The following is a 230,686-nucleotide window of genomic DNA, read 5'->3' on the forward strand; positions in this document are numbered from 1 at the left end:
GCCCCTTGGATTTATAAAGCAAGCCGCTGGTATTAAAGAACTTTTTCAGCTCCAGACCGCTTTTCCGGTGCCATTCCCTGAGTTCCTCCACAGTGGGATTCTGCTCCTTGATATTTCGCTCCTCGAATGCAATCCCGTTTTCCTCCAGCCATTTTTCAGCTTTCCGGCAGGTAGTACATTTGGGGTAGCACACAAATAAAGCCATTTCGATCACTTCCGTTCTTTCATTCTTCTATGATTTCCTGTACCCGTCCCACCATGTCTTCCTCAGCCAGCAGCACTTTAATGCCATGGGGATGCGTGGGGCTGTTTGTCAGGATTCGTTTCACATGACCGCGCGTCAGTTTACCCGTCGGCTGGTCTTTTTTCAGCACTATGTCCACCAGCGCGCCGATTCTGATATTTGCTCTGATCTTTCCGTCCATCTCTTCACCCGCCTTTTCTTTATTCCAGTATATCCTCTCATTGCCATCGGCACAAGCCCATCGGATGAAAAAGTACAAACAGCGTATCCCCGGCTAAGATTTTCAGCGATCGGCAGCTGTAAGCACCAGCTGGAGCAATGTTTTCATCCTGCATATTTTTTAAAATTTATTTTTGATATTGTTGGATGTATTTTATAAAATTGTAAATTAATTCTTTTTTTGTGTTTACAAGGATTGACAAAACTGTGAATACGGAGTAAATTATAGATGGTTAGTTTATGCTAACTACCAAAAATTTTTCTCTTGCTACAGAAAAAGGAGGATTCATTATGCCGCTTACAATAGCACAGTCCGGAGTACAGAGTATTATCCATGAAATTCACGGCAGAGACGAAACCAAACGCTTTTTGGAAAGTCTGGGTTTTGTGGTCGGCAGCAATGTTACCGTTGTTTCTGAAATGGGCGGCAACATGATTGTGAATGTAAAGGATACCCGCGTGGCAATCAGCAAAAGTATGGCAAACAGGATTATGGTGGCGTAGAAGACCGCGGTCTTCTGAATCATAGGTAAAATTGACAGGAGGGAAACCATTATGACACTGAAAGATGCAAAGTGCGGCACTACCGTAACGGTCACCGCTTTGAACGGCGGCGGAGCAATCAAGCGCAGGATTATGGATATGGGAATCACCAAAGGCGTACAGATTTTTGTGCGGAAAGTAGCTCCTTTAGGCGATCCGGTGGAAATTACGGTCAGAAATTATGAGCTGTCCATCCGGAAAGCAGATGCACAGAACATTGAAGTGGCGTAGCCGTACGGCGAGGCCAAATTTTTATGCCAATAAGTTAGCTTTTGCTAACTATCATCTTGAAGGAGGTACGCACAATGTCTATTAAAATAGCGCTTGCCGGCAACCCCAACTGCGGCAAGACGACCATGTTCAATGACCTGACAGGCAGTTCGCAGTATGTCGGCAACTGGCCAGGCGTAACCGTAGAAAAAAAGGAAGGGAAACTGAAGGGTCACCGGGATGTCACAATCGTCGATCTGCCCGGTATTTATTCCCTTTCCCCTTATACTCTGGAAGAGGTTGTTACCAGAAACTTTCTTATTAACGAGCATCCGGATGTGATTATCAATCTGGTTGACGGTTCCAATATGGAGCGCAACCTGTACCTGACCACACAGCTTGTGGAGATCGGTATTCCCGTCATTATCGCGCTGAACATGATGGACGTAGTCAAGAAGAAGGGCGATGTCATCAACGTAAAAAAGCTGAGTGAAGCACTCGGCTGCGAAGTGGTGGAAACCGCTGCTGTAAAGGGAATCGGTTCGAAGGAAGTTGCGGAAAAAGCATACACCATGGCACAGACAAAAACCCGCACGGTTCCCCAGCACTCCTTTGGCGCATCCGTTGAAAAGGCGATTGAGGAAATCGGCAACCTGAGCCGGAGCTTTGTACCCTCCGAATTCGCCCGCTGGTACGCGGTAAAGCTCTTTGAAAGGGACTCCAAGGTTCTGGAGGAGCTCCACTTTACAAAGGAAGCACAGGATCAGATTAAGGCAACCATCGCCGCCTGTGAAGCGGAAGCGGATGACGATTCCGAAAGCATCATCACCAACGAGCGCTACAACTACATTGGCAAGCTGGTGACCAAATGTCTGCACAAAAAGAATCCGGGCATGACGGTGTCCGACAAGATTGACCGTATTGTCACCAACCGTTGGCTGGCACTCCCGATTTTTGCGGCGGTCATGTTTATTGTTTACTATGTTTCCGTTTCCTGGCTGGGCACGATTGTGACCGACTGGACAAACGACACCCTGTTCGGCGAAATTGTTCAGCCCGCAGTCGGCAGCTGGCTGACCGCAGTGGGCGCGGCCGAATGGCTGAACAGCCTGATTGTTGACGGGATTGTCGGCGGCGTGGGCGCGGTGCTCGGTTTTGTACCGCAGATGTTCATTCTATTCTTCTTCCTCTCTATTCTGGAGGATTGCGGATACATGGCGCGCGTCGCGTTCATTATGGACAGAATTTTCCGTAAGTTCGGCCTTTCCGGAAAAAGCTTCATCCCGCTGCTCATTGCTTCCGGCTGCGGCGTGCCGGGCATTATGGCCTCCCGCACCATTGAAAATGAGAAGGACCGGAAAATGACCATTATGGTCACCACGTTCATTCCCTGCGGAGCCAAGCTTCCGCTGATCGCTCTGGTGGGCGGCGCGTTCTTCCCGGGTTCTCCGTGGGTAGCCCCCGCCATGTACTTCATGGGTATTCTCATGGTCATTATCTCCGGCATCATCCTGAAGAAAACCAGACTTTTTGTCGGCGACCCCGCTCCGTTTGTCATGGAGCTGCCCCAGTACCATATTCCCGGCGCAAAGGGCGTACTCATTCATATGTGGGAGCGCGGCAAAGCCTTTATCATCAAGGCCGGTACCGTTATTTTCGTAGCGTGCGGCCTGATCTGGTTCCTTTCCAACTTCTCCTGGAGCATGCAGATGGTCGAGCAGGACCAGAGCATTCTCGCTTCCATCGGTCATTTCATTGCCCCGATTTTTGCTCCGCTCGGTTTCGGCACCTGGCAGGCCGCGGTAACCACCGTTTCCGGTCTGGTCGCGAAAGAAAATCTGGTCGGTACCTTCGGCGTCCTGTACGGACTTGCTGACGCTGCCGAGGACGACCCCGCGATGATCGGCGAATTCGCCGCACTGTTTACAACAGTAAGCGCAATGTCCTTTATGGTGTTCAACCTGCTCTGCGCTCCCTGCTTCGCCGCAATCGGCGCCATCAAGCGTGAAATGGGCGGCTGGAAGTGGACACTGATTGCCCTTGGCTACCAGACGGGTCTGGCGTATGTGGTTGCCTTTATGATTTACCAGATTGGCAGCGTACTCGTGCTGGGTCAGGCGTTCGGTGTCGGCACGGCAATTGCGATTCTGCTTCTTGCCGGAATCCTTTATCTGATGTTCCGCAGCTATAAACCCAAAAGCGAGCAATCCTTAAAAGGAGCGCGCTTAGAAGCCTAAAGGAGGCATTTTTATGGCAACATTTATTATATCGGCGATTGTTTTTGCAGCGATGGCCGCGGCGGCCTGGTACACGTTTAAGGCGCATAAGTCCGGAAAATGCGTGGGCTGCTCAGGGTGCAGCGGTCACTGTGAGCACTGCACCGGTACGGACAAAATTCATAAGTCCTGATTAGCAGAAAGCGCAGGTTTCAAAACCTGCGCTTTCTTTATGAGAGTCTGATATCGGAGGTATGTTCCATCGGGGATTGATAAACCGTCCGTTTTCAGATATACTGTAGTAGAATGACAGAATTTGGCAGGTGTACTTCATGAATGCAGTAACAGAAAATATCAAACGGCTTTTCGCGAAGGATCACAAGGGGCCTGACATTTCGTTGAGCCTTTTGAAATATATCGGCCCCGGGCTTCTGGTCACGGTGGGCTTTATTGACCCGGGCAACTGGGCCACCAACATTGCCGCGGGCGCCGATTTCGGCTATGGGCTGCTGTGGGTCATTACGCTCTCCACCATTATGCTGATTCTTCTTCAGCACAATGTCGCTCATCTGGGAATTGTCACTGGCGACTGCCTTGCGGAGGCCGCCACCCGGCATTTGAAGAAAAAAATCAGTATTCCCGTGCTGATTACCGCCCTGCTGGCCTGCGCCTCCACCGCTCTTGCGGAGCTGCTGGGCGGTGCCATTGCGCTTAACATGCTGTTTCATATTCCGGTGAAGGCCGGTTCCTTCATTGTTTTTGCCGCGGTCACGGCAATGCTTTTCAGCAATTCCTATAAGAAGATTGAAAAGATTATCATCGGATTTGTTTCCGTCATCGGTCTTTCCTTTTTGTATGAGCTGACCATGGTAAAAATCGACTGGAGCGCCGCGGCCGCGGGCTGGGTAACACCGATTTTTCCGGAAAACTCCGCCTTTATCATTATGAGCGTACTGGGCGCGGTAGTCATGCCGCATAATCTGTTTTTACACTCGGAGATTATTCAGAGCAGACAATTTAATCTGGAAGACAAATCCGTTTTGGAAAAGCAGCTGAAATATGAATTTACGGATACCCTTTTCTCCATGATCGTAGGCTGGGCGATCAACAGCGCGATGATTCTGCTGGCAGCCGCGACCTTCTTTCAGCAGCACATTGCGGTGGACGAGCTGTCACAGGCACATACGCTGCTGACGCCGCTGATCGGAAACGCTTCTGCGGTGATCTTCGCCATCGCCCTGCTTTTCGCCGGATTCTCCTCGTCGATTACCGCCGGAATGACCGGGGGCAGCATCCTTGCGGGGATGTTCGGCGAGCCCTACAGTATCAGTGACAGGCACACCCGCATCGGGGTGCTGGGAACGCTGATTATCGCCATGGCGGCCATTCTGTTTATTGGCGACCCGTTCAGCGGCCTGCTGATCTCACAGATGCTGCTGAGCATCCAGCTTCCCATTACCATTTTTCTGCAGCTATACCTGACCTCTTCCCAAAAGGTGATGGGGGAATATAAAAATTCACCGCTCCACAACACTCTGCTGTGGGCGGTGGGAATCGCGGTGACCGCTTTAAATCTTTATTTACTGGCTGACACGCTCCTGTAATCCCTTACGGGCTTTTGCTATTTCCCAATTGTTTTGCATAAATCTCCGTATAAGTGAGTCGTCCGTTCAGCCGTTCGGACTTCATCAGGCTGATTTTTTCCACCATCATGTGCATAGAAGGAATCGCCCGCCGAAACGCTTCCCGGTCAAAATCCGGGGCGGGCAGAACTTCCCGGCCTAGAGTCAGATGCGGTTTGAACTCCCGCGCTTCCAGTGAAAAGCCTTCCCTGCGCAGTTCGGCGCACAGACTCTTCTGCAGGGCTGTCAGTGCTGAGTTCGGCTTTACGCCAATCCAGTAAATATCCCCTCCCCGGCGGTAAAAGCGGCCGAAATCCCCAAAGCTCAGCTCAAACGGCTGTCCTTGCGCCGCGTCCATGGCACGCCGAGCCGAAGGAACCTGGTCGGTCTCCCCCAGAAAAGCCAGCGTCAGGTGTAAATTTTCACGCCGGGTAAAATTTCCTTGTACCGAAACCTTTTTCAGCCTGTCGATGCAATCGCACAGGCTGTCTTTGATTTCATCCTGAAAATTGACCGCGATAAAAAGGCGCATTGTTGTTCACCTGATTTCTTTCAGTACTTCTGTTATTTCCGCTTCGGTATTGCTTTCAATAAAATTCACGGCATGGTCAATCACACTGTCCGCCAGCGCAGCGGTACCAGCCACACAGGCGATTCCGATTACGATGGTCTGATGAATATCCTGACAGTCCACCTCAGCGGCGGAGAGATGAAATTGGTTCTGTACCTTTGCAAGGATACTGTTCACCACCATCCGCTTTTCTTTCAGCGAATGCACCCACGGTGCATAAAGCGTAATCTGCGCTGTTCCAATCAACATCTGCCGTTCCCTCATTTCTTTATGCCGTTTTCATTGCGCCGTTCAGTACGGAAGCGCTGTTTTATTTATTATACCCAGCGTTGCGCGGAAAGTAAACGGAGTTGCCCGCAGGGAAACATAAAAAAGGTACCGAATCCAGGATTCGGTACCTTTTTTCCTACGGTTTTTACCGGTTGGACGGTCTGCTCCCGCAGTGTTTTTTAATCTCGTCTATGGCTTCGTCAATATATTGGGAAATGGTTTTTTCCTGTATTCCGATAATATGGACGTGCTTTTTCACGGCAGGAATCAAAAACACCCTGTCCGCCGAACAGCCGGATACCGCCACCGCCATTTTCGGGGTAACCTCTCCGTACATTGCGTTCGGCAGGATGATGCCGAGCGGACCGACAATTACATCCGCGCGTGCGCAGTTGTAAGCCACCGCGTTTTCGCCGGTTGCGCCGGCGTTCGCCCCGCCCTTCATCATATTAGAAGTGGCCAGCGCGTTGGTACCCACCGCGACGATTTCCGCTTCTGGAAGCGTTTCCTTCAGCCGCTCCACAATGCTTCTGCCCATACCGCCGCCCTGACCGTCAATTACCACTATCTGCATATGATCTCTCCATACGGGCTGGATGCGCCCTCGTTCAGATTTGTCAACGCCACGGCACCCGTATTCTTTACCAGCACCGTGTCCGTGATGCGCGGGCCGCCGAATTTCGGGTCGTAGAGGGTGGGCAGAAGGACATCCACCACCATATTCTCTTCCAGCACATGGTCAAGGCCTTTCCCTAAAATCGGGTAGAACTCCGACTGGCGGATTCCCACACCGTAACCGATATGATCCATGAACATTCTGGCGTAGCCGTGGTCATGGACGATCTTGAACACCTTATCGTAAATCTCGCCGGAAACCGCGCCAGGTTTGATTGCCTCCATAGCAACATTCTGTGCTTCCATGAGAATTTTATAGATTTCTACACATTCCGGCGCCACGTCGCCCAAAAAGACCGTACGGCACATTTTGGCGGCATAGCCCTTGTAGGACGCGCCCAGATGAATGACCACGGGCTGATTGTTGTCAATCACATAATCGCCCGCGTAGGGATGCACCAGTTGCTGACGGTCGTGGCGCAGCACCTGCATACGGAACGTGCTGCCCTGTGAACCTGCCTTGCGCATGGCGTACTCCGCCTCCGCAAGGATTTCCGTTTCCTTGACCCCGGGGTGTACGGCTTCTATTCCCGCCCGCATACCGATGGAGACAAACTGCGCAGCCTTTTTGATATACTCAATCTCCTGCTCACATTTGACAGAGCGGATTTTATAGCAAATGGTGGCAATATCACCGAAGTAGATGCCGGGGACGGTGTCGCGCAGGCACTGGTAGTCCTTCAGGCTGATGAAATAACGCGTAAAGCCGACTTTGGGATTTTTGATACCCATCTCCAGAATCATATCCGCCGTTTTCTGGCTGACGTTATCTTTTGGAAAAAAATAGGGGACGACTTCCAGTCCCGACTGGTCACGCACATGGCGCGCTTCCAGCCAAAGGCACAGCATTTTGGGCTCCCCTTTTGCCGGAATAATCAGGGAACCTCCTTCAATGTCATCCACATTGGCAAAATAAATGAGGTTTTCCCTGTCCATAATGACCGCTGCGTCCAGACCGGCTTTCTGCAGCTCCTGCTGCAGCGCGGTAATTCTGCCTACAACAATTCCTTCCATTACACTGCTCCTCCCTTTTAAATGGCAGAAAGGGGGCGTGACCGGCCCCCCTCCTTACTAAATATTACTATTATTCACTTAGGATCATTGATTATTTTGCTTCCTGAGTATCAAAATCTATCTTTTCACAGATGAGGGAAACGATGACGCCGCCTACCAGTGCCCAGAATGCAGAACCGATATGGAGAATGCTGATGCCGCTGACACCGATAATCAGTGAAGCAAACGCACCCATTCTGAACTTCTTGGTTCCAAAGCCATCCTGAAACGCATTAATCAGCACGTTAATCATTGCAACGCCCGCGAGGACGTTGATAAGGGAAGCGGGGATTGCCTTGACAAACGCCATGGCAAAGCTCGCGAAAAGGCCGAAAGCAGCAAACAGAATGCCGTTTACAACGCCTGCCGCATAGCGGCCTTCTTTGTTTTCGCCCGCTTCTTCCGAAGAGCAGATTGCGGTCATCGGGCCGGCGATATTTGCGTTGTGAGCGCCGAACATACCGGAAAGGATACCGCCGATTCCGCTGATGATCGTCATTCCATTGACAGGTGCTTTATAACCCTGCGCCATCAAAACGCCGACAGCCTGTGCGTTTTCCGCGCCGACTACCAGTGCGGCCAGCGGAACGGAAACAGACAGAACGGTTGCCATGTTGAACTTGGGGATCACAATTTGAGGAGGTATGTATTTGAGGTCAACCGCATTTGCTGCCATTCCGCCCGTGGCCAACAGGGCAACAATGCCGAAAATCAGAGCCGCGAGCACCGGGGGGAATTTCTTAATGATCTTTGGTACGAAGAAGAATCCGATCAGAGCTGCGCCGCAGACAATCGGAGAATCCCCTGTGGAAGTCACGATGCCCGTACCGAATCGCAGCATACAGCCCGCGATCATGCCCATAACAATGGGCAGCGGCAGCCATTTCATTACTTTGCCCATCAGTCCGGTGACGCCCAGTAAAAGGACGATAACACCGGCCATAATAAAGGATGCGGCGGCTTCATTAAAAGTGAAGCCGGTCAAAGCAGCGCCCAGCATGGAAGCGCCCGGAATGGAATACGCGCCGACGATCGGCATTTTGTAGTAGAGCCCCATAACCAGGCTGATTAAACCGCCTAAAACATAGATGCCGAAAAGCCATGAAACAGTCTGCTCCGTAGTATAGCCCGCTGTTGTGCTGGCCTTAATGGTAACAAGCGCCGGTCCGGTGCATCCGAAAATTGCCGCGACAACACCTGCGGTGATTGTCTTGGAGTTCAGATTTCTACCAAGATCGGAGACTCCCGAACCAAAGCCGGGTCCCTTTTCAAAAAATGACAGTCCTTTACTTGAAGACGCCATAAATCATTTCTCCTCAATACTCAAATTTATTTATTTTTATTTAGAATCGAAATATCCACGCCTCTTTGCTTCAGCCACTTCGGCAGCAGCACATTGTCAACTCTTTCGCTGACTTCCGGTGCTTTGTCGATCAGAAGCTTTGCAAGGGATTCGCTGACGTTCATGCCGCCCATGGCGCCGTCGAAGATAACAACCTTGTCCGTGCCGGTGACATTGTAAGCGAACTGCATTGCCTGTTCTGTGGATCTTGCGGTAACCGCATAGTCCATATAGCCAATGTTCATGGAGTCGGTGTCAAACAGTTTCCCCTGTTCCTCGCCGACAACAACGGTCGGAATGTTCTTGGAGAAGAACTCTGACGGATAGCCGGTCCAGGCGTAGTTGTGCACGCACATCTTAATGGCCGGGTTCATCGGCGGGGTATCTTCCAAAAGCGGCTGGCCGTTTTTGCGGTAGAACGCTTCGGTGTACCAGGTGTACGGCGGCAGGGGGCTTTCCATGTCGTAAAGGTCCGTGTTCGCGCCGGTAAAGTTAGCATAAATAACGCCCGCGGAGAAAACGTACGGTACCGGGCAGGGGAAGTCGAGAACCGCAATGCACTTGTCAACTTCGCCGAACAGAGTCATGATCTTGCCGTACAGCTGGCAGCCGACAAAGGTTGCGCGGTCGTTCAAAGCATAGAGATCATTGTCGCAGTCCGCGCCGATGACGCCGTGCGGTCCACAGTTCAGGAAAGCAGCAAAAGCAAATTTGCTCTGTACGAATTTAGACTCAAAAATGGCACGGGCCGTAAAGTTGGCCGCGCGGGGGCCCAGATTCTGATGGTAGGTGCTGCGGGTCTCACACCGGGCGTAGGACATGCCGAACGGTTTCACCGCCTTGTCTACCTGTCTGTGGAAATGCACTTCACGAACATCGGTATGATGTGCGTGGATGATCCAGTCCGCATCGTAGACCTTCTTGATGCCGTAAAGGGTACCGATTTCCGTTTCAATCGGGATTCCTTCATCGATCGGAGCAACGCCGATTGCCTTGCCGTTGTAGTAAGTGTCAAGGCCGTAGCGCTTGATGTACTCTTCGGTCTCACGGAAACGCATGCCCACGCCGGCGCGGAGGCGAATGTCCTTGCATCCGGTTCTCTTTTCCACAACGTCCTTAATTGCTTTCAGCAGCTCTGCGTACGGTTCGCCGCCGAAAAGGGTAAAGCCGTGGTGAGAAGCCAGTACATTGACGGAATGCTCCGGCTTAATCATGCTCATGTCGACCTTCATCAGGGACTCTTCCGCCGCTTTGCGCACATTCTGAATCGCGTCCGGTCCGCCCGGCAGCAGCACGGGAGGAAGATCTGGAAACAGCTCGCGCAGATAGAGGGACACCATTCCCGGCATTTCAGATACACGGGTTTTCACCAGTGACGGATCAATCCCGTACTGAGAAGGCTTCGGTAAAATCGGTTTAATAGGCTGATGCATCATTTCTGTATAGTTCATTTCGTTTCCTCCCCTTCCGGATTGGTGTGCACAACGCGGTCCAGCAGTTCCTTGTCTTCTTCAAAGTAGAAGCCCCTCTTGTTGTACTTCTGAACAACATCTTCGGGAAGTGTCCACGCGGTAGGGGTTACACCGTACCACTGCCATCCGCTTTCATCCCGTTTCAGCTCAATTCCAGCGGCCTCAACCAGACGAAGCAGCGGCTGAATGCACTCAATGGTGCATCCGGTGCGGATTCCCGTCAAAGAAGAAATTTCATCGGGAGTTTTTGCTCCTCCTAAAATGGCGGCCGCGACTTCTTCGGCGCGAACACCTACGCAGTAGCAGATAACCTGTTCCGGATTCAGATGTGCTTTTTCACACAATTCACGGATTTTGCCGGAATCATATTTGGAAACATCCACTCCGATGGTGAACGGCTCTTCCCTCTTCACCATTTTAATTGCGTGGAACGGGCAGCGGGATTCGCAGTTGGTACATCCGCGGCACGCGTCCGCTTTCACATTTGCTTTTCTGTCGGTTACCGAAATGGCGTAAACAGGACAAACCTTTTCACACACTTTGCAGCCACGGCACACGTCCTGCTGCACTTCGGCTAAAAGAGTAACTCTTTTCATCCGTTAAATCTCTCCTCTCCTGTTGCTGTTTTCTTGATTGCAGACCTTTTCAATTTTGTTCTGCGTGGATTCATCCAATCAATTGCCTCCTTCTGGAAGTTATCTGCTTGTCGCTCTCATCTCCTTTTACCGAGTTTTCTGCTGAGAAAGCTCAAATGCAACATCTATAATCATATCTTCCTGTCCGCCAACCATTCCACGGCGGCCCAGTTCGACAAGAATATCGCGGGGATTCAGATGGAATTTTTCCGCCGCACGGTAGGTGTGAAGCAGGAAGCTGGAGTAAACGCCCGCGTAACCGAGCATCAGAGAAGCTGTGTTGACAATCTGAGGACGCTGCATGATCGGTTCCACAATCTCTTCCGCGACATCCATGATGCCGTAAAGATCAACGCCGGTGTCGTATCCAAGACGGTCAAGCACCGCGCACAGGACTTCGTTCTGTGTGTTTCCGGCGCCGGCGCCCAGCCCGCGGCAGGTAACGTCAACATAAGAAGCGCCCTCTTCAACAGCCGCAATGGAATTTGCGACGGAAAGGCCCAGATTGTTGTGGGAATGGAATCCGATCGGAATCTCAATGGAATTCTTCAGTGCGCTGATTCTTGCGCGCACGTCGTCCGGCACCATATGTCCGGCGGAATCCGCAAGGTTGATGTAGTCGGCGCCGCAGTCGACAAAGATTTTTGCCTGTTCCACGATTTTCTCGGGAGAAGCCATGTGGGACATCATCAGAAAGCCGACGGCCATCATGCCGATGCTCTTTGCGTATTTGATATGCTGAATGGCAATATCCGCTTCGGTAACATGGGTGGCAACACGCACAGCCTGTGCGCCGTTGTCCTTTGCCTGCTGAAGGTCTTCAATGGTACCGATGCCGGGAAGCAGCAGAACGGTCAGCTTTGCGTTTTTCACGACTTTGCTGGCGGCTCTGAGCAGCTCCATCTCCGGAACCTTGGACATGCCGTAGTTGATGGAGGAGCCCGCAATGCCGTCGCCGTGGCTGAGTTCGATCAGGCTCACGCCGACCTTGTCCAGACCTCCTGCGATTGCGGTGGCCTGTTCCACCGTAAAGCTGTGGCTGACTGCATGGCTTCCGTCACGCAGGGTAGTATCTACAATTTTAATTTTTCTTTTTTCCATAGCGGTTAGCCCTCCTTGCTCAGCAGATTTTCTGCTACTTTTTCTGCAACGGCGGTTGCCGCCTGATTGATGATATCGAGATTTCCGGAGTACTTCGGCAAAAAGTCGCCGGCGCCCTCGACCTGAACAATGACGGTAACCTTGTTTCCGTCGATGACCGGAGGAACACGGAGCTTATAGCCCGGCACATAGGCCTGAACCTTCTCGACATACTCGTAAACGGATTCCATGATCTTTTTCTCATCCGGATTTTTCACAATGGAATAAATGGTGTTTGTCATCATCAGCGGCGGATCAGCCGGATTCAGAACAATAATCGCTTTCGCTTTGTCCGCGCCGCCGACAATTTCAAGGGCTTTTCTGGTAGTTTCGGTAAATTCGTCAATATTGGCGCGGGTTCCGGGGCCTGCGCTCTTAGAAGAAAGACAGGCGACGATTTCCGTATAGGAGGAATCCGCTACCTTGTCAATGGCGTAGGCAATCGGAATCGTTGCCTGACCACCGCAGGTGACCATGTTGAAATTGTCCACATGGGCAAGATGATCCAGGTTGACACAGGGAACCACATACGGGCCCACTGCCGCAGGGGTCATATCCATGACGATTTTTCCAGCCGCTTTCAGAATCGGCGCGTTATGTAAATGCGCTTTCGCGCTCGTTGCGTCAAATACGATTTTAATATCGGGGTCAGCGGCGACCGCGTCAACACCGTTCAGGGATGTTTTGAAGCCCAGTCCCGCAGCTCTCTTGATGCCCTCGGATTCCACAATACCGGCCATCATATGCATTTGAAGATGTTTGCTCTTCATAACCTTATACATCAGGTCGGATCCGATATTGCCGGGGCCGATGATGCCTACCTTAATTTTCTCCATTTTCATTTCCTTTCAAGAATGTTATTTGAATTTGGCTGTCACACTTCCCATGCCGTAAAAACTTACAGTAAAGCTGTCTCCTTTTGCAGCCGGTTGTGCGGCGGTCAATGCACCCGCCATTACAATATTTCCTTCTTTCAGTTCAATGTCAAAAGCAGAAAGTTTATTTGCCAGCCACGCGACGGAAGCCGCGGGGTTGCCAAGAACCTCGGCACAGGTGCCGCTGTTCACAAGCTCGCCGTTCTTTTCCAGCGTCATGCCGGTCAGTCGCATATCCACATCGGCAATGGGCGTCATTCGTCCGCCGATGATGAATTTCGCGCTGGAACCGTTGTCCGCAATGGTGTCCGGAAGGGTAATTTTCCAGTCCTTGATCCGGCTGTCTACAATTTCAATTGCGGGCACCACATACTCCGTGGCATTGTAAACGTCCGCAACGGTCACGCCGGGGCCGCGCAGAGTCTTTTTCAGGCAGAAGGCAAGCTCGCCCTCCACCTTTGGCTGGATCAGCCCGTCCATGGAGCACGCTTCGCCCTCCAGAACCAGCATTTTGTCGGTCAGATGGCCGTAATCCGGCTCATTGACATGCAGAAGATTCTGCATTCCCTTACTGGTAAGACCGATTTTCATCCCGATGATCTTTTCACCGGCGGCAACTTTTTTCGCCACGTTTTCCAGCTGGATTGCATAGGCGTCTTCCACGGTCATACCCGGGTTGGTTACCGTCGGCATTGCAATCTGGCGGCATTCTTTTTCTGCTTCAAATAAATCCTGAGCAACTTTTTTGCGGTCCATGAATCTTACTCCTTTTTTATGAATGATGATTGAATCCGTGATGTTCATGGTGAAACGGCTTTTTCATCAGCTTCTCCGCAAGCACCGCGGCAATTTTCTGAGCGGTTTCCTGTTTGCTGTCATGATTTTTCAGACAATCTATCAGCACTCCCGCCGCCAGACGAACTTCATCGTTCGGCCCCGGGAAGGACACCAGCATGGACGGCCCGACCGTTCCGACCGCAATGCGCACGCCGTCCTTAACGTGACGCCCGGTACCCTGCTGGAATTTCACAATGTAGGGAGTTGCCGCCTGCGGGTCGATTCTAAGCATACTTTCGACCGATTTATCCTTATCCTCCGCACCGACTCCGCCGGTGGTGATAATCAGCCCGAACGCACGGGAAACCGCGTCGGACAGCTTATATTCCATATCATCCAGATCGTCTTCAATAATGTCCCCGACAGTCACCTTGTAGCCTTCGGACTCCAAAAGCTCTTTCAGATAGGGGGTGTTGGTATCTTCAATCAGATTCTGCTTCAGCTCAAAGCCGGTCGGGAAGATAATTGCCCGCTTGGCAATGCGTTCCCTCATTTCATCCACCATGCTGTCGACCTTTTGGCTCATCTGGGTGGGGTTCTCCCCTTCCAGACAGATCAAACCGAGAATCCCGTTGGAATGAATGCAGGAATCTTCAGTCAGATGCACGCCGTCCAGCTTTGCAAGCGCCTCCAGCAATGCGCGCTCCTTGCCCACAATGTTTTCCGTGGGAATATCGTTTTCCATAATGTCCAGCGTAATATGATCCGGACGAACGTCAACCACCAGCACCTTGCTGCTTTCCAGCCCAAGCACATCCGCCACGGTTTTGGCAAGCAAAGTCAGGTTCACATGGTCAAGTTTGATATGGTTGACCCAAAGCTCGGTTTTTTCCAGCAGATTCAAGCCCATCTTCAGAATCCTCTTTCCGTCTCTATTTTTTACAGTTCAACATCCATCTTGATGTCCAGAAGCGGGGCATCAACAATTTCTTTCCCAATACAGAGCATATCTATCCCGTAATTGATGAATTTCGGAATATTGTCCAGCTTCACACCGCCGGCAAAGGCAATTTGCAGTTTTCCGCTCATACCCATTTCTTCCACCTTTTTGGTGCAGCGAACCACATCCTCTATGTTACCCGTGTCAACCATCAGGATACTGCAGCCGTTTTCCACCGCCTGCGCGGTTTCTTCCTCAATGGAATGCTCTTTCCCCTTAATCTGTATCACCTTTGCCAAATCCGTGCAGCCGCTCACACTGTTCAGCGCGGCGGGAATGGAGCCGAGCATACGGATATAGTTCTTATCAAGATAAACCATCGGCGTACTGCTGATACGGAAGGAAGCGCCGCCCGTGACGATCGCCTGACGAATCCCGTTTTTGATTTCAGGGGGCATTTTTTTCCAGGAACCGGACACAATCCGTATTTTGCCCTGCGCCAAACGGACTGCCTTCCGGGAAGCAGTGGCAATACCGGAAAACTTGGAAAGCGTTCCGATTACCCTTTCTTCCGCCATCGCCATAATTTTCGGGGTAGCAAGAACTTCGCCAATCGGTTCCCCGGCCTTAACATCGTCTCCCTCATGCAAAAACAGATTGAGTTTCGCACCGATTTCCTCTGTCAGCCGCAGCGCTTCCTCCGTGCCGGAAAGGCACCCGTCGCGCTCAGGAATCAATAATGCCCGGAACTCTTTTCCGGCAATCTCTTGAAATATGATATCCCGGATATCTTCCATAATTTCCCTCCACTTTTCGTCAATGACGAACGTTGTTCATATATTCTAAAGAAAGAATAGCATTCGCTATTAACGAACGCCGTTCATAATATTCTGCAAAAAAATTTTTACCGGGATTATTTGTATCCCAGCCTCTGAGAGATCTGCATTGCACAGTTCTGTACATCTTTTGCCACGGCAGCAATGCTTTCCATAGGAAGCCGTGCTGTAGGAGCAGATACGCTGATTGCGGCAATGGGCTGATTGAGATGATTGAAAATGGGGGCCGCCACACAGCGCAGGCCGGTTTCGATTTCCTCGTTGTCAATCGCGTAGCCGCAGGAGCGGACATGATTCAATTCGTCATTCAAATTTTCCGGACAGGTGATGGTATGCTCCGTGTATTTTTCAAAAGTTCCTTTTGCCAAAAGGCGTTTCAGCGTGTCGTCGCTCAAAAATGCAAGAATTGCTTTTCCCACCCCTGTACAGTGTATCGGTGCCCGTTTGCCCGTCTGGGAATAGACGATCATTGCTCCGGGAGCGTCCACTTTATCAATATAGACGATTTCATCCCCATAATGGGCGGCTAAATGGACTGTGGCGTTGTGTTTGCAGACAAGTTCCTCACAAAACGGCTTTGCCTCGTTGCGCAGATCTATGCGCTTATATACCAAACTGCCCAGTTCAAACAGCTTTATGCCTAAACGGTACCTTTTTGTCTGCAGATTCTGTTCCAGGTATCCCTTGCTTACCAAGGTATTCACAAGTCCGTAAACAGTACTCTTGCTTAATTTCATTTGATCTGAAATTTCGGAAATTCCAAGCTCAACCATTTGCCCGTCAAAGCACTCCAGAATATCCAGTGCACGGACTACAGACTGTACAAGGACGCCAGTTTCGCCTGTCATCGCAAAATTCCTCTCTTAAAACGTTATCATCGTATCCATTGCAGACCGTTAAAAAACAGTCTTTCGGATGCTTCTATTTTAGGATAAGAATCCGCAAATGTCAATCGTATTCTGTATCACAGAATCAATTTCGTCAATACCGAAATAGTTGCTTCTATTTTTTAGGCAATATCACTAAACGCCAGACGTTCGCTTCTATTCTGATGTAGAAAATAGCCATATCTTCCTTTTGATATTTACTATTTGTATAAAATATTAAAAATATACCGAAAATTAAAAGCCGCCCGCAGCACACCATCGGTCCGCCGTCAGCCGGCAGGATTTCCTGAAGTGCAATGCAGGCAGCCTTTTGTGTCCTTGACACAAATATGGATTCAAGTTTTGAAAGAATAAAAAAGGATGTTGTTTGTTTTATGAAAGCGCAGAAGATTCCTAAACTAGAGCAGCGTTTCGTAAAGCTTGGGAGATGGTTTGGGAATCACCGTTGTCTGCAGCAGAAGTTCACACTGCTTTTTTGCAGCTTCCACGGCGGTGAGCACAGCCCCTACGTCTCCGGTCAAAACAACTACGCCTTTCCCGCCGATAGAATAACCGATTTTGATTTCAATCAGGGTAATATTGGCCGCTTTTGCCGCCACATCCCCGGCTGTGATTGCCGAAGCAATGGAGTAAAACTCCAAAACGCCGACCGCCCCCGGGTTTTCCACCTGATTCGTCAAACAGATTGCTGGAATCAGCTGGGAGTGAATGTTCGGAATCATCAGGGTATCGACGAGATACTCTCCGCCGTATTTCTCCCCTACGGACATGGAAACCTTGACATCGCCGGTTGTTCCCCCAATCAGCACAATGTACTTGCCGGGGCAGACGGTGGACGATTTCAGCAGTTCCACGTTCGCGGCCTTAATCATATAGTCACTTGTTTCAATTCCTCTGGCGATACTGGTAAATTCGACCATACCGATTGCATTGCCCATGCTTTTCACTCCTCCCCGTCCCGACGGATGACTGCGCCGGCTCCGTCAATTTTTTCTATTACCCCGGCTATGCTCGCGTGGATATTGGCCGACAACCCGTCCGGTGCCGCCGCTGCCAGCAGTTCTCCCTTTGCAACGCGGTCATTGACCTGTTTGACCGGAACAGCCGGTTTCCCAATATGCTGCTGAAAAGGAATCCATACCTTTTCCGGAGCAAGCTCACAGCATTCCTTCGCATGAAGCCGGTAATAATCCATAATGTTCAGCCGAGCCGCCAGCCTTCCGGTTGGCACCTGGCCGTACTGAGCGCCCTCTGCGGGAACCGGGTTTCTGTTCTGCTCCACTTTAATCCCGCGCTCCCTGAGCTGGCCCTTCAGGTAAATATTCACCTTTCTGGGCGACAGTCCCATGGGGCAGGAAAACATTTCGCAGACGCCGCATTCCGAGCAGTTCATCGCCGTACCGAAAGCCTTTTTATATTCTTCATTGTCGGTGATAAAGGGTTCGCGGAACAGGCTGCGCATTACCAGATGCGGCTTCATATTGTGGCCGATCAGATTCCGGGGGCAAAGGCTCGTGCACATCCTGCACTGCACACAGGCGCTTTTTGCCTGCAGCCGAATGCGGTGGAGCGGCATGGTCGCCCGGCGGATCAGGTAATGATCTTTCGGCAGGACGATAATATTCCCCGTCGTCTTGGTAACACTCAGCCCACTGATCTGAACGGGGTCCGTAAACACTTTGCCCATCATAGGTCCGCCCAGAATGACGTCGTAATCCGAAACGGTCGGCTGTGCTTTGTCGATGCACTCAGTGACAGGAGTCCCCACCGGCACATGGAGAAGAATCGGTTCCCTGACCTCCCCCACAACGGACAGATATTTATCCGTTACCGGTCTGCCCTGCAGCGCATCATAAATATTCAGCATCGTCCCCACATTGTCTACGACCGTTCCTACATCCAGCGGAATTCCCCGTTCCGGGACGGATTTTCCGCAGACCAGATGCACCATGATCTGTTCGTCACCCGCAGGATAAAAAGCGGGCATTTCAAACAGCTCAATCGGTGCACCCGCTTTTTCAATCGCGCCTTTCAGCGCGGCAATTTCCGCCGTATATTTCTTTTTCAGGGCAATGACCGTTCTCTTTGCGCCCAAATGGGCGGAAACGGCCTGCGCAGCCTCGACAATCCTGTCGGGATAAGTACGGGAGATATATTTGTCCGTTTCAATCAGCGGCTCGCACTCGGCGGCGTTGATGATAAAACAGTCCGCTTTCGCGGAAAGCTTCACATGGGTGGGAAAACCCGCGCCGCCCGCGCCCACCACTCCGGCGGCCTTGATTGCCTCTGTAAGATTCATGGTATCACCGTCCTCAATAAACATTCCAATCCATCATTTCACTTTTCCCGGATGATCTGCATCCCGTTCACGCGGGCGTAGTCCCACGCTTCGGAAGAGATGATACTGTCGGCCGCAACGCGGATCGCCGAAATATTGTCATTGTTAAGCAGAGCCAGATCCCTTGCCGTTACAATTTCCCGCTTGGGCTTTTCGTGTCGTACCGGCGGCAGACTTTGTTTCTCTGTCGGTCCTTCGACAGGCTCCGTGTCCGTCTTTTCACCCAGCACGCTGTCTTCCAGCCGGTTCAGCGGGCAGAAAATGACACCCGATTCTTTGAGAAAATTGACCTTTTCCATCATCATGTTGTAGTAAACAGCCGGAGCAGTCCTTTTATAGTCGAACAGTTCGACTCCTTCTTCAACCGCAAAAAGGGTTTTCCCCTTTAAAATAGCCTGAACCGCCGCTTTGGAGTACGGAGTATCCTCCGTTCCTGCGGCAATGCGAACCAACATGTCATTGGTCAGGTTAAAAAGGATGACCACTGAAAAATCATCCACAGAACAGCCGTATTCACCCTTTAAAGCGCACTCCGTCCGATACTGCGCCGCCAAACGACCGCTTTCCAGTATCCGATGGCAGCCGGTGCTGTGGTCATGCTTCTGCGTCAGAATCAGAAGACCCGGCTTTGTACGGTTTCCCCCCTGAATGTCCATAGCTCCTCCTATCTTCTACCGGCTTTCACAGTTCATCGCGATTCCCGCCGGAGTAATCAGGAACGGATAATGGGGTTTGATGGTTTCAATCCCCGTCTCCTTTTCAAACACCTTTTCAATATTCGTCATGCAGCAGGTCCCGCCGCAAAGATAGATTGCCTGGGTACTGTCCTTTTTGATATACTTGTTGACAATTGCGGCCATTTTTTCCAGTACGGCCTTGATTACCGGAAAGATTTCACTGTGGCGTGCGTAGTCCAATTTAATCTGTTCAGCCTCATCAAAGGAAATATGCATATTTCCCGCCAAAACCAGCGTTAAATGAGTTCCACCCGTCGGTTCGTCTTCAATCTCCGCTACCTTGCCGTCCTTGAAGATGGCAAGCCCGGTCGTCCCGCCGCCGATGTCTACCACCACACCGTCGCTGATCTGGAAGACGGAATTGGCTGCTGTCGGCTCATCGAGCACATTGACGACCTCCAGCCCCGCGCCTTCCGCCACATAAACATGGGTTCTGGTACTGGACTGAGTCCCCGCGGGCATGGCAATTGCGCAGTGATTAAGCTCCCTGCCCAGACGTTCCTCCAGTTTTGCTTTCAACTCTTTTACAATCCGCTGCGCGCCGAGATAATCCACGACCACGCCGTCTCTTAACACCCGCGCGGCCTGCTTTTCACACGCAACAGGGTTGTTTTCTTCGTCCAGAACAACAAGCACGATGTACGCGGTGCCAAGGTCGACGCCGACCTTCAGTTTTCCGCCAACGGGCTGAAAGGTTTTGGCCTCCGATTCCTCTACCCGCGCCATATAGCTGTCCACTCTGTTTAAATCCATCATATACAGTCCGCCTTTTCGCTTTTTGATGCTTCTCATTTAAAACTGCTCTCACCGGTCAGACTCCTGAAACGCATTACAGCGGAACAGGTTTTCTCTGCAGTTGGGGGCCGCAGCTTCCAACCGAACGCCGCGGCCCCCAACGGATTGTATAAGTGACCTGTTTCCCGGTGAGACGAATCCCGCTTCAGCAAATTTTAAATTCCGTGTTGGGTTGTTATTTATGAGAGTGTCGAAAAACTGTCAGGCGTCGAGAAATCGTGCAAGACATGCTTCCCTTATCAGGGGAAATGCCGCGAAGCGGCAAAAGGGTTGGCAAGCACCGCAAATGAAGGAGCATACTTGTTGTATGTGACCGAAATTTGCAAGCGTAGCCAACGCAGTAAGCAAAATTGTTTTACAATTTTGCGGTTGCGCGACTTTATCGACTACCTGATTTATAATCCCTTGGAAAAATCTCTGATATGAAACGCGTCCGACAAAACACATCTGCGTTTTCTGCAGAAGGATTTCGCGCTGGTCAGACCCTCGCCGGTCGGCCCCGCAATGGTAAAGGTGGTGTGGCCTTCTCCGCCCACGCCGATGCCCGCGTAGGACGGGGCGTTCTTGACAAAGATCGTGGTCTGCAGGAGTTTTGCCATCTTGGTCAGTTTATCGACATTCTTGGAGTGCATCATGGCCGTGTGGCGGTTGCCTCTTTCCGCAATCAGCGCAAGGTCGATTGCCTCGTCTACATTTCTGGTCCGAACAATCGGCAGAATCGGCATCATCAGTTCCTCCATCACAAACGGATGATCCTTCGGCGTTTCCATGATGATAACCCTGACCTCCGGCCCGGCCTGAATCCCGATTTTCTCAAGAATATAAACGGCGCTCTTACCGACAAAGGATGTTTTTGGCCCGCCGCCTTCCTTCCTGACCAGATCCGCCAGCTTCTGAATCACGGCGGGATCGGTAACCTGATACGCGCCGTTTTCCTTCATGTTGCGGATCAGCTCATCGGTGATGGAATCGACCGCAATGACCTCTTTTTCCGCGATGCAGGGAAGGTTGTTGTCAAAGCTGCAGCCGTTGATAATATCAATCGCCGCTTTTTTAATATCCGCGGTTTCGTCGACCACAACGGGCGGGTTTCCCGCGCCGGCGCCGATGGCCTTTTTCCCGGTGGACATGACAAGCTTAACAATAGCCGGGCCGCCCGTGGCGACCAGCATTCTGACTTTCGGGTGTTTCATCATGACATTGGTATTCTCAATGGATGGCTCCACAACGGTCACAATCAGATTTTGGGGAGCGCCGGCTTCTTCCAGCGCCTTGTTAATCATGGTAATCAGCTTGATGGTAACGTCTTTCGCCCTTGGGTGCGGGCTGAACACAATCGAGTTTCCGGCCGCAAGCATCCCTATGGAATTGCAGATAATGGTTTCCGTAGGATTGGTCGCGGGCGTGATTGCGCCGATGACGCCGAACGGACAATACTCCACAAGGGTAAGGCCGTCGTCCCCGGACAGTGCCTCTGTTTCCAAATCCTCGATTCCGGGCGATTTTTCCGCGGCAAGCCGGTTCTTGATTAATTTATGAGGGTAATTTCCCATGCCGGTTTCTTCCACGGCCAGCCGGGAGATCAGTTCCAGATTTTCCTGTTTAAGAACCACGTTCCTTAAAGTCTGAACATATTTCTGCCTTTCTGCCATGGAGCAAAACAGGTACTGCTTCTGGGCGGCGTCGCAGGCATCGATTGCCTCTTCCATGGTATTAAAAATCCCATAAGAAGCACTGTTCCTGTTCTCGTTTTTCACTTCCGGCGCGGTGGTTTTTTCTGCTTTGGCCTTGCCGGCGTCAATTTCATTCAGGACTTGTTTGACCATTTTTTCAATTAAGTTTGCATCTATATCCATCAATTTTCCACCCCTTATTCATCAATAGCATAATAATGGACATCATTCTCCTCCATCCGTCTGCGAAAAGCCAACCGGATTATCCGCCTAATCGGAAGGATTCGGACTTTTGATCTTTCGCAGAATGACGAAGTCATCATTTTTTAACGCGCACGCGTTTGCCTCATCCATATCCACATGCATTTCCAGCGAAAAGTTTTCGGAAACCCGCACAAGAACATTTCCCAAAATGCACCTGCGCTCTCCGCAGGTTTCCACTTCCACGATTTCCTTATCCTCGACACCCATCTTTGCCGCCTGTTCCGGAGTCATATGAACATGCCTGAGCGCCACAATGGTACCGCAGGGCAGCGTAATACTCCCATTGGGCCCGATTACCTCCAGCCCCGGGGTATTGTTCAGCTTACCCGATTCCCGGATGGGAGCCTTTACTCCCAGACGAAACCCGTCGGCCAAAGAAATTTCGATCTGGCTGGCTTTTCTGAGCGGGCCCAGAATGCGGACATTTTGAAATTCGCCTTTCGGACCTCGTATATTGACCGTTTCCTTTGCCGCAAACTGACCGGGCTGTTTCAGCGTTTTCATGTTGGTCAGCTCGTAGCCCGGGCCAAATAATTTTTCCAAATCGCTTTGGGTAAGATGCACATGGCGGTTTGACACGCCAATTGGAATTTTATAATTTTCCAAATCCTGCATTTTTTGAATGACTAATCTTACAATCCCTTCAAGGACATTCGTTTGCATCTTTGTATCAGCCACCTTTTGCTTGATCTGCCGGTTCCCTTTTCAGCCGCATTCTGCCGATCTTCGGTTGTTTTGATTGGGCGGAACGTACTTCATCACAAGGTAAGCCTCCTTTGGAACGAGAGTTCAAGAATTAAGAAATCGACCTCGGTTCAATTACAAATCAGTCCGGCGACCGATTGAATTGCTTTTTCCTGCAGCAGCTGCACTTTGTCTAGCTTTTCCCACTGGAAATCCTGGTCTTCCCGCCCAAAGTGTCCATACGCCGCGGTTCGTAAAAACTGCGGCTTTTTCAGATTTAGCTGCTCTAAAATATCGGCCACGGAGAAGGAAAATGTCTCTCTCACCGCGGCATCTATGCATTCTCTGCTGATTTTCTCTGTGCCGAAGGTATTGACGGTTACGGCCACGGGATCGGCCATGCCGATTGCGTAAGCCAGCGACACTTCGCACTTTGCGGCCAGCTTTGCGGCAACAATATTCTTCGCCGCGTACCGGGCCATATAGGCTGCGGAGCGGTCCACCTTTGTCGGATCCTTCCCGGAAAAGGCGCCTCCGCCGTGCTTACCGACTCCACCGTAGGTATCAACCATAATTTTGCGCCCGGTCAGCCCCACGTCCGCCGCCGGCCCGCCGATCACAAAGCGGCCTGTCTGATTAATGTAGATTTTGGTTTCGCTGTTCATCCATTTGGGGTCTACCTCGCTTTGGATCACTTTCTGTAAAATGGTGTTGCAGACAGTTTCGCGGTCTACTTCCGCGCTGTGCTGCGCGGATATTACAATCCCTGTAAGACAGAGGGGCTTCCCCTCTTCGCTGTATTTCATGGTTACCTGGCTCTTGCCGTCCGGGTACAGCCAGGGAACGGTTCCGTCTTTTCTGACCTGTGCAAGCTTCATGACCAGCCGGTGTGCCAAATCGATGGTTATCGGCATGTAGTGTTCCGTTTCATCGCAGGCATAACCGTACATCATTCCCTGATCCCCCGCGCCGAAAACCTTTTTTCCGCAGGAGCCGTCCTCCAATGAGGAATCCACACCGCGGGCAATATCCGGCGACTGGGAGGTAATGTTGGTCAAAACCATGGCGTTTTGGCAGTCGAAGCCGGTACAGGGCTGCGTGTAGCCTATCTTTTTCACAATTTCCCTCGCCACGCCGGGAACATCCACTTTTGCTTTGGACGTCACCTCGCCCGCAATCATAATCGTATTGGGGGAAATCATGGTCTCCACCGCGACCCGGGATTCCGGGTCCTGCTCCAGATACGCGTCCAATATTCCGTCTGAAATCTGGTCGCATATTTTATCCGGATGGCCTTCCGTAACCGATTCCGATGTTACCAAATACTCCTTCATTCTATCTTCCCTACCTTGTTCTCAATGCGTTCCTGTTCCAGTGCCAGCGCTTTTTTATACTGGAACACCGTCACATGTTCATATTTTTTGAAAACCTTGCTGAAATAGCTGCTTTCGTTGTAGCCAAGGCGGAACGCAACATCAATAATGTTCAGGTCGGTAAAGCAAAAATATGCTTTTGCCAAAGTAAGCTTTCTCATATGTAAATATTCAATGACGCTCACGTTCATCTGCTGCATAAAAATCCGGCTCAGGTAGCCCTGACTGATATTGCAGTTGTCAACAATCTGGTTCAGGCCGATGTCTTTTTTAATGTTTTCGTCAATGTAATGAAATACACATTCCAGCACCTTGTATTTTTTAATGCTGATCTGCTGGAATAGGTAATTCATGACATTGAACAGCCATAATTCCAAACTCTTTTTTTCGGAAATCAGAACCTCTGTCATTGGGAACAGTTCTTCACACTTTGTCTTCCCTTCATTCAGCCATTCGAGCAGATTAATCAGACTCTGCCCCAACTTCATAAACGCGGCTTTCAGCTGCTCAGTGTCATTGCCCACGCCGGAATAAATCTCATCCACAATCTGAGGAACCTGATAGTACATTTTTTTGAAGTCTTTTTCTTTGAGGATAGAGAAAAGGGAATCTGTCTGCTTCCCGTATTTTTTATGGGTATCCGAATAATTGTTGAGCAGCGCTTCGACGGTTCCCCAAGTCACCGGCTTGCTGATGTATTCTTTTACTTCCGCTTTCAAAGCTTCGCGTGCAAACTCAAAATTGTTATAAGCGGAAACGATATAAATCGTAATATTATGGTTGTTGTTATAAATTTGCCTGCTCGCTTCAATTCCGGAGATTCCCGGCATCATAATATCCATAAAGACAATGTCGATATTTTCCGTTCTGCAAACCTCCACGGCATCTTCTCCGTTGTCAACAGAGCACACGACAGTAAAGCCATCCATCTTGGATACCATAATCCGCATGGCTTCTCTCATCAATTCTTCATCGTCAGCAATCATTACACGATACATTTACAGTACCTTTTCGTCAAAGTTTTTTGGATACTTAATCAGGCATTTTGTTCCGCTCTTCTCGCTGTACTCCATCACAACGTCGTACTGCGGCCCAAAGGAACTAATCAGCCTCTGTCTGATACTGGAGATTCCCGTCTCTATGGCATCTCCTTCATAACCGCCATCCTTATAGGATTTGAACCTCTGCAAAATTTTTTCCTCGCTCATCCCCAGCCCGCTGTCCTCCACAGAGATGACCACGTCGCTGTTCAGGTAAAAAACCGAGATGTGCACGGAACCGCCCTCCCGTTTCTGGTCGATGCCGTAAAAGACCGCCTTTTCCACAAAGGGAAGCACAATAAAGTTCGGAATCCGCTGCATATGTATATTCTCCGCAATCTCTATGGAGTAGTTCAGCCGGTCACCCAACCGCACCTTCTGTATTTTCAGGTACCGTTCAATGTTTTCCATCTCTTCCGCAATGGTAATGGCATTTTTCTGATTATTCAGATTATAACGCAGGAACTCCGCAAACAGCGTCACCATTTCATTGGTCTTCGGCGCGTCCTCAATGACCGCCAGGTTGGAAATGGAGTTCAGGCACCGAAACAGGAACGAGGGATTCATCTGGGACTGCAGCGCGGTCAACTCGGCATTTTTCAGGCTGTACTCCAATTCCATCCTCTTTTTCTTTTCACTCAAGCTGTCCATTTCCTTGTTCAGGGACTCCTTGAGCATCAGCCTTGACAGTTCCTTTTCACCGAGCTGGTTGATAATCATAGAAATCAGATCCGCTATATTGACAAACTGCTGATACTTCATTTCCAGTATTTCATTGAACAGATCGCTTTTGCTGATCTTGTAATCTTCCGCGTGGTGCATCACGGTTTCCAGTCGGACGATATTTTCCGGGGCGTCGTTGCACCTGATCTGACCCCCGATAAACCCTCCGAGGTAATGCCCCCGCACAATAATGGGAATGGCAACCTCCATCAGTCCGCAGGGACAGAAATAAACCGAAGTTTTCTGCGTTACCGCGGCCTGTATCGCCCCAAACGCGTCGGATGACCAACAAAGCCGTTTTTCTCCTTCGTTTCGCCTGATTTCCCGGCAAAATTTAGTAAAAGAGGTCAGTTCCGTCACCGGTTCTCCTTTGAAATCAACCGTAACAAAGGCCAGTCCAGTGGCTTTGGAAATCTTTTCTTGGATATTTTCCAACTTTTCTTTTCCAAACAGATGATTGATATCGAAGTTGTTGAACACGCTGTCTTCGTCCTGCACCAAATCTTTGATCTTGGCATTTAAGAATTCATCCATGGAATCAACCTCCTAAATCAAGAATATACTACCAGTTCATATTATATAATATATTCTTTGACTTTGGGGATTTTTAGTACAACTTTTTTAATAATAATTCGACATCCTGTTCGGTTATTTTTATGGGATTCATAGGCGTACAGCCGTCCTTTACTGCGTTTTGTGCCACATAACGGACATTCTTGTCAAAATCCTCTTTGGATACGCCGCACTCCGCGAGGGTCAGCGGCATATTCATCATCTTTTTCAAAGACATGATACAAGTGAGAAGAACGTCCACGGCGAACCCGGGGTCAACGCTTCTTTCCACCATTCCCGTCCGGTAAGCCATCTGCGCATATTTGGCTCTAACCTCGCTGTCCCGACTGTTGAATAAAACCACTTCATTGAGCAGAACCGCGTTTGCAAGTCCATGCGCAATGTGGAACGTTCCCCCTACCTGATGCGCAACACTGTGGCTCATGCCAAGGCCCGCAATGCTGAACGCGATTCCCGCAAGGCTGGAAGCCAGCAGCATCTGCTCTCTCGCCTGCCCATCGTCACCGTGGCGGTAACACTGCAGGAGCGACTTCATAATCAGTTCCACCGCTTTTTCGGCCAGGGCGTCCGTGTAGACGCTGGCACCCTTTGCCACATAGGCTTCCATTGCATGGGTTAAAACATCCATACCGGTGTTCGCCGTGATTTCCGGCGGAAGCGAAAGCGTCAGCTTCGCGTCCAGAATCGCTTCGTCCGGATAGATACTGTCGTCAAAAAAGATATGCTTTTTCTTTGTTTCGTGATCCACCACTACCGTCGCCGCCGTTACCTCGGAACCTGTTCCGCTTGTGGTGGGAATCGCAATCAGCGGGATACCGGCGTCGGCTTTCATCTCCCGCGCAAAATAAAGGATTCCCTTTGCGGTGTCAATGGCGGAGCCTCCCCCGAAGGCGATGATGACTTCCGGGCGGAACTGCTTGAGAATCGCCACCCCTTTCCCAATGACCGTCAGGGGCGTGTCGGGCAAAACACCGTTGAAAAGCTTTACCTCATTGCTGTTGTCGATGACTTCCAGCACTTTCCGGATGCTCCCGTTTTCAATCAGAAACCGGTCGCAGATAATCCAGATTCTTTTTCCAAGAATGGACGAAAGGCGCTCCAGCGAGTTTTCTCCATAAAAAATCTTGGTCCTTAAATAAATCCGATCCAATTTCATCCCCGCTTTCTAACGAATGGAAAACGCGTCCATCAGCGTACATCTTCTCCTTCTTGCGAAATGCCTTGCGGTTGTGGTACCCTCCCCGGTAACGGTTGCAATGGTAAAGCTGGTGTCGCCTTCCCCGTTATAGCCGATTCCGGCCAAAGAGGAGCCGTTTTTCACAAACACGGAGGTTTGCATCTTTTTAGCCGCCCGGTTCAGCCGCTCAATCGACTGAGAATGAATGGTCGCGGTGTGACGGAAGCCCTGTTCAATTTCAAAAGCGGTTTCCAGCGCTTCGTCAAAATCGGCCGCCCTGACCAGAGGGACAACCGGCATCAGCATTTCCAGTGTGACAAACGGGTGCTGCTTAATGGTATCGACCACGATCAGCCGGACGGGTTCGCTGCAAGAAATTCCCGCCGCCTTCAATATTTCAGTGGCGCTCTTGCCTTCCAGAGCTTTGTTGATCCCCATATCCTGCGTTACGGTCACAGAGGTCAATTTCAGCATTTCTTCCTCATTGTGAATATAATAAACGCCGTTTTTCTTAAGCTCTTCAATCAGTTCCTCTGCGGCTGCCGCAACAACGACAATGCTTTTTTCTGAAATGCACATGACGTTGTTGTCAAAAGATGCCCCCTGAACAATATCCCTTGCCGCCTGCTTCAGATCGGCCGTTTCATCCACAATGGCGGTTGGATTCCCCGGCCCCGCTCCAATCACCTTTTTACCGCTGGCAAGCGCTTCTCTCAGCACGCCGTTCCCCCCCGTGGTAACCACCATGGAAATATCGGGGTGCGTCATCAGCTCACGGGTCACCGCCATGGAGGTATCCCCTAGGGTTACCACCAGATTATCGATCCCACAGGTGTCCCGAATGGCGACGCTAATCATTTCCGTCACAAACTGGGAAACCTGAATCGCCCTTGGGTGCGGGACATGCACGACGGCATTGCCCGCCGCAAGCAGACTGATGGTGTTATTGATGAGTGTGGCGCACGGGTTCGTGCAGGGATGCACGGCACAGACCACGCCGTAAGAAGACAGTTCGTAAAGCGTCATGCCGCTGTCGCCTGTCTTTACCTCGGTAATCAAATCCTCCACGCCCGGCGTTTTCCGGATGGCAAGCAAAAGTTTTTCGATTTTATCCTCAACATTGCCCATGCCGGTTTCTTCCGCCGCCATTTTGGCAATTACGTTGACCATTGGCAGAAGCTCTTTCTTGATTGCTTCAATTACTTCCTGACGTTCATTCAGGGTCAACTTGGAATACTGGATGTAGGCTCCCTGCGCAACCGCGACGGCATCGTTTACCGAGCAAAAAACCCCGCTTCTCACCGTACCGCTGTAGGTTAAGTATTTCTTAACCAACTCTCCAATTTGTGCAGTATTCATCTTAACCTCTCCTTCGCCCAATCCCTCAGGCATTCAATTGCGTAAATTCAGGACGTGACGCTGTCAGTCTCTAAACGTCCATTGTATCAATAATGCCCACAATGGCCATGTCAATGGACACATTATGCTTTTGAACACGAACGGCCGACCCGGAGCAAACCAGGACATACTCCCCGATTCCCGCCCCCACATAATCGGCGGCAACCTCTTCGGAGCCGATGTTGCGCTTCTGCGAATCAATTTTCTGGATAATCATCAGCTTAAAGCCGACCAGAGACTCTTCCTTGCGCGTCGCCACAACATTGCCCACTACTTTTGCCATATAAATAGTAATCACAATCCTTTCCTGACCTTAGTTCTAAGGATTATTTTTCTTTTGGCCTCTTGTATTTCCGGTCTGCCGTTTGGCTGTCCCTTTTTCTTTCACCACCGTGTTTTTGGAAGCGGTGCTTTTTGCAGATGCAGATTTTCCCGATCTTGTTTTGCCGGAGGGCTTTGCTTTTGTTTCCGGCTTCGTTTCCGGCAGGATCATTTCCAGCTGGGAAACGGCCGACTCGTTCACGGTGGGTACTTCGGGCAGATTCTGCGGCTCTGGCTCTTCCGGCGCGGGTTTCAAAGCAGCTTCCGGTTCTGCGGCAGGCTCCGGCTGAATCATCTGTGGCTCCGGCACGGAAGGTTCCTCCACCGTCGGAATCGCTTCCGGTTCCGGTAAAATTACTTCTTCAACGGGCGGAGCTGTTGCCGGCTCCGGCGGTATGGTTTCCTCCGGCTGCGGTACCGCTTCGGGCTTTTGCACGGGCTCTTCCGGTAAATCTTCAAGAACTTCCGGCAAAGCAGAGGCCTCCAGCTCGGGTTCCGGAATTTCCGGCGCTGCAGAAACTTCCGGCTCAGGCTCCGGCTCGGGTTCCGGCGTATTTGGCGCGGAGGATTCGGGCGAATCCGGCGGAGTGTTTCCATCCTCGTTTTTTACAGTCTGACAAAAGAAATCTTCAACGCTGTCCGCGGGTCTGGGAATGACTTTGGACGAAATATAGTGATGAAAAGTCTCGCCGACTTGCTTGCCTGCGGTGACGGCGGCGTTAACGGCTGCAACATCACCCGTGATTTTCACGGTGATCCAGCCGTGTCCCCTTGTTTTCTCAATCTGGTTAATCGTCACATTTGCTGTTTTCACCATGGTGTCCGCAACCAGAACGGCCGTTGCCAGCCCCTGTATTTCGATCAGCCCCAATGCGTTTTTCATTTTGTCACCTTACTTCTTTTTCTTTTGATAATATATAAATGTAAGCAAAAATAATTTGGTTACCGCTTTTTTCTTTTTCAATTATTGTCTAATAATTTCAATGCCCAGACAGGACGCTTTTTCCTTGGCCAGAGCGGTCAGCAAATCCCCCTGAGCCAGCAGAATCCGCCCCTCCTGCACAAACTTGTCAAGATCGCCTTCCGTAATTACTTGATGCCCGCCGTATGCGCGTTTGTCCGGCGCAGGACGGGACATTGCGTGTTTCAGGTTTTCGGGAGCCGTTTCTTCTTCAAAAACAGTTTCCTTGATTTCAATTCCATACTGAGCAATTATCCTGTAATATGCCTTGATTCTGGCAGCATACGCCGCCGGTTCTCTCCCCGTAAGCGGTTCCAGCCCAGATTTTAAAAGAATGATTTTCTGACCGTTCGCCATACACCGCTGCACCCATTTTGTCTCAAAGGTATCGCCAATGCACAGCGCGGTTTTTACAATCAGCTCTCTGGAAGCAGCCGGAAAAACGGTCGTTCCGTCCGGCAGCTGCGCCAAGTCGGTTTGATCCTGCCGCAAAACGGTTCCGCAGCCTTCCCATTCTCTGAGTTTTTTCTGATGATAGTCATTTGCCATAGAAGGGGGAATCACCGTAGTCACACAGTATTTGCGCTGATCTTTCAAAGTATTGAAGAAAGATCGGTATTCCTCATTCCATCCTTCCGAAAGGATGACATATAATTTCTGTTCGGGTACAGGGAAATTGGAAAGCATCTTTCCATTCTGCATTTTCTGTATCACTTTCAGCACAATCTGATACAGGTCATTTTCACTGATTTCCACGGTACCCCTCCTTTATCTTGCAAAGCCTTTTGTACTGACAGTGAAAAGGCGGTCATGATAGGAAGAAATCAGGAAAGGGCATTCCCTGACTCTTCCGTACCATTAACGCCCTACACAGTCCTGTGTGGAAGAAGAATTGAGTGGTGATTATTTGTCCATATGAGGAATAATCTTTTCAGTGTCCGAATGAGGACGGGGAATGACGTGGATGGAGACGACTTCGCCGACCATTTTGGCGGAAGCTGCCCCGGCGTCCGTTGCGGCCTTAACGGCTCCAACGTCTCCGCGTACCATCACCGTTACCAGTCCGGAACCGATCTTTTCGTAGCCTACCAAATTGACATTGGCGGCCTTGACCATAGCATCGGCGGCTTCAATTGCAGGTACGAGTCCGTGTGTTTCGATCATACCCAGTGCATCAGAGTTCATGTGTAAACCTCCTTCATTGTAGTATCAAGTTATTAAATATATGGATGAGTGGTTGATTTCGGTTCGGATCCCAACGCGCCAAGCAGTTTCAGGCCGACCGCTCTGGCCGCTCTGACAGCCTGTCGTACGGCGCCGGAATCGCCTGTAAAGATCAGGATCACCTCGTTTGAGAAGCTGGTTCCGCCGTTACCGGGAGAGCTGTAGCAGACCACGTCAACATTTGCCGCCTTAACGGCCACATCCGCTAGAACCGTGCCGATTGCGGCAGGGCCCGCGCATGTCATGCCGAACGCTTTGCCGAGAGGAGAACCAAACGCCTTTTCAAGGCACTGGCTGGCTCTTGCGGAATATTGAAATTCCAGATGTCCGGCTTCGCTGCCGTAAACATCGCCGAAATATTTCGGGAGGCTGGCAAGAGCGATTTCTACCGCCCTCCTTGCGTCCGAAACATCCTCCGCGCCGATATAGATCAAATCTCCGTGACCGGCGCCGCCTTTGGTATCTCTGGGCAGTTCAATGGAAATAACTTCCGTATTGGTTGCTTTGACTGCGTCATCAACCGCCATAATCTGGGGGCCTGCCCCCGTTCTGCCGCCGATAATCCCGATGGAACGGTATTTACCGAGTTTCATGACATCAACAAGCATTGGGTCAACGCTGGCGATGACCAAACCAATGGTATCACCGACGGAGGTTCCCACAAATTCTGTTACTCCCAGTGAATTGCAAAGCTGTGTACCGGCTTCCGCTGCTTTTTCCTCAGGTTTTATTTTCAGTTCATCGGCAACCTGCTGCACAACCTTATTGATTAATTGCTGGTCCATTGCCTATCCTCCATTTCATTAAATTTTTTAACCACCGATAATACATTCGAAGCCCTGCTCTTCAACCACAGTTTTGAGTGCCTGTATTTTTTCAGGAGTCAGTGTCTTAACGTCCTTCATCAGATAGTCCCTGCCCAAAAGTTCGTATTTGTTTTCACCGTAGGTGTGATACGGAAGTAAATGGATTGTTTTGATATTGTGCAAAGTTTTTGCAAACCTGCTGATCGCGAGAATATCCTCTTCCGTGGCGTTTACTCCGGGAATGGTGGGCACCCGGATCACTGTCTTAGTGATTTGGGATACCCTGACGGCGTTTTTCAGAATGAGTTCGTTGCTTACCCCCGTGTATTTTTTATGTACTTCAGGATTCATAGATTTGATATCCATCAAAGCCAAATCCACATAGGGAAGCACCTTTTCAATCGCTTGTTCGTCCGCGTAGGCAGTCGTTTCGATCGCCGTGTTCCATCCCTGTTCTTTGGAGGCCCTGAGCAGTTCGAGTGTAAAATCGGACTGCACCAGGGGTTCCCCTCCTGAAATAGTAATTCCGCCGCCGGAACGCCTGTAGGTTGTCGCGTCCTTTCTCAGCTCCAGCATCACCTGCTGTACGGTCATTCCGCTGCCTTTCAGCACCAGCGCACCCGTGGGACAGACATTGGCGCATTCACCGCATCCAATACAAAGATCTCTGTTGATAAAGCCTTTGTTGTTTGGATTGATTGCCCCCTGTTTGCAGGCCTTCATGCATTTTCCACAGTGAATACAACGCATTTTTTGATAAGTAATCACCGGTTTTAACTTTTGGGATTCAGGATTACAGCACCATTTGCATGACAAAGGACATCCTTTTAAAAATACGATCGTGCGAATACCAGGACCATCATGTACGGAAAACCTCTGTATGTCGAAGACGAGTCCCGATGCGCTATAATTGATTGAATCCACCACCTACAACTCCCTTAGTTACATTTCATCAGCGCATGGAGCAATCTCATCACCATCAGAATGTCTGCTCTGTACGGCTGATGATATCATCCTGCACTTCTTTTGCCAGTACTACAAACTGTGCGCTGTATCCGGCAACACGAACCACCAGATCCTTGTACTTGTCAGGATCTTTCTGGGCAGCCAGCAAAGTCTCTCTGTCAACGACATTGAACTGTACATGCATGCCTTTGTGGTCGAAATAGCTTCTGACAACAGACGCGAAGTTCTGCAGTCCCGTATCCCCTGCAAGTGCGGAGGGCAGGAATTTCTGGTTGAGCAGCGTTCCGTTGGATGCAAGGAAATGATCCAGTTTAGCAACAGAGTTCAATGCCGCTGTCGGACCCTTTACATCCTTGCCCTGTCTTGGGGAAACACCGTCCGCCAGAGGCAGCTTTGCCAATCTGCCGTCCGGCAGCGCGCCGACGTCTTTACCGAACAGTACGTTGGCCGACACCGGGTAAACGCCCGCCTGGAACTGGCCGCCGCGCGGATTGGTATATTTCTGGACTTCTTCGCAGTAGATCCGGGCGATCTTGCGGGAAACCATGTCGACCTCGTCAATATCGTTGCCGAAGCACTCCGTGTTGTCCATCAGTCTGTAAATATTCTCATAGTCGCCGCTGCAGGAAGCGCAGGTATCTTTTACGCCGCACATCTTCTGCAGATCGGACATATCGATATTGCAGGAATTGCCGAGGACCTTCTTGACGGCCTCATAGATCTTCTGCTCCGTAAGAGCATCCGCTGTGCTGCTGCAGGGGTCTTCTGCGCCGGTTTTGGCTCCGACCGGACGGCCGTAGTTCGCATCCAGAGCTTCCTTCAGCTGGGCAATCGTAATGTCTTTATCCTTAAACACATGTTTATCCATCGCATAGATGGAGTCGCCGGAATCGGCAATACCAAATGCCTGCGGGCCGGTGAAGTTGTAAATGGCTCCGCCTTCCTGTACGGACTTGCCGCGCTTGATGCAGTCGTCAACCATAGCCGACTGGAACGGGAGCGGGCACCTTTCCGCATGGGCCAGATCGACGCAGTTGTCGGCTTCCGCCAGATGCTGCACGAAGTAAGCCATTTCTTTCTTAAACGCATCGTAGAATTCATCAATGGATTTCCACTCACACATATCCGGAACAACCGGGCCAAGCTGTTTGTCGCCGACCTTGCCGCCGTGGATGGTGATGTCGAGAACCTTGGCAACATTGAAGAACGCGGCGTCGTGCCAGCCTTCGGTCTTGTGCGGGCACTGCGGCTCCACACAGCCGATAATGCAATACTCACGGGCGTCTTCAAGGGAAACGCCCCTGTTTTCAAGAGCAGGGATAATGACTTCGTCGTTGTACATTGCAGGCACGCCCAGTCCGATGCGGGCAAGCTCGCACGCCCTGTAGAGGAATTCGTCCGGGGTTCCCTGCCACACGCGGATGGAGAAGGAAGGCGCCGGCAGCTTGGTATGGGCGCACGCGTCCATCATCATGTACGAAACTTCATTGGTGGCATCCAGCCCGTCCGGTGTCTGGCCGCCCGCGCCGATGTTCTGGAACACCGCGTAGCCGGCAAACGCCTGAGCGGAAACCTCGTCGCGGGTCTTGTTGACGTCGTTGAGTTTAATCCAGATGCAGTCAACCAGTTCCTGCGCGAATTCTTTGGAAATGTTTTTGTCCGCGGCAAGATACGGATACATATACTGGTCGAAGCGGCCGGGAGAAATGGAGTGCCCGCTGGACTCGATCTGCATCATGCTCTGGATGAACCAGAAGGACTGGCAGGCCTCATAGAAATTGCGCGCGCCGTTTTCCGGCACTCTGTCGCAGTTAACGGCAATCTGCAGAAGTTCTGCCTTTCTGGTGGCGTTCGTTTCCGAAGCGGCCAACCGTCTTGCTTCGTCCGCATACCGGTGGGCAAAATTGATCGCCGCATTATAAGTGATAATCAGAGCATTGTAGAACTGCTGCTTTTTTATGTAGGAAGGATCCGAAAGATCCATCTTCATCATGGCATCGACTACTTCCGCAATGACTCCGCGGAAGCCTTTTTCCAGGATCTTGCCATAGTCCACACAGACATGGCCCACGCCGCCGTAGAAGTAATTTCCTACGGTAAACACGCCGGCTGCCTGACAGTCCTTTGTTTCCGGGGACATATAGGAAGAAGCAAGCTCGCTGGTTGTCTTCCCCGGCCAGTACTTAAACGCCTCGTGCAGCTCTTTTGCGGTTTCCTTAGGGATGACGAACGGATCCGCCATTCTGGTCGCCATGGTGTCGAATTCCTTCTCAACCCAGTCATAGGAAAACTCCGGGCAGATTTCCGTTGAGCGGGGGTGCTTGGTGATGGCGCCGACAATCAGCTCGTCGTCACGGATGGTTACCGGAAGATTGTTGAAAATCTTCTCATCCGCTTTGGCGCGTCTCATAATCGGCGGCAGGCCTTCTGTTTCCTTATAAGACTCTGTAACCAGAACCGCTCTCTCCGACTCAACATAAGGGGTTGCATCCAAAATCATTCTTTTTAGTTTTTCAACCCTTGCCGTTGGTTTGGAAAATCCTTTTTCTATCACTTTAAATACCTCCTTAAAAAAATTTGATCGACGAATTTTGAACACCCAAGTCCGATTTCTTAGCTTTGATTATATACCTGCGTCAGCTTGACCGCGCAACACTTTCCAAACCCAAAGAATGTAAAATTAAAACTAAAAAATTTTTCAACAAAAGTATATTTTATGGAAGATAGATAAAATTGAAATCTTTTTAACGCTTAACCTGATCTGTTATTTTTACGGAAAAATTTCTTTTCCGTAAAAATTTGACATTCAAAATGAAACTGAAATTCCCAGCAAACCGACAAAATCCCTCAAAATCGCCGTATTGCCCGGCCACGCGGGAGAGGTCACCAGATTTCCGTCCGCAACCGATTCATCCGCTTCCGTATCAATATAAATGCCCCCCGCCATTTCCACTTCTGGCTTGACCGACGGGTACGCTGTAAGCCGCCTTCCCCGCACCACATCCGCCGCGGTCAGCAGCTGAACCCCGTGGCAGATGGCCGCCACCGGCCTGCTCAGCTTCATAAAGTACCGGATGATGTCGAGGACCTCATCATTCAGCCGCAGATACTCCGGGGAGCGCCCGCCCGTCAGATAAAGTCCGGCGTATTCCTCAATCCGCAGCCCGGCAAAGGTGGCGTTGAGCAGAAAACGGTGCCCCGGCTTTTCCGTGTAGGTCTGGTCGCCCTCAAAGTCATGGATGGCTGTTTTAATGGATTCTCCGGCCTTTTTGCCCGGGCACGCCACGTCTGCCTGAAGCCCAAAGACGCCCAGAGTCTGATAGGGAACCATCACCTCGTAGTCCTCTGTAAAGTCCCCGGCCAGTATCAGTATTTTTTTCCGCCTTTTGTCCATATTTTTCTCCTCCCGACACTCAGGTAAAATCAAGACCTGTTTTCTGCAAAATTAAGACCTTTCTCTTCCCACGGTAAGATGTCGCCCGGTTCTCGCAGATGATTTAAAATATCCGGAACGCCTTCCCCCGTTATGGAATTGACATAAAAGATTGTCTTGCACCCCGCAAGCTTCAGCCAGTTTTCCGCCAAATCCGTCCTTGCGCCCTTTACATCGATCTGCGTAACAATTCCAATTACTTCTCTGGTTGCGGCGGCTACAAAATTGGGACTGTAAAGGGAATATTTCTCCGTTGCGTTCAGTAACAAGCCCACGACATCCGCCTCATAGCCGTAAAGCACCAGCGCTCTCGCCAGCGTTCTGTTTTCCGCGTACTCGCCGGGCGTATCAATAATGACATCGTAATGGTTAACATACTGCGTTTTGTGATACTGAATTTTTTCACCCCTCAGCGCCTGCGTCAGAGTTGTTTTTCCGCTTCCGGTTCTGCCAACCAACATAATTTTTTTCATACGCGCCTACGCTTTCGTCAGGTTGCACACGGTAAATCCCATCACATTTTCCGCATAATTCAAGACGGCCTCCAGAGCGGTCGTTACATCCGATATTTTTCCGGTAATAATCAGCGTGCCGCTGAACCGGTCAATAAAACCAATATCTATCCCCGACTTTTTCAGTGCAATGTCGGCTGCGATAATGGATGTTTCGCTTGGAGTCATTGTCAGAATTCCGATTGCCGCCTTGGCATAATCGATTTTAGGGTCCAGGCCGAGCTTCTGATAAATGACCGTGTTGGGGCTGGCAATCACATGCGCCATCGTCACCTGTTTGCCCGGCACCGTCTCCTGAATAATTCTCATTAATTTTTCGCCCGACTGCTCCAAATCCTCTAATTTCACAAAAAGACCTTCCTTGCAATATAAATGCTGTCCGTGATTTCTAAATATATAGTATCATGATGCAGAATGTACCCATAACACAATACAAACCAATTCGCAGTAAATTTGAAAGGTGCGAACGATAAATCAGCGCGGCCGGATATCCCGGCCGCGCTGTCATCCGGTTTAACCGGACTGTATTTCCTTTAACGTGATAAAGCGCCTACATCATGGATTTGTAAAGGGCGATCACATCCTCCACGGTGGGGTCTTTCGGGTTCCCGCCCGTGCAGGCGTCCGCCATGGCGGACTCGGCAAGGAACGGGATGTCTTCTTCCTTTACCCCCACCAAGGAAACCTTCTGCGGAATTTCGACGTCTCTGGAGAGCTGCTTGACCGCGTCGATTGCTGCCCGGCGATACTCCTCTTGCGTCATGTCGTCCACACCCTGCACGCCCATGGCACGCGCGATTTCACGGTATTTTTCACCGGTGGATTCCGCGTTGTACTCCAGTACGGTGGGCAAAATGGTCGCGCAAGCCACGCCGTGGGGCGTGTCGTACAGCGCGCTGAGCGGATGCGCCATGGAGTGCACAATGCCAAGGCCCACATTGGAAAAGCCCATGCCCGCCACATACTGACCCAGAGCCATCTCACTGCGTCCCTGCGGATCGCCGGCGACAGAGCTGCGCAGGGCACGGGAAATAATCTCAATCGCTTTCAGGTGCAGCATGTCCGTCAGCTCCCACGCGCCCTTGGTGATGTATCCTTCAATTGCGTGGGTCAGCGCGTCCATTCCGGTTGCGGCGCACAGTCCCTTCGGCATGGAGGCGGACATTTCCGGGTCAATAACGGCGACCACAGGAATGTCGTGAGGGTCAACGCACACGAATTTGCGGTGCTTTTCTTCGTCGGTGATGACATAGTTAATCGTTACCTCAGCGGCGGTACCGGAGGTGGTGGAAACTGCCAGAATCGGAAGGCATTTCTTTGCGGTCTGTACGGCCCCTTCCAGGCTGCGGACATCCGCATGCTCCGGATTTGTCATAATCACGGCAATGGCCTTGCTGGTGTCGATGGCGCTGCCGCCGCCCACGGCAATCAGGCAGTCCGCTTTCATCTTCTTGCAGGCCTTTACGCCGTCCTGCACATTCTGTATGGTGGGATTCGCTTTGATTTTGTCGAACACTTCATAAGAAATGGAGGCGTCATCCAGCACCTTCATCACCCGGGTGGCGACCTTGAACTTGATGAGATCCTTGTCGGTGACAAGCATCACTTTCTTCAAACCGCGCTTCTTGACCTCTGAAGACAGCTCCGCAATGGCGCCCGGGCCAAAATAGGACGTTTCATTCAAGACGGTACGATAAGACATAACATTCCCTCCAAATTTAATATTCCATCGAAACGGCCCGACAGCTTTTCGGCCGCCTGTCCGTAATGGTCATACGGCTGTGATTTTTTCCTCGGGGTTCTCCTCAATATTCCTGTCCAATATTATAACGATACCGGCAAAAAAATGCAGGTAAATTTAAATACTCCCGACGGGAATTTTTCTATGTTTTTTGTATAGCATCATCAAATAAATTATCGTATTAATTTAATATTTGCAATTAAGTCACACCCGCTATACGATATATTATGAATAAAAAGCGAAGGGGTAAATTCATGATTAGTTTTTTGGAAGATGGCAATGTCAATATGAAAGCAATTGAAATCGTCGACATTGTGGACATGTCCCTGCTGCAAAAATTTCAGGATAGCTTTGCCGTTGGGATGAATTGCGCCAGTGTAACGGTTGACAGAAACGGGATACCGATTACAAAACCGAGTTCCTACACCAGATTTTGCGATGGATTTGTACATAAGTCAAAAATCGGCGATGAAAGATGCGCGATTTCTCATAACCGCATGGGCGAAGAGGCCGCGCGGACAGGCAGACCTTTTGTAGGACAATGCCACGCCGGACTGATCGATTTTGCCGCCCCGGTTATTATTAATCATGAATTGATCGGAACCGTACTTGGAGGTCAGCTCCTGACGGAAAAGCCAAAGGAGGAAGATTTCCGCAGAACCGCCAGAGAAATCGACGCCAGTGAAACCGGGCTTGTCGATGCCGCAAATAAAGTGAACATTACCAATATGAAGAATATCAGCGCCGCGGCTGAGGTTTTGTTTATTGTAGTCAACACGCTGGCTGAAAACGGATATGCCAGAATTGAACTGGAGGTTCTGGCCAAACGTCTGGCGAACAAGTTTATTGAAATTTCATCTACTTTGGAGGAACTGGCTACCTCGGCACAAAGCATTACGGTACAGCAGCACGATCTGAATGACGAAATCGCACAGGTTGAACAGTTGACGGAAGAAATTAACGGCGTACTGAAATCCATAACTGAAATTGCATCCTATACAAAGATCCTAGGCTTTAATGCCTCCATCGAATCCGCCCGTGTCGGTGAAGCCGGCAGAGGATTTGAAGTAGTTGCCAGAGAAATTCAAACCCTTTCCGAAAGCTCGTCAAAAACAGCCAATTATATTATGCAGCTGACTGACAAGATCAAGGGGTCGATTAAAGAAACGGTAAACCATTCTCAAATTACGCTGCATACCACAGAGGAACAGTCCAGCGCAATGGAAGAAGTAGCCGCCGCCATTCAGGAATCCGTTTATCTGGCGGATCAGCTGAATGGGCTGATGAAATCGTTAAAATAAACCGATTAATTTTCAATCAGGGTACTGCCCAAAAATTCAAGGGCCGTTTCAGCTTTACGCTGAAACGGCCCTTTCCGTAGAAATCGCCTTTATTTTACGTCTTTGATTGCCTGCTCGGCAAACGAGGTGTTAATCAGCTTGTCGTACGGAACGCTTTGCTTCAGCTCGCCGGCCTGAGTCATAACCTCCTGCAGAAGAGAGAATTCCTCCGGCTTTAAAATCGGATTGGGGCTCCAAGCCTCAATTTCCTTATAGTGCTGTGCGACCGTGGTAAGCAGCTTGACATCCGTGTCCGGGAAGGAGGGCGCCATTGCTTTCGCGATTTCTTCCGGGGTGTGCGAATAGACCCATTTCTGCCCCTTGTAAACAGCTCTGGTAAAGCGGGCGATAAGGTCGGCATTCTTTTCAATATAGCTCTTCTTGGCACAGTAGGCGGTGTAGGGAATCTCTCCGCTTTCCTTGCCGATGGAAGCTACGATGTATCCTTTTCCCTGTGCTACAATCTGGGAAGCAGCCGGCTCAAACATGGTCACATAGTCGCCCGTGCCGTTGATGAAAGCCGGGCCCATCAGCGCATATTGGATGCTGTCGTCCAGTTTGGTGTCCTTCTTCGGGTCCAGCCCGTTTTTGCGGATAACGTACTGCAGCGTCATGTATGGCACGCCGCCCTTTCGGCCGGGGAGCACTACTTTGTTGCGGATTTTATCCCATGTAAAGTTCGGATCCGGCTGCCGTCCGAGCAGGAAAGAACCGTCGCGCTGGGTTACCAGCGCAAAGATTTGCGCGCTGTCGGTCTTCCCCTCGTTGTAAACATAGATGGAAGCCTCCGGCCCGGCAAGCCCAATGTCGGCGTTGTTGGACAGGATTGTCGACATTACCTTATCGGTCCCCTCCGCGGTAGCAATCTCCAGATCGATTCCTTCCTCCGCGAAAAAGCCCAGGTTGACTGCCGCGTACTGCGGTGCATAGAAAACGGAGTGCGTGACTTCGCACACTCTTACTTTTACCTTCTGCTTATTTTCCGTCGCAGCTTTTCCGCATCCTGCAACAGCCGCCAGCATGACTGCAAGACAGACGGCAACCGCGGACCATTTTAACATTTTTTTCATACTCTTAGCCCCTTTCTTAAACGGTATGCGGGAAAATTTCCCTTTCTTATCGAATAATCTGTTTCATACCAGATTACGGTATCCTTTTTAATGGCCGTACCACTTCAGAACCAGCTTCTCCAGAAGCGCCACCGCCTCATACATCACCGCCGCAACAACAGAGAGAATAATCACGCTGGCCATCACCAGATCCAACTTGAAAACCTGGCCGCCGTAGACAATCAGATAACCCAGTCCGGCTTTTGACACAAGGAATTCTCCGGCAATGACGCCGACCAGCGAAAGACCAATATTGATTTTGAGGGAATTGAACAGAGTGGAAATATTGTAGGGAAATACGATTTTCGTAAAGATCTGCCTTTTGTTCGCACCGAAAGTCGCGGCCATCCGGATATATTCATTGTCGGTATGGCGGAACCCGTTGAGCATCTCCAGTACGGTAACAATCAACGAAATGGCCAGCGCCATGAAAATGATGGCCTGCGTGCCCGCGCCGACAATGACAATGATAACGGGGCCGAGCGCAATTTTCGGCAGACTGTTCAGCACCACCAGATACGGTTCGCTCACTTTGGAAGCAAAGCTGCTCCACCAGAGGGCAATGGCGAAAAGCGTACCCAGAACCACTCCCAGCAAAAATCCCACCAGCGTTTCATAGACCGTTACGCCCATATGCATAAACAGATCGTTCTGCGCCATGTTCAGAAAGGTCTGCCAGATGCGGGACGGCTGACTTAATATAAAGCTGTCGATCAGACCCAGCCTTGCGGTTATCTCCCACTGGGCAATAAAAATAGCCAGAACGGCAATTTGGCAGAATCGGATCATTTGCTTCCTGTGTTTCTTTTTTTCCAGGTATTTTGTACGTTCTTGAGAAAGTGTTGGCTTATTCATCCGCTGACAGCTCTTTCCATATATGATCGAAATACGTTCTGAATTTGGGGCTGTTCCTGCAGGTCAGGGGCGTTCTGTTTTCATCCTCAAAGTCGACTGCAAGGATCTCCTTCACCCGGGCGGGGCGTGCGCTCAGAACCATGATTTTGTCACCCATACTGATACTTTCGGGGATATCGTGCGTCACCATGACGGTGGTAATGTTTTCTTTCTTTAAAATCCGGTAGACGTCGTCGGTTACAGTCAGCCGGGTCTGATAATCCAGCGCGGAAAAAGCTTCATCCAGCAATAAAATATCGGGATTGATCGCCAAAGTGCGGATGAGAGCCACTCTTTGCCGCATTCCTCCCGACAGCTGCGCCGGATATTTATCACGAAACTCATAGAGCCCGTAGGTTTTTAAAAGCTGAACCGCCCGTTCCTGATTTTCCGGGGACAGCATTTTCCTTACTTCAAGTCCGAACAACACGTTTTTGTAAATCGTGCGCCAGTCCAGCAGATTGTCACGCTGAAGCATATACCCGATGTGAGGAGAAGTCCCCACGATTTTTTCTCCGTTTACAAACACTTCGCCGGCAGTCGGTTTTAAAAGACCGGCAATAATTGAAAGCAAGGTAGACTTTCCGCAGCCGCTTGGCCCGACAATGCTGACAAATTCTCCTTTTCCCACCACAAAACTAATTTTATCCAGAGCAGATATTTCTCCGTTTTCCGCCTGATAGGTTGCTTCTATATTCTGAACTCGGAGTACGTCCAACGGTATCACCTCATCTTTCCGTTCATTGTTTTCAAAGGACGGTATACCTCTTAAATAATTCGCCTTTGGTATAAAATATGTAAAATAGAGAGATTTGTGAAAATATATCTGCTGTCGGGTCATCATAAAGTACGGAAATGCTCCCGCATTTTTAATACTCCGAGAAAAAATCGTATCGAAAAAAAAGGTTTTCTGTCGAAAGAGCAGGACAAATATCCGGTTGAAAAAAATGAAATCCGTGTTACTATAGAGAGATAGTAACGTGAAAGCGTAAAACTTGTCAGATGACGGGAAATCGCGCAACGCAGGCGCAGTCAACACGGTAAGCAAATTGTGAAACAATTTGCGTTTGCGCCGCTTCAGTCTGACAGTAGAGAGGACGATCATGATTTATCTTGATTACGCGGCCAACACCCCTGTCTGTGAAGAAGCTTTGCAGACGTTCTGTGCAGTGTCGCGGGATTATATTGCAAACCCGAATTCACCCCATCCGCTGGGTCTGGCGGCAAAGGAACGGCTGGACGCGGCAACGGAGCAGATTGCCGATATTCTGCATGTAAAACCGGAGGAAATCATTTACACCTCCGGCGCCAGCGAATCCAACAACCTCGCCATCAAAGGCGCCGCCGGGCAGTATCAGAAATACGGAAAGCACATTATCACCACATGGCTGGAGCATTCTTCGGTGAACGGAGCAATGGCGGCCCTGCAGGAACGCGGCTTTGAAATTGAATATGTCGACATTCAGGAAAACGGTCTTGTGGATTTGGAGCATTTAAAAGAGCTTATGCGGGACGACACCATTCTGGTTTCCGTATGCTATGTGGACAGTGAAATCGGAATCCGCCAGCAGATCGGCCGCATTGCGGAATTGCTGGCTGAGTATCCGCACTGCTTGTTCCATGTGGACGCCACCCAGGCCGTGGGCAAAATTCCCCTGGAAATAAGCGGAGCGGATCTTGTTACGTTTGCGCCCCACAAATTTTACGGGCTGAACGGCTGCGGCGTCCTGATAAAAAAAGAAAACGTTCTGCTGGAGCCGCAAATTCACGGCGGGACAAGCACTACCCCGTTTCGCAGCGGAACGCCCGCGCTGGGCCTGATTGCTTCCACGGCACAGGCGCTGGAGTCGGCGGAGAAAAACAGGGAGGAACGCTGCGAAATCGTGTCGGCCATGAACCGGATACTGCGGGACGCGCTGAAAAAATACCCCAAAGTCCGTATCAACAGCACCGCTGAGTCCGTTCCCTACATCCTGAATATCAGCATTGCGGGAGCGAAAGCGGAACAGTTCCAGTCAGAGCTGGCCGGGCGGGGCATCTGCCTTTCCACCAAATCGGCCTGCTGTGCGGCAAACACTCCTTCCCGCCCGGTCTACGCGCTGACAAAAGACCGGCGCGCGGCGCTCTCGACCCTGCGCATCAGCCTGAGCCACCTGACCACGCAGGAAGAAATCGGGATTTTTTTGAAAGCTTTTGACGAATGTTACCGGCAATTTGTAAAATAGAGGGACAATATGGAAAAATATCAACAGGTGGAAACCAGTATCATCAAAAAATACCGCAGGGAAATCTGGATTCCGTTTATCGCGGCCATTAAGGACTACCGGCTGATTCAGCCGGGTGACCGAATCGCGGTGTGCATCTCCGGTGGCAAAGACTCCATGCTGATGGCGAAATGTGTTCAGCACCTGCAGAAGTACAGCGACTTCCCGTTCGAGGCGGAGTATCTGGTCATGGACCCGGGCTACAATCAGGTGAATCGCCAGCGGATTGTCGACAACGCGGAAGCGCTTCATATTCCGATTAAAATCTTTGAAACGAAAATCTTTGACATTGTGGCAAAAACAGAGCAGTCGCCCTGCTATCTGTGTGCCAAAATGCGCAGAGGGCACCTGTATAAGCAGGCGCAGGATCTGGGCTGCAATAAAATCGCGCTGGGTCACCATTTTGACGACGTCATCGAAACCATCCTGATGAGCATGCTGTACGGCGCGGAAATCAAAACCATGATGCCCAAGCTGCACAGCACCAATTTTGCGGGAATGGAGCTGATCCGCCCGCTGTATATGGTGAAGGAAGCGGACATCCTCGCGTGGCGGCGATACAACGACCTTCAGTTTATCCAGTGCGCCTGCCGGTTCACGGAAAACTGTGTGCTGGGCGACAACGGCGGAGCCTCCAAACGGCAGGAGATGAAAGAGCTGGTTAAAAAATTCCGAAAGACCAGCCCGAACATCGATCAGAATATTTTCCACAGCATTCACAACGTCAATCTGGAAACGGTCATCGGTTACCGCAAGGGCGGTGAACAGCACAGTTTTCTGGACGAGTACGACAGCGAAGGCTGAGTTTCCGCTTTGCCGGCCAGTGATGGTAAACCCATCCGCATACTTAGAAGAAATAAAGCTGAAACAATATTAAATACAAAAAAACAGGCGCGGGCTTCCGGCAGTTTTGAACTGCGGGGCCTGCGCCTGTTCTGCTATAAAATATTTTAATCGATTTTACTTTCCACCTGTGATTTTAAGCTGCCCGCTATTTTCATTAGAAACGGCGGCAGCGCCACACCGATATCCGCTACGTTTTCCAAAATACTGATGATTTCGTTGCAGATCAGCCACACCGCGGCGAGGGACGCCACCACACAGCCGAAGTGCAGCTCCGTTCCGGCCTGCCGGGCGGCGTAGGCGAGCAGACTGTCCAAAACGGCGCCCACCGCTACCAGAAGCCACATGCAGATTTTTTTTGCGATGCCGCGAAAGCTTTTATAGCTGCTGATCTTCTGACCGCGGAATTTTGCCGCGGTCAGCCCGGTTCCGTAGTCAATCACGTTGACCGCCGCAAGCAGCAGCACCGGAACAGCCAGCACCCCCAGCCATGCGGAAAGCACGGTGAAAACCGCAATCACAGCTCTTTTGCATTTTTCCATTCCTTTTCTCCTCCTACTGAATTTTAAACTTAAAGCGGCGAAGGGGTTTTTCCCCCGGCGCCGCCGTGTAGATACCGGTTTCCTGACCGGGCTGCCCCACGGCAACCACTGCGAAAAGCTGGTCGTTTCCGGTGCGGGGGAACGGCACAATCGTTGCCACGCCTCCCGTCCCGGCGGTAACGGTGACCGGCTGGGCCGACGTGGTTTTTACAAGATAGTACGTTCCGTGCGCATAGGAAATATCCATAGTGGTATCAATCGCCACAATCGTGCTGACCGGTTTTGGGTAACCGTTATAACCGCCGCCTGGAATTACGGTCGGGTAATCCTTGAAGGATTCATCCAGATCCACGCTGCCGCCGATTCCCGGTACCCTCCCCGTTGAGCTGGTCTGGCGAATGGCACAGGGATAATCCGGTTCGCCGCTGTAGTCGGCAAGCCATACGTCGTAAGCTTTCACAGTAGCCGCGCTGACCCTGCCGGTTCTGATAAAATCATTGTTGGTATACACGCCGACATACCATCCGTCCGCCTTCATCCGTTCCAGAAACGCCCGAATCATTCCGTCAACCTGCGCATTGTCCGGGCTGACCCCGTTTTCGTTGGCATACCGGATAGATTCGTATTCATAATCAAACATAATTGGAAAATCCAGTTTTCCCTTGTAGGGGGCGAGCACTTTTTTGCAGATCTCCGCCTCTGCCTGCGCGTCTGCAACGGACACGGCGTAGCTGAACCAGTACGCGCCGGCATGCACGCTGTGGGAGAGCGCACCCCGGACATTTTCTTCAAATTTGGGGTCCTTCTGGCTGATTAAATTGCCGTATCCCGCCCGGATCATCGCAAACTCAATCCCGGAAGCCGCCACCCTGCCCCAGTCAATGGTGCCGTTGTGCTTGCTGACATCGATTCCTTTCATCCTTGCTGTCCTCCATTCAAACTACTCTTATATGACAGTAATATTCAGGATAAAATGGCGCTGTTCAGGCTAATGATTGAAAATTTTTTATTGCAGCAAAATAATGCTTCCCCGCCGTTTCTGCCAATCAAAAAGCGCTCCGGGCGGGCTTTTCAGCCGCGGCAGAGCGCAGGGCTTTCTAAATAAAGATTTTTCTTGACAAAAGTTATGCACAGTTATATAATGACTGTAAATTCACTGATTATGGAGTCATTCAAATGAAAAAAACATCCCGTCAGTTGCAAAAAGAGCAGACAAAAGAACTCTTAATCAAAACAGCATTTAAACTGTTTTCCGAGCGCGGTTTTCTCAGCACCAGAATTTCCGATATTGCGGGGGCCGCAGGCGTCTCTCACGGCACGGTCTTCGTTCACTTCCCGTCGCTGGACGCTCTGATGGCGGAAGTAATTGAAGTGTATGTCGGTAAAATCGCACAGCGCACACACGAGCTTGCGGATTCCGGCAAGACCCTGCGGGAGGTGCTCTGCGCCCACTTAAACGGCATTCAGGAATACGAGCCGTTTTATACGGCGCTTGTGACGGAAAACCGCCAGCTTCCGCCCCCGGCGCGGGACGCATGGGTCACGCTGCAATCCGTGATCTCCCTGCATTTCAGCCGGGCGGTTCAGCGGGAAACGGAGGCCGGAAAAATCATTCCGATCCCCACTTCTCTGCTGTTCAATATGTGGCTGGGGCTTGTTCACCACTATCTTGCAAACACAGACCTGTTTGCCCCGGGCGGGAAAGTCATTGAAAGATACGGGGAAACGCTGATTGACAATTATCTGAAACTGCTGGCATCAAAAGGAGCTGAATAAAAATGAACCGTTCCCCCGAACTGCTGAAAGCAAAATCCTGCTACGGCCACCTTGGCGGCACCCTGGGCAACCGGCTTTTTGCGCGGCTGCTGGAGCTGGGGTGGTTTGAACGGGACGGTGACAAAGCGACCGTCTTTTCCCTGACCGAGCTTGGAAAGCAGGAACTCAGCAAGCTGAATGTTGATATTTATAAAAGGAGCTAATCATATGAAAACGTGTATTGCCTGCGGAATGCCCATGACAAAGCCGTCCGATTATCCCATGGAGGACGAAAGCAAGGATTACTGTATTTACTGTGCCAGACCGGACGGTTCCATGCAGTCCTACCCGGAAAAGCTGGAGGGTACCGTGTGGTTCCTAATCCGCACGCAGGGAATTGATGAACAAGCCGCCCGGGAACTGGCGGTCAGGACGCTGGCAAGGCTGCCCGCGTGGAAAGAGCAGACCCTTTAACAAAACTTCCGGTCAGCAGTTTCCCTCATACACATACTTCAAATGTCTGCGGGCGATTTCCGCCAGCCGGTAAACGGTTTCTACTGCGGTCGGTGCGCGGTCGGTCATTTGAAAGCAGGGAAAAAACCGGGAAATGTGCAGCGGGATTTCCGCGTCCACCGAAGCAAGCCAACCGGAGAGCGCGTCCATTTCGTCCTCGCTGTCATTTTCCCCGGGAATCACCAAGGTGGTCACTTCCGTGTGGCAGCTTTTTGCCGACAGCTCAATCGCGCGCATGACCGTTTTCAGGTCGCCGCCAACCATCCGGTAAAAACGCTCGGTAAACCCTTTCAGGTCCATGTTCACCGCGTCGATCAGCGGGAGCAGGTCTTTGAGCGGTTCTTCACAGATGCAGCCGTTTGTCACCACGACATTTTTCAGTCCGCGCGCCCGGATGAGGGCGGCGCAGTCCCGGACAAACTCATACCCGACAAGCGGCTCGTTGTAGGTATAAGCAAGGCCGAGGTTCCCCTGCGGCACCAGCTCCGCCGCTTTTTCGGCCAGCGCTTCGGGTGTAACGGAAATGCTTTGGGCGTGTTCCCCGTCCGCCATGGAAATGGAGCTGTTCTGGCAGAACGGGCAGCGCAGATTGCAGCCGTAGCTGCCCACGGACAGAATTTTCCCGCCCGGACAGAACTGGCGCAGCGGTTTCTTTTCAATGGGGTCGAGCGCAAGGCTTGTCACTTTTCCATAGTTGGCACAAACCACTTTGCCGCCGCTGTTTCTGCGCGCGCGGCAAAGTCCGGTCTGTCCCTCTTCCAGAGCACAGTGATGGGGGCAGAGTTCACATACGGTCTTCATTTGTGGCGCACCACCTCAAACCGTTCCAGAGAGCAGGGTTCCCCTTTGCGGAGCCCTGCTTTTTGCATGGCAATAGCAACCTGTTGCTCCGGAGTATCGACCCCTTCCAGATTCGGCAGAAGCAGTCCGCGTTTATGCCCCCCGGTGACAATGACGCCGTAGCGCCGGACATCCAGTTCTTCGATTGTGTCAATCGGTTCCGGCTTATCCAGCACATCCACACTGTAAACCAAAGACGAAAGCTCCTGTTCCGTAACGGGAGCAAAACGCGGGTCCTCCGTACCGGCGCTGACCGCGTTCCTTACGATTTCCTTCGCAACGCAATCCGTTATCGGCCCGATGGTGCCGATGCACCCCCGAAGCTCCCCGTTCTTTTTCAGGGATACGAAAGCACCCGCCCGGCGGCGCAGCATTTCCTCCGGCAGCCCGGCCGGAAGCTTTACCCTCTCCCCGGTACGGACATAGGTTTCCAGCGACAGACGCGCCAGTTTGACATACTCGTCCTCCTGCGACTGAATCCGGTTCAGCCGCCTTTTTTCTTCGGCTTCATAGATCGCGTCAAAGCGCCGGTTTTCGTCGTTACCGGTAATCTGAAAAGCACAGACTCCGTACCCGACCCCAAATGGCCCCTCATAGGAAAGCAGCTCCGGCTGCACGGCTTTTCCATCCAGCGCGCCCGCCATGATGATAAAGGAGCGCAGCCCGCACTCCGCCGCCGCGTCACAGAAATCCGGGCGAAAGGTCAGAAAGCGCAGGAAATCTCCTTTTGCCATTGCGTCGGTCACCTGACTGTCAAATTTGGGGCCCTCTTTTGCAAAGCCGTAAGGCCCGTCCTCTTTGAGCCGGTGTGAAAGATCGCCGCTTGCGAGGAAAACAACCCTTCGTCCCAAAGCTTCCGCCGTTTGCGCAACGCACTTTCCCAGCCGGTAATGGTCAAGCACAGACAGCCCGGAAAGTCCGATGCGAACCAGCTGATAATCGGTATAAAATTCGTTTAAAAAGCGGAGCGGGATCATCGTCCCGTGGTCAAGAGATTTTTCCCGCTCTCCAAAGGTTCCGGCGGCCAGCCCCGCTTTTCCGGCCGCGTCGGTCAGCTCTCGTACAAATTCGCTGTCATACCGGACATCCACGGTAACCTCCGGCGCGCCAAAACGGCCAAAATCCCCGTGAGCGCTCTCGCCGGGAGAAATATGGAAATAATCCGCATACAGGACGGAATGCGGAGAAGTCACCACCACCGTGTCCGGCTTCAGCGCCGCAATTCTGCCCGCAACTTCCCGGCAGGCATCCGTCGTCCTCTGAATTTCCCGTTCCTCCCCCTTCCCTATTTCCGGAAGAATAATCGGAGGATGCGGCATAATAAACGCACCTACAATCGACATAGGAAATCCCCCTTTCCAATTTATAAAGCTATTTTAAAGCAGAGCCGCGTTTACAATAGCATCTGCCGTTTGCTTTGTAATATCTCTCTGAACAATAAAAAATCGCATGGCTTTTCCTTTGTACCAATTCAGATTGATTTTCATCTCTTTCATACCGTTTGTTTTCTTAAATACTATACTTCCCGCGCGGATTTTTCAAGCCTGAAAACGCGCAAAAAGAGCTCTGCCTGTAAAAGCAGAGCCCTTTCGCATTTACGCAACGATTGAAGGACATGCCGGTCTATAAAGCAGCGGAATGCCTGACACAGAATATCAGGACAATTCAAACTGACCGGTAAACAATTGATAGTAGCGCCCTTTCTGGGCAATCAGTTCCTCGTGGCTGCCGCGCTCCAGAATTTCGCCGTTTTCCAGCACAATGATGGCTTTGGCGTTTCGCACGGTGGAAAGCCGGTGGGCAATGACAAAAACCGTCCTGTTTTCCATCAAATGATCCATTGCAGTTTCAATCAGCTTTTCCGTGTGGGCGTCCACAGAACTGGTCGCTTCATCCAGAATCAGTACCGGCGGGTCGGAAACCGCCGCGCGCGCAATGGCAAGCAGCTGCCGCTGGCCCTGGCTCAGGTTTCCGCCGTCGCCGGAAAGCACGGTATCGTAGCCCTGCGGCAATCTTTGGATAAAGGAGTCCGCGTTTGCCAGCTTAGCGGCTTTCACCACCTGCTCCCTGTCCGCGTCTGGATTCCCGTAACGGATATTGTCGGCAATGGTGCCGGTGAACAGGTGGGTATCCTGCAGAACGACGGCGAGCGAATGCCGCAGATCGTCTTTCTTGATGTTTCGGACGTCAATCCCGTCGTAGGTAATGCTTCCGGAGGTAACGTCGTAAAAGCGGTTAATCATGTTGGCAATGGTGGTTTTCCCCGCCCCGGTCGAACCCACAAAAGCGATTTTTTGCCCCGGCTTCGCGTACAGATTGATTCCTTTCAGAACGGGACGGCCGGGAATGTAACTGAACACTACGTCATGAAAACGCACGTCACCCAAAAGCGGAACCAGCCGGGCGGTTCCGTCTTCGTTCGGTACCCTCCATGCCCATTCGCCGGAGTGACCGGAAGTACATTCCGCCAGTGCGCCGTCTTTCTCAGCGGCCCGTATCAGGGTAACCGTACCAGCGTCTGTTTCCGGTTCTTCCTCCATCACTTCAAAAATCCGCTCCGCTCCGGAAAGAGCGGCCAGAATAAAATTCAACTGCTGGGAGAATTGATTGACGGGCATCGCCGTCTGTCGGACATAGACAAGGTAGGAAGCAAGGCTTCCCAGATCAATTTTGCCCGCAATGGCAAAAAACGCACCGATGCAGGCGGAAAGCGCATAGTTGAAATAGGAAATGCTGACTACCACCGGGATCAGAATTCCCGAGTAAGTCAGCGCGCCCGTGGCGGCATCCAAAAGTTTATTGTTGCGGTCACAGAATTCTTCAAAGTCCTTGTTCTCATGGTTAAAGACCTTGACGACCTTCTGCCCCTCCACCATTTCCTCCATAAAGCCGTTCAGACTGCCCATGAATTTCTGTTGATAGGAAAAATAGGCATGGCTTTTCTTTCCGCTGTACCGCAAAAACAGGAACATGCAGAGGAAGGAGAGCAGCACAATGACCGAAAGCTGAAAATTCAGGATAATCAGCACCGTAAACGTACCGACAATAATGATAAAGCTCTGAATCAGTACCGTAAAGCTGTTGTTAAGGGCTTCGGCAATGGTATCGATATCGTTCGTAAAGCGGCTCATCAGCTCGCCATGTGTCTTCGCGTCAAAAAAACTCAGGGGCAGGGTCTGTACTTTGCTGAAAAGGTCATCGCGAAGCTCCTGCACAATTTTCTGCGCCAGCCGGACCATCAGCTGGGAATACCCGTAGGTCGCGGATACGCCGACAAAATAGACGGCGGCCATAAACAGCAGAATTTTGACCAGTCCGGGAATATTCCCCGGGATGATGTAGTCATTGACGGCTGGTTTCAGCAGGTAGGTGCCGAAAACGTTTGCCCCGGCGCTGACGGTAACCATAAATGCAACCAGCAGCAGCGCGCCTCCGTGTTTTTTCAGGTAGCGCCAGAGGAATTTCAGGGTCTTTCGGATATCTTTGGGCTTTTCGTGTAATCTTGTTCTCGCCATTACGCCGTAGCCCCCTTCTGCTGAAATTCATAAATATCGCGGTAAATCGGGTTATGCGCCAGCAGCTCCTCATGGGTACCGGCTTCGTTGATTTTCCCGTCCTCCAGCACCACGATCAGATCCGCGTTTTCAATGGAGCTGATGCGCTGCGTAATGATGATTTTCGTTGTATCTTTCAGGTTTTCCGCCAGTCTTCTGCGAATTTTTGCTTCGGTGGCGGTGTCCACCGCACTGGTGGAATCATCAAAGATCAGAACCTTGGGGCGCTTGAGCAGCGCGCGGGCAATGCACAGGCGCTGCTTTTGTCCGCCGGACACATTGACGCCGCCCTGTCCCAGGTCGGTGTCGTAACCCTCCGGCATCCGGGACAAAAACTCGTCCGCGCAGGCAATCCGGCACGCCCAGTCCAGTTCCTCGTCGGTGGCGTTCTCGTTTCCCCATTTCAGGTTCTCACGGATGGTGCCGGTAAACAGGGTGTTTTTCTGCAGCACCATGCCCACCGCGTCGCGAAGGGGAGCGAGCGGATACTCCTTTACGTCGTGTCCGTCTATTTTCAGACACCCCGCAGTAACGTCGTAAAGCCGGGGAATCAGCTGAACCAGCGAAGACTTTGCGGAACCTGTCCCGCCGATGATGCCGACCATCTGACCCGCGCCGATATGCAGGCTGATGTCGGACAGTACAAATTCCTTCGCCGTCTCCTGATATTTAAAAGAAACATGTTCAAAGTCGATGCTGCCGTGTTCCACCGTTCTGCTGCCCGTACCGTCGGTAATTCCCACAGGCTCGTCCAGCACCTCTGAAATACGGTAAGCAGAGGTCATGGAACGGCTGAGCATCAGAAATACGTTGGAAATCATCATCAGGGAATTCAAAATCTGCAGGACATAGCTTAAAAATCCGGTCAGCTGCCCCACCTGCATGGTACCCACATGGATAAAGTTGCCGCCGAACCAGAGAATGCACAGAATCGTCGCATACATTACAAACTGAAAGCAGGGCATGTTCAGCGCGGCGTAATGGAACGCCATTTCCGAAGAAGCCCGGAACGTATCGTTGACAGCACTGAATTTCATGCATTCGCTGTCGCCCTTCACATAGGATTTGACCGTACGGATCGCGGTCAGATTTTCCTGCACAATGGAGTTCACCCTGTCCAGCGCCTTCTGCATTTTTCCGTACATCGGGCGAAGCTTATGCAAAATCAGAACCAGACAGATCGCCAGTACGGGAATCGCGGTCAAAAAAACCACCGCCAGCTGCGGGCTCATTTTAATCGACATGGCAAGAGCCATCACCATCATGACCGGGCCGCGCACCATCGGACGGATGCCGTTGCAGATCGCGTTTTGCAGGATGGTAATATCGCTGGTCAGGCGGGTAATCAGCGACGGAGTACTGAAATGATCCATGTTGGAAAAGGAAAAGCCCTGCACCTTGCGGTACTCTGCCTTTCTCAGCTCCGCGCCGAACCCCTGTCCGGCCCGAGCCGCCAGACGAGCGTAAATCGCGCCCAAAAGCAGAGAAATCAGCGCACAGGCGACCATGGCAAGACTTTTTTGTAAAATATAATGCGTGTCACGGGTTACGACACCCACGTCGATAATATCAGCCATAATCAGCGGGATCACCAGCTCGAACATGGCTTCCAGCGCAACGCAGATCACTCCTCCGATCAAATGCTTGCGATATTTGTCAAAGTAAATAAAAAAACGGTTTAACACTCATTCCCCTCCATACTCCCCAATAGGCTTATTCAATCTCTTTCCCCGTCAGATTCCAATACATCCGGCTGAGGTAATCCACAAACTGCTCTTTCTCTTTCTCTGTGAACCCCTGCATGGAAACATCCTCTATCTCCCCGCAGAGCTCCTGCCATTTCCCCAGGTATTCGCGGCCCTTTCCCGTGATGGACACCGACTCCGCCCTTCTGCGTTCAGCGGGGTCAGACCGCTGAATCAAGCCGGCCTGCACCATATTGTTCAGAATCTGCGACACGGTGGCCGGCTCAATGTCCAGCGCCGAAGCAATGTCCTTCTGCATACAGTGGTTCTGTCGGGAAAGGTGGTTTAAAATCTTGGGCTGCCCCGGCGAAAGACCAATTTGCGCCATACCGGGCCGCGTCATATTTTTTTGTGCATGAAACACCCTGTTGATTGCCATGTGAAGCGTAACCGGCATAAAATCCCCCCTGTCAGTTAGGAAGCTAACTGTTAGTAACCTAATATTAACTCCATATTCTGGAAGTGTCAAGTTACGAATTTAGCAATTACACCAATTGAAATCCTAATACATAATATATCGTGAGATAATACCAATGCTCACGAGAGGGGAAAAGAAATGACAGACATCAATATGATGATGGATATAGGCGGCCAGGGCTGTGAAATGAGCCCCACTCCTCTTCCGGCAATGCCGGTAGTGGCAATGGCTTATATTCCATTTCAGCAATTTAACACCACTTACACGCCTGAACAAGGATTGGAAATGGGTACTATCTTCCCGGAACTTGACAAACCATTTTTAGGGGGCAGGCGGAAATGAGCGAACAGGAAAGGCTGATGCGCAGGATTAACGCCTACCGTTTTGCGTCCTGGGAACTTCATATTTTTCTGGACACTCATCCCGGCGACTGTAAAGCTGCCAAGCAGCTGGAGGAATACCGCAGGATGGCAGACGACTTAACAGCACAGTACGAAGCGGCCTACGGGCCGATGAACCAGAGCAGTTCAAACACCAGCCGCTGGGCATGGATCGCTGATCCATGGCCGTGGGATGTTAACGAGGGGGGAACCAAATAATGTGGGAGTATCAGAAGCATTTACAGTATCCGATTAATATCAAAAACACCAATCCGAAGCTGGCGCAGCTCATTATTGCACAGTACGGCGGTCCGGACGGAGAAATGGCAGCTTCTCTGCGCTATTTAAGTCAGCGCTTCGGCATGCCGTATCCCGAATTGAAAGCTATTTTGACGGACATCGGCACTGAAGAGCTTGCTCATTTGGAAATGGTTGGAACCATTGTCCATCAGCTTACCAGAAACTTAACGGAAGCGCAGATTAAGGAAGGCGGTTTTGACGCGTATTTTGTGAATCACACAAACGGGGTTTATCCCTCTGATTCCAGCGGAATGCCGTTTACCGCTGCATATTTACAGGTAAAAGGCGACCCGATTACCGATATTCACGAGGATTTAGCCGCAGAGCAAAAAGCACGCAGCACTTATGACAACATCCTGCGCTTTACCGATGATCCGGACGTACGCGACCCGATTAAGTTCCTGCGCGAACGTGAAGTAGTTCATTACCAGCGCTTTGGTGAAACAAAGCGTACAACAGGAATACATGGAGATATCACAAAAGGCGTACCGCCAGCGCGGTACGCCTTTCTATATTATTGTACAATGTCTTTTTATGACTGAAAATCTTCCTTTTTAAAATCAGGGAACAGGCTGGAAAAGCTTTTAAAATCCTTTTCGGACGTGGTACGGTAAGAGTCCTCTACGTCAAACAAATTTTCGAGGAAAAACCGGATGCACTTTTCCGCGTTGAAATCGCCCTGGAAAATTGCCCACAGCAGACCGTTGGAGTACATTACCTGTATCATAAGAATTGCCAGAACCATAGGGTTCGCTTTGTTGCGGAACTGCCCGCGCTCCTGACCTTTTTTTATAATCGTATACTCCAGTCTGAGGATTTCCTTCATCTCGTCGCCGACACGAAACGTGCCCACGTCCTCCGTCAGATTTTTAATCAGGATCTGACGTACGATCTGAACCCCCGCCGTATTGACATAATCAATGTATTTCTGCACCAGAAGCCAGATCTGTTCCATACAGTTGTCCGAAGTCAGAATAGCCGTTGCTTCTGCCGCGGACAGATGCCATGGGAAGAAATAGTAGTGCTTCAGCAAATCGTCTTTCGATTTATAATAATAATAGAAGGTATGTTTATTCACGCCGCTTGCTCTGCAAATATCATTTAGTGTGACGTTTTCAAATGATTTCTCCCGAAATAGACGCGTTGCAGTTTCTCGAATCAGTTTTTTCGTTGGGTTGTCCATTCTATCCACCATTCAGTAAGCCTCCTTCTGCAACTGCAATATTACTTTTTTTCATAATACCAAACATGCGGAAAACCTGTCAAGTAATATTATACCCAAAAAAACTATTGCGCAACCAAATATTATCGTTATTATACAGATTGATATAATTATGGTACCGTAGTACTATAAAGAAAATTTTGGTTTAGGGGGTGATAACCTAATGACCAGACTGATGAAATACTGTACACCATACGTCATACATATCCTGCTCGCTATTATGCTGCTGTTCAGCCAGGCTTACTGCGATCTTGCCCTTCCAAGCTATATGTCGGACATCATCAATAAAGGGATCGCCTCCGGCAACACCCGGGAAATATGGAATATCGGCGCGAAAATGCTGCTGGTTGCGCTGCTGAGCGCTGTCTGCAGCGTAGCGGTAAGCCTGATTGCCGCCCGCGTTGCCGCGGGTGTCTGCCGAACACTCAGGCTGAACCTGTTTGAAAAGGTAGAGACATTTTCGAACGCGGAATTCGACTGCTTCTCCACCTCTTCCCTGATTACCCGCACCACCAACGATATTACTCAGGTACAGACGCTGCTCGTCATGGCAATCCGCATGGTACTGTATGCCCCGATACTGGGAACAGGAGGGGTTTTGCGTGCGCTTTCTAAAAGCAGATCCATGTCATGGGTTATCGGGATAGCGGTAATCTGCCTGCTGTGCCTGGTCGCAGTGGTCTTTGTGGTAGCCATGCCGCGTTTCCGCGTTATACAGAATCTGATTGACCGGCTGAATCTGATTGTCCGCGAAAATCTGGAAGGGATGCTGGTGATCCGGGCGTTCAGCACCCAGCGATTTGAAGAAAACCGGTTCGATAAGGCGAACCATGATCTGACGGATACCAATCTGTTTATTAACCGCCTGATGTCTACCATGATGCCTACCATGATGCTCATTATGAATCTGATTACCGTCCTGATTGTCTGGGTGGGATCGCATCAGGTTTCGGCCCTTCATTTGCAGGTGGGCGACATGCTCGCGTATATGCAGTACGTTATGCAGATTATCCTCGCCTTTTTAATGATGGCGATGATGTTCATCCTGATTCCTCGCGCGTCCGTCTCTGCAGAGAGAATTGCGGACGTACTGGAAACAGAACCGTCCATAAAGAACCGGGAAAACACCCGCGCACCGCAAACCTGCGGGGGAGTAATCCGCTTTGAGCACGTTTCCTTCCGGTACCCGAAGGGCGATCAGGATGTCCTGCATGACATTGATTTCACTGCCGTGCCCGGCCAGACGACCGCCATCATCGGGTCGACGGGTTCCGGAAAATCCTCCATTGTCAATTTGATTCCACGCTTTTACGACCCGACAGAGGGCAGGGTTACTTTGGACGGCGTAGATATTCGCGAGTTTGATATTCACGAGCTCCGGCGGCAAATTGGCTATGTCCCGCAGAAAGGCATCTTGTTTTCGGGTACCATTCAGAGCAATCTGGCCTATGCTGACCCGGACACCGCCACACAGGAAGAGATTACCCGCGCCGCCGAAATTGCGCAGGCGACGGAGTTTATTGAATCTAAGCCCGACAAATTTGAAACTGAGATCGCGCAGGGCGGCTCCAATGTTTCCGGCGGCCAGAAACAGCGCCTTTCCATTGCGCGCGCTCTGGTCAAAAAGCCGCAGATTCATATTTTTGACGACAGCTTTTCCGCCCTTGACTTCAAAACAGACGCAAAGCTGCAGTCGGCGCTGCACGAAAAGACCGGCTGGGCAACGACCATCGTGGTCGCCCAGAGGATTTCAAGCATTATGTATGCCGAACAGATTCTAGTGCTGGAAAACGGCAGGATCGTGGGAAAAGGAACCCACCGGGAACTGATGGACAGCTGTGAAGTGTACCGGGAAATCGCGCTGTCACAGCTGAGCAAGGAGGAGCTTGAATGAGTGAAGAACAAAAGCCGTCCTCTCATTCTCGCGGCATGGGCCGGTTCGGCGGCGGTATGAACGCCCCCGGGGAAAAGGCGAAGGATTTCGGCGGAACCCTGCGGCAGCTTCTGCACTACGCCGACCAGTACCTGCCGCAGATGATTGCGGTTCTGGTTCTGGCGGCGGGCTCGTCCGCGTTTTCCGTCATCGGGCCGAAAATGCTTGGAAAAGTGACTACGAAGCTGTATGAAGGACTGATTGCCTACGCGATGAGGACTGGACTTCTGACAGATTTCAAATATATTGCAAATCATATCCTTTTTTTGGTGGGTCTCTACCTTCTGTCGGCTCTGTTCGCCTATATTCAGGGATATGTGATGTCCGGCATCTCCATGAAAATTGCCTACCAGCTGCGAAAGGACGTCACAGAGAAAATCAACCGGATGCCGCTGCGGTATTTTGACTCCCGTACGCACGGCGAAGTGCTTTCCCTTGTAACCAATGATATCGACACGGTCGCTCAGACACTCAATCAGTCCATGACACAGCTGATTACCAGTGTTGCCACCATTGTCGGCGTACTAATTATGATGCTTTCCATATCGTTTCTGATGACGGCGGCGACCCTGCTGATTCTGCCGCTGTCCGCGTTCCTTTTGGCAAGCATTATGAAGCCCGCGCAGAAGCAGTTCCGTCAGCAGCAGGAATACCTCGGCCACGTCAACGGTCAGGTGGAGGAAAACTACGCGGGGCACAATGTGGTGCAGGCATTCAACGGCGAGGCAAAAGCTGTGGAAACCTTTAAGGGTTACAACAAAAAGCTGTATGAATCCGCCTGGGCGTCCCAGTTTCTGTCCGGCATGATGATGCCGATTATGACGTTTGTCGGCAACCTCGGATATGTCATGGTGTGTATCCTCGGCGGGTATCTCGCCGTTAAAAAGGCCGTGACGGTCGGCGACGTACAGGCGTTTATTCAGTACGTCCGCCAATTTACCCAGCCGATCGCACAGACGGCAAACATTATGAATACGCTTCAGTCCACCGCGGCGGCGGCCGAACGCGTCTTTGCCTTTCTTGCGGAGGAGGAGGAAACTCCCGACCCGGAGAGCCCCGCTTTACCCGATTCCGTCCGGGGAATTGTGGACTTTGAAAATGTCCGTTTCGGCTATACCGAGGATAAAATTATCATCAACGACTTTACCTGCAAAGTGCATGAAGGCCAGTCCATCGCGATTGTGGGGCCGACCGGTGCCGGAAAATCGACGATTATTAAATTGCTGATGCGATTTTATGATATCAACAGCGGCGACATCCTGATTGACGGCCGCTCCATCCGGGATTATACGCGCGAAGGGCTGCGAAGTATCTTTGGAATGGTTCTTCAGGACACCTGGCTGTACAACGCGAGTATTCTGGACAATATCCGCTACGGTTCGTTTGATAAATCGGATGAACAGGTCATGGCGGCGGCAAAAGCGGCGCACTGCGATGAATTTATCCGCGCGCTGCCGGACGGCTACCATATGATGCTGAATGAAGAGGCATCCAACCTGTCACAGGGGCAGAAACAGCTTTTGACCATTGCACGCACCGTTCTTTCCGACCCGAAGATTTTGATTCTGGACGAAGCGACCAGCTCCGTCGACACCAGAACGGAGGTCATGATTCAGAAGGCGATGGACGCCCTGATGAAAGACCGCACCAGCTTTGTCATTGCCCACCGGCTTTCCACCATCCGCGGCGCGAATATGATCCTTGTCATGAAGGACGGAGATATTGTGGAGCAGGGCAGCCATGACGAGCTGCTTGCCAAAAACGGATTTTACGCAAACCTATACCAGTCTCAGTTTGAAAACGGAGGCGGTGAGGAGGAGGAATGATTCTTTTTCTCGGAGAATCCAACTTATTTCTTAAAGGGGAAAGAGGTACATAACTATGAAAACAAAATTAGTCAAACATAAAAAACTTCTCATCACTCTGCTTTTCGTTCTGGTTATCGGCGGCTGCGCGGGCGTGTTTTATTACTTTTCCGTCAGCGCCAACACACTGAAAACGGACAACGCCCGGGTTACGGCAAAAATGTATACCGTTACGGGCACCTCCGCATCCCGACTGATGGAATGGAACGTTTCCAAAGGGGACTTTGTAGTAAAAAACGAAGTGCTGGGCAGTCAGGAAACCATGCCCTCCATTACTTCTCCCATTGACGGCACAGTGGTCAAATGCGACGCAATCGCCGGTCAGCCGGCCTCCCCCACCACCCCGCTTGCCATAATCGCCGACACGGACGACATGTATATCGGAGTCAACATTGAAGAAACGGAAATTGCGAAGGTGGCCGTGGGACAGAACGTGGACGTGACCATCGACGCGTACGGCGGAAAAGCTTTTCACGGCAAGGTGACGGAGATTGATTCCGCTACACAGACCTATTTTTCAAACGGCCTGACCAGCTTTTCCACCAGCGGGGACTACACCAAAGTCACCCAGCTGATTCCCATCAAGGTTGTTATTGAAAATCCCGATGAAATGCCCATGCTTTACGGAATGAACTGTGAAGTCAAAATCCATCTGCACTGATGAAGGGAGGAAACAGAATATGAAAAAGTTGATTTGCGCTTTTCTCAGCGTTATAATGCTTTTAGTACCGCTTACCTCCTGCAGCGGATCCGACGGCACGGTAAGCGTAACCACCGCAAAGGTGAAAAACACGAACACGCTGGTAACCGCGGACTACTACAGTTCCATCCATTCATCGGATACAACGGCGGTCATTTCCACCGTGACGGCAAAGGTCGTCTCTGTAAACGTCAAGCTCGGGCAGCATGTCAGTGCCGGCGACGTACTGATGCAGCTGGACACGTCCGACGCGCAGCTCGCGCTCAAACAGGCGCAGGCAGGGCTGGACAACGCCAACGCCGCCGCGGAAAAAATCAATTCCGCCGCTACGCAGCAGGCGCTGCAGCAGGCCAGTCAGACGCTGGCGGCTGCCAAAAACGAAGCCCACGACGCAACCGCCAATTATAACGCGGTAAAAGCACAGTACAATAAAAACCTGACCGTCGCCCCGGCACAGGCGGCTTACGACAAAGCACAGGGCGATTACAACAAGGTAAAGCTGATGTTTTCCACCGGGGCGGCAAGCCAGTTTGACCTGACCAACGCGCAGAACGCGCTCACCAGCGCCGCCGCCCAGCTTCAAATGGCAAAAGATTCCGCGCTGAACGCACTGAACGCCGCGGCAACCCGTCAGAAAAACGCACAGAACGTACTCGCCTCCGCGCAGCAGAATGATACCCTGACCCAGCAGACGCTCAATCCGCAAAACCAAGCTTCGGCCAAGGCAGCAGTCGATGCCGCGCAGGTTGCCGTGGACACGGCCCAGAAGCGCATTGACGATTCCCTTGTCAAAGCGCCGATAGACGGAACCGTGGGCGTGGTCAACGTGAAAAAAGGAGATTTGTCCGCCCCGCAGACCCCCGCCTTTCAGATCGTGGGCGGCTCTTATATGACCATTACCGTCAACGTGACGGAATCCCTTGTCGACCGGCTGACACAGGGTCAGAAGGCTACCGTCTTTCTTTCCGCCTCGGGCAGACAGGTGGAAGGGACGGTTTCCGAAATCGCTTCCATGGCACTGCCGCAGACCGGAATGTTCCCGGTAAAGCTGACTGTTGCGGACAACGGCAAGCTCAGGGACGGCATGCAGGCGGCGGTTCATTTCAATGAAACCGGCGTTCCCGGCACCGTACTGGTACCGGTTCGCTCCGTTCTGAATCAGGACGGTAAAAGTGTTGTTTACGCCGTGCGCAGCGGAAAAGCGGCGCAGGTGGAAGTAACGGTTTCCGATACGCAGGGAGCGTACGACGCCGTCAAAGGCCTGAACGACGGAGATGAAGTGGTCGTTCAGGGCATTAAAAAAGTAAAAGACGGCTCCAGTTTGCATATTGTTTCCAATATCAACGGATAAGGGAGGAATTGATCTATGATAAAACGTTTTTTAGCCTGTTTTCTGGCCGCGGTGATTTTCGCTTCGGCTTCCGTCCAGTCCGCTTTCGCCGCGTCTGACGATGCATGGGATTTTAAAAAAGTCCGGTACAGCGACATTGAGTCTCTGGTGGAGGACTGTGTGAATTTCAGCAGCACCCCGGTTGACGCACTGCAGGGTTCCTACGGTGCTTTGAACAGCTACGCGTCCATCCTGACCGGCCAGCTGAACAGTGAAACGCCGGGAACTGACGCGTATACGGCCCTTGCTGCCCAGCTTGCCGCCGTCAAGGCAAATATGGCGGGAATCAGCGTGACCATCGGAATGCTGGAACAGTCCATGAACGGAAAAGACAGCCCCAAGGAATCCACCGTGATTGCCGCGGATACTCTTTTCATCACCTACAACAGCCTTCGTAACCAGCAGAATGAACTGAGCAGAAAGCTGGGAGTATTTAATCAAAATCTGCTCAATCTGCAGCAGCTTCATGACGCGGGCTACCTCAGCGACCTTCAGTTGGCGAAAACGCAGGAACAGGGTTCTTCTCTGCAATCCGGGATTTCCGCCATGCAGGTGCAGATTGACGGAGTAAAGCGCAGCTTCAACACTCTTCTGGGCCGCGATTACAATGAAAAGCTCGACATTCAGCCTCTTCCGATTTCCGAGCTGAACGATATGAAAGACATGGATTTCAGCGATGATCTGGATGACGCTCTTTCCAACTACTCTGGTGATCTGACCGGCTCCGGTTACTATAACGACGAGTACAATGAAGAAAAAGGCAGCTTTGCGGCTTCTTTCAGAAAGCTGTACGATACCGTAAACAATAAAAACGCCGTTCTGGCTACGGAACAGAAAAATCTGGAGACCGAACAGAAGATTTTCAACGCCTCTCAGCTGCAGTACGACATGGGACTTCTTTCCAAGCTGGACCTCAACTCCGCACAGGATACGCTGGATACCCAGAAGGCAAAAGTCCAGTCCGCCCAGACCGACCTGTTCACCGCATACGAACAGTATCTGTGGGGTAAAAATTACGGAATCATCAACGCGAACGGCTAAAACACTGAATCACTTATACCGGGAGAAGGAAGCATCCTTCTCCCTTTTCTTATCTGAAAAGTACAGCCTCTCTCTTTCCCGGACATACATTTTCATTGTTTGTTCGTCATAAAGTGTAGAGTGAAAAAAGGGGCTGATTCCATGATAAACGAAAAAAAGTATCAGGAAGAAGTGCGGTCAGTTCTCTGTGGGAGCAAACGCGTCACCGTTCGTAACCTGACGCCGGTATGTGCAAAGGAAGAAAAAATAAAAGCCAAAACAAGAATCAATCAAACGCTTTATGAAGTATTTTCAAAATACGGGTGAAACCGTAACCGCCTAAAAAAGGGGATGAGCGGGTGATTGCGATTTATGCCCGGCAGTCGGTCGACCGGGAGGACAGCATTTCCACCGACAGCCAGATCGAAGCCTGCCGCTACGAAGCCAAAGGAGAAGCTTGCCGGGAATATGTTGACAAAGGATACAGCGGAAAAAACACGGACCGGCCGCGTTTTAAGGAGCTGGCGGCAGATATTGAAAACGGCGAGATCTCCAAAGTAATTGTCTACCGGCTTGACCGCATCAGCCGTTCCATTTTAGATTTTTCCAATATGATGCTTCTTTTTGCAAGGTACCGGGTGGAATTTGTGTCCTCTACGGAAAAATTCGACACCTCCACTCCCATGGGACGCGCCATGCTGAATATCTGCATGGTATTTGCTCAGCTCGAACGGGAAACGATTCAGCAGCGCGTGACCGACGCGTACTATTCCCGCAGCGAAAAGGGATTCTACATGGGCGGCCGTGTTCCCTACGGGTTCCGGCTGACCGACACGTTTCTGAACGGAAAACGGACAAAAGCCTACATTCTGTGTGAAGAAGAGGCCGACCAGATCCGCCTGATGTACGGCCTGTATGCCGATCCCCAAACATCCTACGGGGACATTCTGGCTTATTTGAAAGAGCACGGACTTTCCTGCCGGGGAAAGCCCTGGTCGCGGGCACGCGTCGCCGACCATCTTAAAAATCCGATTTATGTTCAGGCCGATCTGGACGTTTATGAATTCTTTCAGCAGCAGGGCACCGTTATTGAATCTCCTCAGGAGGACTTTGCGGGAACAAACGGATGCTACTACTATAAGGGCCGAAAAGCAACCGGCCGCAAACAGGCAGACCTAAAGGATAACCGGCTGGTACTCGCGCCCCATGAGGGAATCATTCCGTCGGATCTATGGCTGAAATGCCGGAGAAAGTGTCTGCGGAACAAGCAGATTCAACCCGCGCGCAAAGCGGTAAACACCTGGCTGGCCGGACTGGTGAAATGCGGAAATTGCCATTACGCGCTGACCTTTAAAAAATATCGCACCCGTCGGTCACGCTATCTGCTCTGCAGCCGGAAAATAAATGCAAAGGCATGCAAAGGCGCCGGTACCATTTACGCCGATGAGTTTGAAGCCCTGATTTTCAGGGAATTGCTTAGGAAACTGGAGGATTTCCCGGTGCTTCTGGGCGGGAAAGCGGCTCCGGAAAGCCCAAAATCCGCCGAATTGCGGATAGAACGGAACAGGATTCATCAGGAAATAGACGCTCTGATCCAAAAAGTACCGCTGGCAAACGAAACCCTGATGTTGTTTATCAACCGGCGTATGGAAGAACTGACCGCAAAAGAAGCAATACTGGAACAGGAGCTTACAGACTGCGCCCTGTCCCGGGAAAATGACGCCTGCCCCAACCGTATTGACGGTTATCTCAGCCGGTGGGACTCCCTTTCACTGGACGACAGGCGGACCGTCGCCTGCAGCCTGATTGAAGTCATCTACGCGACCGACGAGCAGGTGGAGATTTACTGGAAACTATAACGGGAAGACCCTCCTGCGTTTTCCTTTGCGCTGATTGTGGCCCCTTTGTGCGCTTTGGCGAAGGCCTGCGCATTATCACCGACCAGCTGGATTCCAAGAATTTCTATGCCTTCAATCCGGCATTCGACATGAAAAAATAAACAGGTGCAGGTATGGTAATAGCCCTTCCGCTAAAAAATGCGGAAGGGCTATTTTATAAACAGTATAAAAACCCGCGGGATGGTTACAGGAGCTGAATGCTCTTACGCAACCCCAATCGTGAGAAGAATATTTGCGAACGTTCTTTTTTCCCCTGTGAATATGGCAAGACGGACATTGGGCTTGCAGCAGGCATCGTAGAACTCCTGCCGCTCTAAACCGCCCAGATCCATTCCGCCCAGAATATTTTGAAATTCTGCAAAAATTGGCGGCTGCTCCCCGGTTGGGACCATCACTTCCGCTTTTTCAAAATTGACGACCTCACTGAGGACTTCGAGCACCTGGGTCACTTCCGGAATGCCGCTGGTAAGCCCCAGGTAAACCTTGGCTGCGCTTCCGCTCTTCGAATCAAGTGGATAGTTGCCGTCGGCAATCAGGATCTTGTCGCCGTGGCCGCAAAGAGAAACAAGGCGCATAATTTCCGGATGAATGCAAGCTGTTTTTAACATAACTACTCCCTCTTATCTCTCGTTTTCTCTCAGGCTGCCCAGAGTCCCGCCCGGATGCCACTTTACATAATCCTTTGGCGTAATTCCGCGATTGACCTGAAGTACCACGCTCAGGCCCTGAAGGACGACCATTTCCGCAAGGACAGAAAGGCGCGGCGCACGGTTTAGCGGGCCGCCCTCCTGACCGACTCCCGCGAACAGGCAGGCATCTCCCTTTTTAGCGAGCCAGGATTCCGAATTTCCTGTTACGGAAATCACCTTGCAGCCGTTATTTTGAATCGCTGCAACCGTAGATTTCAGTTCTGCTGTTTCCCCGCTGTTGGAAATACAGATCACCACATCGCCGGCAACAAGCTGACCGCAGGAGCCGTGCACGGCTTCGGTGCCGTGCAGGAAATAGGTCGGCGTACCGGTGGATGACAGCAGAGAAGCCATATAAGCGGCAACATGGGAAGGCTTGCCAATTCCGGTAATATGTACGCGTTTTCCGTTCTTCTCCGCATCAAGGATCAATTCAACCGCTTTTTCGTATCCTTGACTCGAAATCGTCTCGGCAAACCCGTCAAATTCTTCTTTTGCCACACTGACAAAAGCATGCAAAGCCTCCCGGCTTTCTTTTTTTATCATAAATATTCCTCCTTTGAGATTATTTCAGGACTTCCAACAGGGAAAAATCAAAATCTGTATGATCTTCCCTCTTCATCAGTTCAACAACCTCCTGAAGGCGTGGCAAGGAAGGCTGCGCACCCATTCTGGAAACAGTAAGCGCCGCGGCATAGTTTGCAAAATGGAGCGCCTGCCAATGCTTTAATCCAGAACAGACGCCGGTGATAAAGGCGCTTACGAAGGAATCGCCCGCTGCTGTCGGGTCGCTTACTTCCACCACATCGGCACACGGTTCATAAATAAATTCATTCTGATTGGCAACCACGGCGCCCGCACTGCCCAGCGTAATCACCACATTTTTTACACCCTTGGAAAGCAGAAAATTGGTCGCCGCCTTCAGATCATCCTGATTCACCCGATTGCCTTCCCTGCGGATCTGGATTCCTGTAAGGTCGGCTGCCTCGTGTTCATTCGGGGAAATATACGTCAGGTGGGAAAGCAGCTTATCGGAAAGCGGCGCGGACGGAGCGGAATTCAGCATCACGGGAATACCCTTTTCAAAGGCATATTTTGCTACCAGCTCATTAATGCTCATGGGAATTTCCAACTGCAGGACAACCATATCGTACTGGCTGACAGCTTCCCTGAGAAAGGCAATTTCCTCCGGGACAAGGGTCATATTCGCTCCCGGAACCACAATAATCCTGTTTTTAGCCGCCCGGCCCACGCCGACCTCCAACAGCACGTTTCCAACCGCAGAGGATACCGACGGGTCGGTTACCACAAATCCGGTATGGATACCGGATTCTTTGCAGGAGTCAATCAGCCTCTTCCCGAAATCATCGTTCCCAACCTTACCCACCATGGTGACCTCCGCGCCCAACCGCGCCGCCTGCACCGCCTGGTTCGCGCCTTTTCCGCCGGGAGCGGTCCGAAAGCTCTGGCCCAGAACCGTTTCACCGGAATTCGGGAATTTTTCCGTGCTGACAATCAAATCCATGACAAAACTGCCAACAACCAAAATTTTAGGTTTTCTTTTCATATTTCTCCTCCCTACAGCTGAACGGTCATTGCGGAACCGGCTGTAATCAACATATCTGAATGTTCCCCTGAGAAACACTCCGAAATTACAGCTTAACCTTTACTCCGATGGAAGTAAGAGTATCGATGAGTACTTTTTTCTCTTCCTCGGTAATGGGAGCCAGCGGTTTTCTGGCCGGACCGACCTTGATGCCGGTAACGAGCTCAATAGCAGGACGCATAATGGAGTTGGGAAGGATTCTTCCGTTCTGTCCGCAGGATTTGCAGAATTTATAAAGTGGAACAAACATTTCTTTGGCTTTTTCATGATCGCCCGCTTCAAACGCCTTGATGATGGTTCTGATCTCGTGGCCGAAAATATGTGCACCGCCGCTGACAACACCCATGGCGCCCTGTACGATGGTGGGGAGCAGCATAATGTCGTCGCCGTTGAAAATAACAAAATTGGGGTCTACTTTTTCGGTAGCAATAAAGTAATCCGTAATCTGGGTAGGATTGATACCGGCCTCGTCCTTGATTCCGATGATGTTATCAAATTTCGCCAGTCTTGCGACGGTTTCCGCCTCAATGTTGACTCCTACGAAAATCGGGATATTGTAGAGCAGGATATTGGCCGTTGTGCTTTCCGCCACTGCCTTGTAATGGTTGTAGATGCCTTCCTGTGTGGGTTTATTGTAGAAGGGAGCGACCACCATGCACAGGTCGATGCCGCACTCAACCGCTTTCTTTGTCAGAGCAATCGTTTCCTTTGTGGAAGCGCAGCCGGTACCGGCGATCACGGGCTTTCTGCCGGCAACAGTCTTTACCGCCGTCTCCATCAGTTTGACGCGCTCGTCAAAGGTCAGAAGGGAAGCTTCTCCGGTGGTGCCGGTTACGATAAAGGAATCGCAAAGATCGTTGGAGATGAGATATTCAATCAGCTCGGCGTACCTGTCATAGTTGACCTCTTCGTTCTCATCATAGGGGGTTACCAGGGGAAGAAGAATCTGGCCATATTTCGCTGTAAACTCTTTTCTTGTCATTTTGAATAACTCCTTCTTTTTTATTGAACAGCCTTCCGGCATGAAGACTGTTTCGACAAATCATCAGCTTGTAAGATTGTCTGACGTCATAACTTCAGTATATACAAGAAAATAAAAATGTCAATCTTTTATTTAAAAAAAATATTAGCTTGACAGATATTTGAGCAGTTTGTATACTTGTTGCATAATTGAAGCTTATTAAACGGAGATGCAGCAAATGGAACAAATTAAAAAAATTTCACTAACAGATACCGTTGTGGATACCATTAAAGAACAAATTATCATGGGAACCTTTAAAGCGGGTGAGAAATTTGCGCCCGAAGCGCTGCTGTGCAAGGAGCTGGACGTCAGCCGTCCGACCCTGCGCGAAGCGTTTAAAGTACTGGAAGCCATGGGCTACGTGGAACTAAAATCCGGCAAGGGTTCCTTTGTCGCCGACTGGAAAAAAACGAAAGAAAACAGCAAGCCGCTGTTTATCGCCAACAGTGCCACCTTTCAGGAGTATATTCAGGTTCGTCAGGGCATCGAGCCGATTGCCATGCGCCTTGCGGTGGAAAAGCTGACGGATGAGAAGTACGCGGAATTGGAAGCGATTCACTCCGCTTTCATTAACGCAATTAACAAAAAAGACCCGGCTCAGCTATTACTGCTCGATGAAGCTTTTCATCAAGAGATCATAAAGCTTTCAGGCAATAAACTGCTCATCAATATCAGCAAAGGCCTGGTCAACCTGTTCCGCCAGTTCCGCGCATATACCTTTTCAGACAGCGGGGTCTACAGCAACGCCCTCCCCTTCCATTCTGAAATTTTAAAACAGATGAAGGAAAGGAATGTAGAGGAAAGCGTCAACACCATTACCAGACATTTGCAGACGGTAGAGTCCGACATGCATGCGCTGCTGGGGATGATAATGTCCGACACAGATTAACCTGCGGAAAATATTTACGCAACGCCGGTTTTCTCTATTGACAGATTTTACACAGTAAAGTATAATAACCACAAGATTAATTGTCAGACAATATTACAATCATATTGTTATGCTTGTTGGCCACCGCTTTCGGCATAAAGCGGGCCGGTTTCGTCCGATGTCATGATTATGATATTAGGAGGAAGTTCTAGTGGCAGAGAAGAAGCTTTATGGCATTATCGCTCCGCTCATCACTCCGTTTACAAAAGACGGCGAGCTGGATGAGGCACTTGTCGAAAAGGAAATCAAGGTTTTACTGAAAGCGGGCGTTCACGGAATCAGTCCCGGCGGCAGCACCGGTGAAGGAGCTGCTGTAACGGACAGCGAGCTGGTTCGCATGATCGAAATCATCCGCTCGATTGACAAGGATATTTTGATTGTGGCTGGAGTAATCCGCAACAGTACCAAGGCAGCAGTAGCCGGAGCACAGGCAGCAAAGGCCGCCGGCGCGGATGCACTGATGATTACGCCGGTATCCTACAACGTGCTTGTTCCGGACGACGAAGGCAACTACAGCTTCTATGAAACGATTTCCAAAGAAGTAAACCTTCCGATTGTAATTTACAACGTTGTTCCTCAGAACACCATTTCAGCCCATCTGTTCAGCCGTCTGCTCAACATTGAAAACGTCGTGGGCATTAAACAAAGCTGCGGCGGAATTATGGCATTTTACGAGCAGAAGATGATAAACGGCGAGCGCGGAAAAATATTCAGCGCAACAGACGACATGCTGTACTCTACCTATGAACTTGGGGCTGACGGCGCAATCTCCGCTATTCTGACCGTCTTCCCGGAGATCTGCGTGGAAATGTGGAACGATGTTCAGAACAAGAACAATGCCCACGCTCTGCAGCTTCAGAACAGAATGTACGCTACCTGGCAGGCGATTGCCGGCAACCAGTTCCCCATCCGGATTAAGCACGCACTGCATCTGCTGGGCAGGAACCCGGGATACCCGCGTTCCCCAATCACCCATATTGCGGAGCAGGATCAGAAAAAGATCGAAACCGCTCTGCGGAACGCAGGTTTTATAAAATAACAACTTACCCCCGGCCGAAGCCGGGGGCTTTTCCATGCGCACAAAAAATCCCGCCTGCCCCGACTACAGCGGGCAGCGGGATTTTTTCAGTTACATCATGTATTTTAAATTCTCCCGAATCGCTTTGCGCAGCTTTGGATCATCTTTGTCGGTAGCATTCAGAATATAATCCGTCAGCTGTTCCAGAGTTGCTTCATCACCGGAAATACCGATCTCGCTCAAAGTAACGGGAACTCCGATTCCTTTCAGAAAGTCCCTGATATCCTGAATTTCACCGGAAGAAACACCGTTAACCCCCAGCTGCAGCGGGATACCCAGACCGACCAGTTCCCCGTGCAGGTACCGGCGGCGTACATCCTTGTACATGCAGCAGACCGCATCGTAAAAATTATGAGCAAGTGCCAGCTGTTTTCCGCCGGTGGAGAGGTTGGAAACCAGCCCTGTAAGCATAATATTGCAGCAAATGATGTCTTCTACCAAATCGCAGTGTTCTTTATTGACAAACGCTTGATAGGCCTTCTGTGCCTTTTCCAGATAATTGTCATAGGTGTATTTCGCAACGACCGTCGCGGCGTCGGTATTGGCGCGGTTGTTGGCGGTTCCCAATCGGATCATGGTGAACATAATTTCCGGATCCTTTGCCATTGCGTCCGCAATTCCGGAAGCGAAATAGCGCGGCGGGCAGTCATCCTGAACGATCTCCAGATCGACAATGACCGCACTGACCTCATGGTGCATAAAGCGGCTGCCGTTTACCGATCCGTTTTCATTATAGGCCACATACAGAACCGCGTAGGAAGCGCAGGTAGCAGCAGAGGTAGGCACAGTAATGATTTTGACCCCTGTCAGGTCACTCGCGCCTTTGGCAATATCTATTGTTTTTCCTCCGCCCACGCCAATAATAACCTCCGCGCCGCTCTCCCGGACATCCTGAGCAATTTGATTAAAACTCGCATCAACAGCCGGCTCGTCAAATGCTTTTACTACATAATCCATCCCGGCCTGCTGCAGTTTTATTCCTATTTTTTTCATCACCTTAGCCAGCGTGGTTTCATCGCCTAAAATATAAGCTTTGTGCCCAAGCGACGAAGCCTCAGCGCCGATCTCATTGAGAGCTCCGTAATACTGAATATATCTTCCTGCGCCGAGCTGGATAGCTTCCCGATTATTCATAAACCCGTACTCCTTTGTATTGTATCCTTGTTTGGTGAGCATAATGACTGATATCAGACAATTCATATTGTAGAAATAATACCATCAATGTCGGGAAATTACAACCCTTTTATAAAAAGCGGCACTGTTTTTTTAACTTGTTCCTACTCCTGTGCCAGCATAGACATATCTTCCAGCGCCACCAGGATGTGTGCTTCCATTGCTTTGGATGCTTCCATAGGATCGTGCTTAATCAACGCCTGAATAATATCCTGATGCGGCTTCACTGCGTGCACACGATTCTCAGGAATGGAGTACGAGTGGGCGCGGTAGGATCTGAGCGCATCGGAAATCTGGGCATTGATGGTCATAAACAGCGGATTGTGCGACCCCTTTGCAATGCCGGCGTGAAAATATTCATCGTACATAATGATCTGGTTGATTTGCCCTGTATGAATGGCCTCCACAAAATTTTCGTGAATTTCCATCAAGCTGGCCAGCTCATTGTCCGTCATGTTTGTGGCGCAAAGCTTCGCCATCATCTGCTCCACCGCAAGGCGTACTTCCATGATGTCCGCAATTTTATAATTGTTTACAGAAAACCAGTTTTTTGCAATGCTGGCAGTAATATCATGCGGCTGAGCGACAAAAGCGCCTCTTCCGTGCTGAATGTCCACATACCCCATTGCCTGCAGAATTCGAAGGGCTTCTCGAATGGTGGAACGACCCACCTGTAGCTGCTGGCTCAATCCGTTTTCAGAGGGGAGCTTATCCCCGGAAGAATAATTCCCGGTTATAATATATTCTTTAATCGCTTCAACCACCTTATCCGTGATAGAAACTTTTGTGATAGGCTGCATACAGCAGAACACTCCTCTCAATATACAGGCAATACTTTAATCAAAAACAATTATAAAATGTTTAACGGAAAAAAGCAACTAAGATCTTTTTGTTTTAAGCCAAATTTATATTTTTGTCCGACTGTCTTACAAATGATTTTAAAATATTGCACATAAAAAAATTAAAATATTAAAAATAAATATATAATTAAGTTAATAACACTCTTGACAGATGGAATTTACTCTCGTATAATTTACGTATGTTATCAGACAATCATATGATTTTATGATCTTACAACCCAGCGTGAATGTTCCCGCAAATTCCCATCCAGTATTTATTTTAGGAGGAGAAAAAACAATGAAAAAGGTCGAAACCATGAGTGCACACTGCGCAACCACTGTCAACAAGAGTTGGTTCAGGAAGATCACCGCTTTGGTAATGGCATTATGTTTGACATTTTCCTACGGGTGTGCGGGCAATTCACAGTCGTCAGGCACTTCCGGCAGTCCGAGTGCGTCAAACGCCGCGGCGGGGAAGAAGTTTGACGGCAAAATTACCATCGGCGTTTCCGCAGGGATTACCGGAAGCATTCCGATGGCCGGCGAAAGAACACTCCAGGGTGTAAAAATGGCGGTTGAAGAAATCAACGCCAAGGGCGGTGTTCTGGGCAAGGAGCTGGTGATTGAAGTCGCGGACGACCAGTCCAATCAGAGCGTTGTTATCAACGCTGTCAACAAGCTGGCCAGCAACCCCGATGTGGTCGCCATTATCGGGCCCCATCTGAGCGGCAGCGTCATGGCAGCCAGCGATACTCTGAAAAAGGCAAAAGTTCCGTTCCTCTCACAGGGAACCAGCCCCAAACTGAGAACCATCGGCAATGAGTACCTGTTTAAAATCAGGCCCTGCGACGCAATTTCCGCGGAAGTCGCAGCAAAATACGCAGTAGAAGATCTGGGCGCCAAGAAAGTCGGCATCTCCTACAACAACAACGATTTCGGCGTAGGCGGCAAGGGCGTTATTGAAGCCTATCTTACCAAGGTTGGCATTCCTTTCGTTTCCGAAGGTCACAACTCCGGCGACAAAGACCTGACCGGTCAGATCATGAAGCTGAAAAATGAAAATGTCGACGCGGTGATTTCCTGGACGGACGACGCGGAATCCGCTTTGACAGCACGCCAGTTCTACGAACTTCACTTGAACAAACCGGTGATTACTTCCACGGCCACCTCCACAAAGCAGGTTTTGGATCTGATTGATGAAAAGGCTGTCGAAGGTTTCTACAGCGTATGCGATTTCGTAATTACCGACCCATCTGCAGAGGTACAGGATTTTGCGAAACGTTTCCAGGCCAAATACGGCATCGCCCCTGACCAATATGCGGGAAACAACTACAGCGTAACCTATCTGCTTGCGGACGCGATCACCCGCGCGGGAAAAGCAGACCGCGAAGCAATCCGCGAAGCGCTGGCCTCCACCAAAGGCGTTAAAGGACTTTCCGGTACATATAATGCCGACAGCAACAACGAGCTGATCCATGAGTGCAAGCTGGTTCAGATCAAGAGCAAGGTTCCTCAGGTTATCAAGACGATTTCTGTTGACGTAAAGTAAGTGCAATTTCCGCCTGTTGTTGCATTTTGCGCCGCAGCAACAGGCGGATTTTTTATGACGAATAGAAAGAAGATGAAAAACGATGATGGAAAGCATCTTGCAGTTAATAGTCAGCGGCGTTGCCATGGGATTTATCTATGCACTGGTTGGCATTGAATATACCTTAGTATGGAATTCAACCGGCCTTCTGAATTTCAGCCATGATAAATTCATCATGCTGAGCGCCTATATCTTTGCAGGTACTTTTGTTGTCAAGATGGGCCTGCCCCCCGCCGTCGGGGTCATTGCGTCCTTACTGGTTATGTTTATATTCGGCATGCTGGTGGCGGTTGGAATTTTCAACCCTCTGCGCAGCATGGCCTCCCCTATTTTTGCGGTTATGGGCACGGTTGTACTTGGACGAATCATCTCGGAAATGGTACGTCTGATCTGGGGGCCCATCCCCTTTACCCTGCCGAATTATTTAACGGGCACTTATCAGCTCGGAAATATTATCATCGGCCGCGTCAATGTCTGGATCATTGTGATATCGTCCCTGCTGGTCGCCGCACTGCAGATCTTTTTCAAGACGACCAAAACCGGAAAAGCCATGCGGTGCGTCCAACAAAACAAAAAGGCAGCCACGCTGATGGGAATTGACGTCAGCAAAAACATTGTGTTTACCATCGTACTCAGTTCACTGGTGTGCACGGTAATCGGTATGCTCGTCATCCCGCTGTTCACCGTAGACACCTCCATGGCAAACATGATCGGACTGAAAGGATTTTCTTCCGGTGTAATCGGCGGCTTCGGCTATCTTCCCGGGGTTATCGCCGGCGGTGTTTTCCTCGGCGTATTGGAAAATTTCAGTACCATCGTCCTTCCGGCTGTTTACAAAGACTGTGTCGGTTTTGTACTCATGATTATCTTCCTGCTGGTCCGACCGTCCGGCATTTTGGGACATAGGAAAAATTTGCGCTAGAAAGGAGAATGCCGGGTATGAAAAAAATTAAAATCGCACTGATGGTTCTGGTATTTGTTTTGCTGATTGCATTCCCTATGCTTGACGGAAATCTATATCATCAACAATTAATGAACCAGGTGTTTGTCAATATCATTGTGGTCATGGGGCTGAACTTTATTACCGGCCTGACCGGCCAGATGAATCTGGGCACGGCGGGAATTTTCGCGCTGGGCGCCTATGCGTCGGCATTGATGTGCACAAAGCTGCACACGCCGGTCTGGATCGGCTTTCCAATCGCTATTCTGGTCGGTTTTCTGATTGGAAGAGGCCTAGGCTATCCCAGCCTGCGCGTGAAGGGCGTGTATCTCTCGCTTACCACGATCGGCTTCAGTGAGGTTGTGAGGCTGATCCTTACCAACGCCATTGATTTCACGGGCGGCTCACAGGGCGTTCAGAATATTCCGTTTCTAAATTTATTCGGATTTGAGTTCAACACTCCTTTTAAAATCTACTATCTCTATTTTGGACTTGCCATTATTCTGGCCATAGCGGCGGCAAGGGTGGTTTCTTCCAAATGGGGCAGGGTTTTCAAAGCAATCAGGGACAACAGCGACGCAGTGGAAGCCTGTGGGATCGACGTGGCAAATCTGAAAATACTTGCTTTCACAATGGCGGCGATTTACGGCTGCATCGGCGGTTTCCTGTACACCCATATGATGGGTTATATCAATCCCACAGCGTTTAATCAGGACTTGTCTGTAAATTATCTTGTCATGATGATGATCGGCGGAATCGGCTCTGTAGCGGGCAACATACTGGGCGCCGTCATGGTTACCCTTTTACCGGAAATTCTTCGCTTTATGCAGAACTATTACTGGCTGATTTTCAGTATTATCACACTGATTTTCGCGGTATTCCTGCCGAACGGCATTGTTTCTCTTTTCAAGAAATCAGAAAGGCAGGAAAAACATTTCAATATATTCCATTCCATTAAAAAGGCAACGGAAGTGTGGGGAGGTAGATTAGCCAAATGAAGACAATATTAAGGACAGAAAATGTTGTAAAAAACTTTTCCGGGCTGGTCGCGGTACGTGATTTGTCCTTTGAAATGGCTGAACGGAACATCCACGCGCTGATTGGGCCGAACGGTTCGGGAAAAACCACGACCATCAACATGATTACCGGCGCTTTTCCGGTAACAAGCGGCCGGATTTTCTATGGGGACACCGAAATCAGCACAATGCCCACCCACCAGATCGCCCGGTTGGGAATCGGAAGGACGTTCCAGAATCTGAAACTGTTCACCTCCATGACAGTCATGGAAAACCTGATGGTGGGCGGTCACCAGATGATGCCGTCAGGTATCCTGCGTTTCCTGATCGATCCCGCAACAAGCCGGAAAGAAGAAAAACAGGTGGAGGAAAAAGCAAAACAGGTTCTGGACTTCATCGGGATGTATGACCTGAAGGATGAAAAAGTCTCGTCATTGCCGTACGGACGTCAAAAAATGACCGAGCTGGGCCGAGCGCTGATGATGGACCCGAAGCTGCTTTTTTTGGATGAACCCGCGGCCGGACTGAACCCTTCCGAGCGCGTGGAGTTTGTAAATATCATGCTGAAAACCTTCGACCTCGGAATTGACTTATTCCTGATTGAACACAACATGGATGTCGTCATGAATATCTGCAGTCGGATTACCGTTTTGAACTTCGGCGCAAAAATTGCAGAGGGTACGCCTGATGAGATTAAAAACAACGATGAAGTCATCAAGGCATACCTGGGCAACAGATACCAGTCTGAAAAAGCCTAAGGAGGAGGTTGAACCGTGCTAAAGATTAATAAAATTGATGTATTTTACGGAAAAGTGCAGGCCCTTTTCGACGTTTCCATGGAGATCAACGATAAAGAGATCGTCTCCATCATCGGCGCCAATGGAGCGGGAAAGTCCACGCTGATGAAAGCGATTGCCGGACTGAATAAAGCCAGCAGTGGTTCCATCGAATTCATGGGCGAAGAAATCAGCAATATCCGCGCTCACAAGATTGTTCACAAAGGAATTGTTTATGTACCGGAGGGTCGTGAGGTTTTTCCGGAAATGTCCGTGCTTGAAAATCTGGAAATGGGTGCATTCAACAGAAAATTCTCGAAAACGGAACTGAACAATAATATTGAGGAATCCTACGCCCTCTTCCCGCGTCTGAAGGAACGTTCCAAGCAGCTGGCGGGCACCCTCAGCGGCGGTGAACAGCAGATGCTTGCCATTTGCAGAGGAATGATGTCCGACCCAAAGCTGATTATGTTTGACGAGCCTTCTCTGGGCCTTGCACCGGTCACTGTCAGCGAGATGTTTGACGCAATTGTAAAAATACACGAAAACCGCAAAATTCCCGTTATCATTGTAGAACAGAACGCATTTATGGCAATGTCCATTTCCGACAGAACCTATGTCATGGAAGTGGGCCATATGGTACAGTGCGGAAACAGCCAGGAGCTGCTCAACAGCCCGACCATCAAGAAAGCATATCTTGGCGGATAAAGGAAAGATGGTACATTATGAAATTGATCCGTTACCAGTTTGAAGAAAAAATTGAATTTGGAAGTCTGGAAGACCAAACCGTCCGCCGCCTGAAGGGCGATATTGAGAGCGGCTTTTCCGAAACCGGAGAAACGGTTCCGCTTTGCCGGGTGCGGCTGCTGAGTCCGGTCATGCCTAAAAAGGCGGTCTGCATCGGACTGAATTACAAGGACCACATTGCGGAATCCGGGGCAAAAACGCCGGATTCACCGGTCGTATTTTTAAAGCCGAGCACCGCGGTGATCGCGCCGCAGCAGGAAATCGAGTATCCCGCCATTTCGTCCCACGTGGATTATGAAGGCGAGCTGGCAGTCGTGATTGGGAAAAGAGCCAAACGGGTTGAAAAGGCAGACGCGCCAAAATACATATTGGGGTACACCTGCGCAAACGACGTAAGCGCGCGCGACTATCAGCCGGCCGACGGCCAGTGGACAATCGCAAAAGGCTTTGATACCTTTCTGCCGCTGGGTCCCTGCATCCAAACGCAGGCCGACCCCACAGAACTGGAGATACGAACCTATCTGAACGGTCGTCTGGTTCAGCACTCCAATACGTCCCAGCTGCTGTTTCAGCCGTATGAACTCGTAAGCTATCTTTCGCAGATTATGACTCTGGAGCCGGGTGATGTCATTCTGACGGGGACCCCTTCCGGCGTGGGAGCCATTCACCCCGGCGATGTGGTGGATGTGGAAATCGGGCGGATTGGCCGGCTGACAAACACAGTGAAGGCAGCTCAAACACAATGCGATTAGGCTTGCCGGTAAGGAAGTGAGAATATGAAACCAATTCACAAGGTATCTGTGACTGACCAGACAGTGGAAAAACTGAAAGAGCTGATACAAACCGAAGGCTATCAGATTGGTGACCGGCTACCGACACAGGCGGAAATCGGGGCCATTTTAAACATAGGCCGCTCTGCGGTCCGGGAAGCGATCCGCGTACTGGAGGCGGAAGGGGTTGTGGAGGTATTGTGCGGCAAGGGAGTGTTTATCATTAATCCCATCGGTAATGAAAAGCAGAGTGCCGAGGATTGGTATGAACAGAACAAAACAAGAATCACCGATTTTGTCAATGTAAGGGGAGCCATGGAGCCGCTTGCAATCAAGCTGGCTATGGAACGGGCGACTCCTGCGGATATGGAAAAGATTCACGAAAAACTGCTTGCGTTTGAACGGGCGATGGAATCGGGTGATCCAAGCGTGATGGAAACAACCGATTATGAATTTCACAAGGCAATTTTGGAAACGAGCAGGAATCAGTTTATCCTGAACATTATGGACAATATCAACTGGCTGCAGCGGGAACTGCGCCGCGAGTCCTTTAAAAGTCACCAGGAAGGCCTGAACGCGCAGGAAGGGCACCGCAAAATGTACGACGCAATGGTGAACAGTCAGACTGAAACAGCCGTGGAAGAGATGAGGATGCACGTTGCCTATTCACGCATCAATTACCTGAAAATGCTGAAAAACCTGCAATCTAAAATGTATGATAAAAATTCTGTGATATAAAAGTCACTAGAGGCTAATTGGCCCGGCTTTTGGCAAAAGGTAATCTGAAATAAAAAGGAGAGTATGACAATGAAACAATATAAAATACAGGATATCGCCCCTGGCCTGATCAAGGGGGTAGACGTTCAGATGCCCGGGGCAGCGGAGGTTTACCGGGAAAACTGGTTTGAGTGGAGAGCGACAACCCTGCGCGCCGGTATGAAACAGAGCACATTGGCGGGCGGCGTGCTGAACATCTGGAAGCATACTCCGGTTTTTGCGGAGTTGGAGTACCACGAGGACTGCGAAATGTTCTATTTTGTACAAGGGACTGCCATTATGCCGTTTGCGGACATTCAAGACGGAAAAATCGATATGGACAGCGTCCAGCTTGTCAGAGTTCCCGCAGGCACACAAATCATTATCCACCCCAACAAAGCGCATTTTGTAGCCGTAGCACAGGATGACACACCGGTTACGATCATTGTGACCAGTCCCGCAATGGACGCTCCCCGCCTCAGCCCCGCGGAAGCGTTGGAAGGAATTACCCGTTAGCAGGGAGCTTTGCCGGGACATCCGTTTGGGATGACTCTGCTTTATCACAATAACGGAAGAACATGAGGGAATAGCAGCGATGAATATTTTAGTATGTATCAAGCAAGTACCCGGTACCAGCAACGTAGAGGTGGACCCCGTTACCGGGGTGCTCAAGCGCGACGGAGTCGCCTCAAAGATGAACCCCTACGATTTATACTCTCTGGAGCTGGCCATGTGTCTGCGTCAGCAGCACGGCGGCACTGTCGACGTGATTACGATGGGCCCCCCGCAGGCCAAGTCTTCGTTACTGGAAGCGATCTGCATGGGCGCCGACAAGGGGTGCCTTATCAGTGACCGCAGATTCGGCGGCGCGGACGTAGTTGCCACCAGTTACACCCTCTCTCAGGGAATTCGAAAAATGGGACAGTATGATCTGATTCTTTGCGGAAAGCAGACAACGGACGGCGACACCGCCCAGGTTGGGCCGGAAACGGCAGAATTTCTAAATATTCCTCACGCCACAAACGTGCAGGAGATTACCGAAGCAGAAGATGGATTTCTTACCGTACGCATAACAATGGACGGTTTTGCACAGGTTCAAAAAATGCCCTTGCCCTGTCTTTTAACGGTGGAAAAAAACATCAATACGCCCCGGCTTCCTTCCTACCGGCGAAAATGTTCTGTCAATCCGGACGGCATTTCTGTATTTTCCTTAGCCGATTTTGAGGACAAAAACGAGGGCCACTACGGCCTTTCGGGATCTCCCACACAAGTGGAACGTATTTTCCCACCGGAAAAAAATCTTTCGAAAGAGATTTACGAAGGTTCGGGCAATGAGCTTTCCCAAAAGCTTTTTGACCTGCTCTTGCAGAAAAAATTCATATAAGGAGGGAAAGTTCGTTTTGTCTTACTTAAAAATCAATCATGATAAAATCACGGCCGAAAACGCAGAGGACTTAATGAAAATTTGTCCGTTTTCCGCCATTACATATGAAAACGGCAGGCTTGAAATCGGAGCCGGCTGCAAAATGTGCAAAATGTGTGTCAACAAAGGCCCCAAAGGTGCAATCGAATTCATTAAAGAAGAAGCCCCTTCCGTAGACAAATCTCTTTGGAAAGGAATCACCGTCTTTGTGGAGCACGACGAGGGCAGAATTCACCCTGTTACATTAGAACTGATCGGCAAAGCACGCGAGCTTGCCAAAGTGACCGGTCAGCCGGTGTACGCCCTGTTTATCGGCTTCAATATCGAGGATCAGGCAAAAAAACTGCTTTTTTACGGTGTGGACGAGGTTTTTCTCTATGACTCCCCTGCTTTGAAGCATTTTTTGATTCTTCCCTACGCCAACGTTTTTACCCATTTCATTAATCAGACAAAACCATCCTCCATTCTGGTGGGCGCTACCCATCTCGGGCGTTCTCTCGCGCCGCGTGTGGCGGCCCGTTTCCGTACCGGTCTGACCGCCGACTGCACCGTTCTGGATATGAAGGAAAACACCGACTTGGTACAGATACGTCCCGCGTTCGGCGGAAACATTATGGCGCAGATCGTTACACCGCGCAACCGGCCGCAGTTCTGCACTGTCCGCTACAAAATTTTTTCCGCACCGCCCAAACAGGAAACACCGCGGGGCAGAATCACCCGAATGGAAATAGAAGAAAAACAGCTTAAAGATACCATGCAGGTACTCGATATCATTCGCAAGCCCAAGGATATCGACATCTCGGATGCCGATATCATCGTCGCTGTGGGCCGCGGTATTAAAAGTCAGGCGGATCTGGCTCTTGCAGAAGAGCTGGCGTCTTTGCTGGGCGCACAGATAGCCTGTACCCGTCCGCTGATTGAGGCGGGGTGGTTTGACGCCAAACACCAAATCGGCCTGAGCGGCAGAACCGTCAAAGCAAAGCTGATTATCACCCTCGGAATTTCCGGCTCCGTCCAGTTTGCCGCAGGTATGCGCAATTCCGACTGCATCGTCTCCGTTAATAAAGATAAAAACGCCCCTATTTTCGACGTTGCACACTACGGTTTCGTGGGGGACCTGTATGAAATCGTACCGGCATTCATTCAGCAGATGAAGGAGGAAAACTGATGGATTATCATAAAGTAACCGAACAGGAACTCCGCCGCCTGCGTGAAATCATCCCCGAGGATCGAATCCTGACGGGCGAAGAAATCGGCGAGGATTACAGCCATGACGAATTGGGCGGAATCACGAACGCGCCGGAGGTGCTGATCCGTGTTTTAAGTACCGAAGAGATATCTGAAATTATGAAATACGCCAACTGTCAGCATATTCCCGTAGTCGTCCGCGGCTCTGGGACGGGTCTTGTTGGCGCCTCGGTCGCGCTGCACGGCGGCATCATGCTGGAAACCACCGGTATGAACCGTATCCTTGAACTGGACACGGAAAATCTTACGGTAACCGTCGAACCGGGTGTACTGCTGATGGAACTGTCCCAGTTTGCGGAGGAAAACGATTTTCTTTATCCGCCGGACCCCGGAGAAAAATCGGCGACAATCGGCGGGAATATCAGCACCAACGCGGGTGGTATGCGCGCAGTCAAATACGGCGTAACGCGTGATTACGTCCGTGGCCTTACCGTTGTACTCCCCACCGGCGAAGTCATAAAGCTCGGCGGAAAAGTAGTCAAAAACAGCTCCGGCTACAGTCTGAAAGATCTTATGATTGGTTCCGAGGGTACTCTTGGCATCATTACCGAAGCGGTTCTTAAACTAGTGGCTCTGCCGAAAGTTTCTGTCAGCCTGCTGATCCCCTTCGCTGACATGGACGCAGCTCTGGAGGCGGTGCCTGAAATCATCAAATCCAAGGCAGTGCCCACGGCAATTGAGTTTATGGAACGCGGAACCATCCTTTTTGCCGAGGAATATCTGGGCAAAAAATTCCCGGACAGCAAGAGTGATGCCTACATTTTACTGACCTTTGACGGCAACTCGCTGGAACAGGTGGAACGAGACTACGACACGGTTGCAAAGCTCTGCATCGACCGCGGCGCGCTGGATGTCTACATCGTTGACACCGACGAGCGCAAACAGTCCGTCTGGTCGGCCCGCGGCGCGTTTCTCGAAGCTATTAAAGCCTCTACGACGGCAATGGATGAGTGTGACGTAGTCGTACCCCGTAACCGCGTGGCGGACTTTATAAAATTCACACACCAGCTGGCCCAGGAAATCGGTATGCGAATTCCAAGCTTTGGCCATGCCGGTGACGGCAACCTCCATGTCTACCTTTGCCGCGATGAAATGGAGGAAAAAGAATGGCAAAAAAAGTTAGACACTGTATTTGACGCCATGTACCGAAAAGCCGAGGAATACCATGGGCTTGTCTCCGGGGAACACGGTATTGGTTTTGCCAAGCGCAGATACCTATCGCGCCAGTACGGCGAAGCACAGATGCGCATTATGCGCGGAATCAAGCTGGCCTTTGACCCCAATGGAATTCTGAACCCCGGAAAAGTCGTGTAAGCCAATCCGAAATTCGGGACCTGCAAAGCCCGGCTGAACCTAAAATTCCAACAAACCATGACATAAATCGAAGTCATACCCTCTTCCAAGCAAACTAGGAATGCCCCCTGAAGCAGGCAGAAAATCACTGCCCGCTTCAGGGGGTTATTTCTGTGCTTCCACCATAAAATAGGATATTCTGTTCTGACCGCCCTGCTCCGTTCTGTCGGCAGAATCGATCGCGATATTTTGGAATCCGGCCTGTGACCACAGAGCTCTAATCTCTTGTTCTTCGAAAAAATGGATGGTTCCCCTGTGAGCCAGATTTCCTTCCGTAATTTCTCTGTAAGTGTTTTCCTCCAGCTTTTCCCCGGTACCGTAGCCGGACATTCCCACCTTGAAAAGGCCCGTGGAAAACAGCTTCCCGCCAGTTTTTAAAACGCGGAAGCACTCCTGTAAGATCTTTTTTATATTTTCAGCCGTATTGCCGGAGATTGCGGCGGAGTCAACCAGCCCGTCAAAAAAGTCATCGGAATATGGCAGGCTGGCAGCATCGCTGACACAGATATGAGCGTACAGCCCTTCCTCCTGCATCCTTTGCCGAGCCTTATGGGCAGCTGTTTCTGAGCCGTCAAAAGCGTAGACGGCAAAGCCTTCCCTTGCCATATACCAGGTTACAGCGCCCGTTCCGCAACCGATATCCAGCAGTTTTATCTGCGCCCGGTTTTTTTTGTAAAAATTTCTTGCTATGAATCGGATAACCTCTTCGCTGGGGTATCTGCCCCACTCCTGATTTTGAAATATCTCTTCCCATGCATTGTCAAAGCTAGCCATTTCGTACCTCCCGGCCAATCCCATTATAAGCTTATCTTATGTGGAACCGGTTACCCGTGTTACCCGCAACAAACCGTTAATGGGGTTGGACAAAGAGCAGGGACTACAAGAAAGCCTTCTGCATACTATACTAACAGCTTGATATCAGCTGCTTCCTGTGTTATAAGCGGTGAATCGGCATATTCCTGCCTGTCTAGTCGTCTTACAGACCTAGGTATATACCAAACATTGCAACAGTAATGACAGAAAGGGACTCAACCGCTCCAGATACAAGAAGCCGATATTAAGAAAATGAAAGAAGGATATGAATGGCATTACAGTTATTTAAGCTGGTTATGAACGGTGTAACCAACACGGTTCCGACGGAGCTGGGATATTTCACAACAGCCTCCGAGGATGTCACGATTAATTCTCTGACCTCCTACACCCTTTTGCCAGACCGTTTTGTAGATGACGACGGAGTTGCAGTAACCTCCATCATTCCAGCAGCGACAAGCAACGGCTATTACACGCTGTTTATTGACGGTACGTTAACGCAGTCCAGCATGTATACCGTCGGTTCCGCCGCCGGTGTTACCATCGGCAACGCCGCGCTTACCCAAACAATCACGATTTTAGCAAGCTCCCCCATTACGCTGGCCGTAACTAACTTTGCACCAACCACTGCTGTAAACGGATAAACCGCTCTTTTCCCAATAACCATACCACTGGGCATACGGTTCAGTCGTTTCTTAATAAGCGTGAAAAGGATGTGCTCAACCGCACATCCTTTTTGCTATCTGCTTTTGCTTCGTATTCTTTCCCGTTCGCTCCGTATCCGTTCACTGTAAGGGTACTTTCGAACCCCTTCCTCCAGTCTGCACAGCGCATAGTTTTTACAAATCGAAAAAATCAGCGGTAAAAGGCCTGAAGTTTCGTTTAATTGATTCAGTTGGTTTTCTGCTTCCGCCCTTTTTCCCTCAATCCACAGGATTGCGATTCTGTAAGCCATAGAGACAGAAGAAACCGCTTCATCCTCTGTATTCTGTATAAAGAACGAAAGCGACTGTTCAAACAATTGTCTTCTGAAATGGATAAATCCGTAAATATAATTTTCGAACTCCCGCTTGCTCTGAAACCATTCGCCCTCCGCCGCCCACTTGCTTTTTACCAGAAATACATGAAACAGTTCCGGATCCTTTTCAAAGAAACAGGAGATTCTTTCCTGTGCGTGTTCATTCAACGGTTCCCATTGCAGTGTACGCAGATATGCGGTCAAAGCCCCCGTTCTATTTTCCATTTTCTCGTAATAAATTCCTGTCTGTTTGTGTATTTCCGCGCATGTCAGCTTCCACTCGCCATGATGAAAATTGTCTTTCTCCGGTTCGCGTACAATGTGCAAGCGATTGAAAAAAGCAAGCAATTCCTTGTACTGCCGATCCGGCACAGCCTGAGTCTCCGCCTTGCCGCCAACCGCTGCCTGCGTTTTGCGAATCCATTCTTGCAGATTCTTCATAAAAAACCTGGCCCACAGAACATATTCCAAATCTCCTATAGCCTGCGGTTTTCCCAGCTGTATCACCTGCTTTGCCAATTCTGTTTTTTCGTCGGACAACAGCTGCTCTATGACTTTTTGTTTAAATACCTTCTGCTTTTCCTCGTCGGAAATACACCGGAATATCATTTCGATGATCTCAAAATGATTGCCGCGCGCCCAAGCCCTTGCAAGGTTGATAAAATCATCGTCATTCGCCTGTTTTAATAGGAAAGAAAGCAGGACTTTTGCTTTTTCTTCCTGACCCAGCCATAAAAAATGGTCGTGAAGTTCCGCCGCCGTTTCATATTCCGGCCGTAACAACGCTTTGCCGTATGTTTCCTTTCCGGTCAATAATTCCTGAATGAATCGGTGCAGAGCCTTAACCGGCTCGTCAATCCCCTGTGTATCATCCATTTCAGCAAGCAGCTGCTCCGCCTGCGGAAATTGATCGCGGAACCAGCGGTTTTGTATTTGAAGCAGCAGAATTTGACTGTAAAAAGGGCTTTCCTTACCAATGGCCGAAAAATCCTCCTGCTCTTCACCCAGCATCAGACGGCAGGACAGGCGAATGCTTTCCGTCTGTTCTCCTTTTCCGAGAAGCGACTCCAAGGCTTCCATATAATCCAAAACTTTCACATACTCCCGCTGTTGGAAAAGGATTTCCATCAGAGCGGCCAGCCGTTCCGGATTTTTCTGTTCCACCGACAGCTTCAACAAATGCTCCATAACTTCCACGGAAGCCGTTTTATGGATCAGCCGGCCTATTTTATGTAAAAGGCCGCGCTTTGCGCTGTTCAGTTCATAGGCGCGCTGATAACAGGCAAGTGCCTGTCGGCTATTTGACAGCTGTTCATGGATTTCTCCCAGCGTTTCAAACAGCACGAAATCTCCGATTTCCGGACAGGGTACGCAGCGCTCCGCCTGTTCTTTGATTTTCAGGCAGGCATCCAAGTCCTGAAGCGCTTCCCCGTATTGTCCAAGCTGTTTATGGATTTCTGCGCGCAAAATAAAGTAATCGGAATAAACCGGAAAATTTTTGATCCCCTCGCTCAGAGTATTCAGTGCTTCCTCGTACTTCTGCAGGCAAAGGTACGCCCAGCCAAGACATTTCAGCAGATGCGGAGCAAAGAGATCATCAAAATTTACTTCTGCTATCGCCGCCTGAAAATGCGGGACGCTCTCCTCATATTTTTTCTGGTTTAGCAGCTCCATTCCGGCCAAATACCGGACATAGCTGTCCAGCGGGCGTTCCTCCAGGTCTTTCTGTACCAGCGGAATCCGCTTACCCAGTTCGCGAAAAAGCGCCGTATCATCCCTATGTACTATTCGGACGGAGGCCGGTTCCAGCGCGTTGATCTGTTCGTCCGGGATTCTCTCAAAGGATCTGTATTGAAAACGGTATTCCTTTCGGTTCCGAAACAGCCGCAGCGACTGAACGGGAGAAGAAACCGTATGTTCTCTGGTGGTGCCGTCCAGATGAAACAGATACCCCTCGACATTTGGATTCATAAGCAGCTCCCGGATTTTCCCACGGTGTTCTTCGGGAACCATCTCCCCCGGCTGCAGGAAAAGAACCCATCTGCCCGCCGCGTGTTCCAGACAGAGATTTTTCGCCTCGCTCCAGCTGTCCGTCCATTCCATCTGATAAACCTGTGCGCCCTCCTGCCGTGCAAGCTCGACTGTACGGTCAGTCGACCCTATGTCAACAAGAACCGTTTCGTCGGCGACTTCCTTAAACTCTTTTAAACTGTCAACAAGGTACTTTTCATCATTCTTCGTAACCATGCACAGGCTTAACTGTTTTTTTTCGTTCATGGATCAGTGGCCTCCTTCCCGTGTTTTTCTGAAAGACTCATCAATTTGAGCGGCGGCGGCGTACTCCCCCAGCTGATAGAAGGTATCCCCCAGCCTTTCCATCGCTTTTCTGTCTTCGGGAAAAATCGCGAGATAAGCCCCGTATTGTTTGGCGGCCTCTTCCCACTCAAACCGGGTATATAGAAGGGTTGCGTAATTATAAAGAATCTCCCCGTCTTCCGGATGAAGCTCATATGCCTTTTTCAGAAATCGCATCGAATTGTCCCAATCCTTCATCCGGTAAAGCAGAACGCCGATGTCGTTCAGAAGAACGGGATTCTCCGGCTCCATTAAAAAAAGATCAAGCTTCCGTTTTAATTCATTCATCCCGCTCATTTTGCACCCTCCTCTTGTTCAGATTCCAGCTTTCGCAGCACGTTTTTCAGCTTTTCCGCGGCATTTTCCAGGTGAACCGACACGCTTTGACAGACAACCCCTATATGGCTGAAAAAATTGTACTGTATTTTAAAAATCTCCGTAACCTTCTCAGGTGTGTCAAAAGCTCCTAGCTGACTGATGATATAGTAGTAAACAAAGAACATCTGCTGCAAAAAGCACCGATACATGGCGTCCGACAAAAAAAGCTGATAAAGTTCAACATTTTTTTGATACGTTTGCTCAAGGATACTTCGGTTTTGGGTATCTTCTTTTTCGGCCAGCCGAACCATTCTTTTGCAGTCAAATTTCGCCATCATTGCCTGATGAACCAAATTGCGGTATGATTCCGCGTGCTTTTCCACGCTTCCAATGAAATCTATCAGGCGCTCTTTCCTTTCGGAAAGGGAAACCTTCCCTTTATTTTCAGAAACAAACTCATTGACGCGGAAAGGAATGGACTGTAAGCAGTAATCCTGAATGACGCGGCTTAACGGCATACATTCCGTTCCTTCTATTCTGGCGCCGCCCTCTGTTGCGTTTAAAAATCGCGTGTCGGGATGTGCTGCGATTTTCATCTCCAGTCCCAGCTTAAAATCTGCCCACAACCGGTTTGACGGAACCATGGTACCATCGTTTCCCTCCACATAAATGACCGGCATCGCCTGGATAATCTCTTTCGCCTTTTTCCCTTTTTCCTCATTATAAGCGGCATCTTTGCTGTGGGTAACGCCTTCGGCACCGTAGGCGTAATCCTGTCCTACAAAAACAACCGGATTTGCGCCTAGGTACACGGCAAGCTCCGCGGCAAGGTGGGACACATTGGCTCCTGCATCAAGGGCGCTTCCATCCCCGAGGGATTGATTGACCCATTCATTTACAGCCTCTCCTCTGCGGAACAGGGGAATTTTGGGCCCCAAAAAGGAAGGGTACACCCGTTTGTCAACCAATGCCAGACAAAGCAGAGCAATATCCTCAGGATAATCCGTATTTTCAAAATGATAGGTATAGGTTTCCGGCGTGCGTTCAATAATGGTTAAGATATCCGGTGTGATATGATTTTTTATCAGGGGAACAATCGCGGATTCCACTGATATGATTAGCCCTTTCCCCTGAATTTTTTTCAGCTGCTGAATGTTTTTGTCCAGCGACGGCCCGTTGGCAATGATAAACGCCGGGACATTCCGATATTGATTTTCCATGCAGCTTAAATACGGATTCCGCACGATCTCCTCGACATTCTCCAGTATATTTTGAAATCCGATTAAATTATCAAGATGGTCGTTTCCTGTATAAAAAGTAAACAAAGATAATCTGGAAAAAACATATTTGTGGATTTGCAGATACTGCTCTTTAAAATTTCGTCTGGCGAGCGGTGTAAAAGCGAGCGTAGGACAGGTGCAGTTGTAAAAAACAATGCTGCGGAACAGTTGGTCAAAGGCTTCGGCAAAATATTTGCTGTCGCCAATAAAAATGATGATTTTTCTGGTCTCCAACACAGGGGTCAAATCAAAATAGTACAGCATTGCTTTGAACAAATAAAGATTTTCCTCAAACAGGATGACAATGGTATTTGACTTTTTGCGGGCAAAAATTTCAAGCAGCGAATAGCCGAATCCGCAGCCATATAGAAAAATAGCTCCCGAACCCCGTTCTGCAATCGTTTTCCACCATTCTTCCGCCTCCTGGACGGGGCGTTCGCTGGTAACCTGAAAGCTCTCGTCCCCATGATGATAGCGGCAGACAGGATACCCCTGTGCATTATAGGTAACCTCAATTTCCCGCCAAAGCTCTTCCTCATCTATTTTTTCCAAAGAATCCTGAATCCACGGAGCAAGCATCTTCAGATTTTTTTCATATACTGCTCGGATTTGATTCTGAGGGGCTACCGCCATTCTCCGTCACCCCTTTCATCCAGTTTTCAGAAAGCGGATAAAGCGTAAATTCCAGTGTGTCTGCCAAACCGGCCACATCCTGATGATTCAGATATACAGGCAGTTTTTCCAGAACCGCCAGCATTTTGTCCAGTTCCATTTCTGGTTCTCCCGTGCACTGGTAATACTGAAGGATTCCCTCCAGATCATCCATGCTGTTCAGAAATTCGTCCAGACCCGCTTGATCTTCTCCCTTTCTGAAATGCTCCACGGATGCTTTCAGCGACTCCCGGAACCGGTCATTTCGCTCTTGGATCTTAGTCAACTCACTCATTTCCGGCATCTCCTTTATCAATCAGTTCTTTCCAGCCGGAACGCTGGTACGCTTCCAGATTGTGCAAAGTAAACGGTACTGTCCACTTCATTTTAGAGTCATAGGCCTCCGCTGTTTTTTGTTCCTCCAGCAGCTCCTGCTCTGTCAGAAATACTTTCCGGAACAAAACGGACTGCTTCCGTATTTCAGCCAGCAGCCGCTTCATCTGCGCAATCTGAAACGCGCGCTGAAATAGTTCTGCAGTCCGTTTTTGCTGCTCTTCCGTATAGAGCTCACAGTCCTCGTGAAAATTTTCCCTGATTCTCATATGACTCCTCCCCATTCATTCCGTATTCGTGGGCGTTCCCGCGAAAAACCTGCGTTTCATTGGAACACCACGGGAAAATCAAGACTGGCCTGATGAAAATCCTCTATTTTTCCAATATCGATCCAGTATTCCCGAATCGGGAAAATACAGACCGGTTCCTTTTCTTCCAGCATGATTTCCAGCAGATGATTCATGTCAAAATAGGAGCTTGGAATCCTGCCCAGAACTTCCGGATTCAATACATAAATTCCCGCGTTGATAAAGCTGGCGTAAACGGGTTTTTCGTCAAATCCGATCAGCCTGTCTTTATTTACTTTTACCACTCCGTAAGGAACCTGAAAATCGTAAGTTGTCACGGCGACCGTAGCGCGTGCCTGATGGCTCAGGTGAAAATTGAGCAGCTGTTCAAAGCTCAGTTTTGTCAGGATATCCCCGTTGATAATAATGACCGGCAGCTCCGTCTTGACCGGAAACAGGCTCAGCGAACCCGCCGTACCCATCTCTTTTTTCTCGGCAATATACCGGATCTCCACTCCCCATTTGGAGCCGTCCCCGAAATATTCCCTGATCTGTTCGGAAAGATAATTGACAGAAAAACAAAATTGATGGAATCCCTGCTTGATAAACTGGTTCAGAATGGTTTCCAGTACCGGCTTATCGGCAATTTTCAGCATCGGCTTCGGGCAGTCGTCCGTCAGCGGACTGAGCCTTTTCCCCAGCCCCCCCGCCATAATCACGACCCAGTTTTCATATTTGGAAAGCGTAATCAGGTCGTCAACCCACTCTATTCCAATGACCCTGCCCTTACCGTCCACCACGGGAAGATGCCGGAGCTGATTGATTTTCAAAATATTCAGAATGCTTGTTTTATCCTTCATTTCCGGAATCGTCACCGGGTGGGCATTCATAATATCCTCCACCGGATTGCTCAGCGGAACTCCCTTCAGGATTCCCCGGCGGATATCCCCGTCCGTGACCGTACCCAGCAGTTTACCGTCCCGGTCCGTAACTACGGCAATCTGCAGGGAATTTAAATCGATGATCTCAATTGCCTCCTGAATTTTGGTATCCGGTAGAATCAGGATTTTTTTCCAATCGTTCATTGCTGCCCCTGTCATCCATGCAATCTATTTAATAAACAATTGTTCATTATATGCCGGAATCTCTGATACCATTATATTTTCGGGGGGCCTTTTGGTGAATGCGACTCCTTTACCAGACGCTGGAATCTTCAATCCAAACGCTTACATTCTGCTGGTGTAGTCATACAGTTCCTTAAACTCATCCTGAAAGAAATAGCACGCCAGTATTTCCAGAAGATTGAAGTCGTCTTCGGAATCAATGTCCAGAATTGCGGTGTCCCGCATAACGATCGTATCGAATTTGCCGTCCAGGGGGGACTGTTTCAGCTTACTGTATAAACTGTCCCGCCGGTAGCAGTAGATGGACGCGTTCATATCGTAAACCTTTGGCGCCTGCTGCCGCGCTGTAAAGCCGCCGTCCAACACTTTTTTCATTTCTCCGTCCCGGTACTCCACCATATTGAAGTAGGGATTCCGCCGGGAAGGCACCACGGAAAAAACGACGTCTGTTTCCGGGTTTTCTTCGGCTTTTTTAAGTGCGGCTTCCATGTCCGCCACCGTCCTGAAGGGTGACGTAATATCCAGATCCATGACATAATCATACCGCAGGCCGAATTTCCGCTCCATCTCATCAAGCGAATACCGGATGGCGGGAACCTTCGGCGAGGTATCCTGCGCAAGCTCCTCCGGCCTGCGGATACAGGTCGGGCCGTAGGGTTCGGCTATTTTCAGCAGTTGGTCACTGTCGCTGTTCACACAGATGTCCACCGTATCAAAATGGTGTTCTCTTTTAAAAAGATAGGCCGACGCAATGGAGTAATTAATGAGCGGCTTTCCGAAAAAGAGCCGCATATTTTTATTTTTCACTCCTTTCGAACCTGCTCTTCCGCAGATTGTTATCAGAATATTCATGCCTGCTCCTTTCCCAACGCAATATTTAAAACGGCCAAACAGCGGTTCAGGTTGCTGTACGCGGCCCCGCTTTCGACATGGCTGAGGAAAAACCGCATTTCCCTAAGGTAGCTTTCGTTCTCTTCTTCTTCATAATGAATCCGTTCTCTGCCGTCCGTAAAGGTAACGGTGTTTGCAAAAAGATCGCCTGTAATGGTTCCGCTTTCCGTAAAAAGTTCTATTTCACGCCGCGGCACCCTGCCGAAATAGTCAAGATGGAGTTCCACCGCTTTATCCGGGTACCGGGCAATATAAACCGACAGGTCTTCACTGTCAATTTCGAGTGGGGAATATTTTCCCGACACCCGGAAAACCGTTTGCGGAAATCCGAACAGAGCGACCAGATAATCCCACTCGTGGATCAGGTCCAGTGCAACCCCGCCGCCCAGCTCTTTTCTGGCGCTGTAAACCTTCCGGTAGTCTCCGGGCCGCCAGTCCGGCAGATAGCTGGAACAAAGAACCCGTACACTGTAAACCGGTTCCCGTGAAAGGATTTCCCCCAGCTTTTGTATGACGGGGGAAAAGCGCAGCGGCCCCGCGGCGTAGGAAACACCCTGCGGGTTCAGCTTCAGGTCTTCCAGACGGTACCAAGCGCTGTCAAACAGCGGTTTTTCTATAAACAGATGCTCCGTTCTGCCCGCCATTGCTTTCACAGTATCATAATGAAGGCTGGTCGGGTTTGTGATAAAAGCAATGTCATAATCACTGTCAAGCTCCCGCTCCTCAAAAAGCTGACGGGAAAGTAGCGCCTGTACTGTATCATCCAACGGCGTGTGGGTTTTTCTCAGCGCGTGGACTTCCAGCGGGAGATTCTGTTCGTGTGCAACCGTGTGTAAGTTGCGCAGATGCCTTTTCCCGATGGAGCCCAGTCCGCAGAAACAAACCTTCAAGCTTTCATCCCCTCAATTCTGTCGATCAGGCGCAGCGTCCGCCGGTCCTCCGCAAAGGTGTACCGCTCCCGGTTTTTCCCGCCGGTAATTTTGTCAACAAATACCCGAAGCTCCTCCAGATATGCGTTTTCAATAATGCTTTCCGCGTACCGGTCATCTCTAACCGCATTGGAATACGTTTCCATCTTCTCCATGGTCTTTTCCCGTACGTTATACCTGAAAAGGCTATCCGGCGTCCCGTCCCAGCTCAGGTGCAGGTTTTCCGAATAAACCAGAAGATTTCTCTGTGCTTTTCTTGCAACCACATCCACAATCCAGATTCCCTTGTTCCCGTTTTTGTGCTCCAGAACAACAAAGTAATTGTCCGGATACCCTAGCTCCAGTTTGGAAAGATGATCCTTGAAGACCGTAACTTTTCTTACTTTTCCAAATGTATGCAGAATCCAGGGCAGATCAATCGCAAAAATTTCACGGCAGGCATTGGTTTTCGGATCGCCCACAAAGAAATCCCGGTAATCTTCCCACGGATGCCAGTCGGGCAGATACTGGCCGACATGGTACCGGTAATTCACCTTTTCCCCCTGTTTCAGGACACAGTCCCTGACTGCCTGAAGCTCTTTGCGGTAAAGCAGGGTGGAAGATAAAAAAAGCTTGACCTGCCGTTCTTCGGCGGCTTGCAGAATCTCGTCGTACCGGTCTGAAATCAAATTGATTTCGCTGAAGATATGCAGCCCCTTTGCGATACAGTCCAGAATCACGTCCGCGTGGCTGGCTGGGGAAGTGCAGACCAAAGCGGCGCACGGCTGTTCCTGTTCGACTGCTGTTTCCAGACCGGCGTAAACCGGGATGCCAAAAAGAGCCTGCGTTTGTTCCCGCCGTTCTTCCCGAACATCCACCCCGCAGACGGAAATGCTGTCAAAGCAATTTAAAAGCAGCGAAATTCTCCTTCTGCCCATGGAACCCAACCCAATTACCAGAAACTTCATCGCAAACTTCCTTTCTGAAAACCGACCATGAAATCACTCCCGCCTAAAACGCAATCAGTTCATCTTCCTCAAAGTCCCGGATGGCGGCAGCGCCCAGCACCTCGTTCCAGCGCATTGGAGAAATCCCCGCTCCCGGTCTTTTCGCCGTGATATTTTCCGGTGTAAACACCTCTCCCTTTAAAATCTTTTGGGAAGCAACAATACTCTTCCTTACCAGGCTTCGGTTCTCTCTTTCAGAATCCGTCACATGCTTTTCCCCGCTGCCCATGGCCTGCTCAATATTGCGGATATATCTGACCATCCGGCAAAGTTCATCCGGTTCAATGCTCGCCCGGTGGTCGGGGCCCTTCATCCCGCGGCTCAGGGTGAAATGCTTTTCAATGACCTGTGCCCCCAGCGCCGCGGCGGCGACAGGGACTTCAATTCCTTGGGAATGGTCCGACAAACCCACCGGCAGCCCCAGCTGTTCTTTCAATGTCCGCATCACCCGCAGATTAACATCCGAAAGAGGGGTCGGGTACTGTGTGTTGCAGTGCAGCACCGTAATGTCTTTTTCCATGTCTTTTTGCAGTACGGAAACGGCTTCCCGGATTTCCCATACCTCGCTCATGCCGGTCGACAGAAGCACGGAACCGGGCAGCCCGGCAATGGTTTCCAGCAGCGGCAGATTTGTGATTTCACCGGAGGGAACTTTCATAATTTTCATTCCCAAAGACGATAAAAACCGCGCGCTTTCCACATCGAAGGGAGTGGACAGAAACCCAACTCCTGCCGCGTCACAGTGTTCCTTCAGCCGGCGAAAATTTTCAAACGACAGCTCCAGTTTTTTGACCATATCCAGCATGGATTCTTCCGCGCCGGTGGATTCCTTCTGATACTCCGCTTTCTGCGCGTATTTTGAAATGATTGCTTCGCTTTTCCAAGTCTGGAATTTGACATAGTCCGCTCCCGCCTCCGCAGCCGCATCAATCAGCCGATAGGCCAGATCCATTCTGCCGTTATGGTTCACACCCGCTTCGGCCACAATCAGTATTTTCCCCAATCGTCTCTGCCCCCCGTTACGCCCGGTACTGAATCAGGCGGTCATTGTCCGGGCAAAAGCCGGGGTCGGAAGCCGCCCGGAGCTTTAGCAGCTCCCGATAGACTTCTTCACAAAAAATGTTCCGTCCGATATAAAAATCCGCCAGGCCTTTTTTATGAAAGGATCGCTTAAATAGGAACAGGCTGTCCTGCGCCCCTACCCCGCCGCCAAGATGAAATTTCGAGCAGCCGTTTTCCGCGCCCCAGCACGCCGCCGTATAGAGAAGAAGGCTGTTGGGCGACAGCGCAAAGTATTCCTTCCGTGCCGCGGAAAGATGGTAGTGCATACTTCCGTTGCAGTACATAATGATCGCGGAACAAATGATTTCCTCATTCAGAACCGCATAGAAAATCCGGTAACAATCCGCCAGCTTCGCAAAGAAATCGTCAAAGAATTCTTCGCTGAAATAGTAATAGTCCGCGGCAGAACGCCGCTGCATGGTCTCATAGTACATCCGGATAAACGTCTTTTGGGCTTCCTCGCTCCGGCTGTTTTCAATTTGGACATGGTTTTTCATTGCCTTGTGAATGGCGCCCCGGCACCTTGATTCCAGATTTGCGTCAATCACCGCCTTGTCTTTCGTATTCATATAGACGGTATGCCTGATGTTGTACAGTTCACACTTTCCCTCAAAGACCCGGTAATTTTCCAGAAGGGGATGAAACCGGATAAACTGCGACACTATGCGGTTGGAACGGCAGTAATCGCTGAGCAGAGCAAAAAAATCCCCGATTCCCCGCTCACTGAAGCCCTCTGTCAGCGGCCCGCCGTAGCCGTAGGGCGTTGACCAGTCAAAGCAGCGCCCACGTTCCAAAATTCCGCTGTACGCCGGACTTTCAGCAATATCGCGCTGCTGTACGACATAGCAAAGCCTCATCCCCTCTCCGCGGTAATACAGTAAAAAAGGCGCGCCGTCCTTTGCAAAGCGGAAAGCAGAAACATAGCCGCTGAGATAATAGACATCGAACCGGGCAAAAGAACGCACAACGGCGTCCCAGTTTTCCCGTTCCTCAAACGGAATGATTTGAAGGTTTCCCATATTTGCCCCCCAATCTGAAAGGCCGGAAATATCCGCGTTTGATTTCCACCCGTTCCATTGGAAAAAAATGTTTCTTTAAAAGGCTTCGATAATCCGGGACGGTGCGAAGAACCTCGACAATTTTCTTCGCCGCGTCGCCCTTTCCGTAGGGATTGACCGCCCCGGAGCAGTCCTTTGCAAACGCCGCCCGGACGGCTTTTTCGATTTCCGCTTTTTGGGGCGCACAGCAAAGAACGGAGGAAGCAAGAAGCCGCCCCTTCTGCCGGTCACCGATGTTCACCGTCGGCTTATGGAAAGAAGGGACTTCGTATACCCCGCTGGAGGAGTTCCCCACCACCGCGTCCACCTGTGCAATAAGGCTGAAATACCGCGTCTGCCCCAAAGATGAAAAGACGGCGGCATTCGGATGGCAGCCTGCAAACTGATTCAACAGCCGAATCAGCTCCCGTCCCTGCGGATCGGCGTTCGGCCGGGTAAAAATCAGGCCTACGCCGGGGCCAAAACCGTCCAGTGCCTGTAACAGCTGCTGAAACTGGCTGCCGGAATCCTCTGAATCCAGTGTAACGGGGTGGAACGTAATCAGCAGATTTCTTTCCCGAAAGCGGAAGGAAAGCGACTGTTCCAGTTCGGCGCGGCTGATCCGGGGCAGGGATAGAATCCGGTCAATTCCCAGACTGCCCACATTGTAGATATGGGCCGGGTCTTCCCCCAGCTGCGCCACCCTTTGGCAGGATTCTTCGTTGGTCACAAAGTGCAGCTGCGCCATTTTGGAAATGCTGTGCCGGATTGCCTCGTCAAAGGCCCCCTCTGTGGTATCGCCCCCGCCGATATGGGCAATCGGAATCCGGGCGAACAACGCGGTCTGCGCGGCCGCCAGCATTTCATACCGGTCCCCCGTTATCACCAGCAGGTCGGGTTTCAGCTCTGAAAAAGCGTCCGCAAATCCGATCATGCCCAGACCCACGGACTTGGCGATTCCCGTGGGGGTGTCACTGGACAGGAGCATCTCCACCTTTTTATCAATGGAAAATCCGTCTTCTTCAATTTCCTGATAAGTCAGTCCGAACTCCGGCGACAGGTGCATACCCGTGACCACCAGCTGCAGCTGAAATTCCGGTTCCATCCGGATCCTTTTCATCAGAGGATTCAGCAGACCGTATTCCGCCCTTGTTCCCGTCACAACGCAGATTCTGCGCACGGCTCCCGGGCTCACAGCTCTTCCCCCAGCCGGGCGCTGCTTGGAATATTGATAATCCTCTGTTCCAGGTCTTCGGCAGCGGACAAATCCATGTGCGGGCAGCTTTGGAACATGGGCAGCCGGTTCATTAGAACCCATGCCGGCCGGGTCAGCATTCCCCGGCGGTTGGTTTCGGAAATAATTGAATCGCGCATTTCCGTGTCCCCTTTATCCAGAATCAGTGTGTTCAGCCAGTAGTTGCTTTTCGCGTAGGAAGGTTCCCGGAAAAAAGCGATGCCTGAAAGAGGCGCGAAAGCCTGCCGGTATTTTTCGGCCAGAGCCCGTTTGCTTTTGAGAAAACCATTCAGCTGCTCCAACTGCGCACAGCCGAGCGCGGCGTTGATGTTCGGCATACGAAAGTTGTACCCGACGCAGTCATGGATGAAATCCCACTGGTGCGTCATCCTTGCCGTAGTGCTGATATGTTTTGCCTGTCTGGCGAGCTCTTCGTCATTTGTCAGAATGGCGCCGCCTCCGCCGGTGGTAACAATTTTATTTCCATTAAAGCTGAGGGAGGCGAGCTTGCCAAAATTGCCGGTGTGGATATTTTTGTAATAGGAACCAAGCGATTCCGCGGCGTCCTCAATCAATTCCAGCCGGTATTTACGGCACACTTCCAGCAGCGGGTCAAGGTCGACGGGATGCCCGAAGGTGTGCATGGCGACAACCGCCCGGATGGGCCGCCCGGTTGCCTGATTACAGGGAAAGCCGTCCTTCCATTCGGTGATCTTCGCAAGATAAGTTTCCAGCTTTTTGGGGTCGATTCCCAGAGTCGCAAGGTCACTGTCTACAAAATGGGGAACGGCTCCGCAGTAGCACACCGCGTTTGACGTAGCCACAAACGTCAGCGCGGGTACCAGCACTTCATCGCCGCTTGTGACTCCGGCCAGTTTCAGGCACAGGTACAGCGCGGCCGTACCATTGACCACCGCCACAGCGCGCCTGACCCCCGTAAACTCAGCCAGCTTTTCTTCAAACTCATCAACATACTTTCCGACGGAGGAAACAAAGTTGGTATCGAGGCAGTCCCGCACATAGTTCCACTCGTTTCCTGCAAAACGGGGCTCGTGCAGCGGGATGGGAGTCTTTTCTCTATCCAGCACTTTTTCCAGTGCCGCAACAATTTCTAAAGGATCAGCGTTCTTTTCTGTACTCATAGGTTATACCTGTCTGTTTTATAGAGTTTCAGATGTTCGGGATCGGCAAACCACCGCGCGGTTTCCCGAAGTCCGCGCTTCAGCCCGTCCTTTCCCGCGTACTCCGGCTTCCAGCCAAACAGCCGGACTGCTTTTGCGGTATCCGCCCAAAGGCGTTCCACCTCGCTTTTAGGAGGGCGCACCCGCTGCGGATCGGTTTCTATTTCCATTTCCGCACCCATCACCTCCGCAATGATCTGAGCGGTTTCCCCGATGGAAACCTCATAATTGCTGCCGATATTCACGACCTCTCCCACTGCCGCGTCACATTCGGCGACCTCCAAAAATCCGCGCACCGTGTCGCGGACATAATTAAAGTCCCTGGTGGGTTTGAGGGAACCAAGCCGGATTTTTCGTTTTCCACTTGCAATCTGTGTGATAATGGCAGGAATGACGGCCCGGTCCGACTGTCTGGGGCCGTAGGTGTTGAACGGACGGATGACGGCAACCGGCGTCTGAAAGGAATCATAAAAAGAAAGAGCCAACTGATCGGCTCCAATCTTTGACGCGGCATAGGGAGACTGGGCATGCAACGGATGAGTTTCCGGGATGGGAACGGTCTGGGCCGTACCGTAAACCTCACTGGTGGAGGTCTGAATGATTCTTTCCGTTCCCAGCTCACGGGCCGCCTGCAAAATGTGAAAGCTCCCCCGGATATTCGTGTCAATATATGCACCGGGAGAATAATATGAATAAGGGATTGCTACCAAAGCGGCCAGATGAAAAACAACCTCACAGTTCTCCATTGCTTTTTTTATCCGGTAAGAGTCCCTGATGTCCCCTGCCACCACTTCCAGAGCGTCTTTTATTTCTGCCGGCGACTGGTCCAGCCAACCCCAGGAATTATAGGAATTATAACAGACAAAAGCGCGGACGGAATATCCTCTTCTGACCAGTTCTTCCGTCAAATGGGATCCAATAAACCCGTCCGCGCCGGTAACTAGAATTTTTTTCCCGTTTAAGTCCATCTTATCCCTCCTGACAAAACTCCGATACTCTATAATATATTCCGGCAGATAAAAAATAGAAGTAAAAGACGGGGAGAATGTCAGCAGCCGCGGCCTGCCGCCTGCTTTCGTAAAATGGAATTTACGGCATTTATGAAAGCACCCGGCACCGCGGCATCGTTGGAAATCCGTTAAAAAAATGGAGTGGATGCTATGATAAAAAGCAAATTTCCCCTGATTACCTGCCGTTTATCCGACCGGAACGGAAACGCTCTGAATCCCTGCGTACCGGGCGCAATCCGCTATACCGAATTATCTTCTCCGAAAGACCGTCCTCAGGAGCAGGTCAGGCTGCTCTCCGGAAAAACGGTTCTGCAGAGCATTGCCACTGTTCTGATCGAAGGATTCGTTACTTTTTCAACGGACGAAAACAGGATGTCTTCGCCCATTCCCTTTAGCATTGTCCAGTATATTTCCCTCTGTGCGCCGCAGGAAACCGTGCTTTTCTTCGCGACAGACAGCTTCCAATGCTGTGCGATTCCCCTTTTACGGGAACCCGATGCCATTACCGACCGTGTTAAAATCTTTATCCATATCGAAACCACTGCAGAATCCAGAGCGAAAGTCACCCTGCGCGTTCCGGAGGTGGATTCTTCCCTTGCGGTCAAGGGCACCGTATGCCTCCACACCGACAAAATCTATGGCTCGGCCGTGTTTAAAAGCGAAACCGAAATCTGTTACCAGAGCATGGTTCTGAAGGCGGAGGTTTACCAGTACAATGCGCTTTCTGCGGACGGCCAGAAAACATACACCAATCAGGACGAACTGACCCAATACGGCGACAGGGGGATTCTTTCTCCCGATGAGGTTTCTTACTGCAATCTGTTTGTAAACGGGGTTCTGCAGCCCAAAACAAACTATCACATTACCAAAGGCCTGCTGAATCTCACCACGGAAGACGCGCCCGGCACCGGGCAGGCGGTGATGATTTTATTTGTCACGCTGAAAAATCAGCAGGATGAAAAAATGAAGGTAACCGATAACCGGTACAATGCTGTTTCCGACGGAACAAAAAAAATCTTTACCGATGCCGACGAACTGAAGGCCTACGGCGGCAATGGGATTCCTGACCCGAATGAGGTTTCGTATTTCAATCTCTATATCAACGGCGTTTTGCAGCCGACCGGCAACTATCTTGTACGGAAGGGAGTTCTGGAACTGACCACGGAGGATATCCCGTCCAAAGGAGAGCTGATTATACTGGAATCACTGGTCATCAGGGATCCCCGCGGACAGCTTTTCCGGATGGATACCTACCAGTTCAATGCCCTTTCCGAAGGGAGAAAAATTTTTACCGACCGCGACCAGATTCTGATGTACGGCGACAAAGGGATTCCCGACCCGAAGCTGAGCGTTTACCAGAACCTTTTTGTCAACGGCGTTTTGCAGCCCGGCGTCAACTACCTGGTCTATGAGGGATTTCTTCTTTTAAAGACGCAGGACGCTCCTATCAGAGACGCTCCTATTTCACTGCAGTATGTCAGTCAATCTTCCGCAAACTCCACAAGGGAATACGGAATGTCGAGCTCCGCCTACCGCCGCTGGATTCAGAGGTATGAACAGGTACCGGAAACCGAGCTGACACTTCCGCAGGGAGATGACTGAAAATTCCCGATGAAAACAGGCAGGGCGTATGACTTTTCGTCATACGCCCTGCCTTCGTTTCCCACCGCCGATTTCAAAATCAGACAGTAAATTTTATGATATTAAAAATATTGATTGCGATAATCACAGCCATAAAGCTGATAAACAGATGATCCACCGTCTTTTCGGAAAGCTTCTGGTTTAAACGGCCGCCGATCATTCCGCCGGCGACTCCGGCAACGACCATCAGTGCTAAAATCAGAAGACTGATCTGCGGTACGGTACCGCTGAGCAGCGTCTGCAAGAAGCTGGAGAGCTGTGAAAACATGATGATGTACAGAGAATTGGCGGCTGCCTTTTTAATGTCCATGGAAAAGAAAAAGAACAGAACCGTCAGATTGATCGGGCCGCCGCCGATTCCGAGAAACGAGGAAACGGTACCCAGCCCCAGTCCGATCAAAACGCATCCCACCATGCTGTTCACATGGTGGGTATGAATTTTTGCGGAAAAAACGCTGTACAGAAGAGTGCCCACCGTAATCACCAAAAGCAGGCTCGCCTGTACCGCGCCCAGATGATTTTCATTCTGAAGAAGGGTTTTGAGCATATCGAACACCGATTTCCCCACAAGTCCGCCAAATACGGAACCGACGGCAAGCGGGGTGCTTGTTTTCACGTCGATCATGCCGCGGTTTTTCGAGTTCCGCAGCACGGAAATAATGGACATGGAGAGAACGGTGCAGCCGGAAAGAAAGCTGATTCCGCTTACGCTCATGGTGCCGGTGGCGTCAAGCACAGGCTTAATGATGACGCCGCCGCCCACACCGCAGATTCCGCCGATGGCAGAGGCCAGCAGGCTCACTAAAAAATATAGAATTTCCAAGAGCCTGCCTCCTTCTGTTTTCCGTCAAGCAACCCTTTAACCATGGGGGTGCAGATCAGCGAAACCGTTGTATCCGTCATAGGGTTCATCCTTCATGCAAAGGTGGACGGAGGGAATCTTAAAGGTCTGCGGCAAAGCAAGGATGTTCGGATTTTCACCGACATATTTCTTCTTTGCGTCAGCCAGCGCCTCTTCAAAGGTCGCTCTGGTCTTCAGGCCCATTCCTCTTGCATAACCCGGCTCCTGCGCTCCGACAATATAGATGGCGGAAGTGTTCTGCTCCGCAATATGACCGCAGCTCATCATGGAGAAACCGTGGAACGGATGGAACGCGTTGCAGTAACGGTACTTGCGGATATATTCCTCATTGGTTGCAAAATACTCGCCGTAACGGTTCATATCCGGCAGGGTATTCATATAATCCTTCTGGAACATATCGTAGCACTCGCGCAGGTACGGCCAAAGCTCGTCGTGGAAATAGCCGTTGCAGGTGGACGAACAGATAATGACGCAGTTATCCTTCATAATTCTCTTAAAGCGGATGACCTGTGCGGAAAGGGCCTGCATCATCATGATGGGGTTGGTGCCCATGCCGTCTCCGTAATGGAAGAACTGCGGCATCCCGAATACCAGTACGTCGTATTTCTTTTCCGCCCAGTTCACATAGGTTCTCTTGTCTGCCAATTTCCAGGAAATCGGCTGCATTTCCGCGGCGTAGCCGCTGTTGATCTCAAGCTGGCGGGATTTGGAATCCAGCACCGCGTCGCAGCAGAAGAATTTCTTGCCCATGCATTTTTCCATGTGCATCCCGATCTCGTCGAACTTGGTACGCATCAGGGAGTGGCCGCTAACCGGGGTGAAATCCTTGCGGTGCATGACTTCCGGAACATGGTGGGAAGCAATGCTGCGCCAGTGGGTAATACCGGTCGCGCAGTGCTTGTAGCCGCCGGAATAGCCGCCGTACGGGTTGCCCTGTGTGTGGCCGATCAGGATGGCAACATCGGAGTCGTAAACATATTTATTCATCAGGACCGGGTCGCCGCGGTCGGTTGTGCCGAGGTCGACCAGATGGTCATAGTCTTCGCTGTCGTGGTTGATGATCTGATGGCTGAACCAGAACTCATGGAAAAGGTCGGGCCCGAGCACGTTGAAGATTTCCTGCTTTGTATTCTTTCTGTGCAGACCGTTGGAGCAGATCAGGAGGATGTCCTTCTTTTCTACGCCCGCTTTGTAAAGTTCCTCCAGAATGATGGGGATGGAAACTTTGCGGTGCGCGGTCGGCTGCTCGCCGCCCTTTACTCTGTCCGGGAAGATAATGGTTACTTTGGAGCCCTTTTTCGCAAGCTTGGAAAGCGGCTCCATTCCGATTGGGTTCTGAATGGATTTGCGGGTGGCTTCCACCAGCTGATCTTCCGGAATACACGGCGGATCCGCTACGGTAACACCGGGAATGAAAACATCGGTATTGTCGGGCAGATTTGCCGACATCATGCCCTGTCCGTATTCAAAGTCAAATTTCATTTGTTTTCTCCTTTCGTATTTAACAGGCTGAATTTAAATATTTATCGATAATGATTTTAAGGTCTTCCACAAAAAATCCGATTTCTCCGGTGAAGCGGGTCAGCGCGACCAGGCCGCCGTCGATGGTATCTACGCTTGCAATTTCCGCGGCATTTGCTTCTTTCAGCCCGCCGCCGTAAACCACCGGAATTTCAAACCCGCACAGCTCTTTGACGGTTTCCTTAATAAAGCCGGAAACAAAACCGATATACTCTTTTCCCGGAGGAGTTTTTCCGGGCCCGATTGCCCAGATCGGCTCATAGCCGATGGCGATTTTTCTGCCTTCCAGGCAGTCTGTCACGCCGTCCAGGCAGCGCGCCAGCTGAGCGCGGAGCGTTTCACGGATACGGGGCTGCTGCTCTTCAAAGCTGCCCTCTCCGCGCTCCTCCGCCGTTTCTCCTACACAGAGAAGAACGTCCATCCCCTGCTTTAGAGCGGAAAGCACTTCCTGATGAATGATTCCGTCGGATGCGGTTGCGCAGCGCTTGCGGGTATCGTCGGCCGCGTTCCAGTCCGGTTCAAAAGCCCCGATGATTTCCTGCAGGTTGCGGCGTTCCTCGGAATGACCGATAATGGACCAGCGGCAGCCCATCTGGTACGCGCTCGCGGCAGGCATATTGGTGGTAAAGGCGCCGAAATTTTTACCGGGTTCAATGTTGTTGCGGAACACACCCTGACAGCCAACGTGAAGGTTTTTTCTGTCAGACTGCGGGAAAGACGCCAACTTTTCCTGCGCGGGAATAATCAGAGCCTCAGGCACGAAATAAACGACATTTACGTCGTCCAGCGAGCCCAGTTTCAGTTCGACGCTTTTGGCGACAACCTCTTCTATCCATTCTTTTGCGTTATCTGAGGGGCAGACGCCGCCTTTCTCACGCAGAACATCAAATCGCTTCAGGTTAATAAAAATATCATTCATCTTTCGCTGAGACTCCTTTTTTTATTTATTGAACCATGCAAATTTCAGCAGATCTCCGCCGACCAGAGGACGGCACCATTCTGTGAATTTCTCCGTAACGCCAGTACCGTCTTCATTGATGAATTCCTTCGGCATCATACGTTCGTGCAGCATGACCTCTTCAATCGGCACATCCATGATTTCCATTTGGTAAGGATCGGAGGAAAGGCGCTTAAAGCCGATCATGACGCCGGTTTTTCCCTCCAGCGCCGCGCGGCAGGCCGCTGCTCCGGCCTGAATCGCTTCCTCGCGGTCAACGGAGGACTGGTTCAGGATGGACGCGCGTCCGGCAATACCCGGCTTTTCACTGCGGGCTTTGATGCCCAGATTCTTGAGCACGAGTTCGGCAAGGTGCGCTCCCACATCCCCGAAGTAAGTGTCGCGCCGGATTTTGAAGATCGGGTCTACGATCGGGGTATGATCCGCTTTTTTCAATCCTTCGCTCGCAACGATAATCGCATATCCCTTGCGGTCGTAAATGGACTGAACGTCACTCAGGAATTTGTCCTCGTCAAATGCGATTTCCGGCAGATAAATTCTGTCCGGCCCGCAGCTGTACTCGGTCGCGGCAAGAGCCGCGGCAGCCGTAATCCAGCCGGCGTTTCTTCCCATGGTTTCCACAATGCTGACGTGGATCGGCATGGAACGGACATCCTGAGCAATTTCGGCGACCGTCTGGGCGACAAAACGGGCCGCGCTGCCGTAGCCGGGGCAATGGTCGGTAATGGCGATGTCGTTGTCAATCGTCTTCGGAATTCCTACTACGCGGATGTCTTCATCCTTTGCGGCGCGGTAGAGCTTTCCGCAGGTATCCATGGAACCGTTTCCCCCGTTAAAAAGCACATATTTGATATTGTGCTTTTTAAAAATGGAGATCATGCGATCGTAGTCCTCCGGGGTAAGCGGAGTTCTGGAGGTTCCGATTGCTGTGGATGGGGTTTGTTTCAGCATTTCGATTTCCGCTGAGGGAACCGTGGAAAAATCAATAAATTTTTCCGCAAGGACACCGGCGGTTCCGCCGAGCGCTCCGTAAACACTTCCAATGCTTTCATTGCGCTCCGCTTCGCGGATAACGCCGTAGAGGGAGGAATTGATGACAGCGGTAGGGCCGCCGCCATGTACAACCAACAAATTTCCTTTCATAACTGTACGAACTCCTTTTCATAATCAGAAAATGCTCTTGTCTTTTTATTTCCAATTTTGCCGCTCCAATACACAGCGGGAGCAGCCTGTAATCTCTTTATCCTGCGATTGTCAGGTGCAGCCCGAACACAAGCATAAACACATAAACAATTTTCTTAATAAGCTGCACGGATAATTTTTTAAATAAAACAAATCCCGCCAAAGTACCCAGTGGAAGCCCGATAATGGCAATTGCGCTGTCCTGCAGCACCTGTGTGTTTATATTTCCCAGAAACAGGTGGTTGAAAAACAGAAGCACGACATTGACGGCGAAGAAGCACTGCATGGTCGCGTTGTATTCCATCTTGTCTTTTGCTACGGACAGAAAATACACTGCCACGGGCGGGCCGCCCAAGCTGAACACTCCGTTGAAAAATCCGCTCAGGGCTCCTGCAAAAAATCCGTTCCTGCGGTTGGGAAGGAGAGTGATTTTCTCGCTGAAGAAAATAAAATACACGGAAGTCGCAATCAGCACTAACCCCAGAATACGGCGAAGCAGCGCCTCTGTACTGGACACCAGAACATAAACACCCAGAAAATTAAAGATAAACGAAGAAATCAACGGGTAGGTCAGCAGTTTGTAGTTGATATGCTTACGCAGTTTGACTACCAAACCGACCACCATGAAAAAACAAGTGACCGCCTCCATCACGGCTGCCTGTTTGAGCGGCAGCACAAAAGGCCACAGACTCATTGTCACAATTCCGTACCCAAACCCGGTCGTTACTTGAATCATACTGGCTAAAAAAGTAACCAATATGATGTACAACAGTTCCATGTATGCACCTCACACAGCAGAAGGCTCGTGATCCCCTGCTCTAAATTAATCCTACCACAGCGAACACATCATTTGCGCAAATTTTTACACAAACGTTTGCATAATTGGCTAAAAAATGGTATACTGGGAAACAGCAAACACAAACCTAAGAACCTGCTGTATCCAACGAAAGGGAAAAACAGAATGACTTTAAAGGAACTTGCTAAATTAGCCGGGGTTTCCGTGTCCACGGTCTCCCGGGTTGTCAATAAAAACGATGTCCGTGCCGCCAGTGAGGAAGTACGGAACAAAATCTGGGATCTTGTGCATCAGACGGGATACTTTCCAAACAGCACGGCTCAGGATCTGAAGCTGGGCGCCGCTGTTCCGGTTCAGGAAAAAAATCGCTCCATCGCCTGCCTGTTCGCGCGAACGGCGGAAGGAAAATCAGACCCCTTCTTTTCCCAGATTTACCACGCGATTGAACACGAGTGCATGAAGAACCGCTACGACGTGATCGGCGTCTATTCCGCGTCCGATTTTAAAAATATCTCTCAGCGTTTTTCTGTGGCTCCGCCGGACGGAATGATCGTTCTGGGGCGATATTCCCGTACGCTGGTGCAGCTGCTCAAAAACAGCTGCAAGAACGTTGTTTACACGGGGCTCAACGCAATCAACGACCCTTACGACCAGATTATCTGCGACGGTTACAAGGCGGCCAAAACCGCTGTCTGGCATTTGTATATGCTCGGGCACCGCAGCATCGGTTATATCGGTGAAAAATCACTGGAGGCAAGATACCGCGGATACTATGACGCGATGCAGGAGCTTCGGCTGCCGATTGTAAAGGAACATGTCGTTGAATCGGAGCAGTCCCTGAACGGCGGCTATCTGAGCGGGCTCAAAATCCTGACCGCCACGCGGCCAACAGCCATCTTCTGTGCCAACGACATAACGGCCATCGGCGTAATGAAAGCCCTGAGCGAACAGGGAATCGGAATCCCCAGCGATATTTCCGTAATCGGCATTGACAACACGGAAATGTGCCAGTATTCCTCCCCTACTCTGACCAGTATCCATATTCCGAAAGAGGATCTTGGAAAATTCACCGTAAAAACCATGATAGACCGCATTGAAGGCGGCCATCAGGTTCCGATCAAAATCGAGATTCCGTACACTCTTATCAGCCGGGACAGCTGTGCCCCGTTGAAAAAGGGATAACGCTATGTAGGCGGAGGGCCTTTGTCAGGTACTTTCCCTGACAATCATTTTCGCGGGGAAATGCACCGGGTCCGGCAGCGTTCCCTGTGTCTGCATCTGATAAATCATATCGATGGCGACCTTTGCGATCATACCCTTCTGCGCTTCCATCGTTGTCAGAGTAGGCGTGACAATCTGGCAGATGCTCGAATTGTCGTATCCGACTACCGCAACGTCGTCCGGTACACGGCGGCCGGTGCTCAGAATTTTTTTCATGGCGTAACAGGCAATCTGATCGTTGCGGCCGAACACCGCGTCAACCGGATGCTCCAAAAGGTAAGCGCCCAGCTTCTCCTGCACTTCCTCAGGGGAAGTACAGCCGGTAATCACATGACCCTCATGCTGCAGCCCGCACGCTTCCATTTCCGTAATAAAGCCCCGCAGACGGGAATCACTGAGCGTACTGTAGTGATTGTGAGTGGAAATACGGTCAATATACAGAATGTTGCGGCGACCCCTGTCGTAAAGATAGCGGACAACATCGCGCGCACCGTGATACAGTCCGGGGCCGATAAAAGCCGCGCCGGTCAGATTGTTGCTGGCGCGGTTCTGTAAAACGACCACCGGGATACCGGCATCCACAAATTCCTGTTCAAACGACTCCGGGATGCTGATGGAGCTGATGACGATTCCGTCAAAGCGGCGGCCGATGATCTGCCGGACAAAATCCGGCTGGTTGCGGTTGGAGCACAGGGAAAGCAGCCATCCCTTTTCATAGGCATATTTGTCCATTTCAAAGGTAAGCTGGTTGAAATACTCGTTATTGATTCTGTCCGCAATAAAAATAATGTGGTTGCTGTTTTTGCCCTTCAGGGCCCGTGCAATGTTATTTGGAGTATAGTGCAGTTCTTTTACGGCCTTCAACACCCGTTCCCGTTTGTCTTTGTCTACATAACGGTTGTTGTTAAGCACATAAGAGACAATGGTTTCACTGACGCCTGCCCTTTTGGCAACGTCGGCGCGCGTCGCGCACTTAAATGGCTCCTCCATGACTTCTCCCCCTCTGTTACAATAAACTCGTATGTACCCTATCTGTAATTATATCCCGGAAGCGGGAATTGTCAAAGAAAAACAGATGATTCCCACACAAATTGACCGTTTTGTGAATTTAGCGGTAAGTGATGCTCCAGCAGTTCCGATAAACCTCGCCGGGGGTCAGGCGAATCATATCGGATTTCTCCTCCAGCGCCTCCACCACATCCTGCCGGGACGGCAGACTGGTCCACGGTTCCACGCAGACGAACGGGGCGTCGCTTTTGGGGGAATGCCAGATTCCAACAAAAGGAAATTCCGGGAAATCAACCGTTACACTGTGATCGTCCAGTTCGGACCTAAGGGTGATCTTCCGGGCTGCATTGCGCAGAAAGATCGCGTCACGGTCAAACAAAGTATGTCTCAGCGGCAGCTTTCTGCCCTGTGCTAATGGAAGCGGGGCGTCCTCGCCCTGCAGGAAGCAGGCGTCGGACATTCCAATGGACAGCGGCTGACATTCTTCAGCAAATTCAAGGCAGTAATCCTCAAACCGCAGTCCTTTTTTCAGGGGAACATGAAACCCGGGATGCCCGCCGTAACCGAAATACATTGTGCGGGTATCGTTGTTTTTTACGCTGAAATCTATTTTCAGTGTGCTGCCGTCCAGCGTGTAGCGCAGCTCGGCGGCCCATTCACGGGGGTACTGGGGGCGGGTCGTATCATCCGTTTTCATCCGCAGGGTGAGTGTGTCGCCGGTATTGTCCGCCAGCTCCATTTCCGTCCAGCGGAAAAATCCGTGCGTGTCCATTTTGCAGACTTCGCCTTCCATGGTGCACTGGCCGTCGGTCAGTCTGCCGCAGAAGGGAAAAAGGTGCGGAGCACGCTTTTTCCAATAGGCACCGTCTCCCTGCCACATATATTCCGTACCGTCGGTACCCTGCACCGACATAATTTCGCCGCCAATTGACGAAATCACCACGTTCAGGCAATCATTCGAAATGACATAATCCATACGGGATACTCCTTTCCGGCAGAAGGCTTACGCCTTGCCAACAGAGCCGAACAGCTCCATCTTTTCGCGGACGGTAGCCTTGACGCCCTCGATGCCGAAACCGATAATGTCACGCGGGTCGTAGCCGCGGCCGATCAGGTCCTTTTTCTCTTCAAAGTAAATGCGGACCGTAGTCTGGAACGCCAGCATGCACTCGGTGTTCACATTGATTTTGCTCACGCCGAGCGAAATCGCCTTGCGGATCTGATCTTCGGGAATACCGGAACCGCCGTGCAGAACAAGCGGCATCTCGCCGACTTTTTCGCTGATCGCGGCCAGAGTGTCAAAGCTGAGTCCCGCCCAGTTTGCGGGATACTTGCCGTGAATGTTTCCAATCCCGGCAGCCAGCATGGTTACACCCAAATCGGCTATGCTTTTGCATTCGTCGGGATCGGCACATTCTCCGGCAGCGATAACGCCGTCTTCCACACCGCCGATTGCGCCGACTTCCGCCTCCAGGGAAATTCCCAGCGTGTCGCAGGTGGCAACCAGTTCCTTGGTTTTTGCAAAGTTTTCCTCAATTGGATAGTGGGAACCGTCGAACATAATGGAGGAAAAACCGGCGCGGATACATTTTTTGGAGCCTTCGTAGGTTCCGTGATCCAAATGAAGAGCGACGGGAACCGTGATGTTCAGGTCCTCCATCAGGCCCTCGGTCATGCCTACAATGGCGCGGTAACCGCCCATGTAGTCTCCGGCGCTCTCTGAAACGCCCAGAATAACGGGAGAATTCAGTTCCTGAGCGGTTTCCAGAACGGCTTTCGTCCATTCCAGATTATTGATATTGATCTGAGCCACAGCGTATTTGCCCGCTTTGGCCTTGGTCATCATTTCTTTTGCAGATACCAGCATATTTCATTAATTCCTTTCCTGGGGCATATCAGGCAATCAGTCGGCTTTTCCGTCGGAACCTGCCAGCAGAATGATCTTTTTCACATCTTCCTTCAGGCGGTTGCAGGCATACTGAGAAAGTCTCCAGGCGTGTCCCCGGTCAATCCCCTGCTCCATGCCTTCTTTCAGATAACCGACGTACTGATAGCGGATCTGGGTGCCGAAATTGATCTTTGCCACACCGCTGTTAATGGAACGCTGAATCAGCGCTTCGTCCATACCGGTGCAGCCGTGCAGAACAAACGGAACATCCGTAAATTCGCGGCATTTCTCCAGAATCTCTACATTGATATTTACAGGCCCCTTGTAGAAGCCGTGCGCGTTGCCGATGCCGATTGCCAGAGAATCGGGTTTGCAAAGGCTTAAGTATCTTTCAACGTTTTTCGGATCAGCCATATTGGAGGAACCGGTGACCTGGCCCTGGTCATCCAGACGGGCCAGCTCGCCGATTTCCGCTTCTACGGGCACTCCGAAAGCGTGGCAGGCTTTGATTACCTCATTCGTACTTGCCGCATTGCCCTCCACGTCCTGTGAAGAGCCGTCGTACATAATGGAGGTGAAGCCGTACTTCAGCATCTCCATGCAGTGCTCAAAGGTATCGCCGTGATCCAGATGGATCGCGACAGGGACAGACACATTCTTTGCCATCCACTTGGAGGTTTCGGCAAACCATTCGTGTCCGGAATAGGCGCCGGTGTTCAGGTAATGCGCCAGAATCACAGGGGAATGCAGCTCTTCGGCAGCCAGACAGATCGCGCGGATGATGTCGTAGGTGCCCCCCTGTGTATTGATAGCCGGAATGGCATAATGGCCTTTGTATGCCTTTTCCAGCATTTCATATGTCGATGTCAGCATGATAAAACTCCGTTCTGTGTCAAGCTTATATGTCCGCTACTACCTTTAAATAGTTGCTGGGGTTGGCGATCATGTCCTGAATGGTCGCTTCCACCTCGGACAGTTTGACAACTTTGGTAATAATTTTTTCTACAGGCACTTTGCCGGAGTTAATCAGTTCAATGGACTCCGGGAATTTCGCGTTGGAATTGCGGGACGGCAGAATATCCAGTTCCTTCTGCATGCAGCGCACCGTATTGATGCTGACAGGTCCCTTCGGCCAGCCGACCATGGCTACGCGTCCGCCGTGGCAGACATAGTTGTGCAGTTCGGCAAGAACCGGAGCGGCGCCTGTACACTCAATCATTGCTTCGGGCAGCTTGCCGTTGGTTACTTCAGCCAGATACTCTGCAACGCCGCCGTTGGAGGAATTAAAGGCATACGGAATGCCGCACTCTTTTGCAAAGTCCAGACGGGACTGAAGAACGTCTACGATAATCGGGGTCGCGCCGTAGCTCAGGCAGGCAAAGGAAGCCAGCAAACCGATGGTGCCGGCGCCGAACACGACAACGTGCTCACCCTTGGAAACACGGGCTCTGGTGGCTGCGTGCAGTCCGATGGTAAGGGGCTCCACACACGCGGCGCGGTGGAAATCCATCTCATCCGGCAGTTTGTAAATCAGCTGAATAGGATGGGAAAAATATTCCGCCATCATTCCGTTTTTATGAACACCGCAGACGCGGATATCGGCACAGTTGTTGAAGCGTCCCACAGCGCACATATGGCACTTGTTGCAGGGAACATAGGGTTCCAGCGCAACACGGTCGCCCACTTTGAGGCCCTTGTCATTTTCGCCGATCTCTACGATGGTGCCGACACCCTCGTGGCCGATGCCCTGAATCGGGTAGCGGACGGTCGGATTTACGCCGCGGTAGGCGGTTGCGTCGGAGCCGCAGATGCCGCAGGCTTCCATTTTAATAATTGCGCTGCCGGCAGTAAGCTCCGGCTTCGGCAGATCTTCAAAAATCAGTTTTCCAGCTTCCGGTAATGATAATACTTTCATAATTATTCTTCCTCTTTATCATTTTCACGAATATAATCCAAACCGTCCGGCATAATTCCCATGCTCCAGCCGCCGTCGTCAAAGATAATCTGACCGACAATGTAGTTGGATTCGTCGCTTGCAAGGAAACACGCCAGATTTGCTATTTCCTCAACCGTTCCGAAACGTCCGATCGGAGATACGGACATGATCTTCTTCGCGTCAAGAATTCCGGTGGAAAGCGGGCGCTCGACCATTTCCGTACGGATCCAGCCGGGAGCGATCGCGTTTACCTTAATGTTGTACATGGCCCACTCCGCGCCGAGCTGCTGGGTCAGCAGATTGACGGCGCCCTTGGTAATTCCGTAAGGTACGCGGCCTACGTTAATCATCCGGCTGTTGCCGGATGAAATGTTGACGATGCTTCCGCCGCCGTCTTTACGCATATACTTGCCAACCGCCTGGCAGCAGAAAAGCGGAGCCTTCATATTGATGTCGATTACTTCATCCAGCATTTCCTCGCCCAGCTTGAGGGTCGGGCAGGGACGCGCAACGCCTGCACAGTTGACCAGAATGTCAATGTGGCCGTATTTTGCGTGTATTTCGTCTGCCATGGCGAAAATTGCATCGCGGCTGCGCAGATTGATTTTATAGAAATCGCCTTGATCGCCCAGCTTTTCGGCAGACTGTGCCGCTTCATCCAGAACGTCGGCAATGACTACGGTCGCACCCTCGTCCGCGAATTTTTTGGCGATACCAAAACCGATTCCGCGGGCGGCGCCGGTAACAATAGCAACTTTACCCTTTAATCTTTCACAGTTCGTTTGGAATCAACACCTTTTCATTTTTAGATATGATTTTGGGAGGGCAATGCACAAGGCATTACCACCATTTAATCTTGTCGGTGATATAATTGCGGTACTCAATAAATTTGGGATCGGCAATATTACGGGGATGCGGAAGGTCAATTTTCAGCTCTTCCTTAATATGAGCAGGTTTGTTGCTCAAAATAATGACGCGCTCGGCAACGTAAACAGCCTCTTCAATGTTATGCGTAATGAAAACAACGGTGCTGCCCAGTTCTCTCCACAGGCGGATAACCTCGTCTTCCAGATAAAAACGGACTTTAACGTCCATCTGGCCGTAAGGCTCGTCCATCAGAAGCAGGTCGGGCTCCATTGCGAAGGAGCGCCCGATGATGACACGCTGCTCGGCGCTGACGGAAAGCTCGCCCGGATAAACTTTGCGGACCTCCTGTAGTCCCATCAGATCCAGAATGCGGTTCACACGTCTGTCAATTTCAGCCTGCGGCAATTTCTTGATTTTCAGGCCGTAGGCAATATTGTCTTCAACCGTCATCCACGGCAGAGAGGAAGGCTCCTGGAAAACGAAGGAAATATTGTGTTTGCGGGGATCGGCAGGCACGCCGTCAATGTAAAGATCGCCTTCGCTGGGCATATGAATGCGGGTCAGGCAATTCAGGAAGGTGGTCTTGCCGCAGCCCGTCGGGCCAACGACGCAGACAAATTCACCTTTGCGGATATTAAAGTTCAGGTCATCCAAAACCAGCAGGTCGCCAAAGCGCTTTGTCAGTCCTTTAACCTCAACTTTGAGCGGTCTGTTATCCTCAAATTCAGCCATAGTAATCTCCTTTCGTCTCCGGTCAGATGGCCAGATCTGTGTTGTCGGAAATCTTAGCACGCAGGTCCATGAATTCCTTGCTGACCATATTTCTGGGACGCGGTATCTCAATGTTATAAATTTCTTTTACTTTTGCCGGGCAGTCGCTCAGCAGAATAATACGGTCGCCCAGATAGCACGCTTCCTCAATGTTGTTTGTAACAAAGACAACGGTGCGCTTTTCCTGCTCCCAGATACGAAGAATTTCGTTCTGCATGGAGTAGCGGGTCTGTGCGTCCAGCTGACCGAAAGGCTCGTCCATAATCAGAACCTTCGGGTCGTTCGCGTAGGCGCGCGCAATACCGACGCGCTGCTTCATACCGCCGGAGAGCTGCGTGGGATAAGAATTTTCAAATCCCTTCAGTCCAACCAGATCAATATAGCGGCGGGCAACCTCGTGACGCTCCGCTTTGGGTACGCCGCGGAATTTCATGCCGAGCTCCACGTTCTGCAAAACCGTTTTGAAGGGCATCAGCGCGAGCTTCTGGAAGACCATTCCGACCTCCGGGTTTACGCCGCTGATTTCCTTGCCGTTGTAAATAACAGCGCCCTCCGTCTTTTCCTCAAGACCGGCGATAATGTTCAGCAGAACAGTCTTTCCGCAGCGGCCCGGGCCGAGGATGACGAGAAACTCGCCGTCTTTCACGTCAAAGCTCACATTCTCGATTGCAGTGAAATAACTATTTTTATTATAGAAGGTCTTGGAGATGCCTTTGACCTCCATTTTCTTCGTCATTTGTTGCTGTTCCATGGACAAACCACCTTCTCAAGTTTGTTTAACAGGAAAGACAGGAGTGATCCGATAATCGCAATGGTGATAACGGCAACCAGAACCAGAGCCATGTCGCTGCCCTGCCAGCCCTTCGTTACCAAAGAACCCAGCCCGCGCTGTGCGGCCAGCATTTCCGCGGCCAGTACGGTTGTCCAGCCGGAGCTGACGGAGGTACGGATACCGGCGAAAATGGAGGGAAGTGCGGTCGGAATAACAATGTCTTTCAGAATCTGCATATTGCTGCCGCCAAAAACCTTACCGACGCTGATGTTGATCTTGTCAACCATCGAGATACCGGCGGAAGTATTGATAACCAGCGGCACGAACGTACCGATGAAAACAAGAAGAATTTTAGGAAGCTCACCGATCCCGAACCACATAATCATGATCGGAATCCACGCAATCGGCGGAATCGGGCGGATAACCTCAAAGATACTGCCGAAAATCGCGCGGGCGGTGCGGTTCCAACCTATTAGAATACCGAAGAAAATTCCGAATGCCCAGGCAATTAAAAGAGCAAGCAGAACACGGCTCAAGCTGGCCCACGCGTGGCCAAACAGGTTGGTATTACCGATCGGTTTTACAAACGTCTTAATCAGACGTTTCCATACACTGACGGGGTCGGGCATCAGTTCGGGGTGCTGTGCGGAAAACAGAACCCATGCGACAACAATCAGGATAACAGCCAGTACCGGAAGACCCCAGTATAAAATCGCATGGACACGTTCTTTTTGTTTACTGCCCATTGTATATGCCTCCTTTAGCGGTTAACTTTCCATTTCAGAAGCCTGCGCTCACATAATGACAACAGGCCGGAGAGGATAGCGCCGATTGCGCCAATAACAACCATGCCGACGATTACGATGTCGGGGCGGGCTACCGTACGTCCAATTTGAATCATATAGCCCAAGCCGGCGCTTGCAGCCAACATTTCGGCAGCCACCAAGGTGGACCAGGAGTTACCCAATGCCACGCGGATGCCGGCAAACACCATAGGAAGTGAGGACGGAATACCTACTTTGTAAAAGATCTCAAAGTTCGAAGCGCCAAAAGTTTTGGATACGTTAATCAAAGTCTTGTTCGTCAATTTAATACCGGTGTAAGCGTTAATCACACAGGGTACAAATGCGGTGAAGAAAATAATCAGGGCTTTTGCCTGAAGGCCAATGCCCATCCATACAACGACGAGAGGAATCCAAGCAATAGGCGGAATAGGACGGATCAGTTCAAAAATAGGACGGATGAAACGGTCTGCGTATTCCCACCAGCCCATGAACAGGCCAAGGGGGATACCGATGACAATGGCGCTGAGGAAGCCGGTCAGGGCAACCTGTAAGCTCGCCAGAATGTTGACCATCAGGACGCTGCCGTCCGGGGATTCGTTGCTAACTTTATAAATCAGGGTTTCCAAAATGGTAACCGGAGTAGGAAGTCTTGCCTCGTTTACCAAACCCATCTTGACAACTGCCTGCCAGATCAGCAAAAAGCCCAAGATGCCGGCTGCGCTGAGCAGAGCATATTTCAGACTCAACTTTTTCTGCTGATTCTGGTATTTTTTCAGCCCTTCTTCAAGCTTTTTCTTATCTACGGACATTCTCAAATCAGCTCCTTTTCGAGAATATGTAATTCCGGTGCAAAAAACGGGAAACTGCCGCAAAACAAATTACGGTAAGCGCAACTTTAAAAGTTTTACGGCAGTTCCGTTTCGGTGAATGTTTTTCCTACAGTACTGGATTACAATAATTTGGGAAAATGTAAGTTATTGATTATTTCTTGTCGTGAAGCGCATCGATCAGGGAGGTGTCCAAATGGCCCTTGAATTTATCTACATCGCCCTTTTTGTAGTTGCCGTAGTCGATGAAGAAGTTCAGAACGTCGATCAGTTTGCCTTCCATTTCGGTGTAGTCCCCCTTGTCGGACTTGTTGTGCATCATGCTGTACACTTCATCCAAAGTGTAGTACTTGTCCTGGGAAAGGTAGATCTTCGCGGTGTCCAGTGTGATGGTGTTGCCGCACTTCTCACTGAAGTCTACGCAGTACTGTGTGGACTCGTCGAAGTTTGCGTTCATCCAGTCAAGAGTCTTGAAGTAAACCTGCAGGAAGATCTTCATTGCTTCTTTCTTCTCGGTGTCGGCAATGCTGTCTTTATTTGCAACAAAGTTGCACATCAGACCGGTGTCCGCCCAGTTACCGCTGGAAACGCGGGTCAGGTTTTTCTTGTCGTCCGCAAAGCTGACTGCGCCGGTAAGAACCGCGGCGTCGCCCTGTCCGGCAAGGAATGCGCTGTTGGCGGTCGGGGAATCCATTGCAATAAACTTTACGGCGTCCATGCCAAGTCCAAAGCCGTTCAGGGTTTTCAGCAGCAGATACTGCAGAACGGTACCGGAGTTGCAAAGGACGGTCGCGCCCTTCCAGGAAGCGGCGTCACCGATGATCTTGTCGCTGACGGTGTTGTGGCCTGCGCCTGCTTTGGCAATCTTGGAATCGTTTCTTACGAAGATGGTCTGTGTTCCGTTGTCGGAGTTGGAAGCACCGACGACAACTGCATTATAGCCGATTGTGCCGGAAAGAACGCCGCCCACGCCTGTGCAGGCGATATCCCATGCGTTGGAACCCAGAGCTTCCATCTGTACAGGGCCGTTGTCGAACATAACATCTGTGATTTCCAGACCGGCATCTTTAAACCAGCCCTTCTCCTCAGCAATATATACAGGGGTATAGTTGATACTGCCGTTCAGACCGGAAACATTCAGTTTGTAGGTTTTGGCAGGTGCTCCTGAGCCAGTCGCTGTTGAGGCCGCGGAAGAACTGCTTGCGTTGCCGCATCCGGCAAAGCTGCCAACAATCATGGTAACTGCGAGACAAAGTGCTAAAATCCTCTTCATTTTCATTAGTTTCTCCTCCTGACAAATTTGTTTTTACTAGCATTTGCTAGTAAAGCGTCTTCATACCTTCCCGCTTTGGAGCTCTGCTTAAAAAAGTGTTTGTACGGCGAACCGAGATTTTGCTTGTCTGCCATCAAGTACTTTCTATTCGCATCTCTCACCGCTTTTCCTGCCGGCTTTGTATGTAAGCGGTGAAAATTGAGCTGCCAAGGATCGTGCATGTCTACACTTTACCTGCGCGGAGTACACTCGAGTTTACAAATTTCAGAGCATAACATCAACACGAGTGTATTGCCACAAATAAAAAACACATTTCGATACTTATCCTTTAAAACAGAGCGGGACAATGTAGTGAAACGTGATTCTGAAATTTCGGCAAACTCTTTATAATCGCCTGATATAAACACGAATGTATCTTTTGTACCTATATTGTAATAAGCGCGTGTCAGATTGTCAATGGTATTTTAGCGTCTGTTTCCAAATTTGGAACGGCACACAAAAATATGTTGTTTAACTTGTACGATATGCGCATTCTTATTTTAATAACAGAATTATAAGTTGTTTTTTCATCGGAAACGAAAGCAATGAAAAATGCGCTGAATGAAATTTTTCAGCCGGCTGTTCCAGAGAATTCCAGAGCAGCCGGGCGCACTGCTTTCCCTTGGTTCCAGATACGTTTTCAGCACCTTCGCACAGCAGGGAGAGATGTCGGCCGTCTTTTTTAATACTTGCAAGAGATGACGCGACGGAAAATGATTGGAAGCAATTCATTTTTATGCATTCATAGAAATAAGTTGACAAATCCGTAAAACAGGAATACTATGGTTGTGTAAATCGTAAGTAGTAAGTAATAAGTAAAAATTCAGCTATTAATTAATAGGGGGATTCTTATGAAAGATCTGACATTGACACAGAGCTTTGCTATGATAGCACTGAATGCTCAGAACAGTAAATACCTCACTACCGTAAAAAAAATAGCCCTCAGATGCATGGCGGCTTCCGTTATTCTGGAGACACTTCTGGACAGCAACTCCGGTACCAGCTGGACTGCCGTGGATTTACGGAAGGCTGCGCTGCCTGATTCAGCGGCGTACAGCCGGTCTATACTGGAACCGCTGAATAAGAAAATCAATTCAGCGAGAGCACTCAGCCTGAAACGGTACCTGAAGGCCGCCTACTCGCTTTCCGGGAGAAGGTTAAAGAAACTGGAAATGAGTGTTGCCGACTCTTTAAGGGAGCAGGATCTTCTTCAGGAAATTCCCAACCTGCTGGGCTGCGACCTGTATTTTGATTCTTCCGGGGTTCCATACATGGAATACCGAAGCAACATTCCGGAATACGAGGCGATTACGGAAACCATCAAAGCGGAGGTTCTGGATAACGGCCCCGTAACGGATGAAGCCATCTGCATGCTCTGGCTGTTGCGGGAAAGCGGCAGTTTCAGCGATTTCTTTTCTCTGAACGACCTGGAAACGGCAGCGGCCAGAATGAATGAGTTATACCTTCACAGCCCGCTTGCGAAAGCGTTGTATCCTGTGCGAATCCACCACAGCGCGGAGCTGGCAGCCAAGCAGTTCCTTCACTGGAAAAAAAGTGTTTTTAAAAAGCCCTTTGCGGCGGGGATTAATTTTATCTATCCTGTTTTTGAACGTTCTCAATCTGTTTTTATTGATACCGAGGCCTGGTTTTCCAATGCAGACAAAAGGCTGGAGGACGTTGAGACCCGGCTGAGGAAATACGGTCATGAATTCACCGTACTGCACGCGGGCTCGGTTCCCATTATTAAAATAGACAATCTGGTTTATAAAGCAGTCCCGCAGGCCATTTATGGGAGGGTTCCGATTCACGGCGTCCGCCTGATTCCCAGAATTCCCTTTTAAAGGATGGAAATAATATGTCGCGACAACGTACTATGGACGCCATTCTGGCCTCCGAATATGTCTCCATCGGCGAATTGGCGCGTATTACCGGATGCCGCTACAGTACGCTGAAATTCTATACGGAAGAAGCCATGCTTCTGTTTGAGCAGGCGGAACAAAACCTGACACGAAGATACAGACGGGAAGAAACGGTTGAACGCATCCAAAGGATTAAACAGCTGAAAGAAAGCGGACTTAATATTCCGCAAATAAAAGAAGCTTTGCAGTCATGCGCAAAACAAGACGGAAAACAAACTTGACCGCCTATTCAAGAAGCGCCAAGCGAGAAAAACCGCCGTTTGGGAAACACTCCCCAAACGGCGGTTTTCTTCTGTAAATTCAGATTCAGCTCTCAAAGCGTGGTCAGCAGAAACTCCATATTGCCCCTGAGCGTATACTCTCCCATTCCCGCCGGAACAAAAAGGCTGTCGCCCTTTTGTAGCGGAACCGGTACCTCGCCCTCCCTGCAAAGTGTTCCGCCTCCGAAAACACACAGCAGAGACTGAAAGCTGGAAGCGTCGGCCGTCATCACCGTTTCACCGGAAAGCACAATCTGGGATACAGTAAAATACGGGCAGGAAGCGAGCAGCGTTTTCACGCAGTCCCCGTCCTTTTCCGGTTCACCCTGGGGCTTTGCGGAGCGCACGGGACGTTTCAGCTCCGTGACATCCAGCGCTTTGTCCACATGCAGAGCGCGCAGTTTCCCGTCCGCGCCGACTCTGCCGTAATCGTAAATGCGGTAGGTCGTGTTGGAATTCTGCTGAATTTCCGCCAAAACAATCCCCGCGCCGATCGCGTGGAGCGTTCCCGCGTCGATAAAAAACACGTCGCCCGGGTGAACCTCCACTTTATTCAGTACCTCTGTCAGTGTCTGGTTTTGGATTCGTTCGGCAAATTCCTCTTTGCTGATTTCCTTCTGAAACCCATAATAAAGAAAAGCCCCCGGCTCGTTCTCCAGAATATACCACATTTCCGTCTTGCCGTACTCGCCCTCATGGGCCAGCGCGTATTCGTTGTTGGGATGAACCTGTATGGAAAGACGGTCCTGCGCGTCAATCAGCTTAACCAGAACCGGAAACTGCTCAAAGCGGTCGCAGTTCGTCCCCAAAATTTCCCGTCCCTCTTGTGCAATCAGGTCTTTCAGTGTCATCCCGTCAAATTCTCCGCCGGAAATCACGGACAGCCCGTCCGGATGGCAGGAGAGCATCCAGCTCTCCGCAAGCTTCTGCGCGTCGCTTTGCTGGCGGTATTCCGTTCTGAGCTTAGTTCCCCCCCAAAGATAGTCCTTGCAGGGGGCGGTTAGTTTCAGTGGTCCCAAATGAATGACCCCTTTCTGTTTCCTAATCCAAGCCTTTTACGCATTACAGACCGTTTACAAATTTTTCTATCCTTGTAAACGCTTCCTTTACATTTTCAAACTGAGTCCCAAGATTGATACGGATATACCCTTCGCCGTTGCCGACAAAATTGTTCCCGCTTTCCACCAGCACCCCCGTTTCCTTTGCAAGGCGGTGCGTAAAGGTGTCACTGTCCAGTTTCGTATTCTGAATATTTACCCAAAGCAGATAGGAGGACTCCATCTCCATAAAGGACAGCTTTGGAATCCGGTTCTCTATGGCTTCACGGGCATAGCGGTAATTTTCCCCAAGGTAGCCCATCAGCGCGCGGGAGTATTCCTCGCCTTCATTGTAACAGGTGATGAGCGCAAGGATACCAAACACCGTCGGGGAGGTAATGGAATTTTTCGTCAGGCGGTCGCGGAAGGTTTTGCGCAGCTCCTCATTTTGAATGATCGCGTAAGAGGTTTTCAGTCCACCTAAATTATACTGCTTATTCGGAGAAGATAAAAGGATAACATTCTTCAAAAGTTCCCCGGTCTCTATTGTAGAAGTATACACACCGTCCAATATCATTCCGCTGTGCACCTCGTCGGCGACAACAACGGTTCCGTATTTTTGGCACAGGGAAATCAGCGTGACCAGTTCCTCACGGCTCCAAATCCTGCCGGAGGGGTTGTGGGGATTGCAGAGCATATACAGCTTTGGACGGTATTGCTTGAGCTGCTCTTCCATCTTTTCAAAATCAATCTGGTAGCGGTTGTCTTTCACGACCAGCTCGTTTTCAACCACCTGTGCGCCGAAAGCGGTCGCAGCCCGCTCAAAGGGGTCGTACACCGGAGTACTGAGCATGATATAATCCCCTTTTTGACAGAACGCCTGCACGGTATAGTGCAGGGTGGACACCGTACCGTAGCACAGGGTCAGCCATTCCCTTTTCGGGGAGGAATGATGGTGCCGTTCAAAGTAGCGGATTACCGCGTCGTAGAATTCGTCATAAACATAGGTGTAGCCGAAAATACCGTTTTCCACCGCCTGATGCAGCCTGCTAACCAGCGGTTCCGGCGCGCGGAAATCCATGTCGGCAATCCACATAGGAATGAAATCATCCTTGACCGGGCCGAAGTGTTCCTCAATTTTTGCCCGATCCCATTTGCGGCATTTTTCCGCGTAGCGGTCGGGGAAAAGATTAAAATCCGTCATGACTGCCTCCCGTGTGCAAAATCCACCGTTCTAAGGTAAGCGTCTTTATCCAGACTCTTTAAAAGCTCTGTCAGCAGAAGAACCGCATTGTCCACATCGGCAGCGCTGCCGATGGACCACGGGCTGTGGCCGTAGCGCAGCGGGATACCCAGCACGGCGCACACCGCGCCGTCACGGGAGAGATGCGCCTGCCCGCCGTCCGTACCGCCGTTGCTGAACATATCCTGCTGAAGCGCAATACCGTTTTCATCGGCAATTTTAAGGATGTGGTTCACAAGGCGGGAAGAAGGCACCAAGGTCTTATCATAATGCAGCAGCATGGGGCCGCGCCCGATCTGCCGGTTATTGGTGTGGTCACGCACCAACTCGTTTCCCCAACAGGCGACGTCCAGCACGATGACGATGTCGGGCTGAATTTTATACGCGGAGGTTTTTCCGCCCCTTAGGCCCACCTCTTCACTGGAGGTAGCCGCCATAAACAGCTGATTGGGGATCTCCGTACTGGAAAGGCGCTTGAGTGTCTCCGCCATCACATAGCAGCCAAGGCGGTCGTCAAAGGCCTTGCCCGCAAAGGTACCGTCAACCCCGTATTCCTGACATTCGCTGCTGAAGGTCACCATGTCCCCCACGCGGATGCCCAGCGCAAGCGCCTCTTCCTCGGAAACGGCACCGATGTCGACCACCAGATCCTTAACGTCGCCGTCCGCGTAAACGGAATTTAGAATACCGGGAATTTTTTTGCCGGATTGCGTGGTGACCCGGACTCCCTGCATAAATTTTGAGAAGGTACGCACGCTTCCAACCGGGATGACGTAAAGCATCCCGATTTTGCTGATGCTTCTGACCAGAAATCCGACTTCGTCCATATGAGCGCACACCATGACCCGCGGGCCCTGCGCATCTCCCTTTTTATGGAAGATGGCGGAACCGAGCCTGTCAAAATCCACCTCATCAGAATAATTCTTCAGTTCTTCCAGCAGGATGCTTCTGACCTCGTCCTCGTGCGAGGCAACCGCGTCCGCGTTGCTCAGTTTTTTTACCAGTTCAATATTCATCGGTTACTCCTTATCTGCAACTATCAGCTGCTTGGGCGAGCGGGTCAAAACCCGGGGGCGGTTTGCCGTTACCAGCACATCGTCTTCAATCCGAACGCCGCCGAGCCCCGGCACATAGATGCCCGGCTCTACAGTCACGACCATCCCGGCTTCCATTCGTGCTTCCTCCGTAGGGGAAAGGCGCGGGTCTTCGTGGTCGTTGATGCCCAGCGAATGCCCCAGATTATGGCCGAAATATTCGCCGTACCCGGCCTTTTCAATGACCGATCTGGCCGCCCGGTCCGCGTCGCAGAAACGGGTGCCGGCGCAAACGGCCTCTATCCCCTTCTGCTGTGCTTCCCGAACCGTCTCATAGATTTTCAGCAGTTCTCCATCCGGTGCTTTTCCGACCGCAAACGTACGGGTAATATCGGAACAGTACTGGCCGACTTTCGCTCCGAAGTCAAGGGTCACGAGGTCGCCGGACTCGATTTTTTTGGAACCTGCCTTGGCGTGCGGCATAGAGCCGCGGACGCCGCTGGCAACAATGGTATCGAAGGATTCCTTCATCGCGCCGTTCTGCTTCATAAAGTGAACCAGCTCATTGGCGACTTCGTCTTCCCTCATACCGACTCTGACAAAATTTAAAATATGCGCATAAGCCTCGTCCGCTATGGCGCAGGCTTTCTGTATTGTCTCAATTTCCTGAGCGTCTTTCACCGCACGGATCGGATTGATATCGATAGGAACCAACGAAGCGTGAAGCTTCTTTTCCAGCGACCGGTAACGGTCATAGGAAAGATCGTCGCCCTCAAACCCGACGGTACGGATATTTTCTTCTTCAATAATCCCGTTGATGAGCAAGTCGTAGGTCTTTTCCCCCGTCATCAGCAGAACCTGTGCATCCCGGTTATTTTGCCTTACTTCCTCATAATAACGCGAATCCACAATCACATATTTCTGCTTTTGCGTAATCAGCACATAGCCGGAGGAGCTGTAAAGCCCGGAAAGATAAAATTTATTGTGATAAGAGGTACACAGCATCGCCTGTGCGTTGCAGCCCGCCAGAATGGCGCGGCAATTTTCAAGTCTGTTCATGTTTTCTCCTATATAATAAGGAAGGAGTACCCATTGCACTCCTTCCCCAGACCGGTAACGCAGTAGCTTTCCGCGTTGGCGGGGAAATTCGTCCCGGCCTGCCGTAATGTTTACAGCTTAAGAAAGGAGTACGTTACGCACTCCTTTCTCTCAGCTTCTATGTAATCAGTCGTTGGAGTCTACTTCCAGCTTGCCTTTTTTAATCAGATTGTTTCTTGCGAAAATAACAATCAGCGCGGTGATGACCGCTCCAATAGCAATACCGGCAATATAGGCGGCGATATTGGAAATCAGCGGCCATGCCCAGATTGCGGATTCCGGGAACCACTGAACCGCGCCCATGGCAACGGCGGAGGTACCGCCGACGATGGCGCCGATCATGTAGGCCGGAATGGTGATGGAGGGTTTCTCAAGAGCAAACGGGATGGAACCTTCGCTGATGCCCATGAAGGCAAGGAACATGGCGGTTTTGCCCTGGGGATAGAACTGCTTGTCAAAAACATGTCTGCCGACAACCATTTTGTCAATGATCGTCGCAAGGCCAAGACCGATGGACGGAACGACAATGGCGATGCAGCGGGCCGTAATCGGCAGCAGCTTGTCGGTCGTAAAGCTCAGGGCCACAAAGCCCGCAGCCTTGTTGATCGGGCCGCCAAGGTCAATGGCGGTCGCAGCGGAAAGTGCGATTGCGTAGCCAAAGCTGCCTGCCGCGCCTGCAGCGCCCAGAGCGGATTTAATTCCAGAGTTGATCAGTCCGCCGAGCGGGGTAACAACCAAGTGCATACCGAGCATAACGCCGGCAGCCGCAATAATCGGGATTAAGAATGTTGTTTTGAAAGCAAGCATATTGTGGCTTACTTTAATGGATTTGTTCAGCCATTTTACGAAATAGCCAGCCGCGATAGCAATCAGGATTGCGCCCAGGAAGGTGGAGGCAACCGGGGAATTCGCTTCCCATTTGCCGTCTGTAAGGCTCAGAATGGAGGTCGGTTTTGTAGCCATCAGGCCGCCGATAAAGCCGGCCGGGAAAGCGAGCTTGCCGCCGATGGAGTTCGCCATAAAGGCCGCGAACATCGGGATGGCAAAGCCGAACAGGGTGCCGCCGAATTCCAGAGTCAGCTGGGCGAATTTGAGCAAACCGATGGATGACCCGGTGTATTTTCCGGAGTTCATTGCGTCTATAATGCCCATGGAGGGGTCGACGCCGAGGATTACATAAGGAATCAGCTGGGACAGCGCCAGAATCAGTCCGCCCATAATCAGGAACGGAATCATGTTGGAAATACCGGTCATAACATGTTTGGAAAGCTCTGCCCAGACACCCTTTTTCTCCGGTGCGGGGGAAGTGGAACCGATATTAAGCTTTGGACGGTCGGTTCCGCCGTTGACTGCGCTCTTTTTTGTAATTGCCATTTTAACTCCTCCTCAAAATATTTATTTATGTAATTACTGTGCTTCTGCGGAAATCATTTCTTCGATTTCCTTAATGATGCCTTTGGCGTTTTTGATGGCGTCCTGCAGGCCGATTTCGTACACATCGTAGTTGTCGAAACGGTCATTATTTTCCGGTGTGATCGCCACAGCCTGAATAATAATATCGGCTTCCTCAAGATCCTTCGGGGTCAGCGCGTTTTGGATTCCGTCCGCGCCCTGCGTTTCGATTTTCACCTCGTACCCCAGTTCCTTCGCCGCCTCTTCCAGGGACTGCGCGGCCATGAAGGTATGGGCCAGACCCATTGTGCAGGCGCACAGAGCTACCAGTTTTTTTGCCATGTTCTGTTCCTCCTTCTTAACTTTGAATTGCTTGATTTATAATACCGAATATTTCATCGGAATCACACGAATTGAGCAGTGACTTCTGAAACTCCGCGTTGACCAGCTTGCGGGAAAGCGCGGAAAGAAGCTTCAGGTGGACCGTACCTTCCACTTCCCTGGGAACCAGCAGAGCGAAAACAACAACGGTCGGCTCCCCGTCCATGGACGGCCAGTCAATGCCGCGCTTTGTCTTAACCACCATCACAGATGGTTTCAGGATTGCGTCACAGCGCGTGTGCGGAATTGCAAAACCGTCGCTGAAACCGGTGCTGTCCACCGCTTCGCGCTCCATAAAACCGTCGATGGTGCCCTGCACACTGGAACTGATTCCAAACTCCACCGCCTTTTCGGCAATGAAGGCAAGACATTCCGCTTTTGTGGAAACATCCGCATCTATCAGAACATACTCCCTCTTAAAAACGCTATCTTCCTGCATATGTGTTCTCCTTCAATAAGAAAAATTTTTAATAAATTGGTCATAAGAAGAGGAAGCAATCAGCTGGTTCACCAGTTTGATATCCTTTACACACCCATACAACTCACGGAACATCGATGCATTGGCGCTGTCAGCGCTGTTAAAGCTGATAAAGAACAGCAACTGAACATTTTCCTCCCCCCATTTAATCGGTTGCGGTAAAATGCCGATCCCCACCACGGAAGGCAGATTGCCCTGAAAAATCGTATGGGGGACAGCCACCAGATTGCCAATGTCCGTGGAGGATTTCTTCTCCCTCATTTTGACGGAATCCAGCGTGCTTTTCTGAATGAGGCCCATTGCCAGCATTCGTTTTCCAATCTCTTCAATTGCCTCTTCCCTTGTCTGCGCCTGTAACCGGAAAAACGCTTCCGGCCGGAACATGGAAACAAGGCTGGGTTTCTCTTTCCCGCGGTGATGCAGGGCATCTTTAATCCGGACAATACAGTCACTGCCCAGAAAATCTTCGATGACCACCAGCGGAATACTGCTGTGATAATTGTCGATGTCTACGGTTGAAATAACAATGTCCGGATCGTGTGCCAGAGCGCTTTCCAGATAATGAATCGGGTACACGCCGGCAATTTCAAGCTCCGGGATTTCCCTGCTGATCCGCTCGGTAATCAGCTGACTGGTGCCGATTCCGTAGCTGCACAGGATGGCTGCCTTTTTCCGGCTGTTCATTCTTTCATGGAACGCGCCGAAATGCATGGCAAGGTACCCCAGTTCATCTTCGCCTATCGTTACCCCGTACTCTTTTTCAATTTTCTGCGCCAGAAATATCGCGTAGTTCATTTCAATGGGGTATTTCTTTTTGATCTGGCTGAGCAGGGGATTTTTCACAGAAATCTGATTTTCCATCCGCTCCAGAAGAATTTTGATGTGTACGGAAAGAGATTCAATCACCTTTTCGTCGGCGGAATACTCGGAGCCAGAAATCAGAGAGATTTCCTTAATCCGGTCCTTTACAAAGGTGTGGATATGGTCCTCCACATTTACTTTATCTGCTTCAAAGCTTTGTATCACGGGGCCGGAGAGCGCGGCAATATACTGAAACTCCTTGTCATTCAGCACAATGTCAAAGGACTTCGCAAGCGGATCCATGATCTGATGAATGACCTGCAGATGATACTTCCGCACGTTTTTCGGCAACGAAAGATGGGTCAGGCAGCAGTTCTGTCTTGCGCGGGAAAAGGAAACGGCAATGCGCATGGACAGATTCTGAATATCCCTGTCCGCGGCAACTACCTGTATCCGTTTTAAATTTTCCAGCACGGCACTGTCGATCTGTTTATATTCTTTTTCGCTCAGATTCGGCAGATTCACCTGAAAGCTGCCCTGCTCAATATTGAACCCGATATCCGTCAGAAGTGTGCGGATATTGATTTCCTCGCCGTCTATAAACAGCCCGTAATAGGGTTTTGATGACAGCTCCAGTCCATATTTGTGAAGATAGTCTTTCACGGACGGCGTCATCTTGTTAACGGTGGAAGGGCTTAAATGCACACGGCCGGAAAGCGCTTCTATTGTGATTGGCTGTGACTGGATGATGGTCAGCAGCGTGCTCCTAACACGTTCGGCGCTGTCGTCATAGGACTCGCCGCTCAGCAGCTTTTTCACCGTTCTGAGGTCGCCTTTCAGCTCGTAGCCCACGCCGCGCTTTGAAACGATTTCCAGCCCGTATTCCTTGATTTCATCATTGATAATTTCCACATATCGTTTGGCAGTACGGGAAGAAATGTCGATCAGCTTGGCAATGTCCTCCGCTGTCAGCGGTGTCTGTGTCTCGCTGAGATGTTGTATCAGTTTGATCTGAATTTTTGTCAGCATCCAATCACCTCCCTTGTGTTTGATCTCACCGGTCAATTCTATTATAACTTTTTATACGGGAATTTCCTTATAATCTTTGACATCGGATGGTGCCACTGAAAACAAATTACTGTTTATCTTGTATAATTTATGTGTCAAATCCGTGAATTTACGGCAGTTTTGGGACTTTTCATCTTTTCATAAATCAAGAAAAACGCAGAAAAATTAGACGGTACAATCCCTGTTTGCAAAACATAATAATTCTCAATGTGAATATTTTTTCTTTGTCCGCGCTTAAATCTAACCCCTGCGGAAAATACGAATAGTTGCATTTCCTTGTGAGTATGTTATCATAAAAAGCAGAAAAAACAAGTGCGTCGCTGGCGCAAATGACAGCTAAAGGGAGTATTTTCATGAAACAGTTTACTTATACCGTTACAGACCCAGAAGGAATCCATGCTCGTCCGGCCGGACTGCTTGTAAAAGCAGCGTCTGCGTTCGCTTCGGACATTCAGGTGGTTAAGAATGGAACTGCGGCAAACGCCAAAAAGATCTTCGCGGTCATGGGACTGGCCGTGAAAAAGGGCGAATCGGTCACCGTTACTGCACAGGGCGGTGACGAGGAAAAAGCCACCGAAACGCTGCTTGCTTTCTTTAAGGCCAATTTATAAAGTTAGCATATCCGCAATCACTCACAGCTGAAAAGCAGACAAAAAAGCGCAGGGAACGAATCCCTGCGCTTTTTGCAGATGTTCTATTCGGCTTCTTGATAAAAATTATGTAACCACCACATGGTCGCGTGTCTTTTTTGCTTCGTATAAGGCTTTGTCAGCAATATTAATAAACTCTGAAAGAGCGATCCCACTGTCGGGTACAACGGTATAGGCCCCCACACTCACGGATACGACGGGCCCTCCGGGCGAATGCCGGTGCGGAATCGCAAGATTCTTGATTTCCTCTTTTATTTTATGAGCGACTAGGGATACCTGATCGCTCTCCATACAGGGAAGTAAGACTGCGAATTCGTCTCCGCCGTACCGGGTCACAGAATCAGAAGAGCGTCTGACACATGAAGCAAGCACGCCCGCAATCTGTCTGACACAGCGGTCCCCAGCCGGATGGCCGTAATGGTCATTGAATTCCTTAAAATAGTCAATATCAATCATAATCAGAGCAATCGGTGCCCGGCCGCGCTGACAGCGGTTCCACTCCCGCCGGACGGTTCGGTCAAAGTAAGAACGGTTATAAACATTGGTCAGCCCGTCCGTTACAGCCAGCTTTTCCAGCGTCTGATTGGCCAGTGTGAGCTGTCCATTGATTCTTTGCAGTTCTTCATTTTTTTCCCGTATGATTTTACCGTTGTGAAATTCGTAAATTTTATTTTTGTACATCATGTGAGCGATCGCCCACGACAAAACTACATAAGAGGCACTGTTGAGTGAATTATTGAATAAAAACCCCTCCGACTTCTGGAAAGCGGGCAAAAGCAGAAGAAAAACTCCTTCTGTTCCCAAATAAATAAAAAATAAAGTGACAGGTGAATAAAAAGGAACGACCGCCACACAAATAACGGCGACGGTAAAAACGATAATCTGACCGGAGGTCAGCTGATCCAGCAGAGTGATTCCGGCGCACCAGAGCAGAATGAATCCCGCAAACAGGATCCCGGTTGTCCAGATTGCTCTCCTGTTCCTGTCTATATTCTTTTCAAACTGGCGGAAAAAGAGAAGAAACACCGTCATCGACGCGATCATTACCGCATACATCAGCAAATAGTAGCGCTGAGGCTCCCGTAAAAGTGTATCACGCTTTACCATACAGGAAAACAGAATCGCAGCAGCTTCCAGCACAAGGAAGGTAACGGCAGTCATTTTGCCGCGTTTGATGTTTGCTGTCAGAATATAAAGATCAAATTCTTTTTGTTCTTCCGTTGATATCTTCAAATGAAAAAAATTCTTTAGTTTCAGAAGCAGCGTTTCTTCCATTTTGTGGCTCCTTAGCGGCAGCGCTTATCCCATAGGAAAAGTGTGTCACAGAAATATATATTTTCTATATATTACCATAAATAGAAATATGTTTAAACTGTGAAATTCTTCTTTTATGACTTATTTAGAAAATAATCGACTTTTTTCGCTTACTTCTCCCCACGCGGATCAGCGGTCACAATTTTCCTGCACACCTTTTCCAGTTTGGAGTAATACGTCTGCGAAATGCCGCTGTCGGTGACCACACAGTCAAATTCGGAAAGATCGGCGTACCGGGTCAGAAAAGTCTGTCCGAATTTGGTATGATCCGTCAGAAGATACTTCCGGTTACCCGCGCGAAGCAGTGCTTTTTTCACCAAAGCATCCTCCGGTTCCGACACCGTCGCGCCGTACTCCAAGCTGCAGCCAAGCGTACCGATGAAAACTTTGTCCGCGCGAAAATTCTGAAAAAACTCCGCGGTAATCCCGCTGATGGCCCCCGCGGACACTTCGCTGTATTGCCCCGGAGCAAGGATCAGCCGAATTTTCGGACGGCTCCCCAAATACTGGACAACCGGCCACGAATTCGTGATGACAGTCAGCTTTTTCTCCTGGATGCATCTGGCGAGCTGAAGCGTGGTGGTTCCGCAGTCAAGGATAACGGTATCGCCGTCCTCAATCAGCCGGGACGCTTCGTATCCGATGGCCTGCTTGCAGTCGGTCAGCTGGCCGGACTTAACGGAAAAACTTGGCTCCACCGCCGTGCGGATGTTTAAGTACGCTCCCCCGTAGCTGGTCGTGACAAAGCCCTGCTTTTCAAAGAAAAGCAGATCCCTCCGGATCGTCATGGCGGAAACATGGAACCGTTGTGCCAGATCGTTCACTTCCACAGAACTCTCTTTTTGCAGAATCTGATAAATTTCCATCCTGCGTCGTGCAGCGCTCATTTCCATTGTCTGACCCCATTTCCCTTACACAGTTTCTGAAGCATGATTTTCACATTATAAAACAGAAAAAAATGTTGTTTCTTGTTCTATTACGGTTATCTTAGCACAATTGGGAAAAGCCGTCAATTTTTTCTTATCACTCCGCTGAAAAGGGGCAGCCGCCCGGTACCCTCCTGAGTACCGGGCGGCTGTAAACTTTGGTCTGGGGTATCAGCCGGATGACGACAGCACCCATCGCCGCACCGCGGGACTGCCCGGCAGCGTTTGGTAAATTCCGGCGCTGCCCTCGGCCAGCATTCTGACTTTAAAATAATAGGTATTTCCGACTTTCCGCAGCAGGACAGGCTGTACGATCCGTTGATTTCCGGATGTGAACACAGGTGCTGCGCTGTCCTCCGGCACCGTAAATTTGAACTGATAGGTACTTCCTTTTTTCATGTTGTGGTAGAACGGAGTGTCGGAGAGAATGCCCTGCGGCACCGTTCCTTGAACAAGGAAAGATGTCTGTGCGCCGCTGGCCGAAGAGGTGGTGATGACGGCTGTCCCCTCGCCTATATCCATCACCCGGAACAGATAGCCGTCGGGAAGTTTCTTCTCCAGTTCTACCGCTGCAACCAAAGGATTGGAGGAAAATGCCGTCGGAGGCGTCGCATCCGTCGTTGTAATTTTATAATAGTAAACGGCATTCCGGCTAAAGCGGTAAGCCGCGGTTGTATCGCTCCGGAAATTCGCGTTTTCTCCGGAAACCGTTGTGCCGCCGTTTGAAGTTACGTCCGATCTCCCTCCGCCCGAATCGTCCGAATGATGTCCACCGGATTTTTCGGTCAGCGCACTCTTTGCAGCCGTCAGCGTCTGAATTGCCGTCTGAATATTGGTTTGGGAAGGATTTTCTTCTTTTAAAACGGCCTGCGCTGCTTGAAGCGCCGTCTGGAACGCGGCCCAGCTTGCTGCTGTGTAATTGCCCTGTGTGAGCGCGCCGCAGATATCGACAAGAGACTGCAGATCGGAAAGGTTTCCCGCGCCTTCCGTCGTAAAACTGTAAGAATACGTCTGCTGCTGAACTTCTCCGTTTTCGCTTTTCACAGCGCCGATCGGGACCGTTACGGTATACTGCGTCGCTTCGTTTAACCTTTTTCCGGGATGCAGGGTCAGCCATTCCCCGTCAATCACAGCGGTAAGAGAGACATTCTGTGAATTGCCGTCGGTGACCTTAATTCCGCTGAAATTGGAACCCTTGCCGACATTCCGATTGTATTTCATACGAATGTCGGAACTGATAGGCATATTTTCCGTCTTTTCGCCTGGATCGGCAAAAACAACCGCTGGGCTGGAGGTTACCGTGGTAAACGTAAGGGCATATGCATTTTTCATTTTATGTCCAAAAAAATCGGAAACGGCGTCGGCCGGGATCGTAAGAGTATATTCCGTACCTTTTGCCATATTTCCGCTCGGGGTAACCGTCAGGGTGTCGCCGTCGAGCGCCGACTGAATTTCCACCGGATTCAACGAGGAATCCTTCAGGCTGATTCCGCTGAATTCGCTTCCCTTCTGGACATTCGTGCTGAACGTGACTGCGATGTGCTTCTGTAATTCCACCTGTTCCGCGTTCGGAGCCGGAGAAATACGGTTCACCGTTAGGAACGGAGTTTCCAGTTCAAACGAGTCGGCGTTGTCGTCCGCGCTGTTGTCCGTTACACCGGCGGGCAGAACGGCTTTCAGGGTCAAATGGCAGCTGCCGTCGCTGTCCGCAGTCATCCCGTCAGCGGAAATGATTTGATCGAAACTGCCCGTCATGCCGGCATCCAGTTCGTCAAGCGTTACAGTGGCAAGGGTTTTGCCGCTCTTGTCATCGGTCAGGTTCAGAACGACATTTTTCAGCGTATCGCTTCCCACATTGTTTACCTCAGCGGTTATTTCATATTTGTTTCCGGCAATATACTCCCCTTTTGCATCGCTAACGCTCACATCCGACGCTGAAACCGTTCTGCTGACAATGTTGTTGCTTTCGTCGGACTCTGTGATCCCTTCTGCCGCCGCGACAACCGCGTAAAGACCGCAGGCTCCTGAAAAACCGGAGTCCGCAAGCCAGTCGATTTCCACCTGCTCCGAAGAATGCCCGGCGATGGTTGTGGATTTGCTTTGTGCCACTTTTACGCCGCCGTCCGCCGGATCGCCGCGGTAAAGGCTGACCGTCGCATTCTCCGCATAATCGCCGAGGTTGTCGACCGTTACCACCGCGGTCTCCTGAACTCCCGCTACCGGTGTTCCGGCGGAAAGCTGCAGCCCCTCGTCTGAATCCAGCGCCAGATCGTGTACCGGCGTGTAGGTCAGCAGCTCCAGATCGACCTGGTCGCTGGCGCTGTTGTAGTCTTCGCCATCAATGGACTCGGTGACCATGGCGGCCTGCGTATAGAAAATTTTCAATTCTCCGCCGTCCGTATAGGCGGGGCAGTAAGAACCGGTATATCCGCCGATGCCGTCTGTCAACACTTTTTCATTGTCCCACAATCCAGCTGCGGCGTCATAGGTGGATTCGACAAGGCCCCTGGTTCCATTGTCTCCCGGCCTGCAGTAAACGAGCGTAACCTGCGGGTTCTCTCCACCCGTGGAAACGAGCTGGAATTTGTTCCCGGCACCGGAAACGGCATCCGCCGTTTGGGTTTTGCCGTTCAACCCGGCGCGAAAAACCGTCTGATTGTCCTGATCCCATACGATCAGCCAGTCACCGCTGCTGAAAGTCACCTGAGGATTGACATCCTCCACATTGTTTTCTGTAACGCGGGCAGTTTCTCCCCACGAAAGGCCGTCGTAGGTTCTGGCGAAAAGCTCCTGATCTTCAGAAGTGGAAAGATTGTCGTCCAGATCGACGGTATAAAGCAAAATTGTTTTTCCGTCATGCATGGCCAAAGTGGAACTGACTACGGTATGGCCAATGTCAGCCAGTTTCTCCGCACCGCTCCAGCCGCCGTCCTGCGTCCATTTGGAGAACCAGAGGCTGTCGTGCGCCGTCTGGCCATCGAGCGCGAGCGCGTCGGATTTGACCCATGTGACCAAAGCACTGTCCCCGTCAGTCGCCAGCTTCGGCGAATGGTCAAACTGATCGTCGTCCGTCAGCCGCTCTGTTTCAAAACCGCCGCTATCGGTCAGCGGATTTTTGCTCACGCTGATTTCGCAGTTTCGGCTTGCTTCGTCCGCGTCGGCGTCGGCACCCAACTCTGTTTTCATATCCTGCCAGCCAATCAGTGTGCCGCCACCGGCCGAAGCCGCCGCCGGGCTGAAATCGCCGGTCGCGTCCGTGCCAAGCCATTTGGGTTCCGACCAGCCGCTTCCATCGTAAACCGAACAGCGCAGCTGCGCGCGGTTCGCGTCCGTGCGGTCCGGGTTGTCATCCGTCCAGATTGCATAGAGTTTTCCTCCGCTTTGGACAAGCTGGACGTCCGCATTCGGATAGACGTTTTGTGCCAGTTCTTTAATGGATGGATTCTCCTCTTTTACGGTGGCCTTCGCTAAAAGAAGCTTTGATGTTAAGGGGGAGTTCAGCCATTGGAACGGCCGGGTCAGGTAGCTGCGCGGCGACTCCTTAAGGTCTTCCGAAGTCGTCAGGCCGCCGGCCCGGGCAAGGGACAGCAGATTTATTTTTGTTTTTCCGTTATCCCATTCCGTTTCAAATTTCTTTTTATAGAGAGTTTTGGAAAAGCAAAGGAACTCCGCCTTTACCTTAAAGGTTGCGTTGGGATTGACTTCGAAATACTGGGTAGGATAATCCAGCTCGCAGGGAAGTCTGGCTTCCAGGCTCGCCGAGATGTCGGCCCAGTCCAACCCGATTTGCACATCGCCCTGTGCATGCGGCTCAAAATTGAGGATCACGTCCGGTGTGGAGCTGCCGTTCTGAAAGGCAAGCGTACCACCGATCAGGACACCGAGTTTTATCGTCATCGAAGCAACACTGATATTGGTCTTCGGAATCGTGATCGCCCTGCCGTAAGACTTTGTCACGTCGCCCTGAAGGGTAAATCTTTGATAATAAACCTCCCATTGATTGGTGCTGTCATTGTAATTAAGGATAAATTTACCGCTCAGACTGACATCCACATCTACCCCGGACGCCTTCATAACCATGGATTTTGCTGATTTTTTTGAATTTTTGTCTTTGGAAAACGCTGTATTGAAGTCGAAAGTCAGAGTGACTTGCGATTTTCCGTCCCAGCTCCCGCCCATTAACTCTTCAAGGTCCCCTTCCATTCCCATCACACCCCCCACGCCGGGAATGTCTTTGAGCAGATCCGGTACGCTTGCCGGATTTCCGAGCAGCTCGGGCAGGGTAACCAAGTTCGTGACCGTATATTTTCCGTTTTCATAACGGATGGAATTATAGGGTCCCAAAGCATCGGTGGGCGAAGCAATTCCTTTTACTTTCGCATCCACCCAGGCGGACTGTCCTCCGTTGGCTGTTTCCATACCGGCCAACAGCCTTTCGCCCGGTTGCAGGATATAGGACGGTATACACGCATACTGTACTTTATCAGTGCCGTACCGCTCCCAAAGGATGCGCCCGGTGCTTGTTTTCAGAATATAGGTTCCGCCCTCCATCCCGTTCCAGTCACCTTTTATGGTGAAGGTAACGGCCGGAGTCGTAACGCCGTAAATAAACACGGCGTCATCCTGTCCGTTGGAATCCGATACGTCCGACGTAACGGAAACAACACCCGGTTCCAAAGGAATCGCCTTCACAGACTGGCTGTTGCTTTCGCCGGTGTGACTGACTGTGAATGGGTTGACCGTGTAGCTGAATTTTCCGTATGTCTCTTCTGCCGAGACATACTCCAGCGTGTGGCTGCCCAGCGGAACTTCCGGGATATACACGCCATATTCGGAATAGCTTTCCCACCATTCCATAGCTGTGACTTTTTTGCCGTCCAAAAGAAAATACAGATTTCCGGCAAAAGAGATCAGATTCCCCGTTTTGGCATTATACAGCTTCAGCCGCAGATCCTGCGACGACCGCTTGTTGTAAAGAGTGACGGGAACGCTGGCCGTGGAGTTGTCGTTATCCGTACCGTACACAAACCGGAGCTCATAGGTTCCCGCCGGGTAATTTTGGTACCCGAACCGGAATTGCGAGGTTCCGGCGCAGTCCCCGTAGCCGGTACTCAAATTGGAGAGCGTTTTAACAAATCGGCCGTTTTGATACAGTTCTGCCCGGATCACCTTTCCACACAGGGGTATCCCCGCGTCTCCAAAAGTCAGACGAACCGTAAACTGCCGATCATCTGAAGAGGCACCCTGATCTGTCAGATACAGTGCCGTATTGGTACCTGGGGTAACCGAAAGATGGATTTCGCCGGAAGAGTAATCAAGGATATTCACGCTCCGCGTCCAGAAATAGGAGTGCCCTTTGTCGTCCGTCACGGTCAGCGTGACCGAATACCGGCCCGAAGCGGTATAGCAATGGCTTGGGCTTTCTTCTATGGAGGTGCTTCCGTCGCCGAAGCTCCACTGTGCAGAGACAGGTTGGTATCCGGAAAGTCTCAGCTCATTTCGGATTGCATCAATGCCGAATGAGATTGGCTCGCCCACGATCTGCGCATTGGAAGGCTCCACGTCAAAGGTGCAGCTTTCGGTATGGATTGCATAGGCGGAAATAAACCGGAATTGCAGCGCGTCGTTTTTTCCGCTGCTGCTTTCATACGCTCCCGCCGGGAGTGTAACGGTATATATTTCACCGGGTTTCAGCGGGGAATCCGTATCCACGGTAACGGTGCCGCCGTTCTCCGAAGCGGAGGCTTCCACTTTGTTGCCGGACTCGTCCGTAATGGAAACACCGGCCGCGTTTTCTGTTTTTTTGACGGTAAAAGGAAATTGAATCTTGATCTCGCCCCCGACATCAGCCTGCTGCTCCAGCGCATCCGGGCCGGTACTCTGAATCGGAAGGGAATTGCCGCCCGTTGTGAACTTCAGCGTATAATCGCTTGCCATATAGCCGGTGCTCCCGTTGACTTTCAGTGAAAGGGCGTTCCTGCTGACCGTCAGCGTATAGGCGGTTCCGGGCTGCAGTGGTTTTACAGGGTGGACTACATAATCCGAAGGATCTTTGCCGAACCGGCTCACGCTTGCCTCCACGGCGTTTCCGCCGCCGTCCTTCAGGGTGACTCCGCTTGTGTCAAGGCTCGAACCGCCGGAAACCGTGAAAAAAATATCCTGATGAATGTCGACGGATTGACTGCCGCCGGAAGGATACACATTGAAAATATTCGCGCTTCCGGTGTTGATCGTACGGAACTGAATCGTCTTTGCCTCGTTGATATTTTTATAGTAATCCTGAATGGCGCCCGCCGGTACAATAATTTGATAGAGATACCCGGGCCGCATTGCGGCGCCGCTCGGCAGGCTAAGATATAAAGTATTGCCGAGTATTTTGAAATCGGCGTCGGCCGCCGAATATTCCTTTCCGCCCTGCTCAGTAATCCGAATGCTGTCGAAAGCGGGCCCCTCCGAAAGGGGGCCGTCCAGATCGTATGTGCTGTCAAAATCAATCCGGAAAGCGCCTGTCCCGGCATAGTCCGTCATTCCGTCCGCCGGGGTTGTGGAAGTGACGGCTATGGTTCGGACTGTCTTTTTTTCGACCAGAAAGCTCGCGACGTAATCATAGGCCATTGAATTTCCGGAAAGATCTTTTACAGCATCCCTAGAAACGGTCAGCGTATACCGGGAATCCGGGTTCAATTCGCCGCTGAGGATGATGACAAGCTGATCGTTTACACCATTCTCATCTTTGCCGGCCATGGCGTAAAAATCCGGCGCGTTCGGCCCTTCCAGCGTAATGCCGCCCAGATTTTCGCACTGAATGGCTTTACTGAATGTGAGAGTGATTTTTTGGGTATCGTAAGCGGCCTTCGCGTTTTCCTTCAGGGAGGAATCGACAACATACGGAGGCGTTGTGTCCGATTTTGCAAGGACGGTATACTGAAGCTTTTTCTGCATTGAGCCGGACGGGTTGGAGATTGTGGCGGTCAGCGTGACCGACCGGTTTCCGTCCCCCGCCTCCGGCCTTGTAACGGTGCCGCTGTCCGTTATGTAATCGGGGCTGTCGGATTTCCAGACAATGCTCAATCCGTTGGCCGTCTTTTCGGGTAATGTCAGACCGGACGTTACGGCATACTGTGACAGATTGTCCGAACCCAGCGTACGGGACTCGTTCAGCCAGTCATAACCTTCAAACAGGAGTTCATCCTCCGTAGCGTCCAGCTTTTTCACCGTCAGGCTGTACGTTTTCTGAACAGAAGCCTGTCCCTTTGTTAGCGTTGCCGTAAGGACGACGCTCCTGTCCCCCGTGCTGTAAGCAGGACGGTTGACGGTGCCGTCCGCCGCAAGATAAACGGAATTGGAGGACGTCCATTGAATCGTGCTGCCGTGTGCGCCCGCAGCCGGGAGAATGAGGTTTGTCATGACACAGTCGGCGGAAGCGTTCTCCCCCAGAATACTTGCTTCCGTTAATGCGTCGGCGTCAGCGGCAGCCGCTTCCTGATCCGTCGGATTCAGCGGCAAAACAGCGACCTCAAACTCTTTGGCCATCGTAACCGAACCGCGCTTCAGTGTTGCTGTCAGGATTACCGACTTTACCCCCGCCGTGAAAACTGACCGGGTGACTTTTCCCGTACTGTCAATCACCGCCGTTTGGGAAGACGCCCAGGTGATGCCGCTCCCGTGCCCGCCCTGCTTTGGTAAAGTAAGGTTCTTTGTCACATGCTGCAAATCCGCATCGCCGTCGCCGTTGAGCAGAACCGCGTCCGTCAGAGCGTTGCAGTCCGCGAGAACATAGGCCGTATCCGTGGTCTTGACGGTAACGGTTAAAGAATCCGTTTCAGCCGGTGCGTTTCCTTTGCTGATTTTCGCCGTCAAAATTACCGTTTGATCGCCCTGTTCCGCATTCGGCAGGGTCACCTTCCCGGTCGTACCGTCCACCGTTACCGCCGCGCTGTCGGACGTCCACGAAATCAAGCTGCCGTTCAGCCCCGTTCCCGGCAGGAACAGGTCGGTCAGAATATGGCCGGCGTCGCTGTTGCCATTTAAAATCTTCGCTTGCACTTCGTCGGTCTGCAGCCATTCCCTGTCCAGAGCGACGCTGTCCGCGTCACTGAACGCGAAACTGTATGTCGCTGACGCGCAGGCCCCGCCCGCTGCGACCGCCTCCACCCGCACCAAACCGGCGTTCTGAACGCTCAGCGTCGTGGAAGCTTTTCCGAAAGAATCGGTAACGGCCGAAACACTGCTTAGCGTGCCGGACGATGCTGTAAATTCGACCGGAACGTCAGCCGCGGGACTGCCGTCGTTTTTCTGAACGGTGATGTCCAGCGGAAGAGAGCGGAAATCTGTTGAAACGTCCTGCGGCAAACTTACGCCGGATACGTCAACAAGGTCATAGACATCGGTGGAAATCGGATTCGGATCGTTCCGGAATGACCAGTTCAGAATTTCGGTTTCATCGTCCGCGCCTGTAAAGCCCGCGTATACGCCGCCTGCGCTTTGGTTCTCACCGATCTGGAGAAGGGAATTTACATCTACGTTTTCAATCACGTCAGTTGCCTGTTCAGGCCGCTGCGTATTATCCGAAACGCGTATTTCCATCGTTTTGCCAGACCCATCGTATTCAATCCATGTATAATAAGCGACCCCGAACGGGTTATAAAAAAGCGTGTTCTGGTACGAGCTTCCAACCGCGCTGTTGTAATTTCCGTCTTGGAACACCTTCAGGCTGATATTGGAATAGCTGCCGCCGGTTCCGCCCTGCTCCGAGCCTCCGGATATGACACGGAAGCCGATGCTGACGCTGGGCGCTATGCCTTCCGCACCCAGTGTCCCGCTGCCGGATTCCGTATTTTTGTTTGTCTGCAGGGTAAAAGTCAACCCGCCGTCGCTGCTTTTTTCGGTGGTTTTAAAGGCAAAAGCCGTACTGAAAGAACCGTCGTCACCCAAATAAACTTTATTTTTGGTAAACACGCTTCCGGCGCCGGTTTGTGTGGCTGAAAGCTGCAGGACATTTTCGTTCTCAATCTGCACCGTCTTCGCTTCTCCGTTGCATTGGAGAGTACCGACATGGTTGAAATTGTCCTGTTTCACCGACAGATAAGCGTTCTCCTTTTTTGTGACCGTGATTGTGAAAGATTTTTGATCCTGTGCTGCCCGGGTACCGTTATGATAGGACAGGCTCGCCGTCAGAGTCACGCTGACGTCCTCTTGATTTTGTTCCGGTCTGGTTACTTTTCCCGTTTCGGGGTCCACCGCCGGGCTGGAAGATTCCCACGAGATTTGGCTTCCGTACTTTCCCTGTACCGGCAAGTTCAGAACCCGCTTGACGTCGTCGGCACTGTTGCCGTTCAGAATCAGCTTTTCGGTCAGCCACTCCTTATCGAGGACGACCGCTTCCGCGCCCTCCGGGTCTAGCGCCGCCACTGTTATCTGAAAGGCTTTTTCGGTCAAAGCGTCTCCTCTTGAAACCGTCGCTGTGAGCGTGACATTCCTGTCGCCCTGCAGATAGGACGGGCGGGTCACCGTTCCGTCCGTGGAAATTACCGACGGGTCGCTGGATTCCCAGGAAATTGTGCAGCCGCAGTTGGTCGCGTTGTTTCCAAAGCCGCCGTCAAAACCTCCGCCGTCGTTGACCGGAAGATAAAGATCCCTCTTCAGAGAATGAAAATCAACCTCCATGTCACATCTGGACAAAAGATATTCCGTCAGGCTGTCGCAATCCTGCCGGACGGCATTTTCATCCTCTGTCATATCCCGGCACGGAACGTAGAAAAAGATTCTTCTTTTCGCTTCTGCATTCCCTTTGGTGACGGTGGCCGTCAACGTAACGGACCGGCCTTCCCCGACCGGGCGGGTAACGGTTCCATCCGTGCCGACGGTCGTCGGGTCGCTGGACATCCATGAGATTGTACTGCCGTTTTCCCCCTCCGCTGACAGGGCAAGGTTCTTTTCTACCGTATCCGAATCGGCGTTGCCGTTCAGAATTCCTTTCATTGCGCCGCCCTCGTCAGACAGCCATTTTGCATCGTTCTGAGCCGCCGTTTCCTCGTCGTCGGAAGGCGTGCACGGCACCCGAACCGTAAACTGTTTGTTCCGCTTTGCATCGTTTTTGCTTACGGTCGCCGTCAGAGTCACGCTGCTGTAACCGGTCAGCATAGACGAAGGCTGGGTAACGAATCCTTTCTCACCAGTACACCCATTCTCGTCCGCGCTTACGTTCGGGTCGATTCGGATAACCGATGGATTGGACGAACTCCAGCAGATCACGGTTCCGTTCAGCCCCTCAGTCGGCAACGTCAGATTGCTCAGCACACAGTCCTGCGTATTAAACCCGCAAATCTGTTCCATCGTAAGATCATTGCAAGCGGTATCGACGTCGCCCAAATCCCCCGTGTTATAAAGACAGTCGACGTAAACCGGAAACGTCTTTTCCAGTGTGTAATCCCCATTCGTAATCTCGGCCGTAACGGTCACCAGATAGCTGTTATTCCGGCTGTTTGCCATGCTTTGGTTCGGCCGCGTTACGGCGCCGTCCGGCGAAACCACTTTTTCGTCGCTGGTTGTCCAGGAGAGGATGCTCCCGTTTTCCCCCTGCAGCGGCAGGGAAAGGTCGGTCGTAACATCAGGAGGAGTTCCGTTGTTGTCATTTTGGTTCAGGATGACCGAATAGGTCAGCCAATTGTAATCCTGCCGGGCATTGAGCTCCTCCGACGGAATATCGGTCAATTCCAGAGCGATCACCGTAAGGTCAAATGTTTTTTGATCGGATACCATGCCCGAAGACACAACTGCCGTCAGAGTGACTTTTTTGTTTCCATCCAAGGCGGACGGACGGGTCACGCTTCCAAGGTTATTTTCATCCGTGTCAATGACGGAATTGTCGGTCGATCCCCACGCAATAGCGCTGCCGTTCTCTCCCGACGTCGGCAGGTTCAGTCCCTCCGTGATATGGTCTGCGTCCCCGTTATTTCCTTTGATGAGATCAAACGTCAGCCAGTCTTTATCGGCTTCTACAAAACCGCTGTCCTGAACACCTGTCTCCAAACCGCTTCCCTGCGCCAGAGCCGCGACAGGCAGGCCGGAAATCAAAACCACAGCAGCCAGCAGGATGCCAACAGCCCTTTTGGCAACTCTCATATGTAAAAGCCCCCTTTTCCTGATATTACCATATTCATTTTACCCATTTGGACTTTTTATGACAATGTACGAAAGTACAGTCCGAATAAAAAAGCAGCCTATAAAAGGCTGCGGATTGGTAATATTAGGCAATAGGCACTTTATTTTTCTTCCGTCATGCCCATTTTAGCAGCGCAGGCAATGACCTGAGCCCGATTTTCGACATGAAGCAATTCAATAATCCGGCCCATATGGTACTTGACCGTCCGTTCGGAAAGGCCCAGATTCTCCCCAACTTTTTTATAAGTTAAGCCGCCTGCCACCATTTTTAAAATTTCCGTCTGACGTTGGGTAAGAGTGCAGTTTTCGGGCTGTTCATTTTGTGCTGCGGTTTCGGGTTTCTCCGTGTTTGGGCGATCCTGCCCGAATTCTTTTAAAAGTCTTGCGGCAATGCCCGGGGAAAGAGGAACCCCATCGTTTTCCAGATCGGAAAGCATGTTCATCAGCTGCCCGGCACTGATGTTCTTTAACAGGTATCCGGAAGCTCCGCATTTGATTGTTTCAAATAAATCGTCGTCCTCGTCGGAGGTGGTCAGCATAACCACCTTAATATCCGGCATTTCCGCTTTAATCAGTTTCAGCGCGTCGATCCCGCTGCACTCCGGCATCCGGATATCCATCAGAATGATGTCAGGATGAATCCTTTTTGCTTTATAAAACGCTTCTTTTCCGTTTCCGGCCGTACCGACGACAGAAATTCCATGGGTTTCCAGAAGGTACTTCAGCCCCTCCATGAAAAGCGGATGGTCATCCACAAGCATCAGTTTCATTGTCGTCATCTCCGTTCTCAATCGGCGCATTTAAAGTGATGGCACAGCCTTTGCCGGGAGCGGATTCTATTTTCAGGGTTCCACCGATCTCCGCCGCCCGCTCTCGCATAATAGTAAGCCCGAATTTTGTTTTTGAACTGTCGGAACTATGCAAGGCATAAAAGCCTTTTCCGTCGTCTTTTACGATTACACAGAGCTTCTTCTGTTCCAAAGAAATCAAAATTTCAACATTTTTTGCTTCTGCGTGTTTTCGGATATTGTTCAGGGCTTCCTTTACGATGCTGAGTATCTGAATCCGTACATTCGGGCTGATCGTTCCGCCGTTGAATTCGACCGGAATTTTCAGTTTCACCGCAAGGCCAGTCTGATCCGCAAAACCGGAAGCTTTCTTTTGCAAAGCAGTGAGAAAATCTTCTTCTCTGTACTCTGGATCGCGAATGCTGCGTATGTATTTTCGAAGGTCGGTGTGCGCGGACTGCGTGGCGTCCACCAATCTATCAAGCCGCTTTGTAACCATGTCCACTCCGGAGTTTTCCAATTCCTGACAGATCCCCTGCGCCTGTAAATTAATAAATCCTAAAACCTGCCCCAAATTGTCGTGCAGGTCCCTCGCCATTTTTTCACGCTCTTCATTCACCGCCAGCTGCCACTGCTGTTTTAAAAGCATTTCCTGAGCGCGTGTTTTTTCCGTATCGTCGTAAAGAATGACCAATCTGCCGACAGGAACCCCGTCATCTGATAAAATCGGGGAAAAAACCGTCGCATATGTTTTCTGTACAGCGTCTTTACAAATCGAAAATTCGAAACGGTCAATATCCGGCTTATCCCAAGCATCCGCAAATCCCGGTATTTGGGCGCAGACCTCCCGGATCGGCTTTGTCACGATTGCACAAGCATCCAGTCCAACAATTTTTTCAAAAGCCGGATTAGCATCCAAAACCCTTTCCTGATTGTCCAGAATCATCACTCCGGTGTCCATAACCCGCAATACCGTGGCCCATGCCATCGGTACGATGTCAAAAAGACGATAGCGAAAGAGCCCCCACGCAGCTATCAGCCCGGCAGGCCCGAAAAACACAGGCGTAACATCGAACTGGTAAGACGGAATCAGCTTAAGAACATAAATCAAACTTGGAAACATAATAAAGCTCAAACCCATAAGCAGTGAAAATGCCTGTTTTCTGTAAATCGATTTTTTAAAGAAGGCCGCACTGACCAACAATTCCCACGCAATGAAATCCAATAAATAAGAATAAGCGGCGTGAAAATAAAAAACAGGTCCGTATTTTTTCCCTATTACCGGAAACAGTCCGCTGTAATCCAAATGCATATTAGAACGGACAAGCCCGTGCGCACCGTCCGTCCAAACCAGAATTACCACGATCGTGGGGATGACGCACAGCCAAAAGATTTTTTTATTCCGAACCCAGCTGTCAAGTCCGGTATATTCCATGCACAGCGAAAGCAAGGACACAGGGGAATAGCAATAAGCGAAATACTGAACGTTTGCCCAAAATAGTTTTGTGGCAAGATCCGCGCCCAGCATTTCAAGAGCGTTCCCCGAAGACCATACCGTTACAATGAACATACTGATGATAAAGCTGATGGCACCTTTTGCATTCTGACGTTTTGCCATGGTAAAAAGGCCGAGGGACAGCGTGATAAAAGCGGAAATCCACAGCGGCCAGCAAAATGGAATATATTGATATTTCATGACATTACCCCGAGTTTCTTTCTTTTTTAATTGTATTGCGAAAAGAACTATAAATCAACAAAATATATTTATTTTCGTCAAAAAAAATTAAAGGAGTGCGCGTCAAGTTGTTGATTTTCTGCCTTGCAAACATTTTTCGGACATAAAAAGAGTCCCACAAACAGCGGCAGAAAGCCATTTGTGGGACTGAGTGGTGGCTGCAAAGGCAGGATTGGAACCTACGGCCGTCGGGATTTATTAGTTTACACTTGATTATATTGGTCAGATTTTTCTTATTGGTTATGTAAAAATTTAATATTTGCTGTTATCCGAATGAATTTCAATAGGTTGCGATTGCTGTGGTTCGGATGGGACGTTCTGATCCTGAGTCGTCTGACTTCTTAATTTGAATTTCCCAACAAGTTCCTGCATGACTTGAGCCTGACCGGAAAGTTCTTCGCTTGCGGCGGCGCTTTCTTCCGCGGTTGCGGAGTTAGTCTGAACCACGTTTGAAATTTGATCGACACCCAGTGTTACCTGGCTGATAGAGTCTGCCTGTTGACTGGACGCTTGTGAAATTTGCTCTACAGAATCCGAAACAACCTTTACGCTTTCTACGACCTGAAGGAGCGCTTTCGCAGTTTCATCCGCAATTTTTGTACCATTTTGTACCTGCCGCATGGAATTTTCAATTAAAGAAGTTGTATTTTTTGCGGCTTCCGCACTTTTGCTGGCCAGATTTCTTACTTCATCCGCTACGACAGCAAAACCTTTGCCCGCTGTACCCGCTCTTGCCGCTTCAACAGCAGCGTTCAGTGCAAGGATATTTGTTTGGAAGGCAATATCCTCTATGGTCTTAATAATTTTCCCGATTTCGCTGGAGGAATCATTAATTTGAGACATGGCGGTAACCATATCGCCCATGTGCTTGTTGCTGCTTTCTATTTCAGAGCGGACATCGTTTACATTTAGGTTTGCATTGGCAGCGTGTTTTGCATTATCCTTGATATGTGAGGATATTTCCGTAATGGATGCAGATAATTCCCCAATAGAACTCGCCTGCTCGGTTGCTCCCTGAGCCAATGCCTGCGCACCGTTGGACACTTGTTCGGAACCGCTTAAAACCTGTTGAGAGGCCTGATTGATTTGGCCAAGTGTATCATTTAAGGATTCAACGATCACAAAATATGAATTTTTTAAATCTTCATAATCACCGACATAATCCAAATCGGTAGTAACGACCGTTAAGTCGCCGTTTGCCACCTTGCCAAGATTCTTTGTTATTTCTGCTATGTAAGCGCGTATTGACGCGGTGGATTTAGCAAAAGCCTCGCCCAACTGCCCGATTTCATCCTTTGAACGTACATGAATCTGCACATTTAGATCACCCTCCGACATTCTCTTGGCGGCATCTGCCATTTCACGGATGGGTTTGCTAATACTGCGGGAAATGGTTTGAGCAGTAATAAACGAAAGAATAAAAACAACAAGAATCAGAATAAGAATACTGATGTTCGCTGCCTTTCCCTGTGAGGAAAGGCTTGCAGATAATTGATTCCCGGTTGTTGTCTTCTCATTAATTAAACTATTAACCGCAGCCTTTACTTTATCCGAATGTGGTGCAGCCTCAGATTCTAAAAGTTCCTGCGCTTCCGCCTTTTTATTATTCTTTCCCAGCGCAATTACTTCGGCTTGAACTTCAACATACTGTAAATATTCATCTTTAATCGTATTATAATAGTCCATTTCTTTTTGACTGACCATTGTCTTTTTTATGGTTTCTAAATATTGGGAAAGTTTCACATTTGACTGATCTATGCTGTCAGATGTTTCTTGCATATTTTTTTCATCTGTATAGATGAGAATATCTTTTGTATTGGAACGGCTGGTTGCAAATTCCGCATTAAAGTTTCCAATATCCCCTTGGGAAAATCCATAATTGGTTAGAGCGTTTCCATAGCTTGAATTCATGTTTGTCATTACGATAAGACCAACTACTCCCCCTATACTGGAAATAATCGCCACCAAAACAAACGAGAGAATTAATTTTTTTCCAATTTTCATGTTTTTGAACATTCAGATACCCCTTTTAAACTATTTTTGAAATAAATTATATAAAAAAGCCGCAGTACAGTATTGTACCACGGCCAAACGACATGGTAACCCGGCTATCATTGTAAAACATTAGACCCGTGGCTTTGCGTCCCCGCCTTTTGACGAGTTTGCTATTTTCATAATATTGTTAAATGATTATAAAGCATACTATCTAAACCTGTTTTTGCTATAATTAAGTACTTTTGACCTTACTTAATTCCATAAAAATCAACTACTATATCGGCTCATTTATAATTTTATTCACTTTTATCCTATTTTTTTAAATTTCCCACTATATAGCTTTTTACGCTTTCCTTGGGTATGCCTAAAACTACAGCAAACTCACCAAAAAGCAAGTCCTCTGCTCTTTTCATAAACCGCTCATCCATTTGGCCGAGTTTTTTCCCTTGGTCTGCCGCGTCAACTTTTTTCGTATAAACGGACTTAATTATTTTAATTAAGTCCGAGCAATCATGTGTCTGAAAAAATTCTTGATAATGATCTTCTAATAATTTCTTATTTGGGTTATTGTATACATTCTCTCCGATAAACGGAACAAGAGAGATCAATTCTTGTACCTTATCAAACGTAATAACCGGGCGCATAAAAACGTTGGTATCAACTGGAGTAAAAATCTTGCCGTTTCGAAAAGCAGGACAGAGCGTGTAATAAACCTTACCCTTATTCACCCCGGGAATATCAAGGATACCAACTGCTTCCACTTTGCAAACTCCATCATTTCCATAAACAATCCATTCTCCAATCTGATACATAATTTCTGCTCTCCTTATCTAAAATGCTTCAAAAAAACGTGTGGATTTGACAACTGGACTTACGTTTGTCAAAACTACACGTTGTGTTTCTATTTTATCACATTTTTGGCGGGCAAGGTAAGCAAAACTTTTCTTCCGTTAATGTTTTCCAATTCCGTGCTGACAAGATTAACATTCATATTTAAACTCCACGGTACGTTCCATACGCAAATTACCCTGTGCCATTTTTCAAAGATTACCGCTTAAATCTGTTGTGTAATCCTTGATGATGAAATCGGCTTCAGATAGGGCCAAGCGCCAGTCGGAGTTTTAGCAATCGAGAAAAATAAATCAGCCTTTAGTCAGTAAACCGGCTGATCTCCAGTTCTTTGAAAGAAAACAGAATTAAAAAAGAAATATGAAGGCGGTTCCGGATTTTATCGCTGTCCAGCGGTGTTTCCAGAATTTCTTCCAACTTTTTAATGCGGTAAATTACGGAGGTTCTGTGGATAAACAGCGCCTTAGCCGTACTGGTGTAGTTCCCGTTGTGAGCAAGAAAAGTATACAGAGTTTTTACATACTCGGTGTCGTTCTCACGGTCGTATGCAATCAGCTTCAACAGCTCCTGACTGCAAAAATCCTTTAGATTGATGTGCGAGGGCGCGTTTAGAAAAAGGCAGTTCAGAGCAAAATCGTCATAATCGAAAATCACGCCACTCGCGTGCATACGCACACCGGTCCGCCTTGCCTGCACAGCCTGAAGATACTGTTCGTGCAGTCGGCTCAGACCGCTTATGTTCCGGCTGATACCCATCTGAATTTTATTTTTAGTTAGAAATTCTTTTAATTCCTCAAGATGGAAACTCTGGTCAAGCAGCCGCTCTTTGTCCAGAATGGCGACAATGCCGTCTTGGGTAATCAGCGTATAGCCCTTTGGAAGATATTTTTCCAGTTCCAGCCTGACGCTTTGCAGACTGTTTTCGTAATGCCACGCGTCACTGGCCGCCATCAAAACACAGTAGTTCCCATCCGTTTTCAAATTAAGCGACATTGCCCTGCTCTCCAGCCGAGCGGTATCGGAAAATTTATTTTCGATCAGATCCTTGAAAAAGCTCTCCCGGCGGGCGTCCCGCACAAACTTGTAAAAGCTGTCCATTTTAAAATAATAGGAAAACACATTGCACAGGCGGCGAAGCATTCCGATGTCCTGTTCACGGAACGGCCGGTTGGAGTTCAGAACGGAAATACTGGCAATCTTGGTATTTCCGATATAGATTTTTCCGTTGATCGTGTCGTACTGGCTGATTTCCTTTTGAAGCAGAATGGGCTGTGCGTTTTTATCCAGCTGCTGAGAAATTCGTTTATAGTTCTGTGACTGCATGGTTTCATAGCTGAAATACCCGAATTCGCTGTGGTCTTTCCACAGCTTACTGTTCTCCACAAAGCCGCCGGAACGCGCAATCAGCTTGGTGCTCCGGTCTGAAAGGATAACCGGGTTTTCAAACAGGCGGTAGGCAATGTCCACGATCTCCTGCGCTGTGCCCTGCCGAAGCGCCACGTCCAGCAGTGTGTTCCAGTACACCGCGGCTTTCGAGGAATCCGCAAAAACTTTCTGCACCTCTTTCAGCAGCGTACCGAGGGAGACGGTATTGTCTACGAGCATCAGATTAACACCCAGCGGATGATGGGTATACGGAACATCCTCAATGCACAGAAAACTCGCGCCTTTGTTCATGTTTGGCAGGGCATACAGAGCCGAAAGCACGCCCAAATACAGAATTCCGGAGCGTTCGCCGCCGGTTTCCGCTGAAAGCAGGCGAATTGAGCCTATTTCTTCGTCCGTACCATGGGAAATCAGTCTGGGACTGTAATCCAAAAGGTTCCCGCACAGCATTTCCAGATTCATGCTTTCGCCTCCCGTATGTTATCATGTTTTTCATTATATCACAATGGCCGTGCCCCTATTGTCCGAAAGGACAATAGGGGCACAACTTTTTAACAACCCAAAGCTGCTCAGGCGTCAGCCTTTTTTCTGGTAATCATGGTGGTGACAACGGCAATAATGACCGCCGCAGCCAACAGATAGATCCAGCAAACCTGCCATCCGGCCTTCAGTCCCTCAAAGCCGAACAGTTTGGTGAAAACCTTCAGGACATTGGTTGAAAAAGACTGCCCGATAGACTGGCAGATAACAACGACAGAGAAAGCGAGCGTAGCGACGGATTTTGTCGCGACAGACTCTTTCGGTCTCTGAATCGTCTGAGCAACCAGGAGAAGCAGCTCGGGATTGTAAAGACCGAATCCAAAGCCGAACAGCATACTGCCGACTATGTACATTGGGAAAGTGGTTGCATTCGAAAGGATAAAGAAGCAAAGTGCCACACATGCTATTGCAGCCGTAAGCGAATATTGCTTTAAGATCTTGCGGATGCCCGGGAAGAACAATCCCACTAAAAAGGAGACGGCGGAATAAGCGGAAATTGTCAGTCCCGCCTGAGAGGAGTCTCCGGCTCCGGTTTTTACAACCACCAGCGCCGCACTGGCAAAGAAAGAACTTAGCGTCACATTGAAGGTGATGTTCCAGAGCGCCAGCGCCACTGTTTTGTAGGTTAACTTATCCTTCTGACCGGAAGCCGCTTTTTCCTTTGACTGTGCTTTTTCCGTATCCGGCAGCTTAAAGATAATCAGTATGAGTACCGGAATCACGATGATGAACGCTGCATAAGCATAGCGGTAATTGATATTGGCAAGATACCCGCCCAAAGCGGCAAAGACCACGCTGGAAAGCCCGCCGACAGCCGTTTTGAAACCGACCATACGGTTGCGGACCGGTCCCTCCGGGAACAAGTCCACCAAAATTGAGCTGGCAAACGGGAACGCCAAGCCGTATCCAACGGAGAAAACGCCTTTCATGATGAGCAGAAATTCAAACGTACCCCCGATGAACGCGGGCAGCAGTCCGCCCACAAGCATCAGAATAATGGAAAAAACAAGGACAACTTTTGCCCGCACAAAGCGGGTAATGACTCCGCACGCAAAGCAGGAAATCATCATGATGATAGGGGTAATCGTCTGAAGAAGCTTGATATTGTCTACCGGAACATTGGGAAACGCCACGGCAATCGCGCCCAGTGAGGCCTGAATGATACTTGTGGTATAAAGCAGAACACCGATGGATAACGCAGCGATTTGAACAATCAAATCGGATTGTTTCTCTTTCATTCTACACAACTCCTCAATAAAGTTAAGATTAAATTCCCAGCAGTTCTGCCGGAGTCTTTTTGGCCATCAGGTCGATCTGGTTCTCCGTCAGAATCTTGTTTTCATGAAGGAGCGTAAGGAATCTGTAAAGAATATCGACCGGCGAAACCGGGCCGTTTCTTGTCATGGCGCCGCCGTCGGAGCTCAGGATCAGCCGCTCCTGCGGTGCAACGCTCAGGTACTCCGTAATCAGTGAAAAAGGAACTCTGCTGAGTGTGGGCAGAATCTGCTCGAACTCCACCGCGCAGACATCCACATAGGCTCCCTTACTGACCCATCTTCCCACATCCTCCACACTGGCACCGACCGTAGAAAACGGATGAGTAATCACTACCTTTTCCAGCTTCATTTCCGCCGCTTTGTCTACAAGCTTGTTGATTTCCGCCACGCTGCCGTGACCGGTCGCCAGAATCATGTCGGGATGGGAAGCCATATAATCCAGAACAGGAAGGACTTCGTCCTTCAGCTCTCCGTCATCGTTCAGATAATAGACCGGAGTTTCTGTTACAGCCAGTTTCTTCGCGCCCACAAATGATTTTTTTGCGTGCTCGTCAATGTGCTGCTTTGCGGAAACCGTGGGCATCCAGACGACCTTCGCGCCCATTTTGTACGCAGCGTCAATCATGGAAACATTGAAAACGCCGATGGAATTGTTCAGCACCAGACTGCCGATGACCCTCGTGCCTTTTTTTGCGTGGTATTTTTCGATCATTGCCGCCGACATGACCGTGGGGATATAATGGTCTTTAACAACAAAGCCTTTGTATCCGGCCTCTTCGGCCTGCTGCAGCATCTCGACGGTATCGAGTGATCTTGTCACAACGGAAGGACCCGAATGAACATGCATATCCACTACGCCCTGCAAAATTTCTCTGCCTGCCATATGTATCAAACCTTTCTGTTTTATCATCAATTCGCGGTTCCTAAAATCTGTTCAAAGCCTGCGCTGAGCGCGCGCATCACGGTAGTAATCAGGAACTTTGCGCCCTTGCCGGAAGCGTTTTTGAACATTACTGGGTTCAGGAAAACCATTCCTGTAGGAAGCTTCATTTTCTCCGCTCTTAGGCAAATATCGTCGAGCACCGCCTGCATATGTGGATTTTTGGCCCCCTCCGGGTAACCCATACTGACGGACAGATCCAAAGCGCCCAGAAAAGCAACGTCCACACCCGGAACGGACACAATTTGCTCAAAATTCTGTGTTGCTTCCGCCGTTTCAATCTGCACAATCACAAGGGTGCCCCCGTTCTGCTTTTCCAGATAATCCGCCGCGTTCTTCGTGTCCTGCAAGCGGTAGGCCCTGCTGTAAAAATCAACGCCCCGACTCCCGTTCGGCGGGTACTTTGCGCGGGACACGGCCTGCTCAATGTCTTCTTTCGTCCGTACCATGGGAATCTGGACTCCGGCCGCGCCCATGTCCAGCGCTTTCTGAATGGATGACGGGTCGTAGTCGACTCTCACGACAGTGTCCAAGCCGACCGTATCAGCCGCACGCACCATATTTTCCATATCGGACTGGCTGAAGCAGCCGTGCTCCTGATCCAGAAGCATAAAATCAAACCCCGCACCTTTCAGCATTTCGGCTACAATCGGAGCGTTGAAATTCACGAAGCAGCCGGTTACCGGCTGCCCGCTTTTTATTTTAGACTTCAGTCCCTCAGACATTTTTCTCACCGTCTGCGTCAGGGTTCAGATTGCTTTCCGGGAATTCCGCTCTTACCGGTGAGAAAATATCCAGCATCGTACAGCCCTCAGGGTCGGTAACGGTTGCGTTGTGAATCGTATCGGACGGAATCACAACAAAATCGCCCTGATGTGCGTGAAAGGTCTCGTCTCCTACGGTGAAATCACAGCTTCCGCTCACGATATAGCTGATCTGCTCATTCATATGTTTATGGTAATAATCGGGAAAACCAAACACAATCCTGTTTAAAACAGCCGAGCATTTTTCCCCGTGAACCGCAATACGGTCCGCACCGGGTTTAATTTGGGTCCACTTTACCTTTGATCTGTCAGCAAATTTACCTGCCATGATCTGTTACCTCCGTATCTGTTTTACTGATTAATACAGTTCGTCCTGCTTCGGAATGAAAATCAGAAGATTGTTTACTCCGTTGGGGTCGGTGACCTTAGTGCTGTGAACAGCGTTCGGAGGAATCGCGATAAAATCGCCCGCTTCCAGATGATAGACTGTGTCTTCAATAGTCATATCCATTGTGCCGCGGATCGTAATAACAATCTGCTCATGAATATGCTTATGGGCCTTGGAGTCTCTGCCGGTGTACTCAATTTCCTGTAATCTGAGGTTTGCTTTCTCGGCTACAAAGTTTTTGATCTTTACACCGACTCTTCTGTCGTTGACAACGACGTCCTTCCATTCTTCCTGAGACATTTTCTTATAGATATTTTCCATGATACTGCTCCCCTTCATCGGTTTTTTATAAATTGCAATATCAGTATGACAGTTAGCCTGCGGGATTTCATCTGAAAATTTGTAGGAATTGATTCCTGTCCGTTTCAACACATTTTATAAAATTTCTAATTCCTTTGCATTGTTGAAGATTTGTCAATGATGTATTATACTGTAAAAACAGGAAAGGAGGATGCTCCATGCAAATGCACCGTATCGCAAAGACTCTGAAGGCAAAATATCTTTCAACAGGAAGTTTTCCCGCCGACATTCTTTCGGTCCAGCTGTCGGATATTCCTCCCGAAACGCCCGGCCCACAGCAATTGCATATCCTCCGGCTGTCCTCCCTGCTGAGCACTCCTGCGCCTGAGAAAATCAACCTTGCCTGTATTTCAGACGTTCCGTGCGACACGGAAGCGCTGAAATTTCCGGACTGCAACATCATCCTGCTACCGCAGTCATGGAACGAACCGGAAGCCTTCAATAAAATACAGGATTTGCTGGACGAGGATCTTCACTTTATGGTGAACTACACCCGGCTGAAGGAAGCCATTATCGGCGGACAAAGCCCCCAGCAGTTTGTGGACCTGTGCTCTGAAATTCTGGGCAATACGGTCATTGTGTCAGGTAAAGACACAAAATTGATTGCGCGTTCCCATCTGCACGACGGAAAAAGCATTCTTTGGGACGAGCACGGAAAATATGGCTTTTTCAGCGAGAGTACGGTGGAATCAAACCAATATCAGGCGATGCAGAAAAAGCTCTACAACTCGCCCTCGCCCGTCATTCTGAGAAAAATGATAAGCGACTACACGACCATCACCGGTAAAATTGAAATCGATAATTTTCAGGTAGGCTATTTTTCAGTCATGGATACGGAGAAGCCCGTTACAAAATCAGATAAAAGAATGGTCGCCGCCATCTGTGAGCTGCTGACCTATTATTTTAAAAACAACTATTCCCACGAAAACGAAGAAGCGCTCGAAAGAAACAAAAAAATACAGTATCTGCTGGAAGGCGGAAAAGACGGCCGCCGCTTTGACTTTCACACCGAAATCGCCTGCCTGCATCTGGACGCGGGCTACCGGATCATGATTGTAAAGCACAAATCCCGCAGGGAATCTCTGGCCGCGCTTCTCTCCTGGACTATGAAGCTGATGCCCGGCCGCGCGGTTGCGGAGTACGGCGAGAATGTAGTCGTGATATTAAACAGCGATTACCGCGATGATGCGGACAAGCTGGATAAATTCGTTTCGGAACATGACCTTTATATCGGAATCAGCGAGCAGGCAACCACCGCCGACAAATTCAGGGAATGCTATGCCCGCGCGCTGAAAGCGGTAGAACTGGGGCTGCTGCTCGGGGAGAAAAAGCGGCTGTTTTATTACAGTGATTACGCGGTGTTCCATCTGTGGCAAATGCTCTCCGAGTATTCTGACCTGAACCAGTATTGTCATCCGGCTGTTCCCCGGCTTCTGGAATATGACCGGTCGCACCGCACCGACTTTTCGAAAACGCTTCAGGTCTTCCTGAAACATAACGGAAACATGTCCTCCACGGCAGATTCCCTGTCCATTCATCGGGCCTCTTTGATGTACCGAATTGAAAAGCTGCAGGAATTACTAAAAATTGACCTGAACGATGTCAAAACACGCAATTACCTGTACGCGTCTTTTCAAATGATGTGGATACTGGAGCATAAACACTGACGGGATATTGCATCTGAAACTAGAACAATGCCATGCCAACCAAGGCATGGCATTCTTATTTTTCGGACATATTCCATTCATTCTCATGACAAACTGTATAAAAACTCCCGGGGAATTCCCACACAATCTAGGGTGCGGAGCAGCCGGGCCGTATAGTATAATGATACCCATACGATTACGGGGATCTGATTGAAAAGATTACGAAAAGAAAGGAAGCTAACTATGTCTGAAAATCAAGCACAGCAAAAAGACCAAACTCTGGGTCTTAAAGAACTAACGGCACTGGCCACGGGCACCGTTATCAGCGCAGGTCTTCTCACTGTAATAGGTCCGGCAATTTCTCTTACCGGCCGGTCGGTTTGGCTGGCGTTTGCCGCCGCGGTCCTGTTTGGGCTGCTGCTGAACCTTCCCTTTATTTTTCTCAGCAGTGTCATTCGCTTACGGGGAGGTAACTACAGTCTGGTACGGCTGCTGCTCGGAGATATTCCGGGAGGAATTCTGGTTGTTAACCTGATTTTTTTGCAGCTTCCTTTTGCCACTTCGGGTATTGCAATGGGAATGTACGTCAACTCTTTGTGGCCCTTCCTCAGTCCTAAACTGATAGGAATTGTGACACCGACCATATTTCTGCTCATCAATCTGTTCGGAATTAAATCCATGAGCAAAGTGCAGAATGTCATGACCGTTCTGCTGATTGGGGGTCTGCTGCTGTTTATCGGTACAGGAGCCGGCCATTTAAATGCCGGAACATTTAATTTTTCTTCCGCTGACTATTTTCCCAAGGGATGGAGCGGCTTTAACAGCGCCATGATTTTACTGGTGTTTTCAACCACCATGCATCAGACGGTGATGAACTACGGCGCGAACGCAAAAGACGCGAGGCGGGATATGCCCCGCGCGATTATCATCACTACCGGCATTATTCTTGTCATCTACACCGGCATGGCGCTGGTCGCCGGCAACGTACTGCCTGTTGCACAGGTAGCGGGGAAGCCGCTGACTCTGGTCGCAAATAGAATTATGCCTCAGTCCCTGTTCTTTATTTTCATCCTCTTTGGAGCGGTGGGCGCCATTGCCACGACGATGAACTCGCTGTACGCTTCCGCAGCGAAACCTATGCAGCTCGGCTGTCAGGACGGATGGTTCCCAAAATCACTGGGGAAACTGAACCAGTTTGACGTCCCTTACCGGATCTATTTCATTCTTTACGGATTTGCCGTGATTCCCATCCTTTTTGATATGCCGCTCAATACTCTGATTAATGATACTTTGTTGATTCAATATCTTATCAAGATTATCATGCTGGTCGCAATTTTGCGTATGCCCACGAAATATCCCGAGCTGTGGAAGACCTCTCGCTATCACGTTCCCAATCCTGTGTTTTATACACTAACCGGAATTTCCTTCCTTGCTCAGATGTTCCTGATCGTAACCGCCGCGGGGAACCTGACGACCGTCATTGTCACCGTAAGCGTCGCCCTGCTTGCTCTTGGCTGTGCCTATGCATTTTACCGCTATAAATCCGGCAAGGTGAATCTGCGTGAAGTGAACAGTCAGGATATTGTCTAAAAAAGCAATCCCCTTTAGACAAAACTCTTTTATACAGCCTGATAAAAATATATACGCAAAGAAGATGGAGATTTTTTATGGAAAAGCTTTTAAGGTTTGACGGAAAAAATGTAGTTGTTACAGGCGGTTCCGGCGGAATCGGCGAAAAAATCTGCAAGCTGTTTTTTCAGCAGGGTGCACATGTGATTATTGCGGACATCAAACCGGACGGAGAACAAATTGTTTCGTCTTTTAAAGAAAAAGGCATTGAGGTGTCCTACCAGATGATGGACGTATCCAATTCCGAATCCGTGAGGAACGGCGCTCTGGCAATTAAAGAACAGCACGGCAATGTGGATGTTCTGGTTGCCGCCGCGGGCATCGGGCTGACCTGCCCTGCAATTGACTATCCGGACGACGGCTGGATGCGCGTAATGGGGATTAACCTGAACGGAACCTTTTTCTGTGCCAGAGAATTCGCAAAGCAAATGATAGAGACGGGCAAGGGCAGCATTGTCTGTATTTCCTCTATTGCCGCGATGAAGGCGCTTCGCCCGGAGACCCATGTGGCGTACGGCACCTCCAAAGCCGCCATTACCCACATGTGCAAACTTCTGGCCACCGAATGGGCACAGTACAATGTACGCATCAATGCCGTGGCACCGGGTTATACCGGTACAGACGCGCTCAGCAAGCTGGTGAATTATCTTCCCGTGTGGAAAGAGAACATTCCCATGCACCGCATGATGGAGCCGGAAGAAATCGCGCAGGGAATCCTCTTCCTTGCTTCCGACGCCGCAAGCGGAGTCACGGGAACACAGCTGCTGGTCGACGGCGGCTACTCCGCGTGGTAAAGAAACCGTAAATACGGCTGAATAGACAGACAGCGGGCACGGTAAAAACCGTGCCCGCCGTCTTTTTACTCGATTCTAAAAGACTCCACACTTTGGAAAACGCTTTCAGTGGAGTATTCGGAACGACTTTTCATCGGGATCAACCGTAAGCTCTCTGGAGTCTATATGATCGATAGTAATATAAAAACCTCTCTGCAGCATTTTCGGCATGGCGCTGACGTCATGCTGTTCCCCCTGAACCTCCGCAATGACGCTGCCGTCCAATTCGTTGCGTACCCATCCGGTAAGCCCCAGCCGCTGCGCCGCCTGACAGACTCTGAAGCGGAAACCGACGCCTTGCACGCACCCGGTAAAAAGTATTGCACTCTTCTTTTCATACAGACCTCTCTGAAACTCTATTGCTCTAAACAACCAATCCATCAAATATTGAAAGCTCCTGGGAATTGCTGTTTCCCTGCTCGATCAGGACTGTCTTTTCAACATGCCGCAGTTTTTTGAAAGCAGCCTCCCGTTTCAGAGCCTCCCCTTTTGTTGCAAACTTCTCCAAATAAACCAGCTCAACCGGCAGGCGCGAGCGGGTATATTTTGCGCCCCGGCCACGGTTGTGTGCCGCGGTTCTGCGGCGTGGGTCGGTTGTGTATCCGCTGTAGATTGTGCCGTCCGCACAGCGCAGCAGATATGCATAGTGTGAAGTGGATTTCATAATCATCCTACCCTTTTTCCGTATCGAAATCCTGTATCAAAAGATAACTGAAACTGACCCGGCCTTACTCACCGATGTTGTTTTCATTATCCACGTTGCTATTATAATCCTATAGCTCAGGGAAATCCATTAAAAATCCGGCTGTGTTCTTATTGAATGCCCAGATTTCCGCAAATACTGGCTTGGTTTCTTAATTTGAATTTTCCAACAAGCTCTTTCATTACTTGAGCCTACTTACCAACAGAATTTGCTCTTGTTAATCAGCACAAAATATGCTTTAATGAATACAAATTTATATTATTTTTTACTTATATATGGAATTAGATACAGGCACGGTGGAGATGAGATCAATTTGCGGGTAAGAGAAACGGCAAACAGTTCCTTTAAAAAACAATTAGAAAAGCAGGCGCTGCAGAAGATCATCTTTCTGGTTATTGTCGGCTGCCTGCTGTTCTGTATCCCGATTTTCGGGCTGAATTACCTTAATCAGAATTTCAATGTGGAGGAACATCTGAATTTTCTGAACCGCACGTTTGATGAAGTTTATGAAGATGTCACCACTTATCTGGAGGATGAGGGAAACGAAAGCCTCTTCCTTCGCTGTATGACCGGTGATTCCGACAGCCAGGAAGTTCAGTACTCCCTCAGTAAGCACAATGTGGACAGCCCGGTGCGCGTTCGTATGATTCTGATGAACCGGGAAAAGCAGATTGTATATACCAGCTTTGGGGAAGATGAGATGAACCTGCACAGAACGGAATTTAATAAAATTGTGGCGGACAATGCCTTAAAGGGCAATTCATCCATTTACACTACCGTCTATTATTTTTCCGGAGACAGCTCCGAGTGTGTTTTTGCAAAACCCGTTTACCTGCACGGGGTGCTGGCCGGGTTTGTTACGGCCTATCTGAATGGAAACGACTGGGGCAACCTCTTTTCAGGATATCAGTATGACTGTATCATCACAAACCTAAACGGGGACATCATCTGCTGCTCCAAAAACGCATTTCTTTCCGAACGCAATACCAACAAATACAGGGCGGATCCGTCCCAGCATTTTGTAACGGTACAGGATAACCGGTATCGGACCGGCGCACGGGTTCTGACGGATAAAAAAGCGGTGCTGTATTCCTTCGTGTATTCGCCGGGAAACTCTCTCTATATCATCATCGGCGTGATGACGATTGTTCTGTTGGGTGGGATTTGGCTGGTCATGTTCCGAAAGCTGTCCCAGATGATGGCGGAAAAGACCGCTCAATCCGTAGAAGCGCTGGTGGGAGAAATTCGCATCATTCGCCACGGAGACAACGAGCACATCATCCAAATTGACACCGGAGACGAAATTGAGGAGATCGCGGCGCAGATCAATAAAATGCTGAAAAGCATCAACGAGCTCAACACACGCAATACTGATCTGATTAAGCTGAACAGCATGATTGAAATGCGAAACCTGCAAACGCAGATTAATCCGCATTTCATTTACAATACATTGGACAACATCAAGTACCTGATCCTTGGAGATGCGGAAAAAGCTTCGTATTTACTGGAGAAATTCACCAATATTCTTCGCTACAGCATTAATAATACAAAACAGGACGTCCTTCTTTCGGAGGATATTGGTTACATAGAGGATTATCTGTATATACAGGAAACAAGGTTTGGGGAGCGTTTCCGGTGCCGAATGGAAATAGAGCCGGACTGCAGCCGGTGTATGATTCCGAAACTTCTTTTGCAGCCGCTGATTGAAAACAGCATCAAGTACGGTTTTCAGAAACAGATGGAACTTTCCGTTCAAATCAGAGGCTGGTGCGAGGGCGATTATCTATTCCTGCGTGTGGAGGACGACGGTCCGGGGGTTTCGCAGGAGGTATTGGAACGCCTGCAGAGTATGATTGTTTCCGAAGGAATCAAGACCGAGCACAACGGCCTGCAGAATCTTTCCCGCCGAATCATTCTGGAATATGGAGATGAGTGCGGCCTGTTTATCAACAGTGAAGAAGGAACAGGCTTTACCGTTACGGCAAAGCTTCTGCGCAGGGGGAGAAAAGATGTTTAGCGTGATATTGGTGGAGGACGAGGATATTATCCGGAAGGGCATCCGTTATGCGTTGCCGTGGGAGGATCACGGCTGCACCGTGGTGGGTGAAGCCCGTAACGGTGTGGATGGGAAGCAGCTTATTCAAGCACTCAACCCGGATATCGTAATTACCGATATCAATATGCCCGTTATGGACGGGCTGCAAATGATTGCCGAAACGAAATACCAATACGATTATGTGGCAATCCTTTTAACCGGTTATTCCGACTTTGAATACGCGAAAGAGGCGATTCGGAACGGTGTTTCCGATTATATTCTGAAGCCGCTGAATCACGAAGAAATGATGGAAGCTCTGGATCGTGCCGTTCTGGAATGCAAAAACATTCGCATTTTGCGCAAACAAAATAAGAGTGTCTCCGAACTGAAAGATATTACTCTATTCAGCGACAACAAGCTGGAAAATCCGGAGGATCCCGTAGTGGCGCAGATTTTGGATTTTATTGGGCAGAACTATACTCAAAAAATCACACTCTCTGAATTGTCGGAAAAGCTGTTTTATTCCGACCGATACATCAACCAAAGGTTTCAAAAGGCGCTGGGCACCACGGTGATTGAGTACCTGAACCGGTACCGTATTCAAAAAGCGCTTTCTCTCCTGCAGGAGAACCGGCTTCCAATTTCTGAAATCGGAGGGGCGTGCGGCATAGGGGATTACAAATATTTCAGCCATGTTTTTAAAAAATATGTGGGGTGCTCCCCTAAGGAATACAAATTGAAAATTCGTTGAAAAAAGATACCGGATGAAAGTTGTTCGGTATTTTTCCTATTTTGTTCGGTAATTTAGGTATTAATTTTATGCATTATTTTTTAAAATAGGAATACAAATAGAAACCTAAACTAGAGGAGGAAATGAAATGAAAAAGTTAATCGCACTGATTCTTTCCGTTGTGCTTGCCGCTTCCGCAGCAGGTTGTTCTTCCGCACCCGCCGCTTCCAAGACAGACGCAGCCAGCAGCGCCGCTTCTGAGTCTGCGGCTTCCGCGAAACAGGGCGGAGGAAAACTGGTCATCTATTCCCCAAACTCTGAGGGACTGATGAACGCCACCATCCCGCTCTTTGAAGAAAAGTACGGCGTGGACGTCGAAGTCATTCAGGCAGGTACCGGCGAACTCATCAAGCGTATCCAGTCCGAAAAAGAAGACCCGTACGCGGACGTAATGTTCGGCGGTTCCTGGTCATTGGCGTATGACAATAAAGATCTGTGGGAACCGTATGTTTCCAAGAACGATGCCGGTGTGCTGGACGCTTACAAAAACACCTGCGGGTTCATTACCGGGAACGTTCTGGACGGCAGCTGCCTGATTGTCAACACCGACCTGATCGGTGATATCAAGGTGGAAGGCTATGCCGACCTGCTCAATCCGAAGCTCAAGGGCAAAATTGCCACAGCCGATCCGGCCAACTCTTCTTCCGCTTTTGCACAGCTTACAAACATGCTGAAGGCAATGGGCGGCTATGAAAACGACGCCGCATGGAAATATGTAAAAGACCTGTTCTCCAATATTGGCGGAAAAATCTGTGAAAGTTCCTCTGCTGTTTACAAGAGCGTTGCAGACGGCGAAAATGTGGTCGGCCTTTCCTACGAAGATCCCTGTGCGCAGCTCGTACACGATGGCGCTCCCGTCAAGGTGATCTATCCCAAAGAAGGCACGGTTTATCTTCCGGCATCCGCTACTATCATTAAGGGCGCAAAGAACATGGATAACGCGAAGCTCTTTATTGATTTCATTATCAGTGAAGAAGTGCAGAATATCTGGGGCAGCACGCTGACCAACCGTCCGGTAATGAAGGATGCAAAGACCAGCGACTTTATGACTCCGATGTCGGATATTAAGGTCATTGAGGAAGATATTCCCTATGTCAGTTCTCATAAGAAGGACCTTGTAAGTAAATACACGGATATCTACACCAGTCTTCAGAGTAAATAAAGCAACGATCGATTAGAACTGCGGGGGTATGAAATGAGTAAGATCCTGATCCAAAACGCCGTAAAAAAATACGGGAACAATACGGTTATACCGGATTTGAATATTGAAATAAAAGACGGGGAGCTATTTACGCTGCTGGGACCCTCCGGCTGCGGAAAAACGACCCTGCTGCGCATGATTGCCGGCTTCAATTCCATCGAGGGCGGTGACATCTACTTTAACGACACGCGTATCAACGATATTGATCCGAGCAGACGGAATATCGGCATGGTCTTTCAGAACTATGCCATTTTCCCCCACATGACGGTACGCGATAACGTCGCCTTCGGGCTGAAAAACCGCAAAATGGAAAAAGAAAAAATACAGGAGCTGACGGACAAATACCTGCAGCTGATGCAGATTTCGCAGTATGCCACACGAATGCCGAACCAGCTTTCCGGCGGGCAGCAGCAGCGTATCGCGCTTGCGCGCGCCCTAGTAATTTCACCGGACGTTCTGCTGATGGATGAGCCGCTTTCCAATCTGGACGCAAAGCTGCGTCTGGAGATGCGGAGCGTTATCCGTCACACGCAGAAAAACGTTGGAATTACCACCGTATATGTCACGCACGATCAGGAAGAGGCTATGGCCATCAGTGATACCATTGCGGTTATGAAGGACGGCGTAATCCAGCATGTCGGCGCGCCGAAAGACATCTACCAGAGGCCAAAGAACGTGTTTGTTGCCACCTTTATCGGCCGTACCAATATCCTGCCGGCAAAAATAGAGCAGGGCACCCTGATCTTCTCCAGCGGCTACCGGGTGAAACTGGATTATCTCGATCAGTTGGAAAATCAGGAAGTGCAGTGCTCCGTCCGCCCGGAGGAATTCGTCATCAGCAAGCAGGGCGACGAGGGAATCCATGGCATTGTCAAGGAATATACCTATCTTGGTCTGAACACGCATTACGCTGTTGAGACCGAGAGCGGCCTCACGGTGGAGATTGTTGAGGAGTCTTCTCTGGAAGATGAGCTGAAACCCGGACAGAATGTGCTGCTTCAGATGAAGAAACACAAAATCAATGTGTTTGATAAAGAAGGCAGCCGCAACCTTGTAAGGAGCGAAGCTTATGAAAGACAATAGTAAGTTTCGCCTGGACATCTGGGGAACCGTCACGCTGTGTACCATTGCGGTTTATCTGCTGTTTCTGATCTACCCCATGGCGCATCTGATGCAGCAGTCCGTTTATGATGCACAGACCGGACAGTTCACAATGGCGAACTTTGTAAAATTCTTTTCAAAGAGCTATTATTTTGATACTCTGCTGAACAGCTTCAAAGTCTCGCTGGCTGCAACCGTTCTTTCCATTGCCATTGGCACCCCGCTCGCCTACCTTTTCTCCGTTTTTAAGATCAGAGGAAAGTCCGTGCTGAACATCCTGATTGTGGTCGCGTCCATGTCCGCTCCGTTCATTGGCGCGTACTCCTGGATTCTGCTTTTGGGACGCAGCGGTGTGGTCACCGTGTTCTTCCGCAAGATTGGAATTGTCCTGCCGGACATCTACGGCTTTGGGGGAATCGTACTGGTTATGTCTCTGCAGCTTTTTCCGCTGGTGTTTCTGTACGCAAGAGGCGCTTTGAAGAACATTGACAATTCCCTGATTGAAGCGGCAAACAATCTGAGCTGCTCCGGGGTCAAATGCTTCTTTAAAGTAGTGGTTCCCCTCATCATGCCTACCCTGCTCGCAGCCGGCCTGCTGGTGTTCATGCGGTCGTTTGCCGACTTCGGTACGCCGATGCTGATTGGCGAGGGATACCGTACGTTTCCTGTTGTCCTGTACACTGAATTCATCAACGAAGTAGGCGGCAACGACGGCTTTGCTGCTGCAATCGCAATTATCGCCATTGTCATAACCACCGTTGTCTTCCTGATTCAGAAGTATATTTCCAATAGAAATGCTTTTGCATTGAATGCCCTGCACCCCATTGAAGAACAGGAACCGAGAGCAGGCAAGAAGCTGCTGGTGTATCTGTTTTCCTATCTGGTGGTGGCCGTCGCCATCCTGCCGCAGGTATACGTCACCTATACCTCCTTTAAGAAAACTTCCGGCAAAATTTTTGTCCGCGGGTATTCTCTGAGCAGCTATGAATCTGCATTCTCCAAAATGGGAAAAAGCATTCAGAATACTATCGTCATCCCTTTCCTTTCCCTGAATGCAATTGTCCTGCTTGCCGTACTGATCGCCTATCTGGTTGTACGGCGCAGAAACGCCCTTACCAGTACGGTTGATATTCTATCCATGATTCCGTATATCGTACCCGGAACCGTTCTTGGCATTGCACTGCTGACAGGCTTTAACCAGAAGCCGTTGATGCTAAGCGGAACAATGCTGATTATGGTGGTTGCCCTAATCATCCGAAGGCTGCCGTATACCATCCGTTCATCGGTAGCAATTCTGCAACAAATTCCCGTCAGCATAGAAGAAGCGGCCGTTTCACTGGGAGCGTCCAAAATGAAGGTCTTTTTCCGCGTTACTGTTCCGATGATGGCAGCAGGAATCGTCTCGGGCGCAATTCTGAGCTGGGTTACCATGATAAGTGAGCTGTCCACCGCCATCATTCTGTACACGGGCAAAACAAAAACTTTGACCGTCGCGGTCTACACAGAAGTTGTACGCGGCAATTACGGAGTTGCGGCGGCGCTTTCCTCCATTCTGACACTGCTCACGGTTATTTCTTTGCTGGTATTTAATAAGGTGAACGGCAGAAGGGATTTCAGCCTGTAACGAGCATTCCATTATAAAAATCCGAACCTCTTTTCGAAAGGAGAGAAGTTCGGATTTTTTGTCTGCTTTGGCAGGTCTCCAATCGTCTTGCTGTTTGGAGAGCGAAAATCTCCGCTACTCGGGCGAGATTAGAAGATACTTTTACACCATCTCCTCGATATGGCGTACCTGTAACAGTCGGCCTCATTGGGATAGAAGTAATCGAGATGGATATTTTGTGACATATTTCATCCTTCAGAAAAATGAGGGCATTTTTTGCCCTCTTACTTTATTGCCTAAAAACGTCATATATGTAGGATAATTTCTGTCTAATTCTCCAAATTGTCATCATTAAAGATAAAAAATTAACAATGATTTTGTTAAAAAATAGTTAAAGTTGACAAATCCTTGGAAATCAGAATATAATCAGGACATTAAGTAAGGAGGGAATATACTTGGGAAAAGATTTAATTCAGGAAGCCGAAAGATGCCTACAATGCGGCAGCCCCAGATGCAGCCGGGGCTGCCCGGTAAATACTTCCGTCAGGGAAATGATCCGTCTGTTTCTGGAGAATCAGCTTGTACAGGCAGGCGAAATGCTGTTCCAGAACAACCCGCTTTCACTGGTCTGCTCGCTGGTCTGCCCACACGAAAAACAGTGCGAAGGTGCCTGTGTGCTAGGTGTGAAGCAGCGACCGGTCAGCATCGGTGAGATTGAGCACTATATTTCAGATTACTACCTTAACCTAATAACACCCGTTGTGCAGAAGGAATTCGGAAAAAAAGTCGCGATTATCGGCTCGGGCCCCGCCGGAATCACCATAGCGATTCTTTTAGCATCGCGTGGCTACGACATTACCATTTTTGAGGCGCACGACCGCATAGGGGGCGTACTGATGTACGGTATCCCGGAATTCCGGCTTCCGAAGGCGCTGCTGGTGAAACTGGAGGCGAAGCTCATAGAAATGGGCGTCAAGATCCGCCCTAATATTCTAATCGGCCCAGTCATCACAATTGATGACCTGTTCCGAGATGGCTACAAAGCTGTCTTCATCGGCACGGGCGTCTGGAAGCCCAGAAGCCTCGGCATCAAAGGGGAAAGCCTTGGGCACGTTCATTACGGCATCGACTACCTGAAAAATCCGGAAGTCTATTCATTGGGGGAAAACCTATGCGTGATCGGGGCGGGGAACGTCGCGATGGACGTGGCGAGGACCGCTGTCCGCAGTGGCGTGCGGAATGTCACGATCCTGTACCGTGGCGACATAGAAAGCATCACCGCGGAAAAGCATGAGCTAAAGATGGCGAAGCTCGACGGCGTGCGGTTCGAAGTACGTAAAGTGCCAGTGGAAATCACGGACGACGGCGTGCTCTACCTCGAAACACAGCGACATGAAGACGCCGGCGGCAAGGCAGCATTTGCACCTTTGAGCGGGCCGCCACAGCTGTTCCGGGCGGACTCCGTCGTTATTGCAATCAGTCAAGGACCGCGGGATAACATCGTTTCAACCACAAAGGGCATCGAAATCGGCAGGAACGGGCTTGTGATGACCGGCCCGATTGGGAATACGACCAGACCCGGCGTATTCGCCTCCGGGGACGTCGTGACGGGCGCAAAAACGGTAGTGGAAGCGGTCCGGGTTTCCAAAATGGTTGCGGACGAGATGGACAGATACGTGACGGAAATGCTAAACGCTGAATGATGTCTGCAACCCTTGTGAAGAAAGTTCGGCAGGGGCTGCATCAATTTTAAATTAGGATGCCGTTTCATCGCTTCCAACTTCATTTTATCGGCAAGTGCTCGCTCGCTGGGAAGAATATTCTCCCGTTGCAAATTGTAATCGACTATGATGATCGTTGCCGCATCGTCGTCCAGTTCCCGGACGATTACCGGCACGGTTTCCCTGCCGCCAGCTCACAGCCGCGCTTGCTGCGGTGGCCGGCAATCAGTTCATATCTTCCTTCGGGAAGGTATCCTAGATGATCCCAACTTCGTCTTTTCGGCGAATTGGTTCGCGTTAATCGTAAAAATGCCACATAAAAAATGGTAAACAAATCCCCCTGCAAACTAATTAAAGTTTACAGGGGGATTTGTTTACACAGGAGACAACCGCGCTAAATTTGTATTGCCACTCGTCGATGGATTTAAAACGAGATGCAGTAAATAAAATGGCGGATTTGTGGTAAAAATAGTATGGGCATTGAGAATGTTAAATATCAATACCCACACTATTTTTATTATAGAAAATCATCATATGTATCAATCGATCGTAATTTATAATTAACGTAATGATTTAAAGATTTTCTCATTTGTTTCGGACGACAACTTTCGACAAATTCCTTAGAGTGACCCGTTATCATAACAATAGTTGGAGTCGTAATTGATACCTCTAACATTTTGCGAATCGCATATTTTTGCATTCCATACGCAGTAAATCTATTTAGTATTATTTCATCAACTGAATTTTCTTTTTCATATTTATTTTTTATCTTGTTCAATAAATAAGAAAAAGAACTCGTCGGTAAAGTCCCATTTTTTACAAACGGAAGCAAAGGTGCATTTTGATTATCACGACTCAATAAATCTTTTATTTCTTTGGCTAATGAAAACGGCACTTCTAGCATTATGCTTTGTGTATTTACATCTGTGTTTTTCTTATTTTCTATTTTTAATATCCGTCTCTCCCAATTAAAGTTGCTTTGCAGAATGCCTGCCATTTTATCAAGGGTAATGCCATATAAAAGCAATAATTTAAGTATTATTGCGACTTGATTATCCTTATAAGAAAATCCAGATTTAGCGCTTAAAAATTTCACAAAAAAATCATATTGTTGAGTTTGAATAGCTGGATATGATTTTTTTCCTATTAAAGTATATTCATCTTTCTCAATCTGTTCAACAACATCGTTTTTCAACGCCTTTGAAAAAGGTATGATTTCCCTAAGTGTTGGATTTTTGTATTCTTTAGCCAACACTATTTCATAAAATTGATTGAATGCAATGAAAAAATCATCTATTGAACTTTCAGACCTTTCAGTACTATCTAGGTCTGCCCCCTTTGGTCTATTATTTTTAACATAATAAACGGCTGCGTCAATAATATGTTGTCTATTAAATATAGTATTCCAAAATATGTCTATTTTATTTTGATATGTTGGTTTGATAAATTTATTTTCGATAAATGGAAGAAAATAATCCTTGATTTTATAAAGATACACACCCTGTAAACTTTTCTTATTCGATTTTAGATTTGGGTTTAATAAATCTCGATTTCTAATTTCTTGTTCGAATAGAGAATATAATCTTGCTTGTTCTCCCAACATTGCATTCCCTCCAAAACAATTTTTAATATTCAGGGTATGATAATTCACTCTTTTAACATTATATTCCAAATTGCAACAATATTCTAGCGCAAATATACAGAAAAACAGGCTAAATTCTTAACGAATTTAGCCTGTTTTCATAAAATTTTGGTTGCGGAGGTCTGCAACCCATTGTATGTACTACTTTCACATACCACACAGCAGCTTGATCATCTATACTCCACCAAGCAGAAACCCTCATGGCTCTAGACCCTAAGGTTTTTTGCTGCCCATTTTTATATTTATAGTTACTATGCATACAACGACCGCCGTATCAAATCAAAACTAAAGGGCTTGCCGCCTGCAATTCACAGATAGCAAACCCTCTCTGTTGCTCATCTTATTATTGTCTATTTTTCGGGATCACTTGATTGAACTAAATCGGTCAATTTATGATTTATAATTGTACTATAGTCGCAGCTGCAACCGGTTGTTTCTGAGAGTTAATATAGAACCCAGAAGCTGTACCAACTTTACCAATTGCGGTAGCTCTGAAGAAGTAATCCTTACCGACATCTTTCACAAATTCCACTTTGAATGCTGAAGAGGTTCCAGCTACGAAAGTTGGTCTTTCATTTGCTGTCAGTTTGAAAGTATAAGACGCACCAGCTTTTACGTTGAACGGACGAGTAGTGTCACTCTTCACAGTGGAAGCGGAAGCGCCAACCGTTGCCACCAAAAGCTTTGTACCGTTGACATAAATTCCCGCCTTTGTACCCACGGCACCAATAGCGGTAATCTTGTAGTAGTAGTCATTGCCGACCGTCTTTACTAAAGTAACAGTAAAGACTCCCGGTGTGCCTACTACAAATGCTGGCGCAGAACCATTTGTGCTGGTTATCTTAAATTGATATGCACCATTTACACTGAAGACCATATTGGTATCACTTATAAAAGTCATTCCAGGCGTAGGAGTGATTGATCCGGAAGAACCGGATCCGCCGCCATTCGAACTAGAACCAGATCTGAATCCAGTTACTGAAACTGTACAGGTAGCCGAATATGAACCGCTTTGGGTTTTCGCAGTAATAACTGCCGAACCATTTGATTTTGCAGTTATCTTTCCGTTTGCATCTACAGTAGCAACACTGGCATTGGAACTGGACCAAACGACTGTTTTGTCTGCAGCGTTAGCAGGTAATACTGTCGCTGTTAATTGACCGGTTGTTGTTCTGTTTGTCAATGCTAAAGTGGTCTTATCCAGAGTAATACCTGAAACATTTACACCAGAAAGAACTTCAAATTCCGAGAATGAAGTAGTTGTAAACGAACCGGTTGTGCCTGAAATAGTAAGAGGCAATTCTTCGACAGTTCCATCGTGTTTATGATGAATAACCATATAATGATTTGCTACGTCAAAGCTGCTTGGAAGCGTAAACGAAACTGTCACAGGGAAGCTAAGGTCGTGTATTGCATTACCGTCGTTCGTTAGTGTCAATTCCAGGACAATAGCAGCACCTGAATTTGTTTCCTGAGATAATTGTTTGAACCCGAAATTGACAACCGGTTTATTACTCGCACTGCCAGAAATTCCTGCTGCAAGTAGAAGATTAGAAGCGGTTGGGTTTTTAACTTTCTCCCCATCAGAAATTCCAGTTGTTACAGGAGTAACCGGCTTTAAATGAGCTGTTTTTTCAAGCAGTTTTTCCAATTTTTCAACTTTGACAGGATCCAGTGCAAGTTTTTCATCGGGGGTCAAACCAGTAACCTGCTCTGTAGCCGCCTTAACAGAATTTTTCTGTTCTTCGGTCAACGTCTGAGTGTTATTGGAATCAGGTAAATTATTAATCATATTTTCGACATTTTTTATAGATTGAAGTTCAAGCCCACTTTGTGCTGCTTCCAAATCTGCTAAAGCATCTGTTACTTCACTTTCAGGTGCATCGGTTTTTTCCTGAATTGATTTTGCATAACCCAATGCTGCTTCAAAAGCTTCCCAACTAGCCTCGGTATATTTGCTGCTATCAGTTACCGGATAAGCTTTCTCTGCGGCTGCAATTTCCGTTTGCAATGCAGATTTGTCAGCTTTATGCTGGAGTCCGCTTTGTGCTGCTTCCAAGTCTGAAAGGGCCTTTGTTAATTCGTCAGAAGTTGCATTAGTTTTTTCCTGAATTGATTTTGCATAACCCAATGCTACTTCAAAAGCTTCCCAACTGGCCTCGGTATATTTGCCGCTATCAGTAACCGGATAAGCTTCCTCTGCAGCTGCAATTTCCGTCTGCAGCGCAGATTTGTCAGCTTTAAGCTGAAGTTCGCTTTGTGCTGCTTCCAAGTCTGCTAGGGCCTTTGTTATATCGTCAAAAGTTGCATCGGTTTTTTCCTGAATTGATACTGCATATTCCAACGCAGCTTCATAAGTTCCCCAGCTGCCCTCGGTATATTTGCCGCTATCAGTTAACGGATAAGCTTCCTCTGCGGCTGCAATTGCAGTCTGCAAAGCAGCCTTGTCCACTTTGACAAACTCAAGTCCACTTCTTGCAGACTCTAAATTAGCTATAGCCTTAGTAACTTCGTCAGCAGATGAAGTTGCGTTTTCATACACATCTTGGGCTATTTTAATTGCGTACTTGAGGGCTGACCAACTATCAGGTGTGTAATTATTCTCATTCAAGCTTTTCGCCTGTTCAATTACGTCTTTTAGTGTTCCCCTGTCAGCTTCTCTAGCTATTGGAACGAGTTTGGAGATTGCTGTCTCCAACATGTTTAATGCTAAGGAAACTTCACTATCAGCTGCTGTAGGATTATCATATACATTCTTTGCATTGTCAAGGGCAGCTTTGAGTTCGGATTTCTTCCAACTGTTTAGAGTATAGTCATCTTCCTGTAACCCCTCAGTTTGCTCAATCAAAGCTTCTAACGAGCATTTATCTGATTCTGTCGCTAAAAGTTGCAGATTTTGAATGGCATTTTCCAGACAATTTTGAGCTTTCTCTACATCATCCGCGCCAACATAAAAGTTGTCATCTATCTCCTTAGCTTGCTGTAATGCAGATTTAAAAGAGGACCAACTTACTAATGTGTAGTCACTTTCCTTCAGTGATTCTGCATCTGAGATAATATCTTCCAAAGCAGTTTTATCAATCTTATCTTTCGCTGTTAATTTACAGGTATCAATCACCGATCCATCCATACTGTAAGCTGTAATTGTAAGATTTTTATCATCTACAGAGCCAGTAATATAAGTCCTAATTTCCTTGTCTGACTGTACATATTCATATATATTACTATCAGCAGCAATATCATAGGTTTTCTCTGCTGTATGTCCGGCTGAAATATATACCGTTCCATTAGTCACTTTTTCGCCCTCTATCAAAGGGTATGTTCTTCCATAGGAATGGTCATGACCGCTGAAAACGACATCGATTCCTAGCTGGTCGCACACCTGAGGAAGTAAACGATTAAATATAGAATTGGAATCAGCAGGATTTTTGTTATATGTTGGTTGATGTGTAGCTAGAATATTCCAGGTCTTGTTGGCTGCGCGAACATCATCTCGTAACCATTCCAATTCTTGATTCATTGTTGCTTCACTGTCGGTCCAACCAATTACAGAAATGTGCATATTACCATAGTTTGTAGAGTAGCACCCATTTTTGTTGACAATTGGTCCGTTGTGCGGAGTTCCATAAATCGTGCTTCCTTTTGTTCCGTCATCCCCTTGATATTCATGATTTCCTAATACATGAATTGTATCAATCGAATTGAACACTTGGTGTGAATTGAGCATTTGTAAAGTATTATCAATTTGGCTGAATACCTGCTCATCATCTACAAAATCGCCAACATGAATGGAAAACGATGGCAGCTTTGAAGAATTTTCGATACGAGACAGGACATTACTAAGATCATCTAATCCACCTGTATCCGTAGACTGAGTATCCCCAAAAACATTAAAAGAAAGTTGGGTAGTACCTGAATCAGTAGTAAAGTTTTGTACATCGGACCAATTAGTCCCGTCTCCAACCCGATATGTGTATTCAGTACCAGAATCCAACCCCGTAACTACCACAGAATTTTCTCTGACTGCACTACCATCGGAATCATAATTGAGAATAAAAGAAGTCCCGGTTATTTGTTGAAATGCTTTTTCTTTGTCTGCTTTGTATTGTGAGCTCTTTGCAAATTCTATTACAGGAACTTCCGCACTTTCAAGGGGATTACTCATCCAAGTTATTGATTTTTCCGTTGTTGGGTCTTCTGTTGTTCCAAGCAATATATTGCTTGGAATTTTATCCTTTACGGGATTATAGCTCTGTGCTGAAAACGGGAATGAGAACTCCCCATCTTTCTCTGCCTGAAGAAAAACTTTTTGTAAAGAAGAGGTTATCTTAGCACTCGCCAGTACGCCATTCTGATCAGTCAATCCCAAGTCAACGGAAGTATCATTATTACTTGTCATGATGACCTTTGCATCTGGAACTGCAAAGCCTGCCTGATCGGTGACTAAGATTTTCCCATCTTTTCCAACAATGGAATCCAGCATTTTTATACAATATGAGCTAACTACATTGATATCTTGAGGTTCCGAAGAAAATGTTAGGCTAAAGTCCTCCCCTGGGTCAGTTCTGTAAATTACAGAAGATTTCTCCATACTATATGTCAGTTTACTGCCCAAGAGTGTGCCTTTCGGTACATTGATGGTGATATTTGCAAGATTCAAGCTCGTTTGATCTTTAGTAACATTCGATGTATTAACATTTAGGTTTAGCAAGCCTGTATTGGGATCATAAGTGTAACTACTGCCATTTTGAACAGACTGCTCAAATGCAACTTCAGAAACTGGGAAACCCGGAGTCAGTTGAATTCTCGCATTGACTCCGCTTAATGTGGATGCATTCTCTGTACATAGGGATAAATGATAGCTTTGTCCTAAAAGTGCCTGATCTTCACTTTGTGTCAATTCTACTCCTGAGCCTGAGTCTGTATCAACTGTGAAGTATACGTCCTTTTTAGCTTCGTTGCCAAAGTTATCGTGAGTATCTACCGTAACCTTATGAATCCCATCAGTCCAATTCAATCCTTTTATACTCAGGGTGCCATCATTTTCACTGTATGAAAAGTGGCTCTTATCCTTGGAGTAGTCCTTTCCATCCACTAATAATATAGAGGTATTCCAATTGATTCCTGTAGCATATTTGTCTGTCAAGTCATCCTTAACAGATGCGGTGATATCGACCTGACTCTGGGTGTAAGTTTCTCCATCAATGTTTACGCTGTTGATTATTGGTAAAGTATTATCATCATTAGAAGCACCGTACACTGCCCTAACATTATCAACATAAATACTCCCCTTGGTCATTGGACCGGGATTTCCAGACTTTAATGACATCATACGGATCATTTGCTTTGGATAAGTTTTGAATGGGCCAACATAACTGCTTGGAATTGGTGCCTCAACATATTTCCAGCCAGTCCAGTTTATTCCCACTCCTTCATCTGTAAAGTTAATGGGTTTTTGTATTGAGCCCGAGCTCGAATCGTATAGGTACATTCTCAGCCAATAGCCTTTGGCTTCCGGTGTGGCATATACCCATGCTCCGATAGCTGTAGGCATACCTGAAATATCCTTGCTGGCCGCTGGGCCGGCATATACTCCAAGAGTAGTATTGGGTTGTCCTTTTGTACAATCAAAATCAATCTTTAGTGAGTTCTTTCCAAACCGGACGAAATCCGCATCATTTGATAGGGAAATTTGCGAAACCTCTCCTCTACCAGCAGTTGACGCGGCCCAATCATCTAAACCATTTTCAAAATCATACAATACAACAGGCATTTGTCCAACAATTAATTTTATTGAAGCAGATAATTTTGTTCCAGATAGGCTTGCTGTTACTGTCCCGGTAAATGAAGTATCGGATGTCGTCAGGATGTTGTGTTCATCAACGGAACCTAGTTTAGGGTCAATATTCCATTGAACATCCCCTTGATGTAAAATTACATCTCTCCCTTGATATCTTGATATCAATCCCAAGTCCTGTTCAGAATTTAATTTTAAACTTAAACTGGATTGCAAAAAATGAATATCATCTGGAATCGCAAATTCAATGTTGGTTGTTCCAACAATTTGATTATTGTAACTTAGATTAACCTGAGTTGAACCGGTTTTGCCATTTGAAGTCAATAACCCATTTTCGTCTATTGTCCCAAAACTTGAATCACTTATTGACCATTTAAGCCCTGACGTAGGTAAACTCGCAGGCGCGCCGGAATAATCGAGTCCTACCGCTTTCATCTGAACCGCTGACTTAGGACTATAAGTTTTATCTTGTGGAGTAATAGAGGCGGAAAAAAATTTTCCATCTGAATCACTATTTGAAACAATCAAAATGGAGTTTGCTACTTTACGCTCATGCCCGTCCGATGGACTGTTTTTACAGGACAAGTTGGTCTCGCCCGGGGTTCTTGAAACATAAGTCGAAGATCCGCCACCATCAAGCATAAGCGCCTGAGTGGCACCTTCTTCAACCAGTAATTTTGCCAAATCAGACAACCTAATTCCAGTTGAATAAGGATATTGCGCTCCATCAATGCATAGGAAAAAAACAGAGTTGTCGTTTCGTATTCCGACAGCAGTACACGGATACATAATATCATCATATGTCTGGGCAATCCCATTTTTCACTAAAAGCCTTGGGCCACCAATGGCTTCTTTTAAGTTACCTTTTATAGATGAATATGTAGCGGCGTCTCCAATAACCGGTGTTCCATCTTTTTTAATACCGAAAAAGCATTCATTAGCTTTGTTCGTGTGAATTTCTCTTCCGTTCTTTATTACTGTTCCTTGGGGTTCACCTGTAGCCATGTTATAATAATCGCCATTGACTGCAGCAATGACCTTCTTCCCATTTTTAATGGCTGCATTTGCCTGATCGCGGACAGTTTGCATACTGTAGCTGTCTCCGTCGTTTGGAGTACCTGCAATTATGTCCGCTTTTTGACTGGATAAATCAACATCCACGCCAAAGCATTCAGTACGATACCCTTGAGAATTTATAAAAGTTAAACGGCTTTCCTGAATATCCGGAGCCAGTGTTGTCATGGATTGTCTAATAAGCGATCTCATCACAGATGAGCTGTCTAAAGTCTCAAACGCCTGTGCAGGAATTAAACTTGATACTTGGATAACAGATAAAAAAGTGGCGATAAAAGAAATCCAAAATTTGTTGAATTTTGATCTCATGTTAATTTCTCCTCTCGAGAAATATTTATCTTATAATAATAATTTACCGAAAAGGGCAGTTCAAGCTTCTGCTCAAACTGCCCCCACAGTATTTTGTAACTCTTTACTTTACTATAGTCGCAGCTACAACCGGTTGTTTCTGAGAGTTAATATAGAACCCAGAAGCTGTACCAACTTTACCAATTGCGGTAGCTCTGAAGAAGTAATCCTTACCGACAGCTTTCACAAATTCCACTTTGAATGCTGAAGAGGTTCCAGCCACGAAAGTTGGTCTTTCATTTGCTGTCAGTTTGAAAGTATAAGACGCACCAGCTTTTACGTTGAACGGACGGGTAGTGTCACTCTTCACAGTAGAAGCGGAAGCGCCGACCGTTGCCGCCAAAAGCTTTATACCGTTGACATAAATTCCCGCCTTTGTACCCACGGCACCAATAGCGGTAATCTTGTAGTAGTAGTCATTGCCGACCGTCTTTACTAAAGTAACAGTAAAGACTCCCGGTGTGCCTACTACAAATGCTGGCGCAGAACCATTTGTGCTGGTTATCTTAAATTGATATGCACCATTTACACTGAAGTCCATATTGGTATCACTTATAAAAGTCATTCCAGGCGTAGGAGTGATTGATCCGGAAGAACCGGATCCGCCGCCATTCGAACTAGAACCAGATCTGAATCCAGTTACTGAAACTGTACAGGTAGCCGAATATGAACCGCTTTGGGTTTTCGCAGTAATAACTGCCGAACCATTTGATTTTGCAGTTATCTTTCCGTTTGCATCTACAGTAGCAACACTGGCATTGGAACTGGACCAAACGACTGTTTTGTCTGCAGCGTTAGCAGGTAATACTGTCGCTGTTAATTGACCGGTTGTTGTTCTGTTTGTCAATGCTAAAGTGGTCTTATCCAGAGTAATACCTGAAACATTTACACCAGAAAGAACTTCAAATTCCGAGAATGAAGTAGTTGTAAACGAACCGGTTGTGCCTGAAATAGTAAGAGGCAATTCTTCGACAGTTCCATCGTGTTTATGATGAATAACCATATAATGATTTGCTACGTCAAAGCTGCTTGGAAGCGTAAACGAAACTGTCACAGGGAAGCTAAGACTGTGCACTAACGTACCACCGTTTGTCAGTGTCAAATCCAACACAATGGCCGCATCTGGATTTGTTCCCTGAGGTAATTGTGTGAACCCCAAATTAACAACCGGTTTGTTACTCTCACCGCCAGTAATTCCTGCTGCGAGTAGAAGATTAGAAACGGTCGGGGCTTGAACTTCCTGCCCGCCAAGAATTCCAGTTGTTACAATAGTAATCGGGTTTAAAGTAGCTGTTTTCTCAAGCAGTTCTTCCAATTTTTCAATTTTGTCATGGTCCAGTGCAAGTTTTTCATCGAGGGTCAACCCAGTAACCTGCTCTGCAGCAGCTGCAATAGAAGTTTTTTGTTCAGGAGTAAGGGTTTCAGTTGTGCCCGGATTAGGCAGTGTATCAATCTTATCCTCTGCATCTTTAATGGATTGTAGTTCAAGTCCACTTTGTGCTGCTTCCAAGTCTGCAAGGGCTTCTGTTACTTGTTCTGCAGTCGCATTTGAATCATCATATACACTCTGGGCTGTTTCAATTGCATTCTGGAGTGCAGTCCAACTGGCTTCAGTATATTTGCTGCTGTCAGTTCCTGTTGAGAATTCTTTTGCAGCTGCAATTGCAGTCTGTAAGGCAGCCTTGTCTGCTTTAAGCTGAAGTCCACTTTGTGCTGCTTCCAAACCTGCGAGGGCCTCTGTTACTTGTTCTGCAGTTGCATCAGTTTCCTCATATGTCGCCTTTGCAACACCTAACGCTGCCTCAAATGCTTCCCATGTCGCAGTGGTATATTTACCGCTATCTGCAACCGGATACGCTTCCTCTGCCGCAGCGATTGCAGTCTGCAGTGCAGATTTGTCAGCTATAGGCTGAAGCCCATTTTGTGCTGATTCCAAGTCTGCGATGGCCTTCGTTATTTCGTCAGGAGTTGCATCGGTGTTTTCCTGAATTGATTTTGCATATTCCAACGCAGCTTCATAAGTTCCCCAGCTGCCCTCGGTATATTTGCCGCTATCATTTACCGGATAAGCTTCCTCTGCGGCCTTGACTGCTGAATCCAGTGCTGATTTGTCAGCTTTAAACTGAAGCCCGCTTTGTGCTGATTCCAAGTCTGCAATGGCCTTTGTTATTTCGTCAGAAGTTGCATCGGTGTTTTCCTGAGTTGATTTTGCATATTCTAACGCAGCTTCATAAGTTCCCCAGCTACCCTCGGTATATTTGCCGCTATCATTTACCGGATAAGCTTCCTCTGCGGCCTTGACTGCTGAATCTAGTGCAGATTTGTCAGCTTTAAGCTGAAGCCCGCTTTGTGCTGATTCCAAGTCTGCAATGGCCTTGGTTATTTGGTCAGGAGTTGCATCAGTGTTTTCCTGAATTGATTTTGCATATTCCAACGCAGCTTCATAAGTTCCCCAGCTGCCCTCGGTATATTTGCCGCTATCAGTTAACGGATAAGCTTCCTCTGCGGCCTTGACTGCTGAATCTAGTGCTGATTTATCAGATATAGACTGAAGCCCATTTTGTGCTGTTTCCAAGCCATTAACTGCTTCTGTTACGTCACTTTCAGTTGCATCGGTTTTTTCCTGAATTGATTTTGCATATTCCAACGCAGCTTCATAAGTTCCCCAGCTGCCCTCGGTATATTTGCCGCTATCAGTTAACGGATAAGCTTCCTCTGCGGCCTTGACTGCTGTGTCCAGTGCTGACTTATTAACAGTTTCGGCAAATGCCACTGTGCTTGCACATGAACAGACTACCATCATTAAGACCAATAATAGTGATAGTCCCTTTTTCAACATTTTCATTTTTCTCTACACTCCTTTTGTTTTTGTAATTAAAATGCAAGGCATTTCATACTATCAAAAGATTTACTGATATCTCCACCTCTCCATCTAAGGCTTTCAGACAAAACATTTTGAAAAACAATAGTGGAAAATCATATTCGTCTGCTAAGTCATGAAATATAGTACAATTTAGGTTCTGATACAATTCATAATAATTTTTTATTTCTCACAATGCAATATGTGACAATTCATGTGACATTTTATTTTTTTATGCTAAGTGCTAGATGCCTAAGTCTATAGGATTATTAGGCAATATAAATTTGTGTGACAATTAAAATTATTTCCATATTATACCAAAATAAAAAAATCACTAACCTGTGGTCTCCCACTGGCTAGTGACCTATAACATTAGCTACACGAAATTTCTCTCTATTTCCGCCCCTGATCCAACTTATTTTTCAGAAAATCCATCGTATCTGAAAACGAATAAACCATACTGCTTTCCGGTAAATAGGTAAAAAAATCCTTAAATGAAAGAAAAACACTCTTTTCTGTCACAACAAACGACTTATGCAGTTTTAAATTTGAATTAAGCATAAAACATGTTATGCCACCAGTAATAACATAGGTTGACAAATTTGCCGGTATATTAATCTTATTGTTATCTATAAGAAGAGGGTGATAGATACCTTTCTGTGCATCATCATACATTGACTGCAAAACTCGATATCGATCTAAAATCTCGATAGGTGAATAATATTCGCAAAATGGTTCAGTTAGCTTACCCGTAGCTAAAAATCTGTCAACACCCTCTTTAGTAAAATAAACATTATTGAAACTTGCTTGAAACTCTTTCAATCGAACATAATTTAAATATTCCGAAATATTAGGAAATGCTGAACTATTAGTATTCGAATTTACACATGGATTCAGCATCTTTTTATCTATGTAGGGCAATAAATACGGGTCAGATGAAAAATAAAACTCTATAAAGTTTGATTGTGAACACATTTGTTTAAGATATTTAACATCTCCACATATCGAACGCAAATTAAATGCCATCTGAAAACAGCTAGCTTGTTGTTTAGCAAATATTTTTTGATAAAGCTCTATGAATTGCTGACAATCAGAATAAAGTGCACTAGACATATCAGAAGAAATTCGTATGACATTACTGCTGGTTAAAATTATATAAGGCAAAATATTAGTTTGCCCGAAATGTGCATTTACATTATCGTAATAGCATTTTGGGCGATACGCACATCCCGACACCAAAATGGGCATCATGGCTTGTAGGCATTTCAAATTATACAAAGCGTTGTATTCATCCTGAGAATTTTCCAAACAAATAATGTGGTCAATAACTAAACTACTATTCTGCATTCCTGCTAGTGCCATAATTTCAAACAAGAATGAATATTCAGGTTGAGCAATTATTGCTATTCTTCCCTTATCCAAACTTGCTTCAGAGAACAAAACGTCTTGAACTAATTGGTTAACTTCAGGTTTGCCATATACAGCTATCTCGCTTTGAGTCGACAGAACTTGTTTAGTTGGGTAAGATTGATAAACAATATCCACGTTAGGAGCCGGATCAAATCGATTGTAAAAGTCCATAACTAATTTTCGACAAGAATAAACCGATTTGCCCATTTTAGTAATTTTATAAGCCTGTAATAGTTGTTTATAATCTTCGGGAGTAAGCAATAACGAAGCAGCTATTTTTCTAACAACGCTTTCACTAGTTGGCATGCGTTGGCCATTTAAAAATTTATGAATTAACGTGCGGTCAATGCCACTTTGTGAAGCTAGCGTATATATTTTAACATTGTTTTGATCTATTATCTCCCTTAATTGTTCTGAAAATTCCGACATTTATTTCTTACTCCTAAATATAAAAGTATAAAGAAGTATAATGCCGTTATACATAAATGTCAATAAAAATATTAAAATTGGAATAATAATTGTAGCTTATTACCAAATAATTTGTAACAATACTTATAATTGGTAAGTCTGTTTGCTGCTATATAACATTTTTTGTGACTATTATCAACACAATAACAACATCAAAATGTTCAAGCACCAATCGTGCATCTTTGTAAGTTGTTATTTTTGACCTAAACCCCGAAGACTGAACCAATAGAAAAGTTAGTCACTTGGAGATGGTATAATAAACTGGTCACCGAGATAAGCGCGAAATGGAGATGGTATAATAAACTGGATACCGAAATATGCGCGGTGGAACCAGTTTATGAAAAGAGCAGTATATGACAAGCAATTTAAGATGGCAGCGGTAAAATTAGCACAAACCGACATCGAAAGAACTTGGCAAAGCCGCAGATCAAAGCCATTAACAATTTCCCCTGTAAGACCTTTTAGCTCACAGGGAAACATGTTATGTGTCGCGTTCTTTTGTGACTGTGTTGACTTCTACGCCGCATATTCGTTGTATGTAAAGCTTTTTCGCTTGCACACCATTTTGCTGTCACGGGCATGTACAGACTAGCAATAAAACTGTTGTAAATAAAGTCGGCAAACAATTTATATTATTTGGAAAGATCGTCGGATTCGCTTTCATTGATTGCTTCCAAAATATCAATGGATCCGTTGGTGCGTTTCACATCCTGGATTGCTTTTGCGCGAAGTTTATCGTATTTATTTCGATCAATTTCAAATACGGTTGACAGCATACGGTTGGTCATATCACTTTCAACTGCATTTCTAAAATTGCTTTTTGAAATTCTGGTCGCAAGATTACCAACAAGCCCCTCCATCTTTGAACCAAATACGCCGCACAAATAATCCTGACTGATTTGTGAAGTGGTGTAAGCGAAAAAGAAATCTATTGCTTTTTCAATCACATCATTTCGTGAATGACTTCCTCCTGACAGAGCGATCAAACTATCTATCTTTTCAAAAGTACTTTTGGGGAGATAAAAGGTTGTCTTTAATTTCTTAGTTGACGGAATATTTACATCTTTGAGCTTTTGATTATTTAAAGTATCAGACATAATAAAATGCCCTCCTATTAAAAAATGATGGTTGCAAAAATGATGGCGCAAAAAATCGCATTAGACAGCTGAATAATAGAATTGTTGCTGTGTGTTTTGCTTGCAATGCAAAAATTTTGCAACCAAAGTTAAAATCCCCAAAACGCCCAGCACCGCTGGGCGTTGCGTACCTCGTTGCAACCTTTTGGTTGCAACGCTTTATCCTGCAAAGTTGCTCTAACAGTTTTCATTAAGCTGAAATCCCTTGGGGAGAACGCCAGAAAACCGCATGGGAAAGCCGTTTTTCAGCACTTTTGACCTTGCTAGATCGAAGTGGGCCGAAATTGTGATAATTTCAACTCGAATTCCCCTCAAGAACGTTCGGATTTGGTGGTTCTCCTGAGGCTGCAGACGGTGAATTTTTAAGACTTTTTTTCATGAATTCTTCCTGCCCTTTCTTTTTTTATCTTAATTGGCTGTGCGGCTCGGCGCGCCTAAAGCAGAGAAAAAAATATGATTTTGTGCCTTCTTCCTATGTAAAAAGTTCATCGGGATTTATCAAATCTTTACATTTTTTTCTGGCTTTCACTATTCTCAATGATATCGTTGCTCGGTTAGCCCTCATAGATCTTGCAATGTCGCTATTTTGTTCACCATGTAACCAACGTCGAAACACTACTTTTTCATTAGCTGTTAAAACATGTTCTACTTTTTGGTAAACTGATTCGACTAAAACTTTATATTCGACCGCTTCCCATTCATCGGGTGCCGGAACAAGAGAGTAAAGTGATTTAGTACCTTCCTCCAAAACTATTTGATCTAAACTTAAAGCAAAATTTTCTTTTCCTTTGTTATACTCCTTGAATATTTTGTATTTTATATAAGGAACGGCAAAAGCGAAAAATGGGACTCCTTTGTTCGTATCATAATTTCTAGCTGCTTCACATAGGCCAATTGCAGCATTGCCATAGAAGTCATCATAATTTTGTATTGTATGAAGTTTATTAAACACATACTTAATTATATACTCATTATCACCCACAAGCTTCTGCTGCTCTTTGGTAAGCTTATTCACTTGATGATTCATCTTAAAATTGTCGTTTCCGATTAACCAACCTTCTGATATTTCTAAAGCTTTTACTATTTTACGAATTTTTGAAATATCAGGTTTGTATTTGCCAATTTCCCAGAGGCTTATAGAGCCCGAAGACACTCCGATTAATTTTGCAAGCTGTTCTTGGTTTAGCCCTTTTTTCTTTCTGGCATAAACTAAGCGTTCCCCGAAGGTCATAGAATTCTTTGCTTCCATTAACATTGTTCTGTCCTCCTCTTTATTCAATCCACCAGCTTTGGGCCGATGTGCCAATCGTTAAATACGGAGCCTTTGATGGTCACGTAGTCGTTCAGGTTCATTGATAGCATACCGGCCGGTGTCCATGCATCTTGTAGATATGTGTAAACGGTGTACTTCCCGTCCGGAAACCAAAGCGGCGTGAAATGCACGGGACGGTTATAGGTGGAATAAATATTGTTTTTAAACTGGAAAGTGGAAGCTTCTCCGTCTGCAGAGTAAGCAAGGTGCCGCCAATAGGTTTTATACTGAAACTCAGGAAAATAGCTTACTGCTGTTTGAGCGCCGGTGATATGCGACGAGGGCGCCGGGGAGGTCATGTCGCTGGTCACGCTGATCTTCACACCATATGCGGACGGCATCTGCTTTCCCTTTGCGCTCCAAACCTTATCATCCGGTAATAGGCTCATTTTTGCGGAAAGGACGGCCTTATAATTCGTGAAGCTGTAATTCCAGTACCCTTCATCCACCCATTTTCCTTCGTCTTTCCAGTGACCCCCGGTGGGAGATTCCGCATCGGCAATCCATTTCCAGCTTTCATGCCATACCCATACCGGGTACCATTGGGCGCTCCACACGCCCCATGAATTACCTGTCTGCTGCGTGTTGGTCGGCAAGTTTGGAATGGAAAAGGCGTCGTTGCGGTCATTGGCCTGCGGATCAGGCGGGTCTTTCCCATCCAGAGAGACAATGCTGGCCGTAAAGGAAGATGTGTTAAGAGAGCCTTTGTTGGTGCTCACGGAGATATGAACGCTTTGCGGGGAGCTGGGCGTATGCCATTTCACCCACACCAATTGCGACTCCCCTTCGGGAATGACAATGTTGGTAACGGTGTAGGAGCCGCCCATGATCGAAAACGTAACCTTTGCCGGGCTGTCCGGATTGATTTCATTGTCGGCGCTCAATGTAACCGATGTGATCACGTCGGTGTCTACGCGATACTCAGCGCTGGTGGAGCTGTCTCCCCCGTCCCCGCTATCATCCTCCTCGCCGCCTGGTTTAAACTTGACGATGCCTAGTCCCATGGATGAGATGATGGTAGAATCCGGCTGCGGTTTCGACGTGGAACCGGAATAGGCCGGAAATCCTAAGTCTGAATGTTCAAGGAATAACGAAAGCGGTAAGTTTTGATGTGTCAAAGAAACCATCTTTGACCGCAACTTACCGCTGAGCTTTTGGTCATATAACGCCGCTTCCGTGGCCGTCATCGCGTATTTCTGGCCGTTGAAGGTAAAATACGCAATAGGCTCAATGAGCAGCTTGTAGTTGCCATTGATAAGCTTTTCATAATCCGCTCCAATAATTTTTGCAATCTGTTTGAGGGTTCCTGTTGTGCAGAAGAAATGCTTAATCGCGGCGATATTTGCGTTGCCGCTGTTACTGATGATTCGAGGCATAGGAGAATCTGGCTTGGAATAGGAATACCCTTTAATGTATAAGCTTAACGTAGAACTATTTTTATAATGCATTTTATTCTTTTTTCCGAAATGTTTTTGTACATCCAATTCGGAATAATTGGTCAGATCAATAGATTTGGATACAACAGATTTATCACTGGCCTTGATTACCGTCACTCTTGCGCCGTCCTCGCCCTCATGCCAAAAGTTGGTACCGGTTCCGCTTCCCATCCCGCCACCGCCACCGTCCATGTTGCCATCCCCAGTATCAGCAAAAGCGAATGGGGATGAAACAGAAAAGAGAATGGACATACACAGCAAAAAAGAAACAATGCGTTTTATCATTCTTTTCAACCTCCAAAAAAGAAAGGACACGGTTCAATCGCCGTGTCCTTTACACTAATATTTTATTAATAACAATCAATCCATGATCCCCACTTCGGGACCCTCTCCCCAATCACCGCTTACAACGGTCTCTTGATTATCCCCTCCAACCGTTACCCAACCAAAGACGGGATCATAAACCTGCCCAGGCTTTCCACCAGTCGGTTTACTGCTTGTCGTTTTCTTTGAAACTACCGGCTTACTGGAATAGCTGGGCTTTTTATTCTTATCCGTCAGCGCAGAGCTGGCCGGAGGCGTAGGCTCCGGCGGCGCAGACGTCGGCTTTGATATGGTGGTTAACGGTGCTGCAGCGCTTGCTCCGCTTGAAGGGACAAAAGCGGAAGCACTTCCGCTTTTAGATTCCTGCGAGGCAACTATGATCGGCGGTACGGATACTACTTCTTCCGAGGAAACCGGCGTGCTGGATTCGTTCTCTGCGGCCTGTCTCGCTTCAACTCCAACTCTATTCATAATCACCAGAGCAACGGCTCCTATGCTTACAAAAGCTGTAACAGCAAGGGTAAGGTATCTTCTTGTTTTCGGACTCATTCTGTTCATATAACATCCTCCGTTCATTCGCAGCCAACTTCGTAATATTCACTACGATAAATTAACCACTTTTTATGATGATTGTCAAGAAATATATAGCACAGCGCGCCTATGTAATTTTCAAAGTACACCAGTTTCTTTATGCCCTGCTACGGGTGTAGGCGCCTCCTGTGTCTTTAAATCTCATTTAGGTTTCGTGCGAGTTTTATCAGGAAAAAAGCTCGCACCTCTTTCTTTTCTTCAAGCGACATGGGAAACTCCAGGTTCCGCGCGTCCTGATGTTCAAAGAAATTCATCCTGATGAATTCTTTATAAAGCGGCCCCAAAATGTTCCATGCCCGCTCAATCGCTTTGACCTTACGATCACACTCGGCCTGTTTTTCGATAATCTTTTCCGCTCTGGCCGCCGTGGTGTCGCTGATTTGATTGCCCCTCGGCTGCCCGTCTTTTCGCGCTGTTCCACTTAAAACGGAATTCTCCATTTTTTTCAGCCTGTCACGCAAAACGTAATATGATTCCGCTATATTTACAACCCTGTAATAGACATCAGCTGGTAAATTCATTTTCCTTTTCCTCCTATCAGTAAATTTTACGACCCTATACTCGTGGGACGCACGTCCGCTTTTTGGGAAGGAACGGACGCGATCAGGAAACAGGAGACCGGACGCACGTCCGCTTTTTCAAATCGTGAGTTTTATAAGTTCCTCTTCCCTGAGATAATTTATAAAAGCAGACTGCCAATAGGCGCTAATTTTTTTTACGCCTCGCATTGGCTTGCCCCTCATATGGTCGAGAAACCCTTTCACGCTATCGGAATCCGCTTTGTCTATGTACGGCTTTAAGACTGTCCTCAGCTGCATATTGCCGTTTATCTTTGTGCGTGGAGAAACAAGGATTTCGGCCATACAGTCAATTAATGCATCTACGCCCGGCAAATCTTCTGGAAAATTGTCCTCAAAGTAATCATAGTCAATTTGAGTTTTCAAACTTTTCCGAATCTCGTCCGTCAGTTCGTCGGTTTCCTGTTTTACATTAGACTGACTGACTGACTTATTAACTGTAGTATTAATCTCTTTAATATTATCCTGGAACTTTTCTTCCATAGGGGTATGGAACATTTCTTCCATAGGGGTATGGAATATTTCTTCCATAGGCTGTTTGACTATGCTCAAATGCCTCTCCAAGATTTCTTTTGTACCTTCCCGGTAGATCATCTTGACAAAAAGATATCCCTTACTGACAAGCATTGAAATCCAATTTGAAACGCTTTTTTGTGATACTCCAAATAAATCAGAAAAATATTTATTGGTGGCCCAACAATATCCCTTATCATTACATAAAGCTGTAATTTCCCCATAAAGCAGCTTTGCATTTGCCGAAAGGCTCTTATCGTATCTTACGTTTGCCGGTATTATGGCGTAATAACTGCGTTTTTCCTCTATCGGCATATTTACTCCGTTCTTCCGCGTGTAGTCAGCGTTTCAAATGGCAGGGTGGAATCATAGGCAGTATCTAAAAGTTCATATTCATAATGAAATCCTTTGTTTTCACTATCGCCGTGTGAGATTCGGCGCTGTTTTAAATATCCTGCCGTTTTTAGCTCTTTCCATGTTGAATCAAATGTATCACTGCCTTCTTTGCATTTTGCCTTTACCGCTGGTTTGAAATGGTCATAATCAAATTCAGGATCTTCAATGCAGCTTTTTATCAGATGATATAACCCTTTTGCTTTTAGTGATAAATTCTTGTCCAGTATTACTGAATATGACACAGAGCAAAAATCATTAGCTTTCATCGGTTTTTTCTCCTTCCAGCAAATTGTATTTTTTCAGTTCAGCCGTTTCTATTTCTGTAGCTTCGTGCGAAGAAGCACCGCAAAATAAAAGCATAGGCTTTCCGTATAAAGTCGAAAAATACACCTCGCAAGATCCACCGGGCCTGTCGAAACTCAACCACCATGACCGGCTATAAGGTACTTTAGTGAATTCGGTTTGCCGTATCGGCGGAACATCCGGATAATGCGCAAGTACCAGATTATACAGTCGCATTTTTGTCGCTTTGAGTTTCATTTTTCCAGTCTCCTTTCATTCCCAATCTTGGACAGCTGTCAGTACGTCTCGTCTTATATGTAAAGGTCATCATATTTGCCGCCACGATTTTCCCGAATATCCTTGATGAGATCTTCAAGGGACATTCCAAATACAGCGCGGGCCGCAACTTCTGGCGTCCATGACTTTGCTTCTTTATTAATTACAAACGTTCCGCGAATTTCGGTTGTCTGTTTTTTCATTACAATTTTCCCTTTCATTCTACCCACTGAGCGGTTAAGCTGATCTTTGTGGCTTAGTTTCGGATAATTAGAAGAGATAATTTGAAAGCAAATTTGGAAGATCTATATAAACTATCCCAATGTTTGGGCGTGACATTGGATTACTTCTGTCAAGAATTTATGCCAATAAAAAAATCCCCCGTTCCAGCCGAGGCCGAAGTGGAAAAATTAAATTCCGAAGAGCAAGATTTGATTAAGAACTTCCGTGAATTAAATGATGATGGGAAGACGGCAGCGCGTGACTCCGTGGAAGCGCTGACTTGCTTGCCAAAATATAAAAAATGTGATCAATGTAAAAATATGGATGCTTAAATAGAAAAAATCCCGCCCGGCGTTGGCGCGCCGAACGGGTAAGATGCAGGATTTTATAAGGCTATTACAAAATTATTCTGCCCTTTTATGATACCATAGGGCAGGTCGAAAATAAAGGGGGATTTTTATGAAAGCAGCTGCGTATGCACGCTATTCAACAGATAACCAAACAGACAACAGCATAGCGTATCAAATGAATTCAATCCAGAAATATTGCAACGATCATAAAATTACAATCTGTGCTTTCTTTGCTGACGAAGCTAAAAGCGGAACGAACGAAGATCGTGAAGGCTTTCAAAACATGGTTGCCGCCGCAAACCGAAAAGAATTTGATGCGGTTGTGATCTACGATATTACGCGAGGCTCCCGTGACGTTGCCGACTGGTTTAATTTTCGCAAAGACATGATGCGGTTGGGTATAGAGGTTATATCAGCAACTCAGCATTTAGGTGATATCACAAATCCGAACGACTTTTTAACTGAATTAATTAGTGTCGGTCTTGGACAACACGCTATACTGGATACGCGGAAAAAGTCTATTGCAGGTGTCGCGGAGCGTGCAAAACAGGGCGTGTTTTTGGGCGGTGTGGCTCCGCTGGGGTACGACATTGTAAAAGGGCAATACATAATTAATGAGACGGAAGCGAAAGCTGTGCGTACCATATTCAAAATGTACAGCAATGGGAAAAGCTATAATCAGATTCTTGATGCGCTCCATGACCGCGGCAAGCGTGGCCAACCGCTGGGGAAAAACAGTATCCCCTCAATATTAAGCAACGAACGGTATATTGGCGTTTACACATGGAATAAGCGCAAAATGAAGCTGATGCGGAAATGGGCGGGCGGTAAACCGAACCCCGAATGTGTTCGGATTGAAAATGCCATCCCGGCAATCATTGAACGTGACTTATGGGAAGGGGTGCAAACCAGATTGAACAGTAGCAGAAGAAACGCAACCAATAAAGCAAAGCGTGAATACTTACTAGCCGGGTTAATCGAATGCGCTGATTGCGGCGCTACCTACGTCGGCCATTGCAGCACCAATGCAAAAGGATATGGCACCCGCTATTATGTCTGCGGCAACAAGTACCGTACCCGGACATGCCCCGCCAAAAATATTAATGCTGACAGCATAGAGACTTTTGTTGTACAGCACTTAAAGGCGTATCTGCTGGAAGCCGATTTCACGGAAGTTGCTTGCACCATAGCAGACGCGGTAAACAGTGCAGCTCCTGATCTTTCCAAAGAGCGGCAAGAACTGTCCGAAATCAATCTCAAAATTACGAATGGTGTAAAAGCCATTCTTTCAGGAGTAGAATTCCCCGAGCTGGAAGATGAAGTAAACCGCCTGCGTATCCGCAAAAGCGAATTAGAGGATATCATAGCCCATTCGGAAAGCCATCGGGGGAGACAGCTTGACCCAGCAAAAATCGTGGACCTGTTCCGCTATTCGGTTGAGCATTTCGACGATGAACATTTGAAAGAGATCATTAATTTCCATATAACAAAAATATACGCCAACACTGACGGTTCTTTCACCGTGAATGTAGGCGTACATTTGACTGGTTGCGGAGGCAGGATTTGAACCTACGACCTTCGGGTTATGAGGGAAGATTTTTCTATATAGCATTTTACTGCAACCTCTAGTAATCTCGGGTTATTGCGGGTTTTCATTACTTCAACTTACGGTAATTTCAAGTGATTTAACGCTACTTCTTATGGCAATAAACAGCAAATAAACATCTACTTGTAGTTACTAATATTAAAACAACGAGAAATCCACAGCCACATATAAAGTTATTAATAATTAGATGGTAGTATCCTCCAGATACATTAAAAGTTAAAAATCATACCTTTGACTTATTTTGTGTAAAGAATGATACTTTGAGTTCAGTCTCAGAACGAATTGCGAAGATCAATTTGTTTGCTGTGCTTTTTAAATCATCAACATACTCATTAAAATATCCACTCTCTAAACTTTCATCTACTATATTAAAAAAGTTTTTAATTCTAATCAGAACCTCATCACTACTATAAAGAAAAAATCCACCATACTGGCTATTTCTAAAGCTGTCTATTTCATTAATTGTATTCTGCATCTTCGCTAAATCTTCTCCATCCAATTCATCTTTTAAATCAGGTATTTCTGCAAGGCATGAGCAAAGTTTCTCATACACCAAAAGACGTTTTTCAAAAAGTATCCGTTCGTTTTGTTTGGAGCTTGTATAACGGCCTTGAATTATTCCACCAATTATAGCCAAAATACTTCCTAAAATAGCAAAAAGTCCAGCAACAAGCGAAATTGTAATTTCCCTATCCATTTTTATTTTCTCCTACTTTAAATGTAATATATAATATAAATATATAAAAAGATATATGTGAACCTACTTTTTTATTGTAATAACACAATTCCCCAATTTCTTCTCTTTAGCACTTATATCTACTTTTATTTCAAATTGCGTCTCTTCTATAACTTTAGCCGTAAATTCATCTTTTTTGAGTTCAATCTTATCTGCAATACCTTTCACTTTACTTTCATGGATATAAGTGACTTTTAAATTATCGGCATTAAATCCTTTGTGAGAATCCTTTGCCTCTGCATGCAAACCTTGATTATATAACGCAAGTTCAAAATTATCATGAGTTTGCACTTTATGGCCGTCGGAATCCGCAAAAGCAATGATTGTACAATAAACCGGCAAGCTATCCTCTTTAAACTCTTTCCCAGTTATAGAAATGGCGGCATAGGCTGAGTTGCTTCCATCAGGGCTAATTGCCATTCCCGTTACCGCTTTGATCGCATTTGGACAGATTGCAGTGATAATATAATGCCATCCTAAGTTATCTCCGTTTTCTATGTATATTGGAATCTGAACAGAAGCGCCCTTTGTATTGCATAGATCCGGCAACGTTGCTCCATCATTGATTAGAATGGAATATTCTGCGCTGTCGTCATGACTTTCTGCATCTTGCTCCGGGTTGTCATCTGTATTTTGCTCAGACGTTTCGGTGTCGTTTCCCTCATTGTCAGCGCACTGCTCCGAATCACTTCCGCTAAAAGTACTTAACGCAACACTTCCCGTTGTCGCCGCTCCTACAGACAGCACTGCTGCTGCGGCTACCTTAATCGGTGAGACAGCCCCGGAATTTTCCGGAGGGAACGGTGTATCACTAAAAACCAATTCTGAAGCAAACATATAAAAACGTAAAGATAACTCTGTCGATCCAATCGGCCTTTTTTCAGTGTCTCCACCGTATTGCCACATCGGATATACCCATTTCTTCCCGTTTTCTTCAACGATACATTGATTATTATAGGGAAGGCAGTTAAAACCTATATTCCAATTTCCGTCATCATAGTAAATATCAGCCTTTACTACTCCATTTGTATGTATTGTAAATTTTGGATAAGGCTCTAAACTATCGTACTTTCCATTCGTTTGATTAATCATATTTTTTCCTAACCTATAAAATTGCCCGTAATAAGAAAACTCTCCCGTTATTTGGGAACGATCTTCTGATAATTTAACATTTTTTAAATCTATCACTTCTTCGATTGTAACGATATTTTGGAGTCCTTGCTCTTGCGGAAGATATTCCCCTCCTTCACCTAAAAGATTATTGGCATCTGTTTTTATATCAGAGTTAAGTAACCAAGACATGGTAGACGGTGTTCCATCTCCTGTAAATATTATACTGAAATTTTTTGGCTTTGAAGTACTTAACGTGATCGCTGATTCAGAACCATTTAACTTAAAAACATCCCAAAAAAAAGTAGCATTATCTTTATGTTTATGTAACGTCGTTAAGCTCAAAGCCGTTATTGGATAATTTTCCCATAACTTATTTGCTGTCTCATCGTCTTTTATATTCTCCAATTTAGTTTCCGCAAAGGCCAGCGAAGCATTTCCGATAATACATATAATAGCCGCAACCATGCACAAAATCCTTGTGATCTTTTTCATCCTTTAGGCCGCCTCAACTTCAGATTTCTGAATCCTGCTTTTTACAAAGAAGAGAACAAATCCGGTTATTATGAAAAACATTCCGATTAAATAAGACAATATACTGTATCCGCTTACGGCAGAATAAAGAAAGGTGACGGCGAAGCCTAAAGCATTTCCTGAAATAAGCCGATTCAAATTGTCTTTATTAATTTGCTTCTTTCCTTTTTTCTTGAGCAAGTTATTCAAAACAGTAATAATGAATCCTCTTTGCGCTTGTGCTTCTATAAACAAACCTAAGGAAGCCAAAACGCAGACAAAAGAATTTTGCAGGCTGCCGTTTCCGGTAACGAAAGGATAAACCAAAAATGCCATCCCAAAGCCAAACGCATTATAACAGAGTTTGGATGGTTCTTTGGTAAACAATTGTTTGAGGTTATCATATTGAGGAATCTTTTGAAGCGCTGAATTGAAAAATGTTTTAGAAGCCATTTTAACACGCTCTTTTTTGTTCCCTTTTCTCAGTAAGAGAGGGCGGATAAAGCTATTGAGCAACATTAACAGGATTGTTTTTCCTACAATTCCACCTACAAAACTTCCTCCGTCCAAGCCAGTCAACGCACCAGTGAGGAAATTAAACGGAAGTAGCAGAATACTATGTATACCGAAAGATTTTAGCCATCCTAGTATCAACCATAAAAATGCTATGATGGTAGTAGTAATCCAGTTTTCCTTACAAGCTTTTTTGCATTTGTTAATAATTTTCATAAATTTTCCTCTGTTAAGCAGCATTAGTGGAATTTTTTATACTAAATTCATAAATAATTATCCATAATATAGCATTTTATTCGCATTAAAACAAGGGGAATAATGTGCCATCTGAAATATTTAACAACACTTTGTCTAATATTATATCAATTTGCAAATAAATAGCAGGTACTGGAAGCTACTCCTATACCTGCTAATCTGTTTCGGTTGAGTTTCATCCTAATTTTTTTAAATTCCCTTTCGGTGTCAAAATATCATCCAATGTGTCCGCCGCCATTTCATCAGCCGTTTTAATGGCATGGGCATAAATATTTTCGGTGGTGGAAGTTTGCGCATGGCCTGCCCGATAGGAAACTGTTCTTAATGGAACCCCTGCCGCAATCAGCAAGGTAATATTTGTATGCCTTAGCGAATGTATCGTTATCTGCGGCAAGTCAGTCTTAGCAATAAAATCGCGGAACCAGCCTGTAACGGAATCCGGGTGAATTGGTTTGCCATCATACTGCGTAAAGATTCGGTCGGAAACTTCCCACCTGTCGCCCATTTTCAAACGTTTTTCTGTTTGCCAAACCTTGTATCCTTTCAAAACCTCAAAAGCCTGCGAGGGTAGTTTAATCGTGCGGTCGGAAGTTTCAGTTTTGGTTTCTTTGGTGTAAATGCCTTTACCGGCAACATATTGGGAAGAACGGCGTACCGTAATCAAATGGTTTTCAAAATCAATATCTTTCCATTCAAGACCGCACATTTCACCTCTGCGAAGGCCACTGTAAAGGAACATTTTTACCATTGTCTGATGCGGCACTGACTCAGGTTCCAAAAGCCTAAGCAATTCTGCCGTTTGCTTTTCATCGAGATATTGTGCTTCTGTTCGTGCTACCTTGGGTGGTTTTACTCTTGATGCCGGGTTACTGGGAATCACCTGCCAGAATACCGCTTGATTCAAAATGGCCGATATTAGTCGATGATGGTGCTTAATTGTTTTGTTTGATAAACCATTAATTGGCCTTGACGGTTCAAACCCCTCTTCAAAAAGAATGCCGAGCACCCCACACACTTTACGTGCGGTTTGCTCGGCTACTGGCTTATTCTTAAAAACATTATAAATTGTATTAATATGAATATCCGTCAACTTTGAAATGGCTTCTCTAGTATATCCTGTATCCTCAAATACCTCCATCAAATCATCAGTTGCTACAAATGATAATCCGCGATGGTTTATATCACTGCCCATATCCTTGTAAAGTTCCATTAAGTGATGTGGCTGCAGCTTATCCAACTTGATATGCCCAATCGCCGGTAAAATACGCTTCAGCATGGACTGATACCTCGCATAAGTTTTCGGAGCAAGGTTGACTTCGGCATAATCCCTGCACCATCGCTCCGTGAATTCTGCAAAGGTAACGCTCCCATCGAGCACCTGCCCCGATAATACTTTCTTTTCAAATAATACCGCTTGTTCATTCAGCGCCTTTTCAATTTGCTTTTCGGTCATGCCATCTTCCGGTTTCCATGTCATTGTTTTTCGGATTTGCTTGCCGGTAGTATCATAACCCGTGCTGACCATAATAAAGTAAGCGCCGTTGCGCTCCCTAATTGATGCCATTTTGAATATCTCCTTTTATTGATTTTTTGCTTTTGTGGACACCATGTTACCTCTGACACCTACAATTAGCAAGTTGATTTTGATGTTTATTTTTTGATTTTATTGAATTATTTTCAAAGGATTTTTGTAGCCCGGCAGCACGTCTTCCGGCTTGGTTCCCTTGAGATATTCAAACAATACATCGAGGTCAATCAAATATTTCTTGCCTGCCTTGACACATGGAATCTGACCGGATACCACCATCCGGCGCAGTGCATTAGGGGTAATGGCGGTTTCGTTATCTTGTTCTTTTATGTAATTATAAGTTTCTGTTAATGTTCTGAGTCTTGGCATATATAAATTTCTCCTTCTATTTCTGTTTTATATTTTTATAATATTGTAATTTCCTAGCGGTAGGAATTCTTGTACTCATATTTTGGAGGAATGTGTTTTCCCATTTCTCTATCTGCTTTACGTATATGAAATAATTAAAACATTGAGATCGTAAAATACAGTGCTGTCATCTGACAGTGTGGCGGTAAGTATTACGCTATGCCCAATATAAGCATTGTTATTAAGCGCAGCCAGTTTGCAGGTTGTACCTGTCATATCAGACAATGTTGACATGGCATCTCCGGTGTAATCTTTGTTTTTCACCGACCAAGTCACCGATTTTGTAGTAATAGCTGTGCCGTTTTCATAAACAACAGCGGTAAATGGCTTTGGATAACCGCCAACTCTTATTTCAGCAGTGTTTTTAAAGGTTATACCTACCGAGTAGCTTGGCGTTACCGTTCCGGTTATTTTTGTGGATACAGTCACCGCCGCTTGAGAATACCCAGAAACAACAGCGGTAATTGATGCCTCGCCATTGGAAATTCCGGTTATTAACCCAGTATTGCTGACTGTTGCAATTGCTTCATTGGATGATGTGCAAATAATTTCCGGCAGGGTAGAAACCTGACTGCCTTTATCAGTGACAATGAAAATAAGCTGTGTGGTTCCGCCTAAAGTCACCTCAGTTGGCTGTTGATTCGAAACCGTAATTGCATATTGATGGTTGTGCTTATAATAATCGGCAATTTCATTCTGCTTATCGTCATCATCTATAAACGCGTCTTTGTCGGCATGAATTATATTGAGACCCTTTTTGCTCCGGTCAACACCACTGACCTTCCAAGCGTAGCCGAGCTTGATGAACCTTGCATTGATTTCAATTTTGTCGGAATATTCATTGGATGGTACTGTAACCATAATTTCTCCGGCAGCAGTATTGATTACTTTTCCATCTTCAACATAAGCACCCACGGAATCAATCATGGAATCAAACTCATGGAGGATTTCGCCGATATACACTTTTATTACAAAATTGCTTTCTCTTATTTTGGCTCGATAAGTTTTACTGTTTTCTTCTGGCTGAGAAATGACAATCCACTTTTTGTTCTGATATACGATGATATCTCCGGTTTTAATGGGTACATCGGTTCTTAAATATTGATCATCATAATAGCTTGGATTTTCACTTGCGCTGCTTATGATACCAAAATTTTGTACTCCATTAATCGTGATCTGTTGTCCTTTTTCAAATTGAAAGAAACTCCACAATGTTTCAATACGATTCATATCGCGCCACGCTCACATTCATAGAGCCAAAGTTCTAAATAATCGCTGTAAGGCTTTATCTTCATAACTTTATAAAGCTTACTGCCAACCTTTAAATAGGACTTGTTGTCTATTTGCGCAAGTGTTTCACAGAATGCCCTTTTTGTAATTTCAATATCAATGCCATCCTCAAAAGTCATGGTTTTTTCAAACGGCTGTATGTCCGCATCAGTTGCAGCAATCTGTTGAAAGGAACCATTCAGTATTTGAATCTGTGTATCTTTAAACATCTGCCACCCCCACTGTTATTTTGGGAACAGGCAGTACTGCCTTAATTGACTCAGGTATACCCAATTCAAATGCAATGCTCTTTTCTCCTTCGGTTTTCTGTGTGTAACCCTTGCTGTCTCTGTTTTTGTACAGATAAACGGTCAACTCCGCAACCGTATCGTCATAACCCACTAAGGCCGCAACATTGCAATAAAGCAGAGCCATTTTATTTGCCTGAGTAATATAATGATCCAAAACTTTGTCCTTTGATGTATCTGTGCTATCAATACCGAGCAGCATCTTTACAAGTTCAAGCATTTGGTTCCTCCGTTTCTTTCAGCAGTTGATAAAGTTCCTCTTTTTTCATACCGATTCCGTTAAGCCCTTTTGATTTTGCATATTCGGTCAATTCTTTATAATTCATTTCATCCAACTCCGGTAAAATGCAATATCCGTTTTCTTCAAACCAAGAAAGAAGGCGGGAGTCCGTTGAGACCCCCACCCCGTTTACAAAGTTGATTCCTGCGGATATACCGTTATACTTTTCGTTTTTAGAGTATATCCTCGCCATATCATATCCTCCGTTTATATTACTTTAATATTTCTGAATACACCGGCGCTCTTTGTTGCCTTGAGTGCTACCGCAGCGACCATTTCCACTTCTCCGGTTTTCACTGCACCGGAAGTACTGAAGTCAGGGAGCCAAATTTTCACCAAGTCCTGATTGGCAAGGGAAACAGCGTGGAAGCCGTCAAGAGCCAGTCTTGCAGCATAAAGGTCAGTTAATCCGGTTACTGCATTGGTTCCATCGGGTTTTCGGGTATCAACAATGGATACAACCGGATCATTGCTGCCAACCTTTGCACCCAAATCCACAAGCGGGATTCCGTCATAGGCATCTACCTTTCTACCGAAAGCATCCTCACTTTGTGTTAAATATCCCGCTCGTCTTGCAACTGACTTAATTTTGGTAATTAGTTTCGAGTTGCCGCCAAGGAATGTGGGCGCTGCATCAAGGTTGGACAGGAATTCATCCAGCATATCAAGGAACTGCTTGTAATTGGTATCCACCGCAGAAGTGCTTGATAAGTCAATTGTCTTATTCACTGCATACTCAGTGGTAGAGCCGGTTACCGCCTTATTCAATCCGTCAAACGAATTCACATTGATTGCGGAATCACCATTAATAATGGTATCGTGAAACAGAGCCTTTGCCGCTTTCACCTTTTGCTGAACCTGTAAATTCACCTCATCGACCAATCCACCGGTATTGGCAACAATCCGGTCTACTGCAAAGGAACCGCCGAATGGCTTGAGTTCCACTGTAAACCTGTCTTTTGTAACTTCCTGCGAAGTATATTCCGTGTTAATTGCTCTGAAAGCCGCTGTCGGCTGGGTGATCAATCTCGTGTAACCATATGTAAGCGTAGCTCCATTGGTGCCGGGTGTTACCGCATTGTCAAACGTGATATTGTCGAGGATATACGAACTCTTTCTGAATTCATCGATAACCCCTTTTTGGATATCATCCTGTGCGTTAAGTTTTGCCTGTTGTAATGTTACTGCCATAATAATCATTTCTCCTTTTCAAATTTAATTGTTGTTTTTCGTATAGTAATTCTTAAGGGCATCGCCCAAGTTCCTTACTTTTGGCTCCTGCTCCTTACTTTGTGGTGGAATGTAGGAATTGCTCTTGAGCCTTTCTTCCACTGCCGATTTCACCGAATCACCGAAAACAGTTTCCAGTCTGCCGATGTTTTCTAGTGTGGATTCTTCATCTTTTCCTAACAGCAAATCGACAATATTAGTGATTGGGAGCTTTTTTTCAGTTGCAACAGTAAGCGCCTTATTTTTCAGAACTTCACGCTGTTTTTCCTGCTCCATCTTTTCAATTTTGGAATTGAGTTCCCGAAGCTGTTTTTTCTCTTCATTTTCCTCCGGGTAAAGTTCTGCTATTTTTTTGTCAATTTCCTTTTGCAGATTATTGGCTTTCCAAGTTTCAAGACCTTTCTGCAAATGCTTGTCCTTAACGGAATCCAGCCACGATTTGCCATCCGACGTTTCCATGAAATTTTGCACCCCTTCAACGGTGATAAGCCCCTGAAGATATGCTTTGGTTTCTTCGCTATTTTTGTTTTCATTGAAATACTGTTTTACTTCATCAAGTGTCATAATTTTTTCCTCCTTCAAATTTACCCATCCGACTCAAAATAGAACCGGATACGTTTGGGCAGTTTAACGTCTTACCAAGGACAACTTTTATCTGCGCTTATAGCGTGGGCAATCGACCTCTTTGCACCGATAGGATTGTTTGCAGGGATTGGCACAGCGAGCGCACTTTTTGAAATATTTGATATTGCCTTTTTCATCCATCCAAAACTCCAAATCTGATTTATCAGAATCTCTGATTCTTGCCAAGTAGTATCATCTTCCTTCCCCCTTAAAACGGGCAAATTAATTTTTATGATAAAAGCCGATAAACCCGCATAAATACTAGGCTTATCGGCAATTTTGGTAAATTGATATTATTGTGTATTTCATTGTTTTAGGCTATAAAAAAACAGGGGAGGTATAATTACCCTACCCTGCTATGAAAGTGCCTGAAATATTGTTTTATTGTGTAATCGTCGGTTCTGTATCCGTAGTATTCTCTGCCTTTTGTTTTTGCTCTGCCTGATATTTATTAAGTTCAATTTTAGGACTCTCTACAAAGGGCAGCAAAGTAAGGAGTGTTTCCTGCGAGCAGACATTTTCAAGTTTGACAATCACATCTGCAAGCCCTGTCAAATCGGTTGGCAGATTTCTTGTGAACTTTACGATGACATCCCGGTAATCATAAGTAATACCTTCTTTTTTAGCAATGAAAACAAACAGATTTCTGAGCCGCTCTTTGATTACCCGTTCCATAAAGGCTTCACGCATGGATACCCGGTTTTCCAGATTGAGCAGTTTATTGCGCAAAGCTAAGGAAGAGGTATTGGCTGCCCAATTCTCATTGAAATTGACCTCATCCATCATGTCATAGATTTTACGTTCAATATTTTCTAATTCGTTTTGCACAAAACTGTCATTAATATCTTTGGTGAGCCAAGAAACCTTACCGCCCTTAGGCACCTGAATAATGCCCATACTTTTCATTTTCAGCAGGTCATCCTCTTCCAGCTTGGCATTCTCTACCACAAGGTAAGCGTTTCGGTGATCCGCAATCTCGTTCACTAAATCCGAATTAATAGCATTATAGGCATCAAACAAAGAAACCACATCTTCAAATCCGCTTTTGCGATCAGAATTAGCGGGGCAGACAATTACCGGTACCCTGCCGAAAATATGAGGATGGCTACCCAAATAGTTCAGATTTTCCCCTGAACTGACTGTGCCCAATGAATCTGCATCACCAATTTCATAATGCATAATTTGCGTATCGGTATAAACATCCACATAAAGATTGGAATCAAAAGGCTTCTTAAATTGGTGCAGAGCAAGGATGACATTTCGGTCGGCAGAGCCATCCTCTAAGCAATAGCAATTGAGTGGAGTCAACACTGTCCCACAGAATTCACCATCTGTATTGATGTAATCCAGTTCATAACTTTCACCAAAGATTTCCGATTGCTTTCTTAGATTGAGATTATGTTCTTTGTCCCAGTGAGAAATGTTGTGGTCAACACAGTCCACCACAGCTTTGTTATCGGTTTTGGATATAAAATTAACCGGCTTACCCAAAAGGTACCCGGTTTCGTTATCCACAAACTTTCGTGGGAAGTTGAATATTAATTTTCGGTTGCTGCGGCTGTCCTGCATATCGTAATCGTGCAGGATATTATGGTCGCCATCATAATAATGCTTATATTTTAACTTTTGTTTTGCTTGGGTATTTAACTCATCAAGACAAAGCCTGATGAGATCTTCGTTTACTTCCAAATAATCCTCTCCTTTCAAAAATGGGCAGAAAAAAGGACTTCCGAAGAAGCCCAATATGATTTAAACTATTTTTTCAGCACACTGAATTAAACAATGCTGAAGATGTTCCGGTTCAAATACGGATGCAATAGAAGCGTCCAGTAACTCTTGCTTTGAAACTTTGTCCCAATGAATGGCATAACCGTTTTTGAGTGCTAGTTCTCTAATAAATTCTCGTATTGTTCTTCCGTTCCCTTCTCGAAACGGATGAATGATATTCAATTCTGCCATATAATATGTAAGCTTTTCAAAAAACAGTTCTTCATCCAACCCAGCTAAGGAATTGTCAGCTTTCAATTTGTAAAAAAGCATCTTTAGTTCCCTGTCTATAGATTGTACCGGGTAAAATTTTGTTTGCCCTTTGGATATATTTTCATAGCGGATTCTTCCGGCAAAAGAATAAACATCCCCAAACATAAACTTATGAATACGAAATAAATGAGTTATACCAAAGCGTCCTGCAATCGGTTGGTGAGTCAACTCATAGGCTTTTTTAAAAGTAATTTCTTCCTCAGCCATTTTAAGTAATTTTTCATCTTTTATATGCATTTTATTGCGTAACACAGGTACATCCTTATAATAGTAAAGCGACCATGTATCAACATAAATTTCATATTTAGAAAACTCACCCATTACCGCTGTGCCATCTCTCTGTATTTCTTGGTAACAGCCTCTATTTCCTGCTTACATGAAATTCTTCCAGCATCACGCATCCGGCAGTATTTTAATGTTTCCCGACTTGGAGTAATCCCCTCTACAGCAAAGGAAGCCATTGTGCTCTTCAAATTTTTTTTGTTTTTATCACTTACTCTTATGCTTTTCTCCATGTCGGCACCTCTTTCTTATCGTTATTATACTGAAATCTCTTCAATTTATCAATATTTTTACTTAACTTCCGTATATAAAACTGATACATTAAGTTGCTCCGAATTGCATTTGCCCCAGTCAATCCAGGTGCTGTTCTCCAAAATGTGCTGAGATGTTTTATGCCTTCCAAATTCATCAATTAATATTGCAACACCACATTTGGCTTTTCTATTTTCAACAAAGCGGTGAATCCTATCAATATCTATTAAGACTCCACTCCATTCAACAACTGGCAGCTTATGTACGCAAATATCGTCTTTACGCATCTTGGAAGGCTCGAATTTAAACTCGATTACAAATTCAGCTTGTGCCTTTCCAATTAATATATCTTTGTCATTGAAGTTGTTTGCAATAACTGCAATATCAACGCTTTTGCTTCTTTTTTCTCCTGACTCAATTGGGAAGTCATTAAACACTTTATATGGAAGTCTATTATCACCTATGTAATTTTGGATGTACTTTTGAACAGTCCAAACAAAGTCTCTTTCACAGTAAAAATGGAAATTACAATAGTTTTGCCTTATAGCTTCCAAACAATTTTTATGCACATCCAAGAAATTCATTCGTGTTATCCCCTTAAAATAGCAGCCCTCTATCAAAAAACTTCAAGCTCTGTACACCCTGTACCAATTGTACCGCACCATAAAGGCTGTCCGGTGCGTCATCATGCTTCGCACCTTTGTTATAATCCTTTACTTGATTATTATACGCCACATTTGCAGGATTGAAAAGAATAAATCCACGCTTGATGTCAGGCTCAAGTGTTATAATTCGCTCATGCTTCTGCCCTTTGGAATTCACTTCTTCCACCGGGGTAAAAATGCGTTTTTCCCATAGGCTTTCCTCAAATTTTTGTTTCATATAGCTCTGCGCCTGCGTCGCTTCAAAGCCAACTTTTTCAATAGGGAACTGCTGCAACTTTTCGATGGCAACCTGAAAAAGGTCATCGGGCAGTAGCTTATAAATACTTCCGTCCAGCACATACATCTGCCCAGTTTTTTCATGTCTACCAAGTATTGTAATAGCAGAATAGTCGTTGCGCTTTCCGGCTTTGATGGCAGGGTCAACATACATGACTATCTCCAAATCAGTGTAGTCCGGTAGGCTGTCCCACATAGAAATATTCTGAAAAATATAATCATCAGTGGAACGAGGATCGTTCTGTAATTCCTTGTAAAATGACTTATCTCCCATAGACTGCTTTTTGCACATCAGATAATAGTAATCGAGGTATTCATGCCACAAGATTTCAGTACCTTCCAGCATGGCTTCTTTGTTATCCTCAAAATATGCCTTGGCAGTATTGATGCGATCAAAATCCTTTAAATTGTTATATAGCCGCTCCCATTCACCCCATAAATCATCGCGCTCTGAAAATGATAGGATTGCTGCTTTTCGAATACTTCTCACCCCGGAGATTTTGCCCTTGAGAAGCTCTGCCATCAGATCTTCCTCATGAAGAACTGTGCCAACCACAAGGATGTTTGTTTCTTTTGTGCCAATTGGAATGACAACATCTGTAAAGGTGGATTTCACTTGCTCACGCTTGGTTTCAGATTTTGCGGTATCATCTTTCAGCAGATCATCGAGGAGTACAAGCTGAGGGCGGTACTGTTTGAAATGAATACCACGCAGGGAACCATCAATACCACGGATCATAATACAGGCATCAATGCCGCGACCTCTTATCCAAATTTCATTGTTGTTCCATCGATTCCCCTTTTCAATGCCGAAGTCTTCAATCAGCAGTTTATTGTTTTCCAGTTCATCCTTAATCATATCAAGAAATGGCAGTGCAATCTGCTCGGTTGCTGAGATAATTAAGGTAAACTGGGATTTGTTATATAATGTAGAATAGAGCGGAAACAGAAATGAATTGATGGTACTTTTACCGTGTTCACGAGGTAATCCGAATGCTTCAATCAGCCCACTGTTACCTAGCATATATTTCAGTTCAGAAAACAGTTCCTTATGGAAACTACCAAACGGACGGTCAAAGTATTTTGGGAAATAGCATAGAGCAAAAAATTCAATGTCGATTTCACCAAGCAGTTTTCTAAGCTCTGAAAACGAAAATTCCTTGACCAGCGTTTTCACTTTATCTTCAGAAAAATATTTATCAAGGTATTGCTTCAGTAATTCATTTTCTCTTGTTTGTTCTTCCGTTATTTGCATGGAGCCTCCTTTCCTTATATGTATAATTGTAGTATTATAATGTTTAAAATACTTTTTGCTTTGGAGGGAACTGTTTTGAGTAAAGTCCGTACAATAAAGACTATTGACGAAGCCATCCTTCTTCGAAATAGTGTTTTGAAATCTGCAGAAATCTCAAAATTAAATATTATTTCTATGATTTCAAATAACAGTGCTCTCGACTTAATGTATAATCTCAAATTTAAAGAGGTTGGAATCGAGCCATTAGAAAATAAGCCAATCAATCTTATAGAGCAGCTAAATCAAATGTTCACATACTTGGTTTCTATTGAAGCTGTTATCTATTTGATGAAGATTTACCCCGGTATGTCTTTCACTCTTAATCTTGGAACTTCATCAGGATATGATGTCGAATCCGTTGATCAAACTGTTATTGCTGAGACATTTTCAGCCACATCTCCAAAAAGTAATGGCAAGCTCAAAAAAGATGTCATAAGACTAAATGCAAACGATAACGCTTTACATAAATACTCATTTTATTACTCTGACGTTGACTCTCCCGTTTACGTTGAAAATCTAAAACGCGCATTTCCTAATGTAAATATTATTAAGATATCTTTAGATAACCATATAAAATAATTTTGAAAAAATTGTACTGTAAAAATTTTTGGAGCTTCAGCTGTGGGGTTGATTTTTCCACATAGAAGACCCCCTCCCATCAAAAGCGACACTGTTTCCAGCATCGCTCAATATATTCTATTCAGTTTACCAAGCCAAGCCTTGCAAAGCGTCAGCCTTATCCTGCTCAGTGGTTTGTGTGTAAAGGTTTGTGGTGAGAATACTCTCATGGCCAAGGATTTGTTGGATAGTCGTCATTGGCGTACCTGTTTTGATTAGCTTATAGGCAAGGGAATGGCGCAGCATATGAGGTGTAACTTTAATACCAAGTGCCTTGCCATAGTTACAAAGGATAATCTCCACAGCACCTCTACCCAGTGCGCCACGTTGCCCCAATAGGAGCCGCTGTGTGCTGCTGTCTGGTCGTACTGCGAGGTATTGTTCCAATGCTTGCTTTGCAACAGCGTTGAGGGGCAGTGTGCGGTTGACCATTCCTTTGCCAATCACTCGGATATGGCTGTCAGTATCACTTATGACAATATCGTTAATGGTCAAACCTGTCAGTTCACTCACACGAACGCCGGTTCCAAACAGCAATTCAATGATACAGATATGCATTGGGTTTCCTTTTTGCAGAATTGCTTCATGCAGTGAGGTCAAGTCCTGCTCCGATAAGCCTTTATAATTGCATTTATCCCGGTTCTTGGTAAGCTTTGCGGCATAGGCTTCCGGCAGTAACCTTGCATCATAAAGGTATCGGCAAAAAGCATTGACACTGGCAAGCTTACGATTGGAAGTAATGACTGTTTTCTCCTTTGCAAGCAAGTATCGCTTGTAAGCAATAAGGTCAAATTCAGTTATTCGCTCCGGTTCCTTGTCATACCAAGTGAAAAAGCCTTTCACATCGCGCAAGTAGCAGGAAATTGTGTTTTCACTGCGCTCTTCACGCATCAGATATAACTGGAAGTTATCAAGGTTTATCATAATATAGCACCATCCTTCGGTACTACATTAATCACTCAAAGTAGGTACTAAGTCAAGATAATTCTTACAACATAACCTTAATTCCGTAATGAGCAGCAAAAATCATTAGTCGCATTCCAAGTTCTCATCATCTTCAGAAGTTTCAGCAATCTCCGGTGGCTGCTCATCAGAAAGCATTTGCAGGAACAATTCTTTACGAGCCTGTTCATTTTGTGCGGTATCAAGAATCAACTGCTTTTTATCCGACCATTCCTCCGGGCATCGATTGCGAAGAAAAAAGGATATTGCCTGTGCGGATGGTGGCTGGTGGCGCTTGGTTTTTTCCAGTTTGGTGTGCTTTTTTCCGTTTCTATCCTCTTCGACGATCGTTTTCAATTCTTCAAATTCATAGCCCGTGCACAATTTAAAAAGTGATTTTTCCACGTCCTGATTCAACAGGCACTTACCCATATTCACGAGTTCAGAAAGTGCTTCATGATCTTTGCAATATCTGTACCAAGAATCCGGCGATATTGATAATTTGTGGCAAATGTCACGAACTGAGTCTCCTTCGGCAATCCATTCTTTTATGTCCGACAAACGGGGTATTATGTCCGTATCATATTTACTGATTTTATTTGCTATTCCTTTTCTACTCATGGCGTTCATCTCCTTTCTTTGCCCCACATTTGGCCTGTGTGGGCATCATTTTATATTATCAAGTATATTTGCGCGTACCATAAGGAAAAGGGGCTGTTCGCCCCAGTTTTCTACAATTATTCTTCAATCATATCCGCAATGAAATGCAGAAGAAATGGAATATCATATGAAGTGAATGTTTCCGGCAGTTCTCCAGTCAGCATCAATTCGTCAATCCGTTTGGAATCAGCCATATCGGTTGGCAATATCTGCGGCATCAATACTTTTTTCAAACCATTCTGTTCAGCCTGCTGTGATAGATTTCTCAAAGTATCAACTATTTCCTGTCTTTCCATAAATAATCCTCCCTGTTTTGAATTTACAACATTCATCACTTAAAAGGAAAAATTAGTCAAGCGGCTTTTTTAGCCTGCGCATACGGATTTTTATATTCAGACAACAAAAAGAGGCTGAGCATTCACTCAACCCCAATTATTATCAACCTGCATAATACCACTTGTGATTACTATATAGTTGGCTTATAAAACATTTTATCAATTACTCTTGAGATAGGCCTTTCTAAAGGCAAATAATAATTCCCATAATTAGTATCATCCCTTCTAAGAGCAATTTTGTCATATTCAAAGTTTATTGCTTTAAGCGGATCATCTAATTTTTGAAATGTAGCCAAATCGGATTTTTCATTATCAAGTATTTCTATTACACTCTTTCTTAACTTTTGAAGCATCTCAAAATATGTACTACTATTAGAAACGCCGAGGAACCTCTTGATTTTATTCCTTGAAGCATTATCATATGGAATACATATATTCGGTAAAAGAATTGAATACCGTTTTGCTTTATATACACTATCTGAAATGGGAAAGTTAAATTCATTTTTCCAGAATTCATCACACCAGTCATCACATAGTAGTGTTTTCATATTTATAGAAGCTTTTTCGTATAATCTGTCCCAGTTGTCTTTTAAGTAGATTAAGCTTTCTACTGCGCCTTTAATTCTGTGTGGGAGCTTACTATAATCTACTTTTTCCTGCCCTACAATGTCTGCTATGCATTGATGTCTCCTAGCGTCTACAAACATTCGCAGATATGCACCAATAATATCTTCAAACACTAACCCGCTTTTTAACTTCCATTGTTTGGTTCTATTATAATGGTTGCAAGCACATAAAGGATCACAGTTGAAATTTACGTATTCCCATATTTCCATCAAAGTAGCTTGCTCTTGGATTGGATACAAATTTCTATTATTGATTGCTGCATTCCTATTTGATTCATCAATTCTTTTCCTTATTTCATCAAGCCCTAATATTTCCATTCAGCTCACCTTCTGTGCCATAATTATAGCATAATACTTTTTTACTGAATAGAGAGAGATAGAATACTAGTCATATAGGAATTTCACGTTATTTATCATTTCAATGAAAGAATTAGTCAAGCGGCTTTTGAACCTGCTCATATGGAATTTTTGCATCGCCACGCAAGAGAAAAATTTCATTTTCAGAACCAACTTTATCAATATAACGTTTCACAATTACATCCACATATTGTGGGTCAAGTTCCATCAATAAGGATTTTCGGTCGGTATTTTCACAGGCAATTAAAGTAGTGCCACTGCCTCCGAACAAATCCAATACTATTTCCCCACGATAGGAACTGTTTGTAATCATTTTCTGCATTAATTCAATCGGCTTCATTGTTGGATGTAAATCAGATTTACTTGGCCTTTGAAAGTCCCATACATCTGACTGTGTTCTATCATCAAGCTGATGAATTCTTGGTGCATTATCAAGCCAGCCATAAAATATTGGTTCATATTTTGTATGGTAATCTTTTCGGGACAGTACAAGTCTGTCTTTATTCCAAATAATTGTGGATGACCAGTGAAACCCGCAATCTGAAAGCACATCCATCATATTTCCCCATTCTTGAGCCGACATGAAGGAATAGAGCATGGCTCCACTTTCTGCAACAGATGCAATATTTGAAAATGCTTTGAATAGGAAGTCATGAAAATCATCTTTCCCCATAGCATCATTCATAATACTTCGTTTTCTCCAACTAGGATGTTGAGTCGCACCATAATCCACATTATATGGAGGATCAGTACAGATCAGTTTTATCTCCCCACCATTAGCCAATTTTTGTACATCTGCCAAAACGGTACTGTCACCGCACATCAATCGGTGCTTTCCTAAAAGCCAAACATCACCCTTTTGTGAAACCGGTTTTTCCGGCAGTCCAATTTCAAATTCATCATCTTTTGATGTATCAGACTGTTCTCCTAAGTATTCATCCCATAACTTTTCCGCTTCATTCATATCAAATCCGGTCAATTCCACACTGTAGTCCTGTTTTTGTAAATCATCAAGCAATTTGGATAGCTGTTCAAAATCCCACTCACCGCTGATTTTATTGAGGGCAATATTCAGTGCTTTTTCTTTGGTTTTATCAACCTCAAGCACAACACACTCTATTTCGGCATAGCCTAAATCTTTCAATACAGAATATCGCTGATGGCCTCCGATAATCGTCATATCAGAATTTACTATGATCGGTTCAGCAAACCCAAACTCTTTAATGCTGTTTTTAATTTTTTCATATTCTTTATCTTCTGGCTGCAGCTTCTTTCGTGGATTATATTCGGCAGGAACTAATTTATCAATTGCAATTTTTCTAAACTCCATTATTGTTCCTCTCCCTTTACCTTGAACCACAGCTTTTGGACAAATTGGCCTATCTCAGCAAATGGGATGTGTTTATCACACCATCTAACCAACTTATTAACCATAAATGAAACTGCCATATAAAATCCAACGTAAATCAAAAAGCCAAGTAGTCCAATGAAAAAATGCGCTGTGTCTGTTAAAAGTAACCTCATAAAACTCATTCTTTTTCCTCCAATTAAAAAAGCTGCCTGCTCATAACGAGCAGACAGCACAGTCCAATATTCGTACTATTCAGTTTTACTTTAAATTTTGCAAATTCATGTTCTGAATTTCATCTTGCTGACTTCACCCCCTTTTATGAAAATTTCAATCTAATAATTATAGTAATTGATACTCATTGCTTTCAATTAACTTAACAACTGAATCACATAATTTATTATTGGCTATGTCGTTTTTATCGATTGAACTTACCAATACTTTAATATCCTGCTTTGAATATGTACTAACCAAAAGATTAGTAATTTCTGTCCGATATTTCATATACTGCTTCATTTCATATTCATGGCTTTCATTTGACATCATTCCACTGTTTTTAAATTTCGCTCTTTGATATGCAGCTTTACTGATTCTCTGCTCTAAATTTGCTAAACATGAAATTAATATTTCAGTATTCAATTGTTTATCATCAAGCATTTGAGTATAATATTGTAATTTTTCTTTTGTCATTTATATTTTATATCCTCCATTCTTTATAGGTCATGCAGACAGCTAGGCAGTACCGAAACAAGTTTCGCTACTGAATGACATTTTTTAAGTTATGTGAAATTCCGCTACGCTACATTTCCCAAACTTAAAATCTGTCTGAATTAACTTTTATTAACTCATATTTTTGTAAATAGTCATCAAATGGGCGTAACCCTCTATATAGAGCTTTCCGCCATTTTCATGACTATTTTGGTGTTAATACAGTCCAATCAAACGCTTCAATAATCCATGCATTAGGATATCTTTTTTGTTTACCATCAATAACTTTGCTTGTAGAAAACTCTCTAATACGAAAATTCAATACTTCGCCTTGAAATTTTAATGATTCTTCTTTCAAAGCTGCATTTAATAAGTCCAATCTTTTCCTAAGTTTTCCATCTCTTCTCACATTCATAATGTCAATTAAATCTTTCCTATCTGTACGCTGATACATTATTTGACCTTGATGGATATGCAAATAATCCTCCAGAGAATAATTTTCATTTATTAGGTTATATCTTTTAACACCTAATAAATTTTGAATATACTTACAATAACCAAATTCACCTAATTCTTTCATCTTTTTTATTCTTGCAAGATCATTTGTCTTTTTTCTGTACATTAGTGGATTTATTTTTTTATAAACGCCCTGATTGTTTTCATCTACAGCATCGAATACAATATAACTTTTATCATACTGCCTTTTAAATTTGTCAATATATTCATTTGTTGTATGCCCCGCTTTTAAATAATCAGCCATTTCTATTTGATGCTTATTAGATTGTTCTAATCCACCTAATACCATATTGTTTAAACTCTTGATACAAATGTTGAGACCATCTGTTTCATCTTGAATTCGTTTTCTACCAATACATTGTAAAAGTGAATGTACATCTTTTATATCTATCACTATGTCATGCAAATTTCTATCAATAATATTTACTCCTGCATCAAGACACGATGTGGTAATTAAAATTAGTTCATCAAATTTTTCATTTTTTAACATTGAGTTTATTTTCTCTTTATTGACATATTTATAATATATTGAATTACTAGAGCTGCAACAAAACAAACAATCCTTTTTGTATTTCTGATATAGTGAATACGCTTTTCTTGCTGACTGTATGAAAAATATTGATTTCTTGTTGTTCTTAATAGCCTTTTTTAAAAATTCTTCTGTTGTTTCTTCTTTATTATAAAATGTTAAACTTCTAATAAATGAATAATCATATGTTAATGTATAAGTAATTGGTTTAATATTTGGATATGAATCAGTAATATAGTCTACAACGTCTTCACCAGTAGCACTCATAAAAATCTTAACTGCATGTTTTTGATTAATAATTTTATCCAACGATAAATCCGTTGTGGTATTAAAGCTGCTATCATCAAGAAAATAATGAAATTCATCAGAAATTATAAACTGATATTTCACCCAATCAAAAGGAATGTTATATTGTATTTCAATTTGTGTTTTTTGGTAACTACGTATTTCAATTTCATCCGTTTTATGATTTCTTTCTATTTCGGCTTGAAATTGATCAATAGTATTAATCCGATGCAATAACATCAAGATTTTCTTGCCACTTGCTTTTGCAAAATCATATAATGGATTCTTAATGAAATAGCTTTTTCCCCTTCCACAATTGGCAGAAATTATGATTACATCCCCATCATGCCACGTCTCAATAATTTTAGGACTAATTAAATCTGTAATATACTTTGGTTCTTTTGGAGTTTGATTGATATTTGACATCGAGATTTATACCTCCTGATTGAACTGAGCCATTGCTGACCTTAGTTCATCTGAATCGGAGAATAGGAACACCTTAAACTGGTTGTTCTTCTCGCTGTCACTTACCTTTTTTATGTCATAGCCATGCCGTACTAAATAATTCGCCATTGATAAACTGCGAATTATGTAATATTGCTTTTCTTGTATTTTTATAATTGGTCACAATCCTTTTCATTTATTTTTTGTATGTTGAAACCATGTACATTAATATTTTTTCTGAGGGATACCAGTTGGCTAGCTTGTTACTGTTTCAAGTTCCACCGAATACGGCAGAACCGGAAGCCATAACACATTGTCCATTTTGTCGATAAGCCTTTTGCTTGCATTTATTGCTACAATAAATACTATCTTTCCTTTTGGCATGAAACTTGTTACCACAAATTGGACATATCTTTTCTCGTTCTAATTCTTTACGCTGTTTTCGATTAGCAATCTTAGCATCATTGGTACATCGATAAGAACATTTTTTCGCATTTGGCAATCTAGAATAAAACACTTTACCGCACCATGTACAAGTGCATTTATATCCATATCCGTATTTCTCATATTCTTCTTTTAAAAATCCTTGAATATCTTCTAAATCCTCATACAAAGAATTTATACTTCCCTTCATTTTTACGTTATGATTTTCAGTTCCGGCAAAATTGCCAGAACCCGTATTGGTAACATAAGTATACTTTTTGCTTTATATCCATCCGTGCTCATTTAGGCCATTCCAAGCTATGTCAAAATCATCTGAATGCAATTTCAAATTAGACGTTAAACAGTCACGCAACATCATATCTTCTTTGGAATAATTTGCATTGTTAATGTATTTTTTGATATAGCAAGGTACTATTTTCATGTCTAAGTCTCTACACGCCCTAACACGCTGATGTCCAGATATAATAATATTATCTTGACTGATTAGAATTGGATCAACTATACCGCTTGTTTGAACTGATTTTAAAAAGTCAATCCATGCATTACCAATGATATTTTTAAAATATTTACTGTGTGCCAGCAGCGGTTTTAGCTTGTCAATTTCAATATCAATAACCTCTGTATTATTAACTGTTAATGACTCATCTTTTAAATTTCTTATTTCTTGCTGTATCTGCCTTGTCGTCATTGATTCTAGATTATTTTCTTTAATGAAGTTTTCACGTTTATCTGTTGGAACATCCAAAAGTAAGAATAGTTTTGTTGTTCCCAAATTAGAAAGCGATTGCGAATTTGAAAACTCTGTTGCAATTCTCATAAATTGGTTCGCGGTTCGTTGGCTGAAATTAATTTTTTCTTCTAGCCAATTACCCCATTCTCCATGATTAAGTTGCTCTTTTGCTTCAATCAATTTTTTTCCTATTTCTAATATGTTATTAGCCGTCTGTTCCTTTAGTTCAAATATCTCATTTTCAATTGTTTGGATTGTTCTGACTTGGATTTTATTTGACATTGATAGAGTTCCTCCCATATATTTTTTTCTGCAAGATAACAATTGTATCATCTTTCATTGTCATGCCCTCCTTTGTTTTTGTAAGAGGGAATGATACTTTTCCGCTCTTCGCCCCCTCAAGGCGCTAGCCGAGAGGGAACAAAAAGAGAAATACATAAAACTATTTTTGTACTGTACAATCAATCTGTGCCGTGCGTTTTGTCTGATTGAAGATACGCTGGATAATCACTTTACCGCCGGAATACTGTTTCAACTCATCGTGGTTGATGCCGATAATCTTCCCCGCTTCGTCCCAAAGTTGCGTATAGCCATTCACCAAATTCAAGCTGAGTATTGCACCTTCAAAAAAGCGTTCCGAAATATCATCCATCTTTACTCCCAAATCAAGACCTTTGCACAGCACATCTTTCAATTCAATTCGTAGCTGCGGTTCCTTTGACCAGTATTCCTGTGGCACCGTAATATCGGAAATTTCGCAAATTTCATTTTGCTCGTAGTGGCGCTGTTCAGTGGATGCAGCATAATACTGGTCAAGCATCGTGAAATCATAATTTGAACTTTGAGCGTGAGAAACATCAATCTTTTCTTTGTCTTGATTGAGCCAAAGGTGATAAATCAACCCTTCCGGGAACATCCATGCAAAATTCCAGTTCTTCTCCCAACGCAGGTCTGGTTTCTCTTTATTGTTCTCTTTGGAATATTTGTACGCATAATTCACAGCAGCCTGCGCCACTATGGACTGATTAGAGCATAATTGATAGATTTTCTCTCTCGTCTCTTGATTCAACTCTGAATATTCTTGGCGTTTTAGTTTTCTCTGCTCTTTTGCATTATCGCTCTTAGAATAAGCATCAATTTTTTTATACTTTTTAATGATAGCTTTAAAGGCACTGTGATACTCTAAAAAATGCGATTCTAATTTCTGCTCGAATTCTCTGACAATATTACAACCCAAATTTGGGTTCAGAAGCAGGCCGGTTGTATTGTAAACCAACTGCGCCTCTTTTCGCTTTTTTGTGTTTGCATTAATTTGCTCTTTAATCCATGAATCATAATGAGAGAGAATTGCATCTGCAAACCAATCGAGAGGACTTAGGTAGTCCAAATCATACGACCACTTATTTCCTCCACATTTGTAGCATAAAAACTGGGGTTTCTTTTTATAGCTATACTGAAATGAGTCACTAATTGAAACTGCTAATCCGCTTTTACTTGCATCAATTTGAAGTCCTTGCAAATACTTTCCGTATCGGATTGCATACTGATATTTCTGAGGATTCTTTTCCGTAATCATACGGTTTTCCGCTTGGGAAGTCATATCGGTTATGTGACCGGTCTTATCGTCGGCTTTTAAGATAAAATCAACGACCGCTTTTTTATCATATGGAATCGGATCAGCAGTACCCTTGTCTGCAAAGTTAATTTGCGGTAGAGCTGGAATCAAAAAATTTGAAAAAGTTACTTTCCCCTTAGCTTTTAACTTTTCCAGCATCTCGGTTCTTGTCTTCATCAGCCGTTCATAAACACAAATTTCAGGATTTTCTTTTAGCGTTACATTTTTAAAAAAAGAAAGCCACGATACATCAGTTTGCCTGTAATCTGTTTTTGTGGAAAACAGGCAGATTTTATCTCCATCATAGTCCATATTCATTTTAGGCATAAACAGGCCTTCGCCGAACTGAATGATATGCCTAAGATGATTTGTCCATTTGCCATTATCCGGCTCAAAATTAATTTCAGCAGCTTCGGAGTAACTAGTTACCGGATTACGCATCCCGATATAGAGTCCCTGTGCCTCTCCCATAAAGGCTTGATTTTTAGGAACAATCTGTTGTATTTTTTTCACATCTCTGTGAATTGCCCACTCTATTAATGTTGGAATATGACAGGTAACAAAATGATAAGTACATGGCATATAGATTTTCCCAAGGCGCATATCATCAATTAAATATTCAATGCGCTCCAGAATTTTCTTACGCACATAGGGGTCAAAAACCATATTTTTATTTAGCTTGATTGCCTGAATAATCGGCTCCTCCCAGTTCTCGTTGGTATCAACAGAATCTTCTCCATCTTCATCAGAATCCTCTGTCTCAGTTTCTTTTTCCGAATCATCATCGTCTGCTTCTTCAGATTTAGCCGCTATGGTATCATCTTCCGGATTATCATCGTCAGGCAGAATTTCTTCCGCTGATTTCTTTTCGTCCTGAAGCATGTGTAAAAAAGCAAGCAAATATTTTGCTTTTTCCCAGTCAACTTCACCTTCATCGGAATAAATACTGATTGCCCGATTGATCATATTGCATTCATCTTGCGCAAACAGGGGAAGTGTAAACCAGCTGAGTTTGAGTGCCAGTAGCATCTGATATGTGATCTTCGTGTATTGGGAGTGGGGGACATGTACATAGTTGGCGATACCGAATGCGTCATATCCATATTTTTTAATGAGAGATTTATATTCTGTCATGTTATTGAACAGGCATCCATCCTTGTTTTCTGTTTCTCCCTTTTCAAGAAAAGCCTTAAAGCAGCTCTTTGTCATGAGAATATCTATCTTATCTGACTGGTGAGTCTCTCCGAAAATATCAGTAATGCTTGCTGCGTTCTTCTCTTTCAGCCAATAATGCAATTTAACAATACTGAAGAATGCTTTGCAGTAAGGAAAGCGAAGCTGTCCGCCTTCTGATTTCAAATCCATGTTTAACAGTTTCGCAAAACTTTCATCCATCAGGGCAGTACCATCGGCAAAATTGAGCGGGACATCTTTGACTTCTTCAACAAAATCGATACCTGTTGTCATCCGATTTACCGGAAATTCAAATTCATCTGGAATTGGTTCACACTGTTCCTTTGTGTAGCAGGGATTTGATTTATATAGCTTTTTGGCAAAAACTCTACTGACAGGTTTATCTGCCTGCTCTACTTTTGGACGTAACCCTTCCTTTTCCCATTGTGAAATTGTTCTTTCTGTTTCCTTGTTGCCGCTTTTCCGTTTTGGAATCTCTTTATCTTTGGCTTTTTGTTTTCCAGATGCCAAAGTTTCATAATATGTGTTAATTGCTCCAAGCTGTTGGAGGTAATCTTGATATTGTTTTTCCTCTTCCGGCGTTCGCTGATAGTCTGTGTTATATACAATTTTATTACCGCTGATGTCATATTCCAAATCTTCAATAACACAGATGTCAAGGTTATCAATGTAATCGCTGATATCAAAAAGGTTGCAGGAAGTAGTCATCAACGCAACTGCCGTCAGACATTTGCCCTGAACTCCCATTTGGGGTTTCTTTCCTAACGTCATCATTTCTACGACTTGATCATAAATGCTTGAATCCACATAATACTGCTTGCAAGTTTTATGCTGGCTACTGCTCAGGGAGCAATCAAGGAATACAAACTTTTTCTCTCCCAATGTCACTCCATCATTTAAGATATGGGCTAAAACCTCTTTCTCACCCTTTTTGGCATTTCTTCCTGTTTTAATGCTGATTACATTTTTCAAGGCCTCGGAATCGGGTGACCACTTCTTTTCGATCATATGGAACAGAAAATTCTCACTTTGCTTTACTGGAGCACCTTCACCGCTCATGGAAAATGTACCATCTTTGTCCGCTATGTCGCTAATACTGAACTGCCGAATTACATACTGTTTTCTTTTTGTTGACAATAAAAAGCCTCCTAAATTAAATTTTTGTAAACCAACCAGGCCTACACCGAAACCGGTATAAGCCTGAAATTTAATTTAAGAGGAATTTATAAAATTCATCTTTGCAGACCCCCTATCGTTTTATGTAAACAATAGAAAGGGAATTTGCTGTAACGATATTTGATCTGCCTTATTCAATTTTAGGAATCTAATTATGTATTCGAGATAGAACATAAAGTAAAATACACTTTATGCCTTCTCATATCGAAACAGTTTTTGACTATATTCGACTTTTTTATTATAAGTCCAACATTTACCAGTTGTCAATAGGATTTTTAAAAATTATATCAGAGCAAAAAGAAACCCCGGCTACTCTATTGGTAACCGGGGCGAACTTATGACTCTATTTTCTTGGCTTGTTCTAGCACATGCTCAAACACTGCTAGATATTTTCGTATCTCTGGTGTTCTTTCCTTTGTCTTGGCACGCTCATAGAGCTGCAAAAATATAGCAAGTTCATTATCATCACATTCATACACCTTACTAATCAGCATTTTTACAGCAGATACATTCTCATGGGCAGCAGATTTTAATTTATTTGCAAAGTCCTTTTCTGTCCACGCAGAATGTAATTTTACCGTTACCGGATAATACGTTCTCGGAATAGAAATTTTTTGTAAACAAAAAGGCTCCTCCTGCTCTATATGTACCAATTTTCTTTTTGGCCTTTGGATATTACCCTCTTGCTGCCGTTCTTGCTTTAAACGTTTTATTTTTTCTTCTCTTTGTTTTCGTGCTTGCCTTCTTAATTCGTCCTGTTTGATGAAACCTTCAAGCGCGACAGTTTTCTGCGTCTTCCAATCCTTAAAGCTCTGCCCAAAACCTATCGCAGACAAATTTATATTCTCAAATATAAGATTATCCAACGGGAATTGAAAAGAAAATATATTATGATCGCTGATACCGATTACATCGGCTCCTTGATAATTATATGTATCCTGATCCAAGGCATAAATAACAAATTGCTGTGTACCTTTATCTACTACAATGGCTGAATGAGTTTTTGATTCATTCAATTGAAACCGTTTAATATAGTAAAAATCCTGTTCATGGCGGCATTCCCCAACATCATCAACTGTAACCCACTCAACCTCAATATTACGTTTCCGATATGCATTTGTTAGAGTCGTAAGGGTTTTAGATGTTGTTTTTTTATCTCCAAATTCTATTGCGATTTGCTGGTTATTTGATTGCTTAAGCAAAATGGGCGTAAAATGCTTAGGGAAAATTTTAACGTCCATGTCCACAGATAATCCCGCATTGATATTTCCTTTAAAATGGTTATAAATATTTCTTTTAACTTCTTTCCACGTATCAGGAGTATCCCGATCATAATCATCATAGTCACATTGCCGATGATCAGGTAAGTGGGCAAAATGTGCGCTTCGTTTTTCGCCTCTTTTAAATACAACCGTTTGACCACATTCAGGGTCAAAACACAGCAACTGTCTTTCTCTGCTTTTTTCCCTGATTTCAGTTTCATCTATATATCCCTTTGAAACATCCATGGCATAGATAATCCGACCATCCAGCAAACATTTTTCCATTACACGTCACCACCAAAAAGCATCCGTTAATCGCTTATTTCCAAAGTCTTGTATACTTCCCATTTCCATTGAATTTGATTAATCCAAGGTCACGCAGTTCCTGAAGATTTCTTCTAATGCTAAAAGGTATTGTGTTGTTATTTGGATATGCTTTTTGAAATGTATTCTCATATTCATAAACATCGGCAAGAGAAAAGTTCATATCTCCAAATGCATCTATGACACGAAAAGTGATGCTCTGCCAACCGGATAACTGAGATATGATCCTATACTTATCAACGTCTAATACCTTGTCCTCTGATACTTCCGGTGGCATAAAGGCACACGGTTCTTTATATTCCGGCAAATTATTAAGAATACGAGTGATATGTTGAATTTTTTCAACATCAATCTTCCCGGTGGCTTCATCACTGCATATACTTTCAAAATCACTGTTTACCTGTTTAATAAGAGGGGGTTCATCAAATAATACGCCATATTCAATATTTTTTTCAAAACCGGAGTATGTAAGATTTGCCGATGTTATAATGGCATACTTCTTATCAAATAAATAGACTTTCGCATGCAACCGCTGGCTATTAAATACACTCCCATTATGCTCGTTGACCAGTTTGACCGCGTCAATATCTGAGGATTTCTTATAAAAATTATTCAGATTGAAAGTCGTCAGCAATTTTAGTGAACTTGAATTTTGTTTCTGCTGCAGTAAAGACGATATAATTGATGTTTTGACATAGGGTGCGCACAATTCAATTGAGGTATGGCTGTCACATACCAGTTGCATAAATAAATCTTTTATGGGACTATTTAATACTTGAACCATGCCATCACCTTATCATAGTAATATTTAAATTTTCCTTTACCATTTTCAAAAAATCTTTTCCATTAACTATATCTATATCAGTCCTCGCAAAATCTACACATTTTGAGAACTTCAAGTTAAAATAAGTGAAAATTAGGTAGTTTCTGCTAGCTACAGTGTGCAATATTTCAATATCCTCTTTTGCTAATTCTCTATTTTCAAATAGACATCCTACACCAAACTCCTCGGAACTTCTGTAACATTGGAGAGCAAAAAAGCCTTTATTCTCCTCTACATTGCATGATTTTAAGCCCAATTTAGCTATCAATCTCTTAACTAAACTTATAAAATCGCTTTTTGTAATTAAAAGAGTTAAATCTGTAGAATCATCACTTATTTCCTTGCTTAATAGAACTGGCGGTTCTTCAGATATCCCCTGATCCTTCTGTGTTCTGGTGCAAGTTCCTAGTTCTTCTTGATCAAACTTCATTTTCAGCACCTCTTGTAATTACTTTGTCACTAAGAATATTTACTTTTTGTTGAGCATCAAGTTTATCTAATGCCAATTGTAATGCTTGCGTAATATTTCCACCGGTACGGTTAAACCCATATATTCTTGCAGTTGCTACAAACAGGTCGTCTTTCTTTATTCCAAAACTTTTATCAGCAATTTGATACATTGCTTCTGCCAATTCTTCAGTTGAAATATAAGAAATTGGTCTACTTCCACTTTCACCATCAGGAATTTGCACATCTGCTTCATCTACACCTACAGGCCAACAAAAAACATTTTTCTGAATTATTTCATTCTTCAATTTACCATTCAAAATAAAGTTTACATAAGCTCGAACTTTGCTCGTAGCCTTTTGGTTGCCAAAAAGAATTGCAACTCGTTTACATAAAAGTTCGAAGTGGATTGGATACTCATTTTGAATAACATATCTTAGAATATTTCCACAATAAGTAGCATCATCATCCAAATTTCGTTTGATATCAAATATATTGGTTTCCTTGTATATTTTAAACCCATATAGTTCTGCTTGGCTTACATCTGGATTAATCTCATCCGGACTTTTTTCTTCAATATAGGCATTTTCATCAGTTTGCGGTTCGGAAATATCCTCTTCTAAAAAGTCACCTTCAGAAAAGGACGCCATTGCGTTCTCTATATTTTCAATTAGCTTGCGACCTTCCGTATTTTGATCTTTAATCCAATCTGTTGACCAAATACGATAAATTTTCCAGCCTATATTTTCAAGAACCATTTGTCTAAGCCTATCGCGCTCTCTTGCAGTCCTGGCTGAATGATAAGTTGCTCCATCACATTCAATACCCAAAACGAATCGACCGCTTAAACTTGGGTGCCTGATTGCCATGTCTATACGGAATCCTGAACATCCAACCTGTGTGGCAACATTGTATCCATTTGCAACAAGAAAGTCATATACAGATTCTTCAAACGGCGACTCAACATTAACGCTATCTGGAACTTGTAATTCGTTCACAATAGCAGACTTTCCATTGATTGCAAAATCAATATATGAACGCAACATTTTTGCTCCATCCGAAGTTACTTCAGCGCTTATATCGGTTGGAAGTATTGATCCAACTAATTTCACATTATACTTTGCTCTTGTAATAGCAACATTTAATCTGCGATATCCCCCCGACTTGGTAAGTGGGCCAAAATTCATATACATAATACCATTTTGATCTTTTGCATAACCAATACTGAGAATAATAGTATCGCGTTCATCACCCTGAACATTTTCTAGGTTTTTAATAAAGAAAGATTCTTCTTTTTCCTCATTGAAAAAATCTTCATAACGTTGGTCTTTCAGCCTAATCTGTCTAATTGCAGCTTCCACCGCTTGCTGCTGCGAGCCGCTAAAAGTAACAACACCCAGTGAGCGTTGGGGGAATTTTTGAAAATGTTGAAATACAATTTCAGCTACTTTCTGTGCTTCGACTTGATTATCTCGCTTTCCGCTACGATCATAAATACCATTTGATACATAGACATACTCGACTCCAACATCATGTTCTCGTTCAATACTGGAAGGAAACGTTACAAGATTTTTATAAATCTTTGCATTTGAAAAAGCAATTAAATCTTCATGGCGGCTTCTGTAATGCCATAGCAGAGACCGTTCTGGCAACACAGTTAATGCTTCATCAAGAACAGATTCATACGAATCGGAATCATCATCCTCTTCTTCTGTCTCTGTGTCATAATCAACATCTGTTTTGCTAGCGCTGAAAAAGTTAGTAGGTGGCAGTTGTTTATCGTCTCCTGCAATTATTACTTGTGAACTTCTATAAATTGCACCGACTGCCTCTTCTGTACATATTTGTGAAGCCTCATCAAAAACAACGACGTCAAATTTATAGGTATCGGCATCTAAAAAAAGACTAACCGACAGTGGAGACATCATTAAACATGGTTTGAGTGTTATCAGTAGATTGGGAATTGCTGCAAACAATTTACGAATCGGCATAATTCTACGCTGCTTTCGTAATTCTCGTTTCAATATTCCTATTTCATCTACTGAAGATGTTGGTCTATTAACATCAGGCAATTGAGAAGCCAAACGCTCTTTGACTCTTAGTCTTGCTATTCTCATTTGGTTCATATCAAGTTTCTGAAACTCGCCAATGGTTTGCTCAAAGTTATTGCGTCTAAATGATGCAATTGCCGGTTTCTTTTCAATCATTGCATCTAGCCATAATCTGTAAAACCGTTTTAAAAATATTGGAAGAATCATTTTGCGGTCAATATGCTGATCGGTAATTTGTGAGGTATAATCGTCCAACCCAACTTCTTTACATTTCTCACGGCAATTTCTAAAATCAATCCATTCCTCTAGCTCTGCCAAATTATTCACACAAGCTTTCGCTCTTTCTGATAAATCTGGCAGGTACATAGAATTAAAATCTGCCTTTGTGTCATCAAACAATGAAAGAAAATATTTGTATTCGTTCTGTATTGCACTATACCGCTCCGTTAAAGTTATTTTACTAGACTTTGCTTTTAGGACGGCATCTGCAGACGAGCATATAGAATTGATAAAAGCATCTGGTAAATTATAATTTTCCTTTAATTCTCTAAATGATTTCGCCCAAATCAATGCATTTATAACATTTTCCCAATCAGTATGGATCCCATTAAAAAAGAAGTCAAAATTGTCTCTAAGGCTGTTTTCTCTCAAAGCTACTTGCGTATCAATATCTTGATATCTGGATAAATATTTAAATCCATTCAAAACATTCTTACATGAGCAATTTTCTTTACTTACGCCAGACATTTCACGATAAAGATCATAAAGTTTGGTAAGGTATTCTGATACCTGTTTTGTTTTTTCAATTATCACTTCATAGCTGGTTTCAGCTACATCTACATCAAGTTTTAAAAGTTTGCTTATATTTGGCTTTACATTTGATGCAAAGTCTTCTGTAATTTGTTTTTCTACATCTGTCAATATTTTATTTGCTTCAGAATTGAGAAGTAATTGCTTGAGTTTATCAGGAACTCTTTCACCGTGGAACCAATCAGTAATAGCATTGAAATTTTCAATAGCCTCTTCAAGCGCTGCCCAATCAGTATATTCAGCTAGATACCTCTTACCAAACAGTGATGACATTAGTTCGTGTTTTTCATTTATCCATGACTTCTTAGCGATCGTTTCTTTGAGGTCATTAAGTAAATTGATGATGGAGTCATCCGTTAATTTAACCGATTGATCCTTTGCAAAAGATTGTATTAGCTTTTTATCAGCTTTATAAGAAGGTTTAAATATCTTAAAGAATGACGTATATTCTGTCCTGAATCGACCGAGCATTGCTGAGCAGTCAATTGTAAATATTTCTTTATCATATTTTCCCTGTATATTTTCTGTCGCTTGTTTTAATGACCAATAAACATTTTTTGCTTCATAAAACAGTGACTGAATAATTGTAAATTTACCATTATCAAACCAATCTTCTGATGGGTTGGGCGATAAAAGAATACATCTCAATAGACTTAAAACATTTTGAGTTTCATTAAAGTTGGTTGGACATTTTATGCCTAATAGATTTTCTACCGTTGAAAGAGCATTTTGCAAGTCTTTTACTGTATTTAAAATGGACTGAATGCCAGAGATATTATCATTTTGATTTGATAATACTTCTTCAACATTCTCATAATTTTTTGAATTCAGCAGGGACAATACTGCTTGTGTAACATCTTCAAATGACTGCAAGACTTCTTGGGCAGGCATAGCAAATATACTCTCATCAAATTCAGACAAGAGCCTTTCTTGCAATTCATCATGTTCGGTTTTTAAAGCTTTATACTTTGATGCGTCATCAATCAACGGTGCGATATCAGGTTCATATATCCACGAAACAGGAATGCCGGGGCAGAGCTCAGAAATTGCTAATATCTCAATCAATTGCTCTGTTGAATCTAACGATGAATGAATGCCAAGGCCAAACTCATCATCTAAATTTTTCTCAGCTTCATAAAGAGAATCTATATTACTAATGAAAGTTTTTAGATACTTTTCAATATCATGCCGTAATTCATGCGTTACAGTTTTGACATTGCTTCCTTTCCAAGGATTTCGGTCATACTCACTGCTCATTTTCCCGATCGTATTTGAAAAATCTTTCAGTAAAAACTTATAGCTGTTTAGTCTTTCAATTGTCATATCTGCAACTGATTCAATTGGAAATATCATTTCAGGCACATTAGCCAATTTTGATAATTTTCCTGATATGTCATAAACAGATTTACCTAATGGTTTGCAAATTTCGTGTAACTCAGAATCATATTGATTAAGCTTTTGCTTCTCAGTCTGTAAAAGTTCCAGTTCATACATAGCTTCATCTTTTACAGTGATTCTGTTCATATCAAGTGTTCTTCCGAGTTCGCTGAGAACCTCTTTTTTGTTTGCCTTATGGCTGTGCAAACGAAGGCAAAAATCAGCTAAGCCCACCTCTTTCAAGCGGTTATACACCACTTCCAGAGCAGCCATCTTTTCAGAAACAAACAAAACCTTTTTCCCTTCTGCTAAGCACTCAGAAATAATATTCGTTATTGTCTGACTTTTACCTGTTCCCGGGGGGCCTTGTAGGACAAAACTTATCCCATTTTTTGCGTATAAAATAGCATCCTGTTGGCTGGAATCTGCATCAACCACCTGAAAGACATCAACAGGCCTCTCATTTTTGTCAAAATCATAATTATCGTATTCTTCTGGTAAAGTACCAATTTCACTCTTATCACCAGTTAGCCCTTTTATAACCGGGTTATTCAGTAACTTTTCTTTGTTTTTATCCAAATCTTTATACATATTTATTTTTAGAAATGAAAAAAGGCTAAGCTGTGCTTCTTGTATGACCGTCCATCCATTAGCAGCCACAATATTTTCTATTTGGGTCAAATATTCAAGTATTGATATATCTTCACTGTCTTCAAAAGAAGGCAGATTAATTCCATAATCGTTTTCGAGCTTAAAACTCAAAGTCGGATTGACTACCACATCATCTTCATAAAGAGAGATCTTGAATGGTGATGTAATTGACTCAATAGTAAGTGATACTGGCACCAGAACAATAGGCGATAATAAGTGCTGATTGCTGTGTTCTGACTCTGTCCAATTCAAGAATCCAAAAGCAATATATAGAATATTCACGCCTTGCTCATCAATTGAAGACTTTGCTTTATTTCTAATATTTAGAAGTGTTTTATTTTGGTCATCTTTTTTTCTGTTAGAAAGGATCCGTTTTTCTTCAATCTGTTCCGGATATTCTTCATCATCTTGAACATCAAGGAATTCAAGTATAGTCCCATTTTTTACGATGATATTATACAATTCTTCAATTTCAGGCATGGCAAGTTTTAAACTTGATCGCTTTGTTTCGTGAAAAGCAATCAGTTTATTTCTCTTGCCTAAATCCAGCAAATTCTTTTTCCACTTTTCAATGTATTGCTCTGATCGTTCCGCCATACTATCACCTATACCAAGCATTAATATTTAGTAATTATCACCACAATTATAATCCTCATACAAATTAATAGCAAGGTTTATCCAGTACTTTCATCCCAATTTGCACTGTATTGCTAATACAAGTCCCATTATTAGTACTGACACAAAAAAGTGCCCACCGGTTAAGGCAGGCACAAGATCATTTAAATAGCTTGAAAATATCTGATAAGCCAAATGTTGTTCGGTGATAAACTCTATTATAAGTAGCCTTTTTAGGGTTAGTAATCCAACCATAACCACGAGGTGCTTTTAAACCAAGACTATGCAACGTTTCACGCTTGTCCTTGCTGCGATGCTCTTATTAAAGGTCGGTTTCCGCATGCTAAATTTCATGGTAATTTTACTAATAATCTTTCTAATTTCGCCTGCATAAACTTGTGAATTGCCATATTTTATGATATAATAATTCCACCAGTGTAAATAGTCAGATCCTTTCCCATTTGGTTCACACGAAAGTGTGGGCGGCATTGCGTTTATGAAACGTTAATGCAATCAACCCTGCGACATATCTGGCCTCCCCATCATGCATCATCACATCTACACACCGATATCGTTCGATGTTAATGTTGTTGCACGATTGTGTATATCTATGATGGTGAGTTGCTATTGAAGTTGTCGGGAAGAAAGTTCCTCAAGTGTTTTTGGGGAGTTCGAACTGTGCTGGTGTTATTGGTATACGGCTATATTATCTCTTTGTTATTGGCGGAGTGGGGAGACTCCCAAGCATTCCGCGAGGGAGCCAATAATAACAAGGAGGTGGCATCATGAAGAAGAGAGCGGACAACCCCTCTGTTACTATTAATATTTTTAGTGGTAACAAAATTTCTCTTGATGGAAAATCTATGGTTTACATTCTTGTAGTACTCGTATTCCTAACACTGGTTATATCAATTTGTGATCCTGAACTGCGTGCTGATCTTATCCGTTCGCTGATTGGCATGGCATCGGCTCACTAATACCAGCACACTTTTTAAAGAACGAGGTGTATGCCTTGACATATAACAATTGTAAAATTTATCAATTAAAATGTAAGAAAGTTTTAAAATATCTACTGAAGATATCAGATAATAGTGTATTTAATCAGTGGTATGTTGCATCGCTGATCGAACCATATATAGATATCAGTAGAGGGAAGCCCCGACTGATTGAACCACCAAGTCTCATGCTAAAGAGTATGCAGACACGATTAAAAAACATGTTGGGTACAATTGATGTACCGATAAATGTTTTTTCTGGCATTAAAGGGCGTTCTTATGCTCAAAATGCACAGTGGCATAAAGGAAACAAGTTTGTTTATAAGATCGATTTGACTGCCTTTTTCCCAAGTATATCTCGGGAAAGGGTTTATTCTTTTTTTAAGGAAAAGTTAAGAACTTCTCCTGATATTGCTGAATTTTTGACAAACATTACAACAGTCAATTTAGACTTATCAAACATCAAATCTATGGAAGAAATAAACATATTTCTTGAATCTAAAAATATTACAACCCGAAACCATTTAATTTCTGGTGCACCGACCAGCCAAATACTCTCTTACTTAGCCAATCAAGATATGTTTAATGAAATTCAAAAGCTTTCTGATCACAACAATATTACGATGACAATTTATGTGGACGATTTAACTTTTTCCTCTACAGATCATATATCAAATAATTTTAAGCAGGAAATTTTTTCAGTCATTAGAAAATACGGATATCATATTTCCAATAAAAAAGTGAAGGGATATTCCAAATTTTATCCTAAATTAATTACTGGAGTAATTATATCTAAGGATGGCAATATTGCTGTCAAAAACTCGCTAAGACTGAAAACAATTAACGAACTAAATACACTTAAGCAAGCTCCACAAAATACTACTTCTAGGAAAAGGCTTAGAGGTTTAGTAACTGCTACACGACAAGTTGAGCCAAATGCCTATCCTTCCATTCATCAGTTTGCTTTTGATAAGAAATATAAAGTTTGAATTCCAAGCAATTTTATCCCGTAAACATCAAATAAACATCAAGCAAACATCAGAAAAAGTGGCTTAACTTCCGGCTATTTGCGACAATCTCATACCTAGCTAAACATCAAATAAACGTCAAATTGTAGGTTTTAACTTTGCGAGCGTTTTTTTGAGAATAGAAAAAAGTCCCACAAGCGGCGGTCTAAAGCCATTTGTAGGACTAAGTTGTGGTTGCGGAGGCAGGATTTGAACCTACGACCTTCGGGTTATGAGGGAATATTTTCTTTTATAGCATTTTATTATTATCTCTGATAATCTCGGGTTATTGCGGGTATTCATTACTTTCACTTACGGTAATCTCAAGCGATTTAATGCCATTTGTAATGGTAATAAACAGCAAATAAACATCTACTTGTAGGTTCCTTTCGTTTCAAATTCGCAGCAAGTAATTTCTTGTATGTAAAGATTTTATTGTGTTATCCGCCTGCCACCAAATTGATACGCCTGATTGTCCAACTCACACAGAGCATCTTCCACCCGCCAAACAACATCGCGGTATATCTTAAGAAGGAGCTTGGCATTGTGATATTTTTGCTTGTCAAATTCTTTGTCCCGCGTAATTAGGTCGTTCAACTTTTCAATCGTGTCTTGAGTTGTCCCCATATTTTACCTCCCTCATTGATTTAATTGGTGGTAGAACGCCGTGATTCAACCGGTTAAGTGGTGGCTAATGAACATTTGTTCCATAGTTATTATACGCAAACATTAGTTCTGATTCAACGAACAATTAATGTTAAAAGTTTTTGTCAGTAAATCCCTCTCGATATATACCCTAATCAAAAACCGCCGTTACAATTTCAGATATTATAACTGGTACTTATGGGGATATAATATAATTAAGTATAATTTCATTCCGCAAAGGATGGAGAAATAGTGACTTACAGACTTACACTGGCAAGTGTGGTCCAGCTTTGATGGACACACCGAAAAGAAAAAGGGCCGCACAAAGTGCAGCCCCCTCTTAAGGGTACATTATTCATTTATAATTTTCTTAAAGTAATGTCCGTCATTCTCATGAACATTATCTAAGAAGAATGCTATTTCGTAAGAGACCTCTTCCACAAATATTCTCCAGGGTTCATTGTGAGAAAAGCCATGATACAGAATCAGTTTACTATGCGGAATGCATTCTACTGTACGAACCATTAAATCAGTTCTTGAAATAGGGTCTTCAGTTCCACCAATTACCAAAGTAGGTATCTGAATGGATCTTAGGAATTCCTGTGTATTTGCCTCATTTTCAAATTCCAGCAGTGGACGCTTATAATCCTGTTTCTTTTCTTCAGGAGACTGATGATCAAGCTGCTCAATCTGCATGTACTCAAGGTCCTGGCGTACTCTTTCCACAACTGCATCATCATGGAAATATTCAGCAGGTACAGACATAGGCTTTACCTTTTCGCCTCTTAAGAGTCTTGTTCTGTAAGAAACAAAGCCTTCATCCAGATTGTAAGGTCCGGGAACGATTGCTGCAAAAGCATTTAATCTGTCCTGATAACTCTTACAAATATGCCAACCGGTTCCCGCTCCATGTGAATCTCCAGCATAGGTAAACTTGCCAATTCCTTTTAAATCAGCAAATGTGATTACGTCCTTTGCCCATATATCCCACAATGCAGGTCCCATATCAACATCCAAATGATCCGATTTCCCAAAACCTCGGTTTGTAAGCAGAAATACATGATAGCCATGCTTACACAAGTCTCGAATTGAAGAATACTTAGGGTAATCTATCATTGTACAAATGACATATCTGTCTCCTGTTCCAAATTCTTCGTAATGAATATTTACTCCTTGACTTATTTCAATCTTCGGCATAGATATCTCCTTTTTGCTATATTATCCTAATACTCCGAGTACAGCTAATAATGTTACGATAACACCCATCATAATTGCCAAACCTAACTGCTGGTTAGCAACCTTGTTGGAATGGCTTTCAGGACAACCTGTAATACAGATTGCACCACCCATTGAATAAGGTGAAATACTTGTTGCAATCATACCCAACTGAGATGCTACTGCGATTGTTGCGCCAGATACACCATAGGATACAAGTGCAGGTGCAAGTGCAATGATAAGTGGAGTAATAACTGCGCCTGATACAAAGAGGCTTAAGAATCCACATACAGCTGTAAGGAAAGGAATGATAACCTTTACAGGTAATGTGCCTGACTCAAGAAGTGCCTTGATTGCATCAGTAACGCCAAGACTGCTTGCTTCACCCATTAACATTGCCATACCACATACCATGATGATAAGTCCCCAGGGGATCTGGTTCTTGATAACATCATTAGTATCAGCTGTCTTTGCAAGGTGCATTGCTACGATACCAACTGCTGAAAGTACCTGAATTGTTAAGTTGCCCTTCATCCATCCTGTTACAGGATTAGGAAGTACTAACTGAATAAGTGTAGGTAAAATAAGGAGAACGATTACTGATAAGACAATTGTCATTGTTCTCTTCTGTTCTTTTGTAATCTCAATCTTTTCATTGCTAAGGATATCTGCAGAAGCCTTAACCTTCCAACCCTTAAGTACGAAGTAAGAGATGAGTATGAAAGAAATATTGATAACACATACAACTGCGAAGAGTCTTAAGAAACCAGCTTCTGCTGCTTTCATACCAATTGCTTCACCGAACCATGATGAAAAGGTTGCGTAGTTAGCCAGCCAGGGAGCCCATGAACCTGCACATGTTCCCCAAAGAAGAATTGAAGCAAGAATAGGTGGAAGTCCTGCTGAAATAATAAACGCAAATGCAATAGGGCTTAAGAACAAAAGGATGGAATCGGTTGAAGCGCCTGCAAATGCCATTAAGAAAGGTATTGCAAAGAAAAGTAATGGTAACAACCAGGGCGCACCCTTAAAGTTCTTAAATAAATACTTGGTAATGCTTAACATTGTTCCGTTTGCTGTAGCATAACCAAAAAAGAATGTAACCAAGAACATGTTAACGAATAGTCTCGCTGAAAACAGACTAACTACCCCGTTAACGCCAAGTCCGGTAATTGAAATTCCAAAAATAAAAGCGAACGCAATCGCAATCAGACCAGCATTAATCTTTAGCTTTTTGCCACCCAGTACGGAGATTAAAATTGCTGCTATAAATAGTATCAGTCTCACATAGGTCATAATTTTTGTCCCCCAATCCTTAAATTTAGTTTACTTTCTTCCGCGGATAATGTAAGATTACATCATAGGATAACTAACATCAATTAGTATTTTAGTGTTTTTTACCTAAAAACAACCTAATCGGTTAGGCCGATTACATTTTGAAGCAATGGGGGTTGCAAAAATGTCTATTAGTGCTAAGGAACTATCTAAAATTCTAAATTTGTCTACCGCTTCGGTTTCCGTAGCGCTTAACAACAAACCCGGTGTAAGCACTGCTACCAGAAAACGTATTCTGGAAGCAGCGAGGGAGTACGGTTACGATTTCTCAACCACTACAAAGGAAGGAAAACTCACCGGATCGATCTATTACATTAGGTACATCAACTATAATTCACCACAGGAAGCCCCTTTCTTTGGCTACCTTGCTTCCAGTCTTGACCGGATTTTCGCTTCTGAAGGCTATAAGTATAAGAGCATGAAGCTCTACGGCGACGAGAATATTGATGCCAATTTGGAAAGAATTAAGTTCTCCGACTGTACAGGTATTCTTTTGTTAGGTACGGATATTACGGAGGAAAGGCTGAAAAGTTTTCTTTCGCTAAATCTACCACTTGTATTAATGGATACCTGGTTTACAAAGCCTTCGGTAAACTGTGTGAAGGTAAATAATCTCCAAGGTGCATATCTAGCAACCGAATATCTGATTAAAAAGTACAAGTGCCAACCCGGTTATTTGCAGTCTTCTCTTCGTCTTTACAACTATGAGGAGCGATATATCGGATACTGCCAGGCCCTTGAAAAGTATAGAATGA

The 230,686-nt window shown here is 46.9% G+C and carries 211 protein-coding genes, 1 pseudogene and 1 riboswitch (2 of these 213 running past the window's edge); of the genes and pseudogenes, 55 read left to right on the forward strand and 157 right to left on the reverse strand.

The window, feature by feature from the left end; all coding sequences use genetic code 11:
• Both J5W02_RS05450 and J5W02_RS05455 read right to left on the reverse strand, forming a co-directional pair.
• Nucleotides 1-205, reverse strand: the 5' portion of a protein-coding gene (locus tag J5W02_RS05450) for an arsenate reductase family protein (RefSeq protein WP_219964669.1). Its footprint begins 146 nt before the window's first position; 205 of the gene's 351 nt are visible here — the first part of the coding sequence; it begins with the start codon at nt 203-205; the stop codon falls past the left edge of the window.
• Nucleotides 206-224: 19 nt separating this feature from the next.
• Nucleotides 225-425: a YwbE family protein gene (locus tag J5W02_RS05455; protein WP_219964670.1), complete on the reverse strand. Its 201-nt coding sequence runs from the start codon at nt 423-425 to the stop codon at nt 225-227.
• 329 nt (nt 426-754) lie between these two features.
• Between J5W02_RS05455 and J5W02_RS05460 the strand changes: the two genes are divergently transcribed.
• The 5 genes from J5W02_RS05460 to J5W02_RS05480 all read left to right on the forward strand — a co-directional run bounded on the left by J5W02_RS05460 (nt 755) and on the right by J5W02_RS05480 (nt 5,036).
• Nucleotides 755-967 (forward strand): FeoA family protein, encoded by a 213-nt coding sequence (locus J5W02_RS05460; protein ID WP_219964671.1) that lies wholly within the window; start codon nt 755-757, stop codon nt 965-967.
• Between the two features lie 48 nt (nt 968-1,015).
• On the forward strand, nt 1,016-1,237 hold the full coding sequence (locus J5W02_RS05465; protein WP_219965277.1) for a FeoA family protein: 222 nt from the start codon (nt 1,016-1,018) through the stop codon (nt 1,235-1,237).
• Between the two features lie 74 nt (nt 1,238-1,311).
• A complete protein-coding gene (gene feoB, locus J5W02_RS05470) occupies nt 1,312-3,453 on the forward strand; it encodes a ferrous iron transport protein B (RefSeq protein WP_219964672.1) in 2,142 nt (713 codons plus the stop codon).
• Nucleotides 3,454-3,466: 13 nt separating this feature from the next.
• Nucleotides 3,467-3,625 (forward strand): FeoB-associated Cys-rich membrane protein, encoded by a 159-nt coding sequence (locus J5W02_RS05475; protein WP_219964673.1) that lies wholly within the window; start codon nt 3,467-3,469, stop codon nt 3,623-3,625.
• Between the two features lie 139 nt (nt 3,626-3,764).
• The gene (locus J5W02_RS05480; protein ID WP_219964674.1) at nt 3,765-5,036 is read left to right on the forward strand and encodes an Nramp family divalent metal transporter; all 1,272 of its coding nucleotides are present in this window, start codon (nt 3,765-3,767) and stop codon (nt 5,034-5,036) included.
• Between the two features lie 4 nt (nt 5,037-5,040).
• Here J5W02_RS05480 and thpR read toward each other — a convergent pair whose 3' ends face one another.
• From thpR to fucO, 35 genes are all read right to left on the reverse strand, one after another.
• Entirely contained in the window at nt 5,041-5,586 is a 546-nt protein-coding gene (gene thpR, locus J5W02_RS05485; RefSeq protein WP_219964675.1) for an RNA 2',3'-cyclic phosphodiesterase, read from the reverse strand.
• Between the two features lie 6 nt (nt 5,587-5,592).
• A complete protein-coding gene (locus J5W02_RS05490) occupies nt 5,593-5,874 on the reverse strand; it encodes a DUF503 domain-containing protein (protein WP_219964676.1) in 282 nt (93 codons plus the stop codon).
• 166 nt (nt 5,875-6,040) lie between these two features.
• The gene (locus tag J5W02_RS05495) at nt 6,041-6,469 is read right to left on the reverse strand and encodes a DUF3842 family protein (RefSeq protein ID WP_219964677.1); all 429 of its coding nucleotides are present in this window, start codon (nt 6,467-6,469) and stop codon (nt 6,041-6,043) included.
• Nucleotides 6,460-7,584, reverse strand: a complete 1,125-nt coding sequence (locus J5W02_RS05500; RefSeq protein ID WP_219964678.1) for a M24 family metallopeptidase — start codon at nt 7,582-7,584, stop codon at nt 6,460-6,462. The genes J5W02_RS05495 and J5W02_RS05500 overlap by 10 nt, the downstream gene beginning before the upstream one ends.
• A gap of 91 nt (nt 7,585-7,675) precedes the next feature.
• The gene (locus tag J5W02_RS05505) at nt 7,676-8,926 is read right to left on the reverse strand and encodes a benzoate/H(+) symporter BenE family transporter (RefSeq protein ID WP_219964679.1); all 1,251 of its coding nucleotides are present in this window, start codon (nt 8,924-8,926) and stop codon (nt 7,676-7,678) included.
• 26 nt (nt 8,927-8,952) lie between these two features.
• On the reverse strand, nt 8,953-10,416 hold the full coding sequence (locus J5W02_RS05510) for a hypothetical protein (protein ID WP_219964680.1): 1,464 nt from the start codon (nt 10,414-10,416) through the stop codon (nt 8,953-8,955).
• Nucleotides 10,413-11,033: a 4Fe-4S binding protein gene (locus J5W02_RS05515; RefSeq protein WP_219964681.1), complete on the reverse strand. Its 621-nt coding sequence runs from the start codon at nt 11,031-11,033 to the stop codon at nt 10,413-10,415. The genes J5W02_RS05510 and J5W02_RS05515 overlap by 4 nt, the downstream gene beginning before the upstream one ends.
• 126 nt (nt 11,034-11,159) lie before the next feature.
• Nucleotides 11,160-12,173 carry a 4-hydroxy-2-oxovalerate aldolase gene (dmpG, locus tag J5W02_RS05520; RefSeq protein WP_219964682.1) on the reverse strand — a complete coding sequence of 338 codons (1,014 nt, stop codon included), beginning with the start codon at nt 12,171-12,173 and terminating at the stop codon, nt 11,160-11,162.
• 5 nt (nt 12,174-12,178) lie between these two features.
• Nucleotides 12,179-13,048, reverse strand: coding sequence for an acetaldehyde dehydrogenase (acetylating) (locus J5W02_RS05525; protein WP_219964683.1), 870 nt, complete (start codon nt 13,046-13,048; stop codon nt 12,179-12,181).
• Nucleotides 13,049-13,069: 21 nt separating this feature from the next.
• Nucleotides 13,070-13,843 (reverse strand): 2-keto-4-pentenoate hydratase, encoded by a 774-nt coding sequence (locus J5W02_RS05530; RefSeq protein WP_219964684.1) that lies wholly within the window; start codon nt 13,841-13,843, stop codon nt 13,070-13,072.
• 16 nt (nt 13,844-13,859) lie between these two features.
• Complete coding sequence (locus J5W02_RS05535; RefSeq protein WP_219964685.1) at nt 13,860-14,774, reverse strand: molybdopterin-binding protein; 915 nt, start codon at nt 14,772-14,774, stop codon at nt 13,860-13,862.
• A 29-nt stretch (nt 14,775-14,803) separates the two neighbouring features.
• Entirely contained in the window at nt 14,804-15,601 is a 798-nt protein-coding gene (locus J5W02_RS05540) for a beta/alpha barrel domain-containing protein (RefSeq protein ID WP_219964686.1), read from the reverse strand.
• Nucleotides 15,602-15,717: 116 nt separating this feature from the next.
• Complete coding sequence (locus tag J5W02_RS05545) at nt 15,718-16,488, reverse strand: IclR family transcriptional regulator (RefSeq protein WP_219964687.1); 771 nt, start codon at nt 16,486-16,488, stop codon at nt 15,718-15,720.
• Nucleotides 16,489-16,925: 437 nt separating this feature from the next.
• A complete protein-coding gene (locus J5W02_RS05550) occupies nt 16,926-17,465 on the reverse strand; it encodes a BMC domain-containing protein (protein WP_219964688.1) in 540 nt (179 codons plus the stop codon).
• Between the two features lie 5 nt (nt 17,466-17,470).
• Entirely contained in the window at nt 17,471-18,850 is a 1,380-nt protein-coding gene (locus tag J5W02_RS05555) for a 4Fe-4S dicluster domain-containing protein (RefSeq protein WP_407928358.1), read from the reverse strand.
• A gap of 14 nt (nt 18,851-18,864) precedes the next feature.
• A complete protein-coding gene (locus J5W02_RS05560; RefSeq protein ID WP_219964689.1) occupies nt 18,865-19,521 on the reverse strand; it encodes a hypothetical protein in 657 nt (218 codons plus the stop codon).
• A 15-nt stretch (nt 19,522-19,536) separates the two neighbouring features.
• Nucleotides 19,537-20,358 (reverse strand): ethanolamine utilization protein EutJ, encoded by an 822-nt coding sequence (eutJ, locus tag J5W02_RS05565; protein WP_219964690.1) that lies wholly within the window; start codon nt 20,356-20,358, stop codon nt 19,537-19,539.
• A gap of 434 nt (nt 20,359-20,792) precedes the next feature.
• Nucleotides 20,793-22,253 carry an aldehyde dehydrogenase family protein gene (locus J5W02_RS05570; protein WP_219964691.1) on the reverse strand — a complete coding sequence of 487 codons (1,461 nt, stop codon included), beginning with the start codon at nt 22,251-22,253 and terminating at the stop codon, nt 20,793-20,795.
• An 87-nt stretch (nt 22,254-22,340) separates the two neighbouring features.
• Entirely contained in the window at nt 22,341-22,997 is a 657-nt protein-coding gene (locus J5W02_RS05575; protein WP_219964692.1) for a phosphate propanoyltransferase, read from the reverse strand.
• A gap of 152 nt (nt 22,998-23,149) precedes the next feature.
• On the reverse strand, nt 23,150-24,352 hold the full coding sequence (metK, locus tag J5W02_RS05580; RefSeq protein WP_219964693.1) for a methionine adenosyltransferase: 1,203 nt from the start codon (nt 24,350-24,352) through the stop codon (nt 23,150-23,152).
• Nucleotides 24,349-25,389 carry a response regulator transcription factor gene (locus J5W02_RS05585; protein WP_219964694.1) on the reverse strand — a complete coding sequence of 347 codons (1,041 nt, stop codon included), beginning with the start codon at nt 25,387-25,389 and terminating at the stop codon, nt 24,349-24,351. The genes metK and J5W02_RS05585 overlap by 4 nt, the downstream gene beginning before the upstream one ends.
• Nucleotides 25,390-26,688, reverse strand: coding sequence for a sensor histidine kinase (locus tag J5W02_RS05590; protein ID WP_219964695.1), 1,299 nt, complete (start codon nt 26,686-26,688; stop codon nt 25,390-25,392).
• Nucleotides 26,689-26,761: 73 nt separating this feature from the next.
• Nucleotides 26,762-27,877, reverse strand: a complete 1,116-nt coding sequence (locus tag J5W02_RS05595; protein WP_255575587.1) for a 1-propanol dehydrogenase PduQ — start codon at nt 27,875-27,877, stop codon at nt 26,762-26,764.
• A gap of 15 nt (nt 27,878-27,892) precedes the next feature.
• Nucleotides 27,893-29,263: an aldehyde dehydrogenase family protein gene (locus J5W02_RS05600; RefSeq protein ID WP_255575588.1), complete on the reverse strand. Its 1,371-nt coding sequence runs from the start codon at nt 29,261-29,263 to the stop codon at nt 27,893-27,895.
• Nucleotides 29,264-29,333: 70 nt separating this feature from the next.
• On the reverse strand, nt 29,334-29,585 hold the full coding sequence (locus J5W02_RS05605) for a EutN/CcmL family microcompartment protein (RefSeq protein ID WP_255575589.1): 252 nt from the start codon (nt 29,583-29,585) through the stop codon (nt 29,334-29,336).
• Nucleotides 29,586-29,621: 36 nt separating this feature from the next.
• A complete protein-coding gene (locus J5W02_RS14700) occupies nt 29,622-30,506 on the reverse strand; it encodes a BMC domain-containing protein (RefSeq protein WP_255575590.1) in 885 nt (294 codons plus the stop codon).
• Nucleotides 30,507-30,587: 81 nt separating this feature from the next.
• Entirely contained in the window at nt 30,588-31,340 is a 753-nt protein-coding gene (locus J5W02_RS05620) for a hypothetical protein (RefSeq protein ID WP_219964698.1), read from the reverse strand.
• A 147-nt stretch (nt 31,341-31,487) separates the two neighbouring features.
• The gene (locus J5W02_RS05625; protein ID WP_219964699.1) at nt 31,488-31,769 is read right to left on the reverse strand and encodes a BMC domain-containing protein; all 282 of its coding nucleotides are present in this window, start codon (nt 31,767-31,769) and stop codon (nt 31,488-31,490) included.
• A 32-nt stretch (nt 31,770-31,801) separates the two neighbouring features.
• Nucleotides 31,802-32,593, reverse strand: coding sequence for a propanediol utilization microcompartment protein PduB (gene pduB / locus J5W02_RS05630; protein WP_219964700.1), 792 nt, complete (start codon nt 32,591-32,593; stop codon nt 31,802-31,804).
• Nucleotides 32,594-32,620: 27 nt separating this feature from the next.
• Nucleotides 32,621-33,541: a glycyl-radical enzyme activating protein gene (locus J5W02_RS05635; protein ID WP_407928359.1), complete on the reverse strand. Its 921-nt coding sequence runs from the start codon at nt 33,539-33,541 to the stop codon at nt 32,621-32,623.
• A gap of 52 nt (nt 33,542-33,593) precedes the next feature.
• Nucleotides 33,594-36,134, reverse strand: a complete 2,541-nt coding sequence (locus J5W02_RS05640; protein WP_219964702.1) for a glycyl radical protein — start codon at nt 36,132-36,134, stop codon at nt 33,594-33,596.
• 252 nt (nt 36,135-36,386) lie between these two features.
• Nucleotides 36,387-36,974, reverse strand: coding sequence for a DJ-1/PfpI family protein (locus tag J5W02_RS05645; protein ID WP_219964703.1), 588 nt, complete (start codon nt 36,972-36,974; stop codon nt 36,387-36,389).
• Between the two features lie 29 nt (nt 36,975-37,003).
• A complete protein-coding gene (locus J5W02_RS05650; RefSeq protein ID WP_219964704.1) occupies nt 37,004-37,486 on the reverse strand; it encodes a EutP/PduV family microcompartment system protein in 483 nt (160 codons plus the stop codon).
• Nucleotides 37,487-37,492: 6 nt separating this feature from the next.
• A complete protein-coding gene (locus tag J5W02_RS05655; protein ID WP_330659693.1) occupies nt 37,493-37,873 on the reverse strand; it encodes a BMC domain-containing protein in 381 nt (126 codons plus the stop codon).
• A 202-nt stretch (nt 37,874-38,075) separates the two neighbouring features.
• Complete coding sequence (gene fucO / locus J5W02_RS05660) at nt 38,076-39,227, reverse strand: lactaldehyde reductase (RefSeq protein ID WP_219964705.1); 1,152 nt, start codon at nt 39,225-39,227, stop codon at nt 38,076-38,078.
• 293 nt (nt 39,228-39,520) lie between these two features.
• Here fucO and J5W02_RS05665 point away from each other — a divergent pair, with 293 nt between their 5' ends.
• Nucleotides 39,521-40,567 carry a PocR ligand-binding domain-containing protein gene (locus J5W02_RS05665; protein WP_219964706.1) on the forward strand — a complete coding sequence of 349 codons (1,047 nt, stop codon included), beginning with the start codon at nt 39,521-39,523 and terminating at the stop codon, nt 40,565-40,567.
• Nucleotides 40,568-40,656: 89 nt separating this feature from the next.
• Here the strand turns inward: J5W02_RS05665 and J5W02_RS05670 are convergent, their stop codons facing one another.
• From J5W02_RS05670 to J5W02_RS05680, 3 genes are all read right to left on the reverse strand, one after another.
• Entirely contained in the window at nt 40,657-41,676 is a 1,020-nt protein-coding gene (locus J5W02_RS05670) for an ABC transporter substrate-binding protein (RefSeq protein WP_219964707.1), read from the reverse strand.
• An 87-nt stretch (nt 41,677-41,763) separates the two neighbouring features.
• Entirely contained in the window at nt 41,764-42,570 is an 807-nt protein-coding gene (locus tag J5W02_RS05675; protein ID WP_219964708.1) for an ABC transporter permease, read from the reverse strand.
• On the reverse strand, nt 42,563-43,327 hold the full coding sequence (locus tag J5W02_RS05680) for an ABC transporter ATP-binding protein (RefSeq protein WP_255575591.1): 765 nt from the start codon (nt 43,325-43,327) through the stop codon (nt 42,563-42,565). Before J5W02_RS05680 ends, J5W02_RS05675 begins: the two co-directional genes overlap by 8 nt.
• A gap of 385 nt (nt 43,328-43,712) precedes the next feature.
• Here J5W02_RS05680 and J5W02_RS05685 point away from each other — a divergent pair, with 385 nt between their 5' ends.
• Together J5W02_RS05685 and J5W02_RS05690 are read left to right on the forward strand one after the other, a co-directional pair.
• Nucleotides 43,713-44,834 (forward strand): cysteine desulfurase family protein, encoded by a 1,122-nt coding sequence (locus J5W02_RS05685; protein WP_219964709.1) that lies wholly within the window; start codon nt 43,713-43,715, stop codon nt 44,832-44,834.
• Between the two features lie 9 nt (nt 44,835-44,843).
• The gene (locus J5W02_RS05690; RefSeq protein WP_219964710.1) at nt 44,844-45,677 is read left to right on the forward strand and encodes a tRNA lysidine(34) synthetase; all 834 of its coding nucleotides are present in this window, start codon (nt 44,844-44,846) and stop codon (nt 45,675-45,677) included.
• Between the two features lie 146 nt (nt 45,678-45,823).
• Here J5W02_RS05690 and J5W02_RS05695 read toward each other — a convergent pair whose 3' ends face one another.
• Together J5W02_RS05695 and J5W02_RS05700 are read right to left on the reverse strand one after the other, a co-directional pair.
• Nucleotides 45,824-46,258, reverse strand: coding sequence for a phage holin family protein (locus J5W02_RS05695; RefSeq protein WP_219964711.1), 435 nt, complete (start codon nt 46,256-46,258; stop codon nt 45,824-45,826).
• Nucleotides 46,259-46,271: 13 nt separating this feature from the next.
• Entirely contained in the window at nt 46,272-47,177 is a 906-nt protein-coding gene (locus J5W02_RS05700) for a glycoside hydrolase family 25 protein (protein WP_219964712.1), read from the reverse strand.
• Nucleotides 47,178-47,434: 257 nt separating this feature from the next.
• On the opposite strand from J5W02_RS05700, the gene J5W02_RS05705 reads away from it, so the two are divergent.
• Genes J5W02_RS05705 through J5W02_RS05715 form a run of 3 tightly spaced genes read left to right on the forward strand, consistent with a single transcriptional unit; the run spans nt 47,435 to nt 48,487 of the window.
• The gene (locus J5W02_RS05705; RefSeq protein WP_219964713.1) at nt 47,435-48,034 is read left to right on the forward strand and encodes a TetR/AcrR family transcriptional regulator; all 600 of its coding nucleotides are present in this window, start codon (nt 47,435-47,437) and stop codon (nt 48,032-48,034) included.
• A 2-nt stretch (nt 48,035-48,036) separates the two neighbouring features.
• The gene (locus J5W02_RS05710; protein WP_219964714.1) at nt 48,037-48,237 is read left to right on the forward strand and encodes a hypothetical protein; all 201 of its coding nucleotides are present in this window, start codon (nt 48,037-48,039) and stop codon (nt 48,235-48,237) included.
• 4 nt (nt 48,238-48,241) lie between these two features.
• Complete coding sequence (locus tag J5W02_RS05715) at nt 48,242-48,487, forward strand: zinc ribbon domain-containing protein (RefSeq protein WP_219964715.1); 246 nt, start codon at nt 48,242-48,244, stop codon at nt 48,485-48,487.
• Nucleotides 48,488-48,499: 12 nt separating this feature from the next.
• Here J5W02_RS05715 and amrS read toward each other — a convergent pair whose 3' ends face one another.
• The 5 genes from amrS to J5W02_RS05740 all read right to left on the reverse strand — a co-directional run bounded on the left by amrS (nt 48,500) and on the right by J5W02_RS05740 (nt 55,062).
• Nucleotides 48,500-49,327 (reverse strand): AmmeMemoRadiSam system radical SAM enzyme, encoded by an 828-nt coding sequence (gene amrS, locus J5W02_RS05720; protein ID WP_219964716.1) that lies wholly within the window; start codon nt 49,325-49,327, stop codon nt 48,500-48,502.
• Nucleotides 49,324-50,709 carry an AmmeMemoRadiSam system protein A gene (amrA, locus tag J5W02_RS05725; protein ID WP_219964717.1) on the reverse strand — a complete coding sequence of 462 codons (1,386 nt, stop codon included), beginning with the start codon at nt 50,707-50,709 and terminating at the stop codon, nt 49,324-49,326. The genes amrS and amrA overlap by 4 nt, the downstream gene beginning before the upstream one ends.
• 312 nt (nt 50,710-51,021) lie before the next feature.
• Nucleotides 51,022-52,881 carry an ABC transporter ATP-binding protein gene (locus J5W02_RS05730; protein ID WP_219964718.1) on the reverse strand — a complete coding sequence of 620 codons (1,860 nt, stop codon included), beginning with the start codon at nt 52,879-52,881 and terminating at the stop codon, nt 51,022-51,024.
• Nucleotides 52,881-54,605: an ABC transporter ATP-binding protein gene (locus J5W02_RS05735; protein ID WP_219964719.1), complete on the reverse strand. Its 1,725-nt coding sequence runs from the start codon at nt 54,603-54,605 to the stop codon at nt 52,881-52,883. The genes J5W02_RS05730 and J5W02_RS05735 overlap by 1 nt, the downstream gene beginning before the upstream one ends.
• A 28-nt stretch (nt 54,606-54,633) precedes the next feature.
• Nucleotides 54,634-55,062: a MarR family winged helix-turn-helix transcriptional regulator gene (locus J5W02_RS05740; protein WP_219964720.1), complete on the reverse strand. Its 429-nt coding sequence runs from the start codon at nt 55,060-55,062 to the stop codon at nt 54,634-54,636.
• Nucleotides 55,063-55,221: 159 nt separating this feature from the next.
• On the opposite strand from J5W02_RS05740, the gene J5W02_RS05745 reads away from it, so the two are divergent.
• The 3 genes from J5W02_RS05745 to J5W02_RS05755 are packed head-to-tail and all read left to right on the forward strand — an operon-like array spanning nt 55,222 to nt 56,305.
• A complete protein-coding gene (locus J5W02_RS05745; RefSeq protein WP_219964721.1) occupies nt 55,222-55,425 on the forward strand; it encodes a spore coat associated protein CotJA in 204 nt (67 codons plus the stop codon).
• Entirely contained in the window at nt 55,422-55,682 is a 261-nt protein-coding gene (locus tag J5W02_RS05750) for a spore coat protein CotJB (protein ID WP_219964722.1), read from the forward strand. The genes J5W02_RS05745 and J5W02_RS05750 overlap by 4 nt, the downstream gene beginning before the upstream one ends.
• Complete coding sequence (locus J5W02_RS05755; RefSeq protein ID WP_219964723.1) at nt 55,682-56,305, forward strand: manganese catalase family protein; 624 nt, start codon at nt 55,682-55,684, stop codon at nt 56,303-56,305. Before J5W02_RS05750 ends, J5W02_RS05755 begins: the two co-directional genes overlap by 1 nt.
• Here the strand turns inward: J5W02_RS05755 and J5W02_RS05760 are convergent.
• On the reverse strand, nt 56,296-56,958 hold the full coding sequence (locus J5W02_RS05760; protein WP_255575593.1) for a TetR/AcrR family transcriptional regulator: 663 nt from the start codon (nt 56,956-56,958) through the stop codon (nt 56,296-56,298). The genes J5W02_RS05755 and J5W02_RS05760 overlap by 10 nt on opposite strands.
• A gap of 190 nt (nt 56,959-57,148) precedes the next feature.
• On the opposite strand from J5W02_RS05760, the gene J5W02_RS05765 reads away from it, so the two are divergent.
• The 7 genes from J5W02_RS05765 (at nt 57,149) to J5W02_RS05795 (ending at nt 65,752) form a co-directional block, all read left to right on the forward strand.
• Nucleotides 57,149-58,879, forward strand: a complete 1,731-nt coding sequence (locus J5W02_RS05765; protein ID WP_219964724.1) for an ABC transporter ATP-binding protein — start codon at nt 57,149-57,151, stop codon at nt 58,877-58,879.
• Nucleotides 58,876-60,744, forward strand: coding sequence for an ABC transporter ATP-binding protein (locus J5W02_RS05770; RefSeq protein WP_219964725.1), 1,869 nt, complete (start codon nt 58,876-58,878; stop codon nt 60,742-60,744). The genes J5W02_RS05765 and J5W02_RS05770 overlap by 4 nt, the downstream gene beginning before the upstream one ends.
• A gap of 55 nt (nt 60,745-60,799) precedes the next feature.
• A complete protein-coding gene (locus J5W02_RS05775) occupies nt 60,800-61,444 on the forward strand; it encodes an HlyD family secretion protein (protein WP_219964726.1) in 645 nt (214 codons plus the stop codon).
• A gap of 19 nt (nt 61,445-61,463) precedes the next feature.
• Nucleotides 61,464-62,834, forward strand: a complete 1,371-nt coding sequence (locus J5W02_RS05780; protein ID WP_219964727.1) for an efflux RND transporter periplasmic adaptor subunit — start codon at nt 61,464-61,466, stop codon at nt 62,832-62,834.
• Between the two features lie 15 nt (nt 62,835-62,849).
• Nucleotides 62,850-63,914 (forward strand): TolC family protein, encoded by a 1,065-nt coding sequence (locus J5W02_RS05785; protein WP_219964728.1) that lies wholly within the window; start codon nt 62,850-62,852, stop codon nt 63,912-63,914.
• 141 nt (nt 63,915-64,055) lie between these two features.
• A complete protein-coding gene (locus J5W02_RS05790; protein ID WP_219964729.1) occupies nt 64,056-64,220 on the forward strand; it encodes a hypothetical protein in 165 nt (54 codons plus the stop codon).
• A 32-nt stretch (nt 64,221-64,252) separates the two neighbouring features.
• The gene (locus J5W02_RS05795) at nt 64,253-65,752 is read left to right on the forward strand and encodes a recombinase family protein (RefSeq protein WP_219964730.1); all 1,500 of its coding nucleotides are present in this window, start codon (nt 64,253-64,255) and stop codon (nt 65,750-65,752) included.
• 242 nt (nt 65,753-65,994) lie between these two features.
• Here J5W02_RS05795 and J5W02_RS05805 read toward each other — a convergent pair whose 3' ends face one another.
• The 4 genes from J5W02_RS05805 to dapA all read right to left on the reverse strand — a co-directional run bounded on the left by J5W02_RS05805 (nt 65,995) and on the right by dapA (nt 69,068).
• The gene (locus tag J5W02_RS05805) at nt 65,995-66,399 is read right to left on the reverse strand and encodes an RbsD/FucU family protein (protein ID WP_219964731.1); all 405 of its coding nucleotides are present in this window, start codon (nt 66,397-66,399) and stop codon (nt 65,995-65,997) included.
• Nucleotides 66,400-66,411: 12 nt separating this feature from the next.
• On the reverse strand, nt 66,412-67,026 hold the full coding sequence (locus J5W02_RS05810; protein ID WP_219964732.1) for a KpsF/GutQ family sugar-phosphate isomerase: 615 nt from the start codon (nt 67,024-67,026) through the stop codon (nt 66,412-66,414).
• A gap of 19 nt (nt 67,027-67,045) precedes the next feature.
• Complete coding sequence (locus J5W02_RS05815) at nt 67,046-68,047, reverse strand: ribokinase (RefSeq protein ID WP_219964733.1); 1,002 nt, start codon at nt 68,045-68,047, stop codon at nt 67,046-67,048.
• Between the two features lie 85 nt (nt 68,048-68,132).
• Nucleotides 68,133-69,068, reverse strand: a complete 936-nt coding sequence (dapA, locus tag J5W02_RS05820) for a 4-hydroxy-tetrahydrodipicolinate synthase (RefSeq protein WP_219964734.1) — start codon at nt 69,066-69,068, stop codon at nt 68,133-68,135.
• A 217-nt stretch (nt 69,069-69,285) separates the two neighbouring features.
• Here dapA and J5W02_RS05825 point away from each other — a divergent pair, with 217 nt between their 5' ends.
• On the forward strand, nt 69,286-69,996 hold the full coding sequence (locus J5W02_RS05825; RefSeq protein WP_219964735.1) for a FadR/GntR family transcriptional regulator: 711 nt from the start codon (nt 69,286-69,288) through the stop codon (nt 69,994-69,996).
• 190 nt (nt 69,997-70,186) lie between these two features.
• Nucleotides 70,187-71,074, forward strand: coding sequence for a dihydrodipicolinate synthase family protein (locus J5W02_RS05830; protein WP_219964736.1), 888 nt, complete (start codon nt 70,187-70,189; stop codon nt 71,072-71,074).
• Nucleotides 71,075-71,164: 90 nt separating this feature from the next.
• Here J5W02_RS05830 and J5W02_RS05835 read toward each other — a convergent pair whose 3' ends face one another.
• Both J5W02_RS05835 and J5W02_RS05840 read right to left on the reverse strand, forming a co-directional pair.
• On the reverse strand, nt 71,165-72,247 hold the full coding sequence (locus J5W02_RS05835) for an iron-containing alcohol dehydrogenase (protein WP_219964737.1): 1,083 nt from the start codon (nt 72,245-72,247) through the stop codon (nt 71,165-71,167).
• 143 nt (nt 72,248-72,390) lie between these two features.
• Nucleotides 72,391-73,086, reverse strand: a complete 696-nt coding sequence (locus J5W02_RS05840; RefSeq protein ID WP_219964738.1) for a FadR/GntR family transcriptional regulator — start codon at nt 73,084-73,086, stop codon at nt 72,391-72,393.
• A gap of 337 nt (nt 73,087-73,423) precedes the next feature.
• Here J5W02_RS05840 and J5W02_RS05845 point away from each other — a divergent pair, with 337 nt between their 5' ends.
• The 11 genes from J5W02_RS05845 to J5W02_RS05895 all read left to right on the forward strand — a co-directional run bounded on the left by J5W02_RS05845 (nt 73,424) and on the right by J5W02_RS05895 (nt 83,703).
• On the forward strand, nt 73,424-74,674 hold the full coding sequence (locus J5W02_RS05845) for an ABC transporter substrate-binding protein (RefSeq protein ID WP_219964739.1): 1,251 nt from the start codon (nt 73,424-73,426) through the stop codon (nt 74,672-74,674).
• Between the two features lie 82 nt (nt 74,675-74,756).
• Nucleotides 74,757-75,635, forward strand: coding sequence for a branched-chain amino acid ABC transporter permease (locus tag J5W02_RS05850; RefSeq protein WP_407928360.1), 879 nt, complete (start codon nt 74,757-74,759; stop codon nt 75,633-75,635).
• A 17-nt stretch (nt 75,636-75,652) separates the two neighbouring features.
• The gene (locus J5W02_RS05855; RefSeq protein ID WP_219964740.1) at nt 75,653-76,651 is read left to right on the forward strand and encodes a branched-chain amino acid ABC transporter permease; all 999 of its coding nucleotides are present in this window, start codon (nt 75,653-75,655) and stop codon (nt 76,649-76,651) included.
• Nucleotides 76,648-77,427, forward strand: a complete 780-nt coding sequence (locus J5W02_RS05860; protein WP_219964741.1) for an ABC transporter ATP-binding protein — start codon at nt 76,648-76,650, stop codon at nt 77,425-77,427. The genes J5W02_RS05855 and J5W02_RS05860 overlap by 4 nt, the downstream gene beginning before the upstream one ends.
• A 15-nt stretch (nt 77,428-77,442) precedes the next feature.
• Nucleotides 77,443-78,153, forward strand: a complete 711-nt coding sequence (locus J5W02_RS05865) for an ABC transporter ATP-binding protein (protein ID WP_219964742.1) — start codon at nt 77,443-77,445, stop codon at nt 78,151-78,153.
• A 17-nt stretch (nt 78,154-78,170) separates the two neighbouring features.
• A complete protein-coding gene (locus J5W02_RS05870; RefSeq protein WP_219964743.1) occupies nt 78,171-78,944 on the forward strand; it encodes a fumarylacetoacetate hydrolase family protein in 774 nt (257 codons plus the stop codon).
• 24 nt (nt 78,945-78,968) lie between these two features.
• Nucleotides 78,969-79,700 carry a FadR/GntR family transcriptional regulator gene (locus J5W02_RS05875; protein ID WP_219964744.1) on the forward strand — a complete coding sequence of 244 codons (732 nt, stop codon included), beginning with the start codon at nt 78,969-78,971 and terminating at the stop codon, nt 79,698-79,700.
• A 69-nt stretch (nt 79,701-79,769) separates the two neighbouring features.
• Nucleotides 79,770-80,234, forward strand: a complete 465-nt coding sequence (locus J5W02_RS05880; protein ID WP_219964745.1) for a hypothetical protein — start codon at nt 79,770-79,772, stop codon at nt 80,232-80,234.
• 79 nt (nt 80,235-80,313) lie between these two features.
• Nucleotides 80,314-81,102 carry an electron transfer flavoprotein subunit beta/FixA family protein gene (locus J5W02_RS05885; RefSeq protein ID WP_219964746.1) on the forward strand — a complete coding sequence of 263 codons (789 nt, stop codon included), beginning with the start codon at nt 80,314-80,316 and terminating at the stop codon, nt 81,100-81,102.
• Nucleotides 81,103-81,118: 16 nt separating this feature from the next.
• Nucleotides 81,119-82,309, forward strand: coding sequence for an electron transfer flavoprotein subunit alpha/FixB family protein (locus J5W02_RS05890; protein WP_219964747.1), 1,191 nt, complete (start codon nt 81,119-81,121; stop codon nt 82,307-82,309).
• Nucleotides 82,309-83,703 (forward strand): FAD-binding oxidoreductase, encoded by a 1,395-nt coding sequence (locus J5W02_RS05895; RefSeq protein WP_219964748.1) that lies wholly within the window; start codon nt 82,309-82,311, stop codon nt 83,701-83,703. Before J5W02_RS05890 ends, J5W02_RS05895 begins: the two co-directional genes overlap by 1 nt.
• A 144-nt stretch (nt 83,704-83,847) precedes the next feature.
• Here the strand turns inward: J5W02_RS05895 and J5W02_RS05900 are convergent, their stop codons facing one another.
• On the reverse strand, nt 83,848-84,516 hold the full coding sequence (locus J5W02_RS05900) for a class I SAM-dependent methyltransferase (protein ID WP_219964749.1): 669 nt from the start codon (nt 84,514-84,516) through the stop codon (nt 83,848-83,850).
• Nucleotides 84,517-84,824: 308 nt separating this feature from the next.
• Here J5W02_RS05900 and J5W02_RS05905 point away from each other — a divergent pair, with 308 nt between their 5' ends.
• Nucleotides 84,825-85,196: a DUF4183 domain-containing protein gene (locus tag J5W02_RS05905; RefSeq protein ID WP_219964750.1), complete on the forward strand. Its 372-nt coding sequence runs from the start codon at nt 84,825-84,827 to the stop codon at nt 85,194-85,196.
• A 95-nt stretch (nt 85,197-85,291) separates the two neighbouring features.
• On the opposite strand, the gene J5W02_RS05910 is transcribed toward J5W02_RS05905, so the two are convergent.
• From J5W02_RS05910 to J5W02_RS05970, 14 genes are all read right to left on the reverse strand, one after another.
• Nucleotides 85,292-87,847, reverse strand: a complete 2,556-nt coding sequence (locus J5W02_RS05910; protein WP_219964751.1) for a glycosyltransferase — start codon at nt 87,845-87,847, stop codon at nt 85,292-85,294.
• A gap of 3 nt (nt 87,848-87,850) precedes the next feature.
• The gene (locus J5W02_RS05915) at nt 87,851-88,222 is read right to left on the reverse strand and encodes a tetratricopeptide repeat protein (protein ID WP_219964752.1); all 372 of its coding nucleotides are present in this window, start codon (nt 88,220-88,222) and stop codon (nt 87,851-87,853) included.
• Nucleotides 88,219-90,156, reverse strand: a complete 1,938-nt coding sequence (locus J5W02_RS05920) for a motility associated factor glycosyltransferase family protein (protein ID WP_219964753.1) — start codon at nt 90,154-90,156, stop codon at nt 88,219-88,221. Before J5W02_RS05920 ends, J5W02_RS05915 begins: the two co-directional genes overlap by 4 nt.
• On the reverse strand, nt 90,116-90,469 hold the full coding sequence (locus tag J5W02_RS05925; RefSeq protein ID WP_219964754.1) for a hypothetical protein: 354 nt from the start codon (nt 90,467-90,469) through the stop codon (nt 90,116-90,118). The genes J5W02_RS05920 and J5W02_RS05925 overlap by 41 nt, the downstream gene beginning before the upstream one ends.
• Nucleotides 90,462-90,776, reverse strand: coding sequence for a hypothetical protein (locus J5W02_RS05930; RefSeq protein WP_219964755.1), 315 nt, complete (start codon nt 90,774-90,776; stop codon nt 90,462-90,464). The genes J5W02_RS05925 and J5W02_RS05930 overlap by 8 nt, the downstream gene beginning before the upstream one ends.
• 56 nt (nt 90,777-90,832) lie before the next feature.
• Nucleotides 90,833-91,879, reverse strand: a complete 1,047-nt coding sequence (locus J5W02_RS05935; RefSeq protein WP_219964756.1) for a nucleotidyltransferase family protein — start codon at nt 91,877-91,879, stop codon at nt 90,833-90,835.
• Between the two features lie 141 nt (nt 91,880-92,020).
• Nucleotides 92,021-92,770: an acylneuraminate cytidylyltransferase family protein gene (locus tag J5W02_RS05940; protein WP_219964757.1), complete on the reverse strand. Its 750-nt coding sequence runs from the start codon at nt 92,768-92,770 to the stop codon at nt 92,021-92,023.
• Nucleotides 92,767-93,699, reverse strand: a complete 933-nt coding sequence (locus J5W02_RS05945) for a Gfo/Idh/MocA family protein (protein ID WP_219964758.1) — start codon at nt 93,697-93,699, stop codon at nt 92,767-92,769. The genes J5W02_RS05940 and J5W02_RS05945 overlap by 4 nt, the downstream gene beginning before the upstream one ends.
• Nucleotides 93,696-94,685: a Gfo/Idh/MocA family protein gene (locus J5W02_RS05950; protein ID WP_219964759.1), complete on the reverse strand. Its 990-nt coding sequence runs from the start codon at nt 94,683-94,685 to the stop codon at nt 93,696-93,698. Before J5W02_RS05950 ends, J5W02_RS05945 begins: the two co-directional genes overlap by 4 nt.
• 43 nt (nt 94,686-94,728) lie before the next feature.
• Nucleotides 94,729-95,727 (reverse strand): N-acetylneuraminate synthase, encoded by a 999-nt coding sequence (neuB, locus tag J5W02_RS05955; protein ID WP_219964760.1) that lies wholly within the window; start codon nt 95,725-95,727, stop codon nt 94,729-94,731.
• Between the two features lie 16 nt (nt 95,728-95,743).
• Nucleotides 95,744-96,805: a GNAT family N-acetyltransferase gene (locus J5W02_RS05960; RefSeq protein ID WP_219964761.1), complete on the reverse strand. Its 1,062-nt coding sequence runs from the start codon at nt 96,803-96,805 to the stop codon at nt 95,744-95,746.
• Entirely contained in the window at nt 96,777-98,018 is a 1,242-nt protein-coding gene (gene neuC, locus J5W02_RS05965) for a UDP-N-acetylglucosamine 2-epimerase (protein WP_330659695.1), read from the reverse strand. Before neuC ends, J5W02_RS05960 begins: the two co-directional genes overlap by 29 nt.
• Nucleotides 98,015-99,199 (reverse strand): LegC family aminotransferase, encoded by a 1,185-nt coding sequence (locus J5W02_RS14705; RefSeq protein ID WP_255575599.1) that lies wholly within the window; start codon nt 99,197-99,199, stop codon nt 98,015-98,017. The genes neuC and J5W02_RS14705 overlap by 4 nt, the downstream gene beginning before the upstream one ends.
• A complete protein-coding gene (locus J5W02_RS05970; RefSeq protein WP_219964763.1) occupies nt 99,196-100,206 on the reverse strand; it encodes an NAD-dependent 4,6-dehydratase LegB in 1,011 nt (336 codons plus the stop codon). Before J5W02_RS05970 ends, J5W02_RS14705 begins: the two co-directional genes overlap by 4 nt.
• A gap of 192 nt (nt 100,207-100,398) precedes the next feature.
• Here J5W02_RS05970 and J5W02_RS05975 point away from each other — a divergent pair, with 192 nt between their 5' ends.
• On the forward strand, nt 100,399-101,850 hold the full coding sequence (locus J5W02_RS05975; protein ID WP_219964764.1) for a DUF4183 domain-containing protein: 1,452 nt from the start codon (nt 100,399-100,401) through the stop codon (nt 101,848-101,850).
• A 79-nt stretch (nt 101,851-101,929) separates the two neighbouring features.
• Here the strand turns inward: J5W02_RS05975 and J5W02_RS05980 are convergent, their stop codons facing one another.
• From J5W02_RS05980 to J5W02_RS06000, 5 genes are all read right to left on the reverse strand, one after another.
• Nucleotides 101,930-102,712 carry a sulfite exporter TauE/SafE family protein gene (locus J5W02_RS05980; RefSeq protein ID WP_219964765.1) on the reverse strand — a complete coding sequence of 261 codons (783 nt, stop codon included), beginning with the start codon at nt 102,710-102,712 and terminating at the stop codon, nt 101,930-101,932.
• 36 nt (nt 102,713-102,748) lie between these two features.
• Nucleotides 102,749-104,233 carry a lactate racemase domain-containing protein gene (locus J5W02_RS05985; RefSeq protein ID WP_219964766.1) on the reverse strand — a complete coding sequence of 495 codons (1,485 nt, stop codon included), beginning with the start codon at nt 104,231-104,233 and terminating at the stop codon, nt 102,749-102,751.
• 19 nt (nt 104,234-104,252) lie between these two features.
• Entirely contained in the window at nt 104,253-105,191 is a 939-nt protein-coding gene (locus tag J5W02_RS05990) for a triose-phosphate isomerase family protein (RefSeq protein ID WP_219964767.1), read from the reverse strand.
• Between the two features lie 21 nt (nt 105,192-105,212).
• Complete coding sequence (locus J5W02_RS05995) at nt 105,213-106,373, reverse strand: diphosphate--fructose-6-phosphate 1-phosphotransferase (RefSeq protein ID WP_219964768.1); 1,161 nt, start codon at nt 106,371-106,373, stop codon at nt 105,213-105,215.
• A gap of 97 nt (nt 106,374-106,470) precedes the next feature.
• Nucleotides 106,471-107,190, reverse strand: a complete 720-nt coding sequence (locus J5W02_RS06000) for a sulfite exporter TauE/SafE family protein (RefSeq protein WP_219964769.1) — start codon at nt 107,188-107,190, stop codon at nt 106,471-106,473.
• A gap of 183 nt (nt 107,191-107,373) precedes the next feature.
• Between J5W02_RS06000 and J5W02_RS06005 the strand changes: the two genes are divergently transcribed.
• Complete coding sequence (locus J5W02_RS06005) at nt 107,374-108,390, forward strand: LacI family DNA-binding transcriptional regulator (protein ID WP_219964770.1); 1,017 nt, start codon at nt 107,374-107,376, stop codon at nt 108,388-108,390.
• 24 nt (nt 108,391-108,414) lie between these two features.
• Here J5W02_RS06005 and J5W02_RS06010 read toward each other — a convergent pair whose 3' ends face one another.
• The 11 genes from J5W02_RS06010 to J5W02_RS06060 form a co-directional block, all read right to left on the reverse strand.
• Nucleotides 108,415-109,419 (reverse strand): LacI family DNA-binding transcriptional regulator, encoded by a 1,005-nt coding sequence (locus J5W02_RS06010; RefSeq protein ID WP_219964771.1) that lies wholly within the window; start codon nt 109,417-109,419, stop codon nt 108,415-108,417.
• A gap of 118 nt (nt 109,420-109,537) precedes the next feature.
• Entirely contained in the window at nt 109,538-110,413 is an 876-nt protein-coding gene (locus J5W02_RS06015; RefSeq protein ID WP_219964772.1) for an aldose 1-epimerase family protein, read from the reverse strand.
• 27 nt (nt 110,414-110,440) lie between these two features.
• Nucleotides 110,441-111,304, reverse strand: a complete 864-nt coding sequence (fba, locus tag J5W02_RS06020; protein WP_219964773.1) for a class II fructose-1,6-bisphosphate aldolase — start codon at nt 111,302-111,304, stop codon at nt 110,441-110,443.
• A 36-nt stretch (nt 111,305-111,340) separates the two neighbouring features.
• Nucleotides 111,341-112,198, reverse strand: coding sequence for a class II fructose-bisphosphate aldolase (locus J5W02_RS06025; RefSeq protein WP_219964774.1), 858 nt, complete (start codon nt 112,196-112,198; stop codon nt 111,341-111,343).
• Between the two features lie 25 nt (nt 112,199-112,223).
• Nucleotides 112,224-113,240 (reverse strand): zinc-dependent alcohol dehydrogenase, encoded by a 1,017-nt coding sequence (locus tag J5W02_RS06030; protein WP_219964775.1) that lies wholly within the window; start codon nt 113,238-113,240, stop codon nt 112,224-112,226.
• Between the two features lie 2 nt (nt 113,241-113,242).
• Nucleotides 113,243-114,010: an SDR family NAD(P)-dependent oxidoreductase gene (locus tag J5W02_RS06035; RefSeq protein WP_219965285.1), complete on the reverse strand. Its 768-nt coding sequence runs from the start codon at nt 114,008-114,010 to the stop codon at nt 113,243-113,245.
• Between the two features lie 91 nt (nt 114,011-114,101).
• Complete coding sequence (locus J5W02_RS06040; protein WP_219964776.1) at nt 114,102-114,860, reverse strand: ABC transporter ATP-binding protein; 759 nt, start codon at nt 114,858-114,860, stop codon at nt 114,102-114,104.
• 22 nt (nt 114,861-114,882) lie between these two features.
• Nucleotides 114,883-115,650: an ABC transporter ATP-binding protein gene (locus J5W02_RS06045; protein WP_219964777.1), complete on the reverse strand. Its 768-nt coding sequence runs from the start codon at nt 115,648-115,650 to the stop codon at nt 114,883-114,885.
• On the reverse strand, nt 115,632-116,417 hold the full coding sequence (locus tag J5W02_RS06050) for an ABC transporter permease (RefSeq protein WP_219964778.1): 786 nt from the start codon (nt 116,415-116,417) through the stop codon (nt 115,632-115,634). The genes J5W02_RS06045 and J5W02_RS06050 overlap by 19 nt, the downstream gene beginning before the upstream one ends.
• 14 nt (nt 116,418-116,431) lie before the next feature.
• The gene (locus J5W02_RS06055; protein WP_219964779.1) at nt 116,432-117,265 is read right to left on the reverse strand and encodes an ABC transporter permease; all 834 of its coding nucleotides are present in this window, start codon (nt 117,263-117,265) and stop codon (nt 116,432-116,434) included.
• Between the two features lie 172 nt (nt 117,266-117,437).
• Nucleotides 117,438-118,562: an ABC transporter substrate-binding protein gene (locus J5W02_RS06060; RefSeq protein ID WP_219964780.1), complete on the reverse strand. Its 1,125-nt coding sequence runs from the start codon at nt 118,560-118,562 to the stop codon at nt 117,438-117,440.
• Nucleotides 118,563-119,446: 884 nt separating this feature from the next.
• Here J5W02_RS06060 and J5W02_RS06065 point away from each other — a divergent pair.
• On the forward strand, nt 119,447-120,436 hold the full coding sequence (locus J5W02_RS06065; protein WP_219964781.1) for a hypothetical protein: 990 nt from the start codon (nt 119,447-119,449) through the stop codon (nt 120,434-120,436).
• Between the two features lie 14 nt (nt 120,437-120,450).
• A complete protein-coding gene (locus J5W02_RS06070) occupies nt 120,451-120,735 on the forward strand; it encodes a helix-turn-helix domain-containing protein (protein WP_219964782.1) in 285 nt (94 codons plus the stop codon).
• Between the two features lie 92 nt (nt 120,736-120,827).
• On the opposite strand, the gene J5W02_RS06075 is transcribed toward J5W02_RS06070, so the two are convergent.
• The 8 genes from J5W02_RS06075 to J5W02_RS06110 all read right to left on the reverse strand — a co-directional run bounded on the left by J5W02_RS06075 (nt 120,828) and on the right by J5W02_RS06110 (nt 129,267).
• Entirely contained in the window at nt 120,828-121,793 is a 966-nt protein-coding gene (locus J5W02_RS06075; RefSeq protein WP_219964783.1) for a type I phosphomannose isomerase catalytic subunit, read from the reverse strand.
• Nucleotides 121,794-121,836: 43 nt separating this feature from the next.
• Nucleotides 121,837-123,015, reverse strand: a complete 1,179-nt coding sequence (locus J5W02_RS06080; RefSeq protein ID WP_219964784.1) for a MalY/PatB family protein — start codon at nt 123,013-123,015, stop codon at nt 121,837-121,839.
• Complete coding sequence (gene ypdE / locus J5W02_RS06085) at nt 123,012-124,070, reverse strand: aminopeptidase (protein ID WP_219964785.1); 1,059 nt, start codon at nt 124,068-124,070, stop codon at nt 123,012-123,014. Before ypdE ends, J5W02_RS06080 begins: the two co-directional genes overlap by 4 nt.
• A gap of 3 nt (nt 124,071-124,073) precedes the next feature.
• Entirely contained in the window at nt 124,074-125,147 is a 1,074-nt protein-coding gene (locus tag J5W02_RS06090; RefSeq protein ID WP_219964786.1) for a M24 family metallopeptidase, read from the reverse strand.
• A gap of 165 nt (nt 125,148-125,312) precedes the next feature.
• On the reverse strand, nt 125,313-126,560 hold the full coding sequence (locus J5W02_RS06095; RefSeq protein WP_219964787.1) for a PTS fructose transporter subunit IIC: 1,248 nt from the start codon (nt 126,558-126,560) through the stop codon (nt 125,313-125,315).
• Between the two features lie 33 nt (nt 126,561-126,593).
• The gene (locus J5W02_RS06100; protein ID WP_219964788.1) at nt 126,594-126,920 is read right to left on the reverse strand and encodes a PTS fructose transporter subunit IIB; all 327 of its coding nucleotides are present in this window, start codon (nt 126,918-126,920) and stop codon (nt 126,594-126,596) included.
• A 16-nt stretch (nt 126,921-126,936) separates the two neighbouring features.
• Nucleotides 126,937-127,398 carry a PTS sugar transporter subunit IIA gene (locus J5W02_RS06105; RefSeq protein ID WP_219964789.1) on the reverse strand — a complete coding sequence of 154 codons (462 nt, stop codon included), beginning with the start codon at nt 127,396-127,398 and terminating at the stop codon, nt 126,937-126,939.
• Between the two features lie 12 nt (nt 127,399-127,410).
• Entirely contained in the window at nt 127,411-129,267 is a 1,857-nt protein-coding gene (locus J5W02_RS06110; RefSeq protein WP_219964790.1) for a BglG family transcription antiterminator, read from the reverse strand.
• A 392-nt stretch (nt 129,268-129,659) separates the two neighbouring features.
• Here J5W02_RS06110 and J5W02_RS06115 point away from each other — a divergent pair, with 392 nt between their 5' ends.
• Nucleotides 129,660-129,917, forward strand: coding sequence for an HPr family phosphocarrier protein (locus J5W02_RS06115; RefSeq protein WP_219964791.1), 258 nt, complete (start codon nt 129,660-129,662; stop codon nt 129,915-129,917).
• 105 nt (nt 129,918-130,022) lie between these two features.
• On the opposite strand, the gene J5W02_RS06120 is transcribed toward J5W02_RS06115, so the two are convergent.
• From J5W02_RS06120 to J5W02_RS06180, 13 genes are all read right to left on the reverse strand, one after another.
• On the reverse strand, nt 130,023-131,231 hold the full coding sequence (locus tag J5W02_RS06120; protein WP_219964792.1) for a sensor domain-containing diguanylate cyclase: 1,209 nt from the start codon (nt 131,229-131,231) through the stop codon (nt 130,023-130,025).
• 149 nt (nt 131,232-131,380) lie between these two features.
• Nucleotides 131,381-132,157, reverse strand: a complete 777-nt coding sequence (locus J5W02_RS06125; RefSeq protein ID WP_219964793.1) for a DeoR/GlpR family DNA-binding transcription regulator — start codon at nt 132,155-132,157, stop codon at nt 131,381-131,383.
• Nucleotides 132,158-132,367: 210 nt separating this feature from the next.
• Complete coding sequence (locus J5W02_RS14805) at nt 132,368-143,320, reverse strand: immunoglobulin-like domain-containing protein (RefSeq protein WP_219964794.1); 10,953 nt, start codon at nt 143,318-143,320, stop codon at nt 132,368-132,370.
• A 140-nt stretch (nt 143,321-143,460) separates the two neighbouring features.
• Entirely contained in the window at nt 143,461-144,129 is a 669-nt protein-coding gene (locus J5W02_RS06135; protein ID WP_219964795.1) for a response regulator transcription factor, read from the reverse strand.
• Nucleotides 144,107-145,843, reverse strand: coding sequence for a sensor histidine kinase (locus J5W02_RS06140; RefSeq protein WP_219964796.1), 1,737 nt, complete (start codon nt 145,841-145,843; stop codon nt 144,107-144,109). The genes J5W02_RS06135 and J5W02_RS06140 overlap by 23 nt, the downstream gene beginning before the upstream one ends.
• Nucleotides 145,844-146,134: 291 nt before the next feature.
• On the reverse strand, nt 146,135-147,898 hold the full coding sequence (locus tag J5W02_RS06145; protein ID WP_219964797.1) for a methyl-accepting chemotaxis protein: 1,764 nt from the start codon (nt 147,896-147,898) through the stop codon (nt 146,135-146,137).
• Nucleotides 147,899-147,977: 79 nt separating this feature from the next.
• A riboswitch (cyclic di-GMP riboswitch) is annotated at nt 147,978-148,059 on the reverse strand.
• 129 nt (nt 148,060-148,188) lie between these two features.
• Nucleotides 148,189-148,689 (reverse strand): CarD family transcriptional regulator, encoded by a 501-nt coding sequence (locus J5W02_RS06150; RefSeq protein WP_219964798.1) that lies wholly within the window; start codon nt 148,687-148,689, stop codon nt 148,189-148,191.
• Nucleotides 148,690-149,026: 337 nt separating this feature from the next.
• Entirely contained in the window at nt 149,027-150,574 is a 1,548-nt protein-coding gene (locus J5W02_RS06155) for a PucR family transcriptional regulator (RefSeq protein WP_219964799.1), read from the reverse strand.
• 107 nt (nt 150,575-150,681) lie between these two features.
• A complete protein-coding gene (locus J5W02_RS06160) occupies nt 150,682-151,890 on the reverse strand; it encodes an MFS transporter (protein ID WP_219964800.1) in 1,209 nt (402 codons plus the stop codon).
• A 28-nt stretch (nt 151,891-151,918) separates the two neighbouring features.
• Nucleotides 151,919-152,812 (reverse strand): DUF6282 family protein, encoded by an 894-nt coding sequence (locus J5W02_RS06165; RefSeq protein ID WP_219964801.1) that lies wholly within the window; start codon nt 152,810-152,812, stop codon nt 151,919-151,921.
• A gap of 26 nt (nt 152,813-152,838) precedes the next feature.
• Nucleotides 152,839-153,594, reverse strand: a complete 756-nt coding sequence (locus J5W02_RS06170; protein WP_219964802.1) for an HpcH/HpaI aldolase family protein — start codon at nt 153,592-153,594, stop codon at nt 152,839-152,841.
• Nucleotides 153,587-153,961, reverse strand: coding sequence for a cupin domain-containing protein (locus tag J5W02_RS06175; protein WP_219964803.1), 375 nt, complete (start codon nt 153,959-153,961; stop codon nt 153,587-153,589). Before J5W02_RS06175 ends, J5W02_RS06170 begins: the two co-directional genes overlap by 8 nt.
• A 30-nt stretch (nt 153,962-153,991) precedes the next feature.
• On the reverse strand, nt 153,992-154,342 hold the full coding sequence (locus J5W02_RS06180) for a cupin domain-containing protein (protein WP_219964804.1): 351 nt from the start codon (nt 154,340-154,342) through the stop codon (nt 153,992-153,994).
• Between the two features lie 197 nt (nt 154,343-154,539).
• Here J5W02_RS06180 and J5W02_RS06185 point away from each other — a divergent pair, with 197 nt between their 5' ends.
• The 3 genes from J5W02_RS06185 to J5W02_RS06195 all read left to right on the forward strand — a co-directional run bounded on the left by J5W02_RS06185 (nt 154,540) and on the right by J5W02_RS06195 (nt 158,450).
• Nucleotides 154,540-156,048, forward strand: coding sequence for a PucR family transcriptional regulator (locus J5W02_RS06185; protein WP_219964805.1), 1,509 nt, complete (start codon nt 154,540-154,542; stop codon nt 156,046-156,048).
• 222 nt (nt 156,049-156,270) lie between these two features.
• Nucleotides 156,271-157,617 (forward strand): APC family permease, encoded by a 1,347-nt coding sequence (locus J5W02_RS06190; RefSeq protein WP_219964806.1) that lies wholly within the window; start codon nt 156,271-156,273, stop codon nt 157,615-157,617.
• Between the two features lie 77 nt (nt 157,618-157,694).
• Entirely contained in the window at nt 157,695-158,450 is a 756-nt protein-coding gene (locus tag J5W02_RS06195) for an SDR family NAD(P)-dependent oxidoreductase (RefSeq protein ID WP_219964807.1), read from the forward strand.
• 105 nt (nt 158,451-158,555) lie between these two features.
• Here J5W02_RS06195 and J5W02_RS06200 read toward each other — a convergent pair whose 3' ends face one another.
• Nucleotides 158,556-158,870, reverse strand: coding sequence for an acylphosphatase (locus J5W02_RS06200; protein ID WP_219964808.1), 315 nt, complete (start codon nt 158,868-158,870; stop codon nt 158,556-158,558).
• On the reverse strand, nt 158,854-159,153 hold the full coding sequence (locus tag J5W02_RS06205) for a GIY-YIG nuclease family protein (RefSeq protein WP_219964809.1): 300 nt from the start codon (nt 159,151-159,153) through the stop codon (nt 158,854-158,856). The genes J5W02_RS06200 and J5W02_RS06205 overlap by 17 nt, the downstream gene beginning before the upstream one ends.
• Nucleotides 159,154-159,505: 352 nt before the next feature.
• Between J5W02_RS06205 and J5W02_RS06210 the strand changes: the two genes are divergently transcribed.
• The 6 genes from J5W02_RS06210 (at nt 159,506) to J5W02_RS06235 (ending at nt 167,625) form a co-directional block, all read left to right on the forward strand.
• A complete protein-coding gene (locus J5W02_RS06210) occupies nt 159,506-161,209 on the forward strand; it encodes a sensor histidine kinase (protein ID WP_255575603.1) in 1,704 nt (567 codons plus the stop codon).
• Entirely contained in the window at nt 161,202-161,978 is a 777-nt protein-coding gene (locus J5W02_RS06215; protein WP_219964811.1) for a response regulator transcription factor, read from the forward strand. Before J5W02_RS06210 ends, J5W02_RS06215 begins: the two co-directional genes overlap by 8 nt.
• 127 nt (nt 161,979-162,105) lie before the next feature.
• Nucleotides 162,106-163,179, forward strand: a complete 1,074-nt coding sequence (locus J5W02_RS06220) for an ABC transporter substrate-binding protein (RefSeq protein ID WP_219964812.1) — start codon at nt 162,106-162,108, stop codon at nt 163,177-163,179.
• Between the two features lie 33 nt (nt 163,180-163,212).
• On the forward strand, nt 163,213-164,301 hold the full coding sequence (locus J5W02_RS06225; RefSeq protein ID WP_219964813.1) for an ABC transporter ATP-binding protein: 1,089 nt from the start codon (nt 163,213-163,215) through the stop codon (nt 164,299-164,301).
• Nucleotides 164,288-165,943 carry an ABC transporter permease gene (locus J5W02_RS06230; RefSeq protein ID WP_219964814.1) on the forward strand — a complete coding sequence of 552 codons (1,656 nt, stop codon included), beginning with the start codon at nt 164,288-164,290 and terminating at the stop codon, nt 165,941-165,943. The genes J5W02_RS06225 and J5W02_RS06230 overlap by 14 nt, the downstream gene beginning before the upstream one ends.
• 434 nt (nt 165,944-166,377) lie before the next feature.
• On the forward strand, nt 166,378-167,625 hold the full coding sequence (locus J5W02_RS06235) for an NAD(P)-dependent oxidoreductase (RefSeq protein WP_219964815.1): 1,248 nt from the start codon (nt 166,378-166,380) through the stop codon (nt 167,623-167,625).
• A gap of 62 nt (nt 167,626-167,687) precedes the next feature.
• Here the strand turns inward: J5W02_RS06235 and J5W02_RS06240 are convergent.
• The 14 genes and pseudogenes from J5W02_RS06240 to J5W02_RS06305 all read right to left on the reverse strand — a co-directional run.
• Nucleotides 167,688-167,890, reverse strand: a pseudogene (locus tag J5W02_RS06240) (ParB N-terminal domain-containing protein); the annotation flags it as partial.
• Between the two features lie 270 nt (nt 167,891-168,160).
• Nucleotides 168,161-169,246: a hypothetical protein gene (locus J5W02_RS06245; RefSeq protein ID WP_219964816.1), complete on the reverse strand. Its 1,086-nt coding sequence runs from the start codon at nt 169,244-169,246 to the stop codon at nt 168,161-168,163.
• A 436-nt stretch (nt 169,247-169,682) separates the two neighbouring features.
• Nucleotides 169,683-176,465, reverse strand: coding sequence for a phosphodiester glycosidase family protein (locus tag J5W02_RS06250; protein ID WP_219964817.1), 6,783 nt, complete (start codon nt 176,463-176,465; stop codon nt 169,683-169,685).
• Between the two features lie 103 nt (nt 176,466-176,568).
• Nucleotides 176,569-179,349 carry an Ig-like domain-containing protein gene (locus J5W02_RS06255; RefSeq protein WP_219964818.1) on the reverse strand — a complete coding sequence of 927 codons (2,781 nt, stop codon included), beginning with the start codon at nt 179,347-179,349 and terminating at the stop codon, nt 176,569-176,571.
• Between the two features lie 408 nt (nt 179,350-179,757).
• The gene (locus J5W02_RS06260) at nt 179,758-181,203 is read right to left on the reverse strand and encodes a helix-turn-helix domain-containing protein (protein WP_219964819.1); all 1,446 of its coding nucleotides are present in this window, start codon (nt 181,201-181,203) and stop codon (nt 179,758-179,760) included.
• Between the two features lie 671 nt (nt 181,204-181,874).
• Entirely contained in the window at nt 181,875-182,339 is a 465-nt protein-coding gene (locus J5W02_RS06265; protein WP_219964820.1) for a hypothetical protein, read from the reverse strand.
• 511 nt (nt 182,340-182,850) lie between these two features.
• A complete protein-coding gene (locus J5W02_RS06270) occupies nt 182,851-183,633 on the reverse strand; it encodes a helix-turn-helix domain-containing protein (RefSeq protein ID WP_219964821.1) in 783 nt (260 codons plus the stop codon).
• A gap of 20 nt (nt 183,634-183,653) precedes the next feature.
• Nucleotides 183,654-185,411: a hypothetical protein gene (locus J5W02_RS06275; protein WP_219964822.1), complete on the reverse strand. Its 1,758-nt coding sequence runs from the start codon at nt 185,409-185,411 to the stop codon at nt 183,654-183,656.
• A 75-nt stretch (nt 185,412-185,486) separates the two neighbouring features.
• Entirely contained in the window at nt 185,487-186,008 is a 522-nt protein-coding gene (locus J5W02_RS06280; protein WP_219964823.1) for a DUF6550 family protein, read from the reverse strand.
• 167 nt (nt 186,009-186,175) lie between these two features.
• On the reverse strand, nt 186,176-186,562 hold the full coding sequence (locus tag J5W02_RS06285; protein ID WP_219964824.1) for a hypothetical protein: 387 nt from the start codon (nt 186,560-186,562) through the stop codon (nt 186,176-186,178).
• Nucleotides 186,563-186,679: 117 nt separating this feature from the next.
• Complete coding sequence (locus tag J5W02_RS06290) at nt 186,680-187,447, reverse strand: helix-turn-helix domain-containing protein (protein ID WP_255575605.1); 768 nt, start codon at nt 187,445-187,447, stop codon at nt 186,680-186,682.
• A gap of 2 nt (nt 187,448-187,449) precedes the next feature.
• On the reverse strand, nt 187,450-187,794 hold the full coding sequence (locus tag J5W02_RS06295) for a hypothetical protein (RefSeq protein ID WP_219964825.1): 345 nt from the start codon (nt 187,792-187,794) through the stop codon (nt 187,450-187,452).
• Nucleotides 187,784-188,068 (reverse strand): hypothetical protein, encoded by a 285-nt coding sequence (locus J5W02_RS06300; protein ID WP_219964826.1) that lies wholly within the window; start codon nt 188,066-188,068, stop codon nt 187,784-187,786. The genes J5W02_RS06295 and J5W02_RS06300 overlap by 11 nt, the downstream gene beginning before the upstream one ends.
• Nucleotides 188,069-188,121: 53 nt before the next feature.
• The gene (locus J5W02_RS06305; RefSeq protein ID WP_219964827.1) at nt 188,122-188,289 is read right to left on the reverse strand and encodes a hypothetical protein; all 168 of its coding nucleotides are present in this window, start codon (nt 188,287-188,289) and stop codon (nt 188,122-188,124) included.
• Between the two features lie 81 nt (nt 188,290-188,370).
• Here J5W02_RS06305 and J5W02_RS06310 point away from each other — a divergent pair, with 81 nt between their 5' ends.
• Both J5W02_RS06310 and J5W02_RS06315 read left to right on the forward strand, forming a co-directional pair.
• The gene (locus tag J5W02_RS06310) at nt 188,371-188,640 is read left to right on the forward strand and encodes a hypothetical protein (protein ID WP_219964828.1); all 270 of its coding nucleotides are present in this window, start codon (nt 188,371-188,373) and stop codon (nt 188,638-188,640) included.
• A gap of 127 nt (nt 188,641-188,767) precedes the next feature.
• On the forward strand, nt 188,768-190,225 hold the full coding sequence (locus J5W02_RS06315; protein WP_219964829.1) for a recombinase family protein: 1,458 nt from the start codon (nt 188,768-188,770) through the stop codon (nt 190,223-190,225).
• Nucleotides 190,226-190,487: 262 nt separating this feature from the next.
• Here J5W02_RS06315 and J5W02_RS06320 read toward each other — a convergent pair whose 3' ends face one another.
• The 16 genes from J5W02_RS06320 to terL form a co-directional block, all read right to left on the reverse strand.
• Complete coding sequence (locus J5W02_RS06320) at nt 190,488-190,961, reverse strand: hypothetical protein (protein ID WP_219964830.1); 474 nt, start codon at nt 190,959-190,961, stop codon at nt 190,488-190,490.
• Nucleotides 190,962-191,024: 63 nt separating this feature from the next.
• Nucleotides 191,025-192,605 (reverse strand): hypothetical protein, encoded by a 1,581-nt coding sequence (locus tag J5W02_RS06325; protein WP_219964831.1) that lies wholly within the window; start codon nt 192,603-192,605, stop codon nt 191,025-191,027.
• Between the two features lie 3 nt (nt 192,606-192,608).
• Nucleotides 192,609-193,352 (reverse strand): hypothetical protein, encoded by a 744-nt coding sequence (locus J5W02_RS06330; RefSeq protein ID WP_219964832.1) that lies wholly within the window; start codon nt 193,350-193,352, stop codon nt 192,609-192,611.
• A gap of 214 nt (nt 193,353-193,566) precedes the next feature.
• On the reverse strand, nt 193,567-194,955 hold the full coding sequence (locus J5W02_RS06335) for a tyrosine-type recombinase/integrase (protein WP_219964833.1): 1,389 nt from the start codon (nt 194,953-194,955) through the stop codon (nt 193,567-193,569).
• Nucleotides 194,956-195,054: 99 nt separating this feature from the next.
• The gene (locus J5W02_RS06340; protein ID WP_219964834.1) at nt 195,055-195,288 is read right to left on the reverse strand and encodes a MerR family transcriptional regulator; all 234 of its coding nucleotides are present in this window, start codon (nt 195,286-195,288) and stop codon (nt 195,055-195,057) included.
• 117 nt (nt 195,289-195,405) lie between these two features.
• Nucleotides 195,406-196,557 (reverse strand): Ig-like domain-containing protein, encoded by a 1,152-nt coding sequence (locus J5W02_RS06345; RefSeq protein ID WP_219964835.1) that lies wholly within the window; start codon nt 196,555-196,557, stop codon nt 195,406-195,408.
• Nucleotides 196,554-196,826, reverse strand: coding sequence for a hypothetical protein (locus tag J5W02_RS06350; RefSeq protein ID WP_219964836.1), 273 nt, complete (start codon nt 196,824-196,826; stop codon nt 196,554-196,556). The genes J5W02_RS06345 and J5W02_RS06350 overlap by 4 nt, the downstream gene beginning before the upstream one ends.
• Nucleotides 196,819-197,124 (reverse strand): phage head-tail connector protein, encoded by a 306-nt coding sequence (locus J5W02_RS06355; protein ID WP_219964837.1) that lies wholly within the window; start codon nt 197,122-197,124, stop codon nt 196,819-196,821. Before J5W02_RS06355 ends, J5W02_RS06350 begins: the two co-directional genes overlap by 8 nt.
• Nucleotides 197,117-197,377 carry a hypothetical protein gene (locus J5W02_RS06360; protein WP_219964838.1) on the reverse strand — a complete coding sequence of 87 codons (261 nt, stop codon included), beginning with the start codon at nt 197,375-197,377 and terminating at the stop codon, nt 197,117-197,119. The genes J5W02_RS06355 and J5W02_RS06360 overlap by 8 nt, the downstream gene beginning before the upstream one ends.
• A 14-nt stretch (nt 197,378-197,391) precedes the next feature.
• On the reverse strand, nt 197,392-198,375 hold the full coding sequence (locus J5W02_RS06365; protein WP_219964839.1) for a major capsid protein: 984 nt from the start codon (nt 198,373-198,375) through the stop codon (nt 197,392-197,394).
• A gap of 24 nt (nt 198,376-198,399) precedes the next feature.
• Nucleotides 198,400-198,978: a DUF4355 domain-containing protein gene (locus tag J5W02_RS06370; RefSeq protein WP_219964840.1), complete on the reverse strand. Its 579-nt coding sequence runs from the start codon at nt 198,976-198,978 to the stop codon at nt 198,400-198,402.
• Between the two features lie 441 nt (nt 198,979-199,419).
• Nucleotides 199,420-200,727: a phage portal protein gene (locus J5W02_RS06375; protein ID WP_219964841.1), complete on the reverse strand. Its 1,308-nt coding sequence runs from the start codon at nt 200,725-200,727 to the stop codon at nt 199,420-199,422.
• A 60-nt stretch (nt 200,728-200,787) separates the two neighbouring features.
• Nucleotides 200,788-201,399: a Fic/DOC family protein gene (locus J5W02_RS06380; RefSeq protein WP_219964842.1), complete on the reverse strand. Its 612-nt coding sequence runs from the start codon at nt 201,397-201,399 to the stop codon at nt 200,788-200,790.
• Nucleotides 201,399-201,593: a hypothetical protein gene (locus tag J5W02_RS06385; RefSeq protein ID WP_219964843.1), complete on the reverse strand. Its 195-nt coding sequence runs from the start codon at nt 201,591-201,593 to the stop codon at nt 201,399-201,401. Before J5W02_RS06385 ends, J5W02_RS06380 begins: the two co-directional genes overlap by 1 nt.
• A gap of 57 nt (nt 201,594-201,650) precedes the next feature.
• Complete coding sequence (locus tag J5W02_RS06390; RefSeq protein ID WP_219964844.1) at nt 201,651-202,196, reverse strand: hypothetical protein; 546 nt, start codon at nt 202,194-202,196, stop codon at nt 201,651-201,653.
• 13 nt (nt 202,197-202,209) lie between these two features.
• Nucleotides 202,210-203,808, reverse strand: coding sequence for a phage terminase large subunit (gene terL, locus J5W02_RS06395; RefSeq protein ID WP_219964845.1), 1,599 nt, complete (start codon nt 203,806-203,808; stop codon nt 202,210-202,212).
• Nucleotides 203,809-203,883: 75 nt separating this feature from the next.
• Here terL and J5W02_RS06400 point away from each other — a divergent pair, with 75 nt between their 5' ends.
• Complete coding sequence (locus tag J5W02_RS06400) at nt 203,884-204,426, forward strand: hypothetical protein (RefSeq protein ID WP_219964846.1); 543 nt, start codon at nt 203,884-203,886, stop codon at nt 204,424-204,426.
• A 126-nt stretch (nt 204,427-204,552) separates the two neighbouring features.
• Here J5W02_RS06400 and J5W02_RS06405 read toward each other — a convergent pair whose 3' ends face one another.
• From J5W02_RS06405 to J5W02_RS06480, 16 genes are all read right to left on the reverse strand, one after another.
• Nucleotides 204,553-205,389 (reverse strand): tyrosine-type recombinase/integrase, encoded by an 837-nt coding sequence (locus tag J5W02_RS06405; protein ID WP_219964847.1) that lies wholly within the window; start codon nt 205,387-205,389, stop codon nt 204,553-204,555.
• Nucleotides 205,390-205,494: 105 nt separating this feature from the next.
• The gene (locus tag J5W02_RS06410) at nt 205,495-206,028 is read right to left on the reverse strand and encodes a hypothetical protein (protein WP_219964848.1); all 534 of its coding nucleotides are present in this window, start codon (nt 206,026-206,028) and stop codon (nt 205,495-205,497) included.
• Between the two features lie 116 nt (nt 206,029-206,144).
• On the reverse strand, nt 206,145-206,363 hold the full coding sequence (locus tag J5W02_RS06415) for a hypothetical protein (RefSeq protein WP_219964849.1): 219 nt from the start codon (nt 206,361-206,363) through the stop codon (nt 206,145-206,147).
• Nucleotides 206,364-206,533: 170 nt separating this feature from the next.
• Entirely contained in the window at nt 206,534-207,346 is an 813-nt protein-coding gene (locus J5W02_RS06420; protein WP_219964850.1) for a hypothetical protein, read from the reverse strand.
• Between the two features lie 112 nt (nt 207,347-207,458).
• Entirely contained in the window at nt 207,459-208,715 is a 1,257-nt protein-coding gene (locus J5W02_RS06425) for a site-specific DNA-methyltransferase (RefSeq protein ID WP_219964851.1), read from the reverse strand.
• Entirely contained in the window at nt 208,715-208,918 is a 204-nt protein-coding gene (locus J5W02_RS06430; RefSeq protein WP_219964852.1) for a hypothetical protein, read from the reverse strand. The genes J5W02_RS06425 and J5W02_RS06430 overlap by 1 nt, the downstream gene beginning before the upstream one ends.
• 157 nt (nt 208,919-209,075) lie before the next feature.
• Nucleotides 209,076-209,423, reverse strand: coding sequence for a hypothetical protein (locus J5W02_RS06435; RefSeq protein WP_219964853.1), 348 nt, complete (start codon nt 209,421-209,423; stop codon nt 209,076-209,078).
• A 223-nt stretch (nt 209,424-209,646) separates the two neighbouring features.
• Nucleotides 209,647-211,197 carry a DEAD/DEAH box helicase family protein gene (locus J5W02_RS06440; protein WP_219964854.1) on the reverse strand — a complete coding sequence of 517 codons (1,551 nt, stop codon included), beginning with the start codon at nt 211,195-211,197 and terminating at the stop codon, nt 209,647-209,649.
• A gap of 6 nt (nt 211,198-211,203) precedes the next feature.
• Nucleotides 211,204-211,392, reverse strand: coding sequence for a DUF5659 domain-containing protein (locus J5W02_RS14910; protein WP_407928364.1), 189 nt, complete (start codon nt 211,390-211,392; stop codon nt 211,204-211,206).
• A gap of 94 nt (nt 211,393-211,486) precedes the next feature.
• A complete protein-coding gene (locus tag J5W02_RS06450) occupies nt 211,487-211,828 on the reverse strand; it encodes a hypothetical protein (protein WP_219964856.1) in 342 nt (113 codons plus the stop codon).
• A 93-nt stretch (nt 211,829-211,921) separates the two neighbouring features.
• The gene (locus tag J5W02_RS06455; protein WP_219964857.1) at nt 211,922-212,671 is read right to left on the reverse strand and encodes a DUF3102 domain-containing protein; all 750 of its coding nucleotides are present in this window, start codon (nt 212,669-212,671) and stop codon (nt 211,922-211,924) included.
• Nucleotides 212,672-212,831: 160 nt separating this feature from the next.
• A complete protein-coding gene (locus tag J5W02_RS06460; protein WP_219964858.1) occupies nt 212,832-216,335 on the reverse strand; it encodes a hypothetical protein in 3,504 nt (1,167 codons plus the stop codon).
• A 374-nt stretch (nt 216,336-216,709) separates the two neighbouring features.
• Nucleotides 216,710-217,921, reverse strand: a complete 1,212-nt coding sequence (locus J5W02_RS06465; protein WP_219964859.1) for a competence protein CoiA family protein — start codon at nt 217,919-217,921, stop codon at nt 216,710-216,712.
• 34 nt (nt 217,922-217,955) lie between these two features.
• The gene (locus tag J5W02_RS06470) at nt 217,956-218,744 is read right to left on the reverse strand and encodes a phospholipase D-like domain-containing protein (RefSeq protein WP_219964860.1); all 789 of its coding nucleotides are present in this window, start codon (nt 218,742-218,744) and stop codon (nt 217,956-217,958) included.
• A gap of 4 nt (nt 218,745-218,748) precedes the next feature.
• A complete protein-coding gene (locus tag J5W02_RS06475; protein WP_219964861.1) occupies nt 218,749-219,213 on the reverse strand; it encodes a hypothetical protein in 465 nt (154 codons plus the stop codon).
• Nucleotides 219,203-224,716 carry a DUF4011 domain-containing protein gene (locus tag J5W02_RS06480; RefSeq protein ID WP_219964862.1) on the reverse strand — a complete coding sequence of 1,838 codons (5,514 nt, stop codon included), beginning with the start codon at nt 224,714-224,716 and terminating at the stop codon, nt 219,203-219,205. Before J5W02_RS06480 ends, J5W02_RS06475 begins: the two co-directional genes overlap by 11 nt.
• Before the next feature lie 803 nt (nt 224,717-225,519).
• Here J5W02_RS06480 and J5W02_RS06485 point away from each other — a divergent pair.
• On the forward strand, nt 225,520-225,711 hold the full coding sequence (locus J5W02_RS06485; RefSeq protein WP_219964863.1) for a hypothetical protein: 192 nt from the start codon (nt 225,520-225,522) through the stop codon (nt 225,709-225,711).
• A 35-nt stretch (nt 225,712-225,746) separates the two neighbouring features.
• Nucleotides 225,747-226,718 (forward strand): reverse transcriptase family protein, encoded by a 972-nt coding sequence (locus tag J5W02_RS06490; protein ID WP_255575606.1) that lies wholly within the window; start codon nt 225,747-225,749, stop codon nt 226,716-226,718.
• A 450-nt stretch (nt 226,719-227,168) separates the two neighbouring features.
• Here the strand turns inward: J5W02_RS06490 and J5W02_RS06495 are convergent, their stop codons facing one another.
• From J5W02_RS06495 to J5W02_RS06505, 3 genes are all read right to left on the reverse strand, one after another.
• The gene (locus J5W02_RS06495) at nt 227,169-227,363 is read right to left on the reverse strand and encodes a hypothetical protein (protein WP_219964864.1); all 195 of its coding nucleotides are present in this window, start codon (nt 227,361-227,363) and stop codon (nt 227,169-227,171) included.
• A gap of 369 nt (nt 227,364-227,732) precedes the next feature.
• Nucleotides 227,733-228,578, reverse strand: a complete 846-nt coding sequence (locus J5W02_RS06500) for an alpha/beta fold hydrolase (protein ID WP_219964865.1) — start codon at nt 228,576-228,578, stop codon at nt 227,733-227,735.
• Nucleotides 228,579-228,599: 21 nt separating this feature from the next.
• Nucleotides 228,600-229,892 (reverse strand): SLC13 family permease, encoded by a 1,293-nt coding sequence (locus tag J5W02_RS06505; RefSeq protein ID WP_219964866.1) that lies wholly within the window; start codon nt 229,890-229,892, stop codon nt 228,600-228,602.
• A 163-nt stretch (nt 229,893-230,055) separates the two neighbouring features.
• Between J5W02_RS06505 and J5W02_RS06510 the strand changes: the two genes are divergently transcribed.
• Nucleotides 230,056-230,686 carry the 5' portion of a LacI family DNA-binding transcriptional regulator gene (locus J5W02_RS06510; protein ID WP_219964867.1) on the forward strand. The gene runs 374 nt beyond the window's last position, so the window shows 631 of its 1,005 coding nt (coding positions 1-631); the start codon lies at nt 230,056-230,058; its stop codon lies off the right edge, out of view.

Origin of the sequence: Caproiciproducens faecalis, assembly GCF_019448085.1 — a bacterium.
Lineage (GTDB): Bacteria > Bacillota > Clostridia > Oscillospirales > Acutalibacteraceae > Caproiciproducens > Caproiciproducens faecalis.

What these genes read in the sequence shown, in the direction of transcription:
- J5W02_RS06470 (WP_219964860.1), bottom strand. Translation starts at nt 218,744, where the DNA reads ATGGTTCAAGTATTAAATAGTCCCATAAAAGATTTATTTATGCAACTG.
- J5W02_RS06050 (WP_219964778.1), bottom strand. Translation starts at nt 116,417, where the DNA reads ATGGGCAGTAAACAAAAAGAACGTGTCCATGCGATTTTATACTGGGGT.
- J5W02_RS06185 (WP_219964805.1), top strand. Translation starts at nt 154,540, where the DNA reads ATGCAAATGCACCGTATCGCAAAGACTCTGAAGGCAAAATATCTTTCA.
- J5W02_RS06415 (WP_219964849.1), bottom strand. Translation starts at nt 206,363, where the DNA reads ATGGAAAGACAGGAAATAGTTGATACTTTGAGAAATCTATCACAGCAG.
- J5W02_RS06000 (WP_219964769.1), bottom strand. Translation starts at nt 107,190, where the DNA reads ATGGAACTGTTGTACATCATATTGGTTACTTTTTTAGCCAGTATGATT.
- J5W02_RS05650 (WP_219964704.1), bottom strand. Translation starts at nt 37,486, where the DNA reads ATGAAAAAAATTATGTTGGTTGGCAGAACCGGAAGCGGAAAAACAACT.
- J5W02_RS06285 (WP_219964824.1), bottom strand. Translation starts at nt 186,562, where the DNA reads ATGAATTTACCAGCTGATGTCTATTACAGGGTTGTAAATATAGCGGAA.
- J5W02_RS05790 (WP_219964729.1), top strand. Translation starts at nt 64,056, where the DNA reads ATGATAAACGAAAAAAAGTATCAGGAAGAAGTGCGGTCAGTTCTCTGT.
- J5W02_RS06505 (WP_219964866.1), bottom strand. Translation starts at nt 229,892, where the DNA reads ATGACCTATGTGAGACTGATACTATTTATAGCAGCAATTTTAATCTCC.
- J5W02_RS06215 (WP_219964811.1), top strand. Translation starts at nt 161,202, where the DNA reads ATGTTTAGCGTGATATTGGTGGAGGACGAGGATATTATCCGGAAGGGC.
- J5W02_RS05665 (WP_219964706.1), top strand. Translation starts at nt 39,521, where the DNA reads ATGATTAGTTTTTTGGAAGATGGCAATGTCAATATGAAAGCAATTGAA.
- J5W02_RS06175 (WP_219964803.1), bottom strand. Translation starts at nt 153,961, where the DNA reads ATGGCAGGTAAATTTGCTGACAGATCAAAGGTAAAGTGGACCCAAATT.
- J5W02_RS06360 (WP_219964838.1), bottom strand. Translation starts at nt 197,377, where the DNA reads ATGGCGAGGATATACTCTAAAAACGAAAAGTATAACGGTATATCCGCA.
- terL (WP_219964845.1), bottom strand. Translation starts at nt 203,808, where the DNA reads ATGCAAATAACGGAAGAACAAACAAGAGAAAATGAATTACTGAAGCAA.
- J5W02_RS06040 (WP_219964776.1), bottom strand. Translation starts at nt 114,860, where the DNA reads ATGGCTGAATTTGAGGATAACAGACCGCTCAAAGTTGAGGTTAAAGGA.
- fba (WP_219964773.1), bottom strand. Translation starts at nt 111,304, where the DNA reads ATGCTGGTATCTGCAAAAGAAATGATGACCAAGGCCAAAGCGGGCAAA.
- J5W02_RS06255 (WP_219964818.1), bottom strand. Translation starts at nt 179,349, where the DNA reads ATGAAAATGTTGAAAAAGGGACTATCACTATTATTGGTCTTAATGATG.
- J5W02_RS14805 (WP_219964794.1), bottom strand. Translation starts at nt 143,320, where the DNA reads ATGAGAGTTGCCAAAAGGGCTGTTGGCATCCTGCTGGCTGCTGTGGTT.
- J5W02_RS05850 (WP_407928360.1), top strand. Translation starts at nt 74,757, where the DNA reads ATGATGGAAAGCATCTTGCAGTTAATAGTCAGCGGCGTTGCCATGGGA.
- J5W02_RS05480 (WP_219964674.1), top strand. Translation starts at nt 3,765, where the DNA reads ATGAATGCAGTAACAGAAAATATCAAACGGCTTTTCGCGAAGGATCAC.
- J5W02_RS05785 (WP_219964728.1), top strand. Translation starts at nt 62,850, where the DNA reads ATGATAAAACGTTTTTTAGCCTGTTTTCTGGCCGCGGTGATTTTCGCT.
- J5W02_RS05685 (WP_219964709.1), top strand. Translation starts at nt 43,713, where the DNA reads ATGATTTATCTTGATTACGCGGCCAACACCCCTGTCTGTGAAGAAGCT.
- J5W02_RS05960 (WP_219964761.1), bottom strand. Translation starts at nt 96,805, where the DNA reads ATGGGAAACCTTCAAATCATTCCGTTTGAGGAACGGGAAAACTGGGAC.
- J5W02_RS06465 (WP_219964859.1), bottom strand. Translation starts at nt 217,921, where the DNA reads ATGGAAAAATGTTTGCTGGATGGTCGGATTATCTATGCCATGGATGTT.
- J5W02_RS05545 (WP_219964687.1), bottom strand. Translation starts at nt 16,488, where the DNA reads ATGACAGGCGAAACTGGCGTCCTTGTACAGTCTGTAGTCCGTGCACTG.
- J5W02_RS06150 (WP_219964798.1), bottom strand. Translation starts at nt 148,689, where the DNA reads ATGTATCAGATTGGAGAATGGATTGTTTATGGAAATGATGGAGTTTGC.
- J5W02_RS05810 (WP_219964732.1), bottom strand. Translation starts at nt 67,026, where the DNA reads ATGATAAAAAAAGAAAGCCGGGAGGCTTTGCATGCTTTTGTCAGTGTG.
- metK (WP_219964693.1), bottom strand. Translation starts at nt 24,352, where the DNA reads ATGAAGGAGTATTTGGTAACATCGGAATCGGTTACGGAAGGCCATCCG.
- J5W02_RS06305 (WP_219964827.1), bottom strand. Translation starts at nt 188,289, where the DNA reads ATGAAAAAACAGACAACCGAAATTCGCGGAACGTTTGTAATTAATAAA.
- J5W02_RS06025 (WP_219964774.1), bottom strand. Translation starts at nt 112,198, where the DNA reads ATGCTGACATCGACATATGAAATGCTGGAAAAGGCATACAAAGGCCAT.
- J5W02_RS06340 (WP_219964834.1), bottom strand. Translation starts at nt 195,288, where the DNA reads ATGCCAAGACTCAGAACATTAACAGAAACTTATAATTACATAAAAGAA.
- J5W02_RS06095 (WP_219964787.1), bottom strand. Translation starts at nt 126,560, where the DNA reads ATGGCAATTACAAAAAAGAGCGCAGTCAACGGCGGAACCGACCGTCCA.
- J5W02_RS06245 (WP_219964816.1), bottom strand. Translation starts at nt 169,246, where the DNA reads ATGTTGGGAGAACAAGCAAGATTATATTCTCTATTCGAACAAGAAATT.
- J5W02_RS05885 (WP_219964746.1), top strand. Translation starts at nt 80,314, where the DNA reads ATGAATATTTTAGTATGTATCAAGCAAGTACCCGGTACCAGCAACGTA.
- J5W02_RS06265 (WP_219964820.1), bottom strand. Translation starts at nt 182,339, where the DNA reads ATGTCTGATACTTTAAATAATCAAAAGCTCAAAGATGTAAATATTCCG.
- J5W02_RS06190 (WP_219964806.1), top strand. Translation starts at nt 156,271, where the DNA reads ATGTCTGAAAATCAAGCACAGCAAAAAGACCAAACTCTGGGTCTTAAA.
- J5W02_RS06330 (WP_219964832.1), bottom strand. Translation starts at nt 193,352, where the DNA reads ATGAAAATTATTAACAAATGCAAAAAAGCTTGTAAGGAAAACTGGATT.
- feoB (WP_219964672.1), top strand. Translation starts at nt 1,312, where the DNA reads ATGTCTATTAAAATAGCGCTTGCCGGCAACCCCAACTGCGGCAAGACG.
- J5W02_RS06120 (WP_219964792.1), bottom strand. Translation starts at nt 131,231, where the DNA reads ATGGAAGAAACGCTGCTTCTGAAACTAAAGAATTTTTTTCATTTGAAG.
- J5W02_RS06410 (WP_219964848.1), bottom strand. Translation starts at nt 206,028, where the DNA reads ATGAGTAGAAAAGGAATAGCAAATAAAATCAGTAAATATGATACGGAC.
- J5W02_RS05900 (WP_219964749.1), bottom strand. Translation starts at nt 84,516, where the DNA reads ATGGCTAGCTTTGACAATGCATGGGAAGAGATATTTCAAAATCAGGAG.
- J5W02_RS14705 (WP_255575599.1), bottom strand. Translation starts at nt 99,199, where the DNA reads ATGAGTACAGAAAAGAACGCTGATCCTTTAGAAATTGTTGCGGCACTG.
- J5W02_RS05895 (WP_219964748.1), top strand. Translation starts at nt 82,309, where the DNA reads ATGGATTATCATAAAGTAACCGAACAGGAACTCCGCCGCCTGCGTGAA.
- J5W02_RS06145 (WP_219964797.1), bottom strand. Translation starts at nt 147,898, where the DNA reads ATGTTCAAAAACATGAAAATTGGAAAAAAATTAATTCTCTCGTTTGTT.
- J5W02_RS05560 (WP_219964689.1), bottom strand. Translation starts at nt 19,521, where the DNA reads ATGGACATTCAGGGGGGAAACCGTACAAAGCCGGGTCTTCTGATTCTG.
- J5W02_RS06390 (WP_219964844.1), bottom strand. Translation starts at nt 202,196, where the DNA reads ATGAATTTCTTGGATGTGCATAAAAATTGTTTGGAAGCTATAAGGCAA.
- J5W02_RS06270 (WP_219964821.1), bottom strand. Translation starts at nt 183,633, where the DNA reads ATGTTAATGGAAGCAAAGAATTCTATGACCTTCGGGGAACGCTTAGTT.
- J5W02_RS06290 (WP_255575605.1), bottom strand. Translation starts at nt 187,447, where the DNA reads ATGCCGATAGAGGAAAAACGCAGTTATTACGCCATAATACCGGCAAAC.
- J5W02_RS06485 (WP_219964863.1), top strand. Translation starts at nt 225,520, where the DNA reads ATGAAGAAGAGAGCGGACAACCCCTCTGTTACTATTAATATTTTTAGT.
- J5W02_RS05525 (WP_219964683.1), bottom strand. Translation starts at nt 13,048, where the DNA reads ATGGAGAAAATTAAGGTAGGCATCATCGGCCCCGGCAATATCGGATCC.
- J5W02_RS05975 (WP_219964764.1), top strand. Translation starts at nt 100,399, where the DNA reads ATGATAAAAAGCAAATTTCCCCTGATTACCTGCCGTTTATCCGACCGG.
- J5W02_RS05935 (WP_219964756.1), bottom strand. Translation starts at nt 91,879, where the DNA reads ATGAACGATTGGAAAAAAATCCTGATTCTACCGGATACCAAAATTCAG.
- J5W02_RS05920 (WP_219964753.1), bottom strand. Translation starts at nt 90,156, where the DNA reads ATGGCGGTAGCCCCTCAGAATCAAATCCGAGCAGTATATGAAAAAAAT.
- amrA (WP_219964717.1), bottom strand. Translation starts at nt 50,709, where the DNA reads ATGTCGATTGTAGGTGCGTTTATTATGCCGCATCCTCCGATTATTCTT.
- J5W02_RS05805 (WP_219964731.1), bottom strand. Translation starts at nt 66,399, where the DNA reads ATGTTAAAAACAGCTTGCATTCATCCGGAAATTATGCGCCTTGTTTCT.
- J5W02_RS06115 (WP_219964791.1), top strand. Translation starts at nt 129,660, where the DNA reads ATGAAACAGTTTACTTATACCGTTACAGACCCAGAAGGAATCCATGCT.
- J5W02_RS06110 (WP_219964790.1), bottom strand. Translation starts at nt 129,267, where the DNA reads ATGCTGACAAAAATTCAGATCAAACTGATACAACATCTCAGCGAGACA.
- J5W02_RS06080 (WP_219964784.1), bottom strand. Translation starts at nt 123,015, where the DNA reads ATGACGGATTTTAATCTTTTCCCCGACCGCTACGCGGAAAAATGCCGC.
- J5W02_RS05940 (WP_219964757.1), bottom strand. Translation starts at nt 92,770, where the DNA reads ATGAATATTCTGATAACAATCTGCGGAAGAGCAGGTTCGAAAGGAGTG.
- J5W02_RS06385 (WP_219964843.1), bottom strand. Translation starts at nt 201,593, where the DNA reads ATGGAGAAAAGCATAAGAGTAAGTGATAAAAACAAAAAAAATTTGAAG.
- J5W02_RS06010 (WP_219964771.1), bottom strand. Translation starts at nt 109,419, where the DNA reads ATGGAGGAGCCATTTAAGTGCGCGACGCGCGCCGACGTTGCCAAAAGG.
- J5W02_RS06420 (WP_219964850.1), bottom strand. Translation starts at nt 207,346, where the DNA reads ATGGAAATATTAGGGCTTGATGAAATAAGGAAAAGAATTGATGAATCA.
- J5W02_RS06315 (WP_219964829.1), top strand. Translation starts at nt 188,768, where the DNA reads ATGAAAGCAGCTGCGTATGCACGCTATTCAACAGATAACCAAACAGAC.
- J5W02_RS06475 (WP_219964861.1), bottom strand. Translation starts at nt 219,213, where the DNA reads ATGAAGTTTGATCAAGAAGAACTAGGAACTTGCACCAGAACACAGAAG.
- ypdE (WP_219964785.1), bottom strand. Translation starts at nt 124,070, where the DNA reads ATGAATATTGAACTGGTAAAAAAACTGAGCAACGCGGACGCGGTTGCC.
- J5W02_RS05740 (WP_219964720.1), bottom strand. Translation starts at nt 55,062, where the DNA reads ATGCCGGTTACGCTTCACATGGCAATCAACAGGGTGTTTCATGCACAA.
- J5W02_RS05575 (WP_219964692.1), bottom strand. Translation starts at nt 22,997, where the DNA reads ATGCAAACGAATGTCCTTGAAGGGATTGTAAGATTAGTCATTCAAAAA.
- J5W02_RS06300 (WP_219964826.1), bottom strand. Translation starts at nt 188,068, where the DNA reads ATGAAACTCAAAGCGACAAAAATGCGACTGTATAATCTGGTACTTGCG.
- J5W02_RS06090 (WP_219964786.1), bottom strand. Translation starts at nt 125,147, where the DNA reads ATGAACAGACTTGAAAATTGCCGCGCCATTCTGGCGGGCTGCAACGCA.
- J5W02_RS05600 (WP_255575588.1), bottom strand. Translation starts at nt 29,263, where the DNA reads ATGAATACTGCACAAATTGGAGAGTTGGTTAAGAAATACTTAACCTAC.
- J5W02_RS05695 (WP_219964711.1), bottom strand. Translation starts at nt 46,258, where the DNA reads ATGGAAAAATGCAAAAGAGCTGTGATTGCGGTTTTCACCGTGCTTTCC.
- J5W02_RS05840 (WP_219964738.1), bottom strand. Translation starts at nt 73,086, where the DNA reads ATGCAGCCTATCACAAAAGTTTCTATCACGGATAAGGTGGTTGAAGCG.
- J5W02_RS06325 (WP_219964831.1), bottom strand. Translation starts at nt 192,605, where the DNA reads ATGAAAAAGATCACAAGGATTTTGTGCATGGTTGCGGCTATTATATGT.
- J5W02_RS06225 (WP_219964813.1), top strand. Translation starts at nt 163,213, where the DNA reads ATGAGTAAGATCCTGATCCAAAACGCCGTAAAAAAATACGGGAACAAT.
- J5W02_RS06030 (WP_219964775.1), bottom strand. Translation starts at nt 113,240, where the DNA reads ATGAAAGTATTATCATTACCGGAAGCTGGAAAACTGATTTTTGAAGAT.
- J5W02_RS05495 (WP_219964677.1), bottom strand. Translation starts at nt 6,469, where the DNA reads ATGCAGATAGTGGTAATTGACGGTCAGGGCGGCGGTATGGGCAGAAGC.
- thpR (WP_219964675.1), bottom strand. Translation starts at nt 5,586, where the DNA reads ATGCGCCTTTTTATCGCGGTCAATTTTCAGGATGAAATCAAAGACAGC.
- J5W02_RS06320 (WP_219964830.1), bottom strand. Translation starts at nt 190,961, where the DNA reads ATGGATAGGGAAATTACAATTTCGCTTGTTGCTGGACTTTTTGCTATT.
- J5W02_RS05585 (WP_219964694.1), bottom strand. Translation starts at nt 25,389, where the DNA reads ATGTATCGTGTAATGATTGCTGACGATGAAGAATTGATGAGAGAAGCC.
- dapA (WP_219964734.1), bottom strand. Translation starts at nt 69,068, where the DNA reads ATGACAAGAAAAGAGTTTACAGCGAAATATGGCCAGATTCTTCTTCCC.
- J5W02_RS06170 (WP_219964802.1), bottom strand. Translation starts at nt 153,594, where the DNA reads ATGTCTGAGGGACTGAAGTCTAAAATAAAAAGCGGGCAGCCGGTAACC.
- J5W02_RS05905 (WP_219964750.1), top strand. Translation starts at nt 84,825, where the DNA reads ATGGCATTACAGTTATTTAAGCTGGTTATGAACGGTGTAACCAACACG.
- J5W02_RS06345 (WP_219964835.1), bottom strand. Translation starts at nt 196,557, where the DNA reads ATGAATCGTATTGAAACATTGTGGAGTTTCTTTCAATTTGAAAAAGGA.
- J5W02_RS05710 (WP_219964714.1), top strand. Translation starts at nt 48,037, where the DNA reads ATGAACCGTTCCCCCGAACTGCTGAAAGCAAAATCCTGCTACGGCCAC.
- J5W02_RS05670 (WP_219964707.1), bottom strand. Translation starts at nt 41,676, where the DNA reads ATGAAAAAAATGTTAAAATGGTCCGCGGTTGCCGTCTGTCTTGCAGTC.
- J5W02_RS06005 (WP_219964770.1), top strand. Translation starts at nt 107,374, where the DNA reads ATGACTTTAAAGGAACTTGCTAAATTAGCCGGGGTTTCCGTGTCCACG.
- J5W02_RS05515 (WP_219964681.1), bottom strand. Translation starts at nt 11,033, where the DNA reads ATGAAAAGAGTTACTCTTTTAGCCGAAGTGCAGCAGGACGTGTGCCGT.
- J5W02_RS05990 (WP_219964767.1), bottom strand. Translation starts at nt 105,191, where the DNA reads ATGAATGATATTTTTATTAACCTGAAGCGATTTGATGTTCTGCGTGAG.
- J5W02_RS05825 (WP_219964735.1), top strand. Translation starts at nt 69,286, where the DNA reads ATGGAACAAATTAAAAAAATTTCACTAACAGATACCGTTGTGGATACC.
- J5W02_RS06355 (WP_219964837.1), bottom strand. Translation starts at nt 197,124, where the DNA reads ATGCTTGAACTTGTAAAGATGCTGCTCGGTATTGATAGCACAGATACA.
- J5W02_RS05730 (WP_219964718.1), bottom strand. Translation starts at nt 52,881, where the DNA reads ATGGCGAGAACAAGATTACACGAAAAGCCCAAAGATATCCGAAAGACC.
- J5W02_RS05535 (WP_219964685.1), bottom strand. Translation starts at nt 14,774, where the DNA reads ATGGGCTTGAATCTGCTGGAAAAAACCGAGCTTTGGGTCAACCATATC.
- J5W02_RS06260 (WP_219964819.1), bottom strand. Translation starts at nt 181,203, where the DNA reads ATGTCGGAATTTTCAGAACAATTAAGGGAGATAATAGATCAAAACAAT.
- J5W02_RS06065 (WP_219964781.1), top strand. Translation starts at nt 119,447, where the DNA reads ATGAAAGATCTGACATTGACACAGAGCTTTGCTATGATAGCACTGAAT.
- J5W02_RS05755 (WP_219964723.1), top strand. Translation starts at nt 55,682, where the DNA reads ATGTGGGAGTATCAGAAGCATTTACAGTATCCGATTAATATCAAAAAC.
- J5W02_RS06350 (WP_219964836.1), bottom strand. Translation starts at nt 196,826, where the DNA reads ATGTTTAAAGATACACAGATTCAAATACTGAATGGTTCCTTTCAACAG.
- J5W02_RS06430 (WP_219964852.1), bottom strand. Translation starts at nt 208,918, where the DNA reads ATGAGTTTTATGAGGTTACTTTTAACAGACACAGCGCATTTTTTCATT.
- J5W02_RS05780 (WP_219964727.1), top strand. Translation starts at nt 61,464, where the DNA reads ATGAAAAAGTTGATTTGCGCTTTTCTCAGCGTTATAATGCTTTTAGTA.
- J5W02_RS06500 (WP_219964865.1), bottom strand. Translation starts at nt 228,578, where the DNA reads ATGCCGAAGATTGAAATAAGTCAAGGAGTAAATATTCATTACGAAGAA.
- J5W02_RS05815 (WP_219964733.1), bottom strand. Translation starts at nt 68,047, where the DNA reads ATGAAAAGAAAACCTAAAATTTTGGTTGTTGGCAGTTTTGTCATGGAT.
- J5W02_RS05995 (WP_219964768.1), bottom strand. Translation starts at nt 106,373, where the DNA reads ATGAAAGGAAATTTGTTGGTTGTACATGGCGGCGGCCCTACCGCTGTC.
- J5W02_RS05770 (WP_219964725.1), top strand. Translation starts at nt 58,876, where the DNA reads ATGAGTGAAGAACAAAAGCCGTCCTCTCATTCTCGCGGCATGGGCCGG.
- J5W02_RS06435 (WP_219964853.1), bottom strand. Translation starts at nt 209,423, where the DNA reads ATGACAAAAGAAAAATTACAATATTATACTCAAATGCTTGATGATAAA.
- J5W02_RS06200 (WP_219964808.1), bottom strand. Translation starts at nt 158,870, where the DNA reads ATGGATTGGTTGTTTAGAGCAATAGAGTTTCAGAGAGGTCTGTATGAA.
- J5W02_RS05500 (WP_219964678.1), bottom strand. Translation starts at nt 7,584, where the DNA reads ATGGAAGGAATTGTTGTAGGCAGAATTACCGCGCTGCAGCAGGAGCTG.
- J5W02_RS05930 (WP_219964755.1), bottom strand. Translation starts at nt 90,776, where the DNA reads ATGAGAATCAGGGAAAATTTTCACGAGGACTGTGAGCTCTATACGGAA.
- J5W02_RS05870 (WP_219964743.1), top strand. Translation starts at nt 78,171, where the DNA reads ATGAAATTGATCCGTTACCAGTTTGAAGAAAAAATTGAATTTGGAAGT.
- J5W02_RS06140 (WP_219964796.1), bottom strand. Translation starts at nt 145,843, where the DNA reads ATGAAATATCAATATATTCCATTTTGCTGGCCGCTGTGGATTTCCGCT.
- J5W02_RS05705 (WP_219964713.1), top strand. Translation starts at nt 47,435, where the DNA reads ATGAAAAAAACATCCCGTCAGTTGCAAAAAGAGCAGACAAAAGAACTC.
- J5W02_RS05625 (WP_219964699.1), bottom strand. Translation starts at nt 31,769, where the DNA reads ATGAACTCTGATGCACTGGGTATGATCGAAACACACGGACTCGTACCT.
- dmpG (WP_219964682.1), bottom strand. Translation starts at nt 12,173, where the DNA reads ATGGAAAAAAGAAAAATTAAAATTGTAGATACTACCCTGCGTGACGGA.
- J5W02_RS06100 (WP_219964788.1), bottom strand. Translation starts at nt 126,920, where the DNA reads ATGGCAAAAAAACTGGTAGCTCTGTGCGCCTGCACAATGGGTCTGGCC.
- J5W02_RS05570 (WP_219964691.1), bottom strand. Translation starts at nt 22,253, where the DNA reads ATGGATATAGATGCAAACTTAATTGAAAAAATGGTCAAACAAGTCCTG.
- J5W02_RS05910 (WP_219964751.1), bottom strand. Translation starts at nt 87,847, where the DNA reads ATGAACGAAAAAAAACAGTTAAGCCTGTGCATGGTTACGAAGAATGAT.
- J5W02_RS06230 (WP_219964814.1), top strand. Translation starts at nt 164,288, where the DNA reads ATGAAAGACAATAGTAAGTTTCGCCTGGACATCTGGGGAACCGTCACG.
- J5W02_RS05760 (WP_255575593.1), bottom strand. Translation starts at nt 56,958, where the DNA reads ATGGTGGATAGAATGGACAACCCAACGAAAAAACTGATTCGAGAAACT.
- J5W02_RS06155 (WP_219964799.1), bottom strand. Translation starts at nt 150,574, where the DNA reads ATGAATCTGGAAATGCTGTGCGGGAACCTTTTGGATTACAGTCCCAGA.
- J5W02_RS06280 (WP_219964823.1), bottom strand. Translation starts at nt 186,008, where the DNA reads ATGAACAGAATGAGTCCGAAAACAAGAAGATACCTTACCCTTGCTGTT.
- J5W02_RS06335 (WP_219964833.1), bottom strand. Translation starts at nt 194,955, where the DNA reads ATGGCATCAATTAGGGAGCGCAACGGCGCTTACTTTATTATGGTCAGC.
- J5W02_RS05925 (WP_219964754.1), bottom strand. Translation starts at nt 90,469, where the DNA reads ATGAGTGAGTTGACTAAGATCCAAGAGCGAAATGACCGGTTCCGGGAG.
- J5W02_RS05915 (WP_219964752.1), bottom strand. Translation starts at nt 88,222, where the DNA reads ATGAGCGGGATGAATGAATTAAAACGGAAGCTTGATCTTTTTTTAATG.
- J5W02_RS05690 (WP_219964710.1), top strand. Translation starts at nt 44,844, where the DNA reads ATGGAAAAATATCAACAGGTGGAAACCAGTATCATCAAAAAATACCGC.
- J5W02_RS05675 (WP_219964708.1), bottom strand. Translation starts at nt 42,570, where the DNA reads ATGAATAAGCCAACACTTTCTCAAGAACGTACAAAATACCTGGAAAAA.
- J5W02_RS05490 (WP_219964676.1), bottom strand. Translation starts at nt 5,874, where the DNA reads ATGTTGATTGGAACAGCGCAGATTACGCTTTATGCACCGTGGGTGCAT.
- fucO (WP_219964705.1), bottom strand. Translation starts at nt 39,227, where the DNA reads ATGTCTTATCGTACCGTCTTGAATGAAACGTCCTATTTTGGCCCGGGC.
- J5W02_RS05745 (WP_219964721.1), top strand. Translation starts at nt 55,222, where the DNA reads ATGACAGACATCAATATGATGATGGATATAGGCGGCCAGGGCTGTGAA.
- J5W02_RS06125 (WP_219964793.1), bottom strand. Translation starts at nt 132,157, where the DNA reads ATGAGCGCTGCACGACGCAGGATGGAAATTTATCAGATTCTGCAAAAA.
- J5W02_RS06405 (WP_219964847.1), bottom strand. Translation starts at nt 205,389, where the DNA reads ATGATAAACCTTGATAACTTCCAGTTATATCTGATGCGTGAAGAGCGC.
- J5W02_RS06275 (WP_219964822.1), bottom strand. Translation starts at nt 185,411, where the DNA reads ATGATAAAACGCATTGTTTCTTTTTTGCTGTGTATGTCCATTCTCTTT.
- J5W02_RS06480 (WP_219964862.1), bottom strand. Translation starts at nt 224,716, where the DNA reads ATGGCGGAACGATCAGAGCAATACATTGAAAAGTGGAAAAAGAATTTG.
- J5W02_RS05590 (WP_219964695.1), bottom strand. Translation starts at nt 26,688, where the DNA reads ATGGATGAATTCTTAAATGCCAAGATCAAAGATTTGGTGCAGGACGAA.
- amrS (WP_219964716.1), bottom strand. Translation starts at nt 49,327, where the DNA reads ATGAAGACCGTATGTGAACTCTGCCCCCATCACTGTGCTCTGGAAGAG.
- J5W02_RS05540 (WP_219964686.1), bottom strand. Translation starts at nt 15,601, where the DNA reads ATGGAAGATATCCGGGATATCATATTTCAAGAGATTGCCGGAAAAGAG.
- J5W02_RS06045 (WP_219964777.1), bottom strand. Translation starts at nt 115,650, where the DNA reads ATGGAACAGCAACAAATGACGAAGAAAATGGAGGTCAAAGGCATCTCC.
- J5W02_RS06105 (WP_219964789.1), bottom strand. Translation starts at nt 127,398, where the DNA reads ATGCAGGAAGATAGCGTTTTTAAGAGGGAGTATGTTCTGATAGATGCG.
- J5W02_RS06440 (WP_219964854.1), bottom strand. Translation starts at nt 211,197, where the DNA reads ATGTCAAATATCAATCAAACTCCAAAAGAACCAAAGTATATTACAGAT.
- J5W02_RS05605 (WP_255575589.1), bottom strand. Translation starts at nt 29,585, where the DNA reads ATGGCAAAAGTAGTGGGCAATGTTGTGGCGACGCGCAAGGAAGAGTCT.
- J5W02_RS05860 (WP_219964741.1), top strand. Translation starts at nt 76,648, where the DNA reads ATGAAGACAATATTAAGGACAGAAAATGTTGTAAAAAACTTTTCCGGG.
- J5W02_RS05835 (WP_219964737.1), bottom strand. Translation starts at nt 72,247, where the DNA reads ATGAATAATCGGGAAGCTATCCAGCTCGGCGCAGGAAGATATATTCAG.
- J5W02_RS05700 (WP_219964712.1), bottom strand. Translation starts at nt 47,177, where the DNA reads ATGAAAGGAATCGATGTCAGCAAGCACAACGGCACCATTGACTGGGGC.
- J5W02_RS05645 (WP_219964703.1), bottom strand. Translation starts at nt 36,974, where the DNA reads ATGGACAAAAGGCGGAAAAAAATACTGATACTGGCCGGGGACTTTACA.
- J5W02_RS05750 (WP_219964722.1), top strand. Translation starts at nt 55,422, where the DNA reads ATGAGCGAACAGGAAAGGCTGATGCGCAGGATTAACGCCTACCGTTTT.
- J5W02_RS06455 (WP_219964857.1), bottom strand. Translation starts at nt 212,671, where the DNA reads ATGTCAAATAAAATCCAAGTCAGAACAATCCAAACAATTGAAAATGAG.
- J5W02_RS06160 (WP_219964800.1), bottom strand. Translation starts at nt 151,890, where the DNA reads ATGAAAGAGAAACAATCCGATTTGATTGTTCAAATCGCTGCGTTATCC.
- J5W02_RS06015 (WP_219964772.1), bottom strand. Translation starts at nt 110,413, where the DNA reads ATGGATTATGTCATTTCGAATGATTGCCTGAACGTGGTGATTTCGTCA.
- J5W02_RS05985 (WP_219964766.1), bottom strand. Translation starts at nt 104,233, where the DNA reads ATGAAATTTGACTTTGAATACGGACAGGGCATGATGTCGGCAAATCTG.
- J5W02_RS06165 (WP_219964801.1), bottom strand. Translation starts at nt 152,812, where the DNA reads ATGGCAGGCAGAGAAATTTTGCAGGGCGTAGTGGATATGCATGTTCAT.
- J5W02_RS06380 (WP_219964842.1), bottom strand. Translation starts at nt 201,399, where the DNA reads ATGGGTGAGTTTTCTAAATATGAAATTTATGTTGATACATGGTCGCTT.
- J5W02_RS06205 (WP_219964809.1), bottom strand. Translation starts at nt 159,153, where the DNA reads ATGAAATCCACTTCACACTATGCATATCTGCTGCGCTGTGCGGACGGC.
- J5W02_RS05970 (WP_219964763.1), bottom strand. Translation starts at nt 100,206, where the DNA reads ATGGACTTAAACGGGAAAAAAATTCTAGTTACCGGCGCGGACGGGTTT.
- J5W02_RS05455 (WP_219964670.1), bottom strand. Translation starts at nt 425, where the DNA reads ATGGACGGAAAGATCAGAGCAAATATCAGAATCGGCGCGCTGGTGGAC.
- J5W02_RS05855 (WP_219964740.1), top strand. Translation starts at nt 75,653, where the DNA reads ATGAAAAAAATTAAAATCGCACTGATGGTTCTGGTATTTGTTTTGCTG.
- pduB (WP_219964700.1), bottom strand. Translation starts at nt 32,593, where the DNA reads ATGGACCAGCAATTAATCAATAAGGTTGTGCAGCAGGTTGCCGATGAA.
- J5W02_RS06365 (WP_219964839.1), bottom strand. Translation starts at nt 198,375, where the DNA reads ATGGCAGTAACATTACAACAGGCAAAACTTAACGCACAGGATGATATC.
- J5W02_RS05555 (WP_407928358.1), bottom strand. Translation starts at nt 18,850, where the DNA reads ATGTTTATTGAGGACGGTGATACCATGAATCTTACAGAGGCAATCAAG.
- J5W02_RS05510 (WP_219964680.1), bottom strand. Translation starts at nt 10,416, where the DNA reads ATGAACTATACAGAAATGATGCATCAGCCTATTAAACCGATTTTACCG.
- J5W02_RS06425 (WP_219964851.1), bottom strand. Translation starts at nt 208,715, where the DNA reads ATGGAGTTTAGAAAAATTGCAATTGATAAATTAGTTCCTGCCGAATAT.
- eutJ (WP_219964690.1), bottom strand. Translation starts at nt 20,358, where the DNA reads ATGATGGATTTAAACAGAGTGGACAGCTATATGGCGCGGGTAGAGGAA.
- J5W02_RS14700 (WP_255575590.1), bottom strand. Translation starts at nt 30,506, where the DNA reads ATGAAAAACGCATTGGGGCTGATCGAAATACAGGGGCTGGCAACGGCC.
- J5W02_RS05530 (WP_219964684.1), bottom strand. Translation starts at nt 13,843, where the DNA reads ATGGACCGCAAAAAAGTTGCTCAGGATTTATTTGAAGCAGAAAAAGAA.
- J5W02_RS05950 (WP_219964759.1), bottom strand. Translation starts at nt 94,685, where the DNA reads ATGAAGTTTCTGGTAATTGGGTTGGGTTCCATGGGCAGAAGGAGAATT.
- J5W02_RS05550 (WP_219964688.1), bottom strand. Translation starts at nt 17,465, where the DNA reads ATGGGCAATGCAATCGGTATGGTCGAATTTACCAGTATCGCCAGAGGA.
- J5W02_RS06055 (WP_219964779.1), bottom strand. Translation starts at nt 117,265, where the DNA reads ATGTCCGTAGATAAGAAAAAGCTTGAAGAAGGGCTGAAAAAATACCAG.
- J5W02_RS05880 (WP_219964745.1), top strand. Translation starts at nt 79,770, where the DNA reads ATGAAACAATATAAAATACAGGATATCGCCCCTGGCCTGATCAAGGGG.
- J5W02_RS06250 (WP_219964817.1), bottom strand. Translation starts at nt 176,465, where the DNA reads ATGAGATCAAAATTCAACAAATTTTGGATTTCTTTTATCGCCACTTTT.
- J5W02_RS06070 (WP_219964782.1), top strand. Translation starts at nt 120,451, where the DNA reads ATGTCGCGACAACGTACTATGGACGCCATTCTGGCCTCCGAATATGTC.
- J5W02_RS06495 (WP_219964864.1), bottom strand. Translation starts at nt 227,363, where the DNA reads ATGGGGACAACTCAAGACACGATTGAAAAGTTGAACGACCTAATTACG.
- J5W02_RS06060 (WP_219964780.1), bottom strand. Translation starts at nt 118,562, where the DNA reads ATGAAAATGAAGAGGATTTTAGCACTTTGTCTCGCAGTTACCATGATT.
- J5W02_RS05875 (WP_219964744.1), top strand. Translation starts at nt 78,969, where the DNA reads ATGAAACCAATTCACAAGGTATCTGTGACTGACCAGACAGTGGAAAAA.
- J5W02_RS05475 (WP_219964673.1), top strand. Translation starts at nt 3,467, where the DNA reads ATGGCAACATTTATTATATCGGCGATTGTTTTTGCAGCGATGGCCGCG.
- J5W02_RS06295 (WP_219964825.1), bottom strand. Translation starts at nt 187,794, where the DNA reads ATGAAAGCTAATGATTTTTGCTCTGTGTCATATTCAGTAATACTGGAC.
- J5W02_RS06180 (WP_219964804.1), bottom strand. Translation starts at nt 154,342, where the DNA reads ATGGAAAATATCTATAAGAAAATGTCTCAGGAAGAATGGAAGGACGTC.
- J5W02_RS06220 (WP_219964812.1), top strand. Translation starts at nt 162,106, where the DNA reads ATGAAAAAGTTAATCGCACTGATTCTTTCCGTTGTGCTTGCCGCTTCC.
- J5W02_RS05845 (WP_219964739.1), top strand. Translation starts at nt 73,424, where the DNA reads ATGAAAAAGGTCGAAACCATGAGTGCACACTGCGCAACCACTGTCAAC.
- J5W02_RS06135 (WP_219964795.1), bottom strand. Translation starts at nt 144,129, where the DNA reads ATGAAACTGATGCTTGTGGATGACCATCCGCTTTTCATGGAGGGGCTG.
- J5W02_RS06370 (WP_219964840.1), bottom strand. Translation starts at nt 198,978, where the DNA reads ATGACACTTGATGAAGTAAAACAGTATTTCAATGAAAACAAAAATAGC.
- J5W02_RS06195 (WP_219964807.1), top strand. Translation starts at nt 157,695, where the DNA reads ATGGAAAAGCTTTTAAGGTTTGACGGAAAAAATGTAGTTGTTACAGGC.
- J5W02_RS05505 (WP_219964679.1), bottom strand. Translation starts at nt 8,926, where the DNA reads ATGGCGTCTTCAAGTAAAGGACTGTCATTTTTTGAAAAGGGACCCGGC.
- J5W02_RS05715 (WP_219964715.1), top strand. Translation starts at nt 48,242, where the DNA reads ATGAAAACGTGTATTGCCTGCGGAATGCCCATGACAAAGCCGTCCGAT.
- J5W02_RS05775 (WP_219964726.1), top strand. Translation starts at nt 60,800, where the DNA reads ATGAAAACAAAATTAGTCAAACATAAAAAACTTCTCATCACTCTGCTT.
- J5W02_RS05765 (WP_219964724.1), top strand. Translation starts at nt 57,149, where the DNA reads ATGACCAGACTGATGAAATACTGTACACCATACGTCATACATATCCTG.
- J5W02_RS05460 (WP_219964671.1), top strand. Translation starts at nt 755, where the DNA reads ATGCCGCTTACAATAGCACAGTCCGGAGTACAGAGTATTATCCATGAA.